General features: G+C 59.5%; 213 protein-coding genes, 1 tRNA gene and 3 pseudogenes (1 of these 217 cut by a window edge). 113 read left to right on the forward strand and 104 right to left on the reverse strand.

Features of this window, described 5'->3' with window-relative positions; genetic code table 11:
- Nucleotides 1–225: 225 nt before the first annotated feature.
- The 5 genes from ACNA0I_RS10970 to ACNA0I_RS10990 form a co-directional block, all read right to left on the reverse strand.
- Nucleotides 226–2622, reverse strand: a complete 2397-nt coding sequence (locus tag ACNA0I_RS10970; protein WP_415806039.1) for a TonB-dependent siderophore receptor — start codon at nt 2620–2622, stop codon at nt 226–228.
- Nucleotides 2623–2872: 250 nt separating this feature from the next.
- Complete coding sequence (locus ACNA0I_RS10975; RefSeq protein ID WP_415806040.1) at nt 2873–3862, reverse strand: FecR domain-containing protein; 990 nt, start codon at nt 3860–3862, stop codon at nt 2873–2875.
- Nucleotides 3863–3870: 8 nt separating this feature from the next.
- Nucleotides 3871–4398 carry a sigma-70 family RNA polymerase sigma factor gene (locus ACNA0I_RS10980; protein ID WP_415806041.1) on the reverse strand — a complete coding sequence of 176 codons (528 nt, stop codon included), beginning with the start codon at nt 4396–4398 and terminating at the stop codon, nt 3871–3873.
- A gap of 231 nt (nt 4399–4629) precedes the next feature.
- On the reverse strand, nt 4630–6747 hold the full coding sequence (locus ACNA0I_RS10985; protein ID WP_415806042.1) for a TonB-dependent receptor domain-containing protein: 2118 nt from the start codon (nt 6745–6747) through the stop codon (nt 4630–4632).
- A 193-nt stretch (nt 6748–6940) separates the two neighbouring features.
- Nucleotides 6941–7651 carry a GntR family transcriptional regulator gene (locus ACNA0I_RS10990; RefSeq protein WP_415806043.1) on the reverse strand — a complete coding sequence of 237 codons (711 nt, stop codon included), beginning with the start codon at nt 7649–7651 and terminating at the stop codon, nt 6941–6943.
- Between the two features lie 213 nt (nt 7652–7864).
- Here ACNA0I_RS10990 and ACNA0I_RS10995 point away from each other — a divergent pair, with 213 nt between their 5' ends.
- The 4 genes from ACNA0I_RS10995 to ACNA0I_RS11010 all read left to right on the forward strand — a co-directional run bounded on the left by ACNA0I_RS10995 (nt 7865) and on the right by ACNA0I_RS11010 (nt 12381).
- On the forward strand, nt 7865–9256 hold the full coding sequence (locus tag ACNA0I_RS10995; protein WP_415806044.1) for an NAD(P)H-dependent oxidoreductase: 1392 nt from the start codon (nt 7865–7867) through the stop codon (nt 9254–9256).
- A gap of 70 nt (nt 9257–9326) precedes the next feature.
- On the forward strand, nt 9327–10337 hold the full coding sequence (locus ACNA0I_RS11000) for a Bug family tripartite tricarboxylate transporter substrate binding protein (protein WP_415806045.1): 1011 nt from the start codon (nt 9327–9329) through the stop codon (nt 10335–10337).
- Nucleotides 10338–10356: 19 nt separating this feature from the next.
- Nucleotides 10357–10863, forward strand: a complete 507-nt coding sequence (locus ACNA0I_RS11005) for a tripartite tricarboxylate transporter TctB family protein (protein WP_415806046.1) — start codon at nt 10357–10359, stop codon at nt 10861–10863.
- Between the two features lie 9 nt (nt 10864–10872).
- Nucleotides 10873–12381 (forward strand): tripartite tricarboxylate transporter permease, encoded by a 1509-nt coding sequence (locus tag ACNA0I_RS11010; protein ID WP_415806047.1) that lies wholly within the window; start codon nt 10873–10875, stop codon nt 12379–12381.
- Between the two features lie 232 nt (nt 12382–12613).
- Here ACNA0I_RS11010 and ACNA0I_RS11015 read toward each other — a convergent pair whose 3' ends face one another.
- The 3 genes from ACNA0I_RS11015 to ACNA0I_RS11025 all read right to left on the reverse strand — a co-directional run bounded on the left by ACNA0I_RS11015 (nt 12614) and on the right by ACNA0I_RS11025 (nt 15905).
- Nucleotides 12614–13996, reverse strand: coding sequence for a tripartite tricarboxylate transporter permease (locus tag ACNA0I_RS11015; protein WP_415806048.1), 1383 nt, complete (start codon nt 13994–13996; stop codon nt 12614–12616).
- 15 nt (nt 13997–14011) lie between these two features.
- Nucleotides 14012–14473, reverse strand: coding sequence for a hypothetical protein (locus ACNA0I_RS11020; RefSeq protein ID WP_415806049.1), 462 nt, complete (start codon nt 14471–14473; stop codon nt 14012–14014).
- 142 nt (nt 14474–14615) lie between these two features.
- Nucleotides 14616–15905 (reverse strand): hydroxymethylglutaryl-CoA reductase, degradative, encoded by a 1290-nt coding sequence (locus ACNA0I_RS11025; protein ID WP_415806050.1) that lies wholly within the window; start codon nt 15903–15905, stop codon nt 14616–14618.
- A 205-nt stretch (nt 15906–16110) separates the two neighbouring features.
- Between ACNA0I_RS11025 and ACNA0I_RS11030 the strand changes: the two genes are divergently transcribed.
- The 3 genes from ACNA0I_RS11030 to ACNA0I_RS11040 all read left to right on the forward strand — a co-directional run bounded on the left by ACNA0I_RS11030 (nt 16111) and on the right by ACNA0I_RS11040 (nt 18495).
- Entirely contained in the window at nt 16111–17511 is a 1401-nt protein-coding gene (locus ACNA0I_RS11030) for an aminotransferase-like domain-containing protein (protein WP_415806051.1), read from the forward strand.
- A 184-nt stretch (nt 17512–17695) separates the two neighbouring features.
- On the forward strand, nt 17696–17953 hold the full coding sequence (locus ACNA0I_RS11035) for a hypothetical protein (protein WP_415806052.1): 258 nt from the start codon (nt 17696–17698) through the stop codon (nt 17951–17953).
- A gap of 14 nt (nt 17954–17967) precedes the next feature.
- Entirely contained in the window at nt 17968–18495 is a 528-nt protein-coding gene (locus ACNA0I_RS11040; RefSeq protein WP_415806053.1) for a helix-turn-helix transcriptional regulator, read from the forward strand.
- Between the two features lie 5 nt (nt 18496–18500).
- On the opposite strand, the gene ACNA0I_RS11045 is transcribed toward ACNA0I_RS11040, so the two are convergent.
- Nucleotides 18501–19451 (reverse strand): LysR family transcriptional regulator, encoded by a 951-nt coding sequence (locus ACNA0I_RS11045; RefSeq protein WP_415806054.1) that lies wholly within the window; start codon nt 19449–19451, stop codon nt 18501–18503.
- Between the two features lie 109 nt (nt 19452–19560).
- Here ACNA0I_RS11045 and ACNA0I_RS11050 point away from each other — a divergent pair, with 109 nt between their 5' ends.
- Both ACNA0I_RS11050 and ACNA0I_RS11055 read left to right on the forward strand, forming a co-directional pair.
- Nucleotides 19561–20679, forward strand: coding sequence for an NADH:flavin oxidoreductase/NADH oxidase (locus ACNA0I_RS11050; RefSeq protein WP_415806055.1), 1119 nt, complete (start codon nt 19561–19563; stop codon nt 20677–20679).
- A 187-nt stretch (nt 20680–20866) separates the two neighbouring features.
- Nucleotides 20867–21250, forward strand: coding sequence for a YbaN family protein (locus ACNA0I_RS11055; protein ID WP_415806056.1), 384 nt, complete (start codon nt 20867–20869; stop codon nt 21248–21250).
- Between the two features lie 83 nt (nt 21251–21333).
- On the opposite strand, the gene ACNA0I_RS11060 is transcribed toward ACNA0I_RS11055, so the two are convergent.
- Complete coding sequence (locus ACNA0I_RS11060; RefSeq protein ID WP_415806057.1) at nt 21334–22041, reverse strand: glutathione S-transferase N-terminal domain-containing protein; 708 nt, start codon at nt 22039–22041, stop codon at nt 21334–21336.
- A 99-nt stretch (nt 22042–22140) separates the two neighbouring features.
- On the opposite strand from ACNA0I_RS11060, the gene ACNA0I_RS11065 reads away from it, so the two are divergent.
- Nucleotides 22141–23397 (forward strand): multidrug effflux MFS transporter, encoded by a 1257-nt coding sequence (locus tag ACNA0I_RS11065; RefSeq protein WP_415806059.1) that lies wholly within the window; start codon nt 22141–22143, stop codon nt 23395–23397.
- 131 nt (nt 23398–23528) lie between these two features.
- On the opposite strand, the gene ACNA0I_RS11070 is transcribed toward ACNA0I_RS11065, so the two are convergent.
- The 6 genes from ACNA0I_RS11070 to ACNA0I_RS11095 form a co-directional block, all read right to left on the reverse strand.
- Nucleotides 23529–25415 (reverse strand): choice-of-anchor I family protein, encoded by a 1887-nt coding sequence (locus ACNA0I_RS11070; protein ID WP_415806060.1) that lies wholly within the window; start codon nt 25413–25415, stop codon nt 23529–23531.
- 181 nt (nt 25416–25596) lie between these two features.
- Nucleotides 25597–26568: a Bug family tripartite tricarboxylate transporter substrate binding protein gene (locus ACNA0I_RS11075; RefSeq protein ID WP_415806061.1), complete on the reverse strand. Its 972-nt coding sequence runs from the start codon at nt 26566–26568 to the stop codon at nt 25597–25599.
- Nucleotides 26569–26786: 218 nt separating this feature from the next.
- Nucleotides 26787–27767, reverse strand: a complete 981-nt coding sequence (locus ACNA0I_RS11080) for a tripartite tricarboxylate transporter substrate binding protein (protein WP_415806062.1) — start codon at nt 27765–27767, stop codon at nt 26787–26789.
- 90 nt (nt 27768–27857) lie between these two features.
- A complete protein-coding gene (locus tag ACNA0I_RS11085) occupies nt 27858–29111 on the reverse strand; it encodes a CaiB/BaiF CoA transferase family protein (RefSeq protein ID WP_415806063.1) in 1254 nt (417 codons plus the stop codon).
- 83 nt (nt 29112–29194) lie between these two features.
- Nucleotides 29195–30334: an acyl-CoA dehydrogenase family protein gene (locus tag ACNA0I_RS11090; protein ID WP_415806064.1), complete on the reverse strand. Its 1140-nt coding sequence runs from the start codon at nt 30332–30334 to the stop codon at nt 29195–29197.
- 9 nt (nt 30335–30343) lie between these two features.
- On the reverse strand, nt 30344–31540 hold the full coding sequence (locus tag ACNA0I_RS11095; protein ID WP_415806065.1) for an acyl-CoA dehydrogenase family protein: 1197 nt from the start codon (nt 31538–31540) through the stop codon (nt 30344–30346).
- A gap of 178 nt (nt 31541–31718) precedes the next feature.
- Here ACNA0I_RS11095 and ACNA0I_RS11100 point away from each other — a divergent pair, with 178 nt between their 5' ends.
- From ACNA0I_RS11100 to ACNA0I_RS11110, 3 genes are all read left to right on the forward strand, one after another.
- Entirely contained in the window at nt 31719–32651 is a 933-nt protein-coding gene (locus tag ACNA0I_RS11100; RefSeq protein WP_415806066.1) for a LysR family transcriptional regulator, read from the forward strand.
- Nucleotides 32652–32795: 144 nt separating this feature from the next.
- Complete coding sequence (locus ACNA0I_RS11105; RefSeq protein WP_415806067.1) at nt 32796–33014, forward strand: SlyX family protein; 219 nt, start codon at nt 32796–32798, stop codon at nt 33012–33014.
- Nucleotides 33015–33019: 5 nt separating this feature from the next.
- Nucleotides 33020–34786 carry an ABC transporter ATP-binding protein gene (locus ACNA0I_RS11110; protein ID WP_415806261.1) on the forward strand — a complete coding sequence of 589 codons (1767 nt, stop codon included), beginning with the start codon at nt 33020–33022 and terminating at the stop codon, nt 34784–34786.
- An 88-nt stretch (nt 34787–34874) separates the two neighbouring features.
- Here ACNA0I_RS11110 and ACNA0I_RS11115 read toward each other — a convergent pair whose 3' ends face one another.
- From ACNA0I_RS11115 to ACNA0I_RS11130, 4 genes are all read right to left on the reverse strand, one after another.
- On the reverse strand, nt 34875–35291 hold the full coding sequence (locus ACNA0I_RS11115; RefSeq protein ID WP_415806068.1) for a DUF4168 domain-containing protein: 417 nt from the start codon (nt 35289–35291) through the stop codon (nt 34875–34877).
- A gap of 133 nt (nt 35292–35424) precedes the next feature.
- On the reverse strand, nt 35425–36702 hold the full coding sequence (locus ACNA0I_RS11120; RefSeq protein WP_415806069.1) for an RNA polymerase sigma factor: 1278 nt from the start codon (nt 36700–36702) through the stop codon (nt 35425–35427).
- Nucleotides 36699–37109 carry a VOC family protein gene (locus ACNA0I_RS11125; RefSeq protein ID WP_415806070.1) on the reverse strand — a complete coding sequence of 137 codons (411 nt, stop codon included), beginning with the start codon at nt 37107–37109 and terminating at the stop codon, nt 36699–36701. Before ACNA0I_RS11125 ends, ACNA0I_RS11120 begins: the two co-directional genes overlap by 4 nt.
- A 200-nt stretch (nt 37110–37309) precedes the next feature.
- Nucleotides 37310–37663 carry a YciI family protein gene (locus tag ACNA0I_RS11130; protein WP_415806071.1) on the reverse strand — a complete coding sequence of 118 codons (354 nt, stop codon included), beginning with the start codon at nt 37661–37663 and terminating at the stop codon, nt 37310–37312.
- 107 nt (nt 37664–37770) lie between these two features.
- Between ACNA0I_RS11130 and ACNA0I_RS11135 the strand changes: the two genes are divergently transcribed.
- Complete coding sequence (locus tag ACNA0I_RS11135) at nt 37771–37899, forward strand: hypothetical protein (RefSeq protein ID WP_415806072.1); 129 nt, start codon at nt 37771–37773, stop codon at nt 37897–37899.
- Nucleotides 37900–38010: 111 nt separating this feature from the next.
- Here ACNA0I_RS11135 and ACNA0I_RS11140 read toward each other — a convergent pair whose 3' ends face one another.
- On the reverse strand, nt 38011–38631 hold the full coding sequence (locus ACNA0I_RS11140; protein WP_415806073.1) for a DUF937 domain-containing protein: 621 nt from the start codon (nt 38629–38631) through the stop codon (nt 38011–38013).
- Nucleotides 38632–38833: 202 nt separating this feature from the next.
- Between ACNA0I_RS11140 and ACNA0I_RS11145 the strand changes: the two genes are divergently transcribed.
- The gene (locus ACNA0I_RS11145) at nt 38834–39700 is read left to right on the forward strand and encodes a ParB N-terminal domain-containing protein (protein ID WP_415806262.1); all 867 of its coding nucleotides are present in this window, start codon (nt 38834–38836) and stop codon (nt 39698–39700) included.
- A gap of 27 nt (nt 39701–39727) precedes the next feature.
- On the opposite strand, the gene alkB is transcribed toward ACNA0I_RS11145, so the two are convergent.
- The 4 genes from alkB to ACNA0I_RS11165 form a co-directional block, all read right to left on the reverse strand.
- A complete protein-coding gene (gene alkB, locus ACNA0I_RS11150; protein ID WP_415806074.1) occupies nt 39728–40378 on the reverse strand; it encodes a DNA oxidative demethylase AlkB in 651 nt (216 codons plus the stop codon).
- Nucleotides 40379–40557: 179 nt separating this feature from the next.
- Complete coding sequence (locus ACNA0I_RS11155) at nt 40558–40887, reverse strand: I78 family peptidase inhibitor (RefSeq protein ID WP_415806075.1); 330 nt, start codon at nt 40885–40887, stop codon at nt 40558–40560.
- 203 nt (nt 40888–41090) lie between these two features.
- Nucleotides 41091–43175 (reverse strand): acetate--CoA ligase family protein, encoded by a 2085-nt coding sequence (locus ACNA0I_RS11160; protein WP_415806076.1) that lies wholly within the window; start codon nt 43173–43175, stop codon nt 41091–41093.
- Nucleotides 43176–43178: 3 nt separating this feature from the next.
- Nucleotides 43179–43982, reverse strand: coding sequence for an enoyl-CoA hydratase/isomerase family protein (locus tag ACNA0I_RS11165; protein ID WP_415806077.1), 804 nt, complete (start codon nt 43980–43982; stop codon nt 43179–43181).
- Nucleotides 43983–44165: 183 nt separating this feature from the next.
- Between ACNA0I_RS11165 and ACNA0I_RS11170 the strand changes: the two genes are divergently transcribed.
- Nucleotides 44166–44966 (forward strand): IclR family transcriptional regulator, encoded by an 801-nt coding sequence (locus ACNA0I_RS11170; protein WP_415806078.1) that lies wholly within the window; start codon nt 44166–44168, stop codon nt 44964–44966.
- A gap of 72 nt (nt 44967–45038) precedes the next feature.
- Here the strand turns inward: ACNA0I_RS11170 and ACNA0I_RS11175 are convergent, their stop codons facing one another.
- Nucleotides 45039–46166 carry a 3-deoxy-7-phosphoheptulonate synthase gene (locus ACNA0I_RS11175; protein WP_415806079.1) on the reverse strand — a complete coding sequence of 376 codons (1128 nt, stop codon included), beginning with the start codon at nt 46164–46166 and terminating at the stop codon, nt 45039–45041.
- A gap of 110 nt (nt 46167–46276) precedes the next feature.
- Nucleotides 46277–47635, reverse strand: a complete 1359-nt coding sequence (gorA, locus tag ACNA0I_RS11180) for a glutathione-disulfide reductase (RefSeq protein ID WP_415806080.1) — start codon at nt 47633–47635, stop codon at nt 46277–46279.
- Nucleotides 47636–47850: 215 nt separating this feature from the next.
- On the opposite strand from gorA, the gene ACNA0I_RS11185 reads away from it, so the two are divergent.
- The gene (locus tag ACNA0I_RS11185; RefSeq protein WP_415806081.1) at nt 47851–48147 is read left to right on the forward strand and encodes a hypothetical protein; all 297 of its coding nucleotides are present in this window, start codon (nt 47851–47853) and stop codon (nt 48145–48147) included.
- 57 nt (nt 48148–48204) lie between these two features.
- Here the strand turns inward: ACNA0I_RS11185 and pdxR are convergent, their stop codons facing one another.
- A complete protein-coding gene (gene pdxR, locus ACNA0I_RS11190) occupies nt 48205–49710 on the reverse strand; it encodes a MocR-like pyridoxine biosynthesis transcription factor PdxR (RefSeq protein WP_415806082.1) in 1506 nt (501 codons plus the stop codon).
- A gap of 74 nt (nt 49711–49784) precedes the next feature.
- On the opposite strand from pdxR, the gene ACNA0I_RS11195 reads away from it, so the two are divergent.
- A complete protein-coding gene (locus ACNA0I_RS11195; protein WP_415806083.1) occupies nt 49785–50507 on the forward strand; it encodes a GNAT family N-acetyltransferase in 723 nt (240 codons plus the stop codon).
- 34 nt (nt 50508–50541) lie between these two features.
- Here the strand turns inward: ACNA0I_RS11195 and ACNA0I_RS11200 are convergent, their stop codons facing one another.
- On the reverse strand, nt 50542–50877 hold the full coding sequence (locus ACNA0I_RS11200) for a thioredoxin family protein (protein ID WP_415806084.1): 336 nt from the start codon (nt 50875–50877) through the stop codon (nt 50542–50544).
- Nucleotides 50878–51170: 293 nt separating this feature from the next.
- Between ACNA0I_RS11200 and ACNA0I_RS11205 the strand changes: the two genes are divergently transcribed.
- The 5 genes from ACNA0I_RS11205 (at nt 51171) to ppk2 (ending at nt 55994) form a co-directional block, all read left to right on the forward strand.
- Nucleotides 51171–53027: a phosphoenolpyruvate carboxykinase (GTP) gene (locus tag ACNA0I_RS11205; RefSeq protein WP_415806085.1), complete on the forward strand. Its 1857-nt coding sequence runs from the start codon at nt 51171–51173 to the stop codon at nt 53025–53027.
- 93 nt (nt 53028–53120) lie between these two features.
- A complete protein-coding gene (locus tag ACNA0I_RS11210; RefSeq protein WP_415806086.1) occupies nt 53121–53642 on the forward strand; it encodes a DNA-deoxyinosine glycosylase in 522 nt (173 codons plus the stop codon).
- An 83-nt stretch (nt 53643–53725) separates the two neighbouring features.
- A complete protein-coding gene (locus tag ACNA0I_RS11215) occupies nt 53726–53884 on the forward strand; it encodes a helix-turn-helix domain-containing protein (protein ID WP_415806087.1) in 159 nt (52 codons plus the stop codon).
- Between the two features lie 42 nt (nt 53885–53926).
- A complete protein-coding gene (cuyA, locus tag ACNA0I_RS11220; RefSeq protein ID WP_415806088.1) occupies nt 53927–54922 on the forward strand; it encodes a D-cysteate sulfo-lyase in 996 nt (331 codons plus the stop codon).
- Between the two features lie 151 nt (nt 54923–55073).
- Nucleotides 55074–55994 carry a polyphosphate kinase 2 gene (gene ppk2, locus ACNA0I_RS11225; RefSeq protein WP_415806089.1) on the forward strand — a complete coding sequence of 307 codons (921 nt, stop codon included), beginning with the start codon at nt 55074–55076 and terminating at the stop codon, nt 55992–55994.
- 289 nt (nt 55995–56283) lie between these two features.
- Here the strand turns inward: ppk2 and ACNA0I_RS11230 are convergent, their stop codons facing one another.
- Complete coding sequence (locus ACNA0I_RS11230) at nt 56284–57249, reverse strand: 3-hydroxyacyl-CoA dehydrogenase family protein (RefSeq protein WP_415806090.1); 966 nt, start codon at nt 57247–57249, stop codon at nt 56284–56286.
- A gap of 183 nt (nt 57250–57432) precedes the next feature.
- The gene (locus ACNA0I_RS11235) at nt 57433–59178 is read right to left on the reverse strand and encodes an IlvD/Edd family dehydratase (protein WP_415806092.1); all 1746 of its coding nucleotides are present in this window, start codon (nt 59176–59178) and stop codon (nt 57433–57435) included.
- A gap of 127 nt (nt 59179–59305) precedes the next feature.
- On the opposite strand from ACNA0I_RS11235, the gene ACNA0I_RS11240 reads away from it, so the two are divergent.
- Nucleotides 59306–60310 carry a Bug family tripartite tricarboxylate transporter substrate binding protein gene (locus ACNA0I_RS11240; protein WP_415806093.1) on the forward strand — a complete coding sequence of 335 codons (1005 nt, stop codon included), beginning with the start codon at nt 59306–59308 and terminating at the stop codon, nt 60308–60310.
- A 172-nt stretch (nt 60311–60482) separates the two neighbouring features.
- Here ACNA0I_RS11240 and ACNA0I_RS11245 read toward each other — a convergent pair whose 3' ends face one another.
- Both ACNA0I_RS11245 and ACNA0I_RS11250 read right to left on the reverse strand, forming a co-directional pair.
- Complete coding sequence (locus ACNA0I_RS11245) at nt 60483–61448, reverse strand: 2-hydroxyacid dehydrogenase (protein ID WP_415806094.1); 966 nt, start codon at nt 61446–61448, stop codon at nt 60483–60485.
- A 93-nt stretch (nt 61449–61541) separates the two neighbouring features.
- Nucleotides 61542–62537, reverse strand: coding sequence for a Bug family tripartite tricarboxylate transporter substrate binding protein (locus tag ACNA0I_RS11250; RefSeq protein ID WP_415806095.1), 996 nt, complete (start codon nt 62535–62537; stop codon nt 61542–61544).
- A gap of 203 nt (nt 62538–62740) precedes the next feature.
- Here ACNA0I_RS11250 and ACNA0I_RS11255 point away from each other — a divergent pair, with 203 nt between their 5' ends.
- Entirely contained in the window at nt 62741–63658 is a 918-nt protein-coding gene (locus ACNA0I_RS11255; RefSeq protein ID WP_415806096.1) for a LysR family transcriptional regulator, read from the forward strand.
- An 81-nt stretch (nt 63659–63739) separates the two neighbouring features.
- Here ACNA0I_RS11255 and ACNA0I_RS11260 read toward each other — a convergent pair whose 3' ends face one another.
- The 5 genes from ACNA0I_RS11260 to ACNA0I_RS11280 form a co-directional block, all read right to left on the reverse strand.
- Nucleotides 63740–65323 (reverse strand): aldehyde dehydrogenase (NADP(+)), encoded by a 1584-nt coding sequence (locus ACNA0I_RS11260; protein ID WP_415806097.1) that lies wholly within the window; start codon nt 65321–65323, stop codon nt 63740–63742.
- A 237-nt stretch (nt 65324–65560) separates the two neighbouring features.
- Entirely contained in the window at nt 65561–67171 is a 1611-nt protein-coding gene (locus ACNA0I_RS11265) for a GMC family oxidoreductase (protein WP_415806098.1), read from the reverse strand.
- 17 nt (nt 67172–67188) lie between these two features.
- Complete coding sequence (locus ACNA0I_RS11270; RefSeq protein WP_415806099.1) at nt 67189–68193, reverse strand: ABC transporter substrate-binding protein; 1005 nt, start codon at nt 68191–68193, stop codon at nt 67189–67191.
- An 86-nt stretch (nt 68194–68279) separates the two neighbouring features.
- The gene (locus ACNA0I_RS11275; protein WP_415806100.1) at nt 68280–69095 is read right to left on the reverse strand and encodes an ABC transporter ATP-binding protein; all 816 of its coding nucleotides are present in this window, start codon (nt 69093–69095) and stop codon (nt 68280–68282) included.
- Nucleotides 69092–69859, reverse strand: coding sequence for an ABC transporter permease (locus ACNA0I_RS11280; protein ID WP_094820804.1), 768 nt, complete (start codon nt 69857–69859; stop codon nt 69092–69094). The genes ACNA0I_RS11275 and ACNA0I_RS11280 overlap by 4 nt, the downstream gene beginning before the upstream one ends.
- Before the next feature lie 100 nt (nt 69860–69959).
- Between ACNA0I_RS11280 and ACNA0I_RS11285 the strand changes: the two genes are divergently transcribed.
- From ACNA0I_RS11285 to ACNA0I_RS11295, 3 genes are all read left to right on the forward strand, one after another.
- Complete coding sequence (locus ACNA0I_RS11285) at nt 69960–70685, forward strand: GntR family transcriptional regulator (RefSeq protein ID WP_415806101.1); 726 nt, start codon at nt 69960–69962, stop codon at nt 70683–70685.
- Nucleotides 70686–70698: 13 nt separating this feature from the next.
- The gene (locus tag ACNA0I_RS11290; protein ID WP_415806102.1) at nt 70699–71844 is read left to right on the forward strand and encodes a mandelate racemase/muconate lactonizing enzyme family protein; all 1146 of its coding nucleotides are present in this window, start codon (nt 70699–70701) and stop codon (nt 71842–71844) included.
- A 176-nt stretch (nt 71845–72020) separates the two neighbouring features.
- Complete coding sequence (locus tag ACNA0I_RS11295) at nt 72021–72539, forward strand: DUF2501 domain-containing protein (protein ID WP_415806103.1); 519 nt, start codon at nt 72021–72023, stop codon at nt 72537–72539.
- 98 nt (nt 72540–72637) lie between these two features.
- On the opposite strand, the gene ACNA0I_RS11300 is transcribed toward ACNA0I_RS11295, so the two are convergent.
- The 6 genes from ACNA0I_RS11300 to ACNA0I_RS11325 all read right to left on the reverse strand — a co-directional run bounded on the left by ACNA0I_RS11300 (nt 72638) and on the right by ACNA0I_RS11325 (nt 79246).
- Entirely contained in the window at nt 72638–72970 is a 333-nt protein-coding gene (locus ACNA0I_RS11300; protein WP_415806104.1) for a YegP family protein, read from the reverse strand.
- 148 nt (nt 72971–73118) lie between these two features.
- Complete coding sequence (locus ACNA0I_RS11305) at nt 73119–74312, reverse strand: MFS transporter (RefSeq protein ID WP_415806105.1); 1194 nt, start codon at nt 74310–74312, stop codon at nt 73119–73121.
- Nucleotides 74313–74500: 188 nt separating this feature from the next.
- Complete coding sequence (locus ACNA0I_RS11310; RefSeq protein ID WP_415806106.1) at nt 74501–76378, reverse strand: ABC transporter ATP-binding protein; 1878 nt, start codon at nt 76376–76378, stop codon at nt 74501–74503.
- Between the two features lie 425 nt (nt 76379–76803).
- Nucleotides 76804–77358, reverse strand: coding sequence for a helix-turn-helix domain-containing protein (locus ACNA0I_RS11315; protein ID WP_094820811.1), 555 nt, complete (start codon nt 77356–77358; stop codon nt 76804–76806).
- A 12-nt stretch (nt 77359–77370) separates the two neighbouring features.
- Nucleotides 77371–78153: an aldolase gene (locus ACNA0I_RS11320; protein ID WP_415806107.1), complete on the reverse strand. Its 783-nt coding sequence runs from the start codon at nt 78151–78153 to the stop codon at nt 77371–77373.
- A 127-nt stretch (nt 78154–78280) separates the two neighbouring features.
- A complete protein-coding gene (locus tag ACNA0I_RS11325) occupies nt 78281–79246 on the reverse strand; it encodes a Bug family tripartite tricarboxylate transporter substrate binding protein (RefSeq protein WP_415806108.1) in 966 nt (321 codons plus the stop codon).
- Between the two features lie 228 nt (nt 79247–79474).
- Between ACNA0I_RS11325 and ACNA0I_RS11330 the strand changes: the two genes are divergently transcribed.
- The 8 genes from ACNA0I_RS11330 to ACNA0I_RS11365 all read left to right on the forward strand — a co-directional run bounded on the left by ACNA0I_RS11330 (nt 79475) and on the right by ACNA0I_RS11365 (nt 87838).
- Nucleotides 79475–80386: an NAD(P)-dependent oxidoreductase gene (locus tag ACNA0I_RS11330; protein ID WP_415806109.1), complete on the forward strand. Its 912-nt coding sequence runs from the start codon at nt 79475–79477 to the stop codon at nt 80384–80386.
- 100 nt (nt 80387–80486) lie between these two features.
- Nucleotides 80487–80888: a carboxymuconolactone decarboxylase family protein gene (locus ACNA0I_RS11335; protein ID WP_094820814.1), complete on the forward strand. Its 402-nt coding sequence runs from the start codon at nt 80487–80489 to the stop codon at nt 80886–80888.
- Nucleotides 80889–81054: 166 nt separating this feature from the next.
- Complete coding sequence (locus ACNA0I_RS11340) at nt 81055–82035, forward strand: Bug family tripartite tricarboxylate transporter substrate binding protein (RefSeq protein WP_415806110.1); 981 nt, start codon at nt 81055–81057, stop codon at nt 82033–82035.
- A 4-nt stretch (nt 82036–82039) separates the two neighbouring features.
- Complete coding sequence (locus ACNA0I_RS11345; protein ID WP_415806263.1) at nt 82040–82945, forward strand: NAD(P)-dependent oxidoreductase; 906 nt, start codon at nt 82040–82042, stop codon at nt 82943–82945.
- A 43-nt stretch (nt 82946–82988) separates the two neighbouring features.
- Nucleotides 82989–83678, forward strand: coding sequence for a GntR family transcriptional regulator (locus ACNA0I_RS11350; protein WP_415806111.1), 690 nt, complete (start codon nt 82989–82991; stop codon nt 83676–83678).
- A gap of 107 nt (nt 83679–83785) precedes the next feature.
- On the forward strand, nt 83786–84289 hold the full coding sequence (locus ACNA0I_RS11355) for a sigma-70 family RNA polymerase sigma factor (protein ID WP_415806112.1): 504 nt from the start codon (nt 83786–83788) through the stop codon (nt 84287–84289).
- Nucleotides 84290–84316: 27 nt separating this feature from the next.
- Nucleotides 84317–85291, forward strand: a complete 975-nt coding sequence (locus ACNA0I_RS11360; protein WP_415806113.1) for a FecR family protein — start codon at nt 84317–84319, stop codon at nt 85289–85291.
- Nucleotides 85292–85459: 168 nt separating this feature from the next.
- On the forward strand, nt 85460–87838 hold the full coding sequence (locus ACNA0I_RS11365) for a TonB-dependent receptor (RefSeq protein WP_415806264.1): 2379 nt from the start codon (nt 85460–85462) through the stop codon (nt 87836–87838).
- Nucleotides 87839–87845: 7 nt separating this feature from the next.
- Here ACNA0I_RS11365 and ACNA0I_RS11370 read toward each other — a convergent pair whose 3' ends face one another.
- Nucleotides 87846–88679 carry an aldo/keto reductase gene (locus ACNA0I_RS11370; RefSeq protein ID WP_415806114.1) on the reverse strand — a complete coding sequence of 278 codons (834 nt, stop codon included), beginning with the start codon at nt 88677–88679 and terminating at the stop codon, nt 87846–87848.
- A 390-nt stretch (nt 88680–89069) separates the two neighbouring features.
- Here ACNA0I_RS11370 and ACNA0I_RS11375 point away from each other — a divergent pair, with 390 nt between their 5' ends.
- From ACNA0I_RS11375 to hpxZ, 4 genes are read left to right on the forward strand one after another with little or no spacing between them, the layout of a single operon-like run.
- Nucleotides 89070–90080 carry an ABC transporter substrate-binding protein gene (locus ACNA0I_RS11375; protein ID WP_415806115.1) on the forward strand — a complete coding sequence of 337 codons (1011 nt, stop codon included), beginning with the start codon at nt 89070–89072 and terminating at the stop codon, nt 90078–90080.
- Nucleotides 90081–90084: 4 nt separating this feature from the next.
- Nucleotides 90085–90915 (forward strand): ABC transporter permease, encoded by an 831-nt coding sequence (locus ACNA0I_RS11380; RefSeq protein ID WP_415806116.1) that lies wholly within the window; start codon nt 90085–90087, stop codon nt 90913–90915.
- A complete protein-coding gene (locus ACNA0I_RS11385) occupies nt 90915–91736 on the forward strand; it encodes an ABC transporter ATP-binding protein (RefSeq protein WP_415806117.1) in 822 nt (273 codons plus the stop codon). Before ACNA0I_RS11380 ends, ACNA0I_RS11385 begins: the two co-directional genes overlap by 1 nt.
- Nucleotides 91736–92113: an oxalurate catabolism protein HpxZ gene (gene hpxZ, locus ACNA0I_RS11390; RefSeq protein ID WP_415806118.1), complete on the forward strand. Its 378-nt coding sequence runs from the start codon at nt 91736–91738 to the stop codon at nt 92111–92113. The genes ACNA0I_RS11385 and hpxZ overlap by 1 nt, the downstream gene beginning before the upstream one ends.
- Here the strand turns inward: hpxZ and ACNA0I_RS11395 are convergent.
- Nucleotides 92094–92978, reverse strand: a complete 885-nt coding sequence (locus ACNA0I_RS11395; RefSeq protein WP_415806119.1) for a LysR family transcriptional regulator — start codon at nt 92976–92978, stop codon at nt 92094–92096. The genes hpxZ and ACNA0I_RS11395 overlap by 20 nt on opposite strands.
- Nucleotides 92979–93169: 191 nt before the next feature.
- Between ACNA0I_RS11395 and ACNA0I_RS11400 the strand changes: the two genes are divergently transcribed.
- The 11 genes from ACNA0I_RS11400 (at nt 93170) to ACNA0I_RS11450 (ending at nt 102940) form a co-directional block, all read left to right on the forward strand.
- Nucleotides 93170–93376, forward strand: coding sequence for a hypothetical protein (locus ACNA0I_RS11400; protein WP_415806120.1), 207 nt, complete (start codon nt 93170–93172; stop codon nt 93374–93376).
- Nucleotides 93373–94779: an amidase gene (locus ACNA0I_RS11405; RefSeq protein WP_415806122.1), complete on the forward strand. Its 1407-nt coding sequence runs from the start codon at nt 93373–93375 to the stop codon at nt 94777–94779. Before ACNA0I_RS11400 ends, ACNA0I_RS11405 begins: the two co-directional genes overlap by 4 nt.
- 116 nt (nt 94780–94895) lie before the next feature.
- A complete protein-coding gene (locus tag ACNA0I_RS11410) occupies nt 94896–96065 on the forward strand; it encodes an ABC transporter substrate-binding protein (RefSeq protein WP_415806123.1) in 1170 nt (389 codons plus the stop codon).
- A 94-nt stretch (nt 96066–96159) separates the two neighbouring features.
- The gene (locus tag ACNA0I_RS11415; protein ID WP_415806124.1) at nt 96160–97026 is read left to right on the forward strand and encodes a branched-chain amino acid ABC transporter permease; all 867 of its coding nucleotides are present in this window, start codon (nt 96160–96162) and stop codon (nt 97024–97026) included.
- Nucleotides 97027–97072: 46 nt separating this feature from the next.
- Complete coding sequence (locus tag ACNA0I_RS11420) at nt 97073–98041, forward strand: branched-chain amino acid ABC transporter permease (RefSeq protein WP_415806125.1); 969 nt, start codon at nt 97073–97075, stop codon at nt 98039–98041.
- A complete protein-coding gene (locus tag ACNA0I_RS11425) occupies nt 98038–98820 on the forward strand; it encodes an ABC transporter ATP-binding protein (protein WP_415806126.1) in 783 nt (260 codons plus the stop codon). The genes ACNA0I_RS11420 and ACNA0I_RS11425 overlap by 4 nt, the downstream gene beginning before the upstream one ends.
- The gene (locus ACNA0I_RS11430) at nt 98798–99508 is read left to right on the forward strand and encodes an ABC transporter ATP-binding protein (RefSeq protein ID WP_415806127.1); all 711 of its coding nucleotides are present in this window, start codon (nt 98798–98800) and stop codon (nt 99506–99508) included. Before ACNA0I_RS11425 ends, ACNA0I_RS11430 begins: the two co-directional genes overlap by 23 nt.
- Before the next feature lie 2 nt (nt 99509–99510).
- Nucleotides 99511–100281, forward strand: a complete 771-nt coding sequence (locus ACNA0I_RS11435) for a glucose 1-dehydrogenase (RefSeq protein ID WP_415806128.1) — start codon at nt 99511–99513, stop codon at nt 100279–100281.
- Nucleotides 100282–100357: 76 nt separating this feature from the next.
- A complete protein-coding gene (locus ACNA0I_RS11440) occupies nt 100358–101179 on the forward strand; it encodes a phytanoyl-CoA dioxygenase family protein (protein WP_415806129.1) in 822 nt (273 codons plus the stop codon).
- A 23-nt stretch (nt 101180–101202) separates the two neighbouring features.
- Nucleotides 101203–102099, forward strand: a complete 897-nt coding sequence (locus tag ACNA0I_RS11445; protein WP_415806130.1) for a polysaccharide deacetylase family protein — start codon at nt 101203–101205, stop codon at nt 102097–102099.
- Between the two features lie 208 nt (nt 102100–102307).
- Nucleotides 102308–102940 (forward strand): flavin reductase family protein, encoded by a 633-nt coding sequence (locus tag ACNA0I_RS11450; protein WP_415806131.1) that lies wholly within the window; start codon nt 102308–102310, stop codon nt 102938–102940.
- A 50-nt stretch (nt 102941–102990) separates the two neighbouring features.
- Here ACNA0I_RS11450 and ACNA0I_RS11455 read toward each other — a convergent pair whose 3' ends face one another.
- The 3 genes from ACNA0I_RS11455 to ACNA0I_RS11465 all read right to left on the reverse strand — a co-directional run bounded on the left by ACNA0I_RS11455 (nt 102991) and on the right by ACNA0I_RS11465 (nt 106697).
- The gene (locus ACNA0I_RS11455) at nt 102991–103875 is read right to left on the reverse strand and encodes a LysR family transcriptional regulator (protein ID WP_415806132.1); all 885 of its coding nucleotides are present in this window, start codon (nt 103873–103875) and stop codon (nt 102991–102993) included.
- A gap of 78 nt (nt 103876–103953) precedes the next feature.
- Complete coding sequence (locus ACNA0I_RS11460) at nt 103954–106023, reverse strand: 2Fe-2S iron-sulfur cluster-binding protein (protein ID WP_415806133.1); 2070 nt, start codon at nt 106021–106023, stop codon at nt 103954–103956.
- Between the two features lie 62 nt (nt 106024–106085).
- A complete protein-coding gene (locus ACNA0I_RS11465) occupies nt 106086–106697 on the reverse strand; it encodes a glutathione S-transferase family protein (RefSeq protein ID WP_415806134.1) in 612 nt (203 codons plus the stop codon).
- A 180-nt stretch (nt 106698–106877) separates the two neighbouring features.
- Here ACNA0I_RS11465 and ACNA0I_RS11470 point away from each other — a divergent pair, with 180 nt between their 5' ends.
- The 4 genes from ACNA0I_RS11470 to ACNA0I_RS11485 are packed head-to-tail and all read left to right on the forward strand — an operon-like array spanning nt 106878 to nt 110539.
- Nucleotides 106878–107426 carry a YdeI/OmpD-associated family protein gene (locus ACNA0I_RS11470; RefSeq protein ID WP_415806135.1) on the forward strand — a complete coding sequence of 183 codons (549 nt, stop codon included), beginning with the start codon at nt 106878–106880 and terminating at the stop codon, nt 107424–107426.
- Nucleotides 107427–107451: 25 nt separating this feature from the next.
- Entirely contained in the window at nt 107452–108456 is a 1005-nt protein-coding gene (locus ACNA0I_RS11475) for a ligase-associated DNA damage response exonuclease (protein ID WP_415806136.1), read from the forward strand.
- A gap of 59 nt (nt 108457–108515) precedes the next feature.
- Nucleotides 108516–110120: an ATP-dependent DNA ligase gene (locus ACNA0I_RS11480; RefSeq protein WP_415806137.1), complete on the forward strand. Its 1605-nt coding sequence runs from the start codon at nt 108516–108518 to the stop codon at nt 110118–110120.
- The gene (locus ACNA0I_RS11485) at nt 110117–110539 is read left to right on the forward strand and encodes a DEAD/DEAH box helicase (RefSeq protein WP_415806138.1); all 423 of its coding nucleotides are present in this window, start codon (nt 110117–110119) and stop codon (nt 110537–110539) included. Before ACNA0I_RS11480 ends, ACNA0I_RS11485 begins: the two co-directional genes overlap by 4 nt.
- Here the strand turns inward: ACNA0I_RS11485 and ACNA0I_RS11490 are convergent.
- The 3 genes from ACNA0I_RS11490 to ACNA0I_RS11500 form a co-directional block, all read right to left on the reverse strand.
- Entirely contained in the window at nt 110495–110956 is a 462-nt protein-coding gene (locus ACNA0I_RS11490; protein ID WP_415806139.1) for a hemerythrin domain-containing protein, read from the reverse strand. The two genes, ACNA0I_RS11485 and ACNA0I_RS11490, sit on opposite strands and share 45 nt — an antisense overlap.
- 87 nt (nt 110957–111043) lie before the next feature.
- Nucleotides 111044–111940, reverse strand: a complete 897-nt coding sequence (locus ACNA0I_RS11495) for a hypothetical protein (protein WP_415806140.1) — start codon at nt 111938–111940, stop codon at nt 111044–111046.
- 138 nt (nt 111941–112078) lie between these two features.
- Nucleotides 112079–112183, reverse strand: coding sequence for an entericidin A/B family lipoprotein (locus ACNA0I_RS11500; RefSeq protein WP_415806265.1), 105 nt, complete (start codon nt 112181–112183; stop codon nt 112079–112081).
- A gap of 243 nt (nt 112184–112426) precedes the next feature.
- Here ACNA0I_RS11500 and ACNA0I_RS11505 point away from each other — a divergent pair, with 243 nt between their 5' ends.
- The 15 genes from ACNA0I_RS11505 to ACNA0I_RS11575 all read left to right on the forward strand — a co-directional run bounded on the left by ACNA0I_RS11505 (nt 112427) and on the right by ACNA0I_RS11575 (nt 128524).
- Entirely contained in the window at nt 112427–113236 is an 810-nt protein-coding gene (locus tag ACNA0I_RS11505) for a GntR family transcriptional regulator (protein ID WP_415806141.1), read from the forward strand.
- 20 nt (nt 113237–113256) lie between these two features.
- A complete protein-coding gene (locus ACNA0I_RS11510; RefSeq protein WP_415806142.1) occupies nt 113257–114462 on the forward strand; it encodes an ABC transporter substrate-binding protein in 1206 nt (401 codons plus the stop codon).
- Between the two features lie 3 nt (nt 114463–114465).
- Nucleotides 114466–115341, forward strand: coding sequence for a branched-chain amino acid ABC transporter permease (locus ACNA0I_RS11515; RefSeq protein WP_415806143.1), 876 nt, complete (start codon nt 114466–114468; stop codon nt 115339–115341).
- A gap of 2 nt (nt 115342–115343) precedes the next feature.
- Entirely contained in the window at nt 115344–116312 is a 969-nt protein-coding gene (locus ACNA0I_RS11520) for a branched-chain amino acid ABC transporter permease (RefSeq protein ID WP_415806144.1), read from the forward strand.
- Nucleotides 116305–117060: an ABC transporter ATP-binding protein gene (locus ACNA0I_RS11525; RefSeq protein ID WP_415806145.1), complete on the forward strand. Its 756-nt coding sequence runs from the start codon at nt 116305–116307 to the stop codon at nt 117058–117060. The genes ACNA0I_RS11520 and ACNA0I_RS11525 overlap by 8 nt, the downstream gene beginning before the upstream one ends.
- On the forward strand, nt 117057–117767 hold the full coding sequence (locus ACNA0I_RS11530) for an ABC transporter ATP-binding protein (protein WP_415806146.1): 711 nt from the start codon (nt 117057–117059) through the stop codon (nt 117765–117767). Before ACNA0I_RS11525 ends, ACNA0I_RS11530 begins: the two co-directional genes overlap by 4 nt.
- Nucleotides 117767–119032, forward strand: a complete 1266-nt coding sequence (locus ACNA0I_RS11535; protein WP_415806147.1) for a 3-isopropylmalate dehydratase large subunit — start codon at nt 117767–117769, stop codon at nt 119030–119032. Before ACNA0I_RS11530 ends, ACNA0I_RS11535 begins: the two co-directional genes overlap by 1 nt.
- 67 nt (nt 119033–119099) lie before the next feature.
- Nucleotides 119100–119582, forward strand: a complete 483-nt coding sequence (locus ACNA0I_RS11540; protein ID WP_415806148.1) for a LeuD/DmdB family oxidoreductase small subunit — start codon at nt 119100–119102, stop codon at nt 119580–119582.
- A 23-nt stretch (nt 119583–119605) separates the two neighbouring features.
- On the forward strand, nt 119606–121276 hold the full coding sequence (locus ACNA0I_RS11545; protein WP_415806149.1) for a hydantoinase B/oxoprolinase family protein: 1671 nt from the start codon (nt 119606–119608) through the stop codon (nt 121274–121276).
- Entirely contained in the window at nt 121273–123321 is a 2049-nt protein-coding gene (locus tag ACNA0I_RS11550; protein ID WP_415806150.1) for a hydantoinase/oxoprolinase family protein, read from the forward strand. The genes ACNA0I_RS11545 and ACNA0I_RS11550 overlap by 4 nt, the downstream gene beginning before the upstream one ends.
- Before the next feature lie 11 nt (nt 123322–123332).
- The gene (locus ACNA0I_RS11555; protein WP_415806151.1) at nt 123333–123929 is read left to right on the forward strand and encodes a cysteine hydrolase family protein; all 597 of its coding nucleotides are present in this window, start codon (nt 123333–123335) and stop codon (nt 123927–123929) included.
- A gap of 86 nt (nt 123930–124015) precedes the next feature.
- Complete coding sequence (locus ACNA0I_RS11560) at nt 124016–125356, forward strand: FAD-dependent oxidoreductase (RefSeq protein WP_415806152.1); 1341 nt, start codon at nt 124016–124018, stop codon at nt 125354–125356.
- A 95-nt stretch (nt 125357–125451) separates the two neighbouring features.
- Nucleotides 125452–126309: an isocitrate lyase/PEP mutase family protein gene (locus tag ACNA0I_RS11565; RefSeq protein WP_415806153.1), complete on the forward strand. Its 858-nt coding sequence runs from the start codon at nt 125452–125454 to the stop codon at nt 126307–126309.
- A gap of 172 nt (nt 126310–126481) precedes the next feature.
- Nucleotides 126482–127513, forward strand: coding sequence for a hypothetical protein (locus tag ACNA0I_RS11570; protein ID WP_415806154.1), 1032 nt, complete (start codon nt 126482–126484; stop codon nt 127511–127513).
- A gap of 30 nt (nt 127514–127543) precedes the next feature.
- Nucleotides 127544–128524, forward strand: coding sequence for a Bug family tripartite tricarboxylate transporter substrate binding protein (locus tag ACNA0I_RS11575; protein ID WP_415806155.1), 981 nt, complete (start codon nt 127544–127546; stop codon nt 128522–128524).
- Nucleotides 128525–128591: 67 nt separating this feature from the next.
- Here the strand turns inward: ACNA0I_RS11575 and ACNA0I_RS11580 are convergent, their stop codons facing one another.
- Together ACNA0I_RS11580 and ACNA0I_RS11585 are read right to left on the reverse strand one after the other, a co-directional pair.
- Nucleotides 128592–129488, reverse strand: coding sequence for a LysR family transcriptional regulator (locus tag ACNA0I_RS11580; RefSeq protein WP_415806156.1), 897 nt, complete (start codon nt 129486–129488; stop codon nt 128592–128594).
- A 125-nt stretch (nt 129489–129613) separates the two neighbouring features.
- Entirely contained in the window at nt 129614–130543 is a 930-nt protein-coding gene (locus ACNA0I_RS11585) for a LysR family transcriptional regulator (RefSeq protein WP_415806157.1), read from the reverse strand.
- A 131-nt stretch (nt 130544–130674) separates the two neighbouring features.
- Here ACNA0I_RS11585 and ACNA0I_RS11590 point away from each other — a divergent pair, with 131 nt between their 5' ends.
- From ACNA0I_RS11590 to ACNA0I_RS11615, 6 genes are all read left to right on the forward strand, one after another.
- The gene (locus tag ACNA0I_RS11590; protein WP_415806158.1) at nt 130675–131901 is read left to right on the forward strand and encodes an MFS transporter; all 1227 of its coding nucleotides are present in this window, start codon (nt 130675–130677) and stop codon (nt 131899–131901) included.
- 411 nt (nt 131902–132312) lie between these two features.
- On the forward strand, nt 132313–133344 hold the full coding sequence (locus tag ACNA0I_RS11595; RefSeq protein WP_415806159.1) for a BMP family protein: 1032 nt from the start codon (nt 132313–132315) through the stop codon (nt 133342–133344).
- Nucleotides 133341–134870: an ABC transporter ATP-binding protein gene (locus ACNA0I_RS11600; protein WP_415806160.1), complete on the forward strand. Its 1530-nt coding sequence runs from the start codon at nt 133341–133343 to the stop codon at nt 134868–134870. The genes ACNA0I_RS11595 and ACNA0I_RS11600 overlap by 4 nt, the downstream gene beginning before the upstream one ends.
- Before the next feature lie 18 nt (nt 134871–134888).
- Nucleotides 134889–135962, forward strand: a complete 1074-nt coding sequence (locus ACNA0I_RS11605) for an ABC transporter permease (RefSeq protein WP_415806161.1) — start codon at nt 134889–134891, stop codon at nt 135960–135962.
- A 10-nt stretch (nt 135963–135972) separates the two neighbouring features.
- A complete protein-coding gene (locus ACNA0I_RS11610; protein ID WP_415806162.1) occupies nt 135973–136923 on the forward strand; it encodes an ABC transporter permease in 951 nt (316 codons plus the stop codon).
- A 34-nt stretch (nt 136924–136957) separates the two neighbouring features.
- Nucleotides 136958–138229: an amidohydrolase family protein gene (locus ACNA0I_RS11615; protein WP_415806163.1), complete on the forward strand. Its 1272-nt coding sequence runs from the start codon at nt 136958–136960 to the stop codon at nt 138227–138229.
- Nucleotides 138230–138369: 140 nt separating this feature from the next.
- On the opposite strand, the gene ACNA0I_RS11620 is transcribed toward ACNA0I_RS11615, so the two are convergent.
- The 14 genes from ACNA0I_RS11620 to ACNA0I_RS11685 form a co-directional block, all read right to left on the reverse strand.
- Nucleotides 138370–139137 (reverse strand): ABC transporter ATP-binding protein, encoded by a 768-nt coding sequence (locus ACNA0I_RS11620; protein WP_415806266.1) that lies wholly within the window; start codon nt 139135–139137, stop codon nt 138370–138372.
- 32 nt (nt 139138–139169) lie between these two features.
- Nucleotides 139170–140966, reverse strand: a complete 1797-nt coding sequence (locus tag ACNA0I_RS11625) for a branched-chain amino acid ABC transporter ATP-binding protein/permease (protein WP_415806164.1) — start codon at nt 140964–140966, stop codon at nt 139170–139172.
- Nucleotides 140963–142006, reverse strand: a complete 1044-nt coding sequence (locus ACNA0I_RS11630) for a branched-chain amino acid ABC transporter permease (protein WP_415806165.1) — start codon at nt 142004–142006, stop codon at nt 140963–140965. The genes ACNA0I_RS11625 and ACNA0I_RS11630 overlap by 4 nt, the downstream gene beginning before the upstream one ends.
- A 37-nt stretch (nt 142007–142043) precedes the next feature.
- Nucleotides 142044–143195 carry an ABC transporter substrate-binding protein gene (locus tag ACNA0I_RS11635; RefSeq protein WP_415806166.1) on the reverse strand — a complete coding sequence of 384 codons (1152 nt, stop codon included), beginning with the start codon at nt 143193–143195 and terminating at the stop codon, nt 142044–142046.
- Nucleotides 143196–143287: 92 nt separating this feature from the next.
- Nucleotides 143288–144019 carry an SDR family NAD(P)-dependent oxidoreductase gene (locus ACNA0I_RS11640; RefSeq protein WP_415806267.1) on the reverse strand — a complete coding sequence of 244 codons (732 nt, stop codon included), beginning with the start codon at nt 144017–144019 and terminating at the stop codon, nt 143288–143290.
- A gap of 46 nt (nt 144020–144065) precedes the next feature.
- Nucleotides 144066–144881: a cyclase family protein gene (locus ACNA0I_RS11645; protein ID WP_415806167.1), complete on the reverse strand. Its 816-nt coding sequence runs from the start codon at nt 144879–144881 to the stop codon at nt 144066–144068.
- A gap of 57 nt (nt 144882–144938) precedes the next feature.
- Complete coding sequence (locus ACNA0I_RS11650) at nt 144939–146180, reverse strand: SDR family NAD(P)-dependent oxidoreductase (protein WP_415806168.1); 1242 nt, start codon at nt 146178–146180, stop codon at nt 144939–144941.
- Nucleotides 146177–147352: a thiolase family protein gene (locus ACNA0I_RS11655; RefSeq protein ID WP_415806169.1), complete on the reverse strand. Its 1176-nt coding sequence runs from the start codon at nt 147350–147352 to the stop codon at nt 146177–146179. The genes ACNA0I_RS11650 and ACNA0I_RS11655 overlap by 4 nt, the downstream gene beginning before the upstream one ends.
- Nucleotides 147349–148983: an AMP-binding protein gene (locus tag ACNA0I_RS11660; RefSeq protein ID WP_415806170.1), complete on the reverse strand. Its 1635-nt coding sequence runs from the start codon at nt 148981–148983 to the stop codon at nt 147349–147351. The genes ACNA0I_RS11655 and ACNA0I_RS11660 overlap by 4 nt, the downstream gene beginning before the upstream one ends.
- Nucleotides 148984–148992: 9 nt before the next feature.
- On the reverse strand, nt 148993–149499 hold the full coding sequence (locus tag ACNA0I_RS11665; protein WP_415806171.1) for an aromatic-ring-hydroxylating dioxygenase subunit beta: 507 nt from the start codon (nt 149497–149499) through the stop codon (nt 148993–148995).
- Nucleotides 149496–150821: an aromatic ring-hydroxylating dioxygenase subunit alpha gene (locus ACNA0I_RS11670; protein WP_415806172.1), complete on the reverse strand. Its 1326-nt coding sequence runs from the start codon at nt 150819–150821 to the stop codon at nt 149496–149498. The genes ACNA0I_RS11665 and ACNA0I_RS11670 overlap by 4 nt, the downstream gene beginning before the upstream one ends.
- Nucleotides 150822–150851: 30 nt before the next feature.
- Entirely contained in the window at nt 150852–151841 is a 990-nt protein-coding gene (locus tag ACNA0I_RS11675; RefSeq protein ID WP_415806173.1) for a PDR/VanB family oxidoreductase, read from the reverse strand.
- 26 nt (nt 151842–151867) lie between these two features.
- A complete protein-coding gene (locus ACNA0I_RS11680; RefSeq protein ID WP_415806174.1) occupies nt 151868–153412 on the reverse strand; it encodes an indolepyruvate oxidoreductase subunit beta family protein in 1545 nt (514 codons plus the stop codon).
- Nucleotides 153413–153494: 82 nt separating this feature from the next.
- Entirely contained in the window at nt 153495–155870 is a 2376-nt protein-coding gene (locus ACNA0I_RS11685) for a thiamine pyrophosphate-dependent enzyme (RefSeq protein WP_415806175.1), read from the reverse strand.
- A gap of 151 nt (nt 155871–156021) precedes the next feature.
- Here ACNA0I_RS11685 and ACNA0I_RS11690 point away from each other — a divergent pair, with 151 nt between their 5' ends.
- From ACNA0I_RS11690 to ACNA0I_RS11720, 7 genes are all read left to right on the forward strand, one after another.
- The gene (locus ACNA0I_RS11690) at nt 156022–156225 is read left to right on the forward strand and encodes a hypothetical protein (RefSeq protein WP_415806176.1); all 204 of its coding nucleotides are present in this window, start codon (nt 156022–156024) and stop codon (nt 156223–156225) included.
- A complete protein-coding gene (locus ACNA0I_RS11695; RefSeq protein ID WP_415806177.1) occupies nt 156222–156701 on the forward strand; it encodes a MarR family winged helix-turn-helix transcriptional regulator in 480 nt (159 codons plus the stop codon). The genes ACNA0I_RS11690 and ACNA0I_RS11695 overlap by 4 nt, the downstream gene beginning before the upstream one ends.
- A 165-nt stretch (nt 156702–156866) precedes the next feature.
- On the forward strand, nt 156867–157754 hold the full coding sequence (gene yghX / locus ACNA0I_RS11700) for a YghX family hydrolase (protein ID WP_415806178.1): 888 nt from the start codon (nt 156867–156869) through the stop codon (nt 157752–157754).
- 288 nt (nt 157755–158042) lie between these two features.
- Entirely contained in the window at nt 158043–158984 is a 942-nt protein-coding gene (locus ACNA0I_RS11705) for a sulfurtransferase (RefSeq protein WP_415806179.1), read from the forward strand.
- A gap of 67 nt (nt 158985–159051) precedes the next feature.
- Nucleotides 159052–160131, forward strand: coding sequence for a YeeE/YedE family protein (locus tag ACNA0I_RS11710; RefSeq protein ID WP_415806180.1), 1080 nt, complete (start codon nt 159052–159054; stop codon nt 160129–160131).
- A gap of 15 nt (nt 160132–160146) precedes the next feature.
- Nucleotides 160147–160317 carry a hypothetical protein gene (locus ACNA0I_RS11715; RefSeq protein WP_415806181.1) on the forward strand — a complete coding sequence of 57 codons (171 nt, stop codon included), beginning with the start codon at nt 160147–160149 and terminating at the stop codon, nt 160315–160317.
- Between the two features lie 943 nt (nt 160318–161260).
- A complete protein-coding gene (locus tag ACNA0I_RS11720; protein ID WP_415806182.1) occupies nt 161261–162508 on the forward strand; it encodes a Hint domain-containing protein in 1248 nt (415 codons plus the stop codon).
- A gap of 108 nt (nt 162509–162616) precedes the next feature.
- On the opposite strand, the gene ACNA0I_RS11725 is transcribed toward ACNA0I_RS11720, so the two are convergent.
- Complete coding sequence (locus ACNA0I_RS11725) at nt 162617–163270, reverse strand: hydrolase (protein WP_415806183.1); 654 nt, start codon at nt 163268–163270, stop codon at nt 162617–162619.
- Nucleotides 163271–163414: 144 nt separating this feature from the next.
- On the opposite strand from ACNA0I_RS11725, the gene ACNA0I_RS11730 reads away from it, so the two are divergent.
- On the forward strand, nt 163415–164302 hold the full coding sequence (locus ACNA0I_RS11730; RefSeq protein ID WP_415806184.1) for a LysR family transcriptional regulator: 888 nt from the start codon (nt 163415–163417) through the stop codon (nt 164300–164302).
- A gap of 275 nt (nt 164303–164577) precedes the next feature.
- Here the strand turns inward: ACNA0I_RS11730 and ACNA0I_RS11735 are convergent, their stop codons facing one another.
- The 9 genes from ACNA0I_RS11735 to ACNA0I_RS11775 form a co-directional block, all read right to left on the reverse strand.
- Nucleotides 164578–164907 carry a hypothetical protein gene (locus ACNA0I_RS11735; protein WP_415806185.1) on the reverse strand — a complete coding sequence of 110 codons (330 nt, stop codon included), beginning with the start codon at nt 164905–164907 and terminating at the stop codon, nt 164578–164580.
- Nucleotides 164908–164983: 76 nt separating this feature from the next.
- Nucleotides 164984–165391, reverse strand: a complete 408-nt coding sequence (locus ACNA0I_RS11740; RefSeq protein WP_415806186.1) for a hypothetical protein — start codon at nt 165389–165391, stop codon at nt 164984–164986.
- 179 nt (nt 165392–165570) lie between these two features.
- On the reverse strand, nt 165571–166293 hold the full coding sequence (arsH, locus tag ACNA0I_RS11745) for an arsenical resistance protein ArsH (protein WP_415806187.1): 723 nt from the start codon (nt 166291–166293) through the stop codon (nt 165571–165573).
- On the reverse strand, nt 166286–166708 hold the full coding sequence (gene arsC / locus ACNA0I_RS11750) for an arsenate reductase (glutaredoxin) (RefSeq protein WP_415806188.1): 423 nt from the start codon (nt 166706–166708) through the stop codon (nt 166286–166288). The genes arsH and arsC overlap by 8 nt, the downstream gene beginning before the upstream one ends.
- A gap of 31 nt (nt 166709–166739) precedes the next feature.
- The gene (locus tag ACNA0I_RS11755; RefSeq protein ID WP_415806189.1) at nt 166740–167927 is read right to left on the reverse strand and encodes an MFS transporter; all 1188 of its coding nucleotides are present in this window, start codon (nt 167925–167927) and stop codon (nt 166740–166742) included.
- Between the two features lies 1 nt (nt 167928).
- The gene (gene arsB, locus ACNA0I_RS11760; RefSeq protein WP_415806190.1) at nt 167929–169008 is read right to left on the reverse strand and encodes an ACR3 family arsenite efflux transporter; all 1080 of its coding nucleotides are present in this window, start codon (nt 169006–169008) and stop codon (nt 167929–167931) included.
- A gap of 4 nt (nt 169009–169012) precedes the next feature.
- Entirely contained in the window at nt 169013–169513 is a 501-nt protein-coding gene (locus ACNA0I_RS11765; protein WP_415806191.1) for an arsenate reductase ArsC, read from the reverse strand.
- A gap of 8 nt (nt 169514–169521) precedes the next feature.
- Nucleotides 169522–170016 carry an ArsI/CadI family heavy metal resistance metalloenzyme gene (locus ACNA0I_RS11770; protein WP_415806192.1) on the reverse strand — a complete coding sequence of 165 codons (495 nt, stop codon included), beginning with the start codon at nt 170014–170016 and terminating at the stop codon, nt 169522–169524.
- 13 nt (nt 170017–170029) lie between these two features.
- A complete protein-coding gene (locus ACNA0I_RS11775; RefSeq protein WP_415806193.1) occupies nt 170030–170356 on the reverse strand; it encodes an ArsR/SmtB family transcription factor in 327 nt (108 codons plus the stop codon).
- Nucleotides 170357–170682: 326 nt separating this feature from the next.
- Here ACNA0I_RS11775 and ACNA0I_RS11780 point away from each other — a divergent pair, with 326 nt between their 5' ends.
- From ACNA0I_RS11780 to ACNA0I_RS11815, 8 genes and pseudogenes are all read left to right on the forward strand, one after another.
- Nucleotides 170683–171507, forward strand: a complete 825-nt coding sequence (locus ACNA0I_RS11780; RefSeq protein WP_415806194.1) for a MetQ/NlpA family ABC transporter substrate-binding protein — start codon at nt 170683–170685, stop codon at nt 171505–171507.
- 59 nt (nt 171508–171566) lie between these two features.
- Nucleotides 171567–172709 carry a methionine ABC transporter ATP-binding protein gene (locus ACNA0I_RS11785; RefSeq protein WP_415806268.1) on the forward strand — a complete coding sequence of 381 codons (1143 nt, stop codon included), beginning with the start codon at nt 171567–171569 and terminating at the stop codon, nt 172707–172709.
- The gene (locus ACNA0I_RS11790) at nt 172681–173343 is read left to right on the forward strand and encodes a methionine ABC transporter permease (RefSeq protein ID WP_415806195.1); all 663 of its coding nucleotides are present in this window, start codon (nt 172681–172683) and stop codon (nt 173341–173343) included. Before ACNA0I_RS11785 ends, ACNA0I_RS11790 begins: the two co-directional genes overlap by 29 nt.
- A 134-nt stretch (nt 173344–173477) precedes the next feature.
- On the forward strand, nt 173478–174743 hold the full coding sequence (locus tag ACNA0I_RS11795) for an SfnB family sulfur acquisition oxidoreductase (RefSeq protein WP_415806196.1): 1266 nt from the start codon (nt 173478–173480) through the stop codon (nt 174741–174743).
- Between the two features lie 44 nt (nt 174744–174787).
- Nucleotides 174788–176074, forward strand: coding sequence for an SfnB family sulfur acquisition oxidoreductase (locus tag ACNA0I_RS11800; RefSeq protein ID WP_415806197.1), 1287 nt, complete (start codon nt 174788–174790; stop codon nt 176072–176074).
- Between the two features lie 39 nt (nt 176075–176113).
- On the forward strand, nt 176114–176921 hold an 808-nt coding region (locus tag ACNA0I_RS11805; protein ID WP_415806198.1), incomplete at its 3' end, for an NtaA/DmoA family FMN-dependent monooxygenase.
- Nucleotides 176922–176925: 4 nt separating this feature from the next.
- Nucleotides 176926–177535 (forward strand): annotated as a pseudogene (locus ACNA0I_RS11810) (LLM class flavin-dependent oxidoreductase); the annotation flags it as partial.
- 60 nt (nt 177536–177595) lie between these two features.
- Entirely contained in the window at nt 177596–178462 is an 867-nt protein-coding gene (locus ACNA0I_RS11815) for a MetQ/NlpA family ABC transporter substrate-binding protein (RefSeq protein WP_415806199.1), read from the forward strand.
- Between the two features lie 445 nt (nt 178463–178907).
- Here the strand turns inward: ACNA0I_RS11815 and ACNA0I_RS11820 are convergent, their stop codons facing one another.
- The 3 genes from ACNA0I_RS11820 to ACNA0I_RS11830 form a co-directional block, all read right to left on the reverse strand.
- Nucleotides 178908–179243, reverse strand: a complete 336-nt coding sequence (locus ACNA0I_RS11820; protein WP_415806200.1) for a hypothetical protein — start codon at nt 179241–179243, stop codon at nt 178908–178910.
- Nucleotides 179244–179339: 96 nt separating this feature from the next.
- A complete protein-coding gene (locus ACNA0I_RS11825) occupies nt 179340–179843 on the reverse strand; it encodes a DUF4189 domain-containing protein (protein WP_415806201.1) in 504 nt (167 codons plus the stop codon).
- 99 nt (nt 179844–179942) lie between these two features.
- Nucleotides 179943–180443, reverse strand: a complete 501-nt coding sequence (locus tag ACNA0I_RS11830; RefSeq protein WP_415806202.1) for a DUF4189 domain-containing protein — start codon at nt 180441–180443, stop codon at nt 179943–179945.
- A 286-nt stretch (nt 180444–180729) separates the two neighbouring features.
- Here ACNA0I_RS11830 and ACNA0I_RS11835 point away from each other — a divergent pair, with 286 nt between their 5' ends.
- Nucleotides 180730–182364: an ATP-binding response regulator gene (locus ACNA0I_RS11835; protein ID WP_415806203.1), complete on the forward strand. Its 1635-nt coding sequence runs from the start codon at nt 180730–180732 to the stop codon at nt 182362–182364.
- A 24-nt stretch (nt 182365–182388) separates the two neighbouring features.
- Here ACNA0I_RS11835 and ACNA0I_RS11840 read toward each other — a convergent pair whose 3' ends face one another.
- On the reverse strand, nt 182389–183054 hold the full coding sequence (locus ACNA0I_RS11840; RefSeq protein ID WP_415806204.1) for a LuxR C-terminal-related transcriptional regulator: 666 nt from the start codon (nt 183052–183054) through the stop codon (nt 182389–182391).
- Nucleotides 183055–183731: 677 nt separating this feature from the next.
- Between ACNA0I_RS11840 and ACNA0I_RS11845 the strand changes: the two are divergent.
- From ACNA0I_RS11845 to ACNA0I_RS11855, 3 genes and pseudogenes are all read left to right on the forward strand, one after another.
- Nucleotides 183732–184832 (forward strand): annotated as a pseudogene (locus ACNA0I_RS11845) (tyrosine-type recombinase/integrase).
- A 123-nt stretch (nt 184833–184955) separates the two neighbouring features.
- Complete coding sequence (locus ACNA0I_RS11850) at nt 184956–186014, forward strand: DUF262 domain-containing protein (RefSeq protein WP_415806205.1); 1059 nt, start codon at nt 184956–184958, stop codon at nt 186012–186014.
- Entirely contained in the window at nt 186014–186634 is a 621-nt protein-coding gene (locus ACNA0I_RS11855) for a hypothetical protein (RefSeq protein WP_415806206.1), read from the forward strand. The genes ACNA0I_RS11850 and ACNA0I_RS11855 overlap by 1 nt, the downstream gene beginning before the upstream one ends.
- 94 nt (nt 186635–186728) lie before the next feature.
- Here the strand turns inward: ACNA0I_RS11855 and ACNA0I_RS11860 are convergent, their stop codons facing one another.
- Complete coding sequence (locus tag ACNA0I_RS11860) at nt 186729–186887, reverse strand: transcriptional regulator (RefSeq protein ID WP_415806207.1); 159 nt, start codon at nt 186885–186887, stop codon at nt 186729–186731.
- A gap of 784 nt (nt 186888–187671) precedes the next feature.
- Here ACNA0I_RS11860 and ACNA0I_RS11865 point away from each other — a divergent pair.
- Both ACNA0I_RS11865 and ACNA0I_RS11870 read left to right on the forward strand, forming a co-directional pair.
- The gene (locus ACNA0I_RS11865; RefSeq protein WP_415806208.1) at nt 187672–188223 is read left to right on the forward strand and encodes an SLATT domain-containing protein; all 552 of its coding nucleotides are present in this window, start codon (nt 187672–187674) and stop codon (nt 188221–188223) included.
- Nucleotides 188210–189580 (forward strand): reverse transcriptase domain-containing protein, encoded by a 1371-nt coding sequence (locus tag ACNA0I_RS11870; protein WP_415806209.1) that lies wholly within the window; start codon nt 188210–188212, stop codon nt 189578–189580. Before ACNA0I_RS11865 ends, ACNA0I_RS11870 begins: the two co-directional genes overlap by 14 nt.
- Nucleotides 189581–189772: 192 nt before the next feature.
- Here the strand turns inward: ACNA0I_RS11870 and ACNA0I_RS11875 are convergent.
- The 3 genes from ACNA0I_RS11875 to ACNA0I_RS11885 form a co-directional block, all read right to left on the reverse strand.
- Nucleotides 189773–189848 (reverse strand) — tRNA-Ala (locus ACNA0I_RS11875).
- A 258-nt stretch (nt 189849–190106) separates the two neighbouring features.
- Complete coding sequence (gene xth, locus ACNA0I_RS11880; RefSeq protein WP_415806210.1) at nt 190107–190889, reverse strand: exodeoxyribonuclease III; 783 nt, start codon at nt 190887–190889, stop codon at nt 190107–190109.
- A gap of 229 nt (nt 190890–191118) precedes the next feature.
- Entirely contained in the window at nt 191119–192036 is a 918-nt protein-coding gene (locus tag ACNA0I_RS11885) for a LysR family transcriptional regulator (protein WP_415806211.1), read from the reverse strand.
- A 183-nt stretch (nt 192037–192219) separates the two neighbouring features.
- Between ACNA0I_RS11885 and ACNA0I_RS11890 the strand changes: the two genes are divergently transcribed.
- From ACNA0I_RS11890 to ACNA0I_RS11910, 5 genes are all read left to right on the forward strand, one after another.
- Nucleotides 192220–193359 carry an iron-containing alcohol dehydrogenase gene (locus ACNA0I_RS11890; protein ID WP_415806212.1) on the forward strand — a complete coding sequence of 380 codons (1140 nt, stop codon included), beginning with the start codon at nt 192220–192222 and terminating at the stop codon, nt 193357–193359.
- A gap of 102 nt (nt 193360–193461) precedes the next feature.
- On the forward strand, nt 193462–195042 hold the full coding sequence (locus ACNA0I_RS11895) for an aldehyde dehydrogenase (NADP(+)) (RefSeq protein WP_415806213.1): 1581 nt from the start codon (nt 193462–193464) through the stop codon (nt 195040–195042).
- A gap of 100 nt (nt 195043–195142) precedes the next feature.
- Nucleotides 195143–195934, forward strand: a complete 792-nt coding sequence (locus tag ACNA0I_RS11900) for an SDR family oxidoreductase (RefSeq protein ID WP_415806214.1) — start codon at nt 195143–195145, stop codon at nt 195932–195934.
- A gap of 69 nt (nt 195935–196003) precedes the next feature.
- On the forward strand, nt 196004–197335 hold the full coding sequence (locus tag ACNA0I_RS11905) for an MFS transporter (RefSeq protein ID WP_415806215.1): 1332 nt from the start codon (nt 196004–196006) through the stop codon (nt 197333–197335).
- A 30-nt stretch (nt 197336–197365) separates the two neighbouring features.
- Entirely contained in the window at nt 197366–198319 is a 954-nt protein-coding gene (locus tag ACNA0I_RS11910; protein ID WP_415806216.1) for a 2-hydroxyacid dehydrogenase, read from the forward strand.
- Nucleotides 198320–198329: 10 nt separating this feature from the next.
- Here the strand turns inward: ACNA0I_RS11910 and msrA are convergent, their stop codons facing one another.
- From msrA to ACNA0I_RS11935, 5 genes are all read right to left on the reverse strand, one after another.
- Nucleotides 198330–199073 (reverse strand): peptide-methionine (S)-S-oxide reductase MsrA, encoded by a 744-nt coding sequence (msrA, locus tag ACNA0I_RS11915; protein ID WP_415806217.1) that lies wholly within the window; start codon nt 199071–199073, stop codon nt 198330–198332.
- Between the two features lie 25 nt (nt 199074–199098).
- On the reverse strand, nt 199099–199602 hold the full coding sequence (gene msrB, locus ACNA0I_RS11920) for a peptide-methionine (R)-S-oxide reductase MsrB (protein WP_415806218.1): 504 nt from the start codon (nt 199600–199602) through the stop codon (nt 199099–199101).
- Nucleotides 199603–199670: 68 nt separating this feature from the next.
- Entirely contained in the window at nt 199671–199988 is a 318-nt protein-coding gene (locus tag ACNA0I_RS11925; protein WP_415806219.1) for a pentapeptide MXKDX repeat protein, read from the reverse strand.
- Nucleotides 199989–200035: 47 nt separating this feature from the next.
- Nucleotides 200036–200827: a molybdopterin-dependent oxidoreductase gene (locus ACNA0I_RS11930; protein WP_415806220.1), complete on the reverse strand. Its 792-nt coding sequence runs from the start codon at nt 200825–200827 to the stop codon at nt 200036–200038.
- A gap of 11 nt (nt 200828–200838) precedes the next feature.
- Complete coding sequence (locus ACNA0I_RS11935; protein ID WP_415806221.1) at nt 200839–201468, reverse strand: cytochrome b/b6 domain-containing protein; 630 nt, start codon at nt 201466–201468, stop codon at nt 200839–200841.
- Nucleotides 201469–201589: 121 nt separating this feature from the next.
- Between ACNA0I_RS11935 and ACNA0I_RS11940 the strand changes: the two genes are divergently transcribed.
- The 4 genes from ACNA0I_RS11940 (at nt 201590) to ACNA0I_RS11955 (ending at nt 206030) form a co-directional block, all read left to right on the forward strand.
- The gene (locus ACNA0I_RS11940) at nt 201590–202306 is read left to right on the forward strand and encodes a response regulator transcription factor (protein ID WP_415806222.1); all 717 of its coding nucleotides are present in this window, start codon (nt 201590–201592) and stop codon (nt 202304–202306) included.
- On the forward strand, nt 202303–203769 hold the full coding sequence (locus tag ACNA0I_RS11945; protein WP_415806223.1) for a sensor histidine kinase: 1467 nt from the start codon (nt 202303–202305) through the stop codon (nt 203767–203769). Before ACNA0I_RS11940 ends, ACNA0I_RS11945 begins: the two co-directional genes overlap by 4 nt.
- A gap of 174 nt (nt 203770–203943) precedes the next feature.
- Nucleotides 203944–204852, forward strand: a complete 909-nt coding sequence (locus ACNA0I_RS11950) for a tripartite tricarboxylate transporter substrate binding protein (RefSeq protein WP_415806269.1) — start codon at nt 203944–203946, stop codon at nt 204850–204852.
- A 209-nt stretch (nt 204853–205061) separates the two neighbouring features.
- On the forward strand, nt 205062–206030 hold the full coding sequence (locus ACNA0I_RS11955) for a Bug family tripartite tricarboxylate transporter substrate binding protein (protein WP_415806224.1): 969 nt from the start codon (nt 205062–205064) through the stop codon (nt 206028–206030).
- A gap of 7 nt (nt 206031–206037) precedes the next feature.
- Here ACNA0I_RS11955 and ACNA0I_RS11960 read toward each other — a convergent pair whose 3' ends face one another.
- From ACNA0I_RS11960 to ACNA0I_RS11985, 6 genes are read right to left on the reverse strand one after another with little or no spacing between them, the layout of a single operon-like run.
- Nucleotides 206038–207537: a class I adenylate-forming enzyme family protein gene (locus ACNA0I_RS11960; RefSeq protein WP_415806225.1), complete on the reverse strand. Its 1500-nt coding sequence runs from the start codon at nt 207535–207537 to the stop codon at nt 206038–206040.
- Between the two features lie 3 nt (nt 207538–207540).
- Nucleotides 207541–208920: an MmgE/PrpD family protein gene (locus ACNA0I_RS11965; RefSeq protein WP_415806226.1), complete on the reverse strand. Its 1380-nt coding sequence runs from the start codon at nt 208918–208920 to the stop codon at nt 207541–207543.
- Nucleotides 208921–208943: 23 nt separating this feature from the next.
- Nucleotides 208944–210137: an acyl-CoA dehydrogenase family protein gene (locus ACNA0I_RS11970; protein WP_415806227.1), complete on the reverse strand. Its 1194-nt coding sequence runs from the start codon at nt 210135–210137 to the stop codon at nt 208944–208946.
- Between the two features lie 33 nt (nt 210138–210170).
- Nucleotides 210171–211112, reverse strand: coding sequence for a hydroxymethylglutaryl-CoA lyase (locus ACNA0I_RS11975; protein WP_415806228.1), 942 nt, complete (start codon nt 211110–211112; stop codon nt 210171–210173).
- A gap of 23 nt (nt 211113–211135) precedes the next feature.
- Entirely contained in the window at nt 211136–211939 is an 804-nt protein-coding gene (locus tag ACNA0I_RS11980) for an enoyl-CoA hydratase/isomerase family protein (RefSeq protein WP_415806229.1), read from the reverse strand.
- On the reverse strand, nt 211936–213138 hold the full coding sequence (locus tag ACNA0I_RS11985) for a CaiB/BaiF CoA transferase family protein (protein ID WP_415806230.1): 1203 nt from the start codon (nt 213136–213138) through the stop codon (nt 211936–211938). Before ACNA0I_RS11985 ends, ACNA0I_RS11980 begins: the two co-directional genes overlap by 4 nt.
- Nucleotides 213139–213263: 125 nt before the next feature.
- Here ACNA0I_RS11985 and ACNA0I_RS11990 point away from each other — a divergent pair, with 125 nt between their 5' ends.
- Nucleotides 213264–214058 (forward strand): GntR family transcriptional regulator, encoded by a 795-nt coding sequence (locus ACNA0I_RS11990; RefSeq protein WP_415806231.1) that lies wholly within the window; start codon nt 213264–213266, stop codon nt 214056–214058.
- Nucleotides 214059–214120: 62 nt separating this feature from the next.
- Nucleotides 214121–215083 (forward strand): Bug family tripartite tricarboxylate transporter substrate binding protein, encoded by a 963-nt coding sequence (locus ACNA0I_RS11995; protein ID WP_415806232.1) that lies wholly within the window; start codon nt 214121–214123, stop codon nt 215081–215083.
- Between the two features lie 85 nt (nt 215084–215168).
- Here ACNA0I_RS11995 and ACNA0I_RS12000 read toward each other — a convergent pair whose 3' ends face one another.
- From ACNA0I_RS12000 to ACNA0I_RS12020, 5 genes and pseudogenes are all read right to left on the reverse strand, one after another.
- On the reverse strand, nt 215169–215912 hold the full coding sequence (locus ACNA0I_RS12000) for an amino acid ABC transporter ATP-binding protein (RefSeq protein ID WP_415806233.1): 744 nt from the start codon (nt 215910–215912) through the stop codon (nt 215169–215171).
- Complete coding sequence (locus ACNA0I_RS12005) at nt 215909–216589, reverse strand: amino acid ABC transporter permease (protein WP_415806234.1); 681 nt, start codon at nt 216587–216589, stop codon at nt 215909–215911. Before ACNA0I_RS12005 ends, ACNA0I_RS12000 begins: the two co-directional genes overlap by 4 nt.
- Nucleotides 216590–216681: 92 nt before the next feature.
- Entirely contained in the window at nt 216682–217464 is a 783-nt protein-coding gene (locus tag ACNA0I_RS12010) for an amino acid ABC transporter substrate-binding protein (protein WP_415806235.1), read from the reverse strand.
- Between the two features lie 179 nt (nt 217465–217643).
- Nucleotides 217644–219272, reverse strand: a 1629-nt coding sequence (locus ACNA0I_RS12015) for a heavy metal translocating P-type ATPase (protein WP_415806236.1), incomplete at its 5' end; no start/stop codon positions are given.
- A gap of 1 nt (nt 219273) precedes the next feature.
- Nucleotides 219274–220037: pseudogene (locus tag ACNA0I_RS12020) on the reverse strand (cation transporter); the annotation flags it as partial.
- 149 nt (nt 220038–220186) lie between these two features.
- Here ACNA0I_RS12020 and cadR point away from each other — a divergent pair.
- Both cadR and ACNA0I_RS12030 read left to right on the forward strand, forming a co-directional pair.
- Nucleotides 220187–220621 (forward strand): Cd(II)/Pb(II)-responsive transcriptional regulator, encoded by a 435-nt coding sequence (gene cadR / locus ACNA0I_RS12025; protein WP_415806237.1) that lies wholly within the window; start codon nt 220187–220189, stop codon nt 220619–220621.
- Between the two features lie 220 nt (nt 220622–220841).
- Nucleotides 220842–221426: a nitroreductase family protein gene (locus tag ACNA0I_RS12030; protein ID WP_094821383.1), complete on the forward strand. Its 585-nt coding sequence runs from the start codon at nt 220842–220844 to the stop codon at nt 221424–221426.
- Nucleotides 221427–221539: 113 nt separating this feature from the next.
- Here the strand turns inward: ACNA0I_RS12030 and ACNA0I_RS12035 are convergent, their stop codons facing one another.
- Both ACNA0I_RS12035 and argH read right to left on the reverse strand, forming a co-directional pair.
- Complete coding sequence (locus ACNA0I_RS12035; RefSeq protein WP_415806238.1) at nt 221540–223540, reverse strand: PEP/pyruvate-binding domain-containing protein; 2001 nt, start codon at nt 223538–223540, stop codon at nt 221540–221542.
- A 213-nt stretch (nt 223541–223753) separates the two neighbouring features.
- On the reverse strand, nt 223754–225178 hold the full coding sequence (gene argH / locus ACNA0I_RS12040; RefSeq protein WP_415806239.1) for an argininosuccinate lyase: 1425 nt from the start codon (nt 225176–225178) through the stop codon (nt 223754–223756).
- A gap of 137 nt (nt 225179–225315) precedes the next feature.
- Here argH and ACNA0I_RS12045 point away from each other — a divergent pair, with 137 nt between their 5' ends.
- Both ACNA0I_RS12045 and ACNA0I_RS12050 read left to right on the forward strand, forming a co-directional pair.
- Nucleotides 225316–226665, forward strand: coding sequence for a mechanosensitive ion channel family protein (locus tag ACNA0I_RS12045; protein ID WP_415806240.1), 1350 nt, complete (start codon nt 225316–225318; stop codon nt 226663–226665).
- 39 nt (nt 226666–226704) lie between these two features.
- Nucleotides 226705–228097 carry the 5' portion of an NAD+ synthase gene (locus ACNA0I_RS12050; protein ID WP_415806241.1) on the forward strand. The gene runs 257 nt beyond the window's last position, so 1393 of the gene's 1650 nt are visible here — the first part of the coding sequence; it begins with the start codon at nt 226705–226707; its stop codon lies beyond the right edge, outside the window.

Genomic DNA, 228097 nt, shown 5'->3' on the forward strand with positions numbered 1-228097 from the left:
CGTAGGTAGGCCCGAAGGGGCCGGACGAGACGAGCGATGCGGCAGTCGGACGCGCAGGCGGCCGACCGACTCCGTGAAGCGCCAACACGGTCACTGCCCCGCCTCGACGTCCAATAGAACTCCATATCCCACATCCTACACTCAGGCACACTCGCCTATGCAACAGTAGGAACACAGGCCGCAGACGATGAAGGTTCGGCCCTTGCTTGGCAACTGGTGTCCGTTTTACATCCGCAGGCCTAGCGACAACATGAAGTTGCGCGGGTCGCCGTAGTAATTGCTGATGCCTGTCGCGTCGACCTTGCGGTAGTAGACCTTGTCGAATACGTTGTTGACGTTTAGCTGCAGGCGCACGTTTTCGTTGAAATCGTAGGCGGCCATCAGGTTGTAGACGGCATAGCCGCCTTGGCGGGCTTCGATGCCGCGGCTGGTGGCGTAGGTGCTGCTTTGTGCCTGCACGCCGCCGCCGATGGTCAGGCCGTGCAAGGCGCCGGGGAAACGATAGGTGGTGAACAGGCGCAGCAGGTGGCGGGGATCGAGGGTGCGAATGGGCTGTCCGATGTTGGTGTCGGATGCATCACGCACATATTTGGTCTGGGTGTTGGTGTAGCCGGCCATGATGTGCCAGTTCGGCGTGATCTCGCCGGTCAGTTCCAGTTCCCAGCCTTGGCTGCGCGTCTTGCCGCCCGCGACTTTGCAGTAGCCGTTGGGGTAGTTGGGCAGGCAAGGGTTGGCGCTGTTGGCATCGTCCATCGCGCGGCCCGTGTTGTTGATGCGGAATACCGATGCGCTGAAATTCAAGCGGCCATCGAGGAATTCACCTTTCAAACCGGCCTCGTAATCTTCGCCGGTGATGGGGTCCAGCAGATTGCCGGTCGCATCGTAGGCGTCTTGCGGCACGAAGATTTCGCTGTAGCTGCTGTAGAGACTGAAGTTGTCGTTCAGATCGTAGATGAGGCCGACATAGGGGGTAATCTCGCGATCGATGCTGTAGTTGCTGTCGGAATCGCCAGGAACTTTGTAATCCCACCATGTGGCGCGCGCGCCTAGCAGAACAGTCAGGGGATCCGTGACAGAGATGCGGCCTACGGCATAGGCGGCTTGTTGTTTGACGATGTTGTTCGTGGCTTTGTAATAGGTGCCCGCGGTTTCATCGGTGGGCTCGGGATAGCTGGTATAGGGATTCCAATCGCGGATGTCGACGTTGTTCAGGGGACCGAGATTGAAGTAACCGCTGGAACCGGTGGTACGGGTGTAGTTGCTTTCCAGGCCAACGGTCAGGTGATGTTTGCGACCGAGCACCGTCAAAGGACCATCGGCCACGAGTGCGAGGGCATTCTGATCGCTCGCCGAGTCGGGATAGACCGATGTCGTCACGTTGTATAGATATGGGTTTGTCGTGCCGGCGCGCGTGATGTAGCTCTGCTTGAAGCCGCCATCGAAATAACGGAATCGTGTATTGGCGGCGCTGGCTTTGACTTTCCAGTCGTTATCAAAGCGGTGTTCCAGTTCTAGCGAGGCTTGCTGGTTGTAGCGGTTCCAATGATTCCACGCGGCGCCCAGATAGGTGTCGCGCGAGAAATGCAGCGAGCTGCCATCAAAATCCCGGGGGAGTCCGCCCCACGCACCGGTGGCCTTGAGCTCGGTGTGTTGGAAACTCGCGGTGAGGGTGGTGTTGTCCGTCAAGTCGGCTTCCAGCACGCCGTAGAACACGCGGCGTTTTTCTTCGCGCGCGTCCTGGAAAAAATCTTTGTTATCCAAGACGGCGACGACGCGGCCGCGCAGGCTGCCCGATTCATTCAGGGGGCTGGAAATATCGGCTTCGACGCGGTTGCGATCCCATGAGCCTGTCATGAGTTTGACGCCGGCCTGGAATTCAGGAGTGGGGCGTTTACGCACGAGATTGACGGTGGCAGATGGGTTACCCGATCCACGCAGAATGCCGGCAGCGCCGCGCAGTACCTCGACGCGATCGAGGACGGCAGTATCCGGTTGAATAAAGGTCGAGCCCGATTGATAGACGTTCAAACCGTCGATCTGCAGAGAGTCGATCTGAAAGCCGCGCGAATAGTAGGTCACGCGTTCGCTGTCGGTGTAGTCCACAGTGACGCCCGGCGTATTCTGCATGACGTCGTGCAGGTCCGGCATGTCGCGATCGTCGATGAACTGGCGCGAGATGATGGTGACGGGCTGTGGTGTTTGGCGGATCGATGTTTCGCCTTTGAATACCGAGGTCGTATGGCCGCCATAATTGCCGGAGTTTTCGGTTGAGGCCAGGGACGAGGCGGTTACGGTGACGGGGGCTAGTGTGACGTCGCCGCTGCTGCGAGGCGCGGATTTTCTTTCCAGCACATAGGCGCCGTTGGCGCTGCGCCGTGCTTGCCAGCTCGACGCGGCGAGCACTTGCCGCAGGCCTTCGTCTACCGTGTAGCGTCCTTGTACACCCGGCGAAGTCTCGTTTTGCAGTGCATTGGCGTCGAATGTCAATGCAATGCCGGCCTCGGAAGCAAACTGATTGATCGTAGGCAGCAACGGACCCGCCGAAATCTGATAGGTCCGTATGGCGACCGACTCCTCAGCGGGGGCTGCGTGGGTGGCGAGCGGTGCGAGATTGAACGACATGGCCGTGCTCAGCATGAGCAAGAGCTGGGCTTTGGGGAATACGCGTGTGGGCGAAGGCGAGAGAGTTGGCTTCGTGGGCAGGTGTCGCAGCGGCATATTGAAACGGACGTTGATCGTCGATGTTCACGGATACCAAGGAGGCCGAATGGCGCCGTGATTTCTTGCAATCCAATTTGTTTCCGGTTGAAACGGGTGACGCTGACCAGATAACTGTCACGAGGCTCGAAATGAGGTAGTGCGACGGAGCGCCTCAGGTCCGCGGTTCAATCCAGGTGAGATAACGCGTCAGCCGCCGTACCTGCAAGGGATGGCTGTTTTCCAGCGCGGCCAGCGCTAATTCCGGTTTGAACAGGGGGAATACGCCGGAGACTTCCACGTTGGCCAGACTGTCATCCAAGAATAGATAACCGCGCTGATAGGCCTGGAACCGCTCGACGAATTGCGACAGGCGCATATTGGTAGCCACCAGCGAGCCGTTGCGCCAAGGCGCAAAATTGCTGGCGGCCAGCGCATCATGCTTCTCGACGGGCCCGGCTTGCAGGCCGCGGTCCTCGAATGTCGCGCGATGGCTCGCCTGGATGATCATCGTGGCGTCGGGCGCACCCTTCGGAATAACGCGCACTGCATGTTCGTTGACCCAGACCTTGCTGTGCGTATCGGTGACGCGAACCATGAACTCGGTGCCTAGCGCTTGGACCTCGCCATGGCGGGTCTGCACAACAAAGGGCCGTGATCGTGCGACGTTGTCGGAATGGGTCTTGGTATAGAGCCGTCCGGCGCGCAAGACAATACGACGGGTATCGGCAGTGAAATCCACGTCTGCCGCGCTGTTGGTATCCAGGATGGCTACACTGCCGTCGGATAGGGGCAGGGGAGTGATTTCGCCGACAGCGGTTCGAAAATCCGCCGTCCATCTGGCACGGTGAGCATCGTCACTCATCCAGAGTCCCAGAGGCAGCAGCGCTGCGCTGGCGGCGGCCCAACCCAGTAGCCGGCGTCGTCCGTGATCGACGTTCTGTAATGTCGGCAGCGCGACATGGCCAGGCACTGCTGCGAACTGTTGCTGCACTGCCTGGACTTTGGACCAGGCGTTGCGATTCTCCGGATGACGTGCCATCCAGGCCGACCAAGCTGCATGGGCGGCCTCATCCGCCTGCGAGGCTTGCAGACGGGCGAACCAGCGAGCCGCTTCTTTGATGGCAGCACGTTGTTCGGCCGTCGAGGAAAAAGAAGCGGTCATGGTCGTGCTCAATCCATCAGCAAGCAGCAGCGTTCCATGGCCCGAGCCATATAGTGGCTGACGGTCCGCTCCGAGATGCCCAGGCGCTGTGCGATGGCGGGATAGGTGGCGCCCTCGATGACCGACAGCAAAAAGGTCTGTTTTACTTTGGCTCCCAGGCCGTTGAGCATGCGGTCGAGCTGGATGAGTTGTTCCTGGATCAAGGCTTGCGCTTCAAGCGACGGTTGGTGCTCGACGGGCAGTGCTTGCAGGACCTGCAGATAGGCTTGTTCCAGTGCGCGCCGTCGCCACAGGTCCACGACCAGGCCACGCGCTATCGTGGTCAAGTAGCTGCGCGGCTCTTGTATCCGATCAGCCAGACGGGTTTGCAATACGCGCACGAACGTATCGTGGGCGACATCGGCCGCATCATGATGGTCGCCCAGTTTGCGGCGCAGCCAACTGTTTAACCACGTGTGATGGCTTTGATATAGCGTGCCGACGCATTCAGTGGCTGATGGAGGCAACGATCGTGCAGGGACGGCAGGCAAAGGCATCGGGCATGCGCGGTTAAGTTTTGTAATGAGAACGTGTCTTATTAGTGATTATATAGAGGTTCGTGGCGCAGGTGCTGGTTCTGTGCCCAAGTACGCTGGCCGCCGGTTGCGCCATGCTGGGGGCGTAGCCGGTGAGGTGAGAGGAAATTGCCTGGCGCGCACTGCGTTGGTGCGTCGGCAGGCCAAACAAATCGAAGGGTGTAGTGCGGTCCAGTGCGGTCCAGTGGCGCGTCAGAACTGATAGCTGACGCTCAATCCCGCGCTCCAGTTGCGGCCAGGGGCGGGTTCAAAGTAGCGGTCATTACCATCGTTGACGATGACTGAGCCTACGTAATTGCGGTCGAACAGGTTGTCTACGCGAGCGTAGGCGTTCCATTCCCAAGGGCCTCGGCGCCAAAGATAGCCCGTAGAGACCGAGGCGACGAAATAGCCGGGGGCCGTGTCGCTATTGGCGTCGTTCACGTAGATCTTGCTGAGGTATCTGCCCTCGATGCCGGCACGCCAGCCTTCAGCGGGAGCCCAGGCGAGAGCGCCGTACAGCATTTGGCTGGCGATGCCGGGGATCTTGTTGCCGGCGCGAATGTCCGAGTTATCGACGCTATCGCGGTAGCGCGCATTGATCCAGGTATAGGCCAGATCAGCGTGCCAGTTTGAGGTGATGTTGCCGCTCCAGCCCAGTTCTGCGCCATCGCGGCGAGTCCGTCCGGCGTTGCGATACGAGGTCCGTCCATTCAGGCTGCCTGCTGATACGATCTCGTCGCGGGTGTCGATGTGAAAAGCCGCCAGGGACAGGATGCCATTGCCGAGTTCGGTCTTTATGCCGGCCTCGTAGTTATTGCTCAACGCAGGGTGCAAGCCCAGGTTCAGGCCCGATGCGCCATCCGGGCGATAGGATAATTCGTTGGTGGTCGGGGTTTCGAAGCCGCGGCCATAGGAAATATAGGCCATGGTTTTCGGCGTGAACTGATAACGCAGCGCCGCCATGGGCAACGCTTTGCGATAACGCGCCGAGCCGCTGTCGTCGCCGTTGGCTGCATTGACGTAATGGTCATCGGAGTCAAAGTCGACCGTGCTGTAACGAAGTCCGGCGTCCAGGGTCCAGTCCGATGCGAATTGCCATGAGGCCTGTAGATAGGGATCCAGGCTGTCGACGTCGTTGGTCTCGTTGCGACGCAGTGCGCCTTTGACACCGAGCTCCGTCGGGTCGCTGGCGCTGCCCAGAAAATTTTCATAGCCCTTGCGCCGTTCGCTCAATGTGTCGTACGACACGCCGCCAATCAAGGTAAAGGGCCGGCCCGCCAGGCTCAGATGCGAGGTCCAGCGTACATCAGCCCCGGCATATTTGCGCCGCAGATCGATGACGCCGCCGGCTTGTTGAGGATTGGCTTGGACGATGGCAGGAATAGATTGATATTGCACGGTGTGGCGCTGGCCGTAGTACACCATCGCGCGCAACTCGTTGTCGGGATCGATTTGCCGTTCGTACACCAGCCCACCCTGGGTTTGCTGAACGGTTTTTCGAGTGTTGTACAGGTCGGCTTGCGGTGTGGCCTGCCGCGGATCAGATTCGTATTGTTCGCGAGTCAAGCCCAAGGGGTCCTGTGCCGTCAGATCCACACTGTTGGCCACGATCGTCAGATGGCTGTCGTCGTCGAGTTGAATGCCTAGCTTGGCATTGCCCAGGTTTTTGCGCGCACTGCTGTGATCGCGGTAGCCATCGGTGGTAAAGCGGTTGGCGCTGACCACGTAGTCGAACTTGCCGGTTGCGCCGCTGGCTTTGACGCCATAGTGATAAGTGCCGTAGCTGCCAGCGCCGAAGTTGGCTTGGAGGGTGGGAGGCGCTTTACCCGTTTCGGTTTCTACTAGCAGCACGCCGCCGGAGGCATTGCCATAGAGCGCGGAAAATGGCCCTCTCAGGACTTCGACGTGATCGGCCGATGCGATATCAATGTTGGACGTCTGGCCTTGGCCATCTGGCATGGTGGCCGGAATCCCGTCGACAAAAATCTTTATCCCACGTACGCCAAAGGTCGAGCGCGCACCAAAGCCGCGTATCGAGAGCTGCAGGTCCTGGGCATAATTCTGCCGGTTCTGAATCTGCAATCCAGGAACGCTGCCCATGCTGTCCGATAGATTGATCTGTAAATTGTCTGCACGTAATTGAACGCCATCGACAATGTTGACCGACGCCGGCGTGTCCAGCACATTGGTGTCATAACGGGTGCTGGTCGTGATGACCGGCTCGAGTGTAGGCGTTTGTGCCAACGCGGCCGAAGCGCTGAACCACAATGTACTGTGGCAGGCTAATCCAAACCATGATAATCGGTGAGCTGACGGTGAATGAGGCATGTGTGGATGCGTGATGACACCAGGCGCTGCAGCCTAGATATGAGACGGCCGTATGTCCAAAAGGACGAGCATGCGCAAGAGGCGTGCCCGATATTTTTCTGGATGAACGGAAATCGTTAGGGGTAGAGCCGAACATCAACTCTACCGCAAGTCAGGCGGGTGCGTTGGATGGCGCCTGCGCCATCCAACGGGGTTATTTGCTTCGCTTTGACGCTGTTGCGCTACGGCGTTGCTGTCTGGTGCTGGCCGTTGAGACGTCGGCGGCTGCCAGGGTTTCTTCAAGCACGCCGCGTGATACGACCCAGCCTGCTTTGTGGTGTCTGCGCAGCATTTCGCGCAGGACCGGCCCCGCGCGATCACGCAGCGCGTTCAGCATCTCGCCATGCTCGCGCACGGCTTGGTGCCAACGTGCGGGCTGTTGATTGCCTGCGTAGCGATAGCGGCGTATGCGCGCGCATTCGGCGGCATAGATGCGTGACAGAACGGGGTTGCGCGCGGCATCAACCATGCGCTGGTGGATGGTCTGGTTGATTTGAAAGTACGACATGAGATCGCCCGCATCATGCGCGGCGACCATTTTTGCATGCAATGTCTCGATCTCCGCCAATTCGCTGTCGGTAATCAGGTCACAGGCCGGTTCGGCGGCCATGGCTTCCAGTCCGCTCAGGACCTCGATGGCCGCTTCGACCTCGGGCAGAGACAGTGCGGTCACGACTGCACCGCGATTCGGCTCCAATGTCAGCAGCCCCTCCGCCGCGAGTATTTTGAACGCCTCGCGCAACGGGGTGCGCGAAATTCCCTCGAATTGCTCGGACACGACACGCTCGGATAGGCGCTGCCCGGGCGACAGCGTGCCTGAGACGATCAATTTACGGAGTTGCGCGGCGACCTGATCGGTCCTCATGCCGTCTCTGCTGGAAGGCTTGGCCGATGCCGTCGCGTGAGTATTTGGTTTCATCTCGTGTGGTCTTTTTTGCCAAAGTGCATGCAATCAATCTATTTTTCGCCTAATATTCGGCCTGTCATTCAACTGAAATGCCTGTATTGCATGCAAATTTACATGCAATCTGCGTTTCCTTAGAAGCGTATTGTCGCTTAAGCGTGCTCATTTCACTCCATGGACTATCTGCATCGTTATCAAGGCGTCACCCAGCCTATCGAAGTTTGCGTCATCGGAAGCGGCGGCTTCGGGCGGAGTTTTCTCGCCCAATCCCGGCGCGTGCCTACGATCAGCGCCCGTGTCGCGGTTGACCTGACCTCGGCTATTGCAGCAGACGCGTGGGTGTCTATCGGTATCGATCCAGCCCAGATCGCGCAGTGTGACACTGCGCAGCAGGCCACCCAGGCCTGGGAGCAGGGCCTCTACATTGCCGCGAGCGATGCCGCCGCTGTTGTGGGCTTGCCGCTGCAGGTCATGGTCGAGGCCACAGGGCATCCCGAGGCAGGCGCCCGTCATGCGCGTCTGGCCATCGAGGCCGGTCTGCATGTGGCGATGGCATCGAAAGAAGTCGATAGCGTGGTCGGTCCTGAACTGTCGCGTCTGGCGCGGGCCAAGGGGCGTGTGATGACGCCGGTCGACGGTGACCAGCCTTCCTTGTTGATCGGCCTGGTGACCTGGGCGCAGGCAATGGGTTTTGAGGTGCTGTCGGCAGGCAAGTCCAGCGAATATGACTTTGTGTTCGATGCCGAGACGAACCGCATGGACAGCAATGGCGTAACCATCGATGTGCCGGGCTTTGGCGATCAATGGGTGATGCCGGCGGGCAAGGAAGTCGAATGCGTCAAAGCGCGTGCCGAGATTTGCGCAGCATTGCCGCAGCGCGCCGTGCCGGATTTGTGCGAGATGCAGGTTGTGGCCAATAGCACTGGTCTGGGCGTGGACACGGCTGCTTTTCATGCGCCCATCGCCCGTCCTGGCGAAGTCCCCGATTTGTTCGCCACCACTGCCGAAGGCGGTTTGTTCCAGCGCAATGGCGTCGTCGATGTGTTTCATTGCCTGCGCAAACGTGACGAGTTGAGCTTTGCCGGCGGCGTGTTCGTCGTGATTCGCTGTGACGACAAGCCTACCTGGGATCTGTTGCTGGGCAAGGGGCACGTGATGAGCCGTGATCAGCAGCGCGCCATGATGTACATTCCCCGCCATTTGCTGGGCCTGGAGGCGTTCAGCAGCGTGCTGGACGCAGCCGTCTACGGATTGTCCAGCGGAGCACAAGTGCCACAGCCCCGTCTGGATCTGGTGGCACGCAGCACGAAAGCCTTGTCGGCCGGAACGGTGTTGACCATGGGCGGCCATCATCACACCATCGACGGCACCGCTGCGGAATTGGTGCCGGCTGCGCCGCTGGCCGCCGGCACGCCGGCGCCGTTCTACCTGGTCGGTAACCGCAAATTGGTACGTGATGTGCCGGCCGGCCAGTTGATCTGCTTTGACGATATTGAAATTGACCCGGCGTCGGAATTGCTGACGTTGAGGCTACAGCAGGACGCTGCGTTCTTTCCGGCCGTTTGAGCCGATCTGCGCGGCAAGCAGTACGACCTAGACTTCGTTTTGACTAATAAACCGCTATTCAGGAGACAACATGCGTAGCGTATTTCGTTTTGCTTCTTTGGCTGCCGTCGCAATCGGCGCCGCCTCTGTCACCATGCCGGCGATGGCGGCCGATTGGAAACCCACGCGTCCGGTGGAATTCGTTGTGACCGCGGGGCCAGGAGGCGGTACGGATCAGTTCGCCCGTGTGGTACAGGCGGTGGTGCAAAAGCACAAGCTGATGCCGGTGCCTATCATCGTGACGAACAAAGGCGGCGGTGCAGGATCCGAAGCGCTGGTCTACTTGCAGTCCTCTGAAGGCGATCCCACCCGCCTGGTGTTTTCGACCAACCTGGCTTATCTGATGCCGATGATCACCAAGGTGGGCTACAAGATCGAAAACATGACGCCTGTGGCAATCATGGCTGCCGACGAGTTCATGCTGTGGTCCAATGCCGAAGGCCCGTATCAGGACGTCAAGAGCCTGTTGGACGCCGCGCGCGCCAAGCCGGGCTCGATCAAAGTGGGCGGGGCGCAATCCAAAGACACCGATCACATCCTGACTCGCCAGATCGAAATGACGACAGGTGTGAAAGTCACCTACATCCCGTTCAAGTCGGGTGGTGAAGTTGCTGCGCAGTTGTCGGGAGGTCACGTCGATGCCAACCTCAACAACCCCTCGGAAAACGTCTCGCACTGGCGTGCCGGCAAGGTACAGCCGCTGTGCGTGTTCACCAAAGAGCGTCTGACGATTACAGGCAAAGTACATGGCGACAAGGGCTTTAGCGATGTGCCCACCTGCCATGAGTCGGGTATTGCCATTGAAACGTTCAACATGCCGCGTACGGTATGGGCAGCCGGCGGATTGACCGCCGAGCAGGTCAAGTACTACGAGGACGTGATGGCCAAGGTGCGTGAACAGCCGGAATTCAAGGCCTGGCTCGAGCGCGGCCTGCAAACCGAAATGTTCCTGACAGGGCAGGCGCTGAAGGACTATATCGCTGCCGACGCCGACAAAAACAAAGCCCAGTTCGAAAAAGACGGCTGGTTGGTCAAAGACTAAGCCTCGCGGGTGACTCAGCATGAACGGCAAGTCTATATCGATTCAACGCCAAGCCATGGAGGTCACCATGGCTGGCCTGCTGGCTGCGTTTTCCGCAGTTGTCATCTACGGCAGCCTGCAACTGAATTCCGGCTGGAGCAGTACGGGCCCGGAGGCGGGATACTTTCCGCTGCGTCTGAGCGTGTTGCTGCTGATTGTCAGCGTATTGCTGCTGATCCAGGCAGTGCGCAAGCCCGTACAAGACGAAGTCTTCGTTACCGGCGAACAGTTGCGCCGCGTGATGTCACTGTTTATTCCAACGGTGGTGTTGGCGGCTGCCGCTCCATTCCTGGGGTTCTACGTGGCATCGGCGGTTTTCCTGGTCTATATGTGCCGCTTGCATGGCCATTTTGGCTGGGGGCGGTCATTGTTGATCGGCGTAGGGGCTGTCGTCGTGCTGTACGCCATTTTCGAGTTGTGGTTCAACGTGCCGTTGGCGCGTGGGCCGCTGGAAGACTGGATTGATACCTGGCGCCTCGCCGCCTAGAGATTTGCCATGTTAGATCAACTAAGTTATCTCGCGTCAGGCTTTGACACTGCACTGACTCTGCATCACATCGGGTTGATGGCGGCAGGCGTTCTGCTGGGTATCCTGGTCGGGGTCTTGCCCGGCCTGGGGGCGCCCAACGGCGTGACGCTGTTATTGCCCTTGACGTTCACGATGGAGCCCGTCTCCGCCATCATTCTGCTGTCCTCGATGTATTGGGGCGCGCTCTTTGGCGGTTCGACGACGTCTATCCTGTTCAACATCCCTGGTGAGCCATCATCGGTCGCGACCACGTTCGACGGCCATCCCATGGCACGCAAGGGCCTGGCGCCAGAGGCGTTGGCTACCGCTTTTATCGCCGCGGGTTTCGGCGCAATGGCAGGGGTGATTGTCGTTACCCTGATTGCCAATGCGATTGCCGATTTTGCGTTGAAATTCGGTCCGCCCGAGTTCTTTGCCGTTTATCTGCTGACGTTCTGCAGTTACCTGGTCAGTGGCGGCTCTCCGTTGAAAACCCTGACGTCGCTGTTGATCGGCCTGATCCTGGCGACGGTAGGCATGGATACGGTGTCGGGTGAAATGCGCCTGACCTATGGCTCTGACACCTTGGTGAGCGGTGTGTCGTTCCTGGCGGCCGTGGTGGGGCTGTTTGGGATCGGCGAGTTGCTGGTCACCATCGAAGAAGGCCTGAAATTCAACGGCCTGCGGGCGCGGATGAGTTGGGGCGTGGTGTGGCAGGCGATCAAGAAAATGCCTAGTCATGCGGTGACCCTCATCCGATCGACGATCGTGGGATGCTGGATGGGCATCACACCCGGCGGTCCGACGGCGGCATCATTCATGTCGTATGGCTTGGCCAAACGCTTTTCCAAGTATCGCAATAACTTTGGCAAAGGCGAGCCGGACGGCGTAGTCGCTCCCGAGGCGGCGGATCACTCCGCCGGCGTGTCGGCGCTGCTGCCCATGTTGGCATTGGGTGTGCCGGGCTCTGCCACGGCAGCGGTGATGATGGGCGGTCTGATGATCTGGGGCTTGCAGCCTGGGCCGATGCTGTTCATTGAACAGCCTGATTTTGTCTGGGGCCTGATTTCCTCGATGTATGTGGCCAATATCGTGGCCGTGGTGCTGGTACTGGCGACGATTCCCTTGTTCTCGTCGATCCTGCGCGCGCCGTTTGCCGTGATTGGACCGCTGATCATCGTCATCTGCTTGATCGGCGCCTATACGATCAGCGGCAAGATGTCGGACGTGTACATCGCATTGGTGTTTGGTGTTGTGGGCTATGTCTTTAAAAAGCTCGACTACCCGATTGCACCACTGATCCTGGCCATGGTGCTGGGCGATAAAACCGAGGATGCATTCCGTCAAAGCATGCTGCTGTCAGAAGGATCGATGGCGGTATTCTTTGAGAACGGCCTGGTCGGCACCATCATGACGGCAGCGCTGCTGTTATTGGTGTGGGGCCTGGTTGGACGGTTGTTTACGGGTCGCGAAAAGCAGCCTATCGCTGAGCAGTAACCATATTGGTGGAGCGGTATGATCGAATTGCCGCTTCATCCCTTCGTCATCGGTACTTGGGCAAGCATAAGGTCTGGGATCAAACAGCGAGTTTGCCGATGACAGAGTGATTCAAGCGGCACCACAGCGCGTAAAAGAAAAAAGCCCCGGTTCAATATGTGAACCGGGGCTTTTTCCATGTGCGAGATGATGATTCGGGGCTCGCGCATTTGCAGGGGAGGCCCCGGCTGGTCTACAGCAGTTTGACCAAGGCCGGCACACTCAGCACTGCCGTGTAGTAACCCATGAACTGCACGCCAGTGTTAAAGCCGAAAATACGTGACAGCAGACCGCCCATCAAACCCATGGTCAGGATGACCAGCAAGCCGAGCAGTTGGCCTTCCCACACGCTGATGACAATGATCAGGCCGACAAAGGTGGCAATGATGGCCTCGTGGCTGACTTTGCGCGAGACGAACAAGGCTGCGCGGCGTGCATAATTCATCGCGAACGGATAGGACACGACCGCCGCCAGAATCACGGCCAGCATGCCGTAGCCCAGGAATTCCCAATGGTTCATCAGGTTGTGCAGATTGTGCGTCTGGCCTGTTGCGGAATCCACGGTAAAGCGGGGAGGGGCATTGAACAGCGGTGCAGCGGGGCCTGCGGCGACGGGGCTTAGCGGCAGACCAAATGCGATCAGCGGGATCAAGGCTTCGGCAATGTAGGTGGCCTCAGTGACGCCATTGCGTGCGCTCAACACGGTGGTGAGCCGGTGATAAGCGTGTTTGATCCGCGAGCCGACGATTTCGCCCAGGACGACGGTCATGGCCACAGGGCTGAATACAAAGGTCGCACTGGATACCAGTGCCGTGCTCAGTGTCCATCGTGTCTGGCTGCGATCGAGCACCTTGAACGGGTTGGGGAAGTATCCCGACCAGCCTTTGACGTCGGGAGCCAGATTGAATTTGCGCACATTGTCGCGTGACATCCGTTGGCGGCCGGCCGGTGAAAGTACCGTGAACAGGTCTGCAATCAGCGGTCCGATGGCAATACCCAGAAAATAGCTGATGCTGAGCTTGACGTCGTATTTTGCAGTCAGGCTCTGCAGCGCCAGGATGACCACGACAAAGGGCACCAACAGCGCAACGGATGCCCAGCGGCCGGCGGAAAAATAGGCGATCAATACCGCGGCGGCCAGGAAAATCCAGGGGGCTGTTTTAGTGATGAACGCACCAAACGGCGCCAGCATGACAGCAAACAGGACCGCCAGGGGCACCGCGACAAAGGCCGCGATGATGGCGCCAGAGACCATTTTGCGCAAGGCGATATGCGGCACGCCCAGCTTGCGCAGCAGGTTCGCGTCCTGCAGGAGCGGCATGGCCATGGTGTCACCGGGAATGCCCAGCAAGGCCGTAGGTACCGCGTGCGTCATGTGTTTAGCGACGGCGCCAGCCAAGAAGAAAGTGAACACACCGGCAGGCGGTACGCCCAACAAGACCGTCAGCAATGTCAGCGGAGCGAGCGTCGTTGTTTCATCGGTGCCAGAGACCAGGCCGATGGCTGCGAAGACCACAGCGCCGATCAGACCCATGCCCGCGGCCACTGCGATCTGTTCTATCAGATGAGGATCCATGAAGTGATTCCTTGTTCAGCGGCTTGTGGGGACGTTGCGGGCCGAGGATTCGGCTTCGGCAAACAGGTCGTAGAGTTTGAGTTCTTTCAACTCTTGGGTGACCGTGGGCGGAAGGTCGGCGATCGAACCCATGCCGCCGGACGTCATGGCGAGTTCTTCCAGCACTTCTTGCCGCCATTGCGGATCGACGGAAATTTCCGTTTCCGTGACCTCGCGTTTTGGCGGAAATGCTTTTGCGCAAATCACGCCGGCGATGATGCACCCCGCCAGGCCTGCCAACATGGCGTAGGCATGGGCCAGTTGTTTGGACTCGACGATGGATGTCAGCCAGTGACTGGCCACGTAGAAGCCGAATATGCTGATGCCAATGCCTATGGCTATCGCCCAGGCCAGATGCTTCAGATCGACGGTGTCGCCCCAAACCTCGGCGAACCGGCCTTGTGGCGCAGGATGAGAGCCTTGATGCTCGGGTGTCATGGATAGGTCTCCGTGAGTGTCAGGTGAGCCGTTACGCAGGCGGCTCTTTTTCGTTTTTGATGCGAGTGTCAGCGGACTGGTTGAGGGCCAACACTCGAATGCGGGCTCGGAGGACTATGTATCCGAGCCGACATCAGGGTGCTTAGCCTTTGGCGCGCAGTTCTTGCAGAACCTCAAGCGCGCGGTCAGTGCGTACGTCGTGCTCGGCAGCGAGGCGTTTGGCAACCGCGTCGACTTCGTCGCCGACTGCGCCAGCTACCAGCGCGATATTGCGGGCATGCAATGCCATGTGGCCGCGCTGAATACCCTCGGTGGCCAGTGCGCGCAACGCGCCCAGATTTTGCGCCAATCCGACGGCTGCGCAGATTTCGCCTAGATCTTGCGCGGATTTGACCTGCATGAGCTTGAGCGCCAGGCGGGCGAGAGGATGCGTTTTGGTGGCGCCGCCGACCAGGCCGACAGGCATGGGCAATTCGATCGTGCCAACCAACGCGCCGCTGTTGTCCTTTTCCCAGCGAGTCAGCGAGGTGTAGCCGCCTTGGCGGCTGGCGTAGACGTGCGCTCCCGCCTCGACGGCGCGCCAATCGTTGCCGGTAGCGACGATGATGGGATCAATGCCGTTCATGATGCCCTTGTTGTGCGTCGCAGCACGATACGGATCGATGGCGGCGAAAGTATAGGCGTCCAACACGCCTTCGATGATGGCTTCGCCGCTGCGTTCTTTGGTGGCCAGCGTTTCCGGAGTCAGGCGGACACGGGCGCGAGCCAGACGCAAGTCAGCCAGATTCGAGAGAATGCGCAGGCGCACTGAGCCGCCAGTCAGTTCCTCGACGAGCGGCGCCACCGATTCGGCCATGGTGTTGACCGTGTTGGCCCCCATGGCGTCGCGCACGTCTACGATCAAGTGCATCACGATCATGGCGCCACGCGGCGATTCGGGGAACACGTGGACTTCGATGTCCTTGCAGCCGCCGCCCAGTCCGATGAGCACTTTGTCGCGGCCGTTTGCACGCTCGATGATCTGGTCACGTGCTTGCAGCAGCGCGATACGCGCGCCGTAGGGATCGGAGATGCCCAGGACTTGCACTTGGGCGCGCATGAGCGGCAGCGTACTGGATGTCTGAAAACCGCCATCTTCACGGGCCAGTTTGGCCATGTAGGAGGCGGCGGCGACGATGGACGGTTCTTCGACCGCCATAGGGATCAGGACGTCTCGGCCATTGATCTGGAAATTGCTGGCGATTCCCATGGGCAGCTCAAAGGTGCCGAACACGTTTTCAATCATGCCGTCGGCAATGTTGACGGGCAGGGCGCCTGGTTGCGTGAGCAACGCGCGATCTTCGTCCGTCAACCCGCAAGCGTTCGCAAGGAAATCCCAACGTTGGGCAGGATTGAGGGCACGGAAATTGGGCAAGCGGGAATCGGCAACCACGACAGCACTCCAGAATGTGAGGCCCCGGTCCGTGTCTGCGGTTGACGCGGTCCGGTAGCGAAAAAAAGTAGACAATGCGAAACAATGGAGCGCACTGTATTAAAGGTGCCTCATTTATAAAAGGTACAGTTTGTACAAACAGTATCATTGCAATGCAACATTCAAGGCGTTGCGATGCCAGGAAAACTCAGAGGATCAACGAGACATGCGTGTGCAGCGTTCCGCCACGATTGCCCAGAAACTGGCCGACGTCATCGGCCAACAGATCTCGGACGGGGTGTATCAACCCGGGGACAAGTTGCCATCGCTGCGCGAGTTGGCGCGATTACATCGCTACGCGATCAACACGGTGGTCTCCGCGTTCGATATCCTGGTGTCGCGGGGCATGATCGAGCCTCGCCGAGGCGCTGGGTTTTACGTGTCGGCCCAATTTCGTCGAGCCGAGGAGACCGAGGACGAACCCGGGCAGTTGCATCGCGCCATGGACACGGTATGGCTGATGCGCGAACAGCTCAAAACCCATCCCGATACGACGGCGGTCGGAGACGGGTTTCCGCCGATCGAGTGGTTAGCGGATATGCGTATGGACCGTTATCACCAAAAGGTCGTGCGTACGGGATTGAGTTCCTTGTTTCGCTATGGACATCGTTATGGGTACGCCCCGTTGCGCGACAGTCTGGTTCGCAAGCTGGGCGTGCTGGGGCTGGAGGTCAGTACCAGTCAATTGGTGTTGACGCAGGGGGCGAATCAAGCGCTGGATCTGGTGATTCGTTATTTCGTTCCGCCGGGCGCTACGGTGTTGGTGGATGAGCCTGGGTATTACCTGCTGTTTGGCAAGCTGAAGCTCGCCGGTGCGCGCGTCATCGGTGTGCCGAGATTGGCCGACGGGCCGGATTTGGCCGCGTTGGAAAATATCTTGATGACCGAGCGGCCCAGGTTGTTCTTTACGCAATCTGTCGCTCACAATCCCACGGGCTCCGATATCAGCGCGGCCAAGGCTTATCGCGTGTTGCAGTTGGCCGAGCGCCATAATCTGCTGATCGTCGAGGATGATCCTTTTGCCGACTTCAAGCCGCCGTCCACTGTGCGCCTGTCTACGCTGGATCAACTCGAACGTACGATTTATATCGGCAGCTTTTCCAAATCTTTTTCTGCTGCGTTACGGGTCGGGTTTATTGCCTGCAATACAGCGTTGGCCAGTGATCTCGCGGATCTCAATGCCCTCATTCATGTCAGCGGCTCTGAATATTGCGAGCGCATGGTCGACATCATGCTGCGCGAAGGACATTACGAGCGCCATCTCGTCAAGCTGCGTCAAAAATTGAGCGCGGCATGCGCATCCGCACAGCAATGGCTGGACGAGCATGAGTGCGAAGTCTTTGCCCGCAGCGGGCAGTCGCTTTATTTGTGGGTGGCTTTCCCGGGGGTTCATGATTCTTTGCAGTGGGCAGAGGACCTGCTGGCGCGTAACGTCAAGATGGCGCCCGGGCGGGTGTTTCATCTGGATTCTGCCGCTGTCTCTCGTTGGTCCCGTTGCAACGTTGCCGCCATGCTGGATCCGCGATTCCAGCGGGCCGTGGCGGAATTGCTAGGCGCTATGGGATGACGGATTTATCACGTATGGCGTTGTGAGTATGCCAGTGCGCCACATACACTGTCTCATTGGTCATCAACCATAGTGCCGCGAGGCAGCGCCGTCGAAAGCGGTATGCGGTTCGGGCCAGTTATTTTTTTATTTTTATGGTTGTCAGTTGACAACTTGTTGGCATACTCGTACAGTGGGAGCATAAATGGTCCGCCGGGCTCATCCAAAAAAGGAAATCGAACAAGTACTCAAATACGCAAAGCAACAAGGCTGGCGAATTGTCGTAGGGGGCGGCCATGCGTGGGGCAAGATGTATTGCCCCTACAACGATGACGAGTGCCGCTGCGGAGAGTTTTGCATTACCGGTATATGGAGCACACCTAAAAGCCCGGCCAATCATGCTCATGCCTTGTGCCGTGTTGTCGAGAATTGTTCCACGCACCGCAAAATGCTGTTGTCTTGAATTAAGGAATATCGATGGAATACGTTTTTACCTTGAAATATCACCTCGCGAGTAGCGACCGGGACATGGACGACATCGTCGAACGCCTGGCAGAAGCTGGCTGTGACGATGCGTTGGTCGGCATGGGCTTGCCTGGGCGATTGGCGTTGGAATTCACCCGCGAGGCAGAGAGTGCCGAGGCCGCCATTCGCAGTGCATTGGCCGATGTGCAGCGTGCGATTCCTTCGGCACAACTGATCGAGGCGACACCTGATCTGGTCGGGTTGACCGATGCTGCCGAGCTGGTGGGCGTGTCTCGACAGAACATGCGCAAATTGATGTTGACGCATTCGGGGACTTTCCCGACCCCCGTCCACGAGGGCAGCTCGGTGTTGTGGCATTTGGCCGATCTGCTGACGTGGTTGCAATCAAGAGAGGGATATTCCTTGTCGCAACCGATGATCGAGGTGGCCAAAATGACCTTGCAGGTCAATATCGTTAAGCAACAGCAGCGCGTGTCGCGCCGGCTCGCAACGGGCTTGCGTACCTTGATTGCCCGTTAGTTTGCTCAACGTTTCGTGCTTCGTTTGGGGGGGACTGTCTTGGTTCGAGAGCCAGGCGGCGAGGGTTGCCGGGTTCGAGGCCGCTCTGACGCAATGTGTCTTTTCAAGTAATCGACGATATAGGCCGCGCGAGCCGACAACGGCCATTCTGCGCGATGGATCAGCCACAACGTATCGACGACTGGCGCGCCGCATTCAACGACGCGGATGGCCTCAGGGCGAGGGAATGCTTGGCGTGCATGACGGTGCAATACAGTGAATCCCAGGCCACGTGCGACAGGCTCCAGCATCAAGGCAATCTGATTGCTGAAACCATGTATGGGCAGGCTGTGCATCCCAGGATTGCCGGGAAACCGGCGGGCCAGCAGGCGGGTGGCCATGGCTTGGCCCTCAGGGTGGTCAATAAATCCCAGGCCTGCCAAATCGGCCCAGCTGTCCACGCGTGCAGAGGCGGGCACGATGAGTTCCAACGGTTCTTCCGCAAATTTTTGCGACGCCAGGCGAGGGTCATCCGGGCGCAGCGTGACTAATCCCAGTTCGAATTGTTTGCGCAATATCGCATCGAGGGTCTCCCAATCTGGCGCGAAACGATGACGAATACTCAGACCTGGCTGGGCCCGTTGCAGGTCCAGTAATACGGGATACAAGGACAGGCCAATACTGCCGGGCGTGATCAGGCTGATTTCACCATGCTCCGTGTCGCCATCGCTCAATCGGGCCTGCAGACGGCGGTCTGCCTGTTCAATATCGTTGCAGTACTCCAGCAGTGCCATACCGGCAGGGGTCAGCTCAACCTGACGAGGACGCCGGATCAGCAAGGGGCCGAGTTCGGTTTCCAGATGCCGGATGTGTTGGCTGACGGCGGCCTGGGTCAATCCCAGCCTAATGGCCGCGCGGGTAAAGCCTCCGGTCTCGCTTACCGTCGAAAAGGTACGTAGCCATTGCGGATTAAGCATAACAATAATTTATCGAAGGGATAATGATCCATTAGATCAAATTCTGGTGCGCGGAGGGTAATCTAGCGCTGTCCCTATCTAATCCCCGTATTTTTTCAAAGAGAATCTGATGCCGTCTGCATTATTTACGCCTTTCACACTCAAGGACGTCACACTGCGCAACCGGATTGCGATACCGCCGATGTGCCAATACAGCGCCGAGGACGGATTCACCACGGACTGGCATCAGGTGCATTACCCCAGCATTGCGCGCGGCGGCGCCGGATTGGTGATCGTCGAAGCAACCGCCGTGTCGCCCGAAGGGCGTATTACGCCCGCCTGCACGGGCCTGTGGAATGACGAGCAGGCCGAGGGGATGGCCCGTATCGCGGCCAGTATCAAAGCTGCCGGGGCCGTACCTGGTATCCAGATCGCTCACGCCGGCCGCAAGGCCAGCGCCAACCGTCCCTGGGAAGGCGACGATCACATTCCCAATGATGCCCCGGGCGGCTGGCAGACCATCGCGCCCTCGGCGGTGGCGTACGGAGGCGAGTTGCCCAAGGTCCCGACGGAAATGAGCCTGGCGGATATCGAGCGGGTCAAGGCGGATTTCGCTGCCGCTGCGCGCCGTGCGCGTGATGCGGGATTTCAGTGGCTGGAGCTGCATTTTGCGCATGGTTATCTGGCGCAATCGTTCTTTTCGAGCCATTCCAATCAGCGTACGGATCAGTATGGCGGCAGCTTTGACGCGCGCAGCCGTTTTTTGCTGGAAACGCTGGATGCCGTGCGTGCGGTATGGCCAGAGCACTTGCCGTTGACGGCGCGCTTTGGCGTGCTGGAATACGATGGGCGTGATGAGGAAACGTTAGCTGAGTCGATTTCGCTCACGCGTGCCATGCGCAGGGGCGGACTGGATCTGTTGAACGTCAGTGTCGGCTTCACGATTGCCGAGGTTGATATCCCCTGGAAAACGCCCGCGTTTCTGGGCCCGATCGCCGAACGCGTTCGCCGTGAGGCCGAAATCCCCGTGGCGTCGGCTTGGGGCATGGACGATCCTCTCATAGCGCAAGGCTTGGTTGAGAAAAACCAAATGGACTTGGTGATGATGGGGCGTGCGCATTTGGCAAATCCGCACTACACGTATCATCTGGCCCAGGTGCTTGGCGTGCAGGATCCGGACTGGGTGTTGCCGGCCCCTTATGCCCATTGGTTGTCCCGTTATCGCGGTGCAGGCAAGAAATCGGCTTGAGGCCGGGGCAGGGCCAGTCATTGGTATCATGTCGTGGATGACGTTTTGAACGTTATTGAGGTCACGTTACTTCTCCCCGATCAAGAACCCATGACGCCCCTGCACTCCCTGAATACGCCTGCGGCACGGCAGCCTGAGTACCAGGTGGTGGCAGCCGGTGGCGGCGTGCGAACGTGGCTGCGTTCTGATGGTTGGTAGGCATCGCTGGATACGCCGCTTGTACTGGGCGTTGGGCATGCTGATGCTCGTGCTGGCCGTCGTTGGCGCGGTACTGCCGGTGATGCCGACCACGATTTTCGTGATTCTGGCGGCGGCGTGCTTTGGCCGCGCCTCGCCGCGATGGGAAGCCTATTTATTACAACATCCCCAGTTCGGTCCGCCCTTGGTCGCGTGGCGAGAGCAGGGGGCTATTTCTGCGCGCGGCAAGGCCTTTGCCGTGGCAGGCATCGCCGTTGGGCTGGCCGTGTTTTGGCTGACCGTTGATCCCGTCTGGTGGTTGGGCGCATTGGTCAGTCTCTTTATGGTGGGTTGCGCGGTGTGGCTGCTAACCCGTCCCGCGCCGAAAGCGTAGCGGCGTTTCGCGCTCCTCGCTTCACGCCGAGAGCTTCGCGATGATAAGCGCCCTCCCGGCGTGCCGTGTTCGAATGCAATGGCTCAGTTCGGCGCGGCGGGAATGGTCAGCCCCCGCTGAACGGCGGGGCGCGCAACGAAGGCATCGAGCACACGCTGCACGTTGGCAAAATCGCCAAAGCCCACCAGATCGCCTGCCTCATAGAAACCTACCAGATTGCGTATCCACGGGAATGTGGCGATATCGGCAATGCTGTATTCGTCGCCCAGGATCCAGGCGCGATCGGCCAGATGACCATCCAGAACCTGCAGCAGGCGCCGCGATTCTGCGACGTAGCGATCACGCGGACGTTTATCCTCGTATTCCTTGCCGGCGAACTTGTTAAAGAAACCGAGTTGGCCAAACATCGGGCCGATGCCACCCATCTGGAACATCAGCCATTGCAGTGCCTGAAAGCGGCCCGCGGTGTCCTGAGGGATGAATTGCCCGGTCTTGCTGGCCAAATACACCAGGATCGCGCCCGACTCGAACAGCGCCAGGGGCCGGCCATCGGGACCGTTGGGATCCAGGATGGCGGGAATTTTGTTATTGGGGTTCAGCGACAAAAATTCCGGAGAGAGCTGGTCCTGCGTGTCGAACGCGACGCGATGCGGTTCGTAGGGCAGGCCCGTTTCCTCGAGCATGATAGATACCTTGACGCCATTGGGAGTGGGCAAGGAATACAACTGAATGTGGTCCGGGTGGCGGGCAGGCCATTTGCGGGTAATGGGGAAAGCGGACAGGTCAGCCATGGGGTCGATTTCCATAATGATGGGGGCGTTGGAATCGTACCCGAATGGCGGGGGCAATATCTTTGATATACAATTAATTGATATGTCATGTATTTGCCGATGGACTCTACTACGTTGCCACGCGGCGTGACGCACGACGAACGCTCGCCGTCGCCAGCCTCTGATCTCTCTGATGTACCCGCTGTGGCGCATGTGCCGCTCTGGTTATTAGCCCTGTTCACCTTTAGCGGTACGCTGGCGATGCATATTTTCGTGCCGGCGCTGGCGATGGCCGGTCAAGATCTGCAGGCGGGCAACGGCGCGATGCAGATGACGGTCAGTCTCTACATCATCGGGCTGGCGGTGGGACAACTGATCTATGGCCCGCTGTCTGATCGGTATGGGCGCCGCCGTGTGCTGATGGCCGGATTGGTGATCTACACCGCGGCGGGATTGGCCGCAGCGTTGGCCCCCGATGTCTATGCGTTGATCGCCGCGCGTCTGTTTCAGGCGCTGGGCGGCTGCGCAGGCCTGGTGTTGGGCCGTGCCATCGTGCGTGATACTGCGGCGCCTGCCGAGGCAGCGAAACGCTTGGCATTGATGAGTTTGATGGTGACGGTCGCGCCCGGTGTTGCTCCCATAGTGGGGGGAGCCTTGGCCACGTGGGCCGGTTGGCGCGCAGTGCTGTTCAGCCTGTGCGTGCTGGGCGTTGTGAATTTCCTCCTGGCTTGGCGCATGCTGCCGGAAACGGGGGCAAAGCTGGCGCAGGTGACGACGGCAACGCTGATGCGTCATTACCGGCAATTGCTCGCCTCCCGGGCGTTTATCGGCTATTCGATTGGAGGAGGTTGCGCCACTACCTCAATGTTCGCCTTTGTCGCGTCGGCGCCGTTTATTTTTGTCAATGAGCTGCATCGGCCTGCGAGCGAAGTCGGCCTTTATCTGGCCGTGCTGGTGTCGGGTGTGTGGCTGGGTTGTGTGGTCACCTCGAGATTGATCGGCAGGGTGCCTATGGATCGCGTGATGGTGGCAGGTAACGCACTGAGCGCCATATCGGCAGTGGCGTTTTTGGTGCTGGTGTTGTCGGGCTATGCGGCCGTTGCGCCGATTGTGGCGTTGATGTTTTTCTATACGTTCGGCTGCGGCATGGCCGGTCCGATTTCTCTCACATTGGCGGTCGGCGTGAATCCGCTGGTGATCGGTTCCGCGTCGGGTTTGTACGGCGCATTGCAGATGGCGGTGGGCGCGCTGTGTACGGCCTTGGCAGGATTGGGCTCATCTCCCGCACTGTCTACCTCGTTGGTGCTGGCTGGCGCTGGGCTGACCGGGCAGTGCATGTTCTGGATGGCGTCGCGAGGGCGCGCGTCGCGCAACTGAAACGACAGCGACGCCTGACAGCGGTTGGCCACATGCGCGGCCGGTCAGAACGGGGCGGGACAGCGACGAGGGCGTGGGCACCATGGTTGCCGGGGCCAAGCGATGCTCAGCCCCGGCGAGGCGATCTACGATCAGTTTGCGTCGTCGGCCAGGACGATGCGATAGATTGAGGTAGTGCCGCTGACTTCGTTGCCTACGATCAACAAGGGCTGACCGTCGGGCGAATCTTCGGCGGATACGAAGGCCAAGCCTTCAGGACCCAGGTCACCTGCGCCTGCTGGATTTTCAGCGGAATCCACATTGAAGTCGCGCGAGTTCACATAGGTGGTGAACACAGGATTCGCGGGGTCGCTGATGTTGTAGACCATGATGCCGCCCATACGCTCCAGACCGACAAAGGCATAGGTTTTCTCACCGATCTTGCCCAGTGTGACACCTTCGGGTTCCGGTCCCTTGTTGTCGCTGCGATCGTCAAAGATCGTTTCGTCATGGCCCGAGTTGAACCACTCCGGGTATCGTTCGGCCGTGATTTTTTCGAATTGATCGCCCGAGTCCCAGACCAGTTTGCCGTCGGCGTCTCGGATCGAGAAGGATCGCGCGCCGTACGCATATAGCGTGTCATAGACGAGGCGGCCATCTGCGCTCAGTTGCGGTGTGCCATCGGCGTTCTGTTTGTAGCCCATGGTCCAGGTCACGGTCAGGCGGCCGAGGTTTTCGTCTTCGCGGCAATCGCCTGGATCGGTGTCGGTGGCGCCGCAATAGGCAAAGACAGTGGGGTCAAGCAGGCCACCGGGTGCGAGTTGGCGCAGTTGGGGCGGCAAATCGTCGCCAGCCCGACGATCGAAACCGCTTTTATGCACCAGGTGTTTGACGCGGAACTCATCGACAAAACCGGGCGCTTCGGAGGCATCCAGGCCCAGCCAGTTGCCGTCAGCATCACGGCCCCAGTTCCAGTAGGCGTCGTTGTCTTCGCCCCAGGCACGGCCATCGCCCTCGTTGGCGGTGACGATGTAGGTGGCGCCGCCCACGGTATAGGATGCGATGCCGTCAGGCATGTACAGGCCTTTGACGCCGGCCCACGGGCGGATGTTGATGGCGCCATCGGCGTCGCTGACGTCCAGGCCATTGCCGTCGATCCCGTGATCTTTGGCACCCAGCGGCAGAATGTCGGTAATACGGGCGTTGGCGACATCCAGTTTGGCCAGTGCATTGTTTTCTTGCAGAGCGATCCAGGCGGTGGCGCCGTCGTCCGATACTGTGATGTACTCGGGCTCAATATCCTGTGCGGCTGTCGCGCGCGGACCCACCAGACGCACACCTTGCGCGCGCAGTGCGGCCTCTTTGCCGTTCCATTCCCTGAATCCTGCAGTGCGTGCCGTAAGGGCTGCAGGGTTGGATACATCGATGACGCTGACCGAGCCTTCGGGATCGATTGTGTAGTCATCGGAGGGTTCGCCTTCGTTGGCGACCAGCACGGTCTTGCCGTCGGGGGTAAAAGTCACCATGTCGGGCAGGGCGCCGACTTGAACTGACCCTAACAGGGCGAGCGAGGCAGCGTCGTACAAGGCGACATAGCCCGGGTCGGTCTTGACTGGCGCCTGAATCGCGACGGCGACTTTGCCGTGGTTGACTGCAACGCTGTTGATTTCGGCGCCAGCCAGCACCGCTTCCGCGTCGAGTGTGCCGAGGTGGCTCGGCGTTGCGGGTATCTGCAGATCAAGGATATCGATTTTGCCGGAGAGGGCATTGACGACAAAGACGCGCTTGGTCGCGGGATCATAAGCCGGAATTTCAGCAGCGCTGACGCCATAGCTGCCGGTCTCATACCGACCGAGGAAATCTACCGAGGTGATGTGTTGAGCGACTTCGGCGACAGGCGGTGTGGGAGGCGGGACCTCGGTGTTATCACCATTATTGTCGTCGCCGTCGTCGCTGCTGCTGCCGCAACCCAGCAGGGCCAGAGGCAAAAGAGCAACTGCCGCGGCCAGTTTCCATTTCTTCATTTTCTTGTCGTCCACTTCAGGAGTTCGTAAGAGCGGACAGACTAGGGGTGGTTTGTTTCGGTTTTGTTACAAACAGAGAGTCAGCTGGCAAAAACTGCAGCGGGCGATGTGAGCCTGCCGCATTCGGGAAAAATGCGACAGGCTCACATCGCCTGCTCGGCACGCATTACCAGCCGCAGTGGCGGCATTGGGGTGTTTAGTCCAGCGTGATCCCTACGCTCTTGACCACTTTGGCCCAACGATCACGCTCGGTAGTGTAGAACTTGCCCAGCTGCGCTGGATCGTAGGTGACGACTTCCGCGCCCTGTTGATTGAGCTTTTCTACGATCTCGGGCTTTTTGGCGATGTCGGCCAGGATTTTGGCTAAGCGTTCTGCGGTCGCGGCGGGCAGGGTGGCCGGGGCCATGATGCCTTGCCAGGTGCCCGATTCGAATCCGGTGACACCTTGTTCAGCGATCGTGGGGATGTCCGGAATCAATTGCATGCGTTCGCGCTTGGAAATGGCGATGGCGCGCAGATTGCCGCTGCGGATGTGCGGCAGGGTCGCCAGCAAACCATTCATGATGACTTCGGTTTGGCCGCCCACCGTATCGGAAATGGCTTGCGCGCCGCCCTTGTAAGGCACGTATTCCCATTTTGCGCCGGTGGCTTGCTGCACGGCGACCGCGGCCAGGTGAGGGGCGCTGCCGATGGCAGTGACGGCGAAATTGACGCGCTGCTTTTTCGAGAGCTCGACAATTTCGGGCAGGGTCTTGGCGGGGAAGCTGGGGTGAACGGCCAAGACGTGCGGGGAATACGCCAGCATGCTGACGGGGCGCAGATCTTTCGACGGATCAAAGGTGAGTTTGGTATAGACCGACGGGGTAATTGCCAACGCGCCGATATCGCACAGCAAGAGGGTATGACCGTCGTCAGCCTTGGCCACGATGCCCGTGCCCAGGTTGCCATTGGCGCCCGGACGGTTCTCCACGACCACGCTCTCGCCCAGGGCTTTGCTCAGGTCGGCCGAGATCAGACGTGCAATGATGTCTGATGACCCGCCGGGGGTGTAGGGCACCACAATGCGTACGGGACGCGTCGGCCATTTTTCCTCGGCAGCATGGGCGTGGGTGACAAGACCCGTCAGGGGTAGTGCTGCGGCGGTACGCAGAAAATCACGGCGTTGCATTATTTAAATCTCCTTGGGACGCCGGCTAAATAGCCGCTCAGCGTCCATCTCGTTATGGTCGTATGTTGTCGTACAACTTATCGTGGTGTGAGATTAACCGGGAGATTACTGTTTTGCAATCTTTCCTGTTGATTGATCGGGGAGCGGCTGCTTCCGAGCCGATGCCTCTGGCCCGGCTATGCTGGCCGCCCATGATGTGCCCCGAGCGGGCGCGCAGCCTATTTCGCCATCAGGCCCAGGTGCTCGATCAGGGTCTTGTCTTTTGCGTAGGTGGCGATGGCCCATTCGCGGTAGTCGTCGCTGTTGCGATAGACGGGCTCTTGGTTGAGCTGTTTCATGATTTCCATGCTTTGCTCGGAAAACAGCCCAGTTTTAAAGGCATCGTGCAGTTTTTTGACCACGGCGGGGTCCATGCCCTTGGGGCCGGCCAGGCCATAAGGTGACGTAGATGTGACGCCATAGCCCAGTTCCTCTGCTGTCGGGACGTCGGGCCAACGCGTGGTGCGTTTTTCGCCAAAGGTCACCAGCAAACGCATTTTGCCGCTATCGACAAATTGATCCCATCCGCTGGCATCGCTTTGCGCCATGACGTGTCCGCCCAGCAGCGCCTGTTGCATATCGGCGTTGCCTTTGAAGGGCACATGAGTCAATTTCACTTTGGCATTGATGGCGAGTTCTTCCATCAGGAGATGGGGAGAGGATCCCACGCCTGTGGACCCATAGTCGATCGCGCCGGGCTTTGCGCGAGCCGCGGCAATGTAATCGTTAAAGGTCTTGAATGGCGAGTCTGCACGGACGGTGAAGCCAAAGGTATAGCCGGATAAACCCACGATGAAGGTGAAGTCTTTGATCGGATCCCAGTCGGTCTTGTGCATGTAGGGCATGCGCAGCATGCCTAACGGATAAAGGCTGATCGTGTAGCCGTCGGGTTTGGCTGATCGGGCCATGTTGCCAGGCGCCATGGTGCCGCCTGCGCCAGGACGGTTCTCGACGACGACGTTCTGGCCGAGCGATTTGCTGGCTTGCGCGGCGACGGCGCGCAGGTGGCGATCTGTGGATCCGCCCGCAGGAAAGGGCACAATCAATGTAATGGGCTTGGTGGGGAAATCGGTCTGTGCCAAGGCGGGCCAGGCAACGGCCAGGTTCAATAGTGCAGCCAGTGTCAGCCGAAAGCAGGCACGGCGGGTGGTCGATGGCATGATGGGTTGTCTCCGTTAGCGGTGCTGATGGAATGTCGCGACAGGCCGGGTCTGATCTGTGTCATGATCCCGAGTCAGCGGTTTGCTTTGTCATTCAGCCGGGATTTCTCCTGGCAAGGTCAACACGCCTTTGGCCTGCAAGGCGCGTAATTCGGATTCGGATAGTTGCAGTAGCTGCTGTAATACATCTTTGGTGCCTTCGCCCAAGGTTGGTGGCGCATGACGGATGGGCAGGCGCTGGCCGTCGAGCCGATAGGGTGGGGCATAGACGTGGGTGGATCCCGCGACGGGGTGCGGCAGGTCATGCAGCAGGCCGCTCTGGCGTGTGCGCTCGCTGGTGAGGGCCTCGTGCAAGCCCAGGACTTTGCCGCACGGAATACCGCACTCGCTCAGGCGTTGCAGCAAGAGATCGCGGGGAAATTCGCGTAGCAGTGCCGTCACCATGGGCAGCAGGGTCAAGCGATTCTTGGCGCGTTCGATATTCGTGGCATAGCGCGGATCCTCGACGATGTCGGGGCGCATGACGACCTGACGGCAGAATTTGTCGAACTGCGTGTTGGTGCCGACTGCGATGATAAAAGGCCCGTCGGCGGCCTCGAACATGCCGTAAGGCACGATGGACGGATGGGCGTTGCCGTAGCGTTGCGGATCGTGTCCCAGCAGCAAGGCATCGAGCCCATAGTAGCTCGTGACCATGATGCCGCAGTCGTAGAGCGCCATTTCGATCAGGCGTCCTTTGCCGCTGCGTTCGCGCCGGAACAATGCCGCCAATACGGCTTGTGCCGCGTACATGCCGGTCATCATATCGACGGTTGCGACGCCGAATTTCAGAGGGGGCTGGCTGGCTTCGCCATTGAGGGCCATCAATCCGCTTTCGCCTTGGATGACGAGGTCGTAGCCCGGTCGAGTGGCTTCCGGGCCGGCGCTGTTGTAGCCGCTGATGGCGCAATAGATGAGGTCGGGTTTGTGGGTTTTGAGTTGTTCGTAGCCCAGGCCTAGTTTGTCGGCGCCACCGCATTTGAAGTTGTGCAGGACCACGTCGAACTGGGGCAGCAGATCGTAGATGAGGGCCAGGCCTTCGGGACTTTGCAGGTCCAGCGTGATGGATCGCTTGTTGCGATTCATGCTGTTGTAGTACGTGGTCTCGGTCTTGCCGATGCGCATGCCCCAATCGCGCGTGTCGTCGCCACGGACGGGGTGTTCGACCTTGATCACCTCGGCGCCAAAGTCGGCCAAGACCTGGCCGCACAGCGGGCCCGCAAAGACGCGCGAGAGGTCCAGCACGCGTATGCCTTCCAGCGGCAGGTCTTGATCGTATGTGTGGGCGGTATGGGTGTCTGGCATGGCATCAACTCGGTTGGTGGGCCGATGCGATGCACCGGCCCAGGTGATGGTATGTGTCAGCACAATCTGTGTGTGGCATGTCGTCAACCGGGCCGGTTAGCCAACGCGATATAGCGATTCAGGTGATGGTCTTCGTCGCCTAACTGATGATCAATCATGATCAGCCTTTTGGCGTAGTGCGCGAGGGGCAGTTCCCATGTCATGCCAATGCCACCATGCAACTGGATGCATTCCTCCGCGACCAGCGTGCCAACGCGGCCAATGGTGTATTTCGCAGCGGACAGGGCGCGTTCGCGTGTAATCCGGTCGGAATGATCGAGCTGCGAGGCCGCATTGATGACTGCGGATCGGGCTTGTTCGATTTCCAGCAGGACGTCGGCCATGCGGTGTTGCAGCGCCTGGAACCGGCCGATAGGGACGCCGAACTGTTTGCGCGTTTGCAGATAGTCCAAGGTAGCGTCGCGGGCTGCGTCCATGGCGCCCAGGGCTTCTGCGCACAAGGCGAGGATGCCTTTGCCGACACTGCGCTCGAGGGTGGCGTATCCTTGATCGATCGTGCCCAAGACCGCATCGTCCCGTAGTGCGACGTCGCGTAACGTGATGTCCGCCGCACGTCCGCCATCGATCAATGGGTAGCCGCTGATATGTAGACCAGGGGTGGTCGCCGGTATCAGAAAGAGTGTGATGCCTTGCTCGTTTTCCGCGTCGCCGGACGTGCGTGCCGGCACGACGAATAAATCGGCATGTTCGGCTTGGGCGACGACGGCTTTGTGGCCATTCAGTGTCCACCCGTTTTGGTTACGCACCGCATAGGTGTCGACGTGGGCCAGCTCGTAATACGCTTGCGGTTCTGTGTGCGCCAATGCGATTCGCATTGCGCCGGTTTGCACGCTTTCCAGGATGTCCTTTTGGGCCGGAGTTCCTACGGCAGCGATAGCGTCGCCGGCCATCAGGGTATCGAGAAACGGCTCGACAACGAGGCCTCGCCCCAATGCTTCAAACACCACAGCGATGTCAAAACCATGGCCGCCAAATCCACCATTGGCCTCGTCGAACAAGGCGCCGATCGCGCCCAGTTCGGCATAGCGTTGCCAGAACTCCATGCTGTAGCCTTCAGCGGAATTCGCAATCCGGTCGCGTACGGCAAAGCTGTATTGCTCGGCCACAAAGCGCGTGAGCATATCCGACAGCATGCGCCGGTCTTCGGTATGGTTGAAATTCATGGCGGCTCCTTACAGGCCCAGAATCATCTTCGAGATGATGTTCTTCTGGATTTCGTTCGAGCCGCCAAAGATCGACAGCTTGCGGTTATTGAAGTACTGCGCGGCGGCGCTGTCCGCGCCTGCCGGGCCGATGCTCAGGTGCTGGTTGCCGTCCTCGAGCGCTTCAGCTACGTAGGGGCGTGCATAGGGACCCATGGCGCGGCGGTTCAGCGATGAAATCTCCTGGCGGATCTGGGTGCCGCGGATCTTGAGCATCGAGCTTTCTGCACCGGGTGCGCCGCCGTTGGCAGCGGCCGCCAGCACGCGCAGATTGGTGATGCGCATGTTGTCCAGGTCGATTTCGATACGCGCCAGACGGGCCGCGAAGGCGGGATCTTGCAGCAGGGGGCGGCCGTTTTTCTGTTGTCGAGCGGCGACTTCCTTCAGCTGCTGCAAGGCGGCTGTCGAGAAACCGATCCCTGCAATATTGGTACGCTCGTAGGTCAGCAGGTACTTGGCGCAGGACCAGCCACGATTTTCTTCGCCCACCAGATTGTCAACGGGGACTCGGACATCGGAGAAGAAGACTTCGTTGACCTCGTGCCCGCCATCCAGGGTGACGATGGGGCGGACTTCGATGCCAGGGGTGTTCATGTCGATCAGCAGAAAGCTGATGCCTTCTTGAGGCTTGCCGTCGTTGAGCGTGCGCACCAGGCAGAAAATCATGTTGGCGTACTGGCCCAAGGTCGTCCAGGTTTTTTGGCCATTGACGATGTAGTGATCGCCATCGCGTACAGCGCTGGTTTTCAGCGATGCGAGATCCGAGCCTGCGCCGGGTTCGGAATAGCCCTGACACCACCAGTCCGCTCCGTTCAGGATGCGCGGCAGCCAATAACGTTTTTGTGCTTCGTTGCCGTATTTGATGAGGACAGGCCCCAGCATGCTCAGGCCGAACGGCACGATGCGGGGGGCGTGCGCGAGCGCGCATTCATTTTCGAAAATGAATTTTTGTATCGCTGTCCAGCCGGTGCCGCCGTATTCCTGCGGCCAGTGGCTGGCGAGCCACCCTCTGGCGTTCAAGATCGCGTGCCAGGCCTCCATATCGGCTTTGTGGAGATGGCGGTTTTCACGCACCTTGCGCGCCAGAGACTCGGGCAGTTCGGCGGCCAGGAATGCTCGCACTTCGGTGCGAAAGGCCTCTTCTTCGGGGGTGAAGGTCAGATCCATCAGGGATTCTCGCGATCAGTAAATTTCAAACAAGCCGGCGCCGCTACACGCATAGAACCTCCTGAACGGAAAGAGGGATATGAACCGCGGCAGCGTTCTATTCTTCATCAGTAAGCAAGGCTTGACAATTACATCGATAATTGACATTGCGTTCAAAAAAATTTGACAATTGGTCGTTATGGACACGAAATCACTGACGTTACTGGTGGAAATACTCGACGCGGGCAACCTGAGCGAGGCCGCGCGTCGCCTGAAAATGACTCGAGCCAATGTGAGCTATCACCTGAGTCAGCTGGAGCGGGCAGTAGGGATGCAACTGGTGCGGCGTACGACGCGCCGCGTCGAGCCTACCGAGATCGGGCTCAAGCTCTATCAGCACGGGTGCAGCATTCGCGACGAACTGGCGGCGGCGCAGGCGTCAGTGGAGTCGCTGGGGAAAACGCCCCAGGGGCGTGTGCGATTGAGTGTCCCCAGTGGTTATGGACAGTTCGTCATGACGCCATGGCTGCTGGAATTCAAGCGCAGCTACCCGGATATCGTGCTGGATGTGTTGTTCGAGAACAGCGTCGAGGATTTGCTGCGCGACGAAGTGGATATCGCCGTGCGTATCATGTCCGAGCCGCCGGGACATCTGGTGGCGCGTGAGTTGGGCCAGGTGCGTTACGTGGTCTGCGCTTCGCCAGCCTATAGGGACCGTCATGGGTTGCCTCGCCGTCCGGAGGCATTATCCGATCTGCCCGTGATCAGTGCGGCAGTGATAGGCCGGCCGCTGCGGCTCTCGGCCTATCAGGGCAATCAGCGTCAGCAGGTCGTTCTGGATCCGACGATCGTGTCGCGCAATTACGTGTTTTTGCGCGATGCCGCGCTGGCAGGCTTGGGCGTGGCGGTAGTGCCCGACTATGTCGTGTATGAGGATGTCGCGCAACAGCGTCTGCTGACGGCACTGGACGATTGGCGGCTCAGCATTTTCGGACGGGCGATGTATCTGCTGATGATGCCTAGCCGGCATCAGCCTCGCGCGTTGGCGATGCTGATCGAATTCATCATGGATAAGGCCCATGCGGCGCATGTGGGGCGGCCGGGGCTGTTGTTGCCGAGGCAGGCTCGGTGAGCAGGGGCGTGGACCTGCGATAATGGCCCGTCGGCGGCGTGATGCTGCTTTGGGGGCCATCGGCCAACGCATCGATGTGCGGTGTCGATGCATGCCGCTGCGTTGGTGGCGCAGGTCCCGGATTATTCAAGAGTCGAATTTGCCATGAATGCTGCTACGGATACTGACCGTCGTTTAACCGATCTGGAAATCAAGCTCGGCTTGGCCGACGATATGCTGGATCAATTGAATCAGACGCTGTTTCGCCAGCAACAGCTGATCGAACGCCTGGCGCGTGAATTGGCCGAATTGCGTCAACAGGTGCCGGATGCCGCGGGAGGTAATTTCCGCAGCCTGCGTGACGAGATTCCTCCTCATTATTGAACGCGGTGCGTATCCTGTGGGCGTATCTGCGGCCCCATAGCCGCCTGGCCGTTTTGGCATTGGTGCTGGCTGGGGCGAGCCAAGTGCTGGCGCTGATCGATCCGATTATCTTTGGCAAGATTATCGACGAGTACGCGATCAATCGCGCCGGTAAAAGCGACAGCGAGCTTGTGTCGGGTGTGTTGACGCTGCTGGGTTTGGCGGTGTTGATAGCGGTGCTGTCCAGGCTGGCAAAGGCCTTGCAGGAATACGTCACGCGTCTGGTGGTGCAAAAGTTTGGCACGCAGCTATTCAATGACGGCCTGCGTCAAGCGATGCGCCTGAAATTCCAGGAATTCGAAGATCTGCGCAGTGGCGAGACCTTGTCGCTGCTGCAAAAGGTGAGGGCCGATAGCGAGCGGTTCATCAATACGTTCATCAACACGCTTTTTGCCGCCGTGGTGGGCATGGGTTTTCTGGTGTGGTATGCCGTGACGCGGCATTGGCTGCTGGTGCCGGTGTTTGTGATCGGTGTGTTGGTATTGGGGGGATTGACCGGGTTGCTCAGTCGCGAGATCAAAACGCAGCAGCGCTCAATCATGCGCGAAACGAATCGTAGCTCGGGCTTTATTTCCGAGTCGTTGCGCAATATCGAACTGATAAAAAGCCTGGGATTGACGTTTCCAGAGATCCGCCGATTGCAGGCGCAAATCGTGCGCATCTTTGAGCTCGAGATGCAAAAGGTCAAACGGATCCGATTATTGTCCTTTTTGCAGGGCGTGACGCTGAGCCTGCTGAAACTCGCGATTCTATTTGCATTGCTGTGGCTGATCTTTCGCGATGTATTGAGTACGGGTGAACTGATCGCGATGCAGTTCATTTCGGTGGCGATTTTCGCGCCGCTGCAGGAGCTGGGCAATATCATTCTCGCGTATCGCGAGGCTGACGCGTCATTGTCGAGTTTCGATGCCCTCATGAAAAGGCCGATCGATCGGCGGCCCGAATCGCCGCAGGACAGCGGGCCGATCAATGGCGTGCGTTTTGCCGACGTGACGTTTCGCCATAAAGGAGCTCGCGATAACGCACTGGATGGCGTGACGTTTTCTGCATCGCTCGGAGATACGATCGCGTTCGTAGGGCCGTCGGGGTCTGGCAAGTCGACGTTGGTCAAGTTGCTGCTGGGCCTCTATACCCCGGCGTCAGGCGAGGTCTTTTACAACGATATTTCCACCAAGGTCCTGCGATATAACCGGGCGCGTCGCCAGGTCGGGCTGGTGACGCAGGAACCCTATCTGTTCGCTGGCACGCTGCGCGACAATATTCGGTTGGTGCGTACCGATGCCACGGATGAGGAAATCATCAAAGCGATGGAGCAGGCGGCTTGTGCCTATTTGCTGAACAAATCACCTGACGGGCTGGATACGACGATCGGCGAAATGGGCATGAAGCTATCGGGCGGCGAGAAACAACGCCTGTCGATCGCGCGGGCCTTGATTCGCCAACCGAGATTGTTGATTTTTGACGAGGCAACCTCGGCATTGGACTCGCTGACCGAAGAGCAGATCTCGGATACCGTGCGTCATATTTCCGCCAGCCGGCAGCAGATCACGCTGCTCATTGCACACCGGCTATCGACGATCATGCACGCCGATACGATTTTTGTGCTGGAAAAAGGCCATATTGTCGAAAGCGGCACGCATTCCCAACTGTTGGCACAGACAGGCTTGTACTACGCGATGTGGCGTCAACAGATTGGCGAACGGCCAGTGGAGCATACGATGCGGCGGCGTTGAGTTGAACTTTGGTGTCCTCGTCGCCGGATGGCGACGAGGACAAGGCTGTATGCCGCCGCAGAGCCGATTGGCAATAAGCGCGGCAGTCTTACTGCGGTGCCGTACTACCCGCGGGAGCGTTTTTCTGCGCCATGTCGATGACGCGCTGACGCAGTTGCGGGTCTTGTTCAACGGCTTGTCCGATGCCGTTGAATTCATCGACCGTCAAGCCGTCGGCTTGCACCATTTTCACCATTTTGTCGTCGGCTTCGCGATAGACCTGTTGACGGGCAGGTTCGTCCTTTGCGGCTTGCAGTTTGGGACGATACTCGTCGGCAACCATGGCGACTTTCTGTGATGCACTGGCGAATTTTTGCAATTGCGCTTCAGTGGGCTTGATAGCAGGCTGTACTTGGGCAGGGGGTTGCGCAGCCGGTGCCTGTGCCGTTTGGGCCAGCACCGCTGCGGGCGACAGGCTCGCGGCGAGTACGGCTGCGGCAAAGAATGCGTATGTAGAACGCGGCATGGAGACCTCCTTCATAGTTTGAACGTCGTACCCCTCCATGATGACAAGCCTACCAAGTATGGTTCAAGCTTTCGGATGTTTGCGCATGTGACCGTCCGCAGGGACCCCGCGTTACGGGGCGTTTCAAGGCGGTTCAGGACTTGAGCGCACGCGCTCGGGACAGTAGAAATTCACGTTCACGCGCATTGCGTGTGAGGGCGGCGGCGCGGCGGAATTCCGCATCGGCTTCGTCGCGGCGGCCGAGTTTTTCCAGGAAATCGGCGCGCACGCTGGGCAACAGGTGATAGTCGGCGAGAGACGATTCGGTCAGCAAAGCGTCCGTCAGCGCGAGGCCGGCCTGCGGACCATAAGCCATGCCTACCGCGACCGCCCGGTTGAGTTCGACGACAGGCGAGGGGGTGGATTGCACCAATGCGTCATACAGTGCGACGATCTGCGGCCAGTCCGTGTCCTCGGCTCGAGCGGCACGTGCGTGACAGGCAGCGAGCGCCGCTTGCAGGGTGTACGGGCCCAATGTGTCCGGTTGGCTTTGCGCACGATCCAAGGCGGCCAGACCGCGTCGAATTTGCAGCGCATCCCAGCGGCTGCGGTCTTGGTCCATGAGCAAGATAGGGTGGCCTTGCGCATCGGTCCGCGCCGCCAGTCGCGAAGCCTGCAGTTCCATCAACGCTACCAGACCGTGAACCTCGCTTTCCTGGGGCGCGAGTTCGGACAATATGCGGCCCAATCGCAGGGCTTCTTCGCACAAGGTGGGACGTGTCCAGTCGTCGCCTGCCGTGGCAGCGTAGCCTTCGTTGAAAATCAGGTAAATCACTTCCAGCACTGAAACCAGGCGCGCGGCCAAGTCCTGTCCGCGAGGGACTTCGAATGGGACTTGTGCCTCGCGCAGGGTTCGCTTGGCGCGGACAATGCGCTGGGCGATGGTGGCTTCGGAAACGAGGAAGGCGCGGGCAATTTCATCGGTACGCAATCCACCAAGCAGACGTAGTGTCATCGCGACACGTGCCTCGGCCGACAACACAGGATGGCAGGCCGTAAAGATCAATCGCAGCAAGTCGTCGCCGATCTCGTCTTGGCGGGCCTGGTCCAGCGCGTCGACGAAATCGGGTTCGACATGGGTTTGCAACGCGTCCATTTCATAACCCAATTGCTCGTGCTTGCGTTCATGCAATGCATGCTGCCGCAATCGGTCGAGGGCGCGGTTCTTGGCCGTGGTCATCAGCCAGGCTCCTGGTTTGTCAGGAATGCCGTCGCGGGGCCAGTGCTCCAAGGCCGTGACCAGCGCATCTTGGGCGAGTTCTTCGGCCAGGCCCACGTCGCGTACGACACGCGCGACGCTGGCGATGACTTTGGCGGACTCGCTGCGCCAGACGGTCTCGATGGCCCGGTGGACGGCGTCGCGTGAACTCATTGCTGCGGCATTTCCGCGTTGGGATCCATATACATCAGTTCCCAGATGTGGCCGTCCAGATCTTCGAACGCGTGGCCGTACATGAAACCATAGTCTTGTGGTTCCCGAGGTACCGAGCCGCCCGCCGCGACGGCGCGGGCGACCAGGTCGTCAACCTCGGCGCGGCTCTCGCACGACAGGCAGATCAGAACCTCGGTGCTTTGCTTCGGGTCGCACAGCGGTTTATTGACAAAGGTCTTGAAGTACTCGCGCGTGAGCAGCATGGCATACAGGTTTTCGCCCAAAACCAGGCAGGCCGCGTTCTGATCGCTGAACTGAGGATTGAAGTCCAACCCGAGTTTGCGGAAAAAGGTCATGGCAGCGGGCAGATCAACAACGGCGAGATTGACGAAAATTTGCTTATGCATGGCGGACTCTCTAAGTGGGAGGTCGAGTTGGAGGATTCACAACAGCTGGGTTGATGGTGGCTGTTATGCATACGACGAATCAGATGTCCTGCAATCGACAACAAAACGGATATTCAGGGAAAACCCTAATCAATCGGTGCAGTAATTGGCTTAGCAAGGCCAGGTGACAACTCAGCTTCCCGCAGACCTGTTACCGCAAATTAAGCGAAGCAGGGCCCGAGTTCGCGTATTTCCACCGTGCACCATTGTGCGGCGGGACATTCGGCAGCGATGGCGATGGCCTGCTCACGCGTGTCGCAGTTCAGCAGAAAGAAGCCGCCGATCATTTCCTTTGCCTCGGCATAGGGGCCGTCCAGCAGGCGTTGCCGGCCATCGCGCACTTGCAGTTTCACGCCTTCTTTTTCTGACTTGAGGGATTGGGCGTCTTGCAGCAGACCGCGTGATTTCAGATCCGCTGCGAATTGCAGCATGCTGTCGTAGGCGGCATGACCTTCCTCAGGTGTGCGCTGCGCCCGTTGGCCGATCGGCTCGACGATGAGCATCATAAAAGACATGACAGTCTCCTGAATAGGCGAAGAATCGCAGTCTAGCCGGGCAGTGGGGCGAATGGAAGCGTCAGTTGGTCGGGCGCGCGCTCGACAACACGAATACGGATCCCCGCGTGCGAGGCAGACTGCGCAAAGCCATGATTGCCGATCTGGTGGGGCCGCAGGGGATGTTCGATACGCTGCCACAGGCCTTGTCGGCTGGGGGCGCATCGCAGATGCCAGACGTTGTCGCGACGGCGTAGTAAAGCTGGGCGGAAGCGTCAGGCGCTGGACGCTGTCCAGCGCCTGACGAAGACCGCAAGGGGCAACCCGGCAGGTGTAGTCGAGGCCGGTTGCGTGCGCGCTTACGGAATTTATTTTTTACCGAAGAGCCCGCCGCCCATTTTCAGCAAGTCACCCAGGCCGACTTGGCCATCGCCGTCTTGGTCCAGCAGCGAGCCCAGGAGGCCGCCACCCACACCACCTTGCTGTTGGGCGGCGTCGCGTTCCTGGCCGAGTTGGGCGCCGAGTCCGCCAGCGTCCAGATTGCTGCCCTGCATGCGATTGGCCAGAAAGGCCATGACGATGGGGGCCAGGATCTGGAGCAGGTTCGACGCATTGCCGCCGCCCAGGCCAGTCGCTTGGCCGAGGTTTTCTTCGGCGCGTTGCTGGTTGCCGCCAAAGATGTTGCCCAGAATGCTGGCACCGTCGGATTGGCCCGCACCGGCAGACCCGCCGCCGAGCAACGAACCCAGCAGTCCACCCAGATCGGCGCCACCGCCGGCATGGTCACGCTGCAGTGCGCCAAACAGGGCGTCGGCGCCTCCGGGTTGCGAGGCGTTCTGGCCCAGCGTGCCCAGCAACATGGGCAGCGCGGCGCTGACCGCATCTTGCGTTTGAGCCGTATCGGTCCCCAGTTGTTGAGAGATTTGTTGCATCGGCCCGCCTTGTAACTGCGCGAGCAATTCGTCGGAAAGCGTAGTGGGGGAGTTCATGGTGTGTTCTTCCTGGTTAAAGGTGGCCTAAGCGTACCACCGGATAGCGTCGCAAGTGTGTCCTTGACAGTTGTTGATGATTGGTCCGGGCACGGGGGGAGCGCGGTCTTGTCGGACGCTATCTCCCCAGCAGCGGCCGGATCGCGAGGCCAATGTTCTAATAGCGGTCGCGCAGACGAACTACATGCCCAAAATCGCTACGATGACGATCCAGATTAACGAAGAGTTACGAACTTATATAGACCCGCTGAGCGCTGACGAATACGAGGCGCTCGAGCGCAGCCTCCTGGCAGACGGGTGCCGCGATGCACTGGTGTTATGGGGCGATGTCCTGGTCGATGGACATAACCGCTATGCGCTGTGCACCAAACACGGCATCGAGTTCAAGACCACGCAAAACACCCGCTTTAAATCGATGGACGACGTGCGGTTATGGATGATTGAAAATCATCTGGGCCGACGCAGTGTCTCGGATTTCCAGCGGGGAGTGTTGGCCTTACGCAAGAAAGAGATCTTGCAGCAGCGGCGGCAGGAGCTGGAGGCACAGCAACAGGCGCAGCAGGCGGACGCCGGCCCAGCCGACGAGGCGGAAACCTCTGCGGCATCACCGGCCGAGCCGGTGGTGATTCCCAATCGCCAGGCCCTGGCACGTGCGGCGCGGGTCAGCAGCAATACGCTAGGCCAGATCGAAAAAATTCAAAAAGATGCCGCGCCAGAACTGGTGCGTGCGGTCAAGTCCGGCGAGATTTCCATCAACGCCGCTGCGGCGGTCGCCGAAATGCCGGTCGACAAGCAGGTCGCCGCCGCGGCCGAAGGGCGCAAGGCATTGAAGGAACTCGCGCGCCAAGCCCGCGAGGCGAAAGCCAAGGCAAAGGTACCGTCAATGGACACTGTTGCCGGGGAAGACGAGTTGGAAACAGAGCCTCCCGTTGAGGCCGTCGAGGACTATCCCGCCGAGGTGGCGCGCCTGCGTCGACTGGTGGCGGCGCTGACCGAGGAACGCGATAGCCTGAAAAAGAAAGTCATGCACTTGACCGTGGCATTGTCCGAGGCGCGTCAGGACAAATAGGGGGAACGGTGCGGTTGGTCGGGTGTTTCAGCCCGCCCGGCGAAACGTCAGATTGATACGCATGGCGCCCAACAAAGGATGCGTGGCGTCTTTCAACGCAGACACGCCGTGATACCGCAGTCGATCCCGACCTCCCCATACGGCGACGTCTCCGTGCTGCAACGGCACGCGTTGCGCGCGGTCACTTCGTTGCTCCCCGCCAAACAGGAATGTCGCGGGAACTCCCAGCGACACCGATACGATAGGCGCGCTGAAATCCCGTTCGTTCTTGTCCTGATGCAAGCTCATGCGAGCGCCCGGCAGATAGCGGTTGATCAGGCAGGCATCGGGCTGAAAATCGGCAAAGCCGGCAGTCTCCGCAGCCCGCTGCGCCAGCCGTAGAAACGACGCCGGCAAGGTGGGCCAGGGCTGTCCGGTTTGCGGATCCAGCTGGGTATAGCGATAGCCACGCAGATCCGTTGTCCATCCGAGCGCACCACAGTTCGTCAGCGCGACAGACATCCTGAATCCGCCGGGCGTCACCATATGGCGTAGCGGCGCAGCCGCGAATATGGCGTCCAGCTCGGGCAATAGGGCATCAATATAGGGCAGCGCCAAGCCTCGCAATACGACAGCTTGCGGACCCAATTGCACGTTGGCCGGGGCGACTGTATCGGGGGCAAACAGGTCCAGATTCATGGCAAGTCCGCGTCGGCGGGTAGAGGGTGTTTCGTTGCACTGGCCCGCGGTTGCGCCATGATGGTCATACGACCATGGGCGACGAGGCCGGAGTGTGCGTCAGAATCGTTTATGACTCTAATATAGGCATCCTTGCGATGCCAGACACTCCGGCTTTTGCGCTTGAACTCGTTGGGTGCTCAGCCGCAGCGCAACGCGCTGATCGAGCCGTCGCTTTCGACGATCACGTTCAAACGAGTGGGGTTGTATTCCATGGTCATGACCTCGCCGGGTTTCAGCACACGCAGTTGCGTCGCATTGGCGCCCGAACTCAGCGTGCGGTTAAGCGATTCCGAGTATTTTTTACCCACCTGATCTTGTACCGATTGTGCGTCGCAGGTAGTGGCCGTGCCAGCCGACGCGCCACTGCCGCCGTACGTACTGGTATCCGATGAAGTGTGCTGCGTTCCAGAGGAGGCGCAGGCGGTGAGGCCGGCGACGAGGATAACGGGAAACAGCTTGCGCATCATGAGAGAAACTCCTTCTTGCAAATTAGTTGTCAATGATAGACCAGCTTGATCATTGATTTGTTTGCATATGATTCCACGGCGGGCCGGCGGTTCTGCTATTCGCCGGGTGTGTCGGGATCAGGAGGCTATCAGTGCGCCTGAAATTTCCATTGTATGGAATTTTCAGGTGGGGAACGCAAGCCCGTTTCTCCGTCTCTCGGTGCTCAGGCGAGTACGGCAATACCATCCGCGGCACGTACGCCTTGACCTGCAGGCAGCACGAACAGGGGATTGATTTCGGCTTCGACCAAGCGGTCGCCCAATTGTGCGGCCATTTGCGAGAACGCAACGATGGCGTTCGTCAGCGCCTGCAGGTCGGCTTTTGGCCGGCCGCGGAAACCGTCGAGCAGCGGCCATGTCTTTAATTCGCGCACCATGTCGAGGGCGTCTTCGTGGCCGAGCCCTTTGTTGCCGGATGGCAGCAAGCGCATGGTGGTGTCTTTGAACAGTTCGGCAGTGACGCCGCCCATGCCGAGCAGGATCGCCGTGCCGAGCGGATCGCGATGCATGCCGAGAATCAGCTCCGTGCCACCGGTAACCATTTCTTGAACAAGAAAGCGCTGAGGCTCGATGCCTGTCTTGCTTTGTACTTCGTCCTGCATAGCCCGCAGGCGCTCACCGATCTGCTCGGCCGTGAGATTGATGGCGACGCCGCCGACGTCGCTCTTGTGTGTAATTTCACCAGAGAGGATTTTTAGCGCGACACGCGTATTAAAGATACGGGCAGCTTGTTCCGCGCCAGCCGGTGTTGTTACCACGGTTTCTTGCGCGCAGGGCACGCCGAAGCGCGCGAACAACTGTTTGGCTTGCGCTTCGTCCAGCGAACCTGCCGGCAAGTCTGCTACGTCGATCGGCGCAGCAGGCTCCGAATGTGTCGGCTCCCTCCAGTGCGCGTGCTGCAGCATGCCGGCCAGCGCGACGGAACACGCCTCCGGGATGGCGAAAGCCGGGACGCCGCGCTGTGTGAGCAGGGCGCCGACATTTGGCGCGTGAGGACTGACGAAGGCGATCACGGGTTTGTCGCTTTCGGGTAGGCAGTCCTGGATGGCGCCAGCCATCAGCTCCGGCATGGCGAGGCCCGAAGACCCCACGATGATGGCGAGCGCGTCATAGCTGGGACTTGCCAGCAGCGCCCGGATGGCTCCACGCAACAGATCCGGTTGCAGGCCGGCCAGGGTGACGTCGATGGGATTGCGATCCAGCGCGGCATGGTCGCCGGTTTGCAGCGCGCGCAATTGCGCAGCGGTATCGGCATCGGGGACGGGCGTATCAAAACCCGAAATGCCCAGGCTGTCGGACACCAGCGTACCGGCACCACCGGTCGAGGTCAGTATCGCGACGCGATTCCCGCGCAGCACGCGGTCTGTGGCCAGCGCACTAGGGATATCCAGCAAATCGCTGAAAGTCTGTGCGCGAATAATGCCGACTTGCTTGAACAGTGCGTCATACATGCGATCAGCGCCGGCCAGGGCGCCCGTGTGCGACACCGCCGCTTTTGCGCCGGCTTCCGAGCGGCCGATCTTGAAGGCGACGACCGGCTTGCCGGCACGGGCGGCCTTCAGGGCTGCAGTGCGGAATTTCTCCGGATTGCGCACGCTTTCGACATAGAGCGCGATGACTTTGGTGGCCTCGTCGTCAGTCAGGTAGTCAATGAAATCGGCCAAGTCCAGGTCGACCTCGTTGCTGGTCGAAATGAGCTTGGACAAGCCGATTCCGCGAGAGGCCGCGCGGGACAGCAGTGCACCGAGGATGCCGCCGCTTTGCGACACCACGCCGATGGAGCCGGCTGGGAAATGATCCATTTCCAGTGCGCCGCTGGCCGATAGCACGATGTTATCGGTCAGGTTTACCAGACCAATCGTGTTGGGTCCCAGGATGCGCATGCTGCCTGCGGCCTCGATGAGTTCGGCTTGCCGGCGCGCACCCTCCGCACCGACTTCGGTGTAGCCGCTGGCCAGCACGATCGCTGCTGCCGTACCGAGCTGTGCGAGATCACGCACAGCCAAGTGCGCGCGTTCGGCGCCCAGCAGTACGATGCCGACGTCGGGGACCGACGGCAGCGATGCAATGTCGGGATAGCAGGGCAGGCCGTCGATATTATCGACTCGTGGATTGACAGGATAAATGTGACCGGTAAAGCCGTGCTTGCGCAGATAGGAAACAGGGCGGCCAGCGGTCTTTCTGCTATCGGCGGAGGCGCCGATGACGGCTACGCTGCGTGGATTGATGAGGCGGGAGATGGGGCTCATGATCTACTCTTTGCTGGTGCGCTTTTCGGCGGCCTTGGCCAGAAAGGCCATGACCGATTCGCGGTGTTCGGTGCTCGTGTAGCAGATGCCTTGCGCTTGGCTGCCTTGTGCAAACACCTGCTCAGCCGACATTTCGAAACTCTGGTTGAGAATGGTCTTGCCGAGTGCCAATGCGGTCGCGGAGCCTTGACTCAACTCGGCAGCCCAGGTCTGCGCATCGATCAACAGCTGTGCTGCGCTGGTGGTGCGATCCACAATGCCCAACTGCAGGGCTTCTTCGCATTCGACTTTTCGACCCGTGAAAATCAGCTCTTTTGCTTTGGACAAGCCCACCCGGCGCGGCAGGAAATACATGCCGCCACCGTCCGGGACGATGCCGCGATTGATATACGACCAGGTAAAGCTCGCGGCATCGCTGGCAATGATGAAATCGCAGGCCAGAGCGGTGTCTGCGCCCAGGCCCGACGCAGCGCCATTGACGGCAGCAATGGTGGGCTTGGGCATGGAGTGCAGCAACGATTGTGTGTAGTGCACCCGCTGCTGGCGATGCCAGCCATTGAAAGCGATTTCCCCAGCGGGGGCGTTCATACGCCGTTCCATCCCTGCTACATCGCCACCGGCACAGAACCCCTTTCCGTTGCCGCTGAGCACCAACGCGCGGATCGCTTTGTCGGCACTGATGCGTTCCAGCGCCGCGATGAATGCGCTGCGCATATCGTCGCTCATGGCATTGCGTTTCTCAGGGCGGTTAAGCAGCAGTGTGGCAATGCCGTCGGTAACCGTCAGTTCGATCAAATCCGTGGTCATGTCGCGAGTTTTCCTTGAGTCGGCTCAGTCGTTGGCAATGTGGCTTTTCTTGATGCGTTTGCGTCAAACCATTGGTTGCCTTGTGCTAGGTAGTTTAGGTGTCCGAGCCGCAATGTGTATCCCCTAAATTCCATTGAATGGAAATGGTGCTAAGCTGCTGCGTCGCTCTCATTTCGCTACATCATGTCCGATTCTTCTCTCCAGGCTGTGCGCCGCCAGCATCACGAAGACCCTGTGTTGAACCGTTCGTTGGTGCGTGGGGTCGAGATCCTGCGCGCGTTTCGCCCAGGAGCGGATCAACTCGGCAATGGGGAGATTGCGGAAAGGACTCAACTCTCGCGCGCCACGGTCAGCCGTCTGACGCAGACGCTAGTCGAATGCGGGCTGCTGGAGCATGATCGGGTGAGGCGGACTTATCGCCTGGCCACGCCGGTGTTGAGTCTGGCTCACGCGATGCGTGCAGGCTCACCGGTGTTGAATGCGATCGCGCCGTTAATGCGTGCGATGGCCGAGAAAATGCGGATCAATGTGGGGCTGGCGACTGCGGATCGCGACGAGATGGTCTATCTGGAATCCTTTCGGTTTAACCGCAAGGTGGCACTGCGCAGTGTCGTCGCGGGGCAGCGTGTGCCGATGGAGCTCACCTCGCTGGGCAGGGCCTATCTGGCGGTAGTGGATGATGCGCAGCGGCAGGCACTGCTGGAGCAGTTTTGCCGGCGGCGCAGTACTGACTCGCGCCATCTGCTCGACGAAATCGACGCTGCCAAGCTCAGTGTCGATACAAAAGGCTATTGCGCTGCCTCATGGCAGCCGGAGGTGGTGGCAATGGCAACGCCTCTTGTGCTGCCAGACCGTCCCATCTACGTATTGAATGTCAGCGTCAGGACCACGGCCAGTATGTCAGAGACGCAGAAGCAGCTGGGCAGCCCGTTGCTGGAACTCCGCGAGAAGGCGAAGACCGCGTTACTCACTGCTGACGCTTGACCGACTATGGCGGTGACCGCACTCGGCGACATACATGATGTGCCAAGTGCGTGCAGGGTGCAACGACGCTGATCAACCAGCCTTGCGTGCGCGCCGTTTGCGTACGGCCTCGGCCAGATCGGCCAGCACCGGTTCGGTCTGTGTCCAGCCCAGGCAGGCGTCGGTGATCGACACGCCATGACGCAACGGCACGCCGGGTTTCAGGTCCTGGCGGCCGGCCTCCAGATGGCTTTCGATCATGACCCCAATGATGCGCGAATCGCCGTTGGCGAGCTGTGTACCGATATCGCGGGCCACGTCGATCTGGCGCTCGTGCGATTTGTTGGAGTTGGCATGCGAACAGTCGATCATGACTTGTTCGCGTTGGCCTGCGGCCTTCAGTGCGTCGCAACTGGCGTCGACGCTGGCAGCGTCGTAGTTGGGGCCTTGTTTGCCGCCACGCAGGATCACGTGGGTGTCGTCATTGCCGCGCGTCTCGAAAATCGCGGCCATGCCCATTTTGGTCATGCCCATAAAGGCGTGTTTGGCGCGAGCGGCCACGATCGCATCGGCGGCGACCTGCATACCGCCGTCGGTACCGTTCTTAAAGCCCAACGGGCAGCTCAAGCCGGACGCCAATTGGCGATGGCTGGGGCTTTCCGTGGTGCGTGCCCCGATTGCGCCCCAGGCCACCAGATCGGCAATGTATTGCGGGCTGAGCAGGTCCAGGAATTCGGTGGCGATGGGCAAGCCCAATTCGCTGATTTCCAGCAGCAGTTCGCGCGCGCGACGCAGCCCCTCGTTGATACGGAAACTGCCATCGAGGCGCGGGTCGTTGATATAGCCCTTCCAGCCGACGGTGGTGCGCGGTTTTTCAAAGTACACGCGCATGACGATCAGCAGGTCTTTGTCCAGCGATTGTGCGGCGGTTTTCAAACGGCGCGCGTATTCCAGCGCTTGATCATGGTCATGGATGGAACAGGGGCCCACCACGACGACCAGACGGTCATCGCGGCCGTGCAATACGTCGGCGATCTGGGCGCGGGCATTTTCGACGAGGGCCAGTGCTGCGGCGGGAATCGGCAGTTCATCCTGCAGCAGCGCAGGGGAAATCAGTGGACGTACCGCACCGATACGAACGTCATCGATGCGGGTGGTGTCTTGGGTGGAGTCGGCCTGGCCGACTTCACGGTCGTGGTGGGAATCGTCGATACGGGTCATGATGATCTCGGGAAAAGGGGGCCGCGCGCTCGACGGCTACTGCGACAGAGTCGGCAGTGGGCGGATAGAGCGTGCAGAGGGCTATCTGATTGGCGTTGATCGTATCCGGGTCACTCTGCAACGGGTGTGCGCAGGGTGACGAATTCCTCGGCCGCCGTCGGGTGAATGCCGATGGTCTCGTCAAAGACCTGTTTGGTCGCACCCGCTTTCAGCGCGACGGCCAGGCCTTGCACGATTTCGCCCGCGTCGGGGCCAACCATGTGGCAGCCCAAAACGCGGTCGGTGTCGGCGTCAACTACCAGTTTCATCAGCGTCTTTTCCTGGATGCCGGTCAGTGTGAGTTTCATCGGGCGGAACCGGCTTTCGAAACGCTTGATGCGATGGCCGGCCTCGAGCGCCGCCTCGGTCGTCAGGCCGACGGTGCCGATATTGGGCAGGCTGAATACGGCCGTCGGGATCAGATCGTAATCGACCTTGCGATATTCGTCGGGTTTGAACAAACGGCGGGCTACTGCCATTCCCTCGGCCAGGGCCACTGGGGTCAGCGGCACGCGGCCGATCACGTCACCAAGGGCAAGGATCGAGGGTTCGCTGGTGCGATATTCGTCGTCGACGGCGATAAAGCCGTCTTCGTTGAGCGTTACCCCCGTATTTTCCAGCCCGAGGTTGTCCAGCATGGGGCGGCGGCCGGTAGCGTAGAACACGCAATCGGTCTCGATGATTTCGCCGCTTTTCAGGGTGACACTCAGTGTGCCGTCATCGCGTTTGTCGATGCGGGCAATATCGGCGTTGAACCGTAAATCCAGGCCTTTTTTGATCAACTCGTCGCGCAGGTGTTCGCGTACGCTGCCATCAAAACCGCGCAGAAACAGGTCGCGTCGATACAACTGCGTGGTTTGTGCGCCCAGGCCATTGAAAATCGAGGCGAATTCCACCGCGATGTAGCCCCCGCCCACGACCACGACGCGGCGCGGCAGTTCAGGCAGGAAAAAGGCCTCGTTCGAGGTGATGGCGTGTTCTTTACCCGGAATATCAGGGATCTGTGGCCAGCCGCCAGTGGCCACCAGGATATGCTCGGCCGTGTGGCGCTGGCCGTTGATTTCCACGGTATGAGGATCGACCAACCGGGCATGGCCTTCGTGCAGGGTCACACCGCTATTGACCAGCAGATTGCGATAAATGCCATTGAGGCGCTCGATTTCGCGGTTTTTATTGGCGATCAGCGTGGCCCAGTCAAAGCCCGGTTCCCCGACGGTCCAGCCAAATCCCGAGGCTTGCTCGAAATCCTCGTGAAAATGCGCGCCATACACCAACAGCTTTTTGGGTACGCATCCAACATTCACGCAGGTGCCGCCCAGATAGCGGCTTTCCGCAATGGCTACACGAGCGCCGAATCCCGCGGCAAAGCGCGCGGCACGTACGCCGCCTGAACCTGCGCCTATGACGTATAAGTCGAAATCGAAAGCCATTACGAATCCTTGTTACGAGTCTGCATGGTGGGACGCCGTGGCCCACACAATTTCTGAAAAGAACAGTATTAAACCGCTAATCTTAAACCGCCATCCGGCGGGTATGCTGCGGCCTGGCTGGTGGCGCCTCAGCACAGGCCTCGCAGATGGGATACATTCTGACGGTGGTGCCGCCGTATCTGGCGGTGTTCGGGGTGATTCCGTGATGGGAATGCATGCAGACTGAAACTAGTTTCTTTGGCTCGGTAGGCGCCGTGTTAGGCGAGGTGATCCGTGCCATTGTGTCGGGCATCCGCTATGTCTTTAGCGGTCTGGGCTCGGCGATCGGGGATTTTTTCTCGGGCCTGGCCGGCGCATTGGGAATGAGCTCGTCGATATTTCATTTCGCGCTGCTGCTCCTGGGCCTGGTCTTGCTGTGGTCTGCGGTCAAGGCCTTTATGGGGCGCTCCATTGTGTCGGGATTGTTCTGGTTGCTATTGGCGATGCTGTTGTTGTCCGCTCTGATCAGTTAGCACGAGCCGAGGCCCGCTCCTGGCTGGGGCATTTTCCGGCGAGCGGGATTGTCGTCCTTATGCCGTGCGCCCTGCAGTGGTTTCCACGATCAGTTTGGCAAGCCGCTTGATGAGGGGCTCGAACAGATCCGCCGAGGTATTGCCATAGCCCAGTACCAGTCCATTGTCTTCTGCAGTCGGCTGCAGGGCAAAGGCCGACAGGGCCGTGGGCGCCATGCCCGCCCGCCGCGCCGCAGCAGCGAGTTGCCGGTCTGGGATGTCTGGCGGCAGTCTCAGGGTCAAATGCAAGCCGCCTTGTCCGCCTAATACTTCATGCGAGACCGGCAGATGCAAAGCCAAGGCCGTTCGCAACGCGGATTGCCGGTCGCGATAGAGACGCCGCATGCGGCCCAGATGGCGGGCAAATTGGCCGCTTTCCATAAAGTCCGCCAGGGCGAGCTGTTCATGCCGATGGCCGCCGCGCAGTAATTCGTGCACGGCAGTATGTAACGAGCCCGTCAGCCCTTCGGGCAATACGAGGAATCCGACGCGCAGGGCGGGAAACATGGTTTTGCTGAACGTGCCGATGTAGACCACCGGGGCGTTATCCGCGAGCCCCTGCATCGCAGGGATCGGATCGCCCTGGTGGCGGAATTCGCTGTCGTAATCGTCCTCGATGATCCAGGCGTTGTTGCGCCGGGCGCGATCCAGCAGGTCCAGGCGGCGAGCGGCGCTCAGCACGGCGCCCGTCGGATATTGATGCGAGGGCGAGGTGTAGATCACGCGTGGCGTATGGGTGTGCCAGAGCGCGGCAGGCGCAGCCAGGCCCTCGGCATCAACGCGCACCGGTATCACCTGCAGGTCTCCTGCCTGGAGTGCTGCTTTGATCCCTCGATAGCCCGGGTCCTCCACCCAGGCGATATCGCCGGGATTGCTCAGCAGCCGTACGCACAGGGTCAACGCCTCTTGGGCGCCCTCGGTAATCAGGATCTGCTCTGCCTTGCAGCGCACGCCGCGGGATAAACCCAGATGTCGGGCGATGGCTTCACGCAGCGCCGGCTCGCCCGCGGGCTCGCCATAGCCCAGTGTGCTGGCGGGCATATCACGCAGCGTACGGTCCAGCGTACGGCGCCACGCGTTGAGCGGAAAATGATTGAGCGCCGGCGTCCCTGGACGCAATGCCATGCCAGCCTCGACGCGGCGGGGCGATGGCGTCAATCGGCTGACGCGTTGCGCGGCGCCGGCGCCTGTGGGGGCGGGGGCGACCCGCGCCGTCGGTGCCGCTGGCAGCGCGGCGACCCGCGTTCCCTGACGATCCGCCCGGACATAGCCCTCCGCGGTCAATTGCCCATAGGCCAGCATCACGGTATTGCGCGAAATGCCGAGCTGTTCTGCCAGAGCACGCGATGCAGGCAACCGGCTACCCGCGGGCAGCCGCCCGTCCAGAATGGAGGCCTTCAGTCTTTGCAACAATTGCCGCTGCAGCGTGTGGCCATCCTGAGGAGGCGACAGCGGGCTGTCCAGCAATGGGGCTGGTGTATCCATGGCACCATCAAATAGTCTGATATTGGATCTTTTTACCATGCCACGATTCAGCTAGCCTTATGGCCTGTATTTGCATGACACCGTTGTCCACCGATCATCAGAAGGAACTACGTATGCCGTCGACCAGCGCCTGGACTCAACAGCCCGTGGGCGATCCCCTCCCGAATTGGACCGCGCGTCCGCGGCCCCCGCATGAGGCGATCGCGGGACATTACTGCCGGCTCGAGCCGCTGGATGCGGCGCGTCATGGCGCCCAACTGTATGCCGCGTTTCGCCAGACGCCTGACGATGCTGACTGGACATATACGCTGGCCGGGCCATTCGCCGACGAGGCCAGCTATCTGGCATATGCGCGTACGGTGCAGACCTCTGAGGATCCCCAGTTTTTTGCCGTTATCGATTCGGCTACGGGACAAGCGGTCGGCACCTTGGCCGCCATGCGCATTGATCCGGCCAATGGCGTGATCGAGGTAGGCAACGTGGCCTATTCGAATCTGCTCAAACGCACGCCTGCCGGCACGGAGGCCCAGTATCTGCTGATGCGCCGGGCGTTTGATCAACTCGGCTATCGCCGCTATGAATGGAAGTGCGACAGCCTGAATGCGCCGTCGCGTGCCGCTGCGCTGCGCATGGGATTTCAGTTCGAGGGGATTTTCCGGCAGGCCGTGGTTTATAAAGGGCGCAATCGGGATACTGCCTGGTTTTCCATCATCGATTCGGAATGGCCGGCCGTGTGCAGCGGCTTTGAGCAATGGCTCGCGCCGGATAATTTCGACGCCGAAGGGCGTCAACGCCGCCGGCTGTCAGATTTGATCGAGTCGGCGCGGACGGCTTGACCGTCCGAGCACCGGATAACTGGCCACCTGAACGTCAGGGTAGCTCTGCGGGGTAACTATCCAGCGCCAGACTGATCTGCTGGCGCAGGTCCCATTCCGCCAGCGATGCATTGACGGCGCCGTAATAGGCGCCGTCGCGCACGAGGAATAGGGCGGGCAAATGAAAGACCTCGTAGCGTTCGACCAATCCCCCGTTATCGCCCGCATCGATCCAGCACAGGCGCTCGACCGGCAGGTCCAGCTCGGGCAACTGTTCCCGCGCGATGCGGCACGTGCCGCAGGTACGGCTATGAAAGGCCAGCAGCGACAAGCCCGGGGCATCCAGCAGGTAGCGGTCAGCAGTACTATCGTTGAGTTCGATTTGTTGCATGGGAAATGGGCGGCTGAAAATCGCTATGTTATCGGGGTTTACCCTGTTTTCGCGAAACGAATACCGCGGAATGCAGTACGCTCGACGACTTCTGAATTCGCGTCAAGGCACTCGTGCATCTGTTCATCCTATCCTCGTTGACGATACAACAGACATACGATGTTGCATTCCTGATGCCCCGAATTGGTTCGGCGGGCGTGCGGGCAAGTAATATTGCGAAATCAGATAAATAGATGAAATGCGGGTCCTCATGGGGGACCCGCATCGTTTTTTTATTAAAGGAGATGGTCCCGATGAATAAGCCGTTCGACGGAGAAGTCGCCTCGCTTAACGTACCCGAATACGTCAAGCACAAGGGGTTGGTCGAGTGGGTGGCGCGTGTGGCTGCGCTGACAAAGCCGGACAATGTGGTCTGGTGCGATGGTTCCCAAGAAGAATACGACCGACTGTGCGAGCTGATGGTGCAGGCAGGCACCTTGCGACGATTGAACCCGGAAAAGCGGCCGAATTCGTACCTGGCCTGGTCCGACCCCTCCGATGTGGCGCGCGTCGAAGACCGCACCTTTATCTGCTCGCAGCATGCCGAGGACGCCGGTCCTACGAACAATTGGGCTGATCCCGCTGAAATGCGCGCCACGCTGAATGGCTTGTTTGAGGGTTCCATGCGTGGGCGCACGATGTATGTCGTGCCGTTCTCAATGGGGCCGTTGGGCTCGGATATCGCCCACATCGGTGTCGAGCTGTCTGATAGTCCCTATGTCGTGGTCAACATGCGCATCATGACCCGCATGGGCCGCGCCGTGTTTGACGTGCTGGGCAGCGATGGCGAGTTCGTGCCTTGCGTGCATAGCGTGGGCGCCCCGCTGGCAGCAGGCCAGGCCGATGTGGTGTGGCCGTGCAATCCGACGAAATACATCGTTCACTATCCCGAAACGCGCGAGATCTGGAGCTTTGGCTCGGGTTACGGCGGCAATGCCTTGTTGGGCAAAAAATGCTTTGCCTTGCGGATCGCGTCGACCATGGGCCGCGATCAGGGCTGGTTGGCCGAACATATGCTGATTCTGGGCGTGACCTCGCCCAAAGGCCGCAAATATCACGTCGCCGCGGCATTCCCGTCGGCGTGCGGCAAGACCAACTTTGCCATGTTGATCCCGCCCGAGGGTATGGACGGCTGGAAGGTCTCCACCATCGGCGACGACATTGCCTGGATCAAACCGGACGCCGAAGGCCGCCTGCGTGCCATCAACCCCGAAGCGGGTTATTTTGGCGTGGCGCCTGGCACCAGCGAAAAGACCAACTTCAATGCCATGGCCACGTTGAAAGCCAACGTCATTTTCACCAACGTGGCGTTGACTGATGACGGCGACGTCTGGTGGGAAGGCATGACCGATACGCCGCCCGCGCATCTGATCGACTGGCAGGGTCAGGATTGGACGCCCGCGAGCGCGAAGGAAACTGGCCGCAAAGCCGCTCATCCGAATGCGCGCTTCACTGCACCTGCCTCGCAATGTCCGTCCATCGACCCTGAATGGGAAAACCCCAAAGGCGTCGTCATCGACGCGTTCATCTTTGGCGGCCGTCGCTCCACCACCGTGCCGCTGGTCACCGAGGCCCGTAATTGGGTCGAAGGCGTCTACATGGCGGCCACCATGGGCTCTGAGACCACGGCTGCGGCCGCAGGCCAGCAGGGCGTCGTGCGCCGCGACCCGTTCGCCATGTTGCCGTTCTGCGGCTACAACATGAGCGACTACTTTGGCCATTGGCTGAAACTGGGCAAACGCCTGCAGGATGCAGGTGCCAAGCTGCCTCACATCTATTGTGTCAACTGGTTCCGCAAAGGGCCGGATGGCAAATTTGTCTGGCCGGGTTTTGGCGACAACATGCGTGTTCTGAAGTGGATGCTGGGCCGCATCGATGGCACGGCCAATGGTGTCGAGCAAGTATTCGGCGTATCACCCACGTATCAGGACATCGATTGGACCGGCCTGGAATTCAGCCCGGATCAGTTCCAGCAAGTCATCTCGGTCGATGTGAAATCGTGGCGTGATGAATTGGCGCTGCACGATACCTTGTTCCAGCAATTGGCACAGGGGCTGCCGGGTGAATTGCCGGGTGTGAAGTCGTCGATCGAGACGCGTCTGGCTGCGTAATACGGACGGCGTGTTTTCATCGTCACGTTGCAGGAAAAACGCGGCGCCTGGATACTGTCCGGGCGCCGCGTTTGCTATTGGGAGCTTTCCGCTGTGCCGGTTTCAAGTCATGTTTCGGGCTTTCCGCCACTGATCTCCCGGCATGCGCGGGTGCTCGTGCTGGGTACCATGCCGGGGGTGGCATCGCTGCGCGAGCAACAATATTACGCACATCCGCGCAACGCGTTCTGGCCGATAGCGGCGCAGTTGTACGGCTTTGGCGCGCAGGCCTCGTATCAGGTGCGTTGCGAGGCATTGAAGGCAAATGGGATAGCGCTGTGGGACGTGCTGCAGGCCTGCGAGCGTCCCGGCAGTCTGGATGCAAATATCCTCGCTGCCAGCGTGGTGCCGAACGATTTCGAGATGCTGTTTCGCCTGCATCCGGGCATAGAACGCGTCTGTTTCAATGGCGCCAAAGCCGCGGCGTTGTACAAGCGGCACGTGCTGCCGGCGTTGGGACTCTCGCGCGAACTGCTGTACTTCGAATTGCCGTCAACCAGCCCGGCGCATGCCGCCATGAGCCTGCAGGACAAGTCGACGGCGTGGCGGCGAGCCCTGGACATGCCTGTGCCATAGCCATGCACTGCACGCGCCGGTCCAGGTTGCAACGCTACAATCCCACCATACCGGTTCTTCCGCCAGAAGGGGTGTGAACGGATTTGCGGCAGCTCGTATATTTTTACTATGCCGCTGAACTAGGCAGCTTCACTCAGGCGGCGTTAATGTTGGGCGTCGGGCAGCCAGCGCTGGGCCGCCAGGTGCGGCGCCAGGAGCTGCGTCAAACCTGCGGAGCCCGGCGCGGCATGTCACGACACTGAGGTCTTTTTGTTTCGCCAATCCACCACTGGAGTTATCGATCAATGAATCTCGCCAAATTTCCGCGTAAACGGTTGGGCCATTTTCCGACGCCGCTCGAACATATGAAAAATCTGAGCGAATATCTGGGAGGGCCGGACATCTACATCAAGCGCGATGATTGCACTGGGCTCGCCACGGGAGGCAACAAGACCAGAAAACTGGAATTCCTGATCGCCGACGCGCTCGCCAAAGGCGCCGATACTGTCATCACCCAAGGCGCTACGCAGTCCAATCACGTGCGCCAAACCATCGCGGCTGCTGCCATCGTCGGCATGAAAACCAAGGTGATTCTCGAGGCACGCGTTACCAACCTGGACGAGGAATACGCCGAGTCCGGAAACGTGATGCTCGACAGACTGCTGGGTGGCGAAATCGTCGCGCGCGTGCCGGCGGGTACCGATATGAATGCTGCCATGGCAACATTGGCCGACGAGCTGCGTGCAAAAGGTTCGAAGCCCTACATTATTCCCGGCGGCGGCAGCAACCCTATCGGGGCTTTGGGTTATGTCGCCTGCGGTATGGAAATCATGCAGCAAGCCTATGATCTGGGACTGAATATCGATTCGGTGGTCCATGCCACCGGCAGTACCGGCACGCAGGCAGGCTTGCTCGCGGCGTTCGAAGGCACGCAAAGCGGCATTCCCGTCATGGGCATCAGCGTGCGCGCAAAAAGGGCCCCTCAGGAGGCCAATGTGCTGAAGTTGGCTAATGAAACCGTCGCGTTGCTTGGGCTATCGACAAAAATTCAGGCGTCCGCCTCACGCGCCGATGACGGCTACGTGGGTGATGGCTATGGTCAGCCCACGCCTGGAATGATCGAGGCCCTGACCCTGTGCGCGCAGAAAGAGGGCATTTTGCTCGATCCTGTGTATTCAGGAAAAGGCATGGCCGGGCTGATCGGTCAAATTCGCGCAGGCCAGTTTACGCGTGGCCAGAATGTCGTGTTCGTTCACACGGGCGGGTCGGTCGCGCTGTTTGGATATCGATCGGTGCTTTGATTCAATGGGCGGGAATGCCGAGGCCGGCTGCTTGTGAGTCAGCCGGCCAAGCCCCCAGCCTCTGACGAAATCCGCCGTGCAACAACGCTGTCAACAATCCTTCATCTGCGCCCGCTACGCTGTCAAAAACGGGTAAAGGATCTCTGACGCCATGAATTTTGAAGACCGCGACGAACTGCGACGCCGCATCGAAAACGATTTGCTCGACAGCCTGGACGAAGAGCTGGAGCTGGAAATCGAAGACCGCACCTATGATCTGGCACAGCAGGAGGGTGGCGTTGCCCCGGGAAATGAAACACACGCCCAGCGAATAGCCTATTTCCGTGAGCTGTTTCGTCTGCAAGGCGAGTTGGTCAAGCTGCAGAACTGGGTCGCATCGACTCGGCAAAAAGCGGTCATCATTTTCGAAGGACGCGATGCAGCGGGCAAGGGCGGCGTGATCAAGCGCATCACCCAACGCCTGAATCCCCGCGTATGCCGCGTAGTTGCCTTGCCCGCACCCAACGATCGCGAGCGTACACAATGGTATTTCCAGCGTTATGTTGCACATCTGCCTGCAGCCGGGGAACTCGTGTTGTTCGATCGCAGTTGGTACAACCGGGCAGGCGTCGAGCGCGTCATGGGGTTCTGTTCGGACGAGGAATACGAGGAGTTTTTCCGTTCGGTGCCGGAATTCGAACGCATGCTCGTGCGTTCCGGGATCAAGGTCATCAAATACTGGTTCTCGATCACGGACGAGGAACAGCATCTGCGCTTTCTCGGCCGTATCCACGATCCGCTAAAGCAATGGAAGCTCAGCCCCATGGATCTGGAATCGCGCCGCCGCTGGGAGGATTACACCCGCGTCAAGGAGGCGATGTTGGACCACACACACATCAACGAGGCGCCGTGGTGGGTCGTGCCTGCCGACAATAAAAAGCAGGCACGGCTCAATTGCATCCACCATCTGCTGTCGCAGTTTCCCTACCAGGAAGTCGAACGTGAAGAGGTGATCTTGCCGGAGCGCGTGCGCAACAAGGACTATATCCGTCATCCGGTGCCAAGCGAGATGATCGTGCCCCAGGTGTATTGAGGCCGAACAGCATCACGATATCGCGCCCATAGCGGTCCGACAGCATGCCGGCCACCGGGCACAGCAACAGGATCACCAGCCCCGACACCGCGGTGCAGAGCTGCCCATCATGGCCGCAAGCTGCGCGCTCATGCCGACGAGGTCGGCAAAATACTTGAGGAGGTGATGCTGGTCCCCCTGAACCACACCGAACGCCAAGCGCTTTCGAGTGGCTCGAGAAAATGTCGGTCTGGGTCAAGGGCGACGGCATGTCAGCCGAATTGGCAAAGCGATTGAAATCCGGGACCGATCAGGGATCTATCGGCGGCAGTTCATCCGCAATCAAATCGAGTCCTGCGCGCAGCAATCGATCATAGCGCGCACGCTCAGTAGCGATACTTTCAGGCGTCCATTCATAAAAGCCTTGGCCTGCCTTCATTCCGTGCCTGCCGTCCGCGGCGCGTTCGGTGAGACAACGCGCAGGCGTATCGCTGTTGCAGAACGAGGGATACATCGTGGCGCCTGCCGCCGCGTGCACCTCGATTCCGGCATGATCGCGCTGTAATACTGGGCCGGCGGCCAGAAACCGGAAGCCAAAACCGAATCTCACAGCCGCATCGACATCCTCGGGCGAGGCGATACCGCGATCGATCAGATCAAATGCCTCGCGTGACAGCGCATGCTGCAAACGATTGGCCAGAAAACCAGGCAAGTCTTTCAATACCTTGACCGGGACCATGCCGCAACGGCGCATGAAAGCAATCAGGGCATCGGCCTGCGCGGGATCGCTGGCGTCGCACAACACCACCTCGACCAGCGGCACGAGATGCGCGGGCATGAAAAAATGCAGGCCCAACATACGATCGCGTGTCTTGAGTCCCTGGCCGATCGCGCTGATCGGAAAGCTCGAGCTATTGCTCGCCAGAATGGCATGCGCAGACGCACGTTGCTCCAGGTCTGCAAATAGGGCTTGCTTCAGATCCAATCGTTCTGGAATGCATTCGATCACCAACGCGACGCTGTTCCAGTCGACACTATCCAGATCGGGCGCTGTGTGTACATAATCCGCCGCCTCTGCGCGTCCCGCTGCGGCCAGATTAGCGGCGACGCGCGCAGGCAGGGCCTGGGCGCGCGCGGCATCGGGTTCAATGACGGTAGTGCGGCAATGCGCACGTGCCAGGACGACGGCCACGTCAGCGCCCATCGTGCCGCCACCTACCACCACGGCGTGCGTAGCGGCGGGGTTTGTGAGCAGCGGTTGAGGTAATGAAGACATCATGTTTCCTTTGATGGGCGGCGCGTTGAGTCATTGCGCACGTCTCGAATGCGTGGCGGATTCGACCGGATGCTAGTCAGCCCCTCGGCTCTATGACCAGGGTATCTGCAACACTGCGAATGCGAGAGAGAGGCGGTACAGCATTGTCCATCAATCCGGCGAAGGCAGGTGCAGTGGCATGGCCTAAGCCTTGCCGGGTACGCTTTCCTTCGTATCTGTGGCTCGCAGGAAATCAAAATCCACGCCTTGATCGGCCTGCGTCACGCTCTGCATATACAGCTTGCGATAGCCTCGTTCCCCGGTAGGGCGCTCGATGGGATGCGCAGCGGCGCGGCGGGCGAGTTCTTCATCGCTGATCAGCACGGCGATTTCTCGATTTTTCACCGACAGCCGGATGCGATCACCTGTTTGTATATGCGCCAACGGCCCACCCACCGCTGCCTCCGGCGTCACATGCAGCACAATCGTGCCCGCTGCCGTACCGCTCATGCGGCCATCGGAAATCCGCACCATGTCTTTGACGCCGGCCCGAGCCAGCTTGCGCGGAATCGGCATATAACCGGCCTCCGGCATACCCGGCCCACCGGTCGGGCCAATGCGCTTCAAGACCAGCACGTCATCCGCCGTGACGTCCAGGTCATCGTCGTCAATGCGATTGGCCATATCTTCGGCGTCCTCGAACACGACGGCCCGGCCTTCATGTTCCATGAGTTTGGGGTTAGCCGCCGATTGCTTGATGATGGCGCCACCGGGGGCCAGGTTGCCGCGCAAAACGGCCAGGCCGCCCACCGGATAGATCGGCGAATCGAACGGGCGAATCACGTCCTGCACGAAGGGGGCTGGCGCGGCGTCGAGCTCCTCGCCTAGCGTACGCCCCGATACTGTGAGCGTATCCAGATGTAGCAAGGGCCGCAGTTCACGCAGCAGCGCCGGCATGCCGCCCGCTTTGTGAAAGTCCTCCATGTAATGTTGGCCGGAGGGCTTCAAGTCGACCAGTACAGGAGTCTCGCGACTCAGGCGATCCAGGCCGGCCAGATCGATATCGATGCCCAGCCGTCCCGCCATTGCGGTCAAGTGCACGATGCCATTGGTTGAGCCGCCTACTGACAGCAGCACGCGCAACGCATTTTCGAATGCCTTGCCCGTCAAAATCCTGTCGGGCGTCAAACGGTTGGTCGCCATAGCGACAGCAGTGGTGCCTGTCTGCTCCGCCACGCGCATACGGTCAGCCGTGACGGCAGGCGCCGAGGCGCCACCAAACACCATGATGCCCAAGGCCTCGGCCAGGCACGCCATCGTGCTGGCCGTTCCCATCACCGAACAGGTCCCAACGCTGGCCACCAGTTGATTATTGACGTCGGTGATTTCCTCGGCGTCGATCTCCTCTGCACGGTAACGGCCCCAATAGCGGCGGCAGTCCGTACACGCGCCCACGCGTTCGCCGCGGTGCGAGCCAGTCAGCATGGCACCCGTGACCAATTGAATCGCCGGCACGCCTGCCGACGCGGCGCCCATCAATTGAGCGGGCACGGTCTTGTCACAGCCGCCGATCAGCACCACGGCATCCATGGGCTGCGCGCGAATCATCTCCTCGGTGTCCATTGACATCAGGTTGCGCAGATACATGCTCGTCGGCTGCGAAAAGCTTTCATGCACCGAGATCGTGGGGAAATCTACCGGCAACCCGCCCGCCAGCATCACGCCGCGTTTGACCGCCTCGATCAGCTGCGGGGCATTGCCATGACAGGGGTTATAGCTGCTGCCCGTATTCGCGATGCCGATCACGGGGCGAGACAGGGCGTCCTCCGTATAGCCCGCACCCTTGATAAAGGCTTTGCGCAGGAACAGCGAAAAGCCCGTGTCTCCGTAATTGGTCAGCCCTTTGCGCAGGCCAGTGGCGGGGGAATCAGGTTTTTTTGAGGAAGCCATTGTCATCTCAATAATATTATTGATAATCTATGGGCGATCATATCCGGGCCTTCTCGCGTAATGCAAGTACCGGAGGGTGGATCGACGCCAGAAACACATTCAACCACTAACCTGGCAGGAGACACACATGTTTTTATCGAGCAAGCGTCCCCCCGCAAGGCGGGCATTTCTGGCCTGTGCCTTGACCTTTTGTGCGAGCCTGGGCTTGCCCACCGTCGCTGCTGCCGCGGGCTATCCCGAGCGTCCCGTGCGTATGGTGGTGCCTTATCCGCCCGGCGGGGCAACTGATGTGATCGGCCGCGTCATGGCGCAGGAACTGTCGCTGGCACTGGGCCAGCAGTTCGTTGTCGAAAACCGTGCCGGCGCGACGGGCAACATCGGCGCAGATCAGGTCGCGAAATCGGATCCCGACGGCTATACGCTGTTGCTCGGCGCGTTGACGAGCCATTCCATCAATGCAGAGCTCTACAAAGGCAAAGTCCCTTACGACATCGAAAAGAGCTTTGCCCCGGTTTCTATCGTCGGTTCGGTGCCGCTCGTGTTTGTGGTGAATCCTTCGGTGGAAGTGAAGTCGCTGCAGGAATTCATCGATTTAGCCAAAAAGCGTCCGGGCTATTTGACGATGGCTTCATCGGGCAATGGTTCGCCCCAACATCTGGCCACCGAAATGTTCAAGAGCATGGTGGGCGTAGACGTCCTGCATGTGCCATACAAGGGCAGTGGCCCGGCGATGACCGATTTGATGGGCGGGCAGGTGCTCAGCATGATCGAGACCGTACCCGCCGCGCAGGGGCACGTGAAAGCCGGCAAACTACGGGCCCTCGCGGTGGCGTCAGATCAACGCGCAGAGGCCTTGCCTGATGTGCCGACGACCGCCGAAGCAGGTCTGCCGAATTTTCAGGTGAGCTCCATGTTCGGCATCGTGGCGCCTGCCGGAACGCCGGACGCTGTCATTCAGAAGCTGAATGACTCGCTCAAGCAGATCCTGGCCAAGCCCGAAGTCAAGGCCGCGCTGCTGAATCAAGGGGCGGTCGCGACATGGACGACGCCTGCGGATGCGGCTGCGCGCATTAGCGCGGAGCGGGCGAAATGGGCGAAAGTGATTGCAGACGCCGGGGTGAAAGGCGAGTAGGTTGCCGCGACGTGCACGGCCGTGCGGGCGGGACTGCGCATGACCGCGCCGCCGCGGGTGCTCGATGCGCGGAGCACGTGAGCGTGCGAAACCGCCATATGCGCAACGCAGGCTGCACCACGAGATGAAAACAAATACCCAGCATGATGAGGGTCATGCTGGGTATTTGGCATCAGACCACGCGTGTCAGTACTTCGCCTTTCTGAAACCAGCCATCGAGATTACTCAACACCAGATCGGCCATGGCCTGCCGAGTCTCTTCCGTACCGCTGGCCAGATGCGGAAAGAGCACGACTTGGTCCATGTCCAATAGCGCCTGCGGCACTTGAGGCTCGTGTTCAAACACGTCCAGGCCAGCGCCCGCGATACGGCCGTCTTGCAAGGCCTTGATCAATGCAGACTCATCGACAACGGTACCCCGCGCCACGTTGATGAGGTAACCCTTGGGCCCCAGCGCATTGAGCACAGCATCATTAATCAGATGTCGCGTCTCTGCTCCACCAGGCACAACCACCACCAGAAAATCGCTGTCTTCGGCCAGTTGGATCAGATTGTCGTAATAGCGATAGTGATCCGGCACATCGCTGCGCGCGCGGCGGTTGTAATACGCGATGCTCATGTCAAAGGCTTCGGCGCGTTTGGCGACCTGCAGGCCGATGCTGCCCAGCCCGACGATGCCGCAGCGTTTGCCGCTGGGTTTGATCGTCAGCGGAAAGACTTCGTTGAGCCAATGGCCCTCACGTACGAAACGATCCGCCAGACAGAGACGGCGCGACACGTTCAAGATCAGTGCGAGTGCGGTGTCCGCGACGCAATCGTTCAATACGCCCGGCGTATTGGTCACGACGACGCCGCGTGCCTTGGCGGTGCTGATGTCGATGGGATCGTAGCCTACACCCTGGCTGAAAATGCCTTCCAGCTTGGGCAGGCTATTGATCAGTTCTGCCGATGCGCCATGGCGTCCGCTGGTGACAATGCCACGCACGGTTTGCCCTTGCGTTTGCAGAAAGCCGGTTTGGTCTTTGATTTCCCACCAGCGGTGCAAGCGGTAATGGCGATCGACGTGTTCAGTGATGGCGGGTGGCATGGGGCCCACCATCAGTACGTCGATGAGATCCGTGGAGACAGCATCAGTCATGAAAAATCCAATCTATAGGGGTTTCAAAGACCCGCTTTGTCCTCTATGTTCCGATTCTGAAAGAGGGCAGCGGGTCCTTGCGTATGAAACTGCTTATTGTGCAAGCAGACCGCGTGCCTTGATGATTTCGCCATAACGCGCGCGTTCGCTCGAGGCCAGTTGCGCCAACTCTTCAGGCGTTGAGCCATGAGCACCTGCACCTTGGGCCAGCAGCTTTTGCTTGATGCCTTCCTCGTTGGCGACATCCCGAATGGCTTTCGAGAGTTTGTCGACGATGGCTTGCGGCGTGCCTGCGGGCACTAGCACCGCGGTCCAGGATCCACCTTGGGCATTCTTGATACCGGCCTCGTCGATCGTGGGCACATCCGGCATCGCGGGCGATCGCTTGTCACCCGTGACCGCCAGCGCGCGCAGCTTGCCGGCTTGGACGAACGAATTGGTTTCCAGCACAGAGGCGAACAACATATCGACGCGGCCGCCCATCAGGTCGCCCATGGCGGGGCCACCGCCTTTATAGGGAACGTGCAGCAACTCGGTGCCCGTAGCCAATTGGAAAACCTCCGCCGTCAGGTGAGGCGCGCCACCTGTGCCCGAACTGGCAAACGTATGTTGGCCCGGCTCGGCCTTGGCCAGGGCCACCAGGTCTTGCACCGTCTTGACGTTCAGCGAAGGCGGCACGACCAGCACAAAAGGCAGGTCCGAGAATAGCGACACCGGCGCGAATGCCACCGCTGGATCCGTCTTCAGCTTGTAGATCCATGGGTTGATAGAGAGCATGCCCGAGTTTGCGAACAGCAGCGTGTAGCCGTCAGGATCCGCACGCGCAACCAGATCGGCAGCGATTTGCCCACCTGCACCGGCCTTGTTGTCGACGACGATAGTCTGGCCCAAAGTCTGTCCCAGGCGTTCGGCCAGGATGCGGGCCGAAATATCGGTCCCCCCACCGGGCGAGAACGGAACAACCAGCGAAACAGGACGATTGGGGTAATCGCCTGCCGCCTGGCTGGCAACGGGAAAACATGCTGCGACCGCCAGGGTCAGTGCGCCCGTGATCTGGGCGCGAATACGGGAAATCCGCTTTGCTTTCATGCGTGTGTGTCTCCGCAATACCGTTTTTGAATTGATCTTTAACTGAGCCGCTCTCGCTGGGTCGCAGCGGGCATGCTTTCTGGTTTACGGCATCTTTGAATGATGCCAACGGCAAAAGTATAGGGGCGCTGACACCATTCAATACCAATTGAGCTATAAATAACATTGCCCGATACACATATTGAATGGATGGATGCGGCAGTATGGAACTGCGTCAATTGGAATGTTTTGTCGCCGTGGCGGAGGAATTGCACTTTGGCCGGGCAGCGGCGCGCTTGCGCATGACGCAACCGCCGCTCAGCCGGCAAATACAGCTGCTGGAACAGGATCTGGGCGTGACGCTGCTCGAACGCCATAGCCGCGTTGTCAGGTTGACTGCGGCGGGGCAGCGTTTGCTGCGAGATGCGCGTCATCTATTGGATTATTCGGCACGTGCAGCGCTCGCGGCGCGGCGTGCTGCGCATGGCGAAGCGGGTCATCTGACCTTGGGGTACACCGCGGTGGCAGCCTACCGTTTGATGCCGGCGATGCTGATGCGTGCGCAGCAGGTGCTGCCCGACGTCAATATCCAGCTGCGCGAAATGGTGTCGAGCGATCTGGGCCGATTGCTATTGGCGGGCGAACTCGACGTCGCGTTGACGCGGCATGTGCCCATGCATCAGGGGTTGGAGAAACGGTTGATGGAACGCGAAGCGCTGATATTGGCGCTGCCCGCCGGTTCTCCGCTGTGTGCGATGGATACCGTGCCGCTGCGTGCCTTGCATCAACAGCCGTTGATACTGTATTCGCCAGGCGACAGCCGATATTTCCATGACCGCATTGTCGGTGCGATGGGCCTGGCCAATATCGCGCCGCGTTATGTACAACGCGCCAGCCAAACGCATACTTTGGTTGCGCTGGTCAGGGCAGGATTGGGATATGGCATCGTGCCGGATTCGGCGCGAGAGCTGCATTTCGAGGGTGTGGAATATCGCCCCATCGCGCAAAAGAACCTGTACGCAGACATTTATCTGGCGTGGCGGCAGCAGGCGGACAATCCTACGGTAGAGGCGTTCCTGGATCGCGTCGCGGGACGGGATGGGATGAAGAACGGGCCCGATACCACGCCGGATGACGATTGAATCGGTGACGCAAAAAAATAACGCCGGCTTCGATGGCGAAGCCGGCGTTATCGTGGTGCTCTACCGTGTTTCTATCCAGGATCAGGGCTTTTGCGGCGCGCCGTCAACCAGACGCCACAGACCCAGCGGATTGGCCTGTTGAACCGCCTCGGGCAGCAGCGCGTCAGGCAGATCCTGATAGCAGACCGGACGCAAGAAACGATCGATCGCCGTCGTACCCACCGACGTGTACATCGCATTGGACGTCGACGGGAACGGACCACCATGCACCATGGCGTAGGTGACTTCCACACCCGTGGGGAAGCCATTGGCCAGAATACGGCCAGCCTTGCGTTCCAACACCGGCACGAGCGTACGAGCCGCCTCGACGTCGCTGGCTTCGATCTGCAGCGTGCTGGTCAACTGGCCTTCCAGGTGTTCGGCGATCTCGCGCATCTCCGCGACGTCGCGCACGCGGATCAGCAGCGAGGCGGGGCCGAATACTTCGGCTTCCAACGCTTTGTCTTTCAAGAATCGCTGTGCATCGGTGCTGTATAGCGCGGCTTGGGCACTATTGGGGCGGCCTTCGTTGCTTTGGCCCTTGGCCACGCACGATACGCCTTCGACAGCGCTCAGTTGCGCCACGCCGGAGTTATAGGCGTCGGCGATGCCCGGGGTCAGCATGGTGCCGGCCGGTGCGGGTTGCAGCGCTGCAGTCACCGCAGTCTCAAAGCGCTTCAGATCCGGACCGTCGATTGCAATGACCAGACCCGGATTCGTGCACAGTTGACCCACGCTGCCGGTCAACGAGGTAGCGAAGCCTTGTGCAATGCTTTCTGCGCGGGCAGACAACGCGCCCGGGAACAGGAACACGGGGTTGATGCTGCTCATCTCGGCATAGACGGGGATCGGCTCGGGGCGGGCATTCGCGGTGCGAACGAGTGCCAGGCCGCCTTGGCGCGAGCCGGTAAAGCCCACGGCCTTGATCGCGGGGTGTGCAACCAGCGCATCACCCAGGGTGCGGCCTGCACCGAACAGCAGCGAGAACACGCCTTCGGGCAGGTTGTTGTCTTTGACGGCCTTTTGAATGGCGCGGCCCACCAGCTCCGACAAACCGGGGTGACCGCTATGCGCCTTGACTACAACCGGGCAGCCCGCGGCCAATGCCGAAGCGGTATCGCCACCGGCGACCGAAAATGCCAACGGGAAATTGCTGGCGCCGAACACGGCGACCGGGCCGAGCGGCACGCGCGCCAGGCGCAGGTCCGAACGGGGCAGGGGCTTGCGTTCCGGTTGGGCAGGATCGATGGTGGCGTTCAGGAACAGACCATCACGCACGACTTTCGCGAACAGACGCAGTTGGCCAACGGTACGGCCGCGCTCGCCTTGCAGGCGGGCTTCTGGCAGGCCGGTTTCGGCCATGCCGCGCGCGATCAGTTCGTCGCCCAGCGCCATGATGTTGTCGGCAATGCTTTCCAGGAAAGCGGCGCGCTGAGCCAGCGGTGCGGCGCGATAGGGATCGAACGCCGCGGCGGCCAATTCGCAGGCGCGATTGACTTCGTCCTTGCCGCCCATGCCGAATTCAGGCTCGATGTGTTCGTTACGAGCCGGGTCAAACGCGCGCTGTGCGCCCAGCGTGCCGCGCACGGCGCTGGCGCCGATGAGCATCTCACCAGTGATAGACATGGAAAAGTCTCCTGAAGCTGAATTGAATGGATTCCGGAGGGAGTCCGTATAAACGTTCTAGTATAGGGAAAGATCGTGGCCGGCCTGAGGGTTCTTTTCTGATTCAGTCAGAAAAAACATCGATCCATACAGGAATTGAATCAAATGGTGGGACGAAAGGCGTGGGAAACGCTCCTCGAGGGGCAGCGCTTTGGCGTGAGCCAAATACAGGTCAGGGCAGCACCATTGGGCAGGGCTTCACTGATGCCCGGCAGAGCCGCGGATCAGTTGAGCGCCTTTTTCCCCGATCAAAATCGCGGCCGCATTGGTATTGGCCGACACCATGGCCGGCATCACTGACGCGTCAATGACGCGCAACCTGTCCACGCCCTGTACACGTAGCGTCGGATCGACGACTGCTTGGTCATCGCTGCCCATACGGCAGGTCCCCGAGACGTGGAATACAGTTCCCCCGCGTTCGCGCGCGAACTGCGCCAGATCCTGCTCTTTTTGTAATCCACTGCCTGGCATGTATTCCTCGCCAGTGGTGAATTCGCGGAAAGTGGGTTGATGATAGATGTCGCGCAGCATGCGCAACCCTGCGACCAGGACTTTGATGTCGTGCGGTTCTGTCAGATAGTTGGACACGATACGCGGCGGGTCGAAGGGATCGGCCGAGCGGATCTCGACCGTACCGCGAGAATCGGGCCGGCATTGTGTGGCCGATGCGGAAAAACCAGAAAATCCATGCAACGGATCACCAGGCTTGTCTACCGATAGCGGCATGACGTTGAACAGAATATCGGCCCGGCCATCACGTGCATGCTCGGTACGCACCATGCCTCCCACCTGGCCTGCACCGACCGTCAACGGACCCGCTTTGTTGAACAGCCACTTCGCGCCCATGTTGGCGAGCTTGAACGGATTGCGCACGTCGTCATTGAGCGAGAGTTTGTTTTTAACCTTGACGATGACGCGTGCCTGATAGTGATCCTGCAAATTGCAGCCGACCTCCGGCGCGTCGACATGGACCGGAATCTGGTGCTTTTGCAGCAGGCGGGCAGGGCCGATGCCGGATAACTGCAGCAGATGAGGCGACTGCAGCGCGCCTGCGGCCACTATCACTTCGCCTGCTGCATGAGCGCGCATGACCTGGCCGCGCTGCAGCCAGGTGACGCCGTGGCAGGTGCCACGCTCTATCAGCAATCGCGTGACATGGGCATCGGTTAAGACCGTGAGGTTTCGACGTGCCCGCACCGGACGCAAAAAAGCCGTGGCTGCGCTGTCGCGCCAGTGTCCTCGCAGTGTCAGCTGGTAGCTGCCCAGGCCGCTATCCTGTGCGCCATTAAAGTCAGGACTGGCGGGCAAGCCCGCTTCGGCGCCCGCCCGCAGCCAGGCCGAGCACAGCGGATGATCATTGCGCAGGTCCGAGACATGCAGTTCGCCCTGATCACCGTGATACTCGCTCGCGCCGCCCGCGTAGCACTCGGATTGCTTGAAAATGGGCAAGACATCCCGATAGCTCCAACCTGTCGCGCCCAGACGCGCCCAATCATCGTAGTCCGCGTGTTGGCCGCGGATATAAATCAGTCCGTTGATTGAGCTCGAGCCTCCCAGCACCCGGCCGCGCGGCCAGACGATAGAGCGATTGCCCGTTTCGGGTTGAGGCTCCACGTCAAATTGCCACGAATAGCGCGGGTCATAGATAGACCGGAAATATCCCACGGGCAGCTTCAACCAGAATCCCGTGTTTGCGCCGCCAGCCTCCAGCAGCAATACCCGGCAGGCCGGATCTGCACTCAGGCGATTGGCCAGCACACAGCCGGCGGAGCCGGCTCCCACAATGATGTAGTCGTAGGTTTGGGACATGGCGCGTTGCTGCGAGGTTAGGCTTTCACGATGTCTAGATAGGGCTTGGGATCGAAATAGGTACTGGCAGGCACCGGGTTGGAAATATTGGCGGTCTTGACGAAAAAGTCCGTGACCTGCTGCAGCCATTTCGTGACGGTGCCGTCGGCGTACTTGGCCCGCCATTCGCTGGAGGTGAAATACTTCGACGCTTTGAATTGATTCTTGAGGTCGGCCAGCGGGACTTCGGGATACTGTTTCTTCTGTAATGCTGCAATGGCCTCGTCCGTGTGCGAAAGCAGGTGGTCATTGGCCTTGACCCAGCCCTTGATCAGCGACTGGATCAATTGCGGATTTTTATCGTAGAAGTCATTGCGCGCCGCCCAGCCGCCGACGATGGCGGCCTCGGGATAAAAGGCCGAGGCATCGACCAGCATGCGTGCACCCTCGGATTTTTGTTTGACGGTCACATCAAACGGCACCCATAACGCCACGGCCGGTACGGCGCCCGAAATAAAGGACGTGACGGCTTCGGTCATGCGTTGATTCACGATCTGCACGTCCTTGCCTTCTTGCAGATTGGCGCCTTGCAGTACCCGATTCAGGAACACGTGTGCAGTGGTGCCGGCCGTGGTCGAGATTTTCTTGCCCTTGAGATCGGCGGCGCTCTTGATGCCGGAGTCGGCCCGGACCCAGAGTTGCGCGGTCGCATATTCCACATTGTTCAGCAAAAAGACTTTGCCTTGGCCGCGTGCCGGGAAATTGGATACTACGGCGCCGGTGGACAATACATCGAGACTGCCTCCGATCATGGCCTGGAACAATTCAAGTCCGGTAGTGAACTTGATCATCTGCAAATCCAGGCCTTGCTCGGAAAAGGCGCCGGTTTCCAGGCCCGTCCAGATCTGGCCGTCCACGGCGGGCGTATGTAGATAGCCTACGCGCACGGACTGCGCGGCACGTGCCAATAATGGCATGCCTAGGCCTGACATGGCGGCCGCGAGGGTGCCGGTTTTCAATAAGGTTCTGCGCTGCGGATTCATGTGGAGGCTCCTTTTAGCAGGCGAAACGACGACATAACAGATCAAGAAAAACGGGAACAATGCGGCGTGAGACACGCGCGCGAGGATCACTCAGACAGACGCACCGCCTGGCTAGCCTGCCGGGCGTATTCCTCCATGACCAGGCTGCGGATATGCGACCGCAACTCACCAAAGCGCGGGTCTTCATGCAAATTCTCCGCACGCGGATAAGCAAATGGCACGTCGATCACCGTACGGATCCGCGCCGGCCTCGCCGTGACCACCACAATGCGCGATGACAGGTAGATGGCTTCCTCGACAGAGTGCGTGATCAGCATGACGGTTTTGTTTTCGGCCAGCAGGACTTGCAGCAGCAAGTCCTGCATCGCGCTACGCGTCTGCGCATCCAGCGCGCCGAAAGGCTCGTCCATCAGCAGAAATTGCGGTTTGACCGCGTAGGCGCGCGCCAGGGCCAGGCGCTGACGCATGCCGCCGGACAAATGCTTGGGATGATGGTTGGCAAAATCGGCCAGCCCCATCAGCGACATGTAGCGCTGACAGATCTCGTCGCGTTCGGCGCGGCTGACTTGATTGGCGCGCAGCGTCAGGCCGAACGCGATGTTTTCCTTCACGGTGAGCCAGGGAAAGACGCCGTATTCCTGAAAAATCACGCCCCGGTCCGGCCCCGGGCCGGTGACGGGCTTTCCATCCAGCTGGACTGTGCCCTGGGTAGGCTGCAAAAACCCCGCCACCATATTCATCATCGTGGTCTTACCGCAGCCCGAGGGACCGATGATCGAAACAAATTCGCCTTGGCGGATATCGAGATTGATGCCGTCGAGTACCCGCATGGGTCCATGCGCCGTCGGATAGTCCACGGATACATCGGAAAACTGCAGGCGTACAGGGGTATTCGATGTCATGCAATCCGCTCCTGCCATGCCACCAGACGGCGCGCCAGCGCGCGCAGAATCAAATCCATGATCAGCGCGATGAGGCCAATGCAGATGATGCCGACGTAAATGATATCGAGCTGAAAGAACGAGGACGCGTCTTGAATCAAGGCGCCCAATCCCTGCTGCGCGGCGATCAGCTCCGAGGCTACCAGCGTCGCCCAGGCCACCCCCAGCGCCACACGCAGCGCGGTCAACATATGGGGAATCGTGAGCGGCACGATGACCTTGCGGAAGATCTCACCGTCGCTCGCGCCTAGTGTCCGCGACACACGCACGAATATGGGATTGATCTGCGCAATGCCTTCGTACATGACGATGACGCCGGCAAAGAACGACGCATAAAACAGGATCGCGATCTTGGCGGACTCGCCTATCCCAAAATACACGATCACCAGCGGAATCAACGCAATCGGCGGCAGGGCGCGGAAAAAGTTGATGACCGGATCGACAAAGCTGCGTATCGATTGATACCAGCCCAGTACGAATCCGACGGGCACGGCCAAGACAATCCCCAACACCACGCCGACCAACACGCGCTGAGTGGACATCAAGATGTCGTGAGGCAGCCGGGTTTGCATCAGCTCCAGGAATTTCGCCAGCACCTCGTGCGGGCTGGGGACCAGGGCAGGGCTGACCAGGCCGCTGGCTCGCACTGCATACCACGCCAATACGATGAGCAACCACGGGGCGGCGATCAACGCCACGCGTTGCACTACGGAACGATTGCGCAAGATGTCTCCTCCGTAAATCAAAGCGAAGGCGCTTGACCTTTTATAGGTCAAATCGTACTGTAGACCATACGTTCAGCAAACAACATATGGCTATTTGTTTATGGCTATCAACTTTCACGACAGCCCTATTCCTCGCTATCTCCAACTGGCAGACCTGATGCGGCAGCGCATCGGCCGCGGTGTGTGGGAACAGGGACAAAAAGTACCGTCCCTGGAGGAGCTCGTTGCCGAGTTCGGGGTGGCCAGGGTGACCGTTCGTCAGGCGATGGATGTCCTGACCCGCGAGGGATTGGTGTCCCCCCAACAGGGGCGAGGGACATTCGTAACGGGCCTGCCGCCCAATGACCGCTGGCTGCGGGTGCAAACCACTTTGGCTGAACTGGCCAATATGTACCGGGACACCAAGCCCAAGATCGTGACGATCGACGAGTCCATTCATCGCGCACCGGTCACGCCGCAGGACGGCACGGCGGCTGAGCGCTATGTCTTTATGCGCCGTGTCCACGAACGCCTGGATCAGCCGTATTGCGTGATCAATATTTATCTGGCCGAAGATGTCTTTCGCCAGCATCCGGAGCGCTTTCGCAATGAAACCGTGATTCCGCTGCTGGTCTCCATGCCCAGCATCACGATCGCCCAGGCGCGGCAGGCGTTGACCATCGGCACGGCCGACACCGAGGTTGCCCAGCACTTGCAGGTGGCAGTGAATACGCCCATTGCCGAAGTGCGCCGCGTCTTTGTGGACGCAGACGGGCGCGTGATTTATCTGAGCGAGGTCTCCTACCGCGGGGATTTCATCCACGTTGAAATGAACTTGATTCCCTGATTGTTCCAGAGCCATGACGAATAACGACCGCAGTATCCATCCCACCAAACTCAGCGTGCATGTGTTGCGCTATCCCCTGGAAAACCCCGTGCGTACCTCGTTCGGTACGATGTATAGCCGTCCCGCGGTCTTTGTGCGCATAGAGAATCGCGATGGCGCGCACGGTTGGGGCGAGGTCTGGTGCAATTTCCCTTCGTGCGGAGCCGAGCATCGGGCATTGCTGGTCGAGACGGTACTGCAGCCTTTGCTGCTGGATCGCGAATACAAAGATCCCGCAGCCGCCTTTGCGCATCTGACAGCGGCAACGGAAGTCCTGGCCTTGCAATCCGGTGAACCTGGTCCCATGGCGCAGGCCATCGCCGGCATCGATCTCGCGCTGTGGGACTTGTGCGCTCGCCGCGCTGGTCAGCCGTTATGGGCCTTTCTGGGGGGCACGCACGATCAGGTCCAGGTCTACGCGAGTGGCATCAATCCCGATGATCCGGCCAGCATGGTGCGCAAGAAATACGACGAGGGTTACCGCGCTTTCAAGCTCAAACTCGGATTTGGCCAGGAGCGCGATCTCCAGAATCTGCGCGATGCCCGCGATGTGATCGGCATGGATATGCCGTTGATGACGGATGCGAATCAAGGCTGGGACGCGCCTACAGCTGCCACCATGATGGCGGCCATGGCCGAGTTCAACCTCGCCTGGCTCGAGGAGCCCCTGCGTGCCGATCGGCCGTTCGCCGAATGGCAAGCGCTGGCTCGCCACTCTGCGATTCCCCTGGCAGCGGGCGAGAATTACCTGGGGCTGAGCATGTTCCAGGCGGGAATTGACGCCGGATTCCTGCAAATCGTTCAGCCCGATCTGGCCAAATGGGGCGGTATTTCTGGCTGCTTGCCTGTCATTGAAGCGGTGCGGGCTGCCGGCCTGCGATATTGCCCGCATTACTTGGGGGCAGGCATAGGCCTGATGGCATCGGCTCATCTGTTGGCGGCGGTCGATGGTATTCACCATGGCGGCTTGCTGGAAATCGACGCGAACGACAATCCTTTGCGTACGCTGCTCAGCGAGCCTTTGCTCAAACTGGATAATGGTCTGGCCCATTTGGGGCAGGCGCCGGGTATCGGCCTTGAACCGGATGTGCAGGCCTTGCAGGCCAGTTGTGTTCGATAGCGAGCCCATGTCCGGGCAGTGACAAGACGGATCGAGGTGTTACGGCACTCCTGGAGAACCGCCTCGGTTATTCATACTTTGTCGCATTCGGCCTGCCGTCTTTGCTTTGTTTTTCTTGTTTCGCGTCACATGCCGCCGCTAGGATGAATTCGGTTTTCTCAGACTGGAGTGATGCAATGAAACTGAATCATCGTCATGTCATCGGCATAGCCGCCCTGATCGCCGCGCCACTTTTCGCAACAGGCGCGAATGCGCAGTTGCTGGATGCCGTCAAGGGACAGGTGGGCGGGGAGGCGGCGGCGCAGACCGGATCGTCCTCCGGCGGCATCACACAAGGGCTGGGCGGCGCCTTGGGCGGCAGCGGCGGCGGAAATAGCTCGTCGGTCCTGTCTGCCATCAGCGGCGGCTCGGCGAGCTCCGGCACGGCGGGCAATGCGGCGGGCGTGCTCGAGTTTTGCATCAAAAACAACTACTTGAGCGGCAATGACGCCTCGTCAGTAAAGGACCAGTTGATGGGTAAACTCGGCGGATCCGCAAAAGCCTCGTCCGATGCGGGATACTCCAAAGGGTCGTCGGGCGTGTTGACTACCAGTAACGGAGCGTCGCTCGATCTGAGCAGCGGCGGTGGCCTGAAAGAAGAAATCACCCGTAAGGCGTGCGATCAGGTACTGGACCAAAGCAAGTCTTTCCTATAAAGAAACAGGCCTCCCGAGGGAGGCCTGTTTCTTGCATACTGCCTCGCGGCAGCCGGTACGCGTCGTCTATCGCGTACCGCCACGTGACGCGAATAACGTCAACTGTTATCGCGGATATCCGCCGTCGACCCATTTTGCTTGACGGATTCGATACCGCCATCGCGAGCCGCCTCGCTGCCATACATCTGGCTGTTGGCGATGACCTGATTATTGGCAGCCCGCAACGAGAAATAGAACTTACCGTTCGATGATGTGGCCGACTTGTATCGGGCGCTGTCACCGCTGTTCTTTTGTACCGAGGAGATGCCGTTCGAGGCCGAGGCCTTGGTCTCGTACATCTCGCTGGTCAGGATGATTTCCCCGTTGCCGGCTTTCAGGGAAAAGTGGAATTGCCCGTTGCTTGCTTTTTTTAGTTCAAACCAACCTGCCATGATGGACTCCTTGGGTTGAAAGCGATGAGCGAAACGATACGTGGCGGGACCTTGCCCCGCAGCGCTTCACGATCATAGGGAATGCAGCGGGTTTTGCCTAGGCTGGGATCGTTTTTTTTCGAGATTCCAGCCCAGGATTTGCATTGCTTTACGTTGCCTGCTGCAGCGTGTCGCGTTGTCGATCCATCGAGACCGAAATCAGCCACAGTAAAAAGCCGCCCAAGGCGAGCAGGGCGCCGACCCAGCCTGGTGCGTGCCAGCCGTAGCCCTGAGACAACGCCAGTCCACCCAACAGCGGTCCCAGTGCATTGGCCGTGTTGAACGCCGAATGGTTCAGCGCCGCAGCCAGGCCCTGCGCGTGTTCTGCCACATCCATCAGGCGCGTCTGCAATACCGTACCCAGTGCGCCGCCGACACCGACCAGGAAGACGGCGGGCGTGATTGTCCAGATGCTGTCGATGCTGAACGTAAACAACACCAACGAGACTGCGCTGAATACCAACAGCCCGCCAGCGGTCGGCATCAACGCACGATCAGCAAATTTGGGAATGATGAGATTACCTGCTGTCATGCCGATGCCAAATACCCCCAGTACCAATGGAACGGTATCGGGCGAGACGTGAGTCACCTCCAGCAGAATATCGGCGAGATAGGTATAGACGGCAAACAAGCCGCCAAAGCCGATTGCGCCTATGCCGAGCGTCATCCAGACCTGAGCATGGCGCAATGCGCTCAACTCGCGCAGCGGACTGGCCTTGGGGTCGGCGGGCGTGGCTGGCGCAAACAAGGCAACGAGCAATACGGTGAGCAGACCGGTCGCGGCCACCAAGGCGAATCCCCAACGCCAGCCCACGACGTGTCCCAGCCAGTTGGCCATGGGAACACCAATAATCGTGGCAACCGTCAGACCCAGAAACATGCGGCCGACTGCCTGGGTGCGGCGGTTCTCCGGCACCAGCGACACGGCGACCAGCGACGCAATGCCAAAGTAGGCGCCATGCGGCAAACCGCTCAGAAAGCGCAGCACCATCATCCATTCATAGGTGGGTGCAAAGGCGCACAGCCCGTTGAACAGCGCGAAGCTGCCCATCAACAACAGCAGCAGTGCGCGTCGAGGCAGCCGGGCTGCCGCCACGGTGATCAACGGTGCGCCTACCACTACCCCCAGCGCATACGCGCTGATGACGTGGCCCGCCGTTGGCGCGTCAATACCGAGCGCGGGCGCAAAATACGGCAGGAGGCTCATGGTGGCGAATTCGGTAGTGCCAATAGCAAATGCGCCGATAGCGAGCGCAAACAGCACTAGGCCGGGCGAACGCGGCCCGGAAACAGAGGAGGTCATGGAGTGATTCTTGGGAAATGAAAAGGCAGGGGGGCGCCATGGCCCGCGGCCGAAAAACGCTTAATTGTAGCGCCCCTCTTATGACAGCAATACAACGTCCTGATGGGATCGATATAACGAGGACGATATAACGAGCAGAACTGAGCGACAGTAGGGCGGGGCGTGGCCCCGCGTGCGCCGAAAAATTGTCAGCTTTCGGTCAGTATGGCATCGTCCTCCGTGTCCAATGCCATAAGCGGGCGGCGTTGCTGTGCGCCATCGGGCAAGGTCAGGCCTTTGGTCAATTCCAGGGCCTGGCGCTCGAGCAACCGGCGATACAGGCCGCCCTCGCGTTGCATCAGTGCCTGATGATTGCCTTCCTCGACGATGCGGCCTTTGTCCATGACCAGCAAACGGTCCATGGTACGTATCGTAGACAGCCGGTGTGCGACCACCAGCGTCGTGCGTCCGGCCATCAGGCGTTCCATGGCCTGCTGGATCAAGGCTTCGCTTTCACTGTCCAGGCTCGATGTCGCTTCGTCCAATATCAGGATAGGCGCATTGGCCAGGAACGCGCGTGCAAGGGCGACCCGTTGGCGTTCGCCGCCAGAGAGCTTGACGCCGCGTTCGCCCACCATGGTTTCATAGCCTTTGGGCAATGCGGTGATGAAATCGTGGGCACTGGCCTGACGCGCGGCTTGTTCGATCTCTGCGCGCGTAGCGTCGGGCCGGGCATAGGCAATGTTTTCAGCCAGTGTGCGGTGAAACAGCACGGGTTCTTGTTGCACGATGGCGATCTGGCTGCGCAACGAGGCCTGCTGCACGTCAGCAATATCCTGGCCGTCAATGGTGATGCGGCCACTGTTAATGTCATAGAGCCGTTGGATCAGCTTGATGAACGTTGTCTTGCCAGAGCCCGAATGACCCACCAGACCCACCCGTTCGCCCGGCTTGATGCGCACCGAGAAATCGTCGTACAACGCGACAGGGTGCGCGCCATATCGGAACGTGACGTTCTCAAAACGGATCTCGCCTGCCTGGATCGCGATAGGACGCGCATCGGGTTTGTCACTCACACCGAGAGGCTGTGCGTGCAGCGAGACGAGCTCTTCCATATCGTTGACCGAGCGTTGCAGGTTGCGGATGTGCATGCCGATATCGCGCAGATAGCCCTGCAGGATAAAGAACATCGTCAAAGCAAAGGTGATGTCGCCGACGCTGGCTTGCCCTTTGGCCCAGAGCAGCAGGGCAGAGCCCAGAATGGCGGCTTGCATGGCAGCGAGCATGAGGCCTTGTACGCCACCGTTGAGCGTGCCGCGCACCCAGCCCCGCCGGGTGCGGTGGCGCCATTTGCCCAGGATACGTTCCAGCCGGACTTCTTCGCGCGATTCCGCGCCGAAGGCCTTGACGACGGCATTACAGGTCACGGCATCGGCCAAGGCGCCGCCCAGCCGCGTATCCCAGGCATTGCCCAGACGTGCGGCAGGCGCAACAAAACCCAATGACAAGGCGGTCGTCACCGAGATGTACACCAGCGATCCCACACCGACCACCAGCCCCATGATGGGCCATTGCACACCCAGCAGAATGGTCGCACCCACCAGCATGCCTATCGATGGCAACAACGCAATCAACAAGGTATCGTTGAGCAAGTCCAGCGCCCACATCCCGCGCGTGATCTTGCGCACCGTCGAGCCGGCGAAGCTATTGGCATGCCAATCCGTAGACAGCCGCTGCACACGATGAAATGCGCGCGAGGCGATCGCGGTCATCATGTTCAGCGTGAGCTTGATGATGTTGAAGTACACCAGTTGCAGAAAGATCGTGCTGCCTAGCGCCAACGCCGCCAGCGCCCAGAAAGCGGTCGTCGCCATATCCCAAGCGCCGGGGCCGCTGGAGATGCCCGCCGCCACTGCGTCGACCAGCCGTCCGGCAAACATGGGCGTCAACACATCTGCCGTGGCCGAAAGCAGCACCAACAGAATGATCAGCAGAGCGCGCCAGGGCTGTTCGCGCCAATGCCGAAACGTAAAACCTAAAACGTCTTTGAACGCTTGTCCGCGAAAATCAATTTTTCTTCGAGCCATTTTTTATTGCCCGGTATCGTGACGAATGCCGGGGCTTTCAACAAGAACAATAGAAAGAGACATTGCCGCGCGTCCGTAAAGGCGGATAGGCCGAGCAAAATGTCTGGGATGGGCGATAGGCTGCCGCAAGTGCGCAGAACGCGGACTTACAAGCGAAAAGAGCTTGGCGGGCGGCCCAGCGCCAGCGACGACTTAAAGGTGTCGCGGGTCCACGCTGGGGAAAGCATTGCGAACGATGGACATCAGACGCCTCCCTGGTGGTGAGTGAAATGGTGGAAGAAAGCGGGGTACGGAATGATGGACGGTAAACGCCCAAGTACCAATGATATCAGCCCACGCTTGACAATGGCAATGCATTCGGTCTTGTTTCTGTGGCGGATGCAACACTCGCCTCGCGAGGGCTGCTGGTCAGCGCAGCGCTGCGATCAACGCGCTGCGACGACCAGCACTTCGGCGATTTCCCGGCTGACCGTGCGCATGCGATGGGGAAGTTCCGAATCGAAATACACCGAGTCGCCGCAATCCAGCCGAAACTGCCGTTCGCCGACGTGGACCTCGACTGAGCCTTTGAGGACTAGCATGAACTCCTCGCCAGGGTGCGGGAACACGGCTTTATCTGCGGGAAACTTGCGCGGTGGGCGCACGACAAAGGGCTCCATCGTGCGGATCTTGCGCCGGCCGGCCATGGACTGGTAGTGGTAGCCGACATGGGTGCCATCGCGCACCAGGGGCTCGCGGTCTGCCACGCGCACGATGCTGGTGGTTTCTTCTTGTGCATCCATGTCCGCGCCGACCAGCTGCGACACACCGATATCGTAGGCCTGCGCCAGGCGGAGCACCGTGGAAATGGAGGGCTCGCTCAGGCCGCGCTCCAGCTTGGATAGGTAGCTCTTGGTCAGGCCCGTACGCTGGGCCAGTTGCTCCAGCGACAGGTCTTGTTGGCGGCGCAGGGCGCGAAGTCGGTGTGGCAGGTCTTGCATAGGCAATTCGGATCAGGTCAGCACGTCAGTATGGGTGCGCAGGGCTCGACGTGCATAATACGCGAAGCCGATCTGTGACCGTTTCGGCGTCAAGATCCAATCGTGCGCCTCCGTGCCGAGCTCCGGCGGGATGGGCCGGATCGTGCCGGCGCCCATTGCCAGCAATTGCATGCGGGCCGCACGCTCGAACTGCAGCGACAGCACGCAGGCTTCCTCGATCGTGGTCGCGGCGACCAACATGCCGTGATGGGATAGCAGGATGGCGCGCTTGTCGCCCAGGGCTGCCGAGATGATTTCGCCTTCTTCGTTTCCAACGGGCACGCCGGGCCATTTTTCCAGAAACGCGACATCGCCATACAGCGTGCAGTTGTCCATGTGCGAAACCTCGAGCGGGACCTCCAGCATCGACAGCGAAGCGACGTGCAACGGATGCGTATGAATAATGCACTGCACGTCGGGCCGGGCGCGATAGATCCACGAATGAAAACGGTTGGCCGGGTTCGGCATGCCGTCGCCGTCCTGTACCTGCAGGTCTTCGTCGACCTGCAGTAGATTGCTGGCTGTGATTTCGTCAAAGCCCAGTCCCAGGCGCTGGGTGTAGTAGCTGCCCGGCGTTTCCGCGCGTGCGGTGATTTGTCCGGCCAGTCCCGAATCATGGCCGCCATCAAACAAGATGCGGCAGGTCAGCGCGAGGCGTTCGCGCTTTGTCCACTGCGAGTCGGCGAATTGACGGCGCATTTCGGCCTGCGCTTTCTCGACCAGTTCTTGTTTGGACAGGTGCATGGTGTCTGCCATGGTGCTTCCTTTCGTGTGGTGTTTTGCGTTATGCGTTATGACTGGTATGTCATGCAGCGTGATCCGTCATTCCTGATGCGCACGGTGACGTGTGCCATGTGAAGGAACGTCAAGCTCGGTACGGCCGTCAGTCCAATCGAATATGGGCCCGTTGGATGATGTCGGTCCATTTCGCTTTTTCGGCGGTCATGAACTGTTGATATTCTTCGTTGGTTCCTTTGTACATCTGCGTCCCTTGCGAGGCCAACCGCTCGCTCAAAGCGGGCGAGGACAGGGCCTTTTGCAGGGCGGTATTTAACGTAGCGACAATCGGCGCCGGGGTGCCGGCCGGGACATACAGCCCATTCCAGGAACTGATTTGCAGTTGGGGAACATGCACGTCTGCGCTGGTAGGCACACCAGGGGCCGAGGGCAGGGGGCTGGGATTTGCCAGCACCAGTGCTCTGAGTTTGCCGGCCTGGACCTGCGGCATGATGACAGGTATGGCGTCCATGACGACGTCGACTTGACCGCCCATTGCTGCGTTGACAGCTTCGATGCCGCTCTTGAACGGCACATGCGTGATATCGACGCCGGACGTGAGCTTGAGCAGCTCCAGACCCAGGTGCGGTGAGCTGGCGTTGCCGGCAGAGCCGAAATTCAGCTGACCGGGATGCGCTTTGGCATACGTCACAAACTGCGCAAAATCCTGAGCCTGGACGCTGGGATGGACGGCGAGCATAAACGGTGAGCTCGATACCAAGCCAACGGGCTGAAAGTCGCGGTTCGGGTCATAGGAGATTTTGTCGCGAGCGAGCGGATTCACGATCTGCGTGCCGACCGTACCCAGGAACAGGGTGTAGCCGTCCGGGGCGGATGTGGCCGCGAGCTGCGCGCCGATCACGCCGCCAGCGCCAGGGCGGTTTTCAATGATCACACTCTGTCCCAGGGCGTCTCCCAATTCCTTGCCCACCTGGCGCGCCACGATATCGGTGATGCCGCCCGCACCAAAGGGCACAATGAGCCGCACGGCACGCTCCGGATAGGATTGCGCCGCGACGGTGCTGCAGCTGACCGCAAAAAGGGCGGAGATAAGAAGCCTGGATACACGCATGATTTTCCCTGACGTTGATTGTAGTTAAAAATGATTCCTTAATGACACGAAGTGTCCTATAGATTTGTGTGTGTCATCAAGGCTCCGCGCGTAGGGGATTTCCCGAGAGGGTGTGCAAGCTGGCCGCTTAAGCCGATGCCCACGCTCAGGGTTATTACTGATGTGCTCGCTTGCGTCATTTCCGTAGGATTGACGTATTGTCATACAATCAGATAAAAGGAGACGGTCGTGGAGAACCAGGAAATCGGCTTTGTCGGGTTGGGGCGCATGGGTCTGCCTATGGCGCGAAACCTGCTGAAAGCCGGATATGCGGTGTATGCCTTCGACGCGTCCGTACCGGCCCGGCGTGCTGCGACAGACAGCGGCGCTGTCTTGGCAGATAGCGTCCGAGCGTTGGCGGATCAAGTCGAGACGATATGTCTGAGCCTGCCGACGCCTGCGATTGTGGAAACCGTCCTGCTGGAGTTACGGCAAGGCGCAAAGGTCCGCCGAGTGATCGACTTGTCGACGATAGGCATACGTGCTGCCCGACGTGCGCAGGAGATCGTCAGCGAGCGCGGTATCGAGTGGATCGAAGCCCCGGTCAGCGGCGGCGTCACTGGCGCCGCGGCAGGGACGTTGACCTTGATGGTGTCGTGCGCGACGAGCGTTCGTCTTCAGGTCGAACCGATATTCCAGGCACTGGGCAAAGTGCTTTACGCCGGTGAGGCGCCGGGTCTGGCGCAAGCCGCGAAACTGGCCAACAACATGTTGTCAGCGGCGGCGTTGGTGGCCTCGTCCGAAGCGCTTTCCATGGCCACCAAGGCAGGCGTCGATCCGGCCGTCGCGCTGGAGATCATCAACGCCAGCAGTGGCCGTAATACAGCGACCACGCACAAGATCCCCAACGAGGTGCTGACCCGCCGTTTTCAGGTGGGATTCGCCAACAAGCTGTCTCACAAAGATGTGACGCTGTGCATTGAAGAGGCCGCGTCCATGGGCATTCCCATGCCTGTCAGCGTCGCGATTCGCGAGATGTTGGCGATCACCACGGCGACCTTTGGCGAGGACGCCGATATTTCGGACGTCGCCCGAGTCATGGAGCAATGGGCTGGCATCACGCTTCGCGGGCATGCAGATGCCCAGGAAATACCGGCCTGATCGTGACCCTCACCGCGGGTGAGGTCTGACACTGCAGGCATGCTTTGCCGCGTTTCTGGCGGCTCTTTTTTTAACGCTTTTTACACTGTCAAGGAAGACTATGAACAATGAACTGTACGAAAAAGGCTTGAAAGTCCGGCGCGAAGTGCTGGGTGCCGAACACGTGGACAAGTCGATCGCCAATGCGACCGATTTCAATCGTATCGCTCAGGAAATCACGACGACGGCGTGCTGGGGACTGTGCTGGGCCAACGATGACCTGACACGCCGTGAACGCAGTTTGGTGAACCTCGCCATGATCAGCGTGCTGAACCGTCCGCATGAGTTGTCGCTGCATGTCAAAGGCGCCTTGCGCAACGGCTTGAAAGAGTCGGAGATCCGCGGCGCGCTGACTCACGTGGCGATTTATGGCGGCATTCCGGCGGGAATGGATTCGTTCCGGATCGCCTCTGAAGCGATCAAGGAGTATCGCGAGGCACAAGCTGCCGGAACCGAGAAATAGGCCTATCCCGCGCCTGCGACCAGGGATGACAACAGAACAACACTGACGGACCACGCCTGCGCATAGGCAGCGCAATATGCAGCGCAGGACGGGGCCGTTCACATCTGGTCGTTCATTTTCAATGTTGGACTGACATCCGCCTGAGACAAGGTGGAGGGAGACACTCATGCGTAAATTTCTTCGCCCCATGCTGGCGGCGACCCTGGCCGTTCTCGCGAGTGCGGCACATGCGGCTTATCCGGAGAAACCGATCACCATGGTCGTGCCTTATGCGCCGGGAGGCTCTACCGACGCGCTGGCGCGCATCGTTGCCGAGGCCATGGGCAAGGATCTCGGCACGACCGTCATCGTTGAAAACCTGGGCGGTGTCGGCAGCGTTCCAGGGGTACAAAAGTTCTTGCGCTCGGCCAACGATGGCTACACGATCATGTTCAGCAATATGGGTTCGTTTGCGATTGCGCCGACCCTGTATCGCAGCATGAAATTCGATCCCAAAACGGAAATGGAGCCCATAGGCCTGGTTGCAGAGGTGCCGATGGTGCTATCGGTCAGCGCGGCCAGCGGCATCAAGAACCTGCCGGATTTGCTTAAAAGGTTGCGCGACCAATCGAAGCCCAGCGTGAATCTGGGCAATGGCGGCCCAGGCAGTACGGCGCACATCGGCGCGGAATATTTTCTCTATCTGACGAAGACGAAAGCCCAGATGGTTCCCTATCGCGGCACTGGGCCGGCGTTGGTCGATCTGATGGCAGGCACGGTCGACATGCTGATCGATCAGACGGTCGCCATGATTCCGGCCAGCAAGGGCGGGCGTGTGGTGCCGTTGGCGGTTGCCAGTCCAGAGCGGGTTCCCCAAATGCCTGACACACCGACGTTTGCAGAGGGCGGCGTGCCGGAGTTCGATATCGCCGTGTGGAACGCCTTGGCTGCGCCGAAAGATACGCCCAAGGATCGGGTGGACAAGCTCGTCAGTGCCCTGAATTATGCGCTGGACGATCCAAAGGTGAAGGACTCACTGGATTCATTGGGCGCGTTGGCGCCGCAGGGCCAGCGCCGCGGTCCCGCCGAAATGGAACGCTTGACGAGCAAAGACCTGGACCGCTTTGGTAAATTGATCCACGACGCGAATATTCCTATCAATCCATAGAACGATATCGAGACAAGACATGACGACACCGACAATCGGATTTATTGGCTTGGGCAGCATGGGAAAGCCGATGGCTCAATGCCTGTTGCAGGCTGGATATTCTCTTGCCGCTTATGACACCAACGCGCAAGCTGTCGCGACGCTGGCGCAAAATGATCGCGTCAGTGCTGCGGCAACACCTACCGATGTGGCCAAACGCGCGTCTATCATCATTACGATGTTGCCGACCAGCGCGATTGTGGAGCAAGTGCTCAACGGTCCCGACGGAGTGTTTTCTGCGGTGCAGCCGGGCGCCATCATCGTTGAGATGAGCTCGGGCGTGCCAACTGCGACGCGGGCTTTGGCTCAGGCGGCGCAGGCCCGCGGGGCCGAATTGGTCGATGCGCCGGTATCGGGTGGTGTCAGCCGCGCGAATACCGGCGATCTATCGATCATGTTCGGCGGGACAGATGCGAGCCTGTCCATCGTCGAACCGGTACTGCGCGCCATGGGTTCCAGCGTCGTGCGCACGGGAGACGTGGGTAGCGCGCACGCGATGAAGGCGCTCAACAACCTGGTGTCGGCAGGCGGTTTCTTGATCGGAATCGAGGCAATCCTGATGGGCAAACGGTTTGGCCTGGATACCGAAGTCATGGTGGATATACTGAATGCCTCGACCGGAATGAACAATTCCACGCAAAAGAAATTCAAGCAGTTCGTTTTGTCGGGAAAGTACAATGCCGGTTTTGGGCTGGAGCTGATGGTGAAAGACCTAGGCATCGCTCTGGGATTGGATGAAAACCATACGGCCGAGTTCTCGCAGCTTTGTCTGAAAACGTGGCGCGCCGCCGCTGAGTCGCTAGGAAAGGGGGCCGATCATACCGAGCTCGCCAAGTTCGTTGCGCAGCGCTGCGATGTGGCTCTGCCATGAAAGACGACTGAGGGGTCCGGCGATAGCGGTCAATAATGAGGCCATGAGTATTCAATTCGAACGTGCCGAAGTCTCGCTGAAGAAACAGGTCATCGATAGCATGCGTAACGCCATTATCGATGGCACGTTTCTGCCGGGCCAGAAACTGGTTGAACGTGAGTTGTGCGAGCTATTCGATGTCAGCCGTTCTCTGATGCGCGAGGCCTTGCAGAAACTAGAAGCCGAAGCGCTGATCACCATCGTGCCGCATCGCGGGCCCGCCGTGGCAGAGATCACGCTGGAAGAAGCTACCTCTATTTATGCTGTGCGCCAGGCCCTGGAGGCATTGGCTGGCGCAGGTTGCGCGCAGCATGCGTCGGAGGAGGACATCGCTGCATTGGAGGTCAGTTTGCAACGCGTGGCCGCTTGTCAGGGAAATGCCGATCAGAAAGCCTTGGTCCAAGCCAAAAATGAGTTTTATCGTGTGTTGCTCAAGGCTTGTGGCAACCCCATCGTGCAAGAAATGCTGACGGGACTGAATAACCGCATCAATTCGCTGCGCCGGTTTTCGATGAGTCAGCCCGGGCGGCTGCCTCATACGGTCAAGGAGTTAAAGGAGATCATCGGCGCCATTCGCAGCCGTGATGCCGAACGGGCATCGAAACTATGTGCCGAGCATGTCGGCAAAGCGGCGACGATTGCTCTGCGCGTGATGGCTGAGCAAAAGCAACAGGCTTCGTCGGCAGAAACCTAGCCTTTTGAAGCGCCTTGGCCAAGGGCGCTGCCGTCGAGGTCGGGCGGGCGGTATTTGTTAATGTAAATAAAAAACATTATCATGTTCGATCTTATCGATCCTCTGTCATGTCAGCCCGCCGATCTCGCCCGCAAGGTTTTCTCGCCTATTACGAAGAGCTGCTCGCGGTCTGGACCCGGAAATTGGGGTGCCGGGAGGCGGCGCGGGATCTTGCGCACGACGCCTTGGTAAAGTGTTTGGAGGCAGGCCGTGCAGACGTGGCGCAGCCGCGGGCGTATCTGCACCAGGCAGCGCGCAACGCCGCCGTCGATGCCTTTCGACGCGATCGCGCCAAGGAATGGGTGCCGCTTGATACCATAGCGACCTATGCCGATCCTTTACATGACCCAGTCTCTCAGGCACGCGCCAGCCAACTCGGCCATGCCCTGGAAGCCGCCCTGCAGGAATTGCCGCTCAAGTGCCGACAGGTGTTCGTCTGGCAGCGCGTGGAGGGCCTGACGCAGGCCGAGATCGCTCAACGCCTGGGGTTAAGCAAAAACATGATCGAGAAATACATGATTCGTACTGCCTTGCATTTGCGGGAGCGATTGGGGGCCTATGCGCCGGATTGATTGCCCGCTCGTGATAGAGGTTTTGCTGTGAGTGCCGCCGTCGGATCCGATCCTATTCGTGCCCAGGCGGCCCAGTGGTTTGCACGCGCCCATTCTGGCGAGTGGGACGATGCGGCTCGGGCCGAGCGGGATGCGTGGCTGGCGGCCGATCCACGCCATGCGTATGAGTACCGTATGTTGGAATCCATCTGGCAGGCGGCTGCCGACATACCGCAAGAGCGCCTGCAAGCATTGGCCACGGCGCGGCCGAGGCGTGTTGGCGTGAATCGGCGTCAGGCTGCCGCGGCGTTCTGTACGGGCGCACTTGTGCTTGGACTGGCGGTCTGGCACTGGCCCCGCGGCGTGATCGAGATGGAATACCGCACTGCTTCAGGCGAGCGGCAAACCGTGACCTTGTCAGACGGCTCTGTGGTCGAGTTGAACAGCGGCAGCCATATTCAGGTGCGATTTGATGACACGGCGCGGCGAGTGAAGTTGCTGGCTGGCCAAGCGTTGTTCTCGGTGGAAAAGGACGCCAAGCATCCATTTCTGGTTGACGCAGGCATTGGCACGGCCTTGGTCACGGGAACGCGGTTCGATGTGCGCCGCGATACCGATCAGGTGTCAGTGGTGGTCGAGTCCGGTTCGGTCAGTGTGGCAGGGCGCGATGATACCGAGCCTGTTGCCGTGGTGGCGGGTAACGCCGTGCGTATAGGCGCCAATGGCCGTGCCGAGCCGCCGCAGCATGTGGACGTAGCCACGGAATTGTCGTGGCGCAAGGGGCAGATCGTGTTTCGTGGGACGGACTTGGCCAGCGCGGCACGCGAAGTCTCGCGTTATCGTCAGCAGCCTGTCGTCTTAGCCGGACAACCATCATTGGGAAAACTACAGATCAGCGGCGTTTTCCGGACGGACGATACGGACGCGTTCCTCGCGGCGTTGCCGCATTTTCTGCCAGTGCAAGTACGTCAACTGGCTGACGGCCGTCGGGAAATCGTTGCCGCCACCGCTGTTACAAAATAACCGGCCCGGCGATTCAGGTTTTTCTCTGATATTTCGTCTTCTCTCTGATTGAGCTGGGCGGCGCGGTTGCCGCCGTCAAACAGGATTGGAGTCGACAAGGTGAAGCGAGGGAAATTGGGGAGCGGGGCGCGGGTACGTCCATACCTGGGGCCTGTGGGAGTGGCATTGATGCTGAGTCTGGGGACCGTCAATGTCCAGGCACAGCCGGCGCCGGTCGAGATCAATATGCCTGCTCAATCGCTGGATCAGGCGTTGCGGGATCTGGCCCAAACGCATGGCCTGCAGATTTTCTATACCCCGCAAACGGTGGCTGGTTTGAATGCCCCCGCGGTCTCCGGGCGCATGTCGCCGCAGCAGGCACTGGACGCGTTGCTCAAGGGCACTTCCTTGCACGCCCGGAAAGAGGGCGCAGCAATCATTGTCGAGTCTAATGCAGCTGCCGCGTCTACAACGGCAAGTGATCCGGCGGTCATGGCGCCGATTGAAGTGTCGGCTTCGCGCACGTCGAGCAATCTGGTGAGCCCCGTGCAGCAGACGATTGTGTTGGAGCGCGATGCGCTGCAAGAGCTGCGCACGGGTTCAGGCAACCTGGCTACGGTGTTGGCAAAGGCCGTGCCCGGCATGGCGGACTCGAGCCGCACTATCACTGATTACGGGCAGACGTTGCGGGGCCGCGGCGTGCTGGTGTTGGTCGATGGTATTCCGCTCAATACGAATCGGGACTCCTCCCGGAATTTGGCCAATATCGATCCCGCTACGATCGAGAGTGTCGAGGTATTACGAGGCAGCAGTTCCATCTACGGCGCGGGTGCGACGGGCGGGATTGTGTCGATTACGACTCGGCCGGCTGGCGGGGAGTTTGTCTCGGAGACGACCCTGACCGGTGTGAGTCCTTTGACGCGCTTGCATGCCGATGGATTGGGCGGCCAGCTGCAGCAACATTTTGCGGGCAGCGAAGGGATACTGGATTATTCCTTTGACTTGGGGGCCCGTCACAATGGGGCCTCGTACGATGCCCACGGCCGACGCATTGCACCCGAGCCCAGCCAAGGTGACCTGTTTGATTCCAATATCTATAGCCTGGGAGGCAAACTGGGGCTGCGCATCGACGAGAACCAGCGTGTGCAGCTTTCCGCCAGCTATTACAACGCAGACCAGGATTCTGATTACACCTCGGATCCATCGGTAGCACGGCTCCCGCCGGGCACTGCGCGGGCATTACCCATGAGCGGTCTGGAGCTCGTCGACCAGAATCAGATCCGCAATACGCTGGTGAACCTGGAGTATCAGCATCTGAATCTGTTGGGCAGCAAAGTCACGGGGCAAATGTATTACCGCGACTACTTTACGCGTTTCACCCCGTTCGATGCCCGTGCAGTGGTTACCCGGGGAAATCAGGTCGATCAGGTGACGCAAAACTCCAAGGTGCTGGGTGGACGTCTGACGGTCGATACGCCTTTGGGGGAACAGTCCAAAGTTCTCTGGGGCGCTGATTTCAATCAGGAACGCAGCGATATGCCGCTCGATATTTTCGACGCGGCGGCGTATGACGCCAGCGGTGGCCGGGTATTTCGCAAGACCGGCCGGTTGACGTATATGCCCGAGTTGACCACGCGCAGCACGGGCGTGTTCGCGCAGTTGGAGCATCGCTTCAATGAGCAATGGTCAGCTCAAGGCGGAATACGTTACGAATATGCGACCGCAAAGTTCGACGATTTCGTGCCCTTGTCTCAATTGCGCGTGCCGTCGCCTGCGACGGTGGATGGTGGGGCGGTCAGCTATGACGCTTTTCTGTTTAACGCGGGGTTGGCCTATGCGCCTGTAAAGGGGCAGGAGTTCTATGCCAATTTCAGCCAGGGATTCCAACTGCCCGATATCGGCGTGCAGATGCGCAATGCGCGGCCGGGATTCGATATCGAATCGTCGGACCTGCAGCCAGTCAAGACCAACAACTACGAGTTGGGATGGCGCGGTGGCATAGGTAGCAACACCTCGGCCTCGTTGGCAGTGTTTTACACCACGTCAAAACTCGGGGATGTGCAGAGTTTCAACAATGGCCTGATCCTCACGCGTACGAAAGAGCGCATCTACGGTGTCGAAGGAACCGTCGATTACCTCACGGATGACGAAACCTGGGGCGCAGGCGGAACCTTTACCTGGATGAAAGGCCGCGAACAGCCCGAGAATGGCGATTGGCAGGATATGACGGGCTTTCGTATTCCTCCGATCAAGCTCACCGCATATTTACAGTACCGCCCCACTGAACGATGGAGCACCCGGGTGCAAGCGAACTACTTCGGCGCCGAGGACTATCGTCTGGATGGAAAAGAGGGCTTTGGGCGCCGCGACGTCAGCAGTTATTTCACGGTGGACCTGATGAGCCGGTATGAGTTCACGCCCAAGGACACCTTGATCGTCGGCGTTGAAAATCTGTTCAATCGTGATTACTACCCGCTCTATAGCCAACTGATGCGCAGCAGTACGAACACCAGCCGTTTACCGGCGTCGGGGGCGTTGTTGACGCTGACGTATCAGCATCGTTGGTGATACGAGTTCAATGCCCAAATCGTTCCGCATCCAACATATTTGGATCGGGACGATCCAGCGCGTTCAATGCAGCGACTTCATCATCTGATAGCTGAAAATCAAAAATATTCAGGTTCTGCGCCTGTCGCGTCGGGTCGGAGGATTTGGGCGCGGGCACAAAACCACGCTGGGTATGCCAGCGCAACACGACCTGAGCCGGCGTGCGGCTGTGACGTTTCGCCACGGCGGCAATCGCCGGGTCGGCCAGCATGTCACCCCCGCGGCCAATGGGGCTCCATGTTTCCGTGACAATGCCGTGGGCCTGGTGCAGCGCGACGATGTCACTGCGTAGATGATACGGGTCCAGTTGGATCTGATTCACATGCGGTACCAGACCCTGGTCCAGCAGACGCTGTAAGTGCGGCACGGTGAAATTGGACGTCCCGATGGCGCGTACCAGACCGGTTTCCAACAGCTGGGTCAGCCCTTGGAAAGCCTCGACGTACCGGTCCTGTTTGGGATTGGGCCAGTGGATCAACAGCAGATCGATATAGTCCAGGCCCAGGCGTTTCAAGCTCGCCTCGCAGGCCTGCCGAGGGCCTTCGAGGCTATGCCATTCGCGGTTGAATTTGGTTGTGATGAATAGTTGATCGCGCGCGACGCCAGACGCACGGATGCCTGCACCTACGCCGGCTTCATTGCGATAGTTCTCTGCGGTGTCGATGAGTCGATAACCCATCTGCAAAGCACCGGAGACCGCACGCGTTGCCTCTGCGTCGTCCATAGGCCATGTGCCCAGCCCTAATTGCGGCATGGCTACACCATTGCTCAGTGCTACGGTGGGGGCGATGTTGCTGCTCATGGTCGGCTCCTGTGATGAATGCTCTTGCCATGATACGACGAGCGGCCTGAACACGAAATGACACGCGCGTGAACTAGGGTAGGCAAAGGCGCGAGAGCGGCGGCCACAGATATTGCATTCGATTGCGCAGGCGGCGGAATAGAAGGTGTGGAACACAGAAACGAGGGCATTTGTGCACCGATGTGGTGCGTTCGCGTGCAAGCGGGCACAGTAGCGGTGCGCACGACTTCTGCGACGTCAGGAAAGAAGCCGAGCGGTCTGCAGCGGGACGGCTGGTTTCCCGAGAGGGCACCTCGGTGTCAGGGCAATATGGCATGGATTTTGCGAGACGGTATACAAGCCTGGATTCCCGATGAGTCCGCCCCTAGTCTGCTGTTATTGGAGTTCCTCATGAGCAAAGCTTGTTCCGCTACCCTGTTGGCCAGTGCCAGCCGCCGCCGCGTGTTGCGTTCCAGCGCCGCATTGTTTGGCGTGCTGGCCGCCCCTGCGCTGGTGCGAGCTCAGACAGCACCCAAAATTCGCATCGGTTTCTGGCCGGTTGCGTCAGGGTTGCCGTTTTACGCCGCACTGGAGAAAGGCTATTTCAAAGAGGCCGGCCTGGATGTAGAAGGACAGAAATTTGCCGGTGCTCAGCAAGTCATGGAAGCCATGCTGGCCGGCCGCTGCGACGGCAGCTCCAACGGTACCGGGTCCGCCAACTTGGGAATTGGCGAAATCGCACAACCCGGCCTGTTCAAAATTTTCTGCACCAACCCCACCAACGTCAAAGACGTATTGGATGAATTCATCGTCGCCAAGGATAGCCCCTATAAAACCGTAGCGGATTTCAAGGGCAAGCGGATTGCGTGCGGCCCGGGAATTCAGAACATGACGTTGGCCAAGACTATGCTCGAGCGTGCTGGCGCCACGGGTGCGTCAGTCATTGAGTTACCTATCGGCCAGCACGTCGCAGCGGTGGCTGCGGGGCAGGTGGAGGGGTGCTACACGCTGGAGCCCACCGGTACGGTGGGGCGGCTCAATGGCACGACGCGTGTGCTGGAGGCCGGCGTCGTGGCGCACTACATTCTGGGAGACCCCATGGCGCCGTGGCATGGCGGCTCGGCCAGCCTGACGAGCGAATTCCTGAAAAAGAATCCGGACGTGGCGACCAAATTCATCGCGGCCTATCGCCGTGGCATCGATCTCGTGCGCAATCAGCCTGACGAGGCTCGGCAGTATATGAAAGGCTACACCGCGATCGAAGGCGCACTGACCAAGGAAGTCCCTCTGGCAGCCTACGTCATGTACGACGAATTCAAACCCAGTGACGTGGAATATTTTCAGAAGTACTTCGATCTGTTTACCGAGAAACAGATCTTCGCCCGCAAGATCGATGTCGCTGGACTGATTTACAAGGCCTGACCTCATGGAAAAATCTGCAGTTTCTTCCGGGACGGGCACGTGGGCTCCGCCCGCTTCGCATGATGCCGCGCCGCCACGTGCGCCATTTAGCGATCGGCTGTTGCCGTTTGTCGGGCCGATCGTGTTGTTCATCATTTGGGACCTGGTCGTGCGGATGGGTTTTGTCAAGCCGATCCTGTTGCCAGGACCGGTGGACACGCTCGTGGCACTGGTGCAGGGGTTGGCCGGCGGCGACTTGTTGACGGATTTTCTCGTGACCGTCAGCCGCACGCTGCAAGCCTTCGCGATTGCCGCCGTGATCGGCATGCCCCTGGGTGTTTTGCTGGGCAGCAACGAGCGCGCTTATCGCAGTGTGGAGTTCTTGGTGGATTTCTTTCGGTCTACACCGTCCTCCGCGTTGATTCCGCTGTTCCTGTTGATTTTCGGCGTGTCCGATTTCAACAAGGTAGCCATCGCGGCATTTGGCGCATTGCTGATTGTGATTTTCAACAGCGCCTATGGTGTGATCAACGCGCGTAAGCAGCGCGTCATGGCCGCCAAGGTGATGGGGGCCTCTCGTTGGCGCATCTTCAAGGACGTGCTGGTATGGGAAAGCCTGCAACCCAGTTTTGTCGGGCTGCGCTCGGCGGTGTCGATGGCGCTGGTGATCGTGATCGTGGCCGAGATGTTTATCGGTTCTGAAAACGGTCTGGGTCACGCCATCATCGATGCCCAGCAAATCCTGAATGTCAAAACGATGTATGCCGCGATCCTGGCGGCGGGGGCGTTGGGCTATGTCCTCAACATCCTGTTCCTGGTGATCGAGCGCCGTGTCGTACATTGGAGCGGACGATAATGAGTGCTGTATTGAATGTTCCGGCTTATGCCGATGTGCCACCCCCACGGTTTACCCCCGGACCTGCGGGCACGCATATCACCATACGCGGTCTGACCAAGTATTTTGCGGGTTGGCCGCTGTATGAGAATTTCGATCTCGACATCCCGAAAAACCGCATCGTGTCGGTGTTCGGCCCCAATGGCTGCGGCAAGAGCACGCTGATCAACATGATCGCAGGCCTGATCCCCATTGATCGCGGCGAGATCCTGTTTGACGGCAAGTCGCTGAAAGACACTCGCATCGGTTATGTATTCCAGAACTATCGCGAAGCGATGTTTCCCTGGATGCGCACGATCGACAATATTGCCTATCCCTTGATGCTGGAGGGAAAGACCAAGGTCGAAGTCGATCGCCGGATGGAGGAGCTGATCGCGTCGTTTGACGTGAAATTCGATTTGAACCGTTATCCTTACGAGTTGTCGGGCGGTCAGCAGCAAACGGCATCGATCATGCGTGCCTTGGCGCCAAAGCCCGAGGTCCTGTTTCTGGATGAGCCTTTTTCTGCATTGGATTTCGAGATGACCTTGTTCATTCGCGAAAAATTGCAGGAAGTGTTCATGCAAACGGGTACGACCATGCTGTTGGTGTCGCATGATCTCGAGGAAGCCGTCTATCTCGCCGATCAGGTGTTGCTGCTGACTAAACGGCCAACCCGCGTTGCCGAGATTCTCGACTATTGCGACGCACGGCCGCGTACCGTCGAGACGCTGTCTCAGCCCAGTTTCATCGAGACTAAAAAACTCAGCCTGGAAATCTTTCAACGTGAGGTACGACGGTAATGGAGATCAACCTGCCAGAAGTCGTGGCCGAGGTGACAGCACAATTCGGCCGCTATGAAAAGGCCCTCACAGGCAATGACGTTGCAGTGTTGGACGAATTGTTCTGGGATAGCCCGCATACTTTGCGTTATGGCGCAGGCGAAAATCTATACGGCTATGACGAGATCCAGGCCTTTCGCGCCGGCCGGCCGTCAAAGGGGCTGGATCGAGAGGTGCTCAAGACGGTGATCACGACATATGGCCGGGATTTCGCCACCTGCAACATGGAGTTCCGGCGAGAGGGCATAGCCGGAACCGGGCGTCAAAGCCAGACATGGGTACGTACGCCTGGCGGGTGGCGTGTGGTGGCGGCCCATGTCAGCCAGCTGAAACCGTAGCGGCGCTTTTCTGTAGCAGATGGACGAAGGCATGGGCGATGGTGCTCAAGGGGGCACGTTTGCGGTAAAGCACGCCTATCGTGCGGCGGCAATCTTTTCCCGGCAGGGCTTGCGCCTGCAAGCCTTCCATGTCGACGCCTTTCAGGGCGCTGCTGGGCAGAATCGTGATGCCCATGCCGTTGCGCACCATGCTGACAGCGGTGCCCATATAAGCGACTTCGATAGCGGGTGTGATGCCGGGACGGTTCGCGAGAATCGCGCGGTCTGCGGATCCCATGGCCAGCATGATGAGCGGGTAGTCGCCAACGCGGTGCCATTTCAGGGGCTCGTCGAAGATGGCGTGCTGCACCGGGGCGACGACGACCAGATCGTCGTGAAAGAGTTGCATGAATCCTAACTCGGGGTCGCCGTTCAGCTCAGAGCCGACGCCCAACTCTACCTCGCCGCGTTTGACTGACTCGATGACGGCGACATTCAACTCTTCGCGCATACGGATGCGTACATTAGGGTAATCCTGGTTGAATCGGCCTAGCACTTCTGTCAACAGGCCAAAGGACAGCGATGGCAGGGCCGACAAGAGCAGTTGGCCGCTGCGTCCGGCGCCCACGTCGATGGCACGGCCATAGGCCTGCCGCAGGTCGTGCAGGATAGGCGCAATTTCTCGGTGAAAGGTCGCTCCCGCTGGCGTCAGCCGGCACGAACGCGTGGTGCGTTCGAATAATTGCAGCCCGAGGTCATGCTCGAGTTCGCGTATTTGCACCGAAAAGGACGGTTGGGTAATGCACAGTTCCTCTGCCGCCTTGGCAAAGGATCCCAGTTTGGCGGCAAGTGTAAAGGCCTGCAGTTGCCGGTACTTGATGTTCATTACCGTTCCCCGTTTCAAGCGTCCGCATCAACACCGGTCCTTGCTGCATGCATTGGCAGCGGCCAATACTCCGATATTCGAGACCGGCTTGGGACTTAGTTTTTTTCGAATAATGCTTGGATATTATCCAATAGTTATTTATTAAGTAATCCGGTTAACTACTCCCATGTTTACTAACTGGGAATGCAATCATGGCGTTGTCCGGTGCGGCCAGTCGGGTCAATCCCTTGTATCTGCTGATGGCGCGCGATGCGGGCCTGGATGAAATCGTAGGCGCCTTCGAGCAGGATCTACTCATCGCGATTCAATCGGCGATGCAGTTGCGAAATGTCTTGTTTACGCTCGATGATGTCAAGGCCGAGGTATGGCCCCCGATGCAGGCGAGGAGCTGCCCGTGAACGATATTCACTGGATGACAGCCGCCGAGCTGTCGCGCGCCTATCGCCATGGTGCCTTGACACCCGAAACCGTCGTAAAGGCGCTGCTCTCGCGCATTGCCCGCTACGACGGCGGTATCAACGCTTTTGTATCGCTGGATGCAGAGGGGGCGCTCGCACAGGCCCGGCAGGCAGGGCACGAGATTGCCGCCGGAAACTGCCGTGGCCCATTGCATGGCGTTCCGGTGGCGTTGAAAGATCTGATCGACATGGCCGGGCAGGTCACGAGTTGCCATTCCCGCCTGATGCTTGACCAGGTGGCCGAACGCGACGCGACAGTCGTCAAGCGGTTGCGTGACGCGGGCGCGATCACCCTGGGCAAGCTGGCGCTGCACGAGTTTGCTATCGGTGGCCCCAGCGACGATGCCGCCTATCCACCGGCGCGTAATCCCTGGGATACGGAACACCAGACGGGAGGCTCGTCTTCCGGTTCAGGTGCCGCGGTGGCGGCAGGCTTTGTGCCATTGGCCCTGGGAACGGATACGGGCGGGTCGATTCGCAACCCGGCCGGACATTGCGGCGTGGTGGGCTTGAAACCCACCTATGGCGCGGTGTCGCGCCATGGGGTGTTCCCCCTGTGCTTTACCTTGGATCATGTCGGGCCCATCGCACGCTCGAGCGAGGATCTGGCGATCGCGATGAACGTTATCGGCGGTCATGATCCCGAGGACCCCGGCAGCGCGCAGCAGACGGTGGACGATTACACCGCGGAACTGTCTCGAGGCCTGCGCGGCCTGCGTTTTGGTCTGGTGCGCCATTTTCATGAGCAGGACATGCAGGCCAGTCCCGAGGTGGTCGGTGCCATTGACGACGCCGTTCATGTGTTGCGTCAACACGGTGCATTGGTGACGGACGTGAACCTGCCGCCGCTGGCTCGTTTCACGACGGCGCAGCGCGTCATCTTTCATGCGGAGTCTTGGGCAGTACACGCGAACTGGCTGCGCGAGCGGCCGGCTGATTACTCGTATATCGCACGGCGAAAACTGATTGTCGGCGCATTTCTTGGCGCAGGCGACTACGTGCAGGCGCAACGCTGGCGCCTGCAGTTGATCGAGGCCGTCGATCGAGTGCTGCGCGATGTTGACATCCTGGTCGTCGCCAATTCTCTGGAGCCGGCTTCGGCAATCGACGACGAAGTCGAGTTTGCCCGTACGTATGCCCGCCAGGCGCGTTCGCCGTTCAATTTGACCGGGCATCCTGCACTGGCCGTGATGTGCGGCTTGTCCGGTAAGGGACTGCCTTTATCACTGCAGTTCGTCGGCCGTTGCCACGAGGACGACAAAGTGCTGCGTGCGGGAGCAGGATTCGAGCAGGTCACGGCCTGGCGCGGACAGCATCCCGCCATTGACCGCGAGGCTGCCTAGCAACGGCAGACGGGACGCTTGAAAAGTGCGGGGGGCACTTTCAGGAGGGCATAGCGACAAGAGGAAGATCACCATAACAAGCTGAGGTCAAACCAAACTGTTCAAGGGGAACGCGCATGTTCAAGCAGATCAAGGTACTGTCATTCGTCGCAGCGATGATGCTGGCCTCTACGGCTGGCGCCCAGGAAGAATTGAAAATCGGTGGCATCGGACCACTGTCGGGCGGAGGAACCGCCTGGGGGTTGGCCCTGCAGCGTGGGATCCAGATCGCGTTCGACGAGGTCAATGCGGCAGGCGGCCTGAAAGTGGGTGACAAGGTCTACACACCGAAACTGGTCATGTACGACGATAAATACACCGCAGCGGGGGGACGCCTGGCGGCTGATCGGCTGATCAATGCCGATAACGTCAAGTTCATCATCGGTCCTATCGGGTCGCCATCGGTGTTGAGCGCGGTGGCGGTGACGAACCCGGCCAAGGTGCTGTTGCTGTCCAATGGCTTTTCACCCACCATCTTGAAGAACGAGTCGAAATCGCCTTACAACTTCCGTGCGATGAACAGTACGGTCGAGTTCGGGCCGCCGATGGTGAAGTGGTTTCATGAAACGCATCCCGAGGTCAAGAAGGTGGCCTTGATTGCGCCAAACGATGCGGTGGGGCAATCTGTCGTGCCTCAATTGGCCGAATACTACAAGGCCAATGGCATCGAAGTCTGGACCGAACTTTACGATCGCGGCGCAAAGGAATTCACCCCCTTGATGGCGCGCATGATCGCTCAGAATGTCGATGCGCTGGACTTGAACAGCAATGCGCCCGGCGAGGCTGCGCTGCTGCTGAAACAGGCACGCCAGAGCGGCTTTAAAAAGACGATCTGGCAGGTCGGGGGACCTTCGGTCGACGAGATCGTGGATATTGCCGGCCCTCTGGCGAATGGCTTTATTTCGCTGAATGTGTTCGACTTCGATTCGCCTGACGCAAAAGGCTTTATCGAGGCATACCGCAAGAAATACGGCGACGGCGTGATCAACGCCCAAGCGCCAGGCTGGTACAACGCCGCCAAAATCATGCTCGAGGCGATTCGCCGTGCAGGGACGACAGAAGTCACTGCGGTGCGTGATTCGCTCGAGAAACTCGACGACTACGATGCCGGGCTATTCGGGCCGGTGCGCTGGGGCGGGATGAAAGACTACGGCGTCGAGCATCAATTGCTGATGAAGTTCTGGATCGTCGAGGTCAAGGACGGCAAGCAGGTCACTATCCAGGCATTGCAACCCGAAAAGCGCTAAGCCATCTTTGCAATGAGGTTGTGCCCGCGCGCCACTCGACCGTTCGGAACGGTGGCGCCCGGTATCTAGTCGTCCGACCTAGTGAGATCCGCCGATGTTCTCTTTACCGATCCTGAGCCAGGTCTTCATCAACGGCCTTAGCCTCAGTTCTATCTATATCCTGGTTGCATTGGGCTTTACGCTGTTGTTCGGCATCATGCGCGTCGTTAATTTTGCCCACGGCGCCTTTGCCATGCTGGGCGGTTACGCGCTGTACTACCTGTACGGGATATACGGTTTGCCCTATCCGATCGCCGTGGTCGGCGGCGCGCTGGTCGTCGCGCTGTTGGCGCTGGTTCTGGAGCGCCTGGTATTCCGCTGGTTCTACCACAAGATGTTCCAGAGCATGATTGCGCTGCTGGGCCTGAATATGGCGCTGGTCTATGCGGCAGTGCTGATCTGGGATGTCAACGAGCGCTCGTTGCCGGCCGTGACCGACACCATGATCGATGTGCATGGCGTATTGCTGCCGATGGATCGATTGATCATCATGGGCATCGCTGTCGTGGTGCTGGGGGTGTTCTGGTTTTTCGTCACGCATACGCGGCAAGGCCTGGCTATGCGCGCGGCGGCGCTCGATTCCGATATCGCGGCCACGCAAGGCATCAACACGCGATTCATTTACATGCTGGCCTTCTTTATCGCGATATTCATGACGGCGTTGGCGGGCGGCCTCTATGCGCAGACCTATGCGCTGTCGCCATTCATGGGCGATCGCCCGTTGATGGTCGCATTCATCGTGGTGATCCTTGGGGGGATGGGCAGCGTATCCGGCGCGGCGCTGGGAGGCGTGCTGCTGGGCTTTGCGGAGAGTTTTCTGTCTACTTTCTATGGCGCGTCGGTGTCGTCGTTCGTCTCGTTCGGTGTGGTCGTCGCGTTGCTGATATTCCGACCCTGGGGGCTCCTTGGCAAACCTGAATGAATCCATACCCATCGGCGGGCGAAGCACTATCCGAGCAGAGGGAACCATGCCCAAGCTACGTAAACACGGCCTCTCGCGTATCGGCTGGATCGCGATGCTGATCCTGGTGGTGGCGTTGTTGTGGCCCATTGTGGTCAATAACTCCTTTTACATCACGCTGGGGACCATGGTGGTGCTGGCGATGATAGGCGCGGCCAGCCTGAACCTGATCATACGCACTGGCCATGTGTCGTTGGCGCACGGCGCTTTTATGGGCGTGGCGGCGTATACGAGTGTCTTGCTGCAGGTCGAGATGCAATGGCCATTTCTGCTGGCGATGCTGGCAGGCTGCGCGGCCTCGGGATTGCTGGCCCTGCTTATCGGCCCCATTGTGCTGCGGTTGACGGGTAAGTATTTTGTGCTGGTTACGTTCCTGCTGGGCGAGATATTGCGTCTGGTCTTTGTGGAGTGGCAATCGGTGACAGGGGGGGCCAACGGCATACAGGAAATCCCATTGGGGTTGCCGTTTTTTGCGTCGCCGGTGGCGTTCTACTATTTCTCGCTGCTCATTACGGTGCTGTGCATCGGCATCGTCTGGCGCATTCTATGCTCTGAAATCGGGCGCTCTATGGACGCAGTGCGCGAGGCAGACCGGATTGCCGAGAGTTCGGGTGTTCCCGTTATTCGGCTGAAGGTGATGATTTTTGTGATTGCCTGCGCGCTGGTGGGGCTGCAGGGTTCGCTGTCGGCGCAGTTGGTTCATGCGGTCGATCCGACGGGCTTTGATATGAATGTCTCGTTGGGTATGGTCGTTATGAACGTGCTGGGAGGCATGTATTACCTGCTGGGCCCGCTCGTCGGCACGGTCTTTATGGTGGCCTTGCCGGAACTGTTGCGCGGCTATGTAGAGCTGCAGCAAATCATCTTTGGCGTGATTCTGATCGTTGTCATGGCGGCATTGCCGGGGGGGATGATCGGATTGCTGTCCTTGATTCGTCACGGGGTGACGACGGTTTTCCGACGGAGGCAGACATGAGCCGATTGCTCGAGGTTTCCAATCTGTCGCGGCGGTTCGGCGGGTTGGTGGCGGTCAATAATCTCAGTTTCAGCGTCGATAAGGGCGAAATCGTGGGACTGATCGGTCCTAATGGCGCCGGCAAGACGACCGTCGTCAATCTGGTCAGCGGGATGATCCTGCCCAACTCTGGAGAGGTTCGTTTCGATGGTCAGGACGTGACGCGCACGCCTCCGCATGAGCGCGCCAGCCGAGGTCTGGTGCGCACGTTCCAGTCGACGGCGGTATACAAGAGCCAGACCGTGCGCGAGAACGCCATCCGCGGCACTTATCTGCAATCCTACCCAGGCCATTGGGCGACTTTTCTGTCGACGGCCCGTGCGCGGCAGTTGCGAGACGAAGCCGCGGCGCGCGCGGATCGTCTGCTGGCCTGGCTGGGGCTCGATTCGCTCGCCGATGCGCAAGCGGATTCATTGCCTTACGGTCATCAGAAGACCTTGGGTATCGTCATCGCACTGGCTGCCGAGCCGCGCATGATCATGCTGGACGAGCCGGTTGCCGGCCTGAGCGCCGAAGAAACCGACCACGTGCGTGAGACCATCTCGCGCGTGCGCGACCGCGGGATTTCGGTGATGGTGATCGACCACAACATGCGTTTTATCTCGGGGCTATGCGACAGGCTCTTTGTCACCTCGCAGGGGTGCAAGATCGCCGAAGGCACGCCTGAGCAGGTGCTTGCCGATCCGCAAGTCATCGAGGCTTATCTGGGGAAGGCCTATGCCGCTACTGAGCGTCAATGATCTACAGGTGCGCTACGGGCACATTCAGGGCACGCAGAGCGTATCGATGACGATTGCGCCGGGCGAGACGGTTGCCTTGATCGGGTCCAACGGCGCTGGCAAGAGCAGTACGTTAAAAGCCATTCTAGGCATGGTGCCCTATGCCCGTGGCGATATTCAGTGGGAAGGGCACAGTCTGAAGGGCCGCAAGCCGCACGAGATTCTCAGGGCGGGTATCGGCTTTTCTCCCGAGGGCCGCCGCGTGTTTGCGCAGTTGACGGTACGCGAGAACCTGCGCGTAGGGGGCTACAGCAGGTCGGCCCAGGAAATATCCGCGCGCACGGAACAGATCTATCAGTATTTCCCGCGGTTGAAAGAGCGGCATAAACAGGATGCGGGCAGCCTCAGCGGCGGAGAGCAGCAGATGCTGGCGATCGGCCGCGCGCTGATGTCTTTTCCAAAACTGTTTTTGTTGGACGAGCCGTCGTTGGGGCTGGCTCCCATCATCGTGGAGCGTATCGGCGAGATCTTGATGGAGATTCAACAAACCGAAAAACTGGCCATCGTCCTGGCCGAACAGAATGCCAATTGGGCGCTGAGCGTGGCACACCGGGGCGTCATTCTGGAAATGGGGCGTAATGTCGACACCGGTGATGCTGCGGCGCTGCGCGATAGTCCAAAGATACGCAGCGCTTATTTGGGGGTGTGACGATGAGCGATCAGAAATTGCAGGGCAAGGTTGCCGTGATTACGGGCGCTGCGTCAGGCATAGGGGCAGCATCGGCGCAGTTGTTTGCAGCTCATGGCGCCCGCGTAGCGCTGGTAGATGTGGATGCGGAGGGCTTAAAGACGGTAGCCGCCGCTGTTGAGGCGAACGCAGGTCAGTGTGTGATCGAGGTGTGCGATGTGACGCAAGCGGGACAGGTCGATGCCGCGGCGTCCCGGATCCTCGAGAAATGGGGCGGGGTGGACGTCATGATGCCGTGTTCGGGCGTCTCCGTTGGCGGCACGGTCGTCACGATAGAGGAGACGCTCTGGGACCGTGTGTTCGATATCAATGTCAAAGGCACTTATCTGTGGCTGCATGCAGTGCTGCCCTCGATGATCGCCAGAGGTGGAGGCTCGATAATTTTGTTGGGGTCGCAACTGGTGGCTTCCAGTGGCGGCAACAACGCGGCCTACATCGCATCCAAGGGTGCGATTGCGGTATTGGCGAAAACCATGGCAGTGGATCATGCGGCACAAGGTATCCGCGTCAACGCGTTGATGCCGGGGGTGACTGACACTGCCATGCTGCGCCGGTCGTTGCAGCGTCATGACGACCCCGAGGCTTGCCGGCAACGCTGGATGGCCCGGCATGCCATGGGACGATTAGGACGCGCCGAAGAGGTGGCGCGTGCGGCGCTGTTCCTGGCAAGCGATGATTCATCGTTCACGACGGGCAGCCATCTCTACGTCGATGGCGGCTGGTCTGCAATGTAGCAAAGACAAGGCGCGACGCGATCTCTATGCCGCGCTTTATTCCTATCACGCAGCATCGTAATTCTGGAGATTCGACATGGGAAAGAAACTCACGCAGGCGATGGTGGATCATTATGCTGATAAGGGTTTCGTTTGTCCGGTGGACGTTTTCAGCCGCGAGCAGGCCGGGGCCTATCTCGCCAAACTGGAAGCATTTGAGAACGCGCAGGGACAGCAGCTGACCAAAGGGTTTAATTTCAAACCTCATCTGTTGTTTACCTGGGTGGACGAGATTGCCCGGCATCCGGCGGTGCTGGATGCGGTCGAGGATCTGATTGGCCCGGATATTCTGCTGTTTCACCTGTCTGTCTGGCCCAAGAATCCGCATCATTCGGCCTATATCAACTGGCATCAGGACGCGACCTATTTTGGTCTCGATCCCTCGACTCAAGTCACGGCATGGGTGGCGTTGTCCGATGCGCCGATCGAGGCGGGCTGCATGGAGGTGGTGCCGGGATCACATAAGCTCGGCCAACTGCATCACGGCCAGAACCATACCGATAATATTCTGCTGTCCAAAGGGCAGACGGTAGACGTGCCCTTTGATCGTTCCCACACGGAGTTCATGCCGGTGAGGGCGGGTCAGATGTCGCTGCACGATACCTTTCTGGTCCATGCATCGGGAGCCAACAACACCGATTACCGGCGTGTGGGGTTGGGATTCAGTTATATCCCGGCCAGTTCGCGCTGTATCAGCAAGACCCGGCTCACGGCCTCATTGGTGCGCGGAAAGGACTACGGGAATTTTGATCTGGAGCCACCGCCACAGGTCGATAACGGCGAGCAGGAGCGAGCATTTCACCAGGATGCCGTAGCCCGTTTTCGTGCCGCCAATGATGAGCTCGCCGCCAGATATTGAGTTTTGACCGAGAGGATCTCACCATGTTTGAACTACCGCATCACGGTCGCTATGGGTATTCAGCGATCACCCGTCGTCCCGACTATTCCTGGCCCGAGGACCGACGGCTGGCCATATATTTTGCGCTGAATATCGAGCACTTCGCATATGGCGGTGGGCTGGGCCATGCGATGACCAATGAGTTGCCGGGGCCCGATGCGCGCACGTTCGCATGGCGCGACTATGGTAATCGGGTAGGGGTATGGCGCATGTATGATTTGTTTGACGAATTAAAAGCGCCGGCCTGCCATCTGGTGAACACGGCGATATTCGATTACTGTCCCGAAGTGATTGAACCCATCATGGCACGGGGCGACGAGATCATCGCTCACGGCCGGACCAATGCGGAGCGTCAGGGGCAATGGTGGGAAGCTGACGAAAAGCGCTTGATCGAAGACGTACGCGACAAGATCGCCAGCCACACGGGGCGGGCTCCCCGGGGTTGGATGGGGCCGTGGATGTCGCAAAGCCGTGTGACGCCAGACCTGTTGCAAGAGGCCGGCTACAGTTTTGAAATGGACTGGCCCGGCGACGATCAGCCGATATGGATGCAGACCCGGAACGGCCGGCTGATGTCTATGCCGTATTCGCTGGAAATCAATGACTCGCCGCAGGTTCTGGTACGTCATCACACCGCCGAAGAGTTCGCGACCATGATCGTGCATCAGTTCGAGGAAATGCTGCGTCAATCCGAGCGCCAGCCGCTCGTACTGGGTATCGCGCTGCATACGATGATTGTGGGGCAGCCTTATCGCCTGTATGCCTTGCGGCGCGCCCTGGAGCATATCGTCAATCACCCGCAGGCCGACAAGGTATGGATCACGCGGCCAGGCGAGATCTATGACCATCTGATGTCGTTGCCGGAAGGCACGGTGGTGTGAACGTCGAGACGTGACGATGGAGCCAGATAAAGGCGGAGACAGCAGACGTGTGCGGGCGGTATCACCCACGTTTTTCACGGTGCCGCGATCAACGCGAGGTCCGAGCGAGGGGTGGCGAAAACCTTGCAGGTCATTGAGGTGAACGTAAAGAGCGCATTGCGTGTGCGTCGGGTTGCGGCCATCGCGAATGCTGGAACACAGGACAAATATGGACATTGATATTCAGGCTCTACCTCCCGCAGATCAGTATCGATTGTTGTCGTCGACGGTGGTGCCACGGCCTATCGCGTTGATCTCCACGTATTCCGAGGAGACCGGCCACAACACGGCGCCATTCAGTTTTTTCAATGTCATGGGCGAAGCGCCGCCTGTGATGGCGATCGGCCTGGAGGATAAACGCGGCAGCGGTGCGTTAAAGGACACGACGATCAACATTCGTGCAACCGGCGAGTTCGTCGTGCATCTGGTCGATGAGGCGCTCGCGCAGGCGATGAATGTATGCGCGATCGATTTTCCCCGCGATATCTGCGAAGCGACCGAGGCCGGGTTGACGTTGGTGCCATCCAGCGTAGTGCAGCCTCAACGCATCGCAGAGGCGCCCGTTGCTTTTGAGTGCCGCAAGATCGCGATGATCGAGATCAATCCACATCGGCATATCACCCTGGGCGAGGTCGTGCGGATGCATGTGCGCGAGGGCCTGTTCGATGCAGATCTCAAATATATCGACCCCGAGAAATACCATCCGATCGGGCGAATGTTTGGCCGGCTCTACACCACCACGCGCGGGCATTTCGAGATGGTGGTGCCTGATTACGATACCTGGCGTGATATGGAGCGGTGATGATGAGCCCGTCTATCCGTTGACGATCGACTGGCGCATCAACAAGGCCGTCAGCCAACGCGCGCACGTAACATCGACACCGCCAGGTCTACGAATGCTCTGACTTTCGCGGGTGCTTGTCGGCCCTCTGTATAGAGTACGTGGATGGGTAAGGGCGGGTCTTCGTGTTCGGCCAATATGATCCGCAGTTTGTCTTCACGTAATGCCGGAGCGACCTGGTAATGCAGGACTCTGGTCAGAGCCAGACCGGCCACTGCGGTCGCAATGGCCGCTTCGTTCGAGTTGGACTGCAGCCAGTTATGTATGGTCACGCGCTGGTCATTGGCAAATCGCCATTCAGGTGAAACCCACGCGCCGGTCGAGGCGGCAATGCGGTGGTTCTTGAGATCGGCAGGGGCTTCGGGAATACCGTGTTCGTCAAAATAGGCAGGAGCACCGCACATCACTCGCCGGACGGTGCCGACCTGGATCGCTGAGAAACCCGAATCCTGCAAGTGGCCGATGCGAATCGCGACGTCGATGCCTTCGTCGACGAGATTGACGGGGCGATCTATGAACAACAGCCGGCCGTTGACTTTCGGATAGCGTTTCAGAAACTCGTGCACAATGGGCAGGACGTACATCTGCCCGAACAAGACCGACGCTGTGATGGTCAATGTTCCGGTAGGCACGGCATAGGACCCGGCTGCAGCCGCCTCGGCCTCGACGATGTCTGCCAGGATGCGCTTGCAGTCGTCCAGATAACGCTTGCCAGGTGCTGTCAGCTTGACTGAACGGGTCGTACGCACGAACAACCGTGCGCCGATCAGGTCTTCGAGCGCGGCGATGGCGCGAGTCACGGCTGGAGGACTCAGGTGCAGTTCACGGGCTGATGCCGCGAAACTTTCCGTTTCCGCGACCTTGACGAATATCCTCATTGCCTGCCAACGATCCATCTTTGCGCTCCCGTATCTCGACGTTGTTTCTATAGTACGAGTTTCGGAAATCGTCGTGGCCTGACGCAATTTTTTTCCTTAGAGAGCGAGGTGAATACGCTCCTCCGAGTCTGTCTGCCGGGCAGGCACGGCGCAGCAGATCAGTACCTCGTCGTCGGCGACGGCTGCTGTCGGTGTCTTGATGTACGTGATGGCGCCCTTGACCAGTTTGGTGCGGCACGTGCCACAACTGCCCGCGCGGCAACTGTACTCTGGATTGAGGCCGCGTGCTTCTGCAAGATCGAGCAAAGTTCCCGACGCCGGCGTCCAGCGTGCTTCTTTCAACGAATTGAGGAATGCGATAGGTACTGGCGTGGTTGCGGCGGGCAGGCGCGCCGGTGCGGAGATTGCGACACCTGCATCGGGACTGCGTGTGAGCGAAGCGGGCCCGAAGGCTTCCGCATGGATACGGCGATCGGCCACCCCATAACCTCTGAGGCCGTCGTATAACGCTTGCATGAACGGAGGCGGGCCGCAAAGGTAAAAGTCATAGTCGTTGAACGACAGAAACCGGGTGAGCAACGCCATGTCGATACGGCCTGCGGCGTCGTAGTCCTGGCCGGAGGTTGCATTGGTGACGTCGCCGAGGACGCGAACGAGCTCGACTGCGCCGTTGGCGGCGGTGACCAGCCCGTGCAGTTCTGCATCGAATGCGCGTTCTTCCTTGGATCGGGCGGCTTGAAAGAGCACGGTAGGGCGCACGCGCTGTTTGCGCAGTCCTTCGTAGACGACATGCTTCAGCATGGCGAGCATCGGCGTGATGCCGACGCCGCCCGCCAGCAAGACGGCGGGGCGTTTTTCGTGCGCATCGATGGTGAACGCGCCGGCGGGTGCGCGGGCCTCGATGGTGTCGCCCACCTGGATATGATCATGCAGGTGCTGCGATACCGTGCCCTCGCGCTTGACGCTGATGCGATAGACACCATCGGAAGGAGCGACCGACAGGGTATAGGTGCGGATGAGCGGTGTGGCCGTAGCTGGTAGCGTGACGCGTATCGGCAGATGCTGGCCCGCCTGGTGCGCCAGCAGACTCAGCCCATCGGCGGGCTGCAGATAGAACGACCGGATCGATGCGCTTTCGTCGACGATGCGTGCGACGGTAAACGGCCGCCAGCGCGAGGCCAATTCGTTCGCCTGCAAGCGGCCGGCCGCTTGCGTCCAGTCGCCTGTCATCAGCGAATTGGGCGACCAGCCGTCTGCCCGAAGCCGCCACCGCAGTGCGAGTGCGCCCCGCCGGCGAACAATGCGGCGCGGACGGAACGTCCAGAGACGCTCCGCACCCTGGAAGGCGGCGATTTCCGGGGAATCCAGAATGACTTGCGCATCCCCAGTCATCTGCAATACATCGCCGCTTTCGTAGTCGACAAAGAGCATTCCGGCTTGATGATTCAGAATGAAGTTGCCAAGCGTTGCGAAAAACAGATTACCGTCAAAGTCGGGGATGGTGAGCATCCCGTCGTCGTCAACGCGGACAAAGCCGGCCTTGCCGCCCCGGTGCGAAACGTCGACCTGCCGGCGGTCTTCCCGATCAGCATACGAGGCGACAAAGAAGGCGTCTGCGGTATCGATCATGGACCGGGCGGCAGGGTCGAGTTCAAGCAGATCCTCGCTCGCGGCTTCATACGCCGCATTGGGATCACGCACAAAATCGAAATCGCGCAATTGAATGTATCGGGGGCAATTGCCAAAACTCTGGTCCACCTCGACGTGCAGACCGTTGTCCGTATTCGTCACGACGCCGTTCATCCGATTGCGGCGGCGGGTGTGCATTTCGATACCGAGCAAACCGATCGGCGAGCCGGTTCCCAATCCAGTATGCGCGGGGTCGCTTATGTCTGGACGAGCCGTGATATTCAGCGTCGTCGGCGTGGGCGAGTTCATGAAGCCGGGCTTGCCAGACAGAATCGTGGCCCAGGCATTGTCATCTGCGTCGACACTGCCCAGCACGATAAAAGGCAACTGCGCGTAGAAATCACGATGCTGATCCGGCATGTAATCCCGCACGACCCGTTGGCCGACGGCGCGCATCCGTTCGGCGACGCCCACTTTTTCCTGGAGATAGGTCTCGCCCGCATGCCATACCGGTAGCGTTGACAGCTTCGTGGTCATCTCGATGTCCTTGTTCGTTCGTAACGTGCGGGATCGTTTGATGCGGTGAATGGCTGCGGAATTCAGGCCGCGAGTCCCGCTGGCGTCTGTACGAAGGGCACGAACCCCGGCAGCGCCTCAATCCTGCGTAAAAATGCGTTGACTGCCGGATAGCCCGAGAGATCGACGTTGCCTTCGGGCGCACGCGCTACGTAACTGTAGAGGGCGACATCCGCAATCGTCGGATGCGTGCCGACCAGCCAGTCGCGACCGGTCAGCTGCTTTTCCAGGCGGACGAACAAGGTATGCGCTCGTGCAATGACTTCCTCGGGGTTGTATTTGGCACCGAACACGGTGATCAGGCGGGCGGCTCCAGGGCCGTATGCCACTTCGCCCGCCGCGACGGACAGCCAGCGCTGTACCGCGGCGGCGCCTTGTGGATCTTCAGGCAGCCACTCTGTCCGACCCGCTTTCTTTGCCAGGTAGACCAGGATCGCGTTGGAGTCGGCGATGACAACACCGTTGTCGTCCAGGACGGGGACCTGTCCGAACGGGTTGAGCGCCAGGAATTCCGGGGTCTTGTGTGCGCCAGCGCTGAGATCGACTTCGATGAGTTCGTGAGGCAGGCCCAGCAATGAAACGAATAAATGGGCACGATGCGCGTGGCCGGAAAGGGGGTGGTGGTAGAGTTTCATTTGTATCTCCGATGGTGGCCGGACCATGTGCCGCGCCGTTAACGAAGATTAATTAAGGACGGATTTATATAGAATCCATTGATTTGGCACTTCACAATTTCACATGAAGGAATAATCGTCGGATTGGTCGCCGCGGTGGCGGGTGGTATAAATTGAGCAGGTATCCAACGACATCCCGATATGGCAAACACCGATGCTTCGACTTTCCAGGCACGGCTGCTGCGTCCAGCGAACCCGGACGCGGACGATTCATGGGCGTTCCTGGTGTTGCCCAAAGCCGCCAGCGACACGCTGCCCCGGCGGGGCAGGACGTCGGTAGAGGGGACGCTCAACGGACATCCTTTTCAGGCAACGCTCGAGCCTGACGGCCAGTTGAGTCATTGGCTCAAAGTGCCCCATGCGCTGCAAGAGGCAGCTGCCGCGTCATTCGGCGATACGGTTAGGGTTCAGATCGTGCCGGCCGATCCTGAGCCAGAGCCCGCGATGCCCGATGACCTGCGGCAGGCGTTGGCAGGGTCTGCCGAGGCGAGCGCCACTTGGAACGACACCACCACGCTCGCACGGGTTGACTGGATTCACTGGATCGAGTCTGCCAAGCAGGCCAAGACACGTGCTCGCCGCGTGCAGAATGCGTGTGAGATGCTCGCCGAGGGAGAGCGTCGTGTCTGCTGTTTCGATCAATCGGGCTTCTATAGCAAAAGCTTGAGCGCGCCGAAAGCCAAAGGGTGAACGCTGCGCTCAGGGGGGGACTTCTATGCCGGATATTGTGCAATTGCGCCCCGAAGGTCTCTACTGCCCGGCCGGCCAGTTCTATGTGGATCCGTGGCGGCCGGTGTCGACGGCCGTGGTGACGCACGGCCATGGGGACCATGCCCGCTCGGGAATGGGCCGCTATTACACCAGCCGCGAGGGACTGCCTATTTTGCAATGGAGGCTGGGCGAACAGGACTATCGCGCCTACGACTATGGCGAGGCTTTTACGCTGGGCGATGCTCGCGTGTCGTTGCATCCCGCGGGCCACGTGATGGGATCGGCTCAGGTACGCATCGAGGCGGATGGACAGGTGTGGGTCGTGTCAGGGGACTACAAACGTCAACCGGATCCGACTTGCCGTCCGTTTGAGGTCGTCCCTTGCGATACGTTCATCACTGAGGCGACGTTTGGTTTGCCCATCTATCGCTGGCCGGCCGCTGCCGATGTGGCGCGCGAGATCGTGCAATGGCGTGACCAGTGCGCCGCGCGTGGCGAGGTCGCTATTCTCTACTGTTATGCCTTGGGCAAGGCACAACGGGTGCTCGCGGAACTCGCACCGCACATCGACCGGCCCGTCTATCTGCATGGCGCCATTGCCGCCGGGGTCGAGGTGTATCGGCAGGCGGGGATTGCCATGGCAGACACGGCATTGGTGATGGAAACCGATGGTGCGGCGAGAGCGGGCGGCACGAATTTTGCTGGTGAGCTGGTCATGGCGCCTCCCTCGGCGGCAGGCAGCCCGTGGTTGCGGCGGTTTCGCAAGGCGCAGCAGGGCTACGTTTCCGGCTGGATGCGGTTACGGGGCAATCGGCGGCGGCGCAACATGGACCGAGGGTTTGTGGTCTCTGATCATGCGGATTGGCCGGGCCTGTTGCGTACGATCCGTGAGACAGGGGCGTCGCGCGTGATTGCGACTCATGGTGATACGCGAGCATTGGTGCGTACGTTGAATGAAGCCGGCGTGGCGGCTGAAACGCTGGTGACGCAGTTCGAGGACGAGGAATAGGGCGCTGATGTCGCGATTCGTCTTGTTTAGACCTTCGGGTGGAGAAAACTAGGGCGTGTATGAAACGATTCGCGGCACTCTATCAGGATCTGGACCGCTCTACTGCCACCTTGGACAAGCGGGCAGCCCTGGTGGCATATTTCCGCGATGCGCCGCCACGCGATGCCGCCTGGGCACTGTTTCTGTTCGCTGGGGGAAAAATCACCAGCGCGCGCCGCAAGATCGCAGCGGTAGGCGAGTTGCGCGCCTGGGTAGCCGATGCCTCGAATACGGCCCCTTGGCTGGTCGAGGCCAGCTACGAACAGGTGGGTGATCTGGCAGAGACGCTGGCCCTGTTGGTGCCCGACCCGGAACAGGCGATTGCCGAACGCAGCCTGGCCGAGTGGATCGAAGAAATCCTGGTGCCGGTGGCCAACCGGGATGAGGCCGAGCGTCGAGACGTCATCGTGTCGGCATGGCATGGCCTGTCGTTTGACGAACGTCTCGTCTTTAACAAACTATTGACGGGCGCGTTGCGCGTCGGTGTCTCGCAGCGCCTGGTGCAGCAGGCGCTGGCAGAAATGTCGGGAGTCCCTATCGCCCGCATCGCCCAGCGCATGATGGGCGCGTGGACGCCTAGTCCAGCGTTTTTGCTCACATTGCTCAGTACCGAAGAATTGCCGGGGGATCGTCAGCAGCCGTATCCATTTTTTCTGGCTTCTCCGCTCGAGAGCGAGCCGGCGAGTCTGGGATCTATCGACGAGTGGGTGCTGGAGTGGAAATGGGACGGTATTCGCGCTCAGTTGATCCGGCGTCATCGCGAGGTTGCGCTGTGGTCGCGTGGCGAGGAACGTCTGGACGGGCGGTTTCCTGAGGTCGAGGACGCAGCGGCCGCGTTGGACGCGGATTGTGTGCTGGATGGCGAGTTGCTGGCGTGGCAGGACGACGCGTCCGCGCCCATGCCGTTCTCGGCATTGCAGACACGTATCCAGAGGTTGAAGCCAGGCCCGAAATGGCTGGCCGAGGCGCCCGTGCGGATGCTGGTGTATGACATGCTGGAGCTCAATGGAAGGGACCTGCGTGAGCTGCCTCAGTTAGAGCGGCGTCGTCAACTCGAAGCGCTGTTGCAGCGCAATCCAGATACGCGGCTATGTCTCTCGCCTTTGATTCCACTGTCTGACTGGGACGCGGCAACAACGTTACGAGAGGAGTCGCGCGAGCGCGGCGTAGAGGGCTTTATGCTCAAGCGAGCCAGTGCGCCATATCAGAGCGGCAGGCGGCGCGGAGATTGGTGGAAATGGAAAGTCGATCCTCTGACGGTCGACGCCGTGCTGTTATATGCGCAGGCGGGCCATGGGCGGCGCAGCACACTTTATACCGATTACACATTCGGCTTGTGGGACGGGGATACCTTGGTGCCGGTCGCCAAGGCTTATTCCGGTCTCGACGACAAGGAAATCTTGACGCTGGATCGTTGGGTGCGCGCGCACACGCTTGAGCGTTTTGGGCCGGTCAGGTCCGTCAATCCTGTCCAGGTTTTCGAGTTGGGTTTCGAAGGCGTCAACCTTTCCAAGCGCCATAAATCGGGTGTCGCAGTGCGTTTCCCGCGTATCCTGCGCTGGCGGCACGATAAGCCGGCGGCCGAGGCAGATCAGTTGGACACCCTAAAGGCATTGGCGCGATGACAGGCCGGCCGCGTCGCTGGGACGCACCTCTAGCCGCGTGGTTTCAAGCGCGTGGCTGGAAGGCAGCCGCATTTCAGCGTGAGGTGTGGCAGCGGTATCTGGCAGGCGAATCGGGTGTGTTGCATACGCCGACAGGCAGTGGCAAGACGCTGGCGGCATTTGGTGGACCGGTACTGGAGGCGCTGGCAGAGCCCGTTGTGACGCGGCCGCCTGCGGCGCACGGCCCTCGTGTCCTGTGGGTCACTCCGTTGCGCGCGCTCGCTGCGGACACCACGCAGGCACTGGCGCAGGTCGTGACGGACAGTGATGACGACGTATACGTTTTGAGAATCTTCAGTGCGTGGCCGCTGCGTGTCATACGCGGACGGTTTCCGTTATTGATTGGCCAGCTTCTCTTTCATACGGGCATAGTCTTGTAGATATTCCCGGCCCAATCGGATTTTTTCCCTTTCGCTGAGGATTTTTCCAGAGATCTGGAAGAACTTCTTTTCCTCTTCGCGCAGGTGGTGACGGACCTCGTCGGATAGCTTTTTCGCTTTGGAAAGCCAGCTGCCGCCACGTGTTTCGGCCTTGCCGAGGTCTTCGACATACTCGTCGATCTCATGATGCTCGGCCAAGGCATGGCGCGAAGAATCCAGGCCCATGTCGTCCATCAGGATGGGAGCATACAGAAAACGTTCTTCCGCAGCCGCGTGAGCAGCGAGCTCGATCTTGAGTGCCTTGTAGATTTCGAGGCGGCGCTCACTGTGCGGAGCTGCGAGTAGCAGCTTTCTGCAGAGTGAGCGCTGGATTTCATGACTTTCGCGCAGAGCATCATAAATATTGGCAGCAGCCATAGTGCCTCCTTTTTTATGAGAAAAGCCGAGTCCGGCGGCGCCCTCGACACCGGAACTTTACATCCATTATCGAGGAGCAGCCGTGCTTTAGCGATCGCGGGCGCGTCCGCCGATCGTTGCGCAGAAGCTTGCCACGAAAGCCCCCACCAGTAACGACGCAAAAGCCCACAGCGAGAAGCCGGCAGCGGCCTTGCGTGTGGCATCGGCGGCTTCGCGGGCCGTTTGTTCGGCTTCGCGTGCGGTTTGTTCTGCTTGTTCTTTGATCTGGGTCAGGCGTTGCTGGGCCGTGGATTCGTCTACGCCTGCACGTTGCGCGATCAGTTTGACGAGGTAGTCCTGGTCTGTCTCGGACAGTTCGCCGGTAGCGAGACTGCGACCGAGTATGCGTGACGTCTCTTGTCGCACATCGCCTTGGGCCGTCGCTACCAAGGGATCATTGGGACGTAACAGCGCATCGGTGAAATAGTCCAGGGAAAGGCGATCTGCGCTTTCTTGCATGGATTGCCCGGCGGTTGCGGTGACGGCTCCTGCACTGGCCCCTGCCAGCGTGGCGCCTGCTTTGGCGGTGCCCGAGACGACCGATGCGACCGTGGTGCCCAAAAGAATCAGTCCCACCACGGCACTCAATGCCCAGACCAGAAAACCGTGAGCGGTATCGCGAAAATAGATTTCATCGTCGTGGACGTCCGTCCATTTTGTACGCAGCCGCCCCGCGGTGTAGCCGGCGATCCCGTAGGCGATGATGTGTGTGAAGAAGAGCCAGATGATGGATCCTACGGCGAGAGCCGGCCCGGAGGCTCCCTCGTCCCGCCAGGGAGACATCGAGACGAGCCCGAGTCCTGTACCACCGATGACCAACATCGCCGATACCGCCGAGGCGATGACGGCCCCGGCGATGACGGCGCCCCACGATACCGCGGAGTGTGGCGACTCTACGCCGCTCACGTCACGAGCATAAGAAGTCACGGACTGATCATTCTGCATGACATTTCCTTGTTTTGGTTGAAGTCACCTGCACTGAGTGGTCAGTGCCAGAATAGGGCTAGCAAAATGATGATCGGGATGGGTACACCCAGCAGCCACAAAAGTATGGATCGCATATCGTCTCCTTATTGAGGGCAGTTATTGCGACTTTTCCTGAATTTTTTCCCCACCGCGTTCAATGTCCTGTCCGGCCCCGTGCATCGTGTTGCAGCCGGCGGTGAGGCTTGCGGCGACCAGCGCCATGATCAGGAAGAATTGACGGCTTTTCATGGTGTGTCCTTGACAGAGTGTTGACGTGCCGTGCGTCAGCAAGTCGCGTGCCTGACCTGCCTTTGGCGAGGGCGGAGAGGGAACCGCCTTGAGCTTGGGCAGATCGACGCCTCAGAAAACCGGGGCGTGGCCGATATTGGTAATTACCCGATAGAACAGGTATATCCTTATTTGTTCTATTGACGATACATTGGGACATGGACAGAATCCTTGTCCATGGGAACCTCCTTACCGCTACCGAAATATCACCAGATCTATCTCGTCTTGCGCGAGCAGTTGCAAGAAGGGCGTTTCGATCAGGACGGCGTGCCGGGCGAGCTCGCGTTGGCTACGCAGTTCGAGGTGGCGCGCATCACCATTCGCAAGGCAATGGAGATGCTGGTGGCAGATGGGCTCGTGTCGCGCCGCCCGGGATTGGGTACGTGGCCGACACGGCATGCGCCCACCGACGGTGCCCGTGATTCCAGCAGTGCGACAACGCGCCCGCGCCAAAAGGCCCATCTGGTGGGCCTGATGGAAAACATCGTCAATATGGGCTTGCGCACGTCGGTGCATGTGTTGGACAGCGAGTTGGTCAACGCCTCGCCTGCGGTGGCCGAATCACTGGAGATCCCGGTGGGCACGCCCGTCCACAAAAGCCTGCGGGTGCGCAGCACCGAGGCGGGGCCTTTGTCCCATATCACCACCTATGTGCCGCAAGCCGTGGCGAATTTCAGCCGTGCGGACCTGGAACGTCAACCGCTGTTGATGTTGTTGGAGGCGGCTGGCGTCGAATTCGGTGGCGCTACACAGACTATCGGAGCTCGCTTGGCAGATGCGCAGATCGGCCGCCATTTGGATGTGGCGGTGGGATCGGCGTTGCTGTCGGTGGTTCGTCTGGTGCGTGATGTGAATGATCGTCCGGTGCAGTTGCTGCATGGTTTGTACCGTCCGGATCGCTATCAATATCAATTACAGCTGTCGCGCGTCGGGGACATCGACGCCAAGGTCTGGGTCAGCGAAGAGCTCTCGGCCCAATTTCATTAAGTCTCTTTCGGAGTTTTGCCATGACGACGCGCCGTACTTTTTTGACGCAGTCTGCCGCCGCGGCTGCTGTGTTATCCGCACCCTGGGTGGTGCGCGCCCAGTCCGCCACGCCGGTGAAAGTCGGCGTTCTGCATCCGGTGACGGGCGCGTTGGCGTATTCGGGACAGCAATGCCGTTTGGGGGCTCTGCTGGCCATCGAGGACATCAACAAGGCTGGTGGCATCAAGGCGTTGGGCGGTGCAAAGATCGAGGCTCTGTTGGGCGACGCGCAATCGCGTCCCGAGGCAGGCTCTGCCGAGGTGGAAAAAATGAATGCCGCAGGCGTGTCGGCGATTGTGGGCGCGTACGCATCCGCCATCTGTCTGGCGACGACGCAGACGGCGGCCAAATATGGACTGCCTCACGTGGTGGACGTCGGTGTGGCGGATCAGATCGTCGAGCGGGGCTTGAAAAATACCTTCCGTTTTGGGCCGGGCTATCGTACATGTACTGAGCGCGCGATTACTGATCTGGTGGCGTTGAATGACGCAGCAGGCAAGCCGGCAAAGACCGTGATGATCGTGCATGAGGATTCGTTGTTCGGTACGGGAACGGCAGCCTTGCTGTCCAAGACATTGCCCGAACACGGTTTCGAGGTGAAAGAGGTCGTCAAACATCCGAACCCGACCCGGGACTTCAACAATATCGTGCTGCGCATGCGCTCGGTGAATCCGGACATCGTGATTCCGGCAAACTACTACAACGAGTACGCCTTGCTATTGCGTGCGATGAAGCAGCAGAAGGTCAGCCCGAAGGCCATTTATTCCGTATTGGGCGGCGCAGCGTCGAGCTATAAATTCCTGAAAGAATTCCCCGATGTGGCCAACGGCATCATCGATTGCAATCATTGGTTCAATCCCAAAGACGCGCGCGTCGCGCCGCTGAAAGCACGTGTCGAGGAAAAGGGCGCGTATTTCAGCTACGAGGTCTTTATGACCTATGTCAGCGTCTACTTGTTGGTCGATGCGATCGAACGCGCCAAATCCACGGACCGGGCGGCGATCACCGAGGCATTGGCCAGCAGCACGTTCTCGGATCATCTGATGCCGTATGGCCCGACGAAATTCGTGAATGGCCAGAACACGGGTGCGCAGCCCCTGCTGACGCAGGTGATCGATGGCGATATCAAGGTCATCATCCCTGAGGAATACCGTCAGGCCAATGCGCAGTTTCCGGTAAAGGCCTAAGCGATGTTGTGGGATCCCGCTATTCTATTGTCTGCCGTGCTCAACGGCCTGACCACCGGCGCGGTGTACGCGCTGGTGGCGTTGGGCTTGACGCTGATTTACGGTGTTTTGCACATCATCAATTTCGCGCACGGTGCCGCCCTGATGGTGGCGTTGTACGCCGTGTATCTGTTGAAAGAGCGTTTGGGGCTGGATCCCTATATGGCGCTGCCGTTCGTGATGGCGGGCATGTTTGTGCTGGGGTATTTCCTGCAGCGCGTCATCATCAGCCGCGCCAGCCACGGTAAGGACGAGAACATTCTTTTGGTGACCTTGGGCCTGTCGATCGTGCTCGAGAACCTGGCGCTGGTGTGGTTCAAGTCGGATACGCGAAGTATTGATACGGCCTATACCCTGTCTACGGTGGAAATCGGGCCGGCGTTGATTGCATTGCCTAAAGTCATTGCCTTTGCCGGTGCGATGGTGGTGGCGGCCGTGTTGCTGTGGGTGATCCGCCGCACCGATCTGGGCCGCGCCATACGCGCCGTGGCAAAGGAAAAGCAGGGCGCCAAACTGATGGGTATAGACGTCGAACGCGTGTACGCCTTGTCGTTTGCCATAGGCATGGCCTGTCTGGGCGCTGCTGCCTGTTTCCTGTTGCCTGCGTACTACGTCAATCCGCAGGTGGGCAGCGGCTTTGTGCTGATCGCTTTCACCATCGTGGTGTTGGGCGGCATGGGCAGCTTTGCCGGAGCCCTGGTCGGCGGCTTGTTGATTGGCGTGGTGGAGTCGCTTGGGGGGTTGTTCCTGGGCGACTCGCTGGGCCAGATGGGCATCTTTGCCATCTTTATTCTCGTGTTGCTGTTTCGCCCGCAGGGGCTGTTTGGGGCGAGGGCGTAACCATGAAGGATTTATACGGGATCCTGATTTTCGGCCTGGCGGTGGCTGTGGCGACGATGTTCGTCCAGTCCGGCGTATGGCTGACATTCATCATGATGTCGCTGTATGCGGCGTTGCTGGCGCAAGCGTGGAACATTCTGGGCGGCTATGGCGGGCAGTTATCGTTTGGCCACGCCCTGTTCTTCGGTGTCGGGGCCTATGCGCAGGCGTTAGGGCAGTTGAACTTCGGTATTAATCCATGGGCGGTGTTGCCGGTAGCGATCGTCTGTGGCGCGGCCGTGGGGTTGGTCGTAGGGGGATTGACCTTTCGCTACGGTTTGCGCGGCTCATATTTCGCATTGGTGACCTTGGCCTTTGCCGAGGTGTTTCGCATCATCGCCGGATCGGTGTCGTTCACGGGCGGCGGTGTGGGTTTGATGGTGCCGCTGAAAGAGGGCGTGGCCAATATGCAGTTTGCCTCGCGTCACGGCTATATCTATTTGATTCTGGTGTTCGTGTTGTTGGCACTGGGTGTCACGGCGTGGTTGCGGCATTCGCGTTTCGGCGCCTATCTGCAAGCCGTGCGTGATAACGAGGATGCGGCGCGCGCCATCGGTGTGGACCCGTTGAATATCAAGCTCAAGGGCATTGCGATCTCGGCGGCGTTCATGAGCGCGGCTGGGGCGTTCTACGTGCAGGTGTTCCAGTATATTGATCCGTCGATTGCGTTCGGGCCTGCTGTATCGGTCGAGGCGCTGGTAGGGGCCATTGTCGGTGGCATCGGCACGCTATGGGGCCCGATTGCGGGCGCGGTAGCGTTGCATGTATTGGCGGACTTTACGCGCAACCTGTTTGGCGAGCTACCAGGTATCAGCATGGTGATATACGGCATCGTGCTGATTGCGATCGTGATGTTTGCGCCGCGTGGGCTGTCGGGCTATGGCCAACCAGTGATGCGCCTGTTTAGCCAGAAGGGGCGCAACCATGGCTGACATCTTGCTTCAGGCAGAAAATCTGTCGATTACGTTTGGCGGCGTGAAAGCCGTACAGGATGTGAGCCTGGCCGTGCCGCGCGGCAGCTTGACTGCGTTGGTCGGGCCGAATGGCGCCGGTAAAACCACGCTATTCGGTTTGTTGTCGGGGTTCTTGCGCGCACAACAGGGACGTGTCGTCTTTGACGGTACGGACATCACCGGAATGGCGCCCCAACGCTCGGCACAGTTGGGGCTGACTCGTACCTTTCAGGTGGTGCAGCCCTTCGGCGCGCAGACAGTGCGGCAGAACATTGCCGTAGGAGCGCATTTGCGAGTCGCCAATCGCGCCCAGGCGCTGGAGGCTGCCGAAGCCATTGCGAGACGCGTGAATCTGCATCGCCAATTGGACAAACCGGCCGCCGATCTGACCGTGGCGGGCCGCAAGCGGCTGGAGCTGGCCCGCGCCTTGGCCACTCAACCTCGTGTGTTATTGCTGGACGAAGTGCTGGCGGGCCTGAATCCCGCCGAGATTGACGAGATGATTCCGGTGGTGCGTCAGTTGACTGCGGATGGCATCACCGTTTTGATGATCGAACACGTGATGCGCGCCGTGATGAGCCTGGCTGAACATGTGTGGGTTTTGGCGCAGGGGCGATTGATCGCCGAGGGCGCGCCGTCGGTGGTGACTCGTGATGCGGCGGTGGTCGAGGCATATCTCGGTCATGGCGCCGCGGCGCGCATCGCTGCCATGGAGGTGCGGGCATGAGCGCGTTACTGGAAGTCAGCGGCTTGCGAGCCGGCTATGGCCGTATGGAGGTCCTGCGCGGCGTCGACCTGCATGTCGAACAGGGCGAGATTGTCGTATTGCTGGGCAGTAACGGTGCGGGCAAGTCCACGCTGAACAACACGTTATGCGGCATTTATCGCCCCTGGGAAGGCCAGGTACGTTTTGATGGCCAGAACTTGACGGGCAAGCATTACCGCGAGGTAGTCAAGGCCGGCTTGATCCAGGTGCCGGAGGGACGCCGGGTATTTCCCAATCTCAGTGTGCGTGAGAACCTGGAATTAGGCTCTTTCACGCGGGCGCGTGAACGCCGCGCCGCAAATCTGGATCGGGTGTTGACGATTTTCCCCCGTCTGGGTGAGCGTTTGACGCAATTCGCGGGGACGATGTCCGGCGGCGAGCAGCAGATGCTGGCGATCGGACGTGGTTTGATGGCCGAGCCGCGCTTGCTGATTTTGGACGAACCTTCATTGGGGCTGTCGCCGCTGATGGTAGAAGAAATGTTCGGCTTGATCAGCCGTTTGCACGACGATGGTTTGTCGATCTTGCTGGTCGAGCAGAACGTGGGCCAATCGCTCGAAGTCGGACAGCGAGCCTACGTACTGGAAGACGGCGCCATTCGCCATAGCGGCGGCTGTGCAGAGTTGATGGCCAGCGATGATGTGCGACGAGCATATTTGGGGATGTAATGATGAAGCAGACCCTGGCACAAAAACTGATCGCCGCTGCGAGCGGTCGCGATTCGGTCGCCGAAGGCGAGATCGTGACGTGCTCCGTAGATCTGGCGATGTTCCATGATTCCAGTGGCCCTCGCCGGCTGGAGCCCATGTTGCGCGAATTGGGCGCGACGATCTGGGATCGCAACAAAGTGGTGCTGGTGATCGATCACTATGTGCCGGAATCGGACGACGAATCGCGCCGCATCGTGCGTATTGCGCGGGATTGGGCGCGCAGCGAGCGCTTGCCCCATGTCTATGACAGCCAGGGCATCTGCCATGTCGTGGTGCCGCAGGGCGGTCATTTGCGCCCGGGGATGTTCTGTGTCGGTGGGGATTCGCATTCACCGACCGGCGGGGCGTTTGGCGCGTATATGTTCGGCGTGGGCAGTACCGAAATGCTGGGCGTGGTCGTCACGGGGCAGATCTGGGTCAAGGTGCCACGGACCCTGATGATGCGCTGGAACGGCCGCCTCGGCGATGGCGTGACGGCCAAGGACATGATGCTGCACCTGATTGGCCGCTATGGCATGAACGGCGGACAGTATCAGGCGGTGGAATTCTGCGGCGAGGCAGTACGGGCATTGTCCATGCCCGAGCGCATGACCCTGTCCAATATGAGTGCGGAACTAGGATCGCAAGTCGGGCTGGTGGCCCCGGACGAGACGACTGCCGCCTGGCTGCGCGAGGTCGGTGTGACCGAGCCGCTGGACGTGCAGCGCTGGCACAGCGATGAGGGCTGCGATGCCGAATGGCATGACTTTGATGCCAGTGCATTGGCGCCGCAGGTGGCCGCCCCGCATAGCCCCGCCAATGCGCGCGATGCGGGCAGTTATCACGACATAGCGGTGCAGGCAGCGTATATCGGCGCATGTACCGGCGCCAAACTGGAGGACCTGCGCGCCGCCGCCAGAGTGTTGCGTGGCAAGCGTCTGGCAGACGGTATGTGCCTGATCGTCGCGCCGGCCAGCATGAAAGACCAGGCCGCCGCGACACAAGAGGGCGTGATGCAAGTGTTGACGGACGCCGGGGCGCAAGTATTGCCCACCACATGCGGCGCGTGTGCCGGTTACGGCGGCTCGATCCCGGATGGCGCCACGGTGATTTCCAGCACGGCCCGCAATTTCAAAGGCCGTATGGGCTCGGAGTCCGCACAGGTGTATTTAGGTTCGCCATACAGTGTGGCGGCTGCTGCCGTGGCGGGCCGCATTATCGACCCGCGTGAGGTGATGCAATGATGGCGCGATATCTTGACGTGCATAAGGCCCTGTGTCTGCCTGGCGTGGCGCAAAGCAGGAGAGTCCAATGAGCGCGCGCGTATGGCTTGTCGGTGAGGATATCGACACTGACGCCTTGGCGCCCGGCGCCTATATGAAGTTCGGCATTGACGAGATCGCGCGTCACTGCCTGCAACGGGTACGGCCCGATTTCGCCCCGGCGGTCCAACGTGGGGATGTCCTGGTCGCCGGACCCAATTTTGGCATTGGGTCCTCGCGCGAGCAGGCGGCCGCGGCACTGGTGCATTTGGGTGTAGCGGCGGTGATCGCCCCATCATTCAGCGGCTTGTTTTTCCGCAATGCCTTCAACGTGGGGTTATTGCTGTTGACGTGCCCGCAGGCGGAGCAATTGGCCGAGGGCGAGCGGGTCACGTTAGACCTGGACCATGGCCTCGTCCGCAACGAGAAAGGCCAGTCGCTGACCTGTGAACCCGTGCCGGATTTTCTGCTGGATATGGTGCGAGCGGGTGGCCTTTTGAATCTACTGAAGACGCGCAGCCGGCCGTCTTGATCACGACAAACTGGAATCGAATCATGCTTGACCCCGTGACCTTGGCCGTCCTGAAGGGACGGCTGGAACAGATCGCCGATGAGATGGATGCGACGCTGTATCGCAGCGCTTTCAATCCCATCATCGCAGAGGCCCATGATGCATGTCATGGCCTGTACGACGCCGAGTCGGGCGCGACCCTGGTACAAGGCAAATCCGGATTGCCGGTGTTTGTCGGCGCGATGTCCTTTGCCGTGCAGGCGGCCGCCCGTGCCGCTGCCGAACGTGGCGGGATGGTCGATGGCGATGTCTGGCTATTCAACGATCCCTATGACGGCGGCACACATGCCAACGATTTCAAGCTGGTGCGCCCCGTGTTCCGTGATGGCAAGCTGTTTTGCTTTCTGGCGTCGGCCGCCCACTGGCATGACATAGGCGGCGCCGTGCCTGGTAACTACAATCCATCGGCGACGGAGTGTTGGCAAGAGGCCGTGCAGATTCCGCCAGTGCGTATTGTGCGTGCGGGCACGCTGGATGCAGACGTATTGGCGATCTTGAAGGCGAATACACGCCTGCCCGACAGTCTCTGGGGCGATCTGAATGGTCAGTTGGCTGCGTTGGAGCTTGGGGCAGGGCGGCTGGACGGCTTGCTGGACGAGTACGGCGACAACACGGTCAAAGAGGCATTGGATACCTTGCGCCTGCGGGCGCTGCGTCTGATGCGTGATCACATCGAACGCCTGCCGGATGGTGAGTATGCCTTTGCGGATACGCTGGATAACGACGGGGTTCGCGACGAGACGTTGACCATTTCGCTGAAGCTGCGCGTGGCGGGCGACAGACTGACCCTGGATTTTTCCGAGACCTCGCCGTCATGTGCCGGTCCGGTGAACATTTCGCGCGCTACAGCCATCGCGGCTTGCTATGTGGCATTGAAGCACGTGTTCCCCGATGTGCCGGCTAATGCAGGGGTGCTGGACGCGGTGGATGTGGTTTTGCCTGATGGCTTGCTGATCTCGGCGGCGCGTCCGCGGCCGGTGGGAGGTTATACCGAAACCATTCTGCGCATGATCGATGTGATTTTCTGCGCCGTGGCCCAGGCCGCGCCAGAACGCGCACCTGCCCAAGCCTATGGCACCATCAATGCACTGTCGATCGCAGGCTACCGCAGCGACGAGGCGCGCAAGGGGCAGCGCTGGGTGATGTTCAGTTTCTTTGGCGGCGGACATGGCGGCCACAGCGATGGCGATGGGTTGTCGCACGGCAACGCACCGATTTCCACCGCTACCATTCCACCGCTGGAGATCCTGGAGGCCGCCTATCCCGTGCGTTTTACGCAATGGGCATTACGTCCCGATTCGGCAGGCGACGGCCAGCACCGTGGCGGTTTGGGCGCCATCTATGAAATCGAGCTGCTGGAAGACAGCGCCGAGGCTTTTATCTTTGGCGAACGCGGACGCAGCGCACCCAAGGGTATCGCTGGGGGAGCGCCGGCTGTTCCCAATGTCTTCAAATATGAAAACGAAGGGCAGTGGCATACGCCACCCATGACCTCAAAAATGCTGGGCATACGTTTGAAACGCGGTGAACGCGTGCGCCTCGAGACGCCGGGAGGCGGCGGCTACGGATCGCCGCAGGCCCGTTCTGCGGAGGCGCGCGAGCGCGACCAGAAAATGGGGTATGTCAGTCAAGCAGAACAGGAGCAGGCAGCATGAGCGCCGCGCAGCAATCGTTGGTGGTTGGGGTAGACGTCGGTGGGACGTTTACCGATCTTTTTGTACTGGATGAAAAAGCCGGCAGCGCCCGTGTGGTGAAAGTCCCCTCGACGCGCGGCGAAGAGGCTCGCGGTTTCATGAACGGCATCGAGCGTGTCGCCGATGGCGCCGATGCGATTGCGACCATCGTGCATGGCACGACGGTGGGCACCAATGCTTTGCTCGAACGTAAAGTCGCTCGTACGGGCATCATCACGACCGAGGGATTCCGCGATGTGCTGGAGATGCGCCGCCGTGACCGTCCGCAAACCTGGGGTCTGCGCGGCAATTACGAGCCCGTGGTATCGCGTGATTTACGTTTCGAGGTCCGCGAGCGAGTCTTGGCCGACGGAACGATTCATACGCAGGTTGATCTCGACCAAGTAGAGACGGCGGCACGCGAGCTGTTGACACTGGGCTGCGAGGCGGTGTGCGTGTTCTTTGTGAATGCCTACGCCAATCCGGCCAACGAGGCAGCCGCGGTCGCGCGTGTCCGCCAGATCTGGCCCAATGGCAATGTCACGGCTGCGACGGAAGTGCTGCCCGAGATCCGGGAGTTTGAACGCTGCTCGACGGCGACCTTGAATGCGTCGTTGCAGCCTGTCGTGGGCAGCTATCTCTCTCGTCTGGAAACCGATTTGAAAAGCCACGGGTTCGAGGGTGAACTGCTGGTGGTGCAAAGCAACGGCGGCGTCATGTCGCGTCAAACGGCATGCGATGTGCCGGTGCGTACGGCGCTATCAGGGCCGGCTGCGGGCGTGATCGCATGCGCAGCTATAGCGCGTGCGGCAGGGTTGCCGGACGTCGTGACAGGCGATATGGGCGGCACCTCATTCGACGTCTCGTTGGTCGCAGGCGGAGAGGCTTCGCTGGCCGCGCAGACATCGATTGAATTCGGTATGGTGGTGCGTGCGCCGATGATCCAGATCGAGACGATAGGCGCTGGAGGGGGTTCGATTGCCAGTGTCGATGCGGGCGGCCTGCTGCAGGTGGGGCCGGAGTCTGCCGGCAGTATTCCCGGGCCGGCGTGTTATGGGCGGGGGAATACGCGTCCCACGGTGACGGACGCCAATGTCTTGTTGGGCCGCATCGCCGCGGATCGTCCGTTAGGCGGCGGTCTGTTGGCGCAGATGAATACACAGTTGGCGCACACGGCGATCGACACGCACGTGGGACAGCCATTGGGTTTGGACGCGTATGCGGCCGCTGAAGCCATCCTGACAGTGGCCAATGCCAAAATGGCCGGTGCGATTCGGGTGGTCTCGATTGAACGCGGCCATGATCCGCGCAAGTTTGCCTATATGCCTTTTGGTGGCGGCGGTGCATTGCATGTGTGCGCCATGATGCGCGAGGTGGGCTGCACGCGAGGCCTGATTCCGCGCTTTCCCGGCGTGACATCGGCATTGGGCTGCGTGATGGCGGATATGCGTCATGACGGTGTGCAGACGCTGAACGTGACGCTGGACGGTTTGAACATTGATGAGTTGGTCGCGCGGATCGACGCCTTGGCCGAAGCCTGCCAGGCACGCCTGGATTCTGCAGGCGTAGCGTTCGAGGGCGTGCGCGAGAGTATTGAGCTGGATATGCTGTATGCAGGCCAGAGCCATACGGTGACCGTGGAGGTCTCGCGCGAGGCCCTGGACCGTACGGCTATCGGCGCAGCCTTTGAGGCCGCATATCGCCGTGCGTACGGCCGCAGCTTGCCCGGCATCGCGATCCGTGTCTTGAACTTGCGCTATGCACGGATCGGTCAGCGGCCCAAATTCGATCTGGCCTTGTTGGCCCCGACCGCGACTGACATGCCGGCATCATTGGGCACGCAGCGCGTCTATCACAGCGGACAATGGTGGGACGCGGCCCGGTATGAACGGCTGGCGCTGCCGATAGGCGCACACGTAGACGGGCCTGCGATCCTGGAGCAGCCCGACACCACGATTTGGCTGGAACCTGGATTCCGCGGCCAAGTGGACGCCCTGGGCAATCTCTTGATCGCGCGCCAGGAATAAGGAGCACGCTCGTGTCACATTCAACCGCACTCATCATCGTCGATCTGCAAAACGATTTTCTCGCGCCGGGTGGTGCCTATGATCGCGGCGGCGCGGTCAGCCCCGAGGCTCGTGCCTTGCCGCCGCGCGTGGCGCCTGTTGCGCGTGCGATCAAGGCGGCCGGGGGCTATGTGGCCGCCAGCCAATTCACCTTGTGGCCGGATGCTCAGGGCGAGCCGATGATCTCGCCGCATTTGCGCCGCCTGCGTCCGTTTTTGAAGCGCGGCGATTTTGTGGCGGGCAGCCCGGGCCATGGTTGTGTGGCCGAGTTGGATGGCCTGGTCGACGTGTCTGTCTGGAAAGTCGCGTATTCCGCGTTTTTCAATACGCAACTGGATTGGGTGCTGCGGCGCACAGGCATTGACCATGTGGCTGTTTGCGGCATCGTCACCAATGGCGGCGTTGCCAGCACGGTGCGCGATGCGCATATGCGCGATTATCACGTGACGGTATTGGCCGATGGATGTGCGGCGCCCAGACCCGAAATGCACGATGCCGCGTTGGCCGATCTTCGTACGGTGGCCGAGATCGTGACATGCCAGGAATTTGTCGAGAGTCTATCGCGATGAGTATGTCCGGTGTCATGCAGGAACCTGCAGCCGGTGGCGGCCATGGGCCTCGTATTCGGCGGGGCACTGGATCCGCTGGCGAGAATATGCCCGTTGTCATCATTGGTGCAGGCGCCTGCGGGCTGACGGCCGCCTGGCGGCTGGCGCGTGCAGGGATTGAGTGCGTGTTGATCGAGCGCGACACGGTGCCTAGCGGTTCGACAGCGTTGTCTTCAGGTTTTATCCCGGCGGCAGGGACACGTGCACAACAGGCTGCTGGCCTGACGGATAGTCCAACGGAATTCGCAGCAGATATTCATGCCAAGGCGCATGGCCAGGCAGCGTCCCATCTGGTGACCGCCTATACCGAGGCGATTCCTCAGGCGATCGATGCATTGCAAGAGGCCGGATTGGCGTTTGAGGTGCTGGACGGTTTTCTGTATCCCGGGCATCACAAACGCCGCATGCACAGCTTGCCCGAGCGCACCGGCGCTGCATTGGTGGGTGCGTTGACGAACACGGCCACCGAGGCCGGCGCGTATCTGTTGACGGACACCGTGGCGCGCGAATTATGGTGTGATGATGATGGCCGAATTACCGCCGTAGGCTGCGAGCGGCCCGATGGCGGCACGGAAGTGATCGGTTGCGATGTGCTGTTGCTCGCCTGCAATGGCTTTGGCGGCAATGATGCGATGCGCCGGGAATATCTGCCTGCCATGGCCGACGCCGTGTATGGCGGCCACGTTGGCAACGATGGCAGCGCGGTGCAATGGGGCCTGCAACTAGGCGCGCAATTGGCGGATATGGGCGGCTATCAAGGGCACGGCTCATGGGCGATTCCGCAAGGCGCGTTGATTTCGTGGGCGGTCATCATGGACGGAGGCGTGCAGATCAATCGGGCAGGGCAGCGTTTCCATGACGAAACACAGGGTTATTCCGAGGCTGCCGTACATGTATTGGCGCAACCGGACGGCGTGGCATGGAATGTGTTTGATGCCCAGACCTTGGCGCTGTTGCGGGAGTTCCCTGATTTCCAGGATGCGGAGGCAGGAGGTGCATTGCGGTGTGCCGAGGATGCGCAAGCACTGGCCGATATCATCGGCTGCAATAAGGAAACCCTGGCGGCCAGTCTGGCGTCGATTTCCCCCGGAAAGGACGACACGTTGGGACGCCGCTTTACGCGCAATCTTGTTGCGCCGTACTACGCGATCAAGGTCACTGGCGCGTTATTTCATACACAGGGCGGATTGGACATCGATGCGCAATGCCGGGTGCGGGATACGAACGGCCGGGCTTTTCCGAACCTGCTCGCGGCCGGCGGTGCCGCGCGCGGCGTGTCCGGCAATGAGGTGTCGGGCTATCTCTCGGGCAACGGTCTGTTGAGCGCCGTGGCAGGGGGCTATATCGCAGCTGCGACGGCCGCGGAATTGCTGGGCCGGCCGCTGTAGCGCTGTTCAGCGACAGATCAGGCCATTCCAATAGACGTAGGCCATGCGCTACGTCCCTGGGGCATCACTACTGAAGTTTCTCGGAGTCACAACGAATGAAAAAACTTGCACAACAGCTGGCTCAGGGTTGCGTTCTGGCCCCCGGCGTTTACGATGCCTTGTCCGCGTTGATCGCGGAACAGGCTGGCTTTGATGCGCTTTATCTCTCGGGCGCTTCCATTGCCTATACCCGATTGGGACGTTCCGACGTGGGGCTGACGACGTATACCGAGGTCGAGGATACCTTGGCCCGTATCGCCGAGCGCGTATCGGTGCCTGTGATCGTGGATGGGGATACCGGGTTCGGCAATGCGCTGAACGTGCAACGTACCGTGCGTGGCTTTGAGCGTGCAGGTGCGGCCATGATCCAGTTAGAAGATCAGACTTTCCCGAAACGCTGCGGCCATCTGGATGGCAAGACGGTGGTGCCGGCCAACGAAATGCGCGGAAAACTGCGCGCGGCCGTCGATGCCAGACATAGCGACGACACCCTGATTCTCGCGCGCACGGACGCCATCGCTGTCGAGGGTTTAGAGGCCGCTTTCGATCGCGCCGAACAATACCTCGAGGACGGCGCCGACGCCTTGTTTATCGAGGCGCTGCGCACGCCAGAGCAAATGCACGCTGCCTGCGCGCGCTTTGCGGGACGCGTGCCGTTGCTTGCCAATATGGTCGAAGGCGGCAAGACCCCGGTCAAAGCTGCCGTGGAATTAGCCGAGGTCGGTTTCCGTATCGTGATTTTTCCCGGCGGTACGGCACGAGCAGTGGCACATACTTTGGCAGGCTATTACGGCAGCTTGCGGCACAACGGCAGCACCGCGCCGTGGCGCGACCAGATGCTGGATTTTGATGGGCTCAATGAGGTCATTGGCACACCGGAACTGCTCGCCGCGGGGAAACGTTACGAGGGTTAGCGAAGCAGAAAGTTGGCTCACGCCATCGGGATATGAGTAAATTTCATCTAATCAATGAATATTTCTGACGAAATGCAGGTGGCATAGCGCGATAACGGGCTGTGAGCGTTATTTCGCACGATTATCGCCGTAGACTGCGGACTTCATTTTTTCCGAAGCTCGCGATTTCATCATGTCTGTCATTCTGCCCACCACACTCGTTGGATCTTATTCTCAGCCCGATTGGCTGATTGACCGTAGCAAACTGGCTGGACGCTTTCCGCCGCGTGTGCGCGCGCAGGAACTCTGGCGCGTGGCCCCGGAGTGGTTGGAACAGGCGCAGGATGATGCCACGCTGTTGGCTATCCGCGACCAGGAACGCGCCGGGATTGACATCATCAGTGATGGTGAGGCACGTCGCGAGAGCTATTCCAACCGTTTTGCTACGGCGCTGGACGGCGTGGATCTGGATAATCCCGGCACGGCCTTGGATCGTAGCGGCCACCCGAACCCCGTGCCGCGCATCACAGGCAAGATCCGTCGCCGCCATGCCGTGCAAGTACGTGATGTCGAGTTCTTGCGCGCCAACACCGATCGTCCAATCAAGATCACGGTGCCTGGCCCATTCACGATGGCACAACAGGCGCAAAACGATTTCTATGCCAGTGATGAAGACATGGCGATGGATTATGCGGTCGCGGTCAACGAAGAAATCCTGGATCTATTTGCCGCCGGCGCCAGCGTGGTGCAGATCGATGAACCCTATCTACAGGCTCGTCCTGAAAAAGCCCGGGATTTCGGTGTGCGTGTGCTGAACCGTGCATTGCAAGGCGTCACGGGCACGACCGCCGTGCATATCTGCTTTGGTTATGCCGCCATCATCCATGCCCGCCCAGAGGGGTATTCGTTCCTGCATGAGCTGGACGCCAGTCTCGCCAGCCAGATCTCGGTAGAGACCGCGCAATCGAATCTGGATTGCGCGATTCTGGAAAAATTGCCATCCAAGACCATCATGTTGGGAGTGCTGGATCTGTCTAATCCCGAAGTCGAAACGCCTGAAGTCGTGGCGCAGCGGATTCGCCGTGCGCTGCCCCACGTTCCGGTAGAGCGTCTGGTCATTGCGCCGGATTGCGGTCTCAAGTATCTGCCGCGCGATGTGGCGTACGGCAAGATGAAGGCCATGGTGGACGGCGCACGTATTGTGCGCGCGGAATTGGCGCGTTGATCGTTATTTTTCACGTTTTCGATATTGATCATGACGCGTTTTTTTAAAGCCGGTACTGCCGCCCTGAGCCTGGTGAGTCTGATTGCTGTGTCTGTGGCGGTACAGGCACAGGATGATTTCCCGTCTCACCCCATCACGATTGTGGTGCCGGTCCCCCCGGGAGGCATTGTCGACATGGCAGCGCGGCTGGCCAGCGAGCCGTTGACGCAAGGGTTGCATCAACCGGTGGTCGTGGACAATCGCACGGGTGCCAGCGGCAATATTGCCTATAACCATGTCGCCGAAGCACGGCCGGATGGCTATACCTTGTTGGCTTCGTACTCGATGTATCACGCCGGCAATCCCTCGCTGTTCACGAATCTGCGTTGGAACACGGATTCGTTTACGCCGGTAGGAATGGTGGCCGTCGCACCGAGCGTGGTGGTCGTGCATCCTTCGCTTCCCGTGCACAATCTGCGTGAACTGGTGGACTACGCCAAAGCGCATCCGGGCGAGGTGAACTACGCCTCGCAAGGCAGCGGTTCGATGCCACATGTGGGTACGGAACTCCTGCGCCAAATGACAGGAATAAACCTGGTCCACATTCCCTACAAAGGTTCTGGTCCCGCCATTCAAGACGTCCTGGCGGGTCAAGTACAGATGTTCATCACGACGCCACCTTCGGTCATCGGCCACATTCAACAAGGCAAACTGCGGGCCATTGCCGTGGCGAGCAAGCACCGTCTTTCCATGCTGCCCGATGTGCCGACGTCGAGCGAGCAGGGTTTCGACAATTTTGAATTGGATGCCTGGGTCTCGTTATTTGCGCCGGCAGGCACCCCCGCTGAGGTCATCAATCGTTTGACGCACGCGTTGCAGGCTGGGTTGGCACAGCCCATCTCGACAGAGCGTGCACACGCCGCGGGGGTCGAGGTGCGCTACGAGTCTCCTGAACAATTGGGCGAAACGGTCAAGACCGATACGGCGCATTGGTCACGGGTGATCAAGGCAGCGGGAATTGTGGCGAACTGAGCCTTTATTCGATTGCCGGAACTCTGCGGCGTGCGATAACGGCGCAGCCTGTTCTGGCAGATATTGGTCACGCCCATGCAGGATGCCCAAACGCCGCAATCAGAAAATCTAGCATCCTGCGCATCTTCAACGACATGTGTTTGCGGCTGGCATAGACCACGTGTATGCCCAGGGTAGAGGCATGGTAGTCGCGCATCAACTCGACGAGCGTGCCTTGTTTGAGATCCTCGCCAATCAGAAAGTCGGGCTGCAGGATGATGCCTTGATGCGCCAATGCAGCCAGACGACAGGTGTCGCCGCTATTGGTGCGGATCCGAGGATTGACCTTGACGTGCACTTCACCTTTGGGCCCGGTGAATCGCCAGTCGTCCTTGCTGGTCAGATAACTATAAGAAACGATGTGATGATGTGTCAGGTCCTCAGGGGTTTTCGGGCGGCCGTGTTTTTTGACGTATTGCGGAGATGCGCACAATGCCATCCGGGTGCTGGCCAACTGGCGGCTGATCAGGCGCGAGTCGGGTAGATTCGTGATGCGTATCGCCAGGTCGTATCCTTCGTCCACCAGATCGACCATGCGATCATTCAGATCGATGTCCAGCGATACGTTGGGGTTTTCTGCCAGGAATTGTGGCCATAACGGTGCCAAGTGCAGCAGACCGAATGATAGTGGTGCATTGATGCGCAGCATGCCTACCGCATGGCCGCCATGCGAGACGGTTTCGGTTTCCAGTTCATCGAGCGCAGCCGCGAGCTCCATTGCCCGGGCATGAAAGCGCTGCCCGTCTTCGGTCAGCGAGAGACGGCGCGTAGTCCGGTGCAGCAGACGCAGTCCCAGATGTGCCTCCAGATCAGCGACGTGCCGTGAAATGGCGGCTTTGGACAGGTTCGTGGCCTCGGTGGCACTGACAAAACTCCCATGACGCACGACGGAGAGAAAACTGTTGATCTGCTGGAGGTCAAGCATCAATTGTCTCTATTTTCGGGACAAACTGTCAGTTTATTCCCTATTTATTGTTCTGAATATTGTCAATAAATTGGCGCCTATCCGAAACGCGGGCAACAGCGTGCACGAAAGCCAGGTCCGCGGACTCACAGACCGCGGCTGGCAGCGGCCGCAAATAGCTCATTGCGCAACCAGGAATGTGCAGCATCGGCGTCGTGACGCGGGTGCCATGCCGCCGTGAGTCCAAATCCGCCGACCTCCAACGGCAACGGCAGCAAATCCAACCGGTCCGAGAACCGTTGCAAAAAACGCTCGGGCAGGGCGCACACATAGTCTGTGGCTTCAATCACCAACGGCGCCAAATGATATTGCTGGACGGAAACGGCGACATTGCGCGTGCGCCCGTGGCGAGCGATGGCATCGTCCATAAAGCCATGAAAATTACCGCCGTCTCCGGACACCATCACATGACCCAAGGCGCAGTAAGCATCGAGATCGGGAGGCGTCAGCCCCCTGGGGTGCGCTTTGCGCTGCGCCATCACATAACGCTCGCTCAATAGCTGCTGGCGACGCGCGTCTGCCGGCGTTGAAAAATCCGCGGCGATGAGTAAATCTGCCTTGCCGTTGGCGAGCCAGGCGCCAGCCGTGTCGGCAGGGACGGTATGAAATGCGAGTCGCACATGAGGCGCGCGGCTGGCGATGCGGCGGACCAGATCCAGGCCAACCATGACAAAGCCATTATCGCTGGCCAGGATTTGAAAGGTGCGCGAGTCATGCGCCGGGTCAAAATTCACGCCCCGGGCGAGGGCAGCGTGCAGCTCGTGCAATGCGGCTCGCAGCGGTTCACGTATCGCCAGTGCGCGGGCGGTCGGTGTCATGCCGCGGCCGTGTTTTGCCGGTACCAGCAACGCATCATTGGTCAGCTCACGCAGCCGGGCGAGCTGCGCCGACAGCGCGGGCTGGCTGAGATGCAACCGTTCGGCAGCACGGGTGACGTTGGCTTCCTCCAGCAACACATCCAGAGAGCCCAATAACGCCAAATCTGCACCTCGCAGAGGCGATGGTATATCAGCCATTTGGATATCTCCGATATTAATAATCGATTTCAAATATACCAAGGACTTGCGCACACTATGACTTGAAACGGAGTCGGGCAGGGCAGTCCTGGCTCGGCATGATTCGGAGTCAGACAGTGCGGACAAGGAAAGTGGAAGAACCAGAGCGGCATGCCTTGCGTGCCTTGGCCAGCGCGAATTTCGCAGTGGGCGGGATGTCGTATGGCGTGGTTGGCGCCTTACCCGCTTTAGTGGAGGCCTGGCACATCTCTCCCGGGGAGGCGGCACTATTGATGACAGCATTCTCGATCGCGTTTGCTGTCGGCGCACCGTTGTTGCAGGTGCTGGTCGGCCACTCTCGTCGTCGGACGCTGTTGTTGACCGGATTGGTGGTGATGCTGCTGGCGACATTGGCCGGGGCGTTTACGGCCAGCTTTGCCTGGTTGCTGGCTACGCGGATCGTAGCGGGCCTGGGCGCGGCGATTGTCAGTCCGGTCGCTAATGCGATCGGGGCAGGGCTGGCCCCGGCGGAGCGGCGCGGAAAGGCCTTGGCCGTGGTGTTTGCAGGAGTGACCCTATCCAGCGTCGTGGCGGCGCCGGCTGCTGCAGCCCTGGCTCAGGCTCTGGGGTGGCGTGCGGTATTCATCGGCCTCGCGATGATGGCTGCGGGCAGCCTCGGTTGGATTCTCGCCACGGTGCGCGATACGTCGTACGGTGAGCCGATGAGGCCGAGGGGATTATTGCAGTTGCTATTGCGGCCGGCTACAGCGGCCGGACTCGCTGTCGTTGTTTTGCAGACCGCGGCCTTTTTTGCGACCTATACATTGATTTTGCCGCTGATCACCGGACATTTCGGAGCCAGTGCGGCAGAGGGCGGCATTGCCTTGCTGTTGTTCGGACTGACGGGCATCGCGGGAAACCTGATCGCGCAACGGGTGTCGCTGCATCATTCTGCCGACAGGCTGCTGCGTATCGTGATGGTGACGATGACGCTGGTCTTTAGCGCGATTGCCGTGTTGGGAGTGCCATTCTGGAGTGAGGTGTTCAGGCTGGGATTGTTGTTCCTGCTGCTTGTCATCTGGGCAGTGACGCAGGACGTGTTTTATCCGTCTCAGTTGCGCCGCGTCGTTGCCCTGGAACCCGGCTATCGGGGGATGGTAATCGCGCTGAATTCGTCGGGCATCTTTTTAGGGATCGCATTGGGATCGGGTGTGGGTGGACGCGTTGCAGACCATGCAGGTCTGCTGTGGCTGGCCCCGGCATCGGCTGCATTGACGTTGCTGGCATTTGGCGCTCTGGCTGCGTCACAGCGGGCGGCCCCCCAGTCGAAAGACGAGCGAGCTACGGCCGCGCAAACTCCTGCGTGCACGATGTCGTGACCTCAATGGAACACAGAAACGCACTGCAATGGTGCGCAGAGATGGGTGTTTTTTCACGACACGCACCAAAACGGGGCGTTCAGCCCTCGATAGATTGACTACAATCCCGTCCGGCCCGGTTTTTGTTGCCGGACCGCCCCAAGACAAAAACGCCCTTTGGGGGGCAGCAAGCCGGGGGCGCAGCGTGGGGGCTTTTGTGTGACAGGTCGTGCGGCACGAGCATGCGGCATGCATTTTGCTTGATTACGGGCGACTTTCACTCAGACCCTCGGGTCACTAACACCAGTAGCCCCGCTACGTCGACTGATGCCTGCCGTTTTCCCTCGTTGTTCAGACGCGCCCCGATTTGTGCGGGGGCACCTGTGCCGCGTTCGGGTTGAGGGCTTTTTATATCGCCTAGGAGCCGAAACCATGATGTTTGAAAATCTCCCGTCCGTATCCGGACTTGCCCGCCGTAGCGTGCTGAAACTCGGTGTAGCGGCCGCGGGCGTGTTCGTGATGTCGGGCTGGGCCCAGGCGCAGGACGAAGCCAAGATCAAGGTCGCGGCTGTCTATACTGTGCCGGTCGAGCAGCAATGGGTATCGCGCATCCACAAGGCGCTGAACGCCGCCAAGGAAAAAGGCGAGATCGAATACGTGTTTTCCGAGAACGTCAGCAACGCGGACTACGAGCGTGTCGTGCGCCAGTATGCGGAGCAGGGCAACAAGCTGATCGTAGGCGAGGCCTTTGCCGTCGAGGCTGCGGCGCGCAAGGTCGCCAAGGATTATCCCGAGACAGCTTTCCTGATGGGCTCGTCGGCCAAACCGCAAAAGCCGAATTTTTCGGTGTTTGACAACTATATCCAGGAGCCGGCCTACCTGACCGGCATGATCGCCGGCGGTATGAGCCAGTCGGGCAAGATCGGCCTGGTGGGCGGATATCCCATTCCCGAAGTCAATCGCCTGATGCAGGCGTTCATGGCGGGTGCCCAGGAAATCAATCCCAAGGTCACCTTCACCGTGTCGTTCATCGGCTCGTGGTTTGATCCCCCAAAGGCTAAAGAAGCCGCCTTCGCGATGATCGATCAAGGCGCAGACGTGTTGTACGCCGAGCGCTTTGGCGTGTCCGACGCGGCCAAGGAGCGCGGCAAGCTCGCGATCGGCAACGTGGTTGACACGCAGCCCCAGTATCCCGAGACGGTCGTGGCGTCGGCACTGTGGAACATGGAGCCCACGATCGAGCACGCATTGGCTCAGGTCAAGGCAGGCAAGTTCGCGGCAGAAGACTACGGCCAGTATTCGCTGATGAAATTCAAAGGATCGGAACTCGCGCCGCTGGGTACGTTCGAGTCGAAGATTCCCGCGGACCTCAAGGCCAAGGTCGAGGCCAAGCAAAAGGCGATCCTGGATGGCAGCTTTGAAGTCAAAGTGAACAACAGCGAACCCAAGTCCAGCGCCAAATGACGGATACCCTGGCCCTGCAACTCGAGGGTATTACCAAGCGTTTTGGCAGCCTGACGGCGAATGACGCGGTCTCGCTGAGCGTGAAGCAGGGCGAGGTGCTCGCCCTGTTGGGGGAAAACGGCGCGGGCAAGTCCACGTTGGTGTCCATTCTGTTCGGGCACTACGTGGCCGACGCAGGCCGTATCACGGTCTATGGCCAGGCGTTGCCGCCCGGCCGGCCCGACGCTGCACTGGCTGCGGGCGTGGGCATGGTTCATCAACATTTCACGTTGGCAGACAACATGAGTGTGCTGGACAACGTGATGGTCGGCACGCAGTCGTTGTGGCGGCTCGCTTCCGGGCGCAAGCAGGCTCGGCAACGGTTGATCGAGCTGGGCCAGCGCTTTGGCTTGGGGGTAGATCCCGATGCACGTGTGGGAAGCCTGTCTGTCGGCGAGAAGCAGCGCGTCGAGATTCTCAAGGCGCTCTACCGTGGTGCGCGCATTCTGATCCTGGATGAGCCAACGGCTGTGCTGACGCCGCAGGAGGTCGACGGGTTGTTCGCGACCCTGCGCGGCTTCGTGGCAGAGGGGCTGGCCGTGATCTTCATTTCGCACAAGCTGGATGAAGTCATGGCGGTATCGCAACGTGTGGCAGTCTTGCGTCAAGGCAAGCTCGTGGCTGAACGCGACACGGCATCGACCAACGCGGCAGAGCTGGCCGAGTTGATGGTCGGCCGCAAGGTCGTGATGCCGCGTGTGCAGAGTGCCGAACCGCGTGCCCAGGCAGCGCCTGTGGTGACGCTGTCGCAAGTCACCGTGCGCAATAGTCACGGTGGTGCGCCACTGCTCGACGCTGCCGATTTGATCGTGCATACCCATGAGATCGTGGCCATCGCCGGTGTCGCTGGCAATGGCCAACAGGCCTTGGTGTCGGTATTGAACGGATTGCGCCAGCCTGACGACGGCACCATCAGGCTGGGGCCGGATCATGCGGCCGCGCCGCGCACGCCTGCCGGGTGGACTGCGGCGGGCGTGGGGCGGATCCCCGAAGACCGTCATCACGAGGGTGTCATCGGCGATAGCCCCTTATGGGAAAACGCCATCGTCGAAGACCTGAACGACAAGCGCTTTACCCGCCTGGGGATGGTGCGCGCACAAGCCGGCCGGACCTATGCCCGTGAGTTGAGCAAACAGTTCGACGTGCGTGCCGCCTCGCTGGAGGTACGTACCCGCAGCTTGTCCGGCGGCAATATGCAAAAGCTGATTCTGGGCCGCACGCTGGCTCGGCAGCCGAAGTTGATTGTGGCCGACCAGCCGACTTGGGGTTTGGACATTGGGGCGGTTGCCTATGTGCGCGAACAGCTATTGGCTGCGCGCGAACGTGGCGCAGGCATCCTGCTGGTGTCCGAAGACCTGGAGGAAATCTTTGCCTTGGCCGATCGCATTGCGGTCATGTGCGGCGGCAAGATCATCGCCGTGAAGCCTGTGGCTGAATGGACGCCTGCATCGGTAGGCCTGGCCATGACGGGCACTATGTCTGCCTGACGAATAGCTATCTACATCATGAATCTGTATTTGGAACGCCGCACTGAAGCCAGCCGCACGGCATTGCTGTTAGCGCCACTGGCAGCGATTGTGTTTACTTTGTTGATCTGTGCGCTGCTCGTGGCGTGGGCCGGTGCGCCGGTGGGCCAGACGTATGCGCTGTTGTTCGATGGTGCGTTCGGTTCGCGGTTTGCGTTGTCGGAAACGCTGACGCGTGCGACGCCGTTGATGCTGACCGGGTTGGCCTGTGCGGTGGCATTCCGTGCACGGTTCTACAACATCGGCGCGGAAGGGCAGTTATATCTGGGGGCCTTGGCTGCGGTGGCAGTGGGCGGGATGCATGATGGCGTCGGCTTTGATCTGCCGGTGCCGGTGCTGTTCGCCGGCATGATGATCGCCGCTGCGTTGGCCGGGGCGTTGTTGCTGTTGATTCCCGCCTTGCTGAAAACCCGTCTGGGCGTGGACGAGGTGGTGACCACGCTGCTGGGCAACTTTATTGTGCTGTTGTTCGTCTCGATGATGCTGGACGGTGTCATGAAAGACCCGATGGCCATGGGTTGGCCGCAGTCGGTGGCACTGAATCCCGATCTCGAATTCGGCAAGTTGATTGCAAAGACGCGCGCGCATACGGGGATGCTCTGGGCGCTGGGCCTGGCAGTCGGCCTATGGTTGATCAACCGCTACACGGTTTTCGGTCTGCAGATGCGTGCAGTGGGCGCCAATGCGCATGCTTCGCGTTTTCTGGGACTGCCGGTGACGCGAGTGATGCTGGGCACGGCGATGTTGTCGGGTGCGCTGGCTGGGCTAGCGGGGGCGATCGAGGTCGCAGGACGCACGAGCTATGTGACGTTGGATATGTCGCCTGGCTATGGCTATACGGGCGTGGTGGTGGCCATGTTGGCGGGCCTGCATCCGCTGGGTGTGGTCGTGGCCAGCATTTTCGTAGCAGGTATGTTGGTGGGCGCCGACAGCATGAGCCGGGCGATTGCCGTGCCGAACTACATTGCCGATGTGATTGTGGCCGCATCGCTGTTGTCCATGCTGGTGGCCACCTTGTTTGCGCAGTATCGTCTGCGCCGCAAGCAGGCCTGAGGAGACGCGCATGGAATGGATGGATCTGTTGAGTTCGAGCGCGTTCTGGGTGGCGGTGCTGCGTCTGGCTACGCCGTTGATCCTGGGCACGCTGGGTGTGCTCTTGTGCGAGCGTGCAGGGGTGCTGAACCTGGGTATCGAAGGCATCATGGCGGCCGGGGCCTTTACGGGTTGGCTGGTCGTATACCTCGGCGCACCGCTTTATGTCGGTGTGCTGGCGGCCGCGCTGGCGGGTATGGTGTTCGGGCTATTGCATGCGGTGTTGACGGTGCCGTTGGGGCTGTCCCAACACGTGTCCGGATTGGGCGTGACCTTGCTGGCGACGAGTCTGAGCTATTTCGCCTATCGCGTGACGTTTCCCAGTGTGAATACCCCGCCGACGATCACGCCGTTTGCCGAGATGACGTTCTTCAAGGACATTCCCTTGATTGGCCCTGTATTGGCGGGCCAGACGGTGATGACTTTGATCGCCTTGATTGCGGTGCCCCTGATCGCTTGGGTGTTGAATCGAACGCCGCTGGGCTTGGCGATACGCATGGTGGGTGAAAATCCCGCCGCTGCCGAGGGGCAGGGCTTGTCCGTGACGAAGCTGCGCATGGGCGCTATCGTAGCGGGGTCAGCGCTGATGGGCATCGCGGGCAGTTTCCTCACGCTGGCCGCGTTCAACGCCTTCTTTTTCAATATGGTCAACGGCCGCGGTTGGGTGTGCGTGGCGCTCGTGGTGTTCGCGTCCTGGCGGCCGGGCAAGGCCTTGCTGGGCGCGTTGATTTTCGCGTTCTTTGATGCGTTGCAACTGCGGTTGCAGCAGGGCGGCACGAGTCTGCCGGGCTTGCCAGAGTTGCCGTATCAGGTTTATTTGATGTTGCCGTACGTGCTGTCCATTTTGGCGCTGGTCGTGATGGCGCGTCGTGCCGCGTATCCCCAAGCGCTGATGAAGCCCTATCGCAAGGGCGAGCGTTGAACCCACACGGCACAGTCAATCAAAAGGTTTTTATATGCTCGATCTCATTATCAAGAACTGCAATCTGGCCAACGGCCAGACGGGCGTGGATGTCGGCGTGCAGAATGGCCGCATCGTGTCTATCCAGCCTGCGCTGCAGGCCGAGGCCGGTCAGGTGGTCGATGCTCAGGGACAGTTGCTGAGCGCGCCGTTTGTCGATGCGCATTTCCATATGGATTCGACGCTGTCATACGGCCTGCCGCGCGTGAATCAATCCGGCACCTTGCTAGAGGGCATTGCGCTGTGGGGGGAATTAAAGCCGCTGTTGACGCAGGAGGCGCTGGTCGAGCGCGCGTTGGCGTATTGCGATTGGGCAGTGGCCAACGGTCTGTTGGCGATTCGTTCGCACGTGGATGTTTGCGATTCGCGTTTGCTGGCCACAGAGGCTTTGCTGCACGTGCGTGAGCGCGTCAAACCGTATCTCGATCTGCAACTGGTCGCGTTTCCCCAGGACGGCGTGCTGCGCGCACCTGGTGCCATGGACAATCTGAAACGTGCACTGGATATGGGGGTAGACGTGGTGGGCGGTATTCCGCATTTCGAACGCACCATGGCTGATGGCGCTGAATCGGTACGTTTGCTATGCGAACTGGCAGCCGAACGCGGCCTGCGCGTGGACATGCATTGCGACGAGACGGATGATCCCATGTCTCGTCACATCGAGACGTTGGCTTATCACACTCAGCGTCTAGGTTTGCAGGGCAGGGTAACGGGTTCGCATCTCACGTCCATGCATTCGATGGACAACTACTACGTGTCCAAGCTGATTCCGTTGATTCGCGAGGCAGGGGTCTCGGCCATCGCCAATCCGTTGATCAACATCACGATTCAGGGGCGTCACGACACCTATCCGAAGCGTCGCGGGATGACACGCGTGCCCGAGTTGCTGGCGGCTGGCGTGACAGTCGCGTTTGGCCACGACTGTGTGATGGATCCTTGGTACAGCTTGGGCTCGGGCGATATGCTGGAGGTCGCGCACATGGGATTGCATGTGGCCCAGATGACTGGGCAAGACGCCATGCATGCGTGCTTTGACGCCGTGACCACCGCACCCGCCAAAATTTTAGGTCTGGACGACACGGGTATCGAGATCGGCAAACGTGCGGATATGGTGCTGTTGCAGGCTCGTAACCCCGTCGAGGCGCTGCGCCTGCGTGCCACGCGTCTGCATGTTTGGCGCGCAGGTAAGCAGGTGGCCAGCACACCGCCTGCGACGGCGACACTGGCGTTGGCGGGTCGGCCGCAGACCGTGGATTTCCGGGTGTAAGTTCCTCTCAGCTTGAATCTCCATCGCGATCGTGGCGCGGCCGGGGCGGATAGCGGGCAATTCGGCTATCTCGAATGCAAATGGATTAACTCAATTATTGCGTTATAAATGAAATAATTGCATTAAAAATGCGTTAGTTTTCAGTGTTTCCCCAACCCAAGATAAACATCAATCACTCGCCTGTCCTGTGCAATATCTGCGGCGGGTCCTTCGATCGTGATGGCGCCGGTTTCCAGTACGTAGGCGTAATCGGCAACTTGCAGGGCGGCGCGGGCGTTTTGTTCGATCAGCAGAATGGATACGCCGCGCCGGCGCAGTTCAGCCACGATATGGAATACCTCGCGCACGATGCGTGGTGCGAGACCCAGGCTCGGTTCGTCCAGCATCAGCAGCCTGGGTTTCGCCATCAATGCCCGGCCGACGGCCAGCATTTGCCGTTCGCCGCCAGACAGCGTACCGGACAATTGCGCGCGACGCTCACGCAATCGGGGAAACAGTTCATAGACCTCTTGCAGACTGGCATGATGGTCGCGTTGACCCGTGCGATAGCGGTGAAAGGCCCCCAGCATCAGGTTGTCTTCCACACTCATTTCGGCAAACAGTTCGCGTTTTTCGGGAACCAGGTTCATACCCGCTGCGACCATTTCCTCGATTTCGGCATGCACGTGAGGGCGGCCATCAAAGACGATCTCGCCGCGCGAGGGCAACACACCCATGATGGCGGCCAATAGCGTGGTTTTTCCCGCCCCGTTGGGGCCGATCACGGTCACGATCTGGCCTTCGCCTACACGAAGGTTGATGCCAGAGATTGCTTCGATCTTGTCATAGGCGACATGCAGGTCCGTGACACGCAATAGGTCGCGTGAGGGGGAGGGACGAGCCAGTGCGTCTGCGCTTGTGCTGTTCATGGCGGCACCCATGGTCGTGTTGGAGTTGAGCATCAATCGTCTATGCCTCCGAGATAAGCCTCCAGCACGGCGGGATGCGATTGAATCTCCGCGGGCAGGCCCTCTGCGATTTTCTGCCCGAAGTCCATCACGACAACACGATCCACGAGACCCATCACAAAATCCATATCGTGTTCCACGAGTAGTATCCCCATTCCCTCGGCACGCAGGCGTCGCAGAAGCTCGCCCAGCTCTTGCTTTTCCTGATAACGCAATCCGGCGGCGGGCTCGTCCAGCAGCAGCAAGCAGGGGTCGGACGCGAGAGCGCGAGCAATTTCCAGAATGCGTTGTTGTCCCAGCGCCAGCGATCCCGCCTCGTCATGCATATGCTTGCCAAGTCCCACGCGTTCGATCTGACGCGCCGCCTCGGCCAGCAGGCGTTGTTCTTCCTGGCGATCTAGTCGCCATGCGGCTTGCATCACGCCGCGATGCCCCCGCAGGTGGGCCCCGATCGCGACGTTTTCCAGTACGGTCATTCGGCTCAAGAGCTTGACGTGCTGAAACGTGCGCGATAAACCCAGACCTGCAATATGCCGCGCGCCCGTGCCAGCGACTGATTCACCGCGCAACAGCACCTGTCCCGAGGTTGGCGTATCGACACCACTGATCTGGTTGAACATAGTGCTTTTTCCCGCGCCATTCGGGCCTATCAGGGCCAGGATCTCGCCGGCGTGGACGGTGAGACTCATCGCGTTGTTGGCGACCAGGCCGCCGAACTTGCGCGTGACGTCGCGTGCTTCCAGCAGGACGGTGCCGGGCGCCGGCATGTCGCGGCGGGACAGGGGTTCGGCTTGTCGATCGACCTGCAGCGGGGACTTTTTGACCGGAACGAGTTTCGCCAACACAGGCCATACGCCGCCCCGTGCACGGTGCAGCAAGAGCACCATACCAAAGCCGAACACGATGATTTCAAAGTTGCCGGTTTGTCCCAGCAAACGCGGCATCCAGTCCTGGAGCCATTGCTTGAGGACAGTGAAAATACCCGCACCGGCAATCGCGCCCCATACGTGGCCGGCGCCGCCGATCACCGTCATGAACATGTATTCGATGCCCATTTGCAGGCCGAACGGATGGGGGTTCACAAAGCGCTGCATGTGGGCATACAACCAGCCAGAGGCGCAGGCCTGCAACGCGGCGATGAGAAAGATCACCATGCGCGCACGCGTGGTGTTCACCCCCATGGATTCGGCCATGATGCGCCCGCCTTTCAGGGCGCGTATCGCGCGGCCCTCGCGGGAGTCCAGCAAGTTTCGGGTGCACCATACGGCCAGCATCAAGAACGCCCAGATGAGGTAGTAGATGCTCGGGCCGGTATTCAATACCAGGCTGCCCAGCGAAATCGGCGGAATGTCGGGCAGGCCAGTATGGCCGCCCAGACCCTGGACAGAACCGAACGCGAGGTACAGGCTTAATCCCCACGCGATCGTGCCCAGCGGCAGGAAATGCCCGGACAGGCTCAACGTGATCGCGCCCAGCAGCCAGGCGACGATCAGGGTCAAGATCAGGCCGATGACCAGCGTGATCCATGGCGATGTGCCCATCCATGCCAGCCAAGCAGGCAAGCTCTCGGCCTGCGTGGTCAGCACCGCAGTAGTGTATGCGCCCAGGCCTACGAACGCCGCCTGTCCGAAACTCGTCAGTCCCCCCACGCCAGTCAAGAGCACCAGGCCCAACGACACCATCGCATACAGACCGATGTAGTTCAGCAGCGTGACGTAGAACGGCGGCAATACCAGCGGCGCCAGCAACAGGAGCGCCAGGAATATCAGGACAATGTGGCGCGGCTTCACTCGTCGTCCTCCTCTTCGACATGATGGCTTTTCAGTGAACGCCAGACGAGCACGGGGATGATGAGCGTGAACACGATGATGTCTTTATAGGCACTGGCCCAGAACGCGGAGAAAGCCTCGATCAATCCGACGAGCACAGCCCCTGCGGCGGCGATCGGATAGCTCACCAATCCGCCGATGATCGAGCCTACGAAACCTTTCAGGCTGATGAGAAAACCCGAGTCGAAATAGATGGTGGTGATCGGGGCAATCAGGATGCCCGACACGGTACCGATCAAGGCAGCCAGAAAAAACGTTGCCTTGCCGGCAAGCGTCGGCGAAATCCCCATGAGTCTCGCACCGAGCCGATTGAATGCTGCGGCCCGCAAGGCCTTGCCATACATGGTGCGTTCAAAGAACGTATACAGCACCACGATGAGAATCAACGACACCAGGACGACCCAGATCGCCTGACTATTGATGTTGATCGGTCCCAGCGGAAAACTGACATCGCTGAATGGATCGGTACGCGCGCCCTCGGGGCCAAAGATAAGCAGACCCAGACCCACCAGGGCCAGGTGTACGGCGATGGATACGATCAGCAGCACCAAGGTGGACGCTGATGCGATGGGTTGAAAAAACAAACGGTAGAGCTGCGGTCCCATGGGGACCAGAATCGCCAATGCAAGCAGTGCGCGCAGCACCATGGGCAATGAGGCCAACGGCAACGCATAGAGCAGGGCAGCCAATGCGAACGGATACATCAGCTTGATGATCATCCAGGGCCCTATGTGCAGATTCCCTGTGCGTCGGCGTGCGGCGATGGCATCGGCCAGAAATTCCGCCACGGCAAAACCCGCCAGCAACCACACCATACGGGTCGGGGTGCCTGCTTGCAGCGCCGCCATGGTCAGCGCGCCAAAAGCCACGAACTCGCCCTGCGGAATGAACAGCACCCGGGTTACGGTGAAGACCAGCAGGATGGACAGCGCCAACAGCGCGTAGACCGCGCCGTTGGTAATGCCATCCTGCCCCAGGATCAAGGCGATCTGCGCATTCATGCGAAAGCTCTCCGTCGTCGCGCCAGCAATGTCGCCATTACTTCACCAGCATCCACTGGCCATTTTTGACCGTGATCAGTTCGCGGCCGCGATCGTCGAACCCGCTGTGGTCTGCCGCACTCATGTTGTAGACCCCTTGCGTGCCCACCAGTTCCTTGGTTTGTTCCAGCGCGTCGCGCAATGCGCTGCGGAACTCCTTGGTCCCTGGTTTTCCGGCTTTTTGTGCAATCGGCACGGCTTTTTCCAGCAGCAGGCCGGCGTCATAAACATTTGCGCCGAACGTGGCGGGTCTGGAACCATTCAGTTTTTCATAGGCGGCGATATAGTCGCTGGCGACTTTCTTGGACGGGTTGCTGTCGGGAATCTCCGGCAACACCAGCATCAGGCTGGCTGCCAGGATTGTGCCCTCGACCTTCTTGCCGCCCAGCTTCAGGAAATCTGGCAGCGCGGCGCCGTGGGTTTGATAAAACTTGCCCTTGTACCCCTGATCAAACAGAGTGGCTTCGGGCAATACGCTCGCCGCGCCCGGAGCAGCGATCAACACGGCATCAGGCCGCGCTGACAGCAGTTTCAGCGACTGGCCTGTGACCGAGCTATCGGTGCGCATATAGCGTTCGTTGGCGACAATCTTGATGCCTTTCTCCGTCGCCAGACCGGAAAATACCTTGTACCAGTTCTCGCCATAGGGATCGTTCAGGCCGATAAAGCCGACCGTTTTGATGCCCGTCTTGGCCATATGATCGACCAGCGCACGTGCGATGATGTCATCATTCTGCGTGGTCTTGAACACCCATTTTTTCTGGTCCGTCATCGGCAGCACGACCGCAGCGGTGCCAACCGGAGCCAACATGGGCACGCCAGCCTCGGCGACAAACTGAATCACGCCCATCGCGTTCGGCGACCCTGAGGGGCCGATGATGGCGTCCACGTTTTCCTCGGAAATCAGCTTCTTGAACGCCGTGACGGACGCGGTGGGATCGCTGGCATCATCCAGGGAAATGTATTGCACGTCGATATCGCCGATCTTTTTCGGCAATAGCGGTACTGTGTTCTTTTGCGGAATCCCCACCAGCGCCGTGGGGCCGGTCGAGGACGTCACAACGCCCACTTTCATCTGTGCCCAGGCGGGCAGGGAACACAAGGCGGCCAGGACGGCCGCGGCCGCCAGCGAGACAGTCTTTGAATGCATGGCAAATCCTCCGAGAGGGAGAGAAACGAATGCTGCAATGAGGGAATAAGACGACGACGGAACTGCTTTGGGGTACGAGGCGCGATGCGATGTCAGATCGTGATGGAACTCACACTGGCGCCGCCACAGACATACAAGGTTTGACCCGTCACGAAGCTATTGGCGGGATCTGCAAAAAACATGACGGCGCGGGCGACATCATCCGGCAGGCCCACGCGTTGTACCGGGATGCCGCGCGCGAGCTGCTGTTCGCGTTCACTACCGGCAGGAATGACATCGTGGAACATATCTGTTTTGATCGGGCCTGGGGCGACGACGTTGACCGTAATGCCGTGCGGGGCCAGTTCCAACGACCACGTGCGCGCCATGCCTATCATGCCGGCCTTGGTGGCGGAGTACGCTGTGCGTGTAGGCAGCCCCAGTGCGCCGCGCGAGGACATCAGAACAATACGGCCGAACTTGCGCTCCTGCATCCCGGGCAGGGCTGCCTGCACCAGGCTGATGGCGGCGCCCAGATGCAATTGGGTCAGTCCATGCAATTGTTCCTGCGTGACGTCAGGTAGCAGATTGGGCCAGATAACGCCTGCGTTATGCACGATATGGCTGACGGGATAGTCCTGCGCGATTTGTGCGGCAGCCTGCGCGGTAGCGTTCGCATCCAGCAAATCCGCCTGCACACTGATCAGGCGTTCGTGCGTGAAATCGGGATCGCGCCGCGCCAGCGACACGACGCGCCAGCCGGCATCGAGCATGCTGCGGCAGATTTCGGCGCCTATCCCGGCGCTGCCGCCGGTGACCAGCGCGACGTAGTTCTTGTTTTCCATGAATTCCCCTGTGATCTGTATATCGTCTCGTGCGAATTGACGCAGGTCAATGCGTAGCATCCCGCGTAGCCTGCGCGGGCGCGGATGGGGTGAGGGCTAATACCCGCAATGGACTGCCAGACCCTTTACGTATTTTTAGCGGCGCCGAGAAAATGACCGCACCTGTGGCCGACAACTGATCCAGGTTCGTCAGGCACTGCAGGCCATAGCGGTTATTGCCGTGCATGTAGTAATGACAGGGATAGGGCGGATCCAGATGCTGGGCCTGTCCGGCATCCGTGCCTACGGACTCCGTGCCAAAGCCATGCACGTCGCGTTCGCGTATCAGCCACGGCACGACTTCCGCGTCGGGCCCCGGCGAGTGTGCGCCGTCATCACGCATATTCAGATAGTCCGCCGGCTTGGCCCGTTTGGACCAGTCGGTGCGCATCAGTACCCAGCTGCGCGGGGGAATTCGGCCATGAGCGGCCTCCCATTCGCGCACATAATCTATCGTCAGCAGAAAATCGGGATTGTTGCGAGCGGGCTCCGAGCAATCGATGACGCAGGCCGAGGCGATGAACGCCTCGACAGGAATGGTGTCGACGGTATTATCGGGTTGATCCTTGCCGGACACCCAATGCGCGGGCGCATCGAAGTGCGTGCCGGTATGCTCGGAGCACGAAAAATTATTCCAATACCAAGCCGGGCCCCGTTCGTCATAGCGGGAAATTTCCTCCAGACGGAACGGCCAGGCCTGGCCGAATTCCGGCGGCAGCACGATAGTCGGGAATTCCGGCGTCAAGGTTTCGGTCAGATCCACGATGCGAATGCGGCCACTGATCAATTCGCTCATGAACTGGGTCAATACATGGGTATCCATTACCAAGGCTCCAATCAATCGATAGGGGATGCGGCGTGTGCGTCGTAATGGACGGCCTCAGGCGCCCAATTCGCGCTCGAGCGCTTTGGGGTTTTCCGTCAGGCGTTCGCAGAATTCCTGCGCGACATCGCCTACGTACACGTCCTCGGTTCCTTGTTTCAAACTGCGGATGACTGCTTGCGCCAGTGCCTGCGGCGTAACGCGCGGCGGCGGCGTGCGCTGTTCCCATTCGTGATCCAGCGGCCCGGGGAATACATTGATGACGCGAATGCCGGATGGCCGCATCTCGGCGCGCAGGCATTGCGACAATGACAATGCGGCGGCCTTGGACGCGGACCACATGCCGCGCGAGGGCAGATTCATCTGGGCGTAAATAGACAGGATATTGACCCAGGCCACGGCATTGCGCGTCCCGTCGGCAGCGCGCCCGCATAGTGCTGGCCCGAAATGCTGGGCCAAGCGCATCAGGCCCAGCACATTGATATCCAGCGCATCGCGCGCGACGTTGACGTCGCGGGTCGTCATGACACCGCCTTCGCGCTCCATGTCGGCGGTATTGATCAGAATCTCGACCTTGCCCCCCAGCGACGCAGCGGCACGCTGTACCGAATCGGTATCGGTGACGTCCAGCGTGACGGCCTGGATGCGGTCGTCCTTCAGCAGGGCGTCATAGGCCTCGACAGGACGCCAGGGCTGCGGATCGCCGAGGAATATCGTCGATGCGCCCGCATCCAGCAAGGCGGTGGCCAGGGCCTGGCCAGCAGCCGATTTACCGTCGGTGATCAACACGCGACGGAACTTGGGATCGCACGAGGTCTCGCGCAGAACGGGATCGTCAGCCATATGCGGCGTGTCCTTTTCAGGTAAAGCGATCATGACGGCCTGGCCAGAGCGATCCAGGCGCAATGTCAGACGTACGCGTGCGCCATCGGCGCAGTCTTGATGCACATGCGCCACCACCGAGGGGCCTGCATCCATACGCACGGTGCCGACTCTCCACGGCAGGCGCTCGCGAAAATACAGGTCGTTGCTATGGTGCAAAGTGGTGCTCGCGAGCAATACGCCTTCGTGGTTGACAGATTCCCATGCCAACTCGTGCGACAGGCATGCGCCGCAGACTTCACGCGGGGGATATTGCACCGTGGCGCAGGCGGAACACACTTGCAGTTCGAATCGTCCCAACGCGGCGGCGCGCGTCAGCCCTAGTGCGCAACGGCTGCGGGGGCCCGGCGGCAGCGTCGGCTGCCGAGTCCGGGCGATAGGGTTTTTCTTGGCCGGAGGGTTCAGCGGCTGCGTCATGCGTCGCTCCTGGCCAGGACCGCGGCGGCGGTGCATAGTCCGCGGTCGTAGTTGATCATGCCGAAACCACTGACCAGTCCCGTTTGTGCCTGCGCGACTTGCGTGCCGCCTGCTGTGTCCGTCAGTTGCCGTAGTGCTTCGACCAATCCCAGGTAGCCACCTGCCGCGCCAGCCTGACCGACAGAGAGTTGGCCGCCGTTGGTATTAAACGGAAAGGTCCCGTCTATCGTGAACGTGTTGTCGCGCACAAATTGCGGTGCATCGCCTTTGGCACAAAATCTCAGATCTTCGATCTGCATCAGATTGATGACCGGATAGTCGTCGTAGGCTTGCATAAAGTCCATATCTTGCGGACCACGGCCCGCCAGCGCGTAGAGTTCGTCCACATCCATGGTCCATCCGCCGCGTTGCTGAATCGGGTCCTCGCTCCAGGCATTGTGGCGTTCGATGGTGGATAGGATGCGTACACCCGTCAGACCCAGTGCCTTTGCTCGATCCGTACTCATTACCAGAAACGCATCTGCCCCGGCGCAGGGCATGACGCAATCGAACAAATGGATCGGGTCGGTGATCAGACGCGCGTCCAGATACTGTTGCAGGCTCAGCGGTTTTTTCATCAGCGCGTGCGGATAGCGCAGTGCGTTGTCGCGTTGCGCGACACACAGCTTGCCAAAGTCCTCGCGAGTGGCGCCAGTTTGCGCCATGTAGTGCGCCGTCAGCAGCGCAAAGCTGGCATTGGGGCCACCGGCGCCATACGGGTACACGGCGTCCTGGGCAAAGCGCGAGAACTGGCTGACCGTGTTGCGAAACGAATCCACATGATTGGTATCGCCCGCCAGACAGGCAACGACGTCGGCATCGCCGGCTTGCACGGCACGAGCAGCCCTGCGCAGAGCCACGACACCGCTCGCCCCGCCCATCGGAATGTGATCGAGCCAACGCGGCGCCATGCCCAAATGCTGAGTCAAGCCGACGGCAGTATCCGGCGCCAGCGTAAAACTCGAGACGCACATGCCATCGACGTCCGTTTTTTGCAGACCCGATGCGTGCAGCAATTCATACAATGCGCGGCCCAGCCACCAGTGGGCGCTATGCGTGCTGTAGCGCGCATAGGGTATCGTCACGGGGCAAACCGCGACGACACCCTCATATCCGCGACGCAGCGTAGTCATGCGGGCACCTCTTGGCGCTTTTTCATGGCGCAGGTATCGACGCAGCGCGTGGTGCCCGGCAGCGTCGGCGCGAGGGCTTTCATCTCGCCGCGCTGGATCTTGTTGGTGGTGGTCAGGGGCAGGGCCTCGACAAAAGCCACGAACCCCGGAGCCTTGTAATAGGCCAGTTGCGTCAGACACCAGCGGACGATGTCATGGGCCGCATCCCGCATCGCGTGGGCATCGGCGGGCATGGTGACAGGCACGACGCAGGCCAGGACCTCATCGCCACGCACCGCGTCCGGGACAGCGGCCACGGCGACGCTTTTAATCAGGGGATGTTGTGCGAGCACGCTTTCGACTTCGACGGCGGAGATGTTCTCGCCACTGCGGCGGATCACGTTTTTCTTGCGGTCGACGAAATGCATATTGCCATCGGGCTCGCGGCGTACCAGGTCGCCGGTATGGAACCAGCCGTCCTGCCATGCCGCTGCCGTGGCGGCCTCGTCCTTGAGATAGCCGGCAAAGAAACCGTAACGCGGATCCTCGCCTGCATGGCACACGAGCAGCTCGCCTGGGATGCCATCGGCTACGTCCAGGCCCGCGTCATCGACAATGCGAACCCGCACATCATCCTCGGCCGCGCCAAAACAATTGGTGCCCGTGTGACGCGGCTCGTGATTCGCAATGATGACCGCGCCCGCGCCGGTCTCCGTCATCGCCCAAGCTTCCAGCAACGGAAAGCCAAAGCGCGCCTCAAAGGGATCGTGCAATGCACGGTCAACACCCGCGCCGAAGCCAAATCGAATCTGGTGATCGCGATCTTGCGGCGCGGGTGCCGCTTTCATCAAGATAGCGGGCATTACGCCCAGATAATGCAACACCGTCGCGCGGGAATCGCGTACGTTGGCCCACCACGTCTGCGGGTGAAAACGGTCCAGCGTAATCAGGCATCCCCCCGTCAGCAACATCGCCATCGCCGAGTAGGCCATAGCATTCATGTGTACCAGGGGCAGAGGCGTCAGCATGCGATCCCGCCCTGCATGCAAGGTCGCGAGCCCCCCGATGTTGGCGTACCAGTTGCCGGCATGCAGGAAATAGCGGTTGGGCAGAATGCAGCCTTTGGGACGTCCAGTGGTGCCGGACGTGTAGAGCAGGGCGCACTCGGTCATGATGCCGGGGGCAGTCCCGGCCGCAGGGGCGGGGAATGGTGCAGGCGGTGGTGCGGCATCGGCGGCGATGATTTGCAGGGGACGATTTGCGCGCTCTGCCGCAGCGCGCAGTTCTTGATGACGCGAAGGCAGGGCGATGGCGATGGCGATCTCGCTATGGCCGATCAGATATTCCAGTTCTGCAGCGCGCAGATCGCCATTGATAGGAACGACCGAAACGCCCAATCCGTTCAGCGCATACCAATGCAAAAAGAAATCCGGCCGATTTTCCAGCAGCAAACCCGCGCGATGGCCGTGTCCATAACCGGCTCGCTGATAAGCCTCGCGCAGCGCTTCGATGCGGCTTCTCGCGTCCCGATAGCTGATTTCGCCAGCGTGGATGCCATAAATTTCGGCCGTTTCCTCCAGCACACAGAGCATCGCATTGGATGGCCATTTCTGTGTTGCGTCTACAAACGCTTGGTAAACCGTGGCGCTCACGTGGCCCCCTTACATGAATAGCTGGATGTTGCCAAAGGCGGCATTACAATTGACCAAGTCCACCCGCTTTAGCCGGATGCGCAACGCCCCGTCGTGTTCGACCAGGTGTAGCGTGGACCAACCTGCATAGAGTTGCTGCGCATCCTGCCGGGTTTCGACATAGTGAAACGCCACGCGTACGACATAGCGCCCTTGGTCAGGTACATGTTCAGGATGATCTCGTTCGATCGTGGGCTGTTGCAGCAAATGGTGACAGCGGCTTTTGGGTTGCTGCGAAAACGTGCGTTGTCCGTTTAGCCGCTCGATACGCACTTGCAGCAGTAGTTTGTCCTCGTACATCAATGAGGCATGCAGGCGAGGGTCCTGCTGGTCATGCGCGAGCGGCATCCAGTAGTAAGCATCGTCGGTATAGAGCGCCAACCATTGCTCGAACTTCAGCTCATCCAGCAACCTTGCCTCGGCATAGACAAAGTCCAGCAGGTCCTGTTCGCTCACGGCGGTCGTTGACGAGTTCATGCCGCGTCCTCCATGCCCTGGGTCATATAGCGTGCCCAGGCTCGATATTGGTTACGCATCTGCCATTCGTTGGTACCGTTGGTGACGACGTTCTTCTGACCGTGTTCGGCAGCGTCATAGAGGCGGCCCACATTGACCCAGCTGCGCGCGCGTGTCCGTAGGCCATCCTGGGCGCGTTCGTACATTTCCAGATCGTCGTGGCCCACTACCGAGGTGGGGGCATTGATCAGGCGGTTATACATCAGCGTTCGCTCCAGCAACAGATCGGGGGCTCCGACCAGACGGAACGTCCAGGACTCGACCAGCGTACGATCCGCGGCCAGCGGCTTGAAAATACGCAGCGTCTGAATGGGACCCTTTACCATGATGTTGGGGAAATACACGGTGTTATGCCGTACATCGCCCAGGATGGCCTTGGTGCGGTCCTCGCCGTAGGCGGCCACCATTGCGTCCCAATAGCCCGGGATCGCCGAATACGAGGCGTGAATCGAATCAGAGACGCCAGTGTGTCCGTGTCCGTTTTCCCAGACGCGAATGCCCATACCCTCGAAAAACTCGTACGGTGAAATAAACGGCGCGTACAGCTCGACTGCCATAGGTTTGGGCGTGCCCTCGGGGGCCTGTTCCCAGACGCGTACCGCAGTGCCGGCTGAAGATTCATGCGCCACCATCGGGTGGCAGGTATCGGTCTGGTTATCGACCAGCATTTTCCAGTTGCAGCGATGCATATAGCGGAATACGCCGCCTGCCACCTCGAGCCGACCCTCGGGGGATCGATCCACCATGTTGTCCAGCGTGGAGAGGGACTCGCCAAAAAAGGTTTCGAAATCTTCGCCCTCGTCGCTCAGGCGGCAGAACACGAATCCGCGGTGATTGTGGATATTGGCGACCGCAGCCATGCCCTTGCTGGCTTCGCAATGTTCCAGGCCCGTGTTCTCGTAACCCTTTTTGAGCGGAATGGACAGCGGACTGCCATCGGTTTTGAACGTCCAGGCGTGATAGGGGCAGCGAAAAAATTTACCCGTATTGCCACACGCGTCGCCCGCGACCATGGTGCCCTTATGGGGACAGCGATTGATCAAGACGCGGACATTTCGATCCGTGTGGCGCACCATGACCACCGGCTCGTCGCCGACCGTCGTGGTGATGTAGTCGCCAGGATTCGGAACCTGGCTGTCATGGCCCACATAGACCCAGGTGCGGGCATACAGCTGTTCCATTTCCAGTTCGAACAGTTCCTGATCGACGAATAGGTCTTTGTGCACCTCGGTGTCACGCACCAGTGCACGGATGGCGTCGGGGTTGTTGCGATAGTGGCCCATGATGTTTCCCCTGTTTTTACGTCTCGTGCGTCACAGATCCAGCACCAGGCGCGCGGATTTCGCACGCGAGATGCAGATCTGGATCACTTTGCCTTCGGCTTTTTCTTTGTCCGACAGGTAATAGTCGCGATGATCGGGGGTGCCCTCGAGGACGGTGGCCTGACAGACGCCGCATTCACCGCGCTTGCAGTCATACATGGGATCGCAGCCAGCTTCCTCCATGACCTCGACGATGGTTTTGTCGGCGGGAATGGTCAGCACCGTGCCGCTTTGCTTGAGCTCGACTTCAAAGGGCTGATCGCCAGCCAACGGGGCTGCCGTTGTGAATAGCTCGAAATGGATATGCGTGTCGGGCCATTGCCGTTGGCGTGCCCCGGCAATGACGGCATCGATCATGCCCTGTGGTCCGCAAACATACAGGTGCTGATGCGGTGCGTAGGTATCCAGTAATGCATCGAGATTCAAGGCAGACAGCGGATCGTTGTCCACATGTACAGTGAGGTGTTCGCCGGCCAACGTACGGAGTTCGTCAATCAGCGCCAACTGATCGCGGCAGCGGCCGCAGTAATGCAAAACGAACTCGCGGTCCGTGTGTTTCAGCGCTGCAGCCATCGATGCGATGGGGGTAATGCCGATACCGCCTGCAATGAGCACGGTCCGATGACGGTCTACCGATTCCTGAGGCGAGCAGGCATGCAGTGGAAAATCGTTCTTCGGCCCTTGCACCGTCAGCGTGTCGCCGACCTGCACCCCGTGCATGTAGCGGGATCCGCCGCCGCCGGCTTCGTCCAGGCGAACGCCCAAGCGATATTGACGAGGAGCGGCAAAGGCCGAGGTATCAGCGCATGTTGCGATCAGCGAATAGCAACGAGGTTCGGCCAGGCCCGGGATCCGGACTTTCAAATGCGCGCCAGGCTCAAATGCAGGCAGCGTGCCACCGTCCGCATTTTCCAGGACAAAAGTGCGCACCAGCGGCGTTGCCTGCTGGATGTCGCGAATGATGAGGTTCAAAGTCTGCACGATGTCTCCGTAGCGATCGCGGCGGTTCAGGCGGCGATGGCCTGTTTGGCTTGGTTTTCCAGCGGGCCGCAGGCGACTTGGGACAGGGCGGTTTCCCGCAGAGCGCGCAGCGTTTGCGCGGCATCCGGGCGGCCTGCCAACTGGCGGGCGGTGTCGAGCAATGTGCCGTACTTGCTCGTGCCGCGTGAATGCGTGTCGCTGTAGCCTTTGACGAGCCGGCGGCAGTTCACGACCTCGACCGCGAGTGCGTAATCGCGAGGTACGAGCTCGGCGATCAAATCCAGCCATTCCCGCAAGGCTTGCGTTTCGATCTGATGGCGCAAGGTCCGGCGGCGGATGCGCCGCATGCCGGCCAGGCCATAGAGCATCAGGAACCCCGTCAACGAGGTGCTGTTCAGGCGGCGTCCTTTGCCCAGGCGGCGGCTGACAAATCCTGACAGGCTCGGCGAGCGCTCGATCCAGCGGCCCAGGGCCACCGGCAGCGTGCCACAGATTTCCTCAACGCGAGGGTGCATATAGTCGGTGGTGTAGACCAACTGATCCGGTTTGGCGCCGACCTCGGTACGCACGCGGTCAAAGCGGGTGCCACGTGTTTTGAGATCGGCCACTCGAATGACGTCGTCGTACGCCATCGCCACCGCGAGATAGCGCGCAGCCGCACGGGTCAATGCCCAATCGTGACCGGCGCCGCCGTATTGTTCGTCCAATGCGTGCAGCGCCGCCATGCGATCCAGATATTCGCGGGCATACGCCATGTCTTGAAATTCGGCCGTACGCTGTGCTCCGGCGGCCAGCAGCGGCTGGGCTACGCTCGGAAAATCATGCGTGATGCGATCCAGCAGCGCTTGCGCGCCCGGTGCGGCGGCGCGCGTCGGCACCGCAGGTATTTCGCGTTCGCGATCAATCGGGGCAGGAACGGCAGGGGCTGTGGCAGCGGCCTCGTAGCCCAGCGCGAATGCACGCAAGCTCGCTTTGACGCCGAGGCCACCACGTTCGATCGTGGCCTCGAAATCCTGGCGGCTAAAGGGCAGGGCGCCGCTGCCCGCCACGGCGCCAAACAGGCTGGCGCTGATGACGCTGCCGGCCTGATCCGCCAAGGCCTGCAAATCAAAGCACAGGAAACGTTGCGCGGCGACACGCCCAGCATCGAGCACCTTATTCGGGTCGGCAATGCCGTTACCGGGCGCAGATTTTTCGCTGACCGCAAAACTGCGGTGGGAGGACGAGATCAATGTCGTGCGTTCAGGCGTGACAAGACCGCGCTGAATGGCGCGGCCGCCTTCCATCAATTCCGCCGCCACGACCAGATCGACATCGCCGGGTGTGGGCATGAGGGCCAGCGCCGGTTGGCGGCCAGCTTGTTGCACAGCGGATTCGGGCAAGAGCTCCAGATAGTAAATCGTGGCCCCGGTACGTTGCGCCACCCCCGGCACAGAGGTGGTTTGTGCCCACCAGCCTGCGTGTTCGGCCATATCCACGATCCAATCAGCCAACACCCCTCCGCCTTGGCCACCCATGGCGAGGACAGCGATCTTGATCGGAGATGCGGCGGTTACAGCGTTTGTGTGCATGCAAGTCTCGAGATGGAAAAAACCATACAAGTCGTCATTCGGTGCGATGGGAATCAATAGGCCCGTCGCTGATACTGCGGTGCTACCAGGCTGTCTGCGCCAGACGTCTGGCGCGTCGTTTTTGCAGGAAACCAATCACAGCGCCGCGCATGCGTGCCGCGGTGAGATCCCATTTGGTCGGGTTGTGCACGATATCGGCGCGATAAAACGAAGGACACAGTACGGCGGCGTGAGCGACCTCGCCGCAATTGCCGCAGCCGACGCAACTGCTTTCCACATGAGCGACCGGATCCTCTTTCAACGGATCGCCGCTATCTTTCACGCTGAGCGACGGGCAGCCCGACAGGCGGATGCACGCGTGATCTCCGGTACAGACATCGGGGTCCACGCCAAAACGTTCTTTCACCACGCGCTTGCCGTCCTTGACGGCCTGGTTGAACTGCGGCTTGATGCGGCGTTGCTTGTTCAGCATGCACTCGGACTGTGCGATGATGACCTTCGGGCCTTTTTCGTCGGTGGTCAGGGCTTCTTCGATCGTGGCGCGGACCTTGGCGACGTCGTAGGTGCGATCCAGCGTGCGTACCCATTTGACGCCCACGCCGCGCACGGCTGCATCGATAGGGTTATTGGTGCTGCGGTCGGGATTCTGTGCACGCGAGGACAGGATGTCCTGGCCGCCTGTCGCCGATGCATAGAAGTTATCGACGATGACGATGACGCCGTCGTACTTGTTGAATACCGCATTGCCGATGCCTGACGCGAGACCGTTATGCCAGAAACCGCCATCGCCCATGATCGAGATCGGCCGCTTTGCCGCCGGAACATTAAATGCGGCTGCGCTAGAGGCACCCAGACCATAGCCCATCGTCGTCGCGCCGAGATTGAACGGCGGCAGAATCGAGAACAGATGGCAGCCGATGTCACAGGAAATATGGTGTTGTCCCAGTGTTTCCTGCGCTAGCGTCAGCGCGGAAAAAATCGGGCGCTCCGGACAGCCTGTACAAAAACCCGCAGGGCGGGGCGGCACGACCTGGGCGAGATCAGCGATGTGTTTGTGGAAAGTGATGGGTTGTTCTTTGGGGAGCGCTTTGGTACCCGTACTATCGGGTGTCTGCGTTGCCGTGCTGGACTGAGCGGCTTCTGTTCCCGCCATGTGTGCGCTGGTTGGTGCGTGTTCCACAGCCGCTGTTTGCGGAGACTCCAACAGGGTTTCCTGCACCAGATTCCGCAGCGATTGTTGACGAGCGTCAGTGTGTGCCTGGCTCGCCGGTGCGGCCGACAACGGCCCCGCATCCGCGGCGACCGCAGCATGCGTTTGCAACACCTCGGGTTGATACTTGGCCAGAAACCCGCGTATGCCATCGCGCAGCACCTGCGTTGTGTACTCGCCCGCCATCGGCAGAAAATCTTTGCCATGCAATGCGGTGTCCACACCCGCCTTGCGCAGGATGGCGTGCAGATTCTGTTCCAGATAATCGGGCTGGCCTTCTTCCAGCATCAATACCGCGCGCTTGCCCGCACAGAAACGCTGCACCTCGTCCTCGATGACGGGGTAGGTGACATTCATGACGTATAGCGGAATACGGCTGTTGCCAAAGTGATCCGCCAGCCCCAGCAACTGCAATCCGCGAATGACGCCGTTATACAGGCCGCCCTGGAGGATCAATCCAATATCCTGCAGGTCACCGTCGTCCATGAACTCGTTGAGATGATGTTCCTGGATATAGCGCACCGCGGCAGGCCAACGGTTCTTGATCTTTTCCTGCTCGTGCAGAAACGATGCTGGCGGCAGCACGATGCGATTGGTATCGCGCGAAGGATTCTCCAATGCCTGCGCGAGGGTGTATGCGGGGCGTTTGTTGTCCTTGGCAGTAAACCGGCCATGCACATGGCAGCCGCGAATGCGCAGTTGCAGCATCACGGGGGTATTGCTGGCCTCGGACAGTTCAAATCCATCCTCGACCGCCTTGACCATGCTCTCCAGATTGGGACGCGGGTCCAGCAGCCAGATCTGCGATTTCATCGCAAAGGCATGCGAACGCTCTTGCATGATCGAGGAACCCTCGCCGTAGTCTTCTCCCACAATGATCAGCGCGCCGCCTGTGACGCCACCTGAGGCCAGGTTGGCCAACGCATCAGAGGCCACGTTCGTGCCTACGGTGGATTTCCACGTGACGGCGCCGCGAATGGGATACATGACTGACGCAGCCAGCGTTGCGGCAGCGGTGGCCTCAGAGGCGCTGGCCTCGAAATGCACGCCGAGCTCTTGCAGGATCTCGTTTGCATCGGCCAGGACATCCATCAAATGCGAAATCGGCGAGCCCTGATAACCGCCCACATAGCCCACGCCGGCCTGCAACAGGCCTTTGGTGACGGCCAGAATGCCCTCACCGCGGAACTCCGTGCCCGCACCGATACGCAACTGCTGGACTTCTTTCTTGAAAGATCTTTCAGCCATGCTGTTTTCCCTGAGTCCGGAGCTGTCTGGAGCCCGTGTTCTTGTCGCGATTTCGTCATCAATGATCCGACAAACGAATTCGCCAGAATCATCCATGGATAAATACTTTAGGAGTCAACTATATAACTGTCAACAAAAAATATGATTTTTCATGGAAAAGAAAAAATATCACTTAAAAACAAGGGTGTATACGGATAGGAAAGATGATTTATATCCAGGTTTACCCTGTATCGGATTGGTGCATGGCGTGCTAAAACAGGGCGTCGCGGTATGGTGCGGGACAGCATTCGACGATCATGTTGGTGCATGTGCGAACCGTGCCTGGTTTCGGGGTAACCATGCAGGAGCCGAATGAATCCGCCATCTACGCGCTTTGTAGACGAATACCTGGCTTATCTGTTGGCGCAGGCCAGCCATCGCATCTCGGCCGATTTCCACTTGCAGGTCAACGCGGCAGGGCTGTCGGTGACCGAATGGCGCGTACTGGCGAGCTTGATGGGCGGCACGGGCGAGACCATCGGATCCCTGGCGCAATTGGCGATCACCAAACAGCCTACGCTGAGCAAAGTCGTGCAGCGTATGGAAATCGACGGTTGGGTCGAGCGCATCGGCGTGCGCGCGGATCGTCGCCAGACTCAGGTGCGGATTACCGCAGCGGGGCGGCGATTGATCGGTGGCTTATGCGATCAGGCTATGGCCCACCAACGTGAAGTGCTGGCGTCGTTTGATCCGGAGCGTGCCGCGTCTTTCATCGAGATGCTCAGGACGTTGATGCACTGGCACGAGCCCTTGGTGGATCAGAGTGACGCTGCAATGGACGGTGCTGCGTGATTGGTTTTCGCGGCAGGGATGTCTGGCTCGGGCCGCCAGCGGCCAAATTAGCTTGGCCTGCCGCCGCTCAACTTCAGTATCATTGTTGCGGCAAGCCCGTCATCAGAATGCCGTACGGCCCGCGTAGGGTGTTCCTGTTATTGCACAAATACTCGGAGATCCGCCATGAGCCGCCTCACCGCCCGCGATTTTTCCCCCGAATTGCTTGAGCTTTATGACGGCTATGTGCATGGCCGGATCAGCCGGCGCGATTTTCTTGATCGCGCGGCGAAATACGCTGTGGGCGGTCTGACGGCCGCAACGATCCTGGCGTCCTTGAGTCCCGACTATGCGATGGCCCAGCAGGTGCAGTTCACCGATCCTGATATCGTGGCGGAGTACATTGAGTATCCGTCGCCGAATGGGCACGGTCAGGTGCGCGGCTATCTGGTGCGTCCCAAAGCTGCCAACGGCAAGGTGCCCGGCATCGTCGTCGTGCACGAAAACCGTGGATTGAATCCTTATATCGAGGACGTAGCGCGCCGTGTGGCCAAAGCCGGTTTTGTCGCGCTGGCCCCCGATGGCCTGAGTTCGGTCGGCGGCTATCCCGGCAATGACGACAAGGGCCGCGAATTGCAGCAGAAAGTCGATCCCCAGAAATTGATGAACGATTTCTTTGCGGCGATCGAGTATGTGCGTGCCAGCGATCTGACCACCGACAAGGTCGGTATTACGGGATTTTGCTATGGGGGCGGCGTGTCCAACGCGGCTTCTGTTGCCTATCCCGAGCTCGCCGCCGCCGTGCCGTTCTATGGCCGGCAGGCCAAGCCCGAGGACGTAGGGCGCATCAAGGCGCCGCTGCTCTTTCATTTTGCCGAGACCGATCCCAACGTCAACGGCACGTGGCCCGCCTACGAGGCAGCGCTGAAATCGGCCGGCAAAACCTACGAGGCCTACATTTACCCGGGCACGAATCACGGCTTTCATAACGATTCGACGCCTCGCTACGACGAGGCGGCGGCCAAACAGGCCTGGGACCGCACGATCGCGTGGTTTCAAAAATACTTGAGCTGAGCGCTGGTATGGACACCGGGATCCCGTTGCGGCGATGAGTCCCTGATTCGTCCTGGCTGAACGGGCAGATGAGCATCGCGCACGCGACGGCCGGGCCGCGGGTTGCCCTGTGGCTGTTTTTCTCGCAATGCGTGTGGAGATGCCGCCATGCCTTCCGCGCGGCAGGCTTATCGGCGGGCGGCGTTCAATCCTACTTTTATATATATAAAAATGATTGAATTGTATTTTTATATATAAATAAATAATGAGAAAATCCACCTTCGGCTTATTCCCTTCAGAGCACGCATCATGAAGCGCTTTCTTCTTTTCTTCTCCGCCGCGGCCGTTGTGGCGGGCTCGGTCTCGATCACCCATGCCGCTCAGCCCTTGCTGACGCCGGCTGAACTGAATGCGGTGCGCAGCGAACCCGCTGTGCGCATCATCGATATTCGTCCTCCTCAGGAGTATGCCGCCAACCACATTCCCGGGGCCTTGTCGGCCCCTTATGGCCAATGGCGCGGTCCGGCTGACAATCCGGGCCTGCTGCCGCCCGTGGAAAAACTGGCCGACGTCGTGCGCAAACTCGGCGTAGATCAGAACACCCATGCCGTCGTCGTTTCCTCGGGAGCGAATGCAACCGACTTCGGCAGCTCGGCCCGCGTATATTGGACGCTGAAATATCTGGGCTTGTCTGAATTGTCGATCTTGAATGGCGGTGTAAAAGCCTGGGCCGACGCCGGATTGCCTCAGGACCAGGCCGTGCCTAGTGTCGCGGCCAGTACCTATACGCCGGTGTTGAACCGGGCCCTGATCGCAACGCAAGAGCAGGTGCTGTCCCACATCGACAACCCCAAAGTCCACCTGGTTGACGCCCGTCCGTCGAATTTCTTCCGCGGCGAGGTCAAGGCCCCTACGGCCAAGGTCCCAGGCACCATCCACAACGCGCTCAATCTCGAGCACAGCAAATGGTTCAAACCCGGCACGTCGATTTTTGTCTCGCCGGAGGAGGCCAAGGCGATTGCATCGCAATCTCTGCCCGAGCCCGCCGACGAAACCATTTCGTTCTGCAATACCGGCCACTGGGCGGCGACCGACTGGTTTGCCTTGTCCGAAATCGTTGGACAAAAGAACGTGATGCTGTATCCGGCGTCGCTGGCCGACTGGACCCAATCTCCCGAAGCATTGCCCATGGATAACGTGCCGGGCCGCGGTGAGCAGATCTGGAACAGCCTCAAAGACTTGGTGAGCTGAACACTATTGATCTGGTCTTGCAATAGTCTGATTGCAGCCTTTGTTGTCTAATAAATTTATCGAGTCTATGGCACGTCTTCCACTAGCTGTTTTATTTGCTGCGTTCTTTTTGGCCCTGGCCTGGTTTGTCTCATTACGGCAGGCGGCATTATTTCTTGTCGGCATAGGCATGGGCGGCGTGCTGGCCGGCGCGCGATTCGGGTTCACCACGGGATGGCGCCGCCTGATCGAGCAGCGTGATCCCAGCGGAGTGATGGCGCAATTGATACTGCTGGCCATTGCGGCCGCGGTGTGCATGCCGCTGTTGGCGGAATATCCGACGGATCTCGGGGCGGCATTGGGGCCACCCAGCGTCAGCTTGCTGATAGGCGCCTTTGTGTTCGGCGCCGCCATGCAGATCGCCGATGGCTGCGGCTCCGGCACCCTGTACAAGGCTGGCATGGGCGTTCCGCTGAATATGGCGATATTGCCTGTATTCGCGATTGGCAGTTTTCTGGGTTCGGCGCAGTTGGAACAATGGCTGCAACTCGGGGCGACCGCGCCTGTCAGTCTGGTAAGGACGTTTGGCGCTGGCGAGGCGTTCGGACTGACGCTGATCGGCTTGCTGGTGTTGGGCCTGGCCGCGCGTGCCTGGGTCGGCAAGGGCGCCAGCTGGTTTAGCCGCCGCTTGTTGATCGGGGCCGTCCTGTTGGCGGCGTTGGCAATGTTGAACCTGTTGATTGCCGGGCAGCCATGGGGTGTGGTGTACGGCTTCGGTCTTTGGGCCGCCAAGCTCGCCACGGCTATCGGGGTATTCGACCCGGCGGCCAATGCGTTCTGGAGCCAGCCGGTCAACCTGAATAATCTGTCGCAGTCGGTGTTCCTGGACGTGACCTCGATTACCAACATCGGGATTCTGGCAGGCGCTTTGCTCGTTGCCGCTGGACAGACCGCCGCGCAGCGCGCGCCCTTGACGGGCAAACAATGGCTGGTCGGCATTATTGCGGGTTTCTTGCTGGGCTATAGCTCGCGCCTGGCATTCGGTTGCAATATCGGCGCCATGGTCAGCGGCATTTCCACCGGCAGCCTGCATGGCTGGATCTGGGTGCCGTTGGCGTTTTGCGGTTCACTGATCGGTGTGCGTCTCCGTCGCCACTTTGCTTTTTAAAGGGCGCGTTCAATCATGAAGAAAAACCTCTCCTCGTTCACGCTGCTGTTCTGGGTCGTGCTGGTTGCGTTCTTTGCGTGGGACTGGGCTGTTTCCGTGCCGGTCAACGTCCGTCTAGAACCGCCACTCATCGCAGCTGGTTCCGGTCATGCTCCGACAGGCGGTCACTGCGCATCGACGTTTTAGTATGTAGCAGTGTGCTGTGTGCGTGACAAACGCGGCCATGAATTGGCCGCGTTTTGCGTTGTATGGCTTGCTGACCTCGCGCGCCGTATGGCCGCTACACGCACGCTCATCACCGTTGCCCGGTCTTTGCAGCGAGGCGAACATGGCGCGCAGCCCCCATTGGATGTCCGCCGTCCTGGCCGCTACGCAGGCCCTTTGCCGTGATGGCATGAGTCTCACATGAGCCTATTTACGCGGCAACTCCGCGGGCGTTGCGCTGCCTTGATCAACCTGGGATTCTGAAGGAATCACTACCGGCGTCGGAGGCTTGCTGGCGCAGGCGGCCAAGAGAGTGAGAGACAGCAAAGCAGCGAAACGCATATGGAAGACTCCGTGGGTTGGGGAATCGGGTTGCCGGCACCTGCAATAGGCTCATCATTGTGCAGTGCACTCTGCAATTCTTTCATGTCATGTCGCACTATGGCTGATGGTCATACATCCTTGGGGCGTGCGGGGCACCTCGTGCGTGCGCCATGCAGATTTCCCGTAACGCCTCGACCATCTTCCGAAATTGCTGCCTATTTCTGCCTGTCTTTTATATCCACATTTCTTATCGCTAGATGCAATAAATGTACCGAATGTGTCAATCAAAAATGTTGCAATATGGTTTCATTTAAATTGCAATGGAACTATCTATGTGAGCTCGATATGCAATTAATTCTAACAATATTCGGGTTAGTGATATGTATATGTACATTTAGCTGTGATAATTTAGCCAACTGACAGATAAAAGACTCGTATTGTGTTGTTATTAACAATTAGAAATAAAAAAGGGTTTCAAAAATATCTGAAATCATCTGAGAATGCTGCTGTTGATTAGGTAAGTCCAGTATTATTTTTTGCAGTTCGTGGAGATGTTCTTCACGGATGCTTTCTTTTTGCAACTTTTGCATCGGAGAATGTCATGGCTGTCCTCGGAATTGATATTGGTTCAAGTGATTACGAAGTCAATCAAAGCAATTTCAATGAAGACGCGGGCGATTCCCTGTCGTTGAACGTGCTCGGCAGCAACACGCTGACGGTGAATGGTGTCGATGCGACAGCGACCACGTTGGTCGGCGTTCAAGCGGCAGGCAGCCCAACTTATTCCGTTATCAATGGCGGAAGCTTGACGATCGAGTCTGGCGCGGCCAACCTCAGCGCGTTGACCAGCATCAACTACCAAGTTGAATCCGGTTCCGCGTTGACGATTAATGCTCCGACCCTAGCCGCTGGCTTAGTTAACCAACAATCACTCGAGTTCACCGGTGACGGTGGTTCGATGTTTACCTACAATCCGGGTGCGCTCTCGATTGGCGCACCGACGACGTTCGACGTGACCAGCCTCGGCGTTGGTGACACGATTGCGGTCGGAAGCCGTTCGAACGGGACGTTCACCTACAATGCTGACACGCAAACAGGTACTTTGACCTACCCCGGCACGCTGACCAGCGGCCTGGAAACCGTCAGATTCGAAATCCACGATCTGACCCAGGAAGACTACGACGCCATCGTCGCAGGCAATGGCGGCAGCGCCTCTGGTTTCGGTGAGTTCGTCTCGCCGGTGTGCTTCTTGCGTGGCACCATGATCATGACGACCAAAGGCGAAGTCGCCATCGAAGACCTCGTGGCAGGCGATATCGTCATCGGTCAATCTGGCGAGCGCACGGTCAAGTGGATCGGTTTCCGCAAGACGTTCACCAAACAAATCCCCGCCGACCGTCGTGCCGAGCACATGCCGATCCGCATCGTCCGCGATGCCATCGCCGAGAACGTGCCCAGCAAGGACATCGTGGTTTCGCCGGGACACCACATCCTGGTCGAAGGCAAACTGGTCCGCGCCCAAGACTTGGTCAACGGCAAGACGATCTACCAAGAAACGCACCACATCAGCTACGAGTACTTCCACGTTGAGCTGGATCAGTTCGATGTGATCAGCGCCCATGGCCTGATGTCCGAATCGTGGGCCGACGGCGGCAACCGCGACTACTTCCAGAACGCTGACGTTACCGCGCTGCGTCCGGAAGACCGCCAGCGTCGCCGTGCTGACCGCCCGGGCTTCGTTGCTCTGCGCAAGGGTGCCGAACTCGAGCGTCTGCAGGCCGTCTACGCTGCCCGCGCTGAAAAGCTGCAGCAAGAACAAGACCAAGAGTTGATGGTCGCTTACGGCTAATCTTCATCAGTGCCAGGGGCGACCCTGGCACTGCTGTTGATAGAAACTGGCTTCCCATGCCGCACCGATATTCGGTGTTTGCATGGGAAGCTTTTTTTTACGACGTCATCAACGGGCAGTACTGGGCACTGGCGTGTTGAGCAACTGTTGTTCCCATAAAAATGCAATACCGCTGCCGCCAGCGTGCTGTTTGATCACCTCGGTCAATTCGACGATGTGTTCGGTGCGAGCCCAGTCGCGCTGCCATTCTGATGCCAGCGCCAGCCAGGTGATCATGTTCGCACCAGCTGCGATCATGCGTTGAATGGCGACCTCGTGTGCCTCGACCGACACGCCGCCAGACGCATCGGTGACTACTGTCACATCCCAGCCTTCGCCCAGGGCCTGGATGGTTGGCATCGCGACGCACACCTCGGTCCATAGGCCAGCGATGATCAATTGCTTGCGGCCTGTGGCCTTGACTGCGTCTACGACCTTTTGATCTTCCCAGGTGTTGATCAGTGTCCGGTCGATGACCTCCTGGCCGGGAAAGACGTCAGTGATCTGAGGAAAGAGCAGTCCGCCTTGCCTGGCGATCACCGTTGTGAGAATGGTGGGCACGCCGAAGGTCTTGGCGACTTTCGCCAGCCCGGCTGAATTATTGACCACCATCTGTGGTTCGTGACTATTCACGTTTGCAAGTTGGTAAGGCTGGTGGTCGATCAGGACCAGTACTGAATCCTCGGGACGAAGAAGCGAAGCCAAGCCGTTACGGAAGGTCATTGATGCATCCTTTGCTGTAAGTGAAGTGGGTTGCCGACAGGCACGCTGGAGCTGCGGCGCTGCCTCAATGGATTCTGGCATTTCCATTTATGATGCGGTACCGGCCTTTTGAGGTACGCTGTGTCGCAACATGAGGAACGCTGAATGGATATAGAAGACCTGCAGACCTTTGTCAGCGTGGCCGACGCGGGCGGCGTGTCGTCCGCTGCGCGCCGGCTCGGTATCTCTAAATCAATCGTCAGCCGGCGGCTTTTGCGGCTGGAGACAGAGTTGGGTATTCAGTTGCTTGCGCGTACCACGCGTGGCGCCGCACTGACTGAGGCAGGGGCTGCGTTTCGAGATCATGCGGCCAGGGCCTGCGCCGAGATCGACGTGGCGAGGGATACGATCCTGCCCACGGGCGACCTACGCGGTCGCTTGCGAGTGGCCGTGCCGGTCTCGCTGGGGCCCGATCATTTTGCTCCCGTGCTTGCCGACCTGGGGCGACGTCATCCGCAGCTTTATATTGATGCCTCGTATAGTGATCGCTTTGTCGATCTCATCGCAGAAGGCTTTGATTGTGCGATACGGGTTGGCTATCTGCAGGACTCCAACTTGATCGCGAGGCGCGTTGCGCCGCTCTATGGCAAGCTCGTGGCCAGCCCCGGCTATATCGATGCGCATGGCGCGCCCGGGACGCCAGATGATCTGCTCGTTCATCAGGCACTCATGCAAGGCACAGAGGCCTGGCAATTCATGGACGGCGACAAGATCGTCACCGTTCGCCCGCAGGGCCGCTTCAAAGCCGACAACGGCATCGCTTTGGCTGCCGCTGCAGCGGCAGGGCTCGGCGTCGCTTGGCTGCCTGACTGCGTTACCTATGAGTATGTCGCGTCGGGCGCGCTGGTTCCTATCATGACAGGCTATCCGCCGCCGCCGGCAGGTATCTATGTCATTCGCCCGCCGGGGCAGCATCCCGCGCGGAAAATACGGGTCTTGATTGAGTTGCTGATCGAGTATTTCGAACAGGCTCCGTATCTTCAGGCGCGATGACATTCTGCAGGCAGCATGGGCAAAGCAGTCTCCCGACGCACAGGCACAGTGGGGCCGAAACCCTGCTGCAACAATGGCGCGTGTGCATCCGCCAAGTTCCCGAAGATGACAGTTGGCTGCTCAGCCACGACAGTCACGAGTCGCCGCTGACCCTGTATTGGCGCTGCCTGCCCGGCAATGCATACGCCTGCGCCCAATTGATGTCTCCACAACTATCGAAAATCGCGGGCTAGACCTTGTCGCATGGCGCCGGCACAGCCGTAGCGCCGACCGTTCTATTTGATCTTGCTGCAGCGGAATGCCTCGATGCCTTTTTCCACGTAGTGTGGTTCGCGTGTGCAGGCCGCGCGCATGGCCTGGTTGGCCAGGGTCATGAGATTGGCGGCGTTGGTCATTGCCTGCAGGCCGTCCTGGCCGGGGCCGATCTTGTCGTAGAGCGCCTTGAATTCATTGGCCTGCTTGCTATAGGCGTAGGCGCGCATGACGTCGGTATAGGCGATGGCGCGGGAGATGTCGCCGGGCGTGGGTTCCTTTTCGGCAGCGAGGGTCGGCCCGGACAGCAGGGCCAGGGCGAGCAACGGGACAAAGGCGGTTTTCATGTTCATCGTTAGGGGATCTCTTGCTGGTTGTCCGACGGGAGGCAAGCTAGCGGGCGTGTGTGCGGCCCGAGTTATGCCACCCTCACCACATCTTGCAGGTCGTGCCGTTGTTGACAAGGTCTCCACCGACGACGATGCCCTTTTCGTCGACATGGAGCATGGTGTAGCAGCTGGCGATGCCCGTGCGCCGTTCGTAGATGGTGCCAGTGTTGTTGCCGAAACCGTAGCTGACGCCGCCGGGCGGAGGTACGTAGAACGTGCCGACGGCCTCGTTCCAGGAGACTTCGCCGGAGGTCTGCCACATGTAGACCAGTTGCCCGATCGGCAGGTCTTCGCTGGCGTAGACGCGGTCGGGAACACCCCACTCGGCCACGATGTCGTTGACGGGCTTGCCCTTATGTCGCAGCATCGCCACGTCCCAGGTGGTGCAAGCGGTTATTGTGGCGCAGCACAGGCAGGCCAGCAGGGCCTTCAGAAAACGGGATCGCACTTTTCTTTCCTTGTTGAATATTTATTCGTGTGCCCTACGCGCGGAATAATGCCAGTGCTTTGGGTGAATGGCGAGGGGGATGTGGTGAATATTCAACATGCCGCGCGTCCAACCTAAGCTACACGGGTGGGATAGTAGGAAAGTGCCGATCGGATTCCATGAGGTGGGCTGGCCTCACCTCAAATGGATTGCTGCTGCATCCGAGTCGAAAGAGCAACCGCCGCTTCCTTTCGCTCACTATATCGGTCCACCAGATACGGTGCGACATCCCGCGTGAGCAAGGTGAACTTCATCAACTCTTCGACGACATCGACGATGCGATCATAGTAGGGCGAGGGCTTCATGCGCCCCGCGTCGTCGAACTCCTGGTACGCCTTTGCTACCGACGACTGATTGGGTATGGTCAGCATCCGCATCCAGCGGCCCAACAGGCGCATCTGGTTTACGGCGTTGAACGATTGTGACCCACCCGACACCTGCATGACCGCAAGTGTCTTGCCCTGGGTCGGGCGCACGGCGCCCACGGACAGCGGAATCCAGTCGATCTGCGTCTTCATCAGCCCTGTCATCGCGCCATGACGCTCAGGCGAACTCCACACCATGCCTTCTGCCCACTGCACCAGCTCGTGCAACTCGCGAACCTTTGGATGGCTGTCTTTGGCGTCATCGACCAACGGAAGACCGGACGGGTTGAACAAACGAGTTTCGCCGCCCAGGGCCTGTAGCAGTCGTGCCGCTTCCTCAGCGACCAGGCGGCTGTACGAGCGCTCGCGCAACGATCCATACAGCAGCAAGAAGCGTGGTGCATGGGTAGCCCGCTCAGGCGCAAACAGTTCGGTGTGATCGGGAGCTTGGAATAGCGGCGCGTCAATGTTGGGCAGGTCAACGGGCAAATCAGACACGACGGCCCTCCGCGTTGATCACCGGCTCGCCGTCTTCCTTGTTGAATGCACCGCGCTGTGGTTGCGGCAAGATATCCAGAACCGCCTCAGATGGACGGCACAAGCGAGTACCGAGAGGGGTAACCACGATGGGGCGATTGATCAGGATCGGATACTGGAGCATGAAGTCGATCAGTTGCTCCTCGGTCCATTTCGGATCCGCCAGTCCCAGATCGTCGTACGGTGTACCTTTCTGCCGGAGCACGTCTCTCACCGGCACGCCCATGGCGGAAATCAACGACTTCAGTGTTTCGGCGTCAGGCGGAGTCTTCAAATACTCGATGATCGTCGGCTCTTCGCCGCTGTTGCGAATCAGGCCGAGTACATTGCGCGATGTTCCGCAGGCAGGGTTGTGATAAATCGTGATGGCACTCATGAGACACCTCCGTTGATGCAAGATTTGGATTTCAATGGACCGCGTGCCGTGCACGCAGCAAGAGTAGCGCGGCACAGGCAGCCAGGCCGATGCCTCCGGATAGCCAGAGCGCGTTGGCTCCCCAAGTATCCAGCGCCACGCCGAAGACAAACGGGGCAAGGGCTTGTGCGACCCTCGCCGGCATCATCAGCCAGCCTTGGCGTGCGCCATAGCCTTGGGGGCCGAACAGCGCCAGCGGCAAAGTGCCCTTAGCGATGGTCAATATGCCATTGCCTGCCCCATGCAGTATGGCAAACAGCGGGGCCATTACTGGGCCGCCGGTCAGCAGCACCGCCACACCGGCTGGATGCGCTAGGGCGGCCAACCGCGCTGACAGCAATGGATGAACTTGTCGTAGAAGACCAAACTCAAGCAGGCGACCGGCTACCTGTGCGGGACCGATGAGCGCTCCCACGGCCACGGCTGCAGAGAGCGTAGTGCCTGCCGCTTCCAGCATCCTCGGTAGATGCGTCGCCATGGCCGTGCTGATGAACCATGTCGCCGCAAACACGAATGCCAAGAGGAAAGTGGCATATCGTTGTTGCCCCACCTCAGGCGTTGGAGACGCGTCGATGTGTTCCGCATCTTTGGCGTTCAGGTTTGCTGGTTTCGCTACAGCCGGGGCATTGGGAAGCCAGGCGTTCAGCGGCAAGCCGATCAACAGATGCATGACAGCCCAACCGTAGCATGCGCCGCGCCAACCGAATTGCGCTTCCATCCAGGCAGAGAGCGGCCATCCAACGGTGCTGGCGAAGCCGGCAATCAGGGTAATGCCCGTGATGGCGCCACGGGCATGATGACCATAGAGATGCACCAGGCTGGAGAAGGCGGCCTCGTAGAGCCCGGAACCCATCGCCACACCAATGACGAGCCACGCTGCAACCATCAGCCAAAGGCCCTGGGCGGCACCGAGCATCCCCAACCCGAGGGCAAACAGCAAACTCGTGCTGACTAGGACGATACGACCACCACGACGGTCAATCGCCTGACCTGCCCACGGGCCCACCAGCGCTGAAGCTACCATGGCGATGGAAAAGGCGGCGTAGACCGTCGGCGCCGATACGCCCAGGTCCCGGGCCATCGGATCCGCGAGCATTGCTGGGAGGTAGTAGGACGACGCCCAAGCCAGCGTCTGGGCCGTTCCCAAGGTACCTACTACCCGAACCGAGGCTCCTCGCATGTCAGTCCTGCCGCAGGCCTGCGTCGTACCACCCTTTGCTCTGATTGACGATCCGAACGACGAGCAACATGACAGGCACCTCAATGAGCACACCGACGACCGTCGCCAGGGCAGCGCCGGACTGGAATCCGAACAGGCTGATTGCGGCGGCAACGGCCAGTTCAAAGAAGTTGGATGCTCCGATCAGCGCAGACGGGCACGCGATGCTGTGCTTTTCGCCGACACGGCGGTTGAGCCAGTACGCCAGACCTGAATTGAAGAACACTTGTATGAGAATGGGCACGGCCAGCATCGCGATCACCAACGGCTGGCCAATGATGGCTTCGCCCTGGAATGCAAACAGCAGCACCAGCGTCAGCAGCAAAGCCGCCATCGAGAACGGCCCGATTTTCTCCAGCGCTGCCTCGAATGTTGCTTGGCCGCGGCGCAGCAGCGCGCGGCGCCAAAGCTGGGCGAGAATGACCGGAATGACGATGTATAACCCGACTGAAACCAACAACGTGTCCCACGGTACGGTGATGGCCGACAGGCCCAGCAGCAGCCCAACGACAGGCGCGAAGGCGAACACCATGATCGTGTCGTTCAGCGCTACCTGCGACAGCGTGAAAACGGGATCACCGCCCGTCAATCGACTCCACACGAACACCATGGCGGTACACGGCGCAGCGGCCAGAAGGATCAGGCCCGCAATGTAGCTGTCCAACTGATCGGCAGGCAACCAGGGGGAAAAGATCTGTCGAATGAACAGCCAGCCCAGAAAGGCCATCGAGAACGGCTTTACCGCCCAGTTAATAAACAAGGTTACGCCGATGCCACGCCAATGCTGCTTGACCTGGCCTAGCGCACCGAAGTCCACCTTGAGCAGCATCGGGATGATCATTACCCAGATCAGAATCCCAACGGGCAGGTTCACCTGGGCGACTTCCCAGTGTCCGATAGCCTGGAACACCGTCGGCATCAGTTGACCAAGCGTCACGCCCAGCACGATGCAGAGGAAGACCCACAAAGTGAGGTAGCGCTCGAAAATACTCATTCCGGAGCGTTGGCGTGCAGCCGACGCCGCCTGTGCACTAGACGACATCTTTTTACTCCCGGGACTGGCCGATGCCGTGAAGTTCGGTCTGAAGCGACATGGCATCCAGGCGGTCGAGCGGCAAGGAGAGGAAGAGTTCGATCCGGCGCTTGAGCATGCGCGCCGCGTCATGGAAGGCCTTCAGTCGTTCTTCCTCGCTTCCCTCATGCGCGGCGGGATCAGGCACACCCCAATGCGCCGTCATTGGATGGCCCGGCCAGACGGGGCAGATTTCCCCAGCAGCGTTGTCGCACACCGTGATGATGAAATCCATTTTTGGCGCATCAGCGGCAGCGAACTCGTCCCAACTCTTGCTTCGATAGCCATTGGTCGGCAACGAATAAGAGTTGAGAGTGGCCAGCGCGAGCGGGTGGACTTCGCCTTTGGGTGTACTGCCGGCGGAGTACGCCTGGAAGCGATCGCCAGCCAGACCTTTGAGCAGCCCTTCGGCCAGGATCGAACGGGCGGAATTACCCGTGCAGAGAAAGAGCACGTTGAAAGATGAGCGCGACATGGAGATTCCTAGCAGCAGCGAGTAGGGGTAACGGCTTTCGGGGTACAGCAATTGGATGATGTCGAGGTTTTGGTTGACGGCGAACAGCAGGCGGTCATCGCAGAGTCGTTGGTGGGCGTACTGTGCGATTCGCCGTAGATGGGAATGGTGCCCAGTGTGTGGAAGTGCTCCCATGCCAAACCTTGGGGATCGGTGATCCAGTACTTCTCGCTCCGGGCGTAGCAACAAGAGGTCTCGCCTTGATTCTCCAGGATCAAGCTAGCTGCCTCCGCTCGGGACTTCAATGCGGCGAGCTCCTCGGGGCTCTCGGTTTGAATGCCGAAATGATCGACTCCTTGGCCAGAGCCGCGAGTCGATATCGCAAAATTTACTGGAGGATCGTCGAGCATCCACTTTGCGTAGTCCGATTCGAGGCGAGCAGGCTCTCGGGCGAACAGCTGGGAGTAAAAGCCAACGTTCCTGGCCAGGTCATCAACGTGCAGATGGACATGAAAGCGTTTCATGGCGAACTCCTCTTTAGCAGGTTGTGCAGACGCCAGGGTTGGATGCCTCGCAAGAAGCTCCTTCGCAGCAGTGCTCTGTGAGATACCCAAGCAACCCATTCATCTGAGAAAAATCGGCGCGATAAATCAGATTGCGCCCCTGTTGTTCGACGCTGACCAGGCCGGCATGCGTGAGCTCCTTCAGATGAAAAGACAGCGTGTTGCGCGCAACGCCGAGCTGGTCAGCCAGGACACTGGGGGTAAGCCCGGGCAGGCCGGCCACGACCAGCGCGCGGAACGTGCGTAGCCGCTGGGGGTGGGCCAGGCCGGAAAGGGCTGCAATAGCTTGGGTTTCATTCATTATTCGATAATACAACGTTTATTGAATTAATGGTGAAAATTCTTTTGATGAAGTCGAGCCCGAGTTGGACGAACTAACCGAGCTGTTGAACCACAAGTGCATCAGCATGAGTATGCAATCCAGCGGCGGAATCTATGTGTGGGAATTTATGCGTATGCGGTGAATCCTTCACCGTTCTCATATGCATATTTTGTGGCTAGGTGCTCAGATTCACCTGTATAAGTAAATGAATATTCTATCGTGGTGCATGGGGCACTGAGCCTATTAAATAGAGCCTTCCCGAGATTGTCCTGCGCTAGCAGGTCAGCCGAATGAGGTTGTTTTTAATGCTTGAGCATCTAACGAAATTTCTCTTGACCAGTGCTGTTGCGCTGGCTGTTCTGCCTGTCCATGCCGCTGACAAACTACGCATTGGCGTGGTGCCAGGCGCCTATGCGGATTCCATCAACGCCGCGGCTAAAGACGCCAAAGCGCAAGGCATCGACGTAGAGGTGATTGAGTTCACTGATTGGACGACGCCTAACGTTGCGGTGGACAACGGCGATATCGATATCAACTATTTTCAGCATCAGCCTTTCCTGAAAAATGCCATTGAGAAAAATGGCTACAAGCTCGCCAGTGCGGGTACGGGTATTTTGGCCAATGTCGGCTTGTACTCGCTCAAGCACAAGTCCGTCGATCAAGTGCCCCAAGGCGGCAAGGTCGGTATTGCCAACGACCCGGTCAATCAAGGGCGCGGTTTGCTGCTGCTGCAAAAGGTGGGATTGATCCGGCTCAAGCCCGATGTGGGCTATCTGGGCACCTTGGATGATATTGTGGAGAATCCCAAAAAGCTCAGCTTTGTGGAGGTGGAAGGTCCGCAGTTGGTGCGCATTACGGGCGATGTGGACCTTGCTCAAGGCTATCCGCATTTCATCGTGGCGGCCAAGGCATTTGATCCCTCGAGCGGGTTGGCTTATTCGGGTATTGAAGACGCGCAGTTTGCGATTCAGTTCGTCGTCAAGGCCGATCGCACACAAGATCCGATCATTCAAAAATTCATTGGCATCTACCAACAATCGCAAGCTGTGCGCGATGTGAGCAAGACGGCCTTCAACGATGATGAGCGTCTCTACACCTTGGCATGGCAAGACGCTGGCAGCAAGGAGTGATGTGCATGGCTTATACGTCAGCGTTGCGGCGCAATCTGGATCATTTTGATGAAGGTGAGATGTCTCACATTGATTCCAGTGAATCTGACCTCCGCCGCTTTGGCCATGCAAGCGTTCGGCCTGACACTGACAAAGCCGGCAGCGTGGCGTTTCGCCATCTCTCTAAAATCTATCGTTCGTCCGCAGGGGCGGTGACGGCGCTGCAAGACATCGATTTGGACATTGCACCAGGCAGTATATTCGGCATCATTGGCCGCAGCGGCGCAGGCAAGTCCAGCCTGCTGCGAACCATCAACCGGCTTGAACGACCTACAGGCGGGCAGGTATTGGTTGACGGCGTGGATATTGCCTCGCTCAGTGAATCGGAACTAGTGCAACTGCGCCGCCGCATCGGCATGATTTTTCAGCACTTCAATTTGCTGTCTGCCAAGACGGTCTACGAAAATGTAGCCCTGCCATTGAAAGTCGCGGGCGTGTCCCCGCGTGCGATTGCCGAACGCGTCCAGGAATTGCTGCAATTGGTGGGCTTGCAAGACAAGGCGGACACCTATCCCAGCCGTCTCTCCGGCGGGCAAAAACAGCGCGTAGGCATTGCGCGCGCGTTGGCCACGGGGCCGCAGATTCTGCTGTGCGATGAGGCCACTTCCGCGTTGGACCCGGAAACCACGCAATCCATCCTGAGCCTGCTCAAGGACATCAACAGGCGCTTGGGTATCACCATCGTGCTGATCACGCACGAGATGAGCGTCATCCGCGAAATTGCCGAGCGCGTCTTGGTATTGGAAAAGGGACGCGTGGCCGAGTTAGGCGAAGTCTGGAAAGTCTTTGGCAACCCGCAGCACGATGCCACCAAGGCGCTGCTGGCGCCGTTGCAACACAGCCTGCCAGACGACCTGCAAGCACGCCTGGTTCGGCAACCGCACCCTTCAGGCAGGTACAGCCGTATTTTGCAACTCTCGTACAGTGGGGAAGGCGGCCTGGAGCCCGATTTGCTGCGCATTGTCCGCAGCCTGCCGGGCCAGCCGCAACTGGTGCATGGCGGGGTAGACCGCATCCAGGGCCACGCGCACGGGCGTTTGTTGGTCGCTATTGCAGGGCATGTGGCGCTGCCTGATTTGCAATCTCTCACGCAGGGCCCGGCGGCCATTGCGCATCACATTGAGGACATCGGTTGTGTCGTGGAATCTGAGCATCCCCGCTGAGCGTTACTGGCAAGCGCTGCTGGACACGTTGGTGATGGTGGGCGTATCTGGCGGTTTCGCCTTTTGTGCCGGTATTCCGCTGGCTGTGCTGCTGATCGTCACCGCGCCAGGCGGGTTTTTGGCGTCGCCCAACATCAATCGCATGGTGGGCAGTGTGGTCAACGGGTTCCGTGCCACGCCGTTCATCGTGCTGCTGGTGGCGTTGATCCCGTTCACGCGCGTGGTGGCTGGTACGACTATCGGTGTATGGGCCGCCATTGTGCCGCTGGCAATCAGCGCGACGCCGTTTTTTGCACGCATTGCAGAGGTGAGCCTGCGCGAGGTCGACTCGGGCCTGATCGAAGCGGCCCAGGCCATGGGCTGCAAGAAGTGGGACATTGTGCGCCACGTCTACCTGCCGGAAGCGTTGCCGGGCATCATTGGCGGTTTCACGATTACCTTGGTCGCGTTGATCAGTTCATCAGCCATGGCCGGTGCGGTAGGGGCGGGCGGTTTGGGCGATTTGGCCATCCGATATGGCTATCAGCGCTTTGACACACAAGTGATGCTGATTGTCATTGCCGTGCTGATTGCGCTGGTCATGGTGGTACAGCAGGCCGGCGACCGCTATGTGCGATGGCTGCGCAGCCGTTGATGGTTTAGCGAAGGCGAAACGCGCGTGCATCGCGAATTTCAAATATTCCCTTGATTGATTCAGGCACACACAACCTGAGTACCGGCGCGGCAGCCAATGCCACGCCCAACCTCTTGAGATCAAAGAAACATCGTATGACCGATCGGAATGCTCTGGGCGAAGCTTTGCCGGAAACCGCCAGCACGCAGCGCTTGCCACTGCCGCCGCAAGCACCTCACGCCATATCCAGCGAGGCTGAGGCCATTGAGATCGCGCATCAATTGGCCGCCGAATTCGCTGAAACGGCTGCTGAGCGGGATCGCCAACGCCTGCTGCCGTGGGATGAGATGGAGCGCTACTCTGCCAGCGGCTTGGCAGCTATCACCATTCCTAAAGCCTATGGCGGGTTGGAGGCATCGAATGCGACGCTGGCGCAGGTATTCATCATCATCAGCGCGGCCGACGGCTCGCTGGGGCAGATCCCGCAAAACCATTTTGCGCTGATCCAAAACCTCAAAGATAGCGGCACCGAGACGCAACGGCAGCGTTGGTTCAATGCTGTGTTGAACGGCGCGCGTTTTGGCAATGCCGGACCAGAGAAAAAAAGCAAAGCGGCTACCGTCACTGACGTTACTGCGCGCCTGAGCCGCGCCGCCGATGGCGGCCTGCGCGTGAGCGGCACGCGCTTTTACTCAACCGGCTCCATGTTTGCGCATTGGATTCCCTTTCGCGCCGCCGACGAGCAAGGCCGCGCCGTGCAGGTCTGGGTGCGGCGCGATGCGCCGGGTGTGCGAGTCATTGACGACTGGAACGCCTTTGGCCAACGCACCACTGCCAGCGGTAGCGTGGTGCTGACCGATGTGCCAGTGGGCGAAGATGATGTAGTGGCCATCTACGCCGCCAGCGCCAAGCCAACACTGTCGGGGCCATTCTCGCAGTTGATTCAAGCCTCTATTGACCAGGGCATTGCACAAGGCGCGCTGGACGAGGCAGTGCGCTACGTACGGGAGAAAACGCGGGCGTGGATGCATTCGGGGATCGAACACGCATGGCAAGATCCCTACATCATCCAGGAGATTGCGCAGTTACAGGTCGAAGTGGATGCCGCTCGTGAAACACTGCTGGAAGCGGCCAATACGATTGACGCACTGCAGGCCGCGCCTATCACGGAAGAGAGCAGTGCGACAGCCTCCGTACAGGTTGCGCGCGCCAAGATTCTGACTACCGAGGCCGCGTTGCACGCCAGCGAGCGCTTGTTCGAGCTGGCTGGCACCTCATCGGCCCGTGCGGCACACAACTTTGATCGCTACTGGCGCAATGCGCGCGTGCATACGCTGCATGACCCTGTGCGATGGAAATATCACTTGCTGGGCAATTACCGCCTCAACGGTGCGCTGCCCAAGCGTCACCAGTGGAATTGAGCCCAAGCAACCAGTCGGAAGACTTCAAGAGAAATTCGTGCCCCATGACCGTCATCAGCTCCATCAGCCGCTCAGAGGCCAAAGCCCAAGAGACCAAGACTAATGTGCCAGCGGCCCCTCCTGTCGCGGCGTCCAAGCAACGCCCACATTCCATTGCAACCGAAGCCGAGGCCCTGCAAATCGCCCAGCGTTTGGCTGCACAATGGGCGCCAAGCGCACATGAACGTGACCGTGATCGCCGTCTGCCTTGGTCGGAGATGGAAGACTACAGTGCCAGCGGCCTATGGGCCATTACCGTGCCAAAAACGCACGGGGGGCTGGGCGCCGGCGCATGGACGTTGGCGCAAGTCATCGCCACCATAGCCGCGGCCGACGGCTCGCTGGGTCACATTCCCCAAAACCATTTCTATGCGCTGGAAGTGTTGCGCGTGGGCGGCACTGACGCGCAAAAACGTTTCTTCTACGATCGGGTATTGGCGGGAGAGCGGTTTGGCAATGCGCTTTCAGAGATCGGCCACCGTGACCACAAGCGCCGCACACGGTTGGAGCCCAAGGATGGCCAATGGGTGCTCAATGGCCAAAAGTTTTATTGCACAGGCGCCATTTTTGCGCACTGGATTCCCGTGCAGGCCATGCAATGGCGGGGCGGTGCGGATGAACCCGTCAGCGTGCTGGTGTTTGTGCCGCGTGCGGCAGCCGGTGTGACGGTGACGGATGACTGGGATGGCATGGGCCAGCGCGTGACGGGCAGTGGCTCAGTGGCGTTGGAAAATGTGCTCATTGACCCGGCATGGATTGTGCCCTTTCAGGCCAGTTTTGATTCGCCCACACCCATTGGCCCGTTGGCGCAAATCATGCACGCAGCTATTGATCTGGGCGTGGGTGAGGGCGCCCTTGCTGCTATGTTGCCCTACGTGCGCGAGCATACGCGCCCATGGGTGGATGCGGGTATTGATAGTGCCAGCCAAGACCCTTTGACGCTGCATGCCATTGGCAATATTGACGTGCGCCTGTGCGCTGCACGTTTGTTGCTGCGCCGCTCGGGCGCCTTTGTAGACGTTGCGCAGGCCAATCCAACGGATGACACCGTGGCGGCCGCATCCATCGCCGTGGCCAAGGCTCGTACGCTCACGCACAGTGCAGGATTATTGGCGGCGGATAAGTTGCTGGAACTCGGCGGGACCTCGTCGACCTTTGCCGACCGTGGCTTTGATGTCTATTGGCGCAATGTGCGTACCCATACGCTGCACGATCCTGTGCGGTGGAAGTTCAACGCCATTGGCAACTATGTGTTGAACGGCATCAACCCGCCGCGTTACGGAGCCTTGTGATGCGCTGTGTCTTTTTTGCGTACCAACGGAATTCCCGCCATGACCCAAGCCACTAAACATATCCACGTCAACGCCTTCAATATGAATTGCGTGGGCCACATTCACCATGGTTTGTGGACGCATCCACGTGACCGTTCCACCGAATACCATACGCTCAAGTACTGGACGGACATTGCCAAAACGCTGGAAAAAGGGCTGTTCGACAGCATCTTCATCGCCGACGTGATTGGTTATTACGACGTCTACCAAAAGGGTGTGGACTTGACGTTGCGCGAGGGCATTCAACTGCCGGTGAACAACCCGTGGCTGTTGATCTCCGCGATGGCGGCGGTGACCGAGAACTTGGGTTTCGGCGTGACGGCTACTGTCGGCGCGCACCACCCCTACACCTTTGCCCGTGATGTGACGACGCTGGATCAGCTCACCAATGGCCGAATGGGTTGGAACATCGTCACGGGTTATGTGGACAGTGGCGCGCGCGGCTTGGGCCAAGATGGCCTGGATGCGCATGATAGCCGCTACGACCGTGCCGAGGACTTTCTGGAACTCGCTTACAAGTTGTGGGAGGGTAGTTGGGAGGATGGCGCAGTGATTGCCGATAAGGCACGGCGCATCCATGCGCTGCCAGAAAAGGTGCATCCCGTGTTCCACCAAGGGCCGTTCTATCGCAGCAATGCCATTCACATGAGCGCGCCATCGCCGCAACGCACGCCGTTGCTATTCCAGGCAGGTACCTCTGCGCGTGGACTGAAGTTTGCGGGGCAGCATGCCGAAGGCGTTTTCATTGGCGCGCGCGATCCGGCTGCGGCACGCGAAGCCTCGCGCAAGTTGCGTCAAGCGGCAGTGGNGGNCGGCCGCCAGCCGGATGACATCAAGATCTACGCGGGCGTCGCCGTAGTCACCGGTGCAACCGAGGCCGAGGCTAAAGAGAAGTACGCTGACTACCTCGCCCACGCGAGTGCCGAAGGTGGTCTGGCTCATTTCGCCGCCAGCACTGGCGTGGATTTTTCCCAATATGATTTGGATGAGCCTATCGAGTTCGGCCAAGGCAATGCCATTCAATCGGCCGCGGCGGCGGCGAAAAAGCAAGGCTGGACCACGCGCCGCAAGCTGCTGGAGCAATTCGCCTTAGGCAGCCGCTACAACACCGTTGTGGGCGATCCTAACCAGGTGGCCGATGCATTGACGCACTGGATCGACGAGGGCGAGATTGACGGCTTTAACCTCACACGCATCGTCGTGCCAGAGACCTGGCAGGACTTTGCCAACGTCATCGTCCCCGAACTGCAAAACCGCGGCCGTTACCGTACGGCATATGACGGAGGCACCTTGCGCCAACAGCTTTTTGGTCGTGGTGACCGTTTGCCCGATCACCATCCCGCCGCGCGATGGCGACGCGCATTGACCCGCTTTGCTGAATCGGTTGAGCCTGTGCCGGCCGCTATCGCACAAGCGCAGTGACGGGTTTTCTCCAGGGTCTCAGCCTTCCATTTGCATACCGATTTTTTCCAGGAATCTTGCATGTCTTTCACCTGCTTTAAATTCCGTGTTTTATCTGCTTTTGCTGCAGTGGCCGTCGTGGGCAGCTTACATGCCGCGCCGTTGAAAATCGGTGTCACGCCCGGTTCTTTGGCCGACTCCGTCAATGTTGCCGCTGCACAGGCTAAAAAAGCCGGGCTGGATGTGCAAGTCATTGAGTTCACCGACTGGACCACACCCAACACCGCACTGGAGTCCGGGGACCTGGATCTGAACTACTTCCAGCACCAGGCATTCTTGGACAACGCCGTGACCGAGCGAGGCTACAAAATCGAAAGCGTGGCGTATGGTCTGTTACCCAATATTGGCCTCTATTCCAAGAAATATGACGCGTTGACCGCCATTCCCAACGGCTCCAAAGTCGGCGTGGCCAATGATCCGGTCAACCAAGCGCGTGGTTTGCTGCTGTTGCAGGCTGCAGATTTGATTCAACTAAAAGATGGTGTAGGTGCCAAAGCCTCCGTCAACGATGTGGTGCGCAATCCCAAAAAGCTGCAACTCGTGGAGGTGGAGGGGCCGCAATTGGTGCGCGCGGTGGATGACCTCGCGCTTGCCCAAGGGTATCCCGCGCACTTCGTCAACGCTGGCCAACCGGAGTTGGCCAGCAAAGCGCTTCAGTATTCCACGATTGACGATCTTTACTACGCTATCCGTTTCGTGGCCCGTAGCGACAACAAGAACGACTCCCGCATTCGTCAGTTTGTCGATATCTACCAGAGCTCTCCCGCAGTGGCCGCGCAAATCGACAAGTCTTTCGCAGGGGACAAAAAGCTGTATTCCCTGCCTTGGACGAACCCCAAAAACGCGTCGATTACCAATGCGCTCCGGGGCGGCCATACCAGCCGATAGGTCAATAAAATCAAGCCTGTAGAAACAAAAAGGCTTGGAACACGTTGTGTTTCCAAGGCCTTTTTGTCTGGAATTTTGGTGGAGCGGAGGGCTACCAAACAGCCCGTATAAGCAGTTGATTCATAAGAAAAAAGTGTGGTCGGAGCTTCTTTGCTACCCCTATAGATACCCCCAGGCTGACGCTGCGAGGTGGAAGAAGAAACCGGCCCCTCTTATTTGCCCAAACGAAAGCTGAATGCTAGTTGCTGGAGAGCAGCACATGTCGGCACCGAAGATGGAGTGGCGCCTATGAGGGCCGGGAATTGAGCGTGTGGCGTATATCTCCGTGCCGAGCGGCAATAGCTGTCCTAGGCGGACTCGCAATGGCTATCGGCTGCAATGGCGCATCGTAGCGGGCAGAGCATGGCGCGTTTTGCTGCTAGCTCCTGCCCGCAACGATGCCGCCTTACCGGGATTTCTTGATCGAGTGCACTTGCACCGGAGTGCAGGAAGGCTTCGTTAGCGTTGGCGCCGAGATCAGTAGCCCCGGCATCATGCGTGCAGTGCAATCGAAGCGGCGTCCCTTCGTTGTAGTGGCGATATAGCTCAGGTCCTGTGCGCCCAACGCATCAGGTTGACTGGCTTTCACGTCGGTCACCGAAAGCTCGTCCGACGAAGCCAAGCCGATCATCTCGGCGGTGGCACTTTGCAGGGGCACGATCGCCTCGTTGGTTCCCATCGTGGTGCAGCCTGCGGTTGCCAAAATGACCATTGCCAGAGAGAGGGTGAGACTGGTTTTCATAAACATCCTTATGCTTGTTGTCGTATTAAAGCCGCCAAAGGCGGGAGATCCGTCACGCTTTGATGGGCGTCACTTATGCGCGCAGCTTGTTGCTGCTCAGTACGGAACGAATTTCGGCTCACTGCAAGCTGAGTGGTAGAGGCGGCAGTTGCTGTCCGACGCGTTGCATTGCGCCATGCCTGCTCTGGTTCCTTCTTCGATGGAGGGTGCTGAACGCATGTAATATTTTTTGGCACCCAGCACCATGACGGCACATGCATTGGCGTACCAAAGCTCGATCCGACAGGTCTTGCCGCCTTTGGCATGGCAGTCACTCACCGCGGCCTGTTCAGCAGCTGCGCGGTTGGGCCGGTCCACGGCGGTGCCCAGCGTGCCGGTGACGTTGTCGGCAGCAAACGCTCCCCACGCCTCCTTCCACTCGCCAGTGGGCTGGGGCGGCGCGGGTGCTTCGGACTGGGCAGGTGCGTCCGTTCCGCCAGGCGCGCATCCCCACACGGCACCATAGAGGCGCGGCGTCTGTCCCTGCGGGCATCCACCCTCTGCGAAGGCTGCTCCACTGAGCGTGAGGGTGATCAGCAATAGAAAGATTCTCGCCATCATTGAAGTCCTTTAAAGCATTGGCTGCCGCGTATGCATGGCCACCCGTGTGGGGGACACGGCAGTTGGTTTCGGCGTTCTGGCATGCGGTGTGCGCTGCATTTAGTAGGCGACGAACTCCGGCATGCTGCATCCGGAGTAGTAAACCCGGCAGTTCACATCAGCGGCCCGGCACGTAGCCATGCTCTTTGCCGTGGCGGCTTCAATCGTTTCCGCGCTGGAGGTGTTGTAGAGCTTGTTGCCTGTGACGAGTACGGCACATTGGTTGTAGTAGGAGATATCGAGCTTGCAGCCCCCACCGCCTTTCGACCGGCAGTCCGCGAGTGCGGCCTGAATTGCTGCTTTCTCGTTGGGCATGCCGGTGGAAACGCCCAAGATGCCCTTGGCCGCATCACCGCCAATAGCGCCCCATTTGGTAACCCAATAGCCCGTGGGTTGTGGCGGGGCGGCTTCCTGCTGTTGAACGGGGGCATCCGTCCCGCCCGGGGCACAACCCCATACGCCGCCATACTGTTTTGGCGTTTGCCCTTGGGGGCATCCACCCTCTGCGAAGGCAAGGCCAGACAATAAGTACAAGCCGATGGCAATCAGCAGTCGAACCATTGACGATCCCAAGCGCGCAAGCGCCGCCGCGATAAAATTTGCATTCAATTGGGAATGCCCCAGGCCGCGCATCCAGAAGCCGTCAGATCGGGAAGATTCGATTGTGCAGAAATCTGGGAAGGCGATGATGCAGCAGTATAAAAGTTCCCGATAGAGAAAGACCTAGTACATGTGTACTAATAGGTACTAGCTCATCGCCAGCGGATGAATCAGGGTTTCCCAGAAGGTCCTTCGCCAATAGAACGCCGAAAATAGTGCCGGTACGAAGACAAGGATGCTTCGAGGTATGGCCAACAACGAAAAAGATACAGAGCGCGCGCAAGCGACCGTGCGTTTGGTTCTCGGTTTTTTGGGAACGCTGTACGCGCCATTGTTAGCGATGGAGGGCATGTTGCCACAGTCCTCCGCACGGCTTATGGCGGCGCATGGGACCCTGTTCATTATCGTTTCTCTGGTGTTGCGTTTTGCCATCGTGCGTTGGCCGGGTAACTACCCCAGCAGGCGGCTCTTCGCCATGTTGCTCGACTATTCCGCCTTGGGCTTTCACATGATCCTTGGTGATGAGGATCTGCTTCCCGTCTACGCGTTGGTGCTGTGGGTCACGGTGGGTTATGGCATCCGCTATGGGTCGGCCTATCTGGCCATTTCGACTGGAATCGCGCTCGCCACGTTGCTAGTGGTGGGGCAGGTAACACCTTACTGGCAGGCACAGCCTTACATCATGTGGACGCTGTTGCTGACCACGTTGCTGGTCCCCGCATATACCCATGTGCTGTTGCGTGAAAACAAGCGCGCCTATGAGCGGGAGCGCGAAGCAACTCTTGCAAAGACCCGTTTTCTAGCACAGGCGAGCCACGATCTGCGTCAGCCGATCCATTCCATCGCGCTGTTCACGGACTGTTTGCGGGACGAGCACCTCAATGCTCGCCAGGCTCAGTTGGTCGACAACATAGATCGGTCCCTGCATAGCGTGTCACACCTGTTCCGTTCGATTCTCGATAGCTACACGCTGGATAGCGGTCGGTTGGAGGCCAGGTTCGACGTCGTGCCGGTGCGCGAATTATTGGACACGGTGATCAGTGAAAGCCGTGATTCCGCGCGCTGGGCCGATGTCGACGTGCGCGTGCGTGCCGGCGATCATCTCATCCGTACCGATCCGAACTTGATCTGTACTGTCGTTCAGAACCTGGTCGAGAACGCGGTCAAGTATGGGGAAGGAAAACCTGTGCTGGTCGCGGCAAGACGACGCGGTGATAGGTTGTCGCTGCAGGTGTATGACCAAGGACGGGGCATCCCACAGGAGAGCCTGGATAAGGTGTTCGACGAGTTCTACCGCGTGCGACAGCAACGCGACAAGGACATCGGCGGCCTCGGGCTGGGCCTGTCCATCGTCAAGCGGATTTGTACGTTATTGGGGGCCGCTGTTTCCATTCGATCCACGATCGGGCGCGGCACCGTAGTGAACGTGGACGGATTCGAGATCGTCCGTCATTTGCCCAAGGCACAGTTGCGCAGCGGCGAACAGGGGGCGAGTGTACTCAACGGGCTACGTGTCCTGCTGATCGAGGATGATGTCAATGTGCTGATGGCAACGGCTTTGCTGTTGGAGCGCTGGGGATGCATCGTTCAACGCGCGACTACGCTACCCGTGCTGCCTGGCGTCTGCGATGTCGTCATTAGTGACTATGACCTCAATGCCCAAATCACCGGGGCGGAGTGCATTGCCCGAATACGACAGGCGCTGGGACCGCAGTTGCCGGCGCTGCTACTGACCGGACATGACACGAAGGCCGTACGCGGCAAGCTAGCGGATCCGGACCTTCCGATCCTGGCCAAGCCGGTGAGGCCGGCCGAACTGCGGTCACTGCTGACATCGCTCGTCTTGGAGGCGGCGCATCCCGCCAATCTGGTCCGGGTCTGAACGCTTAGTTGGATAGCGTTCAGATTAGAGAAGTGCGTCGGGTTTAGGCGTGCTCAAGCCGGCTTTCGCGCCTAACGATGCCGCGGCCGAACGCGACGTGACATTCAAGGCCCGAAGCAATGCCGATACATGAATACGGACAGTGAAAGGAGAGATGTTCAAGGCGCGGGCAATCTCCTTGTTGGTCAGTCCGTCCACCAGCATGCCCAAGACGTCGCGTTGGCGCTGGGTGAGCGACTGCATCGCGTCGAGCGGGTCAGCCTCGCCCGGCAGATGCGTGCGGTTGTATCGCACTACGATGTCACCGGCGCGGATAGCCTGGATCGTCTCTCCGAGTTCCCCCGGAGGGACCGATTTACCGATGAAGCCATCGGCGCCAGAGGCCAACACTGCGTCGATCCTCTGTTTGTCGTTGTACATCGATACGACGATGAGTGAGCTTCTGGGGCAAGCCTGCCGCAACGTCGCGATCCAGGTGAGTGAGGTTTGGCCTGGAAAGAGCAGATCCAGAATCAGTGTGTCCGGTGGCCCTTCTTCTCGAACGTACTGGAAGATCGCCTCCAGATGATCTGCCTCGTCTACCTGGGCGTTAGGAGCGATGCGCCGGATAATCTCGCGCATGCCGATACGGAAGGTAGGGTGATCGTCCGCGATCAAGAATCGTTCGGGTAATGAGGCTTCATCCGTCATGTCTTGCAGATCTGAAACGTACCTTTCTCGATAGGACGCCAAGATCGGATGTAAATCGAAGTGTCGGATGTTAGTGCGAATCGGGGAGATTCGTGCACGATGAAAACTATACTTAACGATTGTTACATGCTTGGAACGTGGGACGCGGCACTGACGGACGGGCGCTTCAATTTGTTTCCGCGCTGCCGTTGTGCTCCATGACAAGAAACGGATTGCCGACAGCGACGTCATCCAGAAGGACGGCAGGATCTTGCAGGAGATATCCATGCAGTCGTCTTGACGCTATCGGTTAGCGTTTTTATGACGCATGTATCCTGGCGGCGGCGGTTGGTGCAGGATGTCAGACGCTATACACGGAAGACATGAATCACGGCCAGATCTTCGAGGACACGTTTAACCTGCGGAACCCGTTTTCCGAATCGTGAAGATGGTCGTCTGTCGCAAGGGACGACACCTCCAATCAAGCCCACTGAAACGTTAGATTCTCCGCGATTGCGGTGCGCGCTAGCAAGCCAACGTGCCTTGTTTTTACTGGAAATCTTGGTGGAGCGGAGGAGGATCGAACTCCCGACCTTCGCATTGCGAACGCAAATTACACACCAATAAAATCAATGTACTTTGACTAATTCAAGGTTATTTGCCACAAATTTGCCACACTAATTTTGAGCTGTTGTGGCATGGCTACTTTTCGCAAGCGCGGCCCGTTCCAGTGGGAGGCGCAGATACGCAAGCGACGCTACCCCGCGCAAAGTAAGACCTTCAACACCAAGGTCGAGGCCGAGGCCTGGGCGAAGATGATCGAGTCGGAAATGGCTCGGGGCGTGTGGATCAGTCGTGGCGAAGCGGAGTCCACGACGCCGCGGGAGGCGCTGGAGCGCTACCAGGCGGAGATCGTACGGCACAAGAAAGGCAAGGTGCAGGAGGCCTCCGTCATCAAGACGCTATTGACCTTGCCGCTGGCCTTTCGGCCGCTAGCGTCGGTCCGTGGGGCCGGCCTGGCCAGTCTTCGGGATGCCTGGTTGCAGGATTATGCGCCGGCGACTGTATTGCGACGACTGGCTGTGCTGTCGCATGTGTTCAGCGTGGCACGCAAGGAATAGGGCATGGAGAGCCTTTCCAACCCGGTCGAGATTATGCGCAAGCCAGTGGTCAAGAATGCGCGTGTGAGGCGCGTGGTGGAGTTGGAGCTGCCTCTTGAGGATGCAGAGGGCGGGGATGATGCGCGCGCTGTGCAGGAGGGTGAGTTGGAGTGGGTAATTGCTGCAAGCCACTCGGCCCTGCTTCCCTCGATCGTTCGGCTAGCCGTGGAGACGGCCACGCGGCGCGGGGATATCGTCGGCCTGCGCTGGGAGCATATTGACCTGGAGCACCGGGTGGCTCATTTGCCGGCGACAAAGAACGGCAGTGCGCGAGATGTACCGCTGTCGTCAGTGGCAGTTGCAGTGTTGCATGGACTTTGGGATGGGTTGGACGCCAAGGGGAGGGGGGCAGGGCTGGTGTTCGGTATCCGGGCTGACGGAGTTACTCGGGCGTTTGAACGGGCTGTGGAGCGGGCGCGCAAGCGTTACGAGGGAAAGTGTCAGCAGGCTAAAGAAAGGCCGTTGGCCGGCTTTCTGGTGGATTTGCGGTTTCACGATCTGCGGCATGAGGCGACTTCGCGCCTGGCGTCAATTTTTCCAATGCATGAGCTGATGAAGATTACTGGTCATAAAGACCCGCGTATGTTGATGCGGTACTATCATCCCAAAGCAGAAGAACTCGCAAAGCGCCTAAAATAGCTAATTGTCTAAATAGCGGTCGTCACACGCGGAATTATAGATATAAGGAATGGCAATGTACCGGCATTATCTAACGATGGTGCGATGCGGTAGAAATTACTCGCCTTTCAATTCGGATTTAAAATGAAGAACTTCGACACCCGAGCCTACAATATTTCTGATTTCGTGGAGTGGGACGCAACCTCTCTGCTTGAGTTGTCGCCGCAGTTTCAACGCCGTTCTGTCTGGACGGAAAAGGCAAAGTCATACCTTATTGACACTATCATTCGCGGTAAGCCAATACCTAAGGTATTGATAACTCAGACATTAAATCTTGGAAGAAACGTCCGCACCGTGGTGGATGGGCAACAGCGACTGCGTGCAATTCTCAGTTTCATAAAGGGAGATTTCAAAATTTCTCGCGCGCACAACAGGGAGTTTGCTGGGCGGCGGTATGCGGAACTCCCTGAGGAGGTGCAGTCGGAGTTCCTTAAGTATGAGATTGGCGTCGATATGCTTTTCGACCTCTCATTTGAAGATATTCTTGATGTTTTTGCGAGATTGAATACGTATTCGGTTAAGCTTAATCCGCAGGAATTGTTAAATGCCCAATATCTCGGCTTTTTTAAGCAGTCCGCATATCATCTTGGATTTCGATATGTTCGTTATTGGATAGAGGGTGGGGTTGTTTCTGAAAAAACTGTTACGCGAATGGCTGAGGCGGAGTTGTCGTCGGATCTGCTGGGAGCTTTGGTAGAGGGGGTCCAGTCCAAAAAAGCGATACCAAATCTATACAAAAAATACGATGATGATGAGAATGTGGTTGCTCGAGCAGAGGAGCAATTTGACTCTGTGATGGCTGTCATTGGTGAGGTCTATCCTACCGATGAACTCATGGTTTCAAACTTTGCGCGCATACATTTCTTTTATTCCTTATTTTGTTCAGTGGCTCATTGCATGTTTGGCATCGGCGGGTTAGAAGATGCGCCTAGACCTGCATTAAATCAGCAGAATCTTGGAGTTTTGAGGTCTGTGTTAGATGAGATTAGCGCAAGGTATGATGAGGTCACTGCGAAAGATGCTGTTGCACCTGACGACGACTATAGGGCATTTATAGAGGCATCTCGACGAGCGACTACGGATTTGTCGTCACGTAAATTGCGTAGCACTTTTATCTGTGAATTGATAAATAGAGCGCTGTAATGCCAGTCGGCGATCATTATGCAGAGTTTTCCAATACTCTAGCAGTAAGCAAACGATTGCGAGATAAAGCAAATAACCCTGGTTCTGGTATAGAGGACTCAGAGCGATTCTTGCTCTATGAAGCTATTTTTCTTCGAGTTTTTCGTGCCTATGAGAATTTTCTAGAAGAGGTTTTTTTATCTTACTTGACAGGCGAAGTAGATATGTCCGGCAATGCCATTGCGTGCTTTGTTGCGCCTCGTGATAGAGGCCACGCTAGAGAAATGGTTGTCTCGTCTCAACAGTTTCTCGACTGGACAAGCCCGTCAGTTGTTATGGAGCGATCGGGTATTTATATAAATGGTGGGGAGCCAGTGCGTACGGCTATTGCGGCTTCGCAACAGTATTTGTTGCAGGCAAAGAAAATAAGAAATCATATTGCTCATAACTCCAAAGAAAGTGAGCGAGAGTTTTCTAAAGTTGTTCTGCAGTTTTTGTTAACGCCACCTATCCAACCACCTTCGGTGGGTGAGTTTCTTATAAAAATACCGAATGCTGGGCCGGCGAAGCGAAAAGAAATTTTGGCTTATTTCATGGAAAGCCTTGAGTCCACGGTTCGGGCCATTGTGGTACACCCCTGATGCTCATCCCACAGGCCGAGGAATTGGCAAAACGTCTAGGCTAGCTGTCATTGGCGCCTGCGCTCCTGGTTTGCCCAGTTGTCCGTCTTGGTCGTCAACTTGTCATCGGAGAGCCGGCCAGGATTTGGGACAAGCGCACCGTGGAGACGTAGGCGGGAGGCTCGAATACATACCCGACAGCTCTCATCTCGGCCTCTAGTTCCTCGATGATGAAAAACGGCTCTTCCGGGTCGTCTTGGTGCTGCGTCGTCATGTCCTGTCTCTTGGTCAAGTTGGGTACACCCAGTTTGGCCAGGCAGGACTGGATGGGTCAAATAGCTCAAAATCCGAGTCAAATTGGCTACCCGCTTTGGGGCTACTCAAAATAGCCGAGATCGCTGCATGAGGGTATCGGTAGACAAATAGACCTACTTAGGTGAAGACATAAGGTTCTCTGATCATGATGAGCTTAACTCTGCATGCTGGTCTACGACTGACACGTTTTACACATATATAGATGATCCGGGGCCGCCTGGCAGGGTCGGCGTGACAGAAAATGCCATTGGATACCTGTTCGAGCAAGTCGCTGTAGAGCCAGATGTCACACTGGGCGATATCTTTCGTCTGTTCGATCTATGTCCGCGACTGCATGAGGTCTTTCGCCGGAACTACTCTGAATCGCTGTGTGAAGAGGCCCGTAAGGGTCCGCTTCCCCAAAGCACTCGCGTTGGGTCTCCAGAGGTGACAGAGATCGAGTCTGCCCACCTTGCTTTGTATCGAAGCCGTTCTCAACGTTCTCAGCACGAGTGTCATCGTGGGGCAGTGTGAAGCGCAAGGTGGGTTTAGGTGAGCAGAGGATTTCAAACAGTCTGGCGCATCCAGTTTTTTTTTGTTACTCTGCAGCGAGGAGGGACGGGTGCTTTCTCTTGCTTACAAGGGTGGATCTAATAAATAACGACTCCGGTCGTTGCGAGGCCTCCTCGCTGATCCCTTCGGGGATGTTCAACTGTTCTGCAATCTCCTCGTCTCTCCTCCTCTAACTACCTATGAGGCGTTGAATGCAGGATATTAAAAATAAGATCTGGTTCACATATAAAGCTCGGATTCAGGCACATATTCGACTTTCAAGAGCCGATTTGCATTCTCAAATCTTATTAGTGTGGTATGCGCTACTGAGCGCTGGTTTGGCCATAGTCGCTATTCGATACCCCACTATTCTGGGTTCAAATACAGATATTATTTCCGCGCTTTTGGGCGTTTTTCTTCTCGGGATCTCTATGGCAGTGGCAAACAGGGATTTTCGTGGACGCGGAATTGCTATGTGTCAAAATTATCAGAATTTACAGCGGTTGTACGATGGTCTGGGTGCCTCTTCGCTAGACGACGATGTGATCGGGAAATATCACGACCTTCTTGGGCAAGTAGAGAATCATCGCGGGATTGACGATAAGGTATTTCGCGTGCTGCATGCTGCAGAGCTATGTTCGCGTCATCCCGTTAAACGCGAATGCATTTCGGCGTATGGCTATTTGATCTGGCGTGTCGTTGTATTGGCTTTCCTGTATTTGTCCCCACTGTTCATAATTTTCTCCTTTTATGAGCGCTGCTAAAGAATTTCGCGATATTTTTTGGTTCGGAAATTTAGGGAAAATCTATGAGGACAGGGTAAAGGATTCTGGCGCTATAGGTTTGGATCGAGTGCGCCCAGGAGGCTTCCAAAAGTCTAAGGACGAACAGCTTAAGATTGTCAGTCGAAAAGTCTTGGCTGGAAGCTATAAGTTCACGCCCTATAAAGAAAAGTTGATTTCTAAGGGGAAGGGTAAGTTTCCTCGGGTTATTTCAATACCAACGGTTCGGGACCGAATAGTATTACGAGGGTTGTGCGACCTATTGGCAGTCGTCTATCCAGATAGGCGATTAGAGCTACCCCAGCTAACTATTGGGTCGCTCTCTGAAGCTTTGCGCTCGGGAGAGTATTCGGAGTACGTGAAGATAGATCTAAAGGATTTTTATCCGTCTATTCCTCATGATCTCCTCCTGCGCTCGATTAAGAGAAAAATTAGAAAAAAAGAAATAGTCGATTTAATTCTGCGCGCGGTGGAGAATCCCACTGTTCCCAGTGGAAGGAAGGGCACGGGAGCTGAAAGGGAATTGAGGGGGGTGCCGCAGGGGCTGTCTATCTCTAATATTTTGGCTGAGATTGCGCTAACAACTATAGACAGATTGTTCGGAGGAAACGGGCAATGCTGGTATAAAAGATACGTTGACGATATCTTGATCCTCACTCCGGCTGCAAAAGGACGGCAGATTGGGGATGCTGTTATCTCGGCGCTGAAGAGCCTTGGTCTGGAACCGCATCCTTTTGATAAAGATGATTCGAAATCTAAGGTTGGCTCCTTGACCGAGTCTTTTTCTTTCTTGGGCTATCAGGTCACCAATGGTTCAATTTCTATTCGACGAGAGAGTGTCCTGAAATTCGAGTCATCTTTGGCCGGTATATTCACATCGTATAGACATAATCTTGCCACTGCGAACACCAAAGAGAAGCGGGATCGCGCGCTGTCCAGATTCATTTGGAGGTTGAATTTACGCCTCACCGGATGCATATTCAAAGAGCGTCGACTGGGTTGGGTGTTTTATTTCTCTCAGATCAATGATACTTCGTGTCTGCGTGCCGTCATGAATACGGTAGATTCGCTACTGCTGAGATTCGCGTTGAATAGTAAAGTCTGCCCCAAATCATTGATAAAAGTTCTATACGAAAGCAGACGCAGGCAGACGGAAATGCATAGATATATCCCTAACTTCGATGTAATGGATGTCGGACAAAAGAGGAAAATTCTTCTGATGCGACTTCCAAAACATCGAGTACGAAGAATGAGCGATGAGCAGGTAGAAATGGCCTTTGACCGGAATATCAGCATCGCAATTAGAGAGCTTGAAGCAGACCTCGCATCTGTTTCATGAGATAGCTGGAACAGGTTAGTTGCTTGCGCCTATAAATAGATGGGCGATGTCGTGCAATGCGGAGCGACGACAGGCAGCCGGGAAGCATGATGCTTGTCACAAATTTGCCACACCCGTTGTGGCAAAACCTGCTCTATAACGCAAACAAGGCACTACATCGCTAGACGTGTGCCTTGTTTTAACTGGGAATTTTGGTGGAGCGGAGGAGGATCGAACTCCCGACCTTCGCATTGCGAACGCGACGCTCTCCCAGCTGAGCTACCGCCCCGATAAGCGTCAAAATATAGCATATCTGAAACCGAAAAGTGGACGCCCGTGCAGGCCTGATCAGGGCGGCCGTCGTCGATTATTTTTCGAACATCCTGCAGTCTCTGTCCGTTGGTCCAATCCTTTTGGTCCTGCCGTTTGCCTACCTCACGGTTTAGCGCCGCACAGGCCTTTGCATGCAGGAACGGTCAGAGTCGTGGGCGGGCTGCGCAGAGGCGTGGACTGCCCGTCGCCACGACCGAACAGTCCGAGAAATACCTCAGTCGAGATTCAGCGTAGCGATCACGGGCGCGTGATCCGAGGGCTGTTCGTTCGCGCGCGGTTCCTTGTCGATGACGCAGGCGGTGCACTGCTTGATCAAAGGCTCGGACAGCAGAATATGATCGATGCGCAGACCCGCGTTGCGCCGGAAACCGAATTGCCGGTAATCCCACCAGGTAAAGGATTTTTCGGGTTGTTCGAATTTGCGGAATGAATCGGCCAGGCCGAGGTCGATCAGCGCGCGAAAGGCCTCGCGTTCCGGTTCAGAGACCAGCACTTGGCCTACCCATTTCGCAGGATTGTGCACGTCTTCGTCGGCTGGGGCGATGTTGTAGTCGCCTAGCAAGGCCAGGCGCGGATAGTTTTTCAGTTCTTGCGCGACCCAGCGGTTCAGATGCTGGAACCAGTCCAGCTTGTAGGGATATTTCTCGGAATCCAGCGATTGTCCGTTGGGGCAATAGGCGCAAATGACGCGCACGTCGCCGCCCGGCGCGGGCAGGGTGACGGCCAGCACGCGCTGTTGCGGGTCGTCCATCGTCGGGATGTTGCGCACCATGGCGGAGCCGGTTTCGCGCGAGATGATTGCAACGCCGTTGTAGGTTTTTTGTCCGGCCCAGACGGCTTGGTAGCCCAGCTCGGTGAATGCGTCCAACGGGAATTTGTCGTCGGTGAGCTTGAGCTCTTGGAGGCAGAGTGCGTCGACGGGGTTGGCTGAAAGCCAGTCCAGGACTTGGGGCAGACGGACTTTCAGGGAATTAATGTTCCAGGTGGCGAGTTTCATTCTGTTCAAAATTTTTTAATTTCAAGGAATTGACTTTGCTCTTTTGCTTCATTTTTTGGGCTGGCTACCACCTAGCTACCCAAATTGAAGACACTGCAATCAGTCTTTGGTTGCTGCTTTGACGCCATAGTATCAGCGGTTCTGTAGATTGGCTTTAATCATCGCCGAAATACTATTGCTGTAATGCCGCTGGACCGTTTTCCGATTCACGTATCTTGAGCGGCTCGTTTCAATTTTTAATCTCTTGGTCGCGGCGCAGCGCTTCGATTAGCAGTCTTGCTCCTTGTGAGAGCGGCGCGCCTTTTCGCGTAACGAGTTCATAGGGTTCACTGCGTGAGGCTAGATTGAGCGAAAGAATGCAGGTCATCTCGTGACGGGCAAAAAACTGCGCGACGTCGATGGACACAAGCGCGACGAATGACGGATTACTTTGCAGAATCGCGAGGGTGGCGAACACGGAGGTCGTTTCCAGCAGATGCCTCGGAAAGCGGATTTCGGCGTCCCTGAACTCGCGCTCGAGTAGCAGGCGCATCGGCATGTTCGCGCGATACACCACCCAGCGGTATTCGGCAAGATCCTGTAGTGTGAGCCGCTTCGTCCGCCTGAGTGGGTGCTGCACGTTTGCAACCACCGCGAGCGTTTCGTCCTGCAGTTTGAGCGAATCGTAAATCTGTGGCGTCGGGCTTATTGTTGTACGGCAGATCGCAAGATCGAGCCGGCCCACATCGATCAGACTCAGCAGGGCTGCGCTTGTGTCTTCCACGATCTCGACCGACAGGTCCGGATTGAGTGCCGTGATTGCATCGGTAAGGAGCGGCACTGCTCCCATGATGACGCCAACCGACACACGGCCACCCTGGATCCCCACCATTTCCTCGCGCATATGCGCAAGCTCTGCGTAAATCACGCGCGCATAACGGATCGCGCAATGCCCGGTCTCGTTGGGTTCGAGTCCACGGTTGGTGCGGTTGAATAGCGGCGTATCGAAAGTAGTTTCGATTTCCTGCAGGGCCTTGCTGGCGCCAGGCTGCGTGAGCGCGACCTGCTGCGCGGCCTTGAGCAGTGAGCCGTGGTCGCCGAGCGCAATCAAAAGCCGCAATTGCTTCAGGTGCAGCCGGGAGATGATGGAATTGAGCGGGGGTATCATGGGGTTGAGAGAAAGTTATACCCGTATTAGAACTTCTCAATTACTGCGCAGTAATCTTTTTCCTATACTCGGTCAGCGCAGCATTTTAAGGCGTAAAGCGCCGCCTGATTCCAGGGCGGTCCGTGTCTTGTGCCACAGCAACGTATTCATTGCGTTCATCCAGTATAACTAAAGCTTATTGCCATGTCTCTCATCAACTACATCACGCAAATTCAGTTCGACTTTGGTGCCGTCCGTTTGCTTAAGAGTGAATGCGAACGCGTGGGCATACGCCGGCCATTGATTGTGACCGATAAGGGGGTGCGCGCCGCGGGCATTATCGATACGGTGCTTGAGGCGCTTGCGGGCGATGCGCCGGCAACGATCTATGACGGTACGCCGCCGAATCCGAACGAGGCCGCCGTGCGCGAAGCCGTGGCGGTGTATGAGGCCGGAGAGTGCGATGGCATCATCGCTGTAGGTGGAGGTTCCTCCATTGATCTGGCCAAGGGCGTGGCCGTTTGCGCGACGCACGATGGTCCGCTGCAGCGCTTCGCCGTGATCGAAGGCGGCGTGGCAAACATCACTGCGAAAACCGCGCCGGTCATCGCGGTGCCGACGACGGCCGGCACTGGCAGCGAAGTAGGCCGCGGCGCGATCCTGATTCTTGACGATGGCCGCAAAGTCGGTGTGATCTCGCCGTTCGTGGTGCCGCGCGTTGCGATCTGCGATCCCGAACTGACAATGGGCTTGCCGAGCGCATTGACGGCGGCAACGGGTATGGATGCCATCGCTCATTGCATCGAAACGTTCCTTGCCCCCGCTTTTAACCCGCCTGCGGACGGCATCGCACTCGATGGATTGTGGCGCGCGTGGCGGCATATCGAGCGCGCGACGCGCGAGCCCGGCGACCGCGTCGCGCGCATGAACATGATGAGCGCGTCGATGCAGGGTGCGCTCGCATTCCAGAAGGGCCTCGGTTGCGTGCACAGCCTGAGCCATTCGCTCGGGGGCATCAATCCGCGCCTTCATCACGGCACGCTGAACGCGATCTTTCTGCCGGCTGTGCTCGCCTTTAACGAGGATGCTCCTTCCGTACGCGATGAGGACAAGCTCAACCGCATCGCAATGGCAATGGGTGTGAGCAACGGTAATGAAGTGGCTTCGTCGGTGCGTGCCATGACGCAGCGGCTCGGCTTGCCCACCGGGCTCGCGCAACTGGGCGTCACGCCCGAGATGTTTCCGGACATCATCGCGGGCGCGCTCAAGGATCACAGCCACAAGACCAATCCGCGCGAGGCCTCCGCGGCAGATTACCGCGCCATGCTTGAAGCGTCGTTGTGAAGCGCGCAGGTGGAGCATGGCCGGGACGTGCTGCGCTTGCGCACACGTGAATCTCGACGCTTGGCATTCGGGGGCTCGATTTGCCCCATTTAGGAAATGGAAATGGACATTGCAGGAAACCTATTGATTGGCCAGGATGTGCGGCGCGGAACCAACGGTGTGTCGTATGCGCTCGACGCTGCAAGCGGCGAACGCCTCGCGCCTGGTTTCGGTGGCGCCACACTCGAGGACGTGGACGCTGCCTGCGAGCTCGCGTGGTCCGCGTTCGACCGATTCCGAGAAACGAGTCTGGAAGCTCGCGCGGAATTCCTGGATACGATCGCCACCAATATTCTCGCGCTGGGCGACAAGCTCATTGAGCGCTGCGTTGCGGAGTCGGGGTTGCCGCGCGCACGAATCGAAGGCGAGCGTGCCCGCACGGTTGGCCAATTGCGCATGTTCGCGGGCGTCGTGCGCTCCGGCGACTTTCTCGAAGTTCGTATGGACCCGGCGCAGCCGGAACGCAAGCCGCTACCGCGAGTCGATCTGCGCATGCGCCATATCGGGCTCGGGCCGGTCGCGGTGTTTGGCGCCAGCAACTTTCCGCTCGCCTTTTCCGTTGCGGGCGGCGATACGGCTTCCGCCTTCGCGGCGGGCTGCCCCGTGATCGTCAAGGCGCATGCGGCTCACCCCGGTACATCAGAGCTTGTGGGCGGGGCGGTGCGCCAGGCCGTGGAAGACTGTGGTATGCCGGCGGGGACGTTCTCGCTACTGTTCGGCAGTGGCCGCGAAATCGGTCAAGCCCTTGTGCGCGATCCGCGCATCAAGGCGGTGGGTTTCACCGGTTCGCGCCAGGCGGGAACGGATCTGATGGCTGTTGCTGCGGCGCGTCTCGAACCGATTCCGGTATACGCCGAAATGAGCAGTATCAATCCGGTGATCCTGTTTCCTCATGCGCTCGAACAGCGCGGCGAAGCCATTGCGCAGGCATTCGTGCAATCGCTGACGCTGGGCGCCGGCCAGTTCTGCACGAATCCGGGGTTGATCCTCGCGGTGCAAGGGCCGGCACTCGATCGGTTCGTGGCGGCGGCGTCGGAGGCGCTGGCTCGCACACCGGCCGCAACGATGCTCACACCGGGTATCCATCGGGCGTTCGAGACGGGCGTAGCGAACTTCTCTGCGCACCCACAGGTGCAAACGTTGGCGCGCGCGCAGCCGGCGGCCGGTGTGAACGAAGGGCAGGGTGCGCTCTTTTTGACGACCGCTGAGGCGTTTCGCGAGCACGCCTCGTTACGTGAAGAGATTTTCGGTGCCGCTTCGCTGATCGTAAGTTGTCCGGATTTGCAAGCAATGCAGGCCCTGATTGAATCGCTGGAGGGACAGCTGACGGTGGCACTGCATATCGATGAAGAGGATTACACGGTGGCGCGGTCGTTCCTGCCCGTTCTGGAGCGGCGTGTGGGGCGGGTGCTCGTCAATGGCTTTGGCACGGGTGTCGAAGTCTCGCATGCGATGGTGCACGGTGGACCCTATCCGTCCACGGCCGACGGGCGCTCGACTTCGGTGGGGAGTCTCGCGATTCGCCGCTATCTGCGGCCGGTGAGCTACCAGGACGTGCCAGAGGCGTTGTTGCCCGAGGCGCTTAAAGCGACGAATCCTTGGAAGGTCAATCGTCTCGTCGATGGAAAGATCGAGCTCGCGTAGCGTTAGCTCGTGCTCGCACGCGCGCCCAGCTAATCCTTAATACAAGTGCTGGAACTCGACAAGCACGCTAGCGCGCATGCCAAAAAAAGGAGGATATGACATGGAGCAAGGAACACCAACCGACGGCGCGAAGCATAACCGGGTAGCAATCGTGACCGGGGCGAGCACTGGAATCGGCCGAGCCACTACACGTGCGTTGCTCGATGACGGCTGGTGCGTTGCACTGGCCAGCCGACGCGAGGATGCACTCAATGAAGTGGTGCATGCGTATTGCGAAGCCGGGGGCGATGCGGCCCGCGCGATCGCGGTACCCACTGACGTGGCCGATCCGGCGTCGGTGCAGCAACTGTTCGACGTTACGAGAGAGGCGTTCGGGCGCCTTGACCTGCTCTTTAATAACGCGGGCCTCGGCGTGGAAGGGGTGTCGGTAGAGGAATTGTCCATCGACCGGTGGAAGACATTGATGGATGTCAATGTAACGGGCACGCTGCTCTGCACGCAGGCGGCGTTCCGCCAGATGCGTGCACAGAGCCCTAGCGGCGGACGCATTATCAATAACGGCTCGCTTTCGGCACACGTTCCACGGCTGCATTCTGCTGATTACACCGCCAGCAAACACGCGGTCAGCGGATTGACAAAGGCTTGTGCGCTGGACGGACGCCAATACGGCATAGCGGTCTGCCAGATCGATTTCGGCAATGCGCAGACTCACATGACGGCGAAGATGGGCGCAGGCACGCTTCAGGCGAATGGCGAACGTGCGATTGAGCCGGTCATGGATGTGTCGCACGCGGCACGTTCCGTCGCCTACATGGCGAGCCTGCCCCTGGAAGCCAACGTTCAGTTCATGACCGTCATGGCGACCGCAATGCCTTTTATAGGTCGTGGTTAGCGCAAGCAGGTGCAGTCGTTAGAAGTGGGTTGTTTTAACCAGCACTACAAAATAAATTGGAGACACAAAATGCAAGCATCATTGGTGGCAGGCGAACAGCCTGCCGATCTGCTCGACGAGGCCAGAATTCTTAACAAGGTTAGTTGGCGTATTGTTCCTTTAATCCTCGCCTGTTTCGTCGTCGCTTACTTGGACCGGGTAAATGTCAGCTTCGCCAAACTGCAGATGCAATCGGATATCGGCCTGAGCGACGCCGCCTATGGTCTCGGTGCCAGTGCTTTTTTTATCGGCTACCTACTATTCGAAATTCCGAGTAATGCCATTTTGGTGAAGGTGGGTCCGCGCCTCTGGATCGCGCGGATCATGGTTACGTGGGGCCTCGTCTCGGCTGGGATGATGTTCGTGCGCTCGGAAAATATGTTCTACTTTTTGCGTTTCCTGCTCGGTGTACTGGAAGCCGGTTTCGTGCCGGGTGTGCTCTATTACTTCACACGGTGGTTTCCGGCCGAGCGTCGTGGACGGATCAATAATCTATTTTTCGGCAGCATCGCGCTGTGCGGCATTATCGCAGGGCCGGTTTCAGGTGCGATTCTCAAGTACTTCGATGGTGTGCACGGCTTGCCAGGATGGCAGTGGCTGTTTCTGCTGGAAGGCGTGCCGTCGATCTTGCTGGGCGTGATCGTGCTGCTGGTACTCGACGATCACGTCAAGGATGCGAAGTGGCTCACGCAAGACGAGAAGCGGCGTCTGAGCGAGATCCTTGCGCGCGACTCCCAAGTGGGCAGTACACATTCGTTCGCTGCGGCGCTGAAGCTGCCAATCACGTATCTGTTCTCGCTTATTTATTTCGGGCTGTGCATGGGCATCTACGGCTTTCTGTTCTGGATGCCACAGTTGATCAAGACAGCTGGTACCACCGATCCGTTCATGATCGGCCTGATTACGTCGCTGCCGTACGTCGTCGCGTTGGTTGGCACGATTTTGTTGGGCAGGACGTCGGACCGTACTGGTGAGCGCCGCTGGCACCTCACGGGATGCGCATTGGCGGCGGCCATCGGCTATGTGCTCAGCGCGGCGTACGGAAACAATACGGTAATTCTCGTCATTGGCATGACGATCGCGGCGACCGGTGTGATCGCGTCGTTTGGCATTTTCTGGATTTTCCCCGCACGCGTATTGACGGGGGCGGCGGCCGCTGCGGGTGTGGCGCTCATCAATTCGATCGGGCAGATCGGCGGGCTCATCGCACCGTATATGGTGGGCAAGGTCAAGGAGGTGACCGGCAGCGCATCAATGGGTCTCTACACGATCGCACTGACGTGCGCCGTAACGGCTTTACTCATCGCCTACGCGATGCCGCGAAAGATTCGCTTCCGCGATGTCGGCTCGCAGGGACGATGAATACCCACTTCTTCTACTGATTATGATCTTATGAGCAAGCAGCCCTTGATTGTTGTACGGCCATATACGCCGGCTGATATGGCGATTCTCGAGCAAACGTACAGCGTTCACCGTCTGTGGGAGGCAACCGACAAGGTAAGCTTCCTTCGGAAATTCGGCTCAGGTGTGCGCGCGCTCGCGACTGACGGCGAGCACGGCGCCGACGCGGCGACGATGGATTTGCTCCCGGACCTCGAGCTCATCGCCAGCTTTGGTGTCGGACTCGACGCAATCGACGTCGCACACGCGCGGCGGCGAAATATCCGCGTGACCCACACGCCAGATGTGTTGACGGAAGATGTCGCAGATATGGCATTCGGCTTGCTGCTCGCGTGCGCTCGGCGTATTCCGCAGTGTGATAGCTACGTGAGGCAGGGGCGCTGGTCCGAGGGCGGCCCTGGCCTGACAACACGCGTATGGGGCAAGCGTGTCGGCATACTGGGCCTCGGCCGCGTGGGACGCGCAGTGGCCACGCGAGCAGAAGCATTCAAGCTTGAAGTCGCATACCACGATCGATGCCGTTTCGATGATGTGCGCTATCGGTATTTCTCCGACGTGGTCGCGTTAGCTGCTGAAGTGGACTTCCTCGTGATCTGTGCGTCCGCTGATAGCGACACGCGCGGCGTAATCGGCAAACAGGTGCTCGACGCCTTGGGGCGTGATGGAATGTTAATTAATGTCGCCCGTGGCGCGATCGTTGACGAACCTGTCTTGCTAAGGTATTTGCGCGAGCGGCTGATTGCTGGCGCTGCACTTGACGTCTTTCATAATGAGCCGAATATCGCACGGGAGTTCGGTGACCTCGATAGCGTCATTCTGCAGCCCCATCAATCGAGTGCAACGAGGGAAACGCGCGCCTCGATGGGGGCTCTCGTTCGCGACAATCTGAGCGCTTATTTTGCGGGTCGGCCGTTGCTGACGGAATTTCTTGGGCCTGCGAGATAGGCAGAACGAATCAGCCGCCCACCAATACCGGCGTCTGACGATAGCGATCAGGATATTCCTTGGCCAAGTTTTCTACTTTTGGCTGGTCGTTGATCACGATGTACAGACTGTCGGGATGCCGAACCAGATAGTCCTGATGGTAGTCTTCGGCGGGATAAAATTTATCCAGGTTCTCGACCGTAGTCGCCAACTGGCGGTTGTAGATTCCCGAGCGATTCAACTGGGCAATATAGGCCTCTGCCACACGTCGCTGGTCTGCGTCCACCGGAAAAATAGTCGACCGGTATTGAGTGCCCACATCCGGCCCCTGGCGATCGCGCTGGGTGGGATCGTGCGCCACCGAGAAATAGATCTGCAGCAGCTGACCATAGGTAATACGGCTAGGATCGTAGGTGATCTGCACGGCCTCGGCATGGCCTGTCCGGCCGGTGCTGACCGTATCGTACTGGGCAGTATTGGCGCTGCCTCCGGCGTAGCCCGATAGCGCCTGGGTGACGCCGTCTACGTGCTGAAAGACGGCTTGTACACCCCAGAAACATCCACCAGCGAGCACGGCGGTGGCTGTTTTGGCTGAATTGGCAGACAGATCCTGCTCGGGCTGTGGAATGTGAAATACGGCCTCGGCAGCATGGCCCGGCGGCTGCAGGAAAAACGAGGCGGCGCCGGTGATAAGGGCTGCCGCGGCCAGTCTGAGGCAGACTCGGCGGGAGGGCGTGCCCGTTTTTCTGGCTTGCGTGGCGAGTGTCGGGTTCATGATGAAATTCCTGTAAGGCTGTCGATCAAGATACCGCGATGGTGAAAGCCAGGGCGACACCGTTCATACAGTAACGCAATCCCGTGGGTTTGGGCCCATCGTCGAATACGTGGCCAAGGTGTCCGCCACAGCGTCCGCAATGCACGGCAGTACGCACCATGCCGAAGCTGCGGTCGCGCGTGGTGCCGATCGCATGCGGTAGAGGCTGCCAGAAACTGGGCCAACCGGTGCCGCTGTCGAATTTGGTCTGTGAAGCAAATAGCGCTTGCCCGCAGCCCGCGCACGCATAGGTGCCGGTGCGATGCTCGTGGTCCAGCGGGCTGGAATAGGGCTGTTCCGTTTCGGCGTGGCGTAATACTGCGTACTGCATCGGGGTCAGCAGGGCACGCCATTCGGCATCGCTGTGCATGACCGCAAAATTTTCCGGTTCGGCACGGGCCAGTGCGCTCGGACCGGTCAGTGTGTACAGCGCTGCGGCCAAGGCAGCATTGCCGCCGGCGGTGAGGAAAAACCTGCGAGTTGATTTCATGATCTGCTCCGCGGCACGCGGCCGGCGGAACCCGCCAGCGCGGGCACCGTGGTCACGTTGGCATCGATTTACTTTTTCATTCCGTCGTGGGACATGCCGTCTTTCTTCATGCCATCTTTGGACATGCTGTCTTTGGACATCGCGCTGTCTTTTTTCATTCCATCGTGCGACATGTTGTCTTTCTTCATCCCATCTTTGGACATGGAGTCTTTGGACATCGAGCTATCCTTTTTCATGCCATCATGGGACATGCCATCCTTGGACATCGAGCTCTTGGACATGCCGTCCTTGGCCATGCCATCCTTGCTCATATTGTCTGCGGCATAGGCGCCGCCGGCAGCCAGAGCCAGGCACATCGACATTGCATAGATCGCGCTTTTTTTCATGGAGAACTCCTATTTGTTGCGGCACTGCCGCGGGGGGTGAGAAAACGTCAACTGCCACCGAACCAGTTGTAGCCCTGGTCTTCCCAATAACCACCAGGAAACGTGTTGGTGACGTAGATGGCCTGGATATGTTTGGGATTCTTGTAGCCAAGCTTGGTCGGCATGCGCAGCTTCATGGGAAATCCATATTCGGCAGGCAGGGGCTGGCCGTCATAGGTCAAGGTCAGCAAGGTCTGTGGATGCAGGGCGGTGGGCATGTCGATACTGGTGTAATAGTCGTCGGCGCATTGGAAACCCACGTATTTGGCCTGCAGGTCGGCGCCCACGCTGCGCAGAAAATCCGAAAACCGTACGCCGCCCCATTTGCCGATCGCGCTCCAGCCTTCTACGCAGATGTGGCGTGTGACCTGATCGACCTGTGCCATGGCACGCAACTGATGCAGACGCCAGGGGCGCTTGTCGGCCACCAGACCGCTCAATTCCAGCCGATAATCCGCCTCATCTATCTGCGGTACATCGTCGATGCCATAGTAGGCATTGAAGGGAAACGGCCGCGTGATCATGGACTCGGGATAGGTGGGCGCCAATTGGGTGGGATCGAAAATCCATCCCTGTACCCGATCATTGAAGCGGGACACGGCGGTCAGGGCTTGTTCCACACTGTCGTTGTCGCTCAGGCTGCAACCCGACAGCAACGCCAGTCCGCCCAGGCTCAGCGTGCGTTGCAGGAAAGCACGGCGTGTGGGTTGCTCAATGCGCGGGGCGAGCAGTTTGCGCGCCTCTTGCAAGATGGCCGATTCGTCCAGTCCGGGCAGGGTGGGGCGTTTGTGCAGGGGCATGTCGTATCCTTTTATTTGCCGCGAATCATGGTCAATAGCGTGCGCGGCACCAGGGCCACCATCAGTACATGTATGGCCACGAATGCGACCATCAACGCCATCGCAATGAAGTGCACATAGCGGGCAGATTCATAGCCGCCCATCAATACGCGCAGCGTTTCAAATTGCACGGATTTCCACAGCACGAGGCCGGACAGCACCAGAACGGCAATGTCGACCATGACGAACAGATAAGCCAGCCGCTGCACGGCGTTGTAATGGCGCGGATCGGCATGCGACAGGCGGCCGCGCAATGCCGCAATCAAGTCAGCGGCGATGTGTCGAGGCGACAGCGGGAAAAAACGTTGCTTCAAGCGGCCGGTTCCCAAATTCATCGCCAGGTACAGCAGTCCGTTGCCGGCCAGCAGCCACATACCGGCAAAATGCCACTGCAGCGCACCGCCCAGCCAGCCGCCCAGGGTGATGGCCGCCGGAAAATCGAAATCGAACAGCGGCGACGCGTTATAAATACGCCAGCCGCTGGGGATCATGATCAGGACGGCCAGTACGTTCAGCCAGTGCGTGACGCGCAGCCAGACGGGATGCACGGCGCGGTTGTCGGACGTGGCAGCAAGCGGACGAGGAGAAAAGTGAGTAGCCATGGGGGCATTCTTGCCCGTACCGTATGGCGAAGTCCTCACGCAAAGTTAAATTAAATGTGATAACTAGCCTGCCGCAATTGGCGACAATAGCGGTTACCGGTCAAAAATCCCTGGCACCGCCATGTCCAAACGTATCCTGATAGTCGAAGACGACGCCCATATCGCAGATTTGCTGAACTTGCACTTGCGCGACGAGGGCTATGCGGTCACTCATGCGGCTGACGGCGACGCCGGCATGCGTCAGTTGGAAACCGGGCATTGGGATGCGTTGGTGCTGGATCTGATGCTGCCCGGCATTGATGGCCTGGAAATCTGCAAGCGCGCCCGCGCGATGGCGCGCTACACGCCTATCATCATCACCAGTGCCCGGTCCAGCGAGGTGCACCGCATTCTGGGCCTGGAACTGGGGGCCGACGATTATCTGGCCAAGCCGTTCTCGATGCTGGAATTGGTGGCCCGCGTCAAGGCATTGCTGCGCCGCGCCGATGCGCTTGTGCGCAATGCGCGTTTGGATGCCGGCCGTCTGGACGTATCGGGTGTTTCCATTGATCCGGTAGCGCGCGATGCCAGGGTTCAAGGCCGGTTGCTGGAGCTGACGCCACGCGAATTCGACCTGCTGTATTTCTTTGCCCGCCATCCTGGCAAGGTGTTTTCGCGCATGGATCTGTTGAATCAGGTCTGGGGTTACCAGCACGAAGGCTACGAGCACACGGTAAACACTCACATTAATCGATTGCGCACAAAGATCGAGGCTGACCCGTCCGAGCCGAGCCTGATCCTGACGGTATGGGGCCGCGGCTACAAATTCGCCGCGCCGGCTCCTGGAGAGTCTTCATGAAGCACCTGACATTGACCCAGCGCCTTTCCGCAGTGTTCGCGCTGTTGTTGTTGGCTTGCTGTGGCGCCTCGGCCTGGCTGCACATGGCCGCTAATGAGCGTTATCAACAAGAAGTCGTGCAGAGGTTGTCCAGCGGCCTGGCCGAGCACATCGCCGGCAGCCGCACATTGATGGACGCCGACGGCTGGAAACCGGAGTCGGTGCGCACGCTGTTCGATCAGTTGATGGCCGTGAACCCAGCCGTCGAGGTCTATCTGTTGGGCAATGATGGCCGCATCGAGGCCGACGCGGCGCCGGCCGGCCGCGTCAAGCTCGACAGGGTCGAGTTGGAGCCTGTGCGCCGTTTCCTGGCGGGTGATCCGTTGCCTATTCTAGGAGCGGATCCACGCAATATAGGGGCTCATAAAGTATTCAGCGCGGCACCGGTACGCATCGATGGTGTGGATCGTGGCTATGTTTATGTCGTGCTGCAGGGAGAGGCGCATGATGCCCTGGCCTCGGCGGTATCGGCCAGCGCCGTGTTGCGTACCACGCTATGGTCGATCGCCTTGGTCGCGCTGCTTGGATTGGTGGCCGGGCTGGTGGCATTTGCGCTGATAACGCGGCCGCTGCGCGAGCTGACGCAGGCGGTACGCAAGTTCGACGGCGACGGCAGCGCTGCAGCAGCCCTGTATCGCGTGGGAGACGACGAGAAACATCGCGACGAAATCGGCGTCCTGCGGCGGGCATTTGCGCAGATGGGACAGCGAATCGCTGACCAGTGGCACGAACTCACGCGGCAGGATCAACAACGGCGCGACCTGGTTGCCAATATCTCGCATGACCTGCGCACGCCGTTGACATCGCTGCACGGTTATCTGGAAACCCTGCGCCTGAAGGATGAGTCGCTGGCCGCTGAGGAGCGGCGCCGCTACCTGGACATCGCGCTTGGACAAAGCCGTAAAGTCGGCCGCCTGGCGCAGGAACTCTTCGAATTGGCCCGGCTGGAATCCGGCCTGGTACAACTGGAAATCGACACGTTTTCACTGCCCGAGCTGGTGCAGGATGTGATTCAGAAATTTGAGTTGGCGGCCGAGGCGCGGCGTCAGCGCCTGAGCACGGACTTTCCCAGAGAGCTGCCACCTGTGCGCGCCGACCTGGGCATGATAGAGCGGGTGCTGACCAATTTATTGGACAACGCCATTCGTCACAGTCCACCGGGTACTGACATCGAGGTGCGGCTAGGCAATTCCAGGCAGATGGTCGAGGTGCGGGTCAGCGATAGTGGTCCGGGAATTCCGGCGGACCTGCGTGCAGGACTATTTACGCGGGCATCGGCGTTGCGTCAGCCACGCAGCGATGGCGGAGGACTGGGGCTGGTGATTGTGCAGCGGATCTTGCAATTGCATCGCAGCGAGATCCGCCTGCTGGACGAGCCGGGCCAAGGCGCCGTGTTTTCGTTCGACTTGCCCGCCGGGCGCTGATTGTCGATCGTCCCTATCTATTCATTTGTTCTATGCCAGGAGGATTGTCCTATTCCCGAGGATGGGCGTTGCCAGTATGCTCGCCCAATTCAGACTAGAGAATAAACGGAGACTGCCGTGTTGATTGCTGCTCGTTATGTATTAAGCGGCTGTGCGTTGGTCGTGGCCGGCGCCATGCCATTGGCCTCGATGGCTCAGAATAATACGATCAAGCTCGTCGTAGGAGCGCCGCCGGGAGGCACGACGGACACCGTCGCCCGCAGTATTGCGCAGCACATGGGCCAGGATTTAAAGCGCACTGTGTTGGTCGAGAACAAACCTGGCGCTGGAGGCAACATCGCGGCGGATTATGTGGCCAAGAGCACCGCTGATGGCAACACGTTATTGGTTACGTTCACCAGTTTTTCCATCAACGCCTCGCTGTATCGCAAACTGCCGTTCGACACGATCGAGGATTTCACGCCGATCAGTATGCTGGCGAATGTGCCCAGTGTCCTGGTCACGCGCAAGGATTTCCCGGCGCAGAACATGGCCGAGTTTGTTAAAGAAGTGAAATCGCATCCGGGCAAGTACACCACGGCGCTGGGGGCAATAGGCTCGTCGCTGCATATGGCCGGCGAGCGGATGAAGATGATGGCCGGGTTGGATATCTTGAACGTCCCCTACAAGGGGACGGCGCCTGCGCTCACGGACGTGCTGGGCGGCCAGGTGGATATGATGTTCGCGAGCTCAATGAATGCCTTGGCCCCGGTCAAGAACGGGACATTGAAAGCGCTGGGCGTGACGAGCACGGCGGAACTGCCGCAATTCCCAGGAGTGCCGCCGATCGGCGACACGATCAAGGGATTCGAGTCCAACGCCTGGTTCGCAATGTTTGGTCCGGCCGGCTTGTCGCCCAAGGTCGTTGCAGAGCTGAACAGCGCTGCGCGCAAGGCCGTGGATACACCGGATTTTCGTAAGCTGCTTGAGGCCGAGGCGGCAACTGCCGTGAGCAGCACGCCTGAGGAGCTAGGCGAATTCGTGCGTAAAGATATTGCACGATACGCAGAAATCGTGAAGTTCACGGGCGCGACGGTGGATTGATTCTTGCAGATCAGTGATTTGTGGAACGGATCGGCCGTGTCCCACATCGCGCCGACCACTATCGAGCCAAAGCCGGTGTAAGCCCTCGTTTTCAGCAATGCCGCACTGCGTCATAACAATGTACGTACATAATCACAAATAAGTGATATGTTTATGTACGGACGTTGGCGTAGATCAGCGCCCGAAACCACCAAATAAGGAGGCAGAGGATGCGTGGAGCAATAGCGGCGTTATTGCTGGGTATTGGATTGGGGGCAGGCACGGTGACGGCGCATGCGGCGTATCCCGAGCGCGGCGTCAAGATGATCGTGCCATATCCGGCCGGGCAGACGACGGATGTCATTGCCCGCGCTGTTGGACAGGAACTGAGTGACGCCCTGGGACAGGCTTTTTTTGTCGATAACCGAGGCGGCGCGGGCGGCATCATCGGCATGGAGGCTGCCAAGCGCTCGGAGGCGGATGGCTATACGTTGTTGATGACTGCCAGTGGACCTGTGGCAATCAACCCCGGGCTCTATAGCAAGCTGCCATACGATGCCCAAAAAGACTACGAGCCTGTTGCGTTGGTTGCGATGGTGCCGCTGTTTCTCGTAGTGCGCAAGGATTTTCCCGCCAACAACGTGCGTGAGCTGCTGGGCTATATCAAGCAGCATCCCGGCCAACTCAACTACGGCTCGGGCGGCAGTGGATTGACCAACCATTTGGCGATGGAAATGTTCAAGAGCCAAGCGGGATTGAATATGACGCATGTGCCGTATCGCGGGGCATCGGCCGCGTTGACGGGGCTGTTGAGCGGCGATGTGGCGCTGATGTTTGAGGCAGGTCCTGCTATCAAGCCGCATGTCGAGTCCGGTGCGCTAAAGGTATTGGCCGTGGGTGGCCTGGAGCCTGCGCGGGCGTTTCCGGACGTGAAGCCAGTCTCCGTTGAAGGCGTGCCGGGTTACGAAGCGCAAGCGTGGATTGTCTTGATGGCGCCCGCGGGCACGCCCAAACCCGTCATCGACAAGCTCAACGCGGTGACGCGCGATGTCGTGAGCCGCCCGGGTATCCAGAACAAACTCGCCGATTTGGGCGCAGACACGGTTTCAGTCAGCCCCGAAGACACGCGCGAATTTATCGCGCGAGAGATCTCCGTATGGGGCAAAGCGGTAAAGACCTCTAACGCCAAGGTCGATTGAATACCTGTTAACTTTTATGCAGGGTGGGATAGGGGCCGTCGTGCAATGCGTATTCGGACAGTATCTGGTCTCGTACGGCGCGTCGGCTGATCTTGCCTTGGGGATTGCGGGGCAGAGCCGCGATCGCGATGTGCGCGCGGGGATGTTTATAGCGTGCGAGACTCTCGACCTGCTGCCGTGCATGATCTGCCCAGAGGTCGTCGGCACGCTCTGCGACGGCGACGATGATCTCGCCCCAGTAGTCGGAGGGCAGTGCGACGACACAGATGTCGCCGCATCCTGGTGTGCCGGCGAGCGCGGCTTCGATTTCATCGGGATAGACTTTATAGCCGCCCGTCTTGATGACGTCGGCCATGCGGCCCAGCAGCCAGAGCCGTCCTCGTTCATCGATGCGACCCAAGTCGCCGGTGCGATGCCAGCCATCGGCGTCCGGTGCGTGGAAGCCGTCCTGATCGATATGGCCGACGTACATATGCGACGAGCGCAATTCGATCTCGTCGTGCGAGTTGATGCGCAGCTGTACGCCTGGTGCGGGCCAGCCCAGGCAAGCGCCTTCGCCGCTATCCGATGCAAAGCAGGCTTCGGTGGCGGCAGGATCCAGTACGGTGATGGGATTGACGTTTTCGCTCTTGCCATAGGTGACGCGAACGCAAGGGCCAAAGAGCGCACGTGCGCGCGCATAGAGGCTGGGCGTGAGCGTCTGGGTGCCGGTGAAAACGCAGCGTACGTTGGGGAAATGTTCGCCCTCAAAGGCCGCAGCGAGTTTTGCGAGCACGGTAGGAGGGGCGAATATCGCTTCGAGTTTGCCACTGCGCAATTCGCGGCCCACGGCCTCGAGGTCGACGCCATTGAGCAACACTGCTGTGCCGCCGTAGTCCAGCCATGCACGCGCCTGCATCGAGGCTCCATGCACATAGGGCGTCATCAACAATACGCGTGATCCAGGGCCGGGGGTAAAGGGCAACATGGCACGCAGCAGAACTGCTGCCAGCCAGCGGCGTCCCTGGTCATACACCAGCGCTTTGGGTTTGCCGGTGGTGCCCGAGGAAAAAATGATTCGACCCCAAGTATCGGCACGGACGGCGGGCAACACATCGGGATGGGGACGTGGTGCGATGTCTTCGCACAGGATCAGCCGGGCTCCCAGATCACTGACCGTGCCGGCATGGGCACGGTCAGTGATAATGTGGCTCATCGGGGCCAATTGTTGTCCCCATTGAATTTCCTGACGTGTGTAGGCGGCATTAAGATGCACCAGACAGACGCCGCTGATGGTGGCGCCATAATCTGCCCAGACCGCGTTGATACCATTGGGCAAGTAGATGCCGACACAGCCCCCTGGCTGTGCGCCATCGTTTAACAAGGCGTTCGCCAGCGCGTGGGCATGGGCATTGAGCGCCGCATAGTTCAGTGTGGCGTGGCCGTCGTCGACGGCCACCTGTTCAGGATAGCGTTGGGCCAGGGTATGGAGTTCGAGCGACCAAGGGATATCGTCGGTACGCGTCATCAGTCAGTTTCCAAACAGGGTGCGAATGTTGTCGATCTGAGCGAGGCTGGTCAATCGGTCATAGAGCGTGCCGGCCGACGGGATTGCTGCGGCATTCGTGCCGGCCTGAGCGCGCCATACGGCCAGGCAGTCATCGAATTTGGTACGCAAATCGGCTTCGTTCAGCGGCAAATGAGCATGTCCGCGTGCATAGCGGATTTCGCCTGAGCGGAAAATGCGGCCGTCTTGCATTTCGATGGTCACGGTGTCGTATAGGGCGAATGCGGCGTCTTCCGGATCCGGTGTCTCGACGATTTCGACGGCGACTTTGCGATAGAGCTCGTGCATGGCGGACTCGTTGACAAACTCGTCATTCAATTCCGCCAGCCCCACTTTACGTCGCATCAACGCAGCGGCTACGGCAAATTGCGCGCTGAATTTGGCTTCCAGTGCGGTGACGGGGGCCGCGTTGCGCAACATGGAAGCCTGGGCCGGGCCGATACCCAAGGTGATGTGCGCGACTTTGGCGGCATCCAGGTTTTCTGCATTCGCGATATCGAGAACGGCATCGATGACGCGATGGCCGGAATAGCAGACGGGGTATTTCTTGATGGACAGGCGCGTGGCCAGGATATGGGGGACGCCAGGCCGATAGGGACGTTCGCGATCGACATGACCATGCGGAGATAGGGCGGCCAGGAAACCCGCATGGTGCTCCAGTGCGTCGTTTGCCGCACTTAATCCCAGGCCGGCCAGCGTGACCGCTTCGAAGGCCAGGGCGCCGGCACGGCCTGCGTGCAGCGGTTTGGTCATGGTGCCGAAGTTCGCGACGAGGCCGCTGGCCAGGCTGGCGCTGATGGCCAGTGCGCGGACGATGTCGGAGGCTGGTAGTTTGCGCAGATAGGCCAGGGCTGCCGTTGCGGCGACAGTGCCGAATACCGCCGTGGGATGCCAGCCCTTGATGTGATACGGGTCAGATTCGCGCGAGGCCAGTTCCGCCCAAACTTCATAACCCACGACATAGGCGCGCAAACACTCGGCTCCTGAGGCGCCTCGTGCGTGAGCCTCCGCGAGAATGGCCGGCGTGAGCACGGTGCTGGGGTGGCCAGAAAGCGCGACGTCGTCGTAATCCAGTGCGTGACCTGCGACGCCGTTGACGAATGCGGCTTGCGGCGATGGCAGCGTCGCGCCGCCAAACCATAGCGGAGCGCTCTGTGTGCCGGACTGTAGCGTGGATCGCGCATACTCCATCGCGATACGCGTGACTGGCTCCTGATGTCCGGCGAGGGCGACGGCGATGGTGTCGGTCATGCCCTGGCGGGCAATGGCGATGGCCTCGCTTTCGCGGGTGCCCAAATCAGGCTGTGCGATGTACGTGGCCAACGCTTGGGTGAGTGCGTTCATGAGAGCTCCGTGAAATCCAGCGCTCAGAATGAGCGAGGCATGCCGAGGATGTGTTGGCCGATGTACGACAGGATCAGGTTCGTCGAGATCGGCGCGATCTGCAGCAGGCGGGTTTCGCGCCATTTGCGTTCGACGTCGTACTCGCGTGCAAAACCGAAACCGCCATGCGTTTGCAGGCAAGCCTCGGCAGCATGCCAGGCAGCTTCGGACGCCAGCATCTTTCCGATATTGGCTTCGTCCCCGCAGGGCATTCCCGCCTGGAACAAGGCAGCAGCCTTGCGCAGCATCAGATCGGCAGCCTGTGTTTCCGCATATGCCCGCGCGATGGGAAACTGGATGCCTTGGTTTTGGCCGATGGGGCGATCAAAGACTCGTCGATCATTGGCGTAGGCCACTGATGTGCGTGTGAACCAGCGCGCATCGCCGATGGCTTCTGAAGCAACCAGGATGCGTTCGGCGTTCATGCCGTCCAGGATGTAGCGAAATCCGCGGCCCTCTTGGCCGATCAAGCTGTCGGCAGGGATGCGCAGGTTGTCGAAAAACACCTCGGTGGTGTTGTGGTTGATCATGGCTTTGAGCGGGCGGATTTCCATCCCGTGACCCAAGGCGGCGCGTATGTCGACGAGAAAGACGGAAAGACCGTCGACTTTCTTTTCCACCTCGTCATAGGGGGTAGTGCGGGCCAGCAGCAGCATCAGATCGGATTGCAGGGCGCGAGAGGTCCAGACTTTTTGCCCATTGATGACATAGCTGTCGCCGTCTCGTACGGCCCGGGTTTTCAGGCGGGTGGTGTCGGTGCCGCTGGTAGGCTCCGTGACGCCGAAGGCCTGCAGGCGCAGTTCGCCGCGTGCGATGGCGGGCAGATAGCGTGCTTTTTGTTCGGCGCTGCCGTGGCGCAGCAGCGTGCCCATCGTATACATCTGGGCATGGCAGGCGCCCGCATTGCAGCCGGCAGCGTGGATTTCTTCGAGGATGACGGCAGCGGCGCGTAATGGCATGCCGCTGCCTTCGTATGCTTCGGGGATGAGCGCTGCCAGAAATCCCGACTCCGTCAATGCCGCGACAAATTCGTCTGGATAGCGGTTTTCTTCTTCCAGGCGGCGCCAGTATTCTCCTGGGAATTGCTCGCAAATGCGCCGTACGCTGTCGCGCACATCGGGAAAGTCTTCGCCCAAAGGCAACGAAAGACCTTCTGAAGAGGATGAAATCGTGTCCATAGCGTGTAGTCAGATGAGTTCGTAACGAGGGATTCAAGCGGCGAGGGCTTGACGGGCAGGGACAAAACCACGCGGCAACCCCGCGCGCGGCAGGCCGCCATACAAAGGCGCATCGGGCAGCGCGCGCTGCAAGACGCTGCGTACCTCTAATAGCGCCAAGAGGTCAATGCCCGTGTCTATGCCCATGGATTCCAACATGTAGGCAGCATCCTCCATGACGATGTTGCCGGTGGCGCCCGGTGCAAAAGGACATCCACCCAATCCACCGAGGGATGCATCGAAGGCCCGTACGCCACAGTCCAGGGCCGCCAATAGATTGGCCAAGCCGGTGCCGCGTGTGTCATGGAAATGAGCGGCCACAGGTAAATCGCCGACTTCGGCAAGAACAGCTTTGAACACCTTGCGCACCAGCGCCGGGTTGGCATAGCCCACGGTGTCCGGAATGATCAATTCGTCGGCGCCGGCCTCGACCAACGCGACGGCATAGCGAACGACATCACTCACAGGGACTTGCCCCTCGTACGAGCAACCCAGCGCAGTCGCTAACCCACCGCAGAGTATCGGCCGTTGCGCCTGCGGTTGGGCGCGTGCGAGCTCCACCATGTTGCGGAAGTCGGCCAAGGATTCTTCCCGGCTGCGGCGGACGTTTTTCATGTTGTGCGTTTCGCTCACCGACATGACGAAATTGATTTTGTGCACGCCTAACTCGATGCCGCGTTGCGCACCTCGTGAATTCGGCACCAGCGAGGCGACGGTCAGGCCCGGGATGCGCAGCGATTCCGTGGTGACCGCCTCGGCATCGACGAATTGCGGCAGCAGCTTCGGAGGGACATAGGAGGTGACTTCGATTTCGCTGACGCCGGCGGTCGCCTCGCGCCGTATCCATTCCATCTTGTCGGCGGTATCGACGAAAGTCGAGACGCTTTGCAGACCATCACGCAGGCCGACTTCGCGCAGGATGACTTCTCTGGACATGATGTTTTCCTTTGGCTGTTGGGTCAACGGCCCTTAAAGACCGGCTTGCGCTTTTCATTGAAGGCCAATACGCCTTCGCGACGGTCATCGGTGTCGATCAGATGGTTATAGGCCTCGATCTCGAAGCGGAACGCAGTGCGCAGCTCCATCTGCCCGCCATAGCGCACGGATTTCTTGATCTGACGAACGGACAGCGGGGCATTGCCCGCGATGACGTTGGCTGTCTCCAGCGCAGCTGGCAATACCTGGGCCGGCTCGTGCAGTGCGTTGATCAGGCCCCAATCCAGGCCCTGTTGCGCATCGAAAGGGCGGCCCGTCATCAGGATTTCTTTGGCGCGGCGTTCGCCGATGGCACGCGGCAGATTCTGTGTGCCGCCGGCGCCCGGCATGATGCCCAAGGTCACTTCGGTGAGCGCAAAACGCGCCTGACGGCTGGCGTAGACAAAGTCGCAGGACAGCGCCATTTCCAGGCCGCCGGCATAGGCATGTCCGTTGACAGCGGCGATCACGGGCAGCGGTAAATCCACTAATGTCCAGTACATGCGTTCGAACAGTTCGTGCTGACGCTGCCAGACTTCGCGGCTCATGCCATTGCGTTCTTTCAGATCACCGCCGCCGCAGAAGATGCGTTCCCCGGCGCCAGTCAGCACCACGCAGCGTACGGGGCCTGCATCCTCCGTCAGCCGGTTCCATACATCCAGCAAGTCATGGCCCATTTGAGTATTGAGGGCGTTGCCTACCTGCGGACGGTTGAGCGTGACGAGCAGGACGTGCTCGTTTTCCATGTGTAGGGTCAGGGTGTCGTAATGAGGAAATGCCTGGTTCATGAATGTGTCTCCGTGGGGGCAGTCTCGTGTGACGAAGTCTGGCCCAATAGTTGTTCGGTGTGCTGCCCCAGTGTGGGCGGACGAAAGCGTGGCTGTGGACGCTGTCCGTCAAAGCTGAGCGGCAGGCCAATGAAGTTCATCTCGCTGTCTGGCACGCGCTGCACCAGGCCCAGCGCCCGGGTCTGGGGGTGTGCCAGCATTTGATTCATGTCGTGAACGGGAGAGCAGGGCAGGCCGGCCGCCTCCAGTTTTTCTAGCCAGTAATGCGTGGGATGCTGTTCGAATATCTCGTCGAGCATGCCGTACAACGCGTCCTGGTGGTGCACTCGGCTGGGGTTGTCGGTAAAGCGCGGATCTGTGATCCATTCGGGATGACCCACCGTACGCGCCAAACTGCGGAACAGGCTTTCGCTGCCCGCCGCCACGACGATTTCACCATCGGCGGTGAGGTAGCCTTTGTAGGGGACGATGCTGGCCGTGCCCGAGCCATAGCGCGAGGGCGCTTCACCCGAGACCAATACCTGCGAGGCAATCAGCGACACCCAGGATGTGGCGGTTTCGAATAGCGACACATCGACGATACGGCCCTGGCCGGTGGCCTGGCGCTGCCAGAGCGCAGCCAGGATACCAATGACGGCCCACATGCCTGTGCCCATGTCGACGATGGACGCGCCCACGCGTACCGAGGGGCGGCCTGCCTCGCCCGTGGTGCTCATGATGCCCCCGAAAGCCTGCATCAACGGGTCGTAGCCGGGACGATGGCGTAGCGGGCCTGCGTGCCCAAAGGCGCCCATGTTGCAGTAGATCAAAGACGGCTTGAGCGCGAGCAATGCGGCCCCATCCAGGCCCAGCGTGTCGACCTGCCCAGGGCGCAGGTTCTGCAGGACGACGTCCGCGCGTTCGGCGATCAGGCGCTTGAGCGCGTCGGTCTGTTCCGCGTCGCGCAAGTCGCATACGACGGATTGTTTGTTGCGGTTGAGCGCCTGGAACATGGTGGAGGCGCCGTCTTGAAAGGGGGGCCCCCATGAGCGGGCGGCATCGCCGTCGTGTTTTTCCACCTTGATGACTGTCGCGCCCAATTCGCCGAAAATCTGCCCGGCAAACGGCGCGGCCACACTATGGCCCAGTTCAACCACGACCAGTCCCTTGAAGGGAGACGTGGCTGGCACACTATGGGTGGCAGCACTCGTTTGTTGCATGGATGAGGTCTCCGTCCTATCCCCTCATACGAGGGTTAAGCGTTTTATTTAATGTACGTACATTGATTACTTTACATCTAATTTAAATGTACGTACATTAACTTCATAGTCCGAGAGGGAATTGCATGCCATCGAAGAACAACAATCTTCCGGCCAAGCCGACACGCGCTACGCCACGCAGCAAGACACAGCCGCGATACGCGTGGCTGCATCAGAGCCTGCTCAATGACATCGTGGCGGGGAAATATCCTGTGGGATCGCTCCTGCCCACTGAAGCCCAGCTGAGCGCCACGTTCGGAGTGAGCCGGCATACGGTGCGTGAGGCAACACGCCGGCTGGTGGATACGGGAATGATCGTGCGATACCCGAGTATCGGCACGGTCGTGACCGCGGCCCAACCGGGGGCGGCGCAGCCGAGTTATATCGCCGGCCTGGGCACGATGAAAGACCTGTTGGCCTATACCGACCAGACTCGCCTGGAAGTCTTTGGCGAAACATTGGCCGTGGCTGATGACGCCATGGCGGAGTCATTGCGTTGCGAGCCAGGCTCGAAATGGCTGGTGTTTCACACCAACCGCTGCCTGGTTGAAAGCGGCCGTGTGATCTCGTACACGCGCGTGTTCATCCGGCCGGAATTCGAGGGAATCAAGCAAAAACTGCATGGCAATCATCCCAGCATCTACAAGATGCTGCAGGACGATTATGGTCAGGAGATCCACCGGATCCGCCAGCAGATCGAGGCCACGCTGATGCCTGAGAACGCATTGTTCCAGCTCGGCTTGGAAAGCGGCAGTCCTGCCCTGCGCATGCTGCGCGCGTATTTTGACCCGCAAGACCGTCTGCTGACGGTATCTGAAAACTTTTACATTGCCGATCGCTTCAAGCTGCAGACCGACTGGGAACGTGGAGACGAACCATGAGTTGATTCTCTTTCGGCGGGCTTGCCGCGTGCTCGGAAAAAAACGGACGGAGGAGACCATCCATGAAACGAGTACTCGCAGCACTGTTGTGCCTAGGCGCTTTGCTCCACGCACCCGCGCGAGCGGATTATCCGGATCGAGGCGTAAAAATCATCGTGCCGTTCCCGGCCGGTCAGACGACAGATGTGCTGGCCAGGGCAATCGGCCAACAGTTGACTGACGCGCTGGGACAGGCGTTCTTTGTTGATAATCGTGGAGGCGCCGGCGGCATCATCGGGATGGAGGGAGCCAAACGCTCAGAGGCCGATGGCTACACGCTCGTGATGGCCTCCAGTGGCCCGCTGGCGATCAATCCGGGGCTATACACCACGCTGCCGTATGACACGTTGAAAGACTTCACGCCGGTGTCGATGGTGGTGGTCGTGCCGCAGTTCTTGGTCACGCGCGCGGATTTTCCGGCGAATAATCTCAAAGAGCTTATCGATTACGTGAAAAAGCACCCGGGGCAATTGAATTACGGTTCGGGCGGTACGGGGTTGACGAACCATCTGACGATGGAAATGTTCAAGCATCAAGCGGACTTGAACCTCATGCACGTGCCGTATCGTGGCGCATCCGCTGCGCTGACCGGGTTGATGGCGGGGGATGTGGCGATGATGTTCGAGTCGGGGCCGGCCATCATGCCTCATGTGCAAAAGGGGACGCTCAAGGTGTTTGCCGTAGGCAGCCGAAACGGCTCGAAGGCTTTGCCCGATATCCCGACCATGGATCGTGCCGGCGTACCGGGTTTTGACGCGCAGACGTGGGCTGCATTGCTGGTGCCCAAAGGCACGCCGACACCCATTGTCGAGAAGCTCAACACGACTATGCAGCAGGCGTTAAAAGATAAAGCGCTGCAGGCACAGTTTGCGGCACTGGGGGCCGAAGTGATGCTGAGCTCTCCGGATCAGACCGGGACGTACATTCAGAATGAGATTGGCCGCTGGGGCGATACGATAAAGACCGCGAACGTGAAGCTGGAGTAACGGCGTCGGCGCCCAGGCCCAGAATGCGTGGCGTACAGCTCAGGCATGGGCGATCGAGGCCGCAACGATGCTCAGGTGATCGTGATCACTGCGTCAAGGTGGAAATGAACGCCACGGTGCGGGGGTCTTTCGGCCGGGTAAACAACTCGGCCGATGCGCCTGATTCGACCACGCGGCCATCCTGCAAAAACACGGCCTCGCGTGAGATCGCTGCGGCCAGGCGCAGGTCATGCGTGGCCATCAGCATCGTCATGCCCTCGCTGGCGAGTTGCTTGAGCACGTCGACCACCTCGGCCGCCAGGCCGGGGTCCAGCGCTGACGTGGGCTCATCGCATAACAGCACACGAGGCGAGGGGGCCAGCGCACGGGCAATGGCGACGCGTTGTTGTTGTCCGCCCGATAAATTCAAGGGCCAGGCGTTGGCTTTGTCTTGCATGCCGACTTTCGCCAGCAGTGCCTCGGCCCGCTCGCGGGCACGAGCCTTCGGCCATTTCTGTACGGTGATCAATCCCTCCATCACGTTATCGATGACGGTCTGGTGCGGAAATAACTGAAAATTCTGGAACACCATGCCTGTTTGCAGGCGGATGCGCTGTACGGCTTCGCGAGATGGTCTGTGTCCCGGCTCGAATTGCAGGACTTCGTCGCCTACGCGCAGCTTGCCGCTGTCCGGTATTTCCAGCAGGTTCACACAACGCAGCAACGTGCTTTTGCCGCTGCCCGACGGGCCGATCAGCGCGGTGACGCTGCCTTCGGCGAGCGCGACATCGACCTGGTGCAGCACGTGGTTATCACCAAAGTGTTTGTCGATCTGCGTGAGCGAGATCATCGTTTGCCCTCGCTAAAAACGGCATGCTGGCCGAAACGGCGTTCGAGGCGGGTCTGCGCGGCGGACAATACCGAGCTGAATATCAGGTAGATCAGGGCTGCCTCTGTATAGAGAATCAAGGGTTCATACGTGACAGCGGCAATGCGTTGAGCGGCCTGAAAAATTTCGGGTACCGTCAGTACGGCCGCCAGCGAGGTGTCTTTGACCAGCGAGATGAACGAGTTGGCCAATGGCGGCACGGCTACGCGCGCGGCTTGCGGCAAGACCGTGCGGCGCATGGCTTGGCCGCGGGTCATGCTGAGGGAGTAGGCTGCTTCCCACTGGCCTTTGGGGATGGACTCGATGGCGCCGCGGATGACTTCGGAGTTATAGGCGCCGACGTTCAAGATAAAGCCGATCAACGCGGCAGGCATGGGGTCCAGCACGATGCCTGCGTTGGGCAGGCCGTAGAAAATGATGAATAGCTGGACCAGCAACGGCGTGCCGCGGATCAGCCAGACATAAAAACGTACGATGGCCACCAGCGGCGCGGGCCCGAATAACCGGATGAGCGCCACGATGAATGCCAGGACCAATCCGCCCGCGAACGACAGCAGCGTCAGCGGTACTGTAAACACCAGCCCCGCATGCAGCAGAGGCCAGAATGAATCGATCATCAACTGCAACCAGGCAGGCACGATAGAAGGGTCCGTGTGAATGAGATCGCGGTGCGTCGTTGAGGGTAGAGGAAGACAGCATCATGCACGTGCTGCCTTCCGTCATGGTGGGTTTACTTCGCGGACAGGTCCGTGCCGAAGTATTTTTCCGAGATGGCTTTATACGTGCCGTCGGCCTTGATGTCTGTCAATGCCTTGTTGATGGCGGCGCGCAGCTCGGGGTTGTCTTTGCGGATCAGCACGCCGGATTCGCTGAATTCGGCGGTTTTATCGCTGGCGACAATTTTGGCTTTGGCGTTCGGTTTTTGCTTTTTGAAGTCCAGGAACGACAGGTTGTCGTTGATGGTGGCATCAACACGGCCGGAAAGCAGCAGGTCGATGGCCTCGTTAAAACCCTGCACGGCGATGACCTGGGCGCCATATTTCTGCGCCAGTTTGCCAAAGTTGCTGGTCAAGGTGTTGGCCGAGCGCTTGCCTTTGATGTCGTCAAAGCTCTTGATCTCGGTGTTGTCGTCGCGCACGATCAGCACCGCCTCGGAGGCGATGTAAGGATCGGAGAAGTCGTATTTGGCCTTGCGGGCATCAGTGATGCCAACCTGGTTGATGACGGCATCGTAGCGTTTGACGTCCAGGCCGGCGATCAGGCCGTCCCACTTGCCTTCGACAAATTCGGCTTTGACGCCCAGGCGTTCTGCAATGGCGCGGCCGATGTCTACATCGAATCCTGTGAGCTTGCCCGATGCATCGTGATAGCTGAATGGGGCATACGTGCCTTCGGTGCCGATCTTGATCGCGCCGGCAGATTTGATGCTGGCCAGATCATCCTGGGCGTGAGCGGAGACGGCGATGGTCAGGGGTAGCAGGCCGGCCAACAGAATCGAACGCAGGAGTTTCATAGGGTCACGCTCCGAGTGATGTTGTTATGAGCGCAGTGGCAGCCTTGTGAGCGACTCACTGCGCATAAACGACGACTCTAACAAGCTGCCTATTCTTCCACAACACATAAAAAATGTTGAAAATATTTCTTATAGTTATAAAAGCGTGTGTGCTGGCGCACCCCCTTGGGCTTGAACTGTTATCGGCTTGAGTTGGTGTGCAGCAGCCGCAAGCCATTGGCGACTACCAGGAGACTGGCGCCCACGTCGGCGAATACGGCCATCCACAGTGTGGCATGCCCGGTGGCGGCCAGCACCAGGAATACAGCCTTGATGCCCAGCGCCAAGATGATGTTCTGCATCAGAATACGGTGCGTGGCGCGCGATAGACGTACGAACTGCGAGATTTTGCGCAGATCGTCATCCATCAGGGCCACGTCGGCCGTCTCGATGGCGGTGCCAGTGCCCGCCGCGCCCATGGCAAAACCGATGTTGGCGCGGGCGAGCGCGGGGGCATCGTTGATCCCGTCACCGACCATGCCGACCTGGCCGCTGTCGCTCAGCTTGGCCTCGATGGCACGCTGTTTGTCTTCGGGCAGGAGTTCGCCGTGGGCCTCATCGATGCCGGCCTGTTCGGCGATGGCGCGCGCGGTGAGGCTGTTGTCGCCCGTCAGCATCAGGGTGCGCACGCCGAGCTCGTGCAAACTCGCAATGGCGGCTTTGCTGGTGGGCTTCAGGGTGTCGGCAACGGCGGCCACGGCCAGTATCCGGGTGCCGTCGGTCAGGGCAATCGCGGTTTTGCCTTGGGCCTCGTAGGTTTCGATTTGGGCCTGGATGTCTTGCGTTGCGACGTTCAGTTCCCGCATCAAGCGCAGGTTGCCCAGGTGCAGGGTCTGATCGCCAATACGGCCACGCACGCCACGTCCCAACAGGGCGGCAAAATCCTGTACCTCGGGCAGGGGGGCGTCGGGGTAGGCGGCGATGTAGGCCTGGGCGATGGCGCGCGAGACCGGGTGATCGGAACGCGCAGCCAAACTGGCCGCCAGGCGAGCCGCGGGGGATTCGAGCGCAGCGGCGAGTCCGGCATCGGCCGACGGGGCAGACCGGAAGATTGCGCCGGCTGGGACCATAAAGTCCGTGCAAACCGGCTTGCCATGTGTCAGCGTGCCTGTCTTGTCCAGCGCCAGCCAGGTCAGTTTGCGGCCTTGTTCGAGGTAAACGCCGCCTTTGATCAGGATGCCGCGCCGTGCGGCGGCGGTCAGGCCGCTGACGACGCTGACGGGGGTGGAAATCACCAGGGCGCAGGGGCAGGCGATGATCAGCAGGGCGAGCGCGCGATAGATCGCATCCATCCACGGTTGATCCATGAATAGGGGCGGTACGACGGCAATCAGGATAGCGAGGATGACCACGATTGGCGTGTAGACGCGCGAGAATCGGTCGATGAAGCGCTGGGTGGGGGCGCGCGCGCCTTGGGCTTGCTCGACGGCATGAATGATGCGTGCCAACGTGGTGTTGCCTGCGGCGGCAGTGACCCGATAGTCGAATGCGCCCGTGGTGTTTACCGTGCCGGCGAACACGGTATCGCCGACGGTTTTGTCGACCGGCAGGCTTTCGCCGGTGATCGCGGATTGGTCGATGGCGGAGGCGCCTTCGGCAATGATGCCATCAGCGGCAATACGCTCGCCCGGACGCACGCGCACCCAATCTTCCAAACGGAGTTCCGCGACAGGGACTTCTTTCCAGGATCCATCGGGCTGGCGTGCGGTGGCCACCTGCGGGGTGAGCGCCAACAGGTCTCGTACGGCGTTGCGCGCTCGGTCGAGCGCNCGGGCCTCGATGAGCTCGGCGATGTTGAACAGCACCATCACCATGGCGGCTTCGGGCCATTGGCCGATGAGGACGGCACCGGTGACGGCGATACTCATCAAGGCATTGATGTTGAGGTTGCCGTTGCGCAGCGCGATCCAGCCCTTGCGATAGGTGCCCAGGCCGCAGGTCAGAATGGCAGCCACCGCCAGGACAGCGCTGATTGCCGTGGGCAGAGACGCAAAATGCGCTGCTTCGGACAAGAGCGCCAGTACGCCGCCCGCGGCCAGCATATAGCCGGTGCGCGAGGAGGGCTTCTCCGGTGGTGCTGACCCGCCGGCATCGTCCTGCGCGAGGACCTCGGGGGTCATGTCCAGCGATTTGATAGCGCTCACGATGGAGTCGAGCAATCCTTCGGCATGCACGACAGTCAAAATGCGCTGCATCAGGTTGAAGTGAACGTCGTGCACGCCCGACAGCCTGTCCAGTTTTTTGCGGATCAGCGTTTCTTCGGTGGGGCAGTCCATTTGACCGATGCGCAGGCGCGTCAGTTGCTGACCGGGGCCTGCGGTCAGGGTCGATACGCTCGGGGCCGGCGCCCCGGCGGCACAGCAACTGCGTTCGTTGCTCTCGTGGGTATGGTCGGCGTGGGCAGCTGTCTTGTCACTGCCGTGGCTGTGCGCATGACCATGGCCGTCGCAGGAGGCGTGCTCGTGGGCGGTTGCCGAATCGTGTTCGTGGCTGCCGCCGCAGCAACTGCGATGAGAGGCGGACGAATTAGGCATAGGTCAAATTCCGTCTATGTCAGGAGAGTAGAGCCTATTTCACACCCTGGAGTTACTATAGGGTCAAGCGTTTGAATTCGTGTTTGCTCTCATGTGGGGTGCAGGTTGAGTTTCTGCATGCGCGCCAGGGGAGCCTGAAGGAGGTCCAGATGAAAATCGGTGAACTCGCCAAAGCCGCCGGCACGACGGTCGAAACCGTGCGCTATTACGAGAAAGAGGGGCTATTGCCCGAGCCGGAGCGTGGTATGAACAATTACCGCAGCTATGGCACGCCGCATCTGGAGCGGCTGCTATTGATCCGCAATTGCCGGGCGTTGGATATGACGCAGGAAGAAATTCGGACGATTCTGCAGTTGGCGGACAATCATCAAGCGGGCTGCGGCCCGATCAATGAGCTGTTTGACGCCCATATTGCCCACGTCGATGCCCGGATTACCGAGTTGATGCAGCTCAAGACGCAATTGGCCGAGATACGGCAGCGCTGTCTCTCGGCTCACCCGGATGCCGAAGACTGCGGGATTTTGCACGGTTTGTCCGAGATGCAGGTAGAAGAGCGGCCTGCGCGGCATACCCACTTGGGGTGAGGGGATTTGCTCTGAATGATCGCTCTCGGGACGCGAAAGGCGCTGGGTGCGCGCAGCTTGTCAGCAATGCGGACCTGGGAATTCAGGGAACGGTGCTTACCTGAGGGTATGATGAGAATGTTTCTCGACTGAGTTCTTTGTCGTCAAGCCGACGTTCAGCCTCAAGGCGACTCGCCGGCAAAAGGCTCGGGATAGCTTTTTTAATTTGATGGGTTGGACCATGACTGTTGTTTCTCCTTTGCATGCGTTGGCTTCGCGCCGTTCGATGAAGTTTCTGCGTGCGCCCGCGCCTAAGCAGGAAGAACTGGATCAAATCTTGCAGGCAGCGATGAGCGCGCCTGATCATGGCAAGCTGCGTCCCTGGCGTTTCGTGCTGATCCGCGGCGAGGCGATTGGCCGACTGGCCGATTTGGCGCTGGACGCGGTCAAACGCAGCGGCGATCCCCGTATGACGCCCGAGAAAGAAAAATCCGTGCGGCAATGGATGAGCGAAGTGCCGCTGTTCATCGGTCTGGCGCACAAAATCGATCACGACAATCCGAAGGTGCCCGAGCAGGAACAACTGCTGGCCACGGGGGCGGCAGTGATGAATATCCTGAACGGTGTCCATGCGCTGGGCTACGGCGCGTTCTGGAGTACCGGGATGGGGACCTATCTCGAGGAGGTCCAGAACGCCTTGGGCCTGGATGCGTTGGACTACCGTTTCCTGGGATTTTTGGCGATCGGGACCCCGGGGTGCGCAGTGCCGACTGTAGAGCGGCCGGATTTCCGGGAATTCGTGACCGAATGGACCGGGCCGGTCTGATCATCATTGAGTCATATGGCCAACGCGAACCGTTGCGATCGCGCTGACCATACCCTACCAAAACCCCGAAAGCGAGGCCGGTCGCGGTCTTTCGTGGTGGACCTCGGAGGGCGCTAACGGCGGCCGTCGATATACGGCCGGGCTTGCAGGATCAGGATCTTGTCGCCTTGTACGGCCCATTCGATATCCTGGTCGATGTTGCCCAGCCGTTGTTTGATCTGTTTGCCCACGGCCGCCAATCGCACGATCAGGGCGTCGTTCAGGACCTGGCGTTCGCCCTGGATGGGGACCTCGCGTACACCGCCTGAGGCGTTCGCGACGAGTTGCGTGTCCTCTGCGGAACGGCTCAGCACCTGCACGGCTTTGGACCAGCTCGAATACATAACCTGTTCGGCCTGGCGCTTGCCTTCGACGACTTTGATTCCCAACCCGCGTTTGGCCGAGAGGTAGGTGACGTACCGCCGCGAGGCATCAAAGGGATCGCGCGTGATCATGACGCCCGAGCTGTCCGATGCGGCGGCCAGTTGTACCAGGACGCCCATCACAACGCTGTCATGCGGCATGCCGGCAGCACGCCGCGCCTCGTAGGCCTCGAAGTTGTAGACCGAGGCCCACACGGCCAGCACGGCCTGCGTGAACGCGTCGGTGTCGGTGACGTTGGGAACCGTGGTGTACAGGCCTGCGCCGCTGAAACCAGGCAGGTCCTCGGAGTTCGAAGAGCTGCGCACGAAGACGCCGCGCCCTTGTAGTTGGCTTTGCCAGCGTTGCTGCCAGGTGGCGATGAGGGCCGGGTCGGGACGGGCCTGAATGATGTCTCGTCGCAGGGATGCCAATTCGGCACGGCGTACGGTGGCGTCGTTGATAAAGTCGGGGCGTTGCTCCAGCGCTGCCACGCGTTCGGGAACACGCAGCTGATGCATGAATGCTGCGTATTGCGCGAATGGGATGCAGAAGCCATCGGGCACGCTGGCCGCGGGGGCCAATGCCGACGAGAGCGCGCCCAGATTGGCCGCTTTCACACCACAAAAGCGGCTGTCCCGTGTCTTCAGACCGGCCAGCGGTTTGACCGTTTTGACCGTGAGATCGGGTTTGGGCAGCGTTGCGTTGATGGGTTTGGACGCAGCGGCCTGAGGTTGAGCGATACGTTGCAGGTGGTAGCCGTTATGGGTGACGCTGAGCTCCACCCATTGGCCGTCATAGGCGCGTAATGCGTTCACGGCATCACGGACATAGGCGTTGGGGATGCGCCATCCTTTGGCCAGCAGATTGACGTGCGACAACACGGTGGATGGACGCTGAGTGATCAGGCCGGCGACGGGTGAGAGCGCGATCGGGACTTCGCCCAGGACCACAATATCGGTGGGGGCGATGTCAGGCGTGTTTTCCACTGACTGGATGATGCGCAGCTTGCCTTGTGCGCGTCCTTCGTTCAGCGGCAGAAAGGATTGCTCGCGGATCAGCGTTTCTTGGGTCACGAACGGCAGGCCGGCCAATTGGGCGGCGTGCTCGTGCTCTGTCGAATTGGTCTTGAAACGGAGAGGCGCGTAAAAGGCCGCACGCAGGGTGCTGTCGGTCAACCGCAGGAGGTCGAGCGTGAGGCGGTCGCCTTCCCAGAATTCGTAGGTATAGCCCGGCAGGTCGCGTTGCCAACTGATGGTGCCGAACAGGAACCGACGGTTCGGCGAGCGGTACTGGGCGTTCAGCGTGCCCTTGTCCAGGTCGCGCTGCAGGCCCTGTTGCCGCACGAAGTTTTCATGCAGATCGAATCGTGGGGTGTTGACGTAATAAAGCCGATTACCGCGCTTGCGGTCGATGACGAAGATCACATGGGGGATTTCCAGTGGCGTGCCGGCGTTGTAGACGCGGGCGAGCTGTTGGAAATCGGCCTCGGTCCGGATCTGGTTTAGAAAAGCCGGCGCGCGATTAGATGTTGCCGCTCCGGTTGTGCCGTTATTTGGCTCGGTTGAGGCTGAGCCGGACTCGGGCGGCAGGAGCTGCCGCTTGCTTTCTTCATATGAAGAGGGTTTGCGCGCAGTCTGCGCGAGGGTGAGGGGGCTGATGAGCACCGTTAGCAGAGCCAGGCCAGCCGCGACGGCGCGAGCGTAACGAATCATGAACGTGATGCGAGTTGAGCGGAAAGGGCGGCTGACGGCCGGCCGGGATGTTGGTGCTGGGACCGCGGGACGAGATATTACCGTGACTCGGGACGGCCTATCGAGAGAAAAAACGGGTGTCGAATACAGTGGGGGATACGACGAGGCCCCTGAATGCCACCCCGGTAACGAGCGACATAAAGGGGCCTCGTGATAAGGCAGGTTTACGGGAAATCAGCCTTGCTGTGCCGTTTCCGCCAGGACGCGTTGGGCTTCTTCGGCGACGCGTTCGGGGGCGGTGCCGCCAATGTGCTTGCGTGCAGCCACCGAGCCTTCCAGGGTCAGCACCTGGTGGACGTCCTCGTCAATGCTGGCGTGGTAGGCCTTCAGGTCGGCGGTGGACAGGTCGGCCAGGTCGCAGCCGCGTTGTTCGCAGTCGCGCACGGCATGGGCTACGACTTCGTGCGCATCGCGGAAAGGCACGCCGCGTTTGACCAGGTAGTCGGCCAGATCGGTCGCCGTGGCAAAACCTTGCAATGCGGCAGCGCGCATGTTGTCCGATTTGACCTTGATGCCGCCAGCCATGTCGGCAAAGATGGTCAGCGTGTCGCGCAGGGTGTCTGCGGTGTCGAACAGGCCTTCTTTGTCTTCCTGGTTGTCTTTGTTGTAGGCCAGGGGCTGGCCTTTCATCAGGGTCAGCAGGGCGACCAGATGGCCGTTGACGCGTCCGGTTTTGCCGCGTGCCAACTCGGGCACATCGGGGTTTTTCTTTTGAGGCATGATCGAGCTGCCGGTGCAGAAACGGTCGGCCAGGTCGATGAAGCCCACGCGCGGGCTCATCCATAGGACCAGTTCCTCGGACAGGCGCGAGACGTGCGTCATGATCAGGGCGCCCGCGGCGCAGAATTCGATGGCAAAGTCGCGGTCGGATACGGCGTCCAGCGAGTTGCGGCAGACGCCGTCAAAGCCGAGCGTCTGGGCCACGCGTTCGCGATCGATCGGGAACGAGGTGCCGGCCAGGGCGGCTGCGCCCAGCGGCAGGCGGTTGACGCGGCGGCGGCAGTCGGCCAGGCGCTCGGCGTCGCGGCCGAACATCTCGGCGTAGGCGAGCAGATGGTGGCCAAACGTGACCGGCTGGGCGACTTGCAGGTGAGTAAAGCCGGGCATGATGGTGCCGGCGTGTTCCAGGGCGACAGTGGCCAGCGCATGGCGCAGTTGGCGCAGCAAGTCGATCAGGTTGTCGATTTCGGCCCGCAACCAGAGGCGGATGTCGGTCGCGACCTGGTCGTTACGTGAGCGGCCAGTGTGCAGGCGTTTGCCGGCATCGCCCACCAACTCGACCAGGCGTTTTTCGATGTTCAGGTGGACGTCTTCGAGGTCGAGCAGCCATTGGAAGCTGCCGGCGTCGATTTCGGACAGGATCTGGGTCATGCCGCGCTGGATGTCGGCCAGGTCCTGGGCGTTGATGATGCCCTGGGCGGCCAGCATGTCGGCGTGCGCCAGCGAACCCTGGATGTCGTAGCGCGCCAGGCGCTTGTCGAAATCCACGGACGCGGTGTAGCGTTTGACGAGATCGGAAACCGGCTCAGAGAACCGGGCGGACCAGGCTTGCGCCTTGTTGGCGAACTGGTTTTGGTCGGAGTTGGGTGTTTTTGCCATGATGGGCAGGATTATAGAGCCAGGGCGGGGACCGCGGATGACGGGATGCCCGGCTGCGGTCCCGCGATCCCGTAGACCCAGGCGAGGACGACTTGTTGGATAATTTCGCCATCCGCAATGACGAGGGAGTCTAGGCTTTGGATTGGGATCGCTTGGTGGTCAGACTGGGAGAGTACGTACCTCACGAGGCGTGGGCACAAACGCTGGTGGGCATCGGCGTATTGGTCGTGACGGCGTTGATCGCGCAGTGGGTGGTAGCGCGGATCGTGCTGTTCTGCGCTCATCGGTTGCTGATTCTGACCGGGCGTGAAAACTGGGACAAGGCGCTGCATCGGCGGCGTGCGTACCACAATGCCTGGTATGCCGTGCCATTTGCGGTGGTGTCCTTGGGCGTAGGCCTCGTGCCGCACATGGAACAGGCCGTCAGTGTGGTCGGCCGGCTGGCGCATGCGGCGGCGTGGATCTGTGTCTTTATGGCCATTGGCGGCGTGCTCAGCGCGTTGCAGGATACCTATTCGGCGACGACGCGGGCGCAAACGCGCTCGATCAAGGGCTATATCCAGATCGGCAAGCTGATGCTGATCGCCATTTGCACCGTGTTGGTGCTGTCGATTGTGCTGGACCGTTCGCCGCTCTGGATGATTTCCGGCCTGGGGGCGCTTTCTGCCGTATTGCTGTTGGTATTCAAGGACACTTTGCTGTCTTTTGTCGCCAGTACCCAGTTGACCTCTAACGATATGCTGCGCATCGGCGATTGGATCGAGATGCCGCAGGCCAATGCCGACGGGTTTGTGCGCGATATCGCTTTGCATACGGTCAAAGTGCAAAACTGGGACAACACCGTGACGACGGTGCCCACCTATAAGTTATTTTCGGAAAGCTATCGCAATTACCGGCAGATGTTCGAGTCGGGCGGGCGGCGGATCAAGCGTACGTTGCGGGTCGATGCGACCTCGGTGCGCTTTCTGACCGATGATGAGGCCCAAGGGCTGATGCGGTTTCGCCTGTTGCGGGATTATTTGACCGCCAAACAAACGGATTTACAGCAGTCCAATAGCCAACTGGGCGGTGAGCTGGCCCTGGTTCCTGCCAATCGCCGCCGGTTGACGAATATCGGCACCTTTCGCGCGTACGCGCTGGCATTCATCAAGCAGCATGCCGAAATCCGCCACGACATGGCCCAGATGGTGCGCATGATGGAGCCCCAGTCAGATGGGATTCCCATCGAGGTGTATTGCTTTTCGGCGCTGACGGCCTGGGTCGAATTTGAGCGGATTCAGGGCGATATTTTTGATCATATGCTGGCAATTCTGCCCGAGCTGGGTCTGCGCCTGTACCAGCAGCCCTCGGGGGCAGATGTCGGTGCCATGGGCGACGGGTTGGGGCGGGCCATCCAGCAGGAATTAATGCGAGAACGCGCCCTGCAGGGGCATCCGGCGTCGGTGGAGGCGGGCTGGGAGCCAGGCGGTGGCGCAGGCATGCGATAATTTTTTCCTTTTGTCTTCAACCGATTGGGAATCCCCATTTTGGAACCGTCGTCAAACCGCGTTGCCCGCGTTGGAATCGCGCAGATCAACGCTTATGTGGGTGATGTTGCCGGTAATGCCGCCCGAGTGCTCAAGGCCGCCCGTTCGGCGCACGAGCAGGGCGCCGATATTCTGGTCACGCCCGAGCTGGTGCTGACGGGCTATCCGCCCGAGGATTTGCTGCTGCGGCCGCATTTTGTTGATAGCCAGGAGGCCGCGCTGGATCAGTTGCGCCGGGATGCGGCTGGCCTGACTGGGCTGCATCTGGTGGTCGGTCATGTGCTGGCTGAGGGTGAAAACCTCTATAACGCGGCCACAGTCCTGTGCGAGGGGCGCGTGGTTGGGGTGTATCGCAAGCGCGAATTGCCGAATTATTCGGTTTTCGACGAGCAACGCTATTTCACCGCTGCGGATGACGCGCTGGTCTTTGAGGTCAAAGGCGTGCGTTTCGGCGTCAATATCTGCGAAGACATCTGGTTCGCAGGGGCTCCCCGGGCGGCGGCACAGGCCGGGGCTCAGGTGCTGCTGGTGCCTAACGCCTCGCCTTACAATACGGGCAAGCAGGACGAGCGTCTGCACGTCGCACGCCGCTGTGTGCAGGACACCGGTTGTGCGGTGATCTACGCAAATATGGTGGGCGGGCAGGATGAGCTGGTGTTCGACGGCGCTTCGTTCGCCCTGGATGCCCAGGGGCAACCGGCCGCGCGCCTGCCGGACTACACCGAGGGCGTCAACGTGGTCGAGGTGGATGCAGGGGGCGCTGTGCGGCCGGTGTCCGCCCATGCTGACGTCAAGCCCTATTGCCTCGAAGAGCAAGTCTGGAATGCGCTGGTGCTGGGCGTGCGGGATTACCTGGGCAAGAACGGCTTTCCGGGCGCCATCATCGGGCTTTCGGGCGGGATCGACTCGGCCGTAGTGCTGGCCGTGGCGGTCGATGCGCTGGGCGCCGAGAACGTGCGTACGGTGATGATGCCGTCGCGCTACACCGCAGATATCTCCCAGACTGACGCGACTGATATGGCGCAGCGGCTGGGCGTGCAACACGACGATATCGCCATTGCCCCGGCCTTTGAGGCCTTCGAGAACATGCTGGCGCCGCAGTTTGCCGGCCTGCCCATCGATGCGACTGAGGAAAACATCCAGGCGCGCGTGCGTGGGACCTTGCTGATGGCGCTGTCGAACAAGACGGGCCGACTGGTGCTGACCACCGGCAACAAATCCGAGCTGACGACGGGCTATTGCACGCTGTATGGCGATATGGCGGGCGGCTTCGCGGTGATCAAAGACGTGCCGAAAACGCTGGTTTATCGACTGGCTGAGTGGCGTAACCGTGAAACGGAGGTCATCCCGCGGCGCATCATCACGCGCCCGCCCTCGGCGGAATTGCGGCCGG

It is taken from the genome of Bordetella muralis, assembly GCF_965139205.1.
Taxonomy (GTDB): domain Bacteria; phylum Pseudomonadota; class Gammaproteobacteria; order Burkholderiales; family Burkholderiaceae_B; genus Bordetella_A; species Bordetella_A muralis.

Bases quoted from the DNA above. Each gene is read 5' to 3' on its own strand.
- ACNA0I_RS12010 (WP_415806235.1), bottom strand. From the start codon at position 217,464: ATGAAACTCCTGCGTTCGATTCTGTTGGCCGGCCTGCTACCCCTGACC.
- ACNA0I_RS11000 (WP_415806045.1), top strand. From the start codon at position 9,327: ATGCGTAGCGTATTTCGTTTTGCTTCTTTGGCTGCCGTCGCAATCGGC.
- ACNA0I_RS11600 (WP_415806160.1), top strand. From the start codon at position 133,341: ATGACGGATACCCTGGCCCTGCAACTCGAGGGTATTACCAAGCGTTTT.
- ACNA0I_RS11785 (WP_415806268.1), top strand. From the start codon at position 171,567: ATGTCTCACATTGATTCCAGTGAATCTGACCTCCGCCGCTTTGGCCAT.
- ACNA0I_RS11415 (WP_415806124.1), top strand. From the start codon at position 96,160: ATGTTCTCTTTACCGATCCTGAGCCAGGTCTTCATCAACGGCCTTAGC.
- ACNA0I_RS11140 (WP_415806073.1), bottom strand. From the start codon at position 38,631: ATGAACTCCCCCACTACGCTTTCCGACGAATTGCTCGCGCAGTTACAA.
- ACNA0I_RS10970 (WP_415806039.1), bottom strand. From the start codon at position 2,622: ATGTCGTTCAATCTCGCACCGCTCGCCACCCACGCAGCCCCCGCTGAG.
- arsB (WP_415806190.1), bottom strand. From the start codon at position 169,008: ATGTCGTCTAGTGCACAGGCGGCGTCGGCTGCACGCCAACGCTCCGGA.
- ACNA0I_RS11260 (WP_415806097.1), bottom strand. From the start codon at position 65,323: ATGTCTATCACTGGTGAGATGCTCATCGGCGCCAGCGCCGTGCGCGGC.
- ACNA0I_RS11985 (WP_415806230.1), bottom strand. From the start codon at position 213,138: ATGCAACAAACGAGTGCTGCCACCCATAGTGTGCCAGCCACGTCTCCC.
- ACNA0I_RS11605 (WP_415806161.1), top strand. From the start codon at position 134,889: ATGAATCTGTATTTGGAACGCCGCACTGAAGCCAGCCGCACGGCATTG.
- ACNA0I_RS11755 (WP_415806189.1), bottom strand. From the start codon at position 167,927: ATGCGAGGAGCCTCGGTTCGGGTAGTAGGTACCTTGGGAACGGCCCAG.
- ACNA0I_RS11310 (WP_415806106.1), bottom strand. From the start codon at position 76,378: ATGGCTCGAAGAAAAATTGATTTTCGCGGACAAGCGTTCAAAGACGTT.
- ACNA0I_RS11250 (WP_415806095.1), bottom strand. From the start codon at position 62,537: ATGAAAGCAAAGCGGATTTCCCGTATTCGCGCCCAGATCACGGGCGCA.
- ACNA0I_RS11830 (WP_415806202.1), bottom strand. From the start codon at position 180,443: ATGGTTCGACTGCTGATTGCCATCGGCTTGTACTTATTGTCTGGCCTT.
- ACNA0I_RS11865 (WP_415806208.1), top strand. From the start codon at position 187,672: ATGCAGGATATTAAAAATAAGATCTGGTTCACATATAAAGCTCGGATT.
- ACNA0I_RS11420 (WP_415806125.1), top strand. From the start codon at position 97,073: ATGCCCAAGCTACGTAAACACGGCCTCTCGCGTATCGGCTGGATCGCG.
- ACNA0I_RS11670 (WP_415806172.1), bottom strand. From the start codon at position 150,821: ATGGGCCACTATCGCAACAACCCCGACGCCATCCGTGCACTGGTGCGT.
- ACNA0I_RS11575 (WP_415806155.1), top strand. From the start codon at position 127,544: ATGACGCGTTTTTTTAAAGCCGGTACTGCCGCCCTGAGCCTGGTGAGT.
- ACNA0I_RS11020 (WP_415806049.1), bottom strand. From the start codon at position 14,473: ATGACACCCGAGCATCAAGGCTCTCATCCTGCGCCACAAGGCCGGTTC.
- ACNA0I_RS11160 (WP_415806076.1), bottom strand. From the start codon at position 43,175: ATGAGCCCCATCTCCCGCCTCATCAATCCACGCAGCGTAGCCGTCATC.
- ACNA0I_RS11835 (WP_415806203.1), top strand. From the start codon at position 180,730: ATGGCCAACAACGAAAAAGATACAGAGCGCGCGCAAGCGACCGTGCGT.
- ACNA0I_RS11680 (WP_415806174.1), bottom strand. From the start codon at position 153,412: ATGCACACAAACGCTGTAACCGCCGCATCTCCGATCAAGATCGCTGTC.
- ACNA0I_RS11125 (WP_415806070.1), bottom strand. From the start codon at position 37,109: ATGCATAAGCAAATTTTCGTCAATCTCGCCGTTGTTGATCTGCCCGCT.
- ACNA0I_RS11195 (WP_415806083.1), top strand. From the start codon at position 49,785: ATGCCGTCGACCAGCGCCTGGACTCAACAGCCCGTGGGCGATCCCCTC.
- ACNA0I_RS11265 (WP_415806098.1), bottom strand. From the start codon at position 67,171: ATGTCCCAAACCTACGACTACATCATTGTGGGAGCCGGCTCCGCCGGC.
- ACNA0I_RS11645 (WP_415806167.1), bottom strand. From the start codon at position 144,881: ATGGATACCCATGTATTGACCCAGTTCATGAGCGAATTGATCAGTGGC.
- ACNA0I_RS10995 (WP_415806044.1), top strand. From the start codon at position 7,865: ATGGACTATCTGCATCGTTATCAAGGCGTCACCCAGCCTATCGAAGTT.
- ACNA0I_RS11370 (WP_415806114.1), bottom strand. From the start codon at position 88,679: ATGAGCAGCAACATCGCCCCCACCGTAGCACTGAGCAATGGTGTAGCC.
- ACNA0I_RS11535 (WP_415806147.1), top strand. From the start codon at position 117,767: ATGATGAAGCAGACCCTGGCACAAAAACTGATCGCCGCTGCGAGCGGT.
- ACNA0I_RS11995 (WP_415806232.1), top strand. From the start codon at position 214,121: ATGAAACGAGTACTCGCAGCACTGTTGTGCCTAGGCGCTTTGCTCCAC.
- ACNA0I_RS11710 (WP_415806180.1), top strand. From the start codon at position 159,052: ATGGCACGTCTTCCACTAGCTGTTTTATTTGCTGCGTTCTTTTTGGCC.
- ACNA0I_RS11030 (WP_415806051.1), top strand. From the start codon at position 16,111: ATGCGTGTGCAGCGTTCCGCCACGATTGCCCAGAAACTGGCCGACGTC.
- ACNA0I_RS11495 (WP_415806140.1), bottom strand. From the start codon at position 111,940: ATGCAGAATGATCAGTCCGTGACTTCTTATGCTCGTGACGTGAGCGGC.
- ACNA0I_RS11850 (WP_415806205.1), top strand. From the start codon at position 184,956: ATGAAGAACTTCGACACCCGAGCCTACAATATTTCTGATTTCGTGGAG.
- alkB (WP_415806074.1), bottom strand. From the start codon at position 40,378: ATGAATCTGGACCTGTTTGCCCCCGATACAGTCGCCCCGGCCAACGTG.
- ACNA0I_RS11055 (WP_415806056.1), top strand. From the start codon at position 20,867: ATGGTTGGTAGGCATCGCTGGATACGCCGCTTGTACTGGGCGTTGGGC.
- ACNA0I_RS11290 (WP_415806102.1), top strand. From the start codon at position 70,699: ATGACGAATAACGACCGCAGTATCCATCCCACCAAACTCAGCGTGCAT.
- ACNA0I_RS11585 (WP_415806157.1), bottom strand. From the start codon at position 130,543: ATGGCTGATATACCATCGCCTCTGCGAGGTGCAGATTTGGCGTTATTG.
- ACNA0I_RS11640 (WP_415806267.1), bottom strand. From the start codon at position 144,019: ATGGAAAACAAGAACTACGTCGCGCTGGTCACCGGCGGCAGCGCCGGG.
- ACNA0I_RS11050 (WP_415806055.1), top strand. From the start codon at position 19,561: ATGCCGTCTGCATTATTTACGCCTTTCACACTCAAGGACGTCACACTG.
- ACNA0I_RS11350 (WP_415806111.1), top strand. From the start codon at position 82,989: ATGAGTATTCAATTCGAACGTGCCGAAGTCTCGCTGAAGAAACAGGTC.
- ACNA0I_RS11145 (WP_415806262.1), top strand. From the start codon at position 38,834: ATGACGATCCAGATTAACGAAGAGTTACGAACTTATATAGACCCGCTG.
- ACNA0I_RS11075 (WP_415806061.1), bottom strand. From the start codon at position 26,568: ATGCAACGCCGTGATTTTCTGCGTACCGCCGCAGCACTACCCCTGACG.
- ACNA0I_RS11455 (WP_415806132.1), bottom strand. From the start codon at position 103,875: ATGGATCGTTGGCAGGCAATGAGGATATTCGTCAAGGTCGCGGAAACG.
- gorA (WP_415806080.1), bottom strand. From the start codon at position 47,635: ATGGCTTTCGATTTCGACTTATACGTCATAGGCGCAGGTTCAGGCGGC.
- ACNA0I_RS11130 (WP_415806071.1), bottom strand. From the start codon at position 37,663: ATGTCTTTTATGATGCTCATCGTCGAGCCGATCGGCCAACGGGCGCAG.
- ACNA0I_RS11545 (WP_415806149.1), top strand. From the start codon at position 119,606: ATGCTTGACCCCGTGACCTTGGCCGTCCTGAAGGGACGGCTGGAACAG.
- ACNA0I_RS11870 (WP_415806209.1), top strand. From the start codon at position 188,210: ATGAGCGCTGCTAAAGAATTTCGCGATATTTTTTGGTTCGGAAATTTA.
- ACNA0I_RS11105 (WP_415806067.1), top strand. From the start codon at position 32,796: ATGAATGCTGCTACGGATACTGACCGTCGTTTAACCGATCTGGAAATC.
- ACNA0I_RS11425 (WP_415806126.1), top strand. From the start codon at position 98,038: ATGAGCCGATTGCTCGAGGTTTCCAATCTGTCGCGGCGGTTCGGCGGG.
- ACNA0I_RS11120 (WP_415806069.1), bottom strand. From the start codon at position 36,702: ATGAGTTCACGCGACGCCGTCCACCGGGCCATCGAGACCGTCTGGCGC.
- ACNA0I_RS11730 (WP_415806184.1), top strand. From the start codon at position 163,415: ATGGATATAGAAGACCTGCAGACCTTTGTCAGCGTGGCCGACGCGGGC.
- ACNA0I_RS11720 (WP_415806182.1), top strand. From the start codon at position 161,261: ATGGCTGTCCTCGGAATTGATATTGGTTCAAGTGATTACGAAGTCAAT.
- ACNA0I_RS11930 (WP_415806220.1), bottom strand. From the start codon at position 200,827: ATGCCCCTGCACAAACGCCCCACCCTGCCCGGACTGGACGAATCGGCC.
- ACNA0I_RS11065 (WP_415806059.1), top strand. From the start codon at position 22,141: ATGGACTCTACTACGTTGCCACGCGGCGTGACGCACGACGAACGCTCG.
- ACNA0I_RS11945 (WP_415806223.1), top strand. From the start codon at position 202,303: ATGAAGCACCTGACATTGACCCAGCGCCTTTCCGCAGTGTTCGCGCTG.
- ACNA0I_RS11635 (WP_415806166.1), bottom strand. From the start codon at position 143,195: ATGCATTCAAAGACTGTCTCGCTGGCGGCCGCGGCCGTCCTGGCCGCC.
- ACNA0I_RS11820 (WP_415806200.1), bottom strand. From the start codon at position 179,243: ATGAAAACCAGTCTCACCCTCTCTCTGGCAATGGTCATTTTGGCAACC.
- ACNA0I_RS11270 (WP_415806099.1), bottom strand. From the start codon at position 68,193: ATGAATCCGCAGCGCAGAACCTTATTGAAAACCGGCACCCTCGCGGCC.
- ACNA0I_RS11990 (WP_415806231.1), top strand. From the start codon at position 213,264: ATGCCATCGAAGAACAACAATCTTCCGGCCAAGCCGACACGCGCTACG.
- ACNA0I_RS11245 (WP_415806094.1), bottom strand. From the start codon at position 61,448: ATGACTGATGCTGTCTCCACGGATCTCATCGACGTACTGATGGTGGGC.
- ACNA0I_RS11375 (WP_415806115.1), top strand. From the start codon at position 89,070: ATGAGCAAAGCTTGTTCCGCTACCCTGTTGGCCAGTGCCAGCCGCCGC.
- ACNA0I_RS10975 (WP_415806040.1), bottom strand. From the start codon at position 3,862: ATGACCGCTTCTTTTTCCTCGACGGCCGAACAACGTGCTGCCATCAAA.
- ACNA0I_RS11305 (WP_415806105.1), bottom strand. From the start codon at position 74,312: ATGACCTCCTCTGTTTCCGGGCCGCGTTCGCCCGGCCTAGTGCTGTTT.
- ACNA0I_RS11100 (WP_415806066.1), top strand. From the start codon at position 31,719: ATGGACACGAAATCACTGACGTTACTGGTGGAAATACTCGACGCGGGC.
- hpxZ (WP_415806118.1), top strand. From the start codon at position 91,736: ATGGAGATCAACCTGCCAGAAGTCGTGGCCGAGGTGACAGCACAATTC.
- yghX (WP_415806178.1), top strand. From the start codon at position 156,867: ATGAGCCGCCTCACCGCCCGCGATTTTTCCCCCGAATTGCTTGAGCTT.
- ACNA0I_RS11380 (WP_415806116.1), top strand. From the start codon at position 90,085: ATGGAAAAATCTGCAGTTTCTTCCGGGACGGGCACGTGGGCTCCGCCC.
- ACNA0I_RS11950 (WP_415806269.1), top strand. From the start codon at position 203,944: ATGCCATTGGCCTCGATGGCTCAGAATAATACGATCAAGCTCGTCGTA.
- ACNA0I_RS11010 (WP_415806047.1), top strand. From the start codon at position 10,873: ATGTTAGATCAACTAAGTTATCTCGCGTCAGGCTTTGACACTGCACTG.
- ACNA0I_RS11320 (WP_415806107.1), bottom strand. From the start codon at position 78,153: ATGGCAGACACCATGCACCTGTCCAAACAAGAACTGGTCGAGAAAGCG.
- ACNA0I_RS11490 (WP_415806139.1), bottom strand. From the start codon at position 110,956: ATGGCTGCTGCCAATATTTATGATGCTCTGCGCGAAAGTCATGAAATC.
- ACNA0I_RS11485 (WP_415806138.1), top strand. From the start codon at position 110,117: ATGACAGGCCGGCCGCGTCGCTGGGACGCACCTCTAGCCGCGTGGTTT.
- ACNA0I_RS11435 (WP_415806128.1), top strand. From the start codon at position 99,511: ATGAGCGATCAGAAATTGCAGGGCAAGGTTGCCGTGATTACGGGCGCT.
- ACNA0I_RS11060 (WP_415806057.1), bottom strand. From the start codon at position 22,041: ATGGCTGACCTGTCCGCTTTCCCCATTACCCGCAAATGGCCTGCCCGC.
- ACNA0I_RS11520 (WP_415806144.1), top strand. From the start codon at position 115,344: ATGAAGGATTTATACGGGATCCTGATTTTCGGCCTGGCGGTGGCTGTG.
- ACNA0I_RS11580 (WP_415806156.1), bottom strand. From the start codon at position 129,488: ATGCTTGACCTCCAGCAGATCAACAGTTTTCTCTCCGTCGTGCGTCAT.
- ACNA0I_RS11170 (WP_415806078.1), top strand. From the start codon at position 44,166: ATGTCCGATTCTTCTCTCCAGGCTGTGCGCCGCCAGCATCACGAAGAC.
- ACNA0I_RS11840 (WP_415806204.1), bottom strand. From the start codon at position 183,054: ATGACGGATGAAGCCTCATTACCCGAACGATTCTTGATCGCGGACGAT.
- ACNA0I_RS11715 (WP_415806181.1), top strand. From the start codon at position 160,147: ATGAAGAAAAACCTCTCCTCGTTCACGCTGCTGTTCTGGGTCGTGCTG.
- ACNA0I_RS11395 (WP_415806119.1), bottom strand. From the start codon at position 92,978: ATGAACATCAAGTACCGGCAACTGCAGGCCTTTACACTTGCCGCCAAA.
- ACNA0I_RS11475 (WP_415806136.1), top strand. From the start codon at position 107,452: ATGCCGGATATTGTGCAATTGCGCCCCGAAGGTCTCTACTGCCCGGCC.
- ACNA0I_RS11165 (WP_415806077.1), bottom strand. From the start codon at position 43,982: ATGACCACGGATTTGATCGAACTGACGGTTACCGACGGCATTGCCACA.
- ACNA0I_RS11780 (WP_415806194.1), top strand. From the start codon at position 170,683: ATGCTTGAGCATCTAACGAAATTTCTCTTGACCAGTGCTGTTGCGCTG.
- ACNA0I_RS11925 (WP_415806219.1), bottom strand. From the start codon at position 199,988: ATGAAAAAAAGCGCGATCTATGCAATGTCGATGTGCCTGGCTCTGGCT.
- ACNA0I_RS12035 (WP_415806238.1), bottom strand. From the start codon at position 223,540: ATGATTCGTTACGCTCGCGCCGTCGCGGCTGGCCTGGCTCTGCTAACG.
- ACNA0I_RS10990 (WP_415806043.1), bottom strand. From the start codon at position 7,651: ATGAGGACCGATCAGGTCGCCGCGCAACTCCGTAAATTGATCGTCTCA.
- ACNA0I_RS11240 (WP_415806093.1), top strand. From the start codon at position 59,306: ATGTTTTTATCGAGCAAGCGTCCCCCCGCAAGGCGGGCATTTCTGGCC.
- ACNA0I_RS11230 (WP_415806090.1), bottom strand. From the start codon at position 57,249: ATGTCTTCATTACCTCAACCGCTGCTCACAAACCCCGCCGCTACGCAC.
- cuyA (WP_415806088.1), top strand. From the start codon at position 53,927: ATGAATCTCGCCAAATTTCCGCGTAAACGGTTGGGCCATTTTCCGACG.
- ACNA0I_RS11735 (WP_415806185.1), bottom strand. From the start codon at position 164,907: ATGAACATGAAAACCGCCTTTGTCCCGTTGCTCGCCCTGGCCCTGCTG.
- ACNA0I_RS11940 (WP_415806222.1), top strand. From the start codon at position 201,590: ATGTCCAAACGTATCCTGATAGTCGAAGACGACGCCCATATCGCAGAT.
- ACNA0I_RS12000 (WP_415806233.1), bottom strand. From the start codon at position 215,912: ATGATCTCGCTCACGCAGATCGACAAACACTTTGGTGATAACCACGTG.
- ACNA0I_RS11440 (WP_415806129.1), top strand. From the start codon at position 100,358: ATGGGAAAGAAACTCACGCAGGCGATGGTGGATCATTATGCTGATAAG.
- cadR (WP_415806237.1), top strand. From the start codon at position 220,187: ATGAAAATCGGTGAACTCGCCAAAGCCGCCGGCACGACGGTCGAAACC.
- ACNA0I_RS11400 (WP_415806120.1), top strand. From the start codon at position 93,170: ATGGCGTTGTCCGGTGCGGCCAGTCGGGTCAATCCCTTGTATCTGCTG.
- ACNA0I_RS11980 (WP_415806229.1), bottom strand. From the start codon at position 211,939: ATGAACCAGGCATTTCCTCATTACGACACCCTGACCCTACACATGGAA.
- ACNA0I_RS11510 (WP_415806142.1), top strand. From the start codon at position 113,257: ATGACGACGCGCCGTACTTTTTTGACGCAGTCTGCCGCCGCGGCTGCT.
- ACNA0I_RS11935 (WP_415806221.1), bottom strand. From the start codon at position 201,468: ATGGCTACTCACTTTTCTCCTCGTCCGCTTGCTGCCACGTCCGACAAC.
- ACNA0I_RS11365 (WP_415806264.1), top strand. From the start codon at position 85,460: ATGCTGAGTCTGGGGACCGTCAATGTCCAGGCACAGCCGGCGCCGGTC.
- ACNA0I_RS11765 (WP_415806191.1), bottom strand. From the start codon at position 169,513: ATGTCGCGCTCATCTTTCAACGTGCTCTTTCTCTGCACGGGTAATTCC.
- ACNA0I_RS11540 (WP_415806148.1), top strand. From the start codon at position 119,100: ATGAGCGCGCGCGTATGGCTTGTCGGTGAGGATATCGACACTGACGCC.
- ACNA0I_RS11560 (WP_415806152.1), top strand. From the start codon at position 124,016: ATGCCCGTTGTCATCATTGGTGCAGGCGCCTGCGGGCTGACGGCCGCC.
- ACNA0I_RS10980 (WP_415806041.1), bottom strand. From the start codon at position 4,398: ATGCCTTTGCCTGCCGTCCCTGCACGATCGTTGCCTCCATCAGCCACT.
- ACNA0I_RS11115 (WP_415806068.1), bottom strand. From the start codon at position 35,291: ATGCCGCGTTCTACATACGCATTCTTTGCCGCAGCCGTACTCGCCGCG.
- ACNA0I_RS11900 (WP_415806214.1), top strand. From the start codon at position 195,143: ATGGAGCAAGGAACACCAACCGACGGCGCGAAGCATAACCGGGTAGCA.
- ACNA0I_RS11795 (WP_415806196.1), top strand. From the start codon at position 173,478: ATGACCGATCGGAATGCTCTGGGCGAAGCTTTGCCGGAAACCGCCAGC.
- ACNA0I_RS11800 (WP_415806197.1), top strand. From the start codon at position 174,788: ATGACCGTCATCAGCTCCATCAGCCGCTCAGAGGCCAAAGCCCAAGAG.
- ACNA0I_RS11430 (WP_415806127.1), top strand. From the start codon at position 98,798: ATGCCGCTACTGAGCGTCAATGATCTACAGGTGCGCTACGGGCACATT.
- ACNA0I_RS11620 (WP_415806266.1), bottom strand. From the start codon at position 139,137: ATGAACAGCACAAGCGCAGACGCACTGGCTCGTCCCTCCCCCTCACGC.
- ACNA0I_RS11470 (WP_415806135.1), top strand. From the start codon at position 106,878: ATGGCAAACACCGATGCTTCGACTTTCCAGGCACGGCTGCTGCGTCCA.
- ACNA0I_RS11450 (WP_415806131.1), top strand. From the start codon at position 102,308: ATGGACATTGATATTCAGGCTCTACCTCCCGCAGATCAGTATCGATTG.
- ACNA0I_RS11905 (WP_415806215.1), top strand. From the start codon at position 196,004: ATGCAAGCATCATTGGTGGCAGGCGAACAGCCTGCCGATCTGCTCGAC.
- ACNA0I_RS11275 (WP_415806100.1), bottom strand. From the start codon at position 69,095: ATGACATCGAATACCCCTGTACGCCTGCAGTTTTCCGATGTATCCGTG.
- msrA (WP_415806217.1), bottom strand. From the start codon at position 199,073: ATGAACCCGACACTCGCCACGCAAGCCAGAAAAACGGGCACGCCCTCC.
- ACNA0I_RS11385 (WP_415806117.1), top strand. From the start codon at position 90,915: ATGAGTGCTGTATTGAATGTTCCGGCTTATGCCGATGTGCCACCCCCA.
- ACNA0I_RS11155 (WP_415806075.1), bottom strand. From the start codon at position 40,887: ATGATGCGCAAGCTGTTTCCCGTTATCCTCGTCGCCGGCCTCACCGCC.
- ACNA0I_RS11200 (WP_415806084.1), bottom strand. From the start codon at position 50,877: ATGCAACAAATCGAACTCAACGATAGTACTGCTGACCGCTACCTGCTG.
- xth (WP_415806210.1), bottom strand. From the start codon at position 190,889: ATGAAACTCGCCACCTGGAACATTAATTCCCTGAAAGTCCGTCTGCCC.
- ACNA0I_RS11955 (WP_415806224.1), top strand. From the start codon at position 205,062: ATGCGTGGAGCAATAGCGGCGTTATTGCTGGGTATTGGATTGGGGGCA.
- ACNA0I_RS11040 (WP_415806053.1), top strand. From the start codon at position 17,968: ATGGAATACGTTTTTACCTTGAAATATCACCTCGCGAGTAGCGACCGG.
- ACNA0I_RS11480 (WP_415806137.1), top strand. From the start codon at position 108,516: ATGAAACGATTCGCGGCACTCTATCAGGATCTGGACCGCTCTACTGCC.
- ACNA0I_RS11615 (WP_415806163.1), top strand. From the start codon at position 136,958: ATGCTCGATCTCATTATCAAGAACTGCAATCTGGCCAACGGCCAGACG.
- ACNA0I_RS11860 (WP_415806207.1), bottom strand. From the start codon at position 186,887: ATGACGACGCAGCACCAAGACGACCCGGAAGAGCCGTTTTTCATCATC.
- ACNA0I_RS11045 (WP_415806054.1), bottom strand. From the start codon at position 19,451: ATGCTTAATCCGCAATGGCTACGTACCTTTTCGACGGTAAGCGAGACC.
- pdxR (WP_415806082.1), bottom strand. From the start codon at position 49,710: ATGGTAAAAAGATCCAATATCAGACTATTTGATGGTGCCATGGATACA.
- argH (WP_415806239.1), bottom strand. From the start codon at position 225,178: ATGGCAAAAACACCCAACTCCGACCAAAACCAGTTCGCCAACAAGGCG.
- ACNA0I_RS11855 (WP_415806206.1), top strand. From the start codon at position 186,014: ATGCCAGTCGGCGATCATTATGCAGAGTTTTCCAATACTCTAGCAGTA.
- ACNA0I_RS11690 (WP_415806176.1), top strand. From the start codon at position 156,022: ATGGAAAAGAAAAAATATCACTTAAAAACAAGGGTGTATACGGATAGG.
- ACNA0I_RS11525 (WP_415806145.1), top strand. From the start codon at position 116,305: ATGGCTGACATCTTGCTTCAGGCAGAAAATCTGTCGATTACGTTTGGC.
- ACNA0I_RS11080 (WP_415806062.1), bottom strand. From the start codon at position 27,767: ATGCCATCGACCACCCGCCGTGCCTGCTTTCGGCTGACACTGGCTGCA.
- msrB (WP_415806218.1), bottom strand. From the start codon at position 199,602: ATGAAATCAACTCGCAGGTTTTTCCTCACCGCCGGCGGCAATGCTGCC.
- ACNA0I_RS11685 (WP_415806175.1), bottom strand. From the start codon at position 155,870: ATGGCTGAAAGATCTTTCAAGAAAGAAGTCCAGCAGTTGCGTATCGGT.
- ACNA0I_RS11205 (WP_415806085.1), top strand. From the start codon at position 51,171: ATGAATAAGCCGTTCGACGGAGAAGTCGCCTCGCTTAACGTACCCGAA.
- ACNA0I_RS11235 (WP_415806092.1), bottom strand. From the start codon at position 59,178: ATGGCTTCCTCAAAAAAACCTGATTCCCCCGCCACTGGCCTGCGCAAA.
- ppk2 (WP_415806089.1), top strand. From the start codon at position 55,074: ATGAATTTTGAAGACCGCGACGAACTGCGACGCCGCATCGAAAACGAT.
- ACNA0I_RS11315 (WP_094820811.1), bottom strand. From the start codon at position 77,358: ATGCAAGACCTGCCACACCGACTTCGCGCCCTGCGCCGCCAACAAGAC.
- ACNA0I_RS11565 (WP_415806153.1), top strand. From the start codon at position 125,452: ATGAAAAAACTTGCACAACAGCTGGCTCAGGGTTGCGTTCTGGCCCCC.
- ACNA0I_RS11460 (WP_415806133.1), bottom strand. From the start codon at position 106,023: ATGACCACGAAGCTGTCAACGCTACCGGTATGGCATGCGGGCGAGACC.
- ACNA0I_RS11665 (WP_415806171.1), bottom strand. From the start codon at position 149,499: ATGAACTCGTCAACGACCGCCGTGAGCGAACAGGACCTGCTGGACTTT.
- ACNA0I_RS11295 (WP_415806103.1), top strand. From the start codon at position 72,021: ATGAAACTGAATCATCGTCATGTCATCGGCATAGCCGCCCTGATCGCC.
- ACNA0I_RS11550 (WP_415806150.1), top strand. From the start codon at position 121,273: ATGAGCGCCGCGCAGCAATCGTTGGTGGTTGGGGTAGACGTCGGTGGG.
- ACNA0I_RS11285 (WP_415806101.1), top strand. From the start codon at position 69,960: ATGGCTATCAACTTTCACGACAGCCCTATTCCTCGCTATCTCCAACTG.
- ACNA0I_RS11335 (WP_094820814.1), top strand. From the start codon at position 80,487: ATGAACAATGAACTGTACGAAAAAGGCTTGAAAGTCCGGCGCGAAGTG.
- ACNA0I_RS10985 (WP_415806042.1), bottom strand. From the start codon at position 6,747: ATGCCTCATTCACCGTCAGCTCACCGATTATCATGGTTTGGATTAGCC.
- ACNA0I_RS11570 (WP_415806154.1), top strand. From the start codon at position 126,482: ATGTCTGTCATTCTGCCCACCACACTCGTTGGATCTTATTCTCAGCCC.
- ACNA0I_RS11885 (WP_415806211.1), bottom strand. From the start codon at position 192,036: ATGATACCCCCGCTCAATTCCATCATCTCCCGGCTGCACCTGAAGCAA.
- ACNA0I_RS11695 (WP_415806177.1), top strand. From the start codon at position 156,222: ATGAATCCGCCATCTACGCGCTTTGTAGACGAATACCTGGCTTATCTG.
- ACNA0I_RS11500 (WP_415806265.1), bottom strand. From the start codon at position 112,183: ATGGCGCTGGTCGCCGCAAGCCTCACCGCCGGCTGCAACACGATGCAC.
- ACNA0I_RS11085 (WP_415806063.1), bottom strand. From the start codon at position 29,111: ATGCCAGACACCCATACCGCCCACACATACGATCAAGACCTGCCGCTG.
- ACNA0I_RS11970 (WP_415806227.1), bottom strand. From the start codon at position 210,137: ATGGACACGATTTCATCCTCTTCAGAAGGTCTTTCGTTGCCTTTGGGC.
- ACNA0I_RS11090 (WP_415806064.1), bottom strand. From the start codon at position 30,334: ATGAATTTCAACCATACCGAAGACCGGCGCATGCTGTCGGATATGCTC.
- ACNA0I_RS11655 (WP_415806169.1), bottom strand. From the start codon at position 147,352: ATGACTACGCTGCGTCGCGGATATGAGGGTGTCGTCGCGGTTTGCCCC.
- ACNA0I_RS11505 (WP_415806141.1), top strand. From the start codon at position 112,427: ATGGGAACCTCCTTACCGCTACCGAAATATCACCAGATCTATCTCGTC.
- ACNA0I_RS11705 (WP_415806179.1), top strand. From the start codon at position 158,043: ATGAAGCGCTTTCTTCTTTTCTTCTCCGCCGCGGCCGTTGTGGCGGGC.
- ACNA0I_RS11255 (WP_415806096.1), top strand. From the start codon at position 62,741: ATGGAACTGCGTCAATTGGAATGTTTTGTCGCCGTGGCGGAGGAATTG.
- ACNA0I_RS11410 (WP_415806123.1), top strand. From the start codon at position 94,896: ATGTTCAAGCAGATCAAGGTACTGTCATTCGTCGCAGCGATGATGCTG.
- ACNA0I_RS11355 (WP_415806112.1), top strand. From the start codon at position 83,786: ATGTCAGCCCGCCGATCTCGCCCGCAAGGTTTTCTCGCCTATTACGAA.
- ACNA0I_RS11825 (WP_415806201.1), bottom strand. From the start codon at position 179,843: ATGATGGCGAGAATCTTTCTATTGCTGATCACCCTCACGCTCAGTGGA.
- ACNA0I_RS11005 (WP_415806046.1), top strand. From the start codon at position 10,357: ATGAACGGCAAGTCTATATCGATTCAACGCCAAGCCATGGAGGTCACC.
- ACNA0I_RS11960 (WP_415806225.1), bottom strand. From the start codon at position 207,537: ATGACGCGTACCGACGATATCCCTTGGTCGCTCGAACTCCATACCCTG.
- ACNA0I_RS11465 (WP_415806134.1), bottom strand. From the start codon at position 106,697: ATGAAACTCTACCACCACCCCCTTTCCGGCCACGCGCATCGTGCCCAT.
- ACNA0I_RS11965 (WP_415806226.1), bottom strand. From the start codon at position 208,920: ATGAACGCACTCACCCAAGCGTTGGCCACGTACATCGCACAGCCTGAT.
- ACNA0I_RS11515 (WP_415806143.1), top strand. From the start codon at position 114,466: ATGTTGTGGGATCCCGCTATTCTATTGTCTGCCGTGCTCAACGGCCTG.
- ACNA0I_RS11770 (WP_415806192.1), bottom strand. From the start codon at position 170,016: ATGAAACGCTTTCATGTCCATCTGCACGTTGATGACCTGGCCAGGAAC.
- ACNA0I_RS12030 (WP_094821383.1), top strand. From the start codon at position 220,842: ATGACTGTTGTTTCTCCTTTGCATGCGTTGGCTTCGCGCCGTTCGATG.
- ACNA0I_RS11445 (WP_415806130.1), top strand. From the start codon at position 101,203: ATGTTTGAACTACCGCATCACGGTCGCTATGGGTATTCAGCGATCACC.
- ACNA0I_RS11650 (WP_415806168.1), bottom strand. From the start codon at position 146,180: ATGACGCAGCCGCTGAACCCTCCGGCCAAGAAAAACCCTATCGCCCGG.
- ACNA0I_RS11340 (WP_415806110.1), top strand. From the start codon at position 81,055: ATGCGTAAATTTCTTCGCCCCATGCTGGCGGCGACCCTGGCCGTTCTC.
- ACNA0I_RS11325 (WP_415806108.1), bottom strand. From the start codon at position 79,246: ATGCGTGTATCCAGGCTTCTTATCTCCGCCCTTTTTGCGGTCAGCTGC.
- ACNA0I_RS11725 (WP_415806183.1), bottom strand. From the start codon at position 163,270: ATGACCTTCCGTAACGGCTTGGCTTCGCTTCTTCGTCCCGAGGATTCA.
- ACNA0I_RS11300 (WP_415806104.1), bottom strand. From the start codon at position 72,970: ATGGCAGGTTGGTTTGAACTAAAAAAAGCAAGCAACGGGCAATTCCAC.
- ACNA0I_RS11015 (WP_415806048.1), bottom strand. From the start codon at position 13,996: ATGGATCCTCATCTGATAGAACAGATCGCAGTGGCCGCGGGCATGGGT.
- arsC (WP_415806188.1), bottom strand. From the start codon at position 166,708: ATGAGTGCCATCACGATTTATCACAACCCTGCCTGCGGAACATCGCGC.
- ACNA0I_RS11095 (WP_415806065.1), bottom strand. From the start codon at position 31,540: ATGGATCTGACCTTCACCCCCGAAGAAGAGGCCTTTCGCACCGAAGTG.
- ACNA0I_RS11815 (WP_415806199.1), top strand. From the start codon at position 177,596: ATGTCTTTCACCTGCTTTAAATTCCGTGTTTTATCTGCTTTTGCTGCA.
- ACNA0I_RS11610 (WP_415806162.1), top strand. From the start codon at position 135,973: ATGGAATGGATGGATCTGTTGAGTTCGAGCGCGTTCTGGGTGGCGGTG.
- ACNA0I_RS11910 (WP_415806216.1), top strand. From the start codon at position 197,366: ATGAGCAAGCAGCCCTTGATTGTTGTACGGCCATATACGCCGGCTGAT.
- ACNA0I_RS11775 (WP_415806193.1), bottom strand. From the start codon at position 170,356: ATGAATGAAACCCAAGCTATTGCAGCCCTTTCCGGCCTGGCCCACCCC.
- ACNA0I_RS11035 (WP_415806052.1), top strand. From the start codon at position 17,696: ATGGTCCGCCGGGCTCATCCAAAAAAGGAAATCGAACAAGTACTCAAA.
- ACNA0I_RS11895 (WP_415806213.1), top strand. From the start codon at position 193,462: ATGGACATTGCAGGAAACCTATTGATTGGCCAGGATGTGCGGCGCGGA.
- ACNA0I_RS11890 (WP_415806212.1), top strand. From the start codon at position 192,220: ATGTCTCTCATCAACTACATCACGCAAATTCAGTTCGACTTTGGTGCC.
- ACNA0I_RS11530 (WP_415806146.1), top strand. From the start codon at position 117,057: ATGAGCGCGTTACTGGAAGTCAGCGGCTTGCGAGCCGGCTATGGCCGT.
- ACNA0I_RS11185 (WP_415806081.1), top strand. From the start codon at position 47,851: ATGCAGACTGAAACTAGTTTCTTTGGCTCGGTAGGCGCCGTGTTAGGC.
- ACNA0I_RS11975 (WP_415806228.1), bottom strand. From the start codon at position 211,112: ATGTCCAGAGAAGTCATCCTGCGCGAAGTCGGCCTGCGTGATGGTCTG.
- ACNA0I_RS11595 (WP_415806159.1), top strand. From the start codon at position 132,313: ATGATGTTTGAAAATCTCCCGTCCGTATCCGGACTTGCCCGCCGTAGC.
- ACNA0I_RS11175 (WP_415806079.1), bottom strand. From the start codon at position 46,166: ATGACCCGTATCGACGATTCCCACCACGACCGTGAAGTCGGCCAGGCC.
- ACNA0I_RS11630 (WP_415806165.1), bottom strand. From the start codon at position 142,006: ATGAATGCGCAGATCGCCTTGATCCTGGGGCAGGATGGCATTACCAAC.